The sequence below is a fragment of the Bacillus sp. HU-1818 genome, from assembly GCF_022695965.1.
GTDB lineage: Bacteria > Bacillota > Bacilli > Bacillales > Bacillaceae > Bacillus > Bacillus atrophaeus.
On sequence record NZ_JAAPBE010000004.1, the window covers coordinates 115,344 to 346,029 of the forward strand.

Genomic DNA, 230,686 nt, shown 5'->3' on the forward strand with positions numbered 1-230,686 from the left:
AGCGAGGAAATTGTTTCAGCGCGATAATGGCCGTATGGATGATCACTGTCTGCAGGTCTTTGGGAGATTCGCAGGCCGATCAAAACCGCAAGCGACGCAACGATATCCGTTCCGTTGTTTAATCCGTCTGCACGAAGCGCTTCGGAATGATATAGAGTGCCGATGACCAGCTTTATCACAGCAAGTGTTATGTAGGCCGCAATGTTAATGATCGCCCCTTTTTCCCCTCTTTTTAAGTTATCCGTTCGATCCACCGCAAATCAGCCTCCATTCTATAACATAGTATGGATAAAAACGCTTAAAATAAGCAATTTCTGTTCTTGTCGCTCTCGACAGAATTTTTAAAGCAGAGAAATATGTCAAATTATTGCCCGGGAAACTTTGAGATTGTCGAATAGCGGCCATAATGCCCTTGTATACAAATTGTCAAAATTTTGTTGACAGACACCTTTACATATGTTTTTAAAAATTGTATACTAACCTTAATTGATAATGATTATCAATATCGCTTGTGTGATTGGAGGTTGATGACACTATGGCTCCTCAGATCAGAAATGCCATTGAAGTAAGGAAAAAACAGCTTATTCATATGCTGATTCAGAACGGTATATATAAAAAGTCAGAGCGTCATTTATATGAATTATCATTAGGTGAATTAGAAAGTGAATATAAAATATGCCAGAAGGGTGCAGGATCATGCCAAAACGCAAAGTAAAGACTTATGAGCAGCTCGTTCAGGAAAATAAAGAAGCGATCATACGCAGTTCCGAGCTTATGAACGTCATTTACGACAGGATCGACCGTAAGTATCAAAAACAGCTTCAAGAGAAAAATAATACATAAAAAAAGAGCCTGGGATGAAGTGCACCACCCCAGGCTCTTTACTTTAGTTGTCAAATGCTTCTGAAGCTAACTTTTGTATGACCGCATCGTCCATCGGCGGATTATGCAGCCCGGCCCGAACATCGCGATAATAGCGCTGCAGCGGATTCGTTCGTTCAAGGCTCTTTGCCCCGACGATCCTCATGGCTTTATCTACCGCAGAAATGGCTGTGTTTGTCACGATGTGTTTTGCCGCGCCAAGTTCGCTTTTCAAATAAGGACGGCGCTCCGGATCATCATACAGTTGGGCTGCCCGAAACAGAAAATGTCTGGCATTCAGCAGTTCGAGCTCCATTTCACCTATGCGTTTTTGCACTGCGGGCACCTCTTTAATCGGACCATTCAGGCTGTTCGGCGAATACTCAGCAGCAAAGCGGACCGCATAGTCTCTCGCTGCCTGAGCGATTCCGAGATAGACGGCCGGGATATGGAGCAGCCAGCCGTTCGGCTTTTTGCCCCGGGGTCCCGAAAGTGATTCCACCAGCTTATTTTCATCAAGGGTGACTTGTTTCAGGACAAGGTCATGACTCCCCGTCGCCCGCATCGCAGCCATATCCCATGTCTCTTCAATAGCTACGCCTGCTTCATCCTTATGAATCAGAAAGACACCGACCGTTTCTTGTTCTTCCACCCAAGCCGTGACTAAGAAGTAATCCAAAGCCTGAGACATCGTGGTGAAGGTCTTTCTTCCGTTTACAATCCATTTCCCATTTCTTTTCACCGCATTTGTGCCGGGTCGTCCGCCTCTAGTCGGGCTGCCCGTTTTTGCCTCTGTCGCTGCTCTGTTGATGACTGCTCCCTGTTTCACTTCTTCCGTAATAAAGGCAAACACGTCTTCGTCCCAGCTGTTTCCCTCGCCAAGCTCCCCCATCACGCTAACATGCCAGCCGATGCTGAGGGCGCAAGGAGCATCCCCACGTGCGAGCCGTTCTTGGAAAAGCAGCATATCATAGACCGATATTCCTGTTCCGCCGTGTGATTTTGGCACCGTCAAGGCCGTGTAACCCGAATCACGCAAGGCTTGGATTTTTTCGATAGGAAATCGACCATGCTCGTCATCAGAAGCTGCCGTTTTTTGAAATTCATCTGCCAGCCGGCCTATTTTCTCTATCCATTGCCGCTGCTGTTCATTGTATATAAATAAAGATGACATCAGGCAATCCCTCCAAAGTTAATTCCGATAAAGTTAATAAGTATTATAGATTTTCACCGATTATTCCGCAACTGTTAACATTCCGGACAGCACAAAAAAACACGCCGTTCCAAAAGGAACAGCGTGTTAAACGATTCGTGCATCCCGATCCTGTTTCATCCCGAGATAGATCAGCATATAGGTCAGGTAGCCCATTGTCATCACCAATCCGCCAAAGAAAAAGCTTGAGAATATCGGTTCTTCGAAGGCGGTAACTGCAGCAAGCACAATCCAGCTGGCATACAGATAAATGATGAAGTAACGGAAACCTGTCTTCATTTTGTATATAAGGAACAGACCCACGAGTGAGAACAAACCCAGCGCAAGCCTGAAGTAGACCAGATGTTCAAACTGAAACATAAATGACACAAATGAGAAGCCCAGCAATAATACAATCGGTAAAGCGGTAATAAAGTTTCTCAATAGTAGAGCACCTCCGTCAATACCTTTATTATAAATCAAAACGACAAATAATATTGATTATCGTGAGCATTTTCACAAAAATGTCATTCCTTTACTTTTAGACGCGAACATCCCGTTTGCAAAAGCTCCACCAGGCGACCGCTAAAAAGAATACGACATGTATCACAATAATCCCGATTGAAAATAAAGGCGTCATTCCGGAAAACCATGTTTTTTCTCCGCTGCTGTATTGGGTGAAGTCAGTATTCGCAAAGAGCAAAAAGCTTCCCCACCTGTTTTCGAATAAAGCCATAATCGAGACAAGCGATTTCGCTCCGTATAACACGATAAAAGAAATAATGACCGACATGGAGCTGTTGCGGAATAAAGCTGAGCATAACAAGGCGAAGCATGCCATCGCTACGGCTTCAATCCAATTGGTGCCGATCAGCTTTAATGTATTGAAAAAGAGCGTGTCCGATTCTGAGTTTAGCGACGTGCCAAAAAAGACCAAGCCGAATACAAGTGACAGGATGTAATACGCAAGATACAGATAAATACTGACTAAAATGACCGTAAATAATTTAGACAGAAAGACCCGTTCGCGTTTCACCGGACGGATGAGCAAAAATTTGATTGTTTTCTTATCAAATTCAAGCGAGATAATAGTTGCCGCGATCACAATGGTTAAGGCTTGCAGCAAGATATTCAGGCTCGGCGTATATGAAAAATAGCCGATGAAATTTTCATCTGTTCCCGCACTGATAACAATCCGTTTAATAATCAGCGCCATAAAAAAGTGAAACACAGCCATCAAAATAAGCGACACGAGTGTTACTTTCCGATTGAAGAGCTTCATGTGTTCATTCCAGATTAATCTAGGCATGCTGTTCTCCCTCCTCTTGAAATGCTGTGGTCGCCTTGATAAATTCATCTTCTAGTGATTGCGTATAAGGGGTAATAGCATATACGCTGAAATTTTGTTCGATTAATGAGCGATTCAGCTGAGGAATGTTCTGTTTTGAGACGTTGACCGCAATGGCATCCCCGTAAACTTCTGCGACAAACTGATTGGCAGCCAGCCATTCAAGCGCTTTTTCCGCCGGCTGCACCTCGATCACGGCTTTTTCTGTTTTTTCATCTATCTCATTCAGTTTCACTTCTGCTTTGATTTCACCTTTTTGAATGATGATGACGCGGTCGCAAAGATCCTCGACCTCCCGCAATAAATGTGTCGCAAAAAGAATTGTGGTCCCTTCCTGCTCGGCAAGCTCCTTCAGGTGCTCACGAAAATCTTTCATGCCTGCAGGATCAAGCCCGTTTGTCGGCTCGTCCAGAATGAGCAGCTTTGGCTTGTGGAGGATGGCTTGGGCGATACCCAGCCGCTGCCGCATGCCGAGGGAATATGTTTTCACTTTATCATGGATCGCGGAGGTCAATCCCACCCGCTCTATGACTTCTTCAAGTCTTTCTTCATCTATTTTTTTGTGCATGTTGGCAAAATGTTTCAAGTTATCCCATCCTGTTAAATACGGATAGAATTCTGGGTTTTCAACGATTGCGCCGACTGCTTCGAGCGCCTTTTCGAACTCCGTGTCGTGCTGGAATCCATTAATCGTAATCCGTCCGCTGTTTTGCTTCAACAGCCCGACGATGATCCGGATTAAGGTTGTTTTTCCTGAACCGTTCGGACCGAGAAGCCCGATGATTTCTCCTTGACGGACATCCATGCTGATCTGTTTTAAAATGTGTTTTGCGCCAATCTTTTTATTGAGGCCTTCAATATGTAAAATGGGCTCATCCATAAAGTCTTCCTCCTTTTTCGCATAAAAAATAAACAGCGCCTATCAATTAGGCACTGTTTGTATTATAACATTTGTCGCCAGTGAATGAACGGATGGTCCATATACACTGAGAGAGCGGCTTTTTTTGTTTCTGTGAGATGACGAATGTGGCCCCATTACCCAGGTTCTTTATCCTTATTTGTCACATCAAGGATATCGAGAAGGAATACAAAGATCGGAATTCCGATAATCAAACCCCAAATGCCGAGAAAATGCTCAGAAAAAATTAATACGGTAAAGGTAAAAAAGATCGGCAGCTCTGTCTTCGCGGACATCAGCTTCGGGTTCAGGAAATAGGTTTCGATGGCGTGAATCGCCATAATGACCAGCACGATGTAAAGGACATATATCCCTCCGCCCGTGCTGTAGGCGATGATACTCAGCGGGACAAGCGAGATCACTACACCCGCAACCGGGATCAATCCGAGAAAGAAGACCATAATGGAGAGGCCGAACAGCTGCGGAAAATGCATAATCCAAAGCGCGATAAACGTTAGGATGCAGTTGACCAGCGCAATAATAAATTGAGCTTCCAGCACTTTGCCGAACGTTCTGGCAAATTTTCCTCCAAAAAAAGCAAATTCATTATAAAACACTGCCAGCTTGCTTGTTTTGAATTTTTCCATAAATTCTGAAAGACGCTTTTTTTCAAATAAGAAAAACATGCTGAGAATAAGAGCCATCACGATCTGTAATCCGAATGTGCTGATATCAGCCAAATATGTGTACAGCACGTTGAAAGCTTCTTTTACATACGAACTGATATTGATATCTCCGAAGACATTCGATACCTCATCGAAGAAAGGAATGCTGTTCGGGTGATAAGCGATATATTTGATTTGCTTAATAAGCTGTTCAATTTGGGCGGCCACTACAGGATAAAAGACAAAACCGCCAACCGTAAGCCCGACAGCGAGCGCTATATAGAGTAAGGTAATGATTCCGCGCTGACTGACACGAAAAAAGCGATTCAAAAAATGTCGAACGACATTTTCTAAACGGTTCATCAAAAATGTAAAGATAAATGTAAGCAAAATCAGATTGATCATGCTTTTAAAGAGATATAACACACCAGCCAATACAACAAAGACGAGAAAACGTCTTACTCCCGGGTGCTGGAAAAATTTAATCAAAGCCGTCATTTATACACCCCTGCTAGGACAATAGCCCTTGTATTCATAAACATAGTTTTCATCTACATTTGTAAATTATATAACAAAAAAACGCTGAGGTCTCTGTCCATCCATTAAGATTTTCAAAAAGAATTATTATTTATCCTTTCATCCGATTATGGCTTCCATTCGTTACAATTCTGGAAAAATATACTGTCATGATGCAGCCTTTTGGAGGGGAGGTTTGAGGGATCGGCCGAGGGAACATAAAAAAGAACGGCGCGGTGAAACGTGCCGTTCTTTCCCTTTAGACTGCTGTTTTCATTTTTTTCATATCTGCGACAGCCTCTACGCTTTTCGCTTCGTCAAATTCATTTTCGCTTTTTGCGACAATGATGGTGGCAATTCCGTTTCCGATCAAATTGACGATGGCTCTTCCTTCACTCATGAAGCGGTCGACTCCAAGAAGGAGCGCCAAACCTTCAAGCGGAATGACCTGAAGGGCGGCTAAGGTTGAGGCGAGCACGATAAAACCGCTTCCCGTCACACCTGCCGCGCCTTTGGAGGTGAGCATCAGAACGAGAATGATCGTAATCTGCTGGCCGATGCTGAGGTCGACTCCGAACACTTGAGCGAGAAAGACCGTGGCCATTGACAGATAGATCGAAGTTCCGTCAAGGTTAAATGAATAGCCCGTCGGAATGACAAGGCCGACGACAGATTTGGAACAGCCATAGCGCTCCATTTTATCCATCATGCGCGGCAGTACTGATTCTGATGAGCTTGTGCCGAGTACAATCAGCAGTTCATCTTTTATAAACCGCAAATAGTTCCATAGGCTGAAGCCGAATATTTTGCAGATGATGTTCAAAACAACAAATACAAACAAAAACATCGTGATATAAACGGACATCATTAAACTGGCGAGCGGTTTGATGGAGTCGAGCCCGAAGTGTCCGATCGTGTAGGCCATTGCTCCGAATGCGCCGAGCGGAGCGGCGCGCATGATGTAACCGATGATCTTAAAAAATACGTGAGAGATTTTGTCAAAGAAATCAATGACGCTTTTTCCTTTTTCCCCTAACGCCGCAAGACCGACTCCGAAAAGAATAGAGAAGAATAAGACCTGCAGAATATCCCCTTTAGCGAAGGCATCGACCATATTGGACGGAACGATGTGGGTGATAAACTCAATCCAATCAATCCCCTGTCCGCCGTTTGCCGTGTACTGTGACACATCTCCTTTTTCGAGCTTGCTGTAATCCAAGCCTTCTCCCGGTTTCATAATATTGACGACAAACAGCCCGATGATAAGCGCGAGCGTTGTGACAACCTCAAAATAAATAAATGCTTTTCCCCCTACTTTTCCAACCTTTTTCATATCGCCCATTTTTGCAATCCCGAGAACGATCGTAAAGAAAATGATTGGCGCGATAACCATTTTTACAGCGTTGATAAATGTATCGCCGAGCGGTTTCATTTCTTTGCCGACATCAGGCCACACCAGTCCGACAATGACCCCGATAATGACCGCCGTTATGACTTGAACGGTTAAGTTTTTGAATAGCTTAGACAGCTTCAATTTGTCCATCCCCCTGTCTTGTCATACATTTATGTGTCTTTCTTACTAGAATGATAGCGTTTTCATTAATTAGGGGGAAGCTTATGATCATAACGGACATTTTGGTCTTTTTGGTCTTTTGTCAGGGTACAAACAAATAGCGGTTGACCGGACGGCCCACTCCCCCGTACTGGACGTCCAATTTAATCTTTCCATCCTTTTCTAAATAATCGAGATAGCGTCTTGCAGTGACCCTGGCGATTCCCAGAGCGTTTGCGACCTGTTCAGCGGAAAGGGATGTTTTTTGCTGCTTCAAGTAGCTCATGACCTCATTCATTGTGAAATGATTTAAACCCTTGGGCAATTCTTCGGCGGATTGCTGCGGCATATTGAGAATCATGTCCAGCTGAATTTGTGATAGTGTCTCGTTTTCTTCTATTCTTCGTTTATATTGTTTGTATTTTTCAAGCGACTGCTTCATCCGTTCGATTTTGAAAGGCTTCAGAATATAATCGGCTGCTCCGTTTTGCAGCATCAGATTGATGGTTTCTTTATCTTTTGCCGCGGAAACGACAATGACATCGACTTCGAGTTTTTGCTTTCTGATCTCTTGTAACGTTTTGACGCCATCTTTTTTAGGCATATAGACGTCAAGTATGACAAGGGCCGGCTGGTTTTCTTTGATCATCTTAATGCCCTCTTCCCCGTTTCCCGCCGTTCCGCATACTTCAAAGCCTTTTACACTTGAGATAAATTCTTTATTCACTTCCTGAACCATTGGATCATCTTCTATCAGCAGAACCTTTATTGTCTCCTTAGCTGCCATGAATTCTTTCCTCCCCTTTCATTGGAAATACGATTGAAAAGGACGTTCCCTGCCCCTCGTGCGATGCGACCTCTATCATGCCCAATCCTTTGTCGGTGATTTGTTTGACTAAATAGAGGCCATAGCCCGTCCCGCCGGTTTTATTCATTGTAAATCCTTTATCATAAAGATACGGAATGTGCGCTTTTGAAATGCCGCATCCGTTGTCTTCTATTAAAATCGCAAGCACTTCATCTGTTTGTTCTATGCTGATATCAATTCGTTTGTCTTCCGCATGGACCGTGTCATATGCTCCGAATGCATTTTCGATCAGGTTTCCGAGCAGCACAACGATATCATGCTGATCAATATGTTCTGGGAAATCCCGGAGACTGCTGTTTTCGTCAATAGACACGAGAATGCCTAGCTCTTTTCCTCTTTTTATTTTACTTAAAAGCAGTCCGGCCGCGGCATCATTCCGGATGGATTGGTGAAGAAATTCATTGACGCTTTCCTGCTCTGAAGAAGCCTGAAACGCCAATTGCATGGCTTTATCAGATTTCCCCAGCTGTATCAGCCCCGCAATGGTATGAAGCTTGTTCATATGTTCGTGGTTTTGGACACGGAGCGCGTCCACAAAGTTTTTGACACCTGTCAGTTCCTCAGCCATTTTTGCCGCTTCAGTGCGATCTTGAAAAATAGCCACAGCGCCGATGACTTTTTTCTTCATGACAATCGGGATTCTGCTGCTCATAATGATTTTTCCGCTGACCTGTATTTCTTCGTTGTAAACGGGTTTGTTCCGTTCCACAATTTCCGGCAGCCGCGAATCTTTGAGTACGTCCCAAATCAGCTTTCCGACCAGTTCGCCCTTCACTTCGAAAATCTGCTTTGCTTTTTCATTAAATATCGTAATGATGTGCTGATTATCAATGGCAATGACACCTTCATTGATGGAGTGAAAAGTAGCTGTCCGTTCCTCAAACATTCTCACAATCTCATACGGTTCGAGCTGGAACATTTGTTTTTTAATGTGGCGCGCCAGCAAAAAGGAGCCCGCCAGCCCAAATCCGAGGGTGAGCATCACGATGAACAGGATGTCGCGCTTCAAGTTTATGATAATATCGACGATGCCCGGCAGTTTTTTTCCGACAAGCACCACTCCGATCTGATTTAATTCCTGATCCTTAACTGGATAAAAAGCGCGGACGGCTGTCCCGATTTCGCCTTTTGCCTCTGAGAAATAAATATGTTCTGCAAATGCGGCTTCTTCGTCTGCCCCCTCGGATCGCTGACCGATCATGGTGCTGACGGGGTGAGAATAGCGAATATGATTCATGTCCATCACCACGATGTAGTCCGCTTCGTTGATAATACGGATTTGCTCAACGGCACCGCTCACATGTTCGTTTTGATGATGCTCTGTTAACGCCTGTTTGACGTCTGTAAGCTCCGAAACGGTTCTGGCTGTGTTCATCAGCCGTTTTTTCAGTTCGCGCTCCTCTGTATGCTGGATATTCCCAATGAGGACAATGCCTCCGATAAGTAAAGAAAAGGCAACAACAATGTATGACAGGATGGTAATTTTCCACCTGATCGAAAGCTTCCTCTTTTTCATGGGCTTCTCCTTTCCCCTCTTCATCTTTACGAATGGCTTCGCCCCTATTATGCTTAATCATAAGGGATGACGGGAGGGCCTGCGATGAAGAGTTTGATAACATGCCTCGGATTGATGATACTCGGTATTGTAATCGCTTTATTTATAGGCTTCCATGATCGTGAGGCTTATGAGGAGCTCTATTACGATGATGATCAGGAAGGCTTAAATGACCAGATTGTTTTCAGGTTCAGCCATGTGGTTGCTGAAAATACGCCAAAGGGGCTGGCTGCCAATAAATTTGCGGAGTTGGTCCGTCAAAAGTCAGGCGGAAACATAAAGATTGAAGTTTTTCCGAATGGGAGTCTCTATTCTGATATTGAAGAAATTAACGCTTTGCGAAACGGCGATGTGCAATTTATCGCTCCCTCCACCTCAAAGCTCGGGATGCTTTCTCCGGAATGGGGCGTTTTGGACTTGCCTTATGCGTTTACGAGCTACGATGCCGTTCAGGAAGGCTTAAACGGTGAAATCGGGACGCAGCTGTTTGCTTCTTTAAAGAAAAATAATATGAAAGGTTTGGCTTATTGGACAAACGGCTTTAAGCAAATCACATCCAATAAGGGTCCGATTCGCACGCCCGATGATTTAAAGGGCCAAGCGCTCCGCATTATGCAGAGCGACGTGATTGAAGACCAATTCCGGCAGCTCGGCGCAGCGCCCCGTCAAGATTCGTTCAATTCTACCTTTCAGCTATTAGAAAACAACCTTGTCGACGGGGAAGAAAATACAATCTCCAACATCTATTCTAAAAAATTTTATAATGTTCAGGACTATTTGACAATCAGCAATCACGGCTATCTCGGCTATGCCGTCATGACGGACGATCATTTTTGGAACTCACAAACAGAGGAAACAAAGCGCATTCTGACTGAAGCGATGAAGGAAACGACGGAGTGGAATGAAAAACACGCCGAACAAATGAATAAGGATCAGCTTCAAGAGATCAAAAAGAATTCCCCGATCAGCATCTATCAGCTGACAAAGGCAGAGCAAGATGAGTGGATGAAACGCCTTGATCCCGTGTATCACCAATATGAATCGGTGATCGGCCGTAAATTAATTCGCGATCTGCTGGAATTGCGGAAGTCTTACGAAACTGATTCGTAACAAGTTTTGCCGTCCCGATACTCTCTTTTTCGTTTGATGCATGTATCCGAAGGGGATATAGAGAGTGATAAAACGAAAAAGGAGATGGGAATACATGTTCAAACATACAAAGATGCTTCAGCATCCGGCTAAACCAGACCGACCAGATCCATTATTCGCTAAGAAAATGCAGGAAATATTAGGCGGGCAATACGGAGAAATTTCTGTTGCCATGCAGTACTTATTTCAAGGATGGAATACACGAGGTAACGAAAAATATAAAGATTTAATCATGGATACGGCTACCGAAGAGATCGGCCACGTTGAAATGATTGCCACAATGATCGCAAGGCTTCTTGAAGACGCTCCGCTTCATGAGCAGGAAGAAGCTGCTGATGATCCGGTAATCGGCTCCATCATGGGAGGTATGAATCCTCATCATGCTATCGTATCGGGACTTGGCGCAATGCCGGAAAACAGTACAGGCGTTCCTTGGAGCGCAGGGTATATCGTAGCGAGCGGAAACCTTTTGGCAGATTTCCGGGCTAACCTCAATGCCGAATCACAGGGAAGATTGCAGGTCGCGCGTCTCTACGAGATGACAGATGATAAAGGCGTAAAAGACATGCTGGCCTTCTTATTGGCACGCGATACGATGCATCAAAATCAATGGCTTGCGGCGATTAAAGAATTAGAAGCGCAGGAAGGCCCTATTGTTCCGGGCACATTCCCTAAAGCTCTTGAAAAGCAGGAATTTTCTCATCAGCTTATTAATTTCTCAGAAGGCGAAGAAAGCGCCAAACAAAACTGGCTGAATGAAGCAGCGCCTGACGGAGAGTCTTTTGAATATGTGAAGGAACCGAAAGCGTACGGAGAGATGCAGACATTAAATCCGGTTCCGCCATATGTGCACAATACGCTTCCTGGCCGGGAGTAAGAATAAGCCCTGTAATAGGGCTTTTTTTATTGCCTTTGAATCGTCCAGCCCGGTTCGCGTTGAACGTTGCTTGTCATGAGAAAGCGCTCTGTGTCAACTGGGGATTTTTCTTGATACAGTTTGACTTGTATGGAGCGAAACGTGCCCTGCTGATGAGTGTTAGCGTATATCCTGTCATGTTCATTGGTCATAAATTCTTCGTATGTTTGTTGATCTTCCCACACGCCAATGACCATTGCAGTAAACATGCCGTTCTCATTTTTTCTCCATCCTCCGGCTTGTTTAATAAATCCATTTACGTACTTTAATTCTTCCCACCTTGACTGCGCTTTTGAAAATGCTTCCTTATGTGCGGCTTCCACTTCACATTTCATTTCTTTAATCAGCATGTTCTGGCTCCGTGATCAGCGTTTCGGCGTGACTATGCTCGATACATAGGTTCACGGTTCTCACATATGACCTTGTGCGGTGAACGGTTCCTTTAGGTACCAGTAATGAGTCATTCGATCTCAAAACCGCCGTTTCTTTGTCTTTAAAATCGATGTACAATTCCCCTTCCAGAATGATGAATAATTCGTCGGACTCCGGATGGACATGCCAGTCATATTCTCCCGTAAATACTGCGAGACGGAGGCAGTGATCATTCACCTCTGAGACTGAAAAATTCGCGTACGTGCCTTTTATTTCATTTGCCATGCTGATCAAGTTCTGTATATCCGGCATTTACTTGCATCCCCTTTTTTCATCTATTGTAACGCGGGCGGTTATTTCTACAAAGAATTTTCTGACAACAGGAGGGGTTTTTCAAAAGCCAAAAAGCGATCTCAGAGTAGACCTGGATCGCTTCTTGGGTACAGTTTGTCTGCCTGTTGTATTTACAATGCTGATTAATCGTTGCGATTGTTGTTGTTTCCGCCTTTTGAGCCAATTTCTTGATAGAATTCTTTGTCGTGATTTTTGCTAGTGGCTTCTCCGCCTTTTTGCCCAATCTCTTGATAGAATTCTTTGTCATGGTTTTTGCTGGTGGCATCTCCGCCTTTTTCGCCAATCTCTTGATAGAATTCTTTGTCATGATTTTTGCTAGTGGCTTCTCCGCCTTTTTCACCGATCTCTTGATAGAATTCTTTGTCGTGATTTTTGCTGGTGGCTTCTCCGCCTTTTTCGCCAATCTCTTGATAGAATTCTTTGTCATGGTTTTTACTAGTAGTTTCTCCGCCTTTTCTACCTGCTTCTTCTCTACTCATTTTGTTATCTTGTGCCATTTTGAATTCCTCCTTTAATTGGTGTTGCTTGTTGATTTCCCGCTCTCATATCTTTTAAACAAAGAAAACACATTGAATATGTTTCGGCATGTCTGGCAACCTCGGAATCGTTGTCAGGACGGCGCTCACGAAGGAAAACATTCAGACTGCTCCAATGCTCGCTATCCGTAATTTCAGGTTTCACTCGGCAAAAGCCTATAAAAAAAGCAGACGGAATTTGACGTCCGTCTGCTTGGTTTCTTCTATTCTGTTTCTTTCAGCCGTTCCAGAATGCGCCGTTTTTTGTAAAGCATCATGCCCGTTTCCGCGATGCTGTGTAATGCCGACCGATTGGCAGAAGCCCCGAAGACCATGCCCGCCACCGGCACCATTTGAAAGAACTTCTTCCAGCCAAAGGAGTCCCGGTAGCTGTATACGACTTCCCGCCAGCCTTGAATTTGGGAAGCGGCGCTTTTATATGTACGCGAGTCTTGATCGTAGTCTTTTAATTCTTTCAGGATTGATTTTTTTCCGACAATGTCGGCTGAGCTGAGCTGCAAACATTTCACGATGAATACCCGCTCTTTTTTTTCTTTAGGGTCATAGCCATAAGCGACCGCGATGTCTTGCAGCGTTTTTAATGATAATCCGAGTACTGCCGGAATATCAGCGGCCAGTGTAAATACACCGCCTACGCCTGTTGTGGCTCCTTGAACGGCTGCGGCATTGGCCCGGTTCCGACCCATACTTTCCGCAATGTCGTCCATAATGGCAAGCGGAGCTTTTTGCACATCTTGAAGCGAATCAATCGCCTCATCAGGCAGCTTCTTTTGAAAGTGCTTGATAATTTGTTTCTCAGATGTGAGGTACTGCCCGCCCGTTTGAATAAAGCTCCCCACTTCATCCAGCAGTGTGCCGATTTTTTTATGGATAAAATCAGGAGTCAGCTTGTCCAGCAGCTGAAATGGGAGACGGCTGAGCTTATCCCAGAACCAGACTTTTTGCTGTTCCTTTTCCCATTTTTCAATTTCCTCCAATTGTTTTTGAAGATCTTCTTGATGTTCAGTCACCCAACCAGCACTTCCCTTCTTTTTTCTACTATATAGTATACCTTCATTTTTCCCAGGAACGTTTTCTTTTTACACCTTTGGGTATCATTTTTATAAAAGCTAAAGGAGTGACAGACATGCCTTGGTCAATGAAAGATTATCCGAATTCGTTTAAAAATCTTGATAAGCCTGTGAAGAAAAAAGCGATTGAAATCGCCAATGCCATGATTGATGAGGGCTATGAAGAAGGACGCGCGATTCCGATCGCCACAAGCCAGGCGAAGGAATGGGCGCAGCATGCACCGAAGGATGAAATTGATGATTTCGTTAAACATGATAATGTAACGAAACGGGATCGTGACAGCGACAGCGGCGCCAGACCCGAGCTGATGGACAAAGCCGAGCATGTCATCAAGCATAAAGACGGATGGGCCGTTAAAACGGAAGATGCGAAGCGGGTGACTGAAGTCAAAGATACGAAGCAGGAAGCCATCAGCCGCGCTAAAGAAATAGCTGAAAATAAAGGCACTGAAGTCATCGTTCATAAAGCGGATGGCAGTGTCCAAAAAAAGATGGACATGGAGAAATAACAACGGAAAGCGCAATTATGTCAGCAATATGCTTTCAGATGTTTGGAACATAAACAGAACGGCTATTGATCAGTAAATAACCAAGGAGAGGTGAATACCATGCTAAGCTTTTTAGTATCTTTACTTGTTGCAATTGTTATAGGTTTAATCGGAAGTGCGATTGTCGGAAATCGGATGCCCGGAGGAATTATCGGATCTATGATTGCCGGACTTATCGGGGCATGGATCGGTCACGGACTTCTCGGAACTTGGGGTCCAAGTCTCGCAGGATTTGCGATTATTCCCGCCATTATCGGCGCAGTGATCTTTGTTTTCTTATTAAGCCTTGTGTTCCGCGGATTGCGGAAGGAAGCTTAAATTCATTATCAGAAAACTGACAGCCGGCACCGTTTCTTCAATGAAACGGTGCCTTTATTTTATGGACCTTTATTTAAAGACTTTACATATCATGTTACATATCAGGGAAACATTTTACGGTCAGTTTTTGACAGTCATTGGTTGACAACAGAACCTGATGGTCATATGATGTAGATAAAATAATTTGGGCTAAGGAAACTATTTGTTATACGGTAAAAACATAAGAATTCAGGTGATGACATGATGGATAAAGACATCTCAGCACAATCTCCGCGCACGAAAGCAGTACAGGACGCCCTTGACGGAAAAATCAGGGGATTCAGAGGGCTTCTCCCTTTCTTAGGCCCTGCTTTCATAGCGGCTATTGCTTATATTGATCCAGGTAATTTCGCGACAAATATATCAGCGGGCTCTAAGTACGGGTACATGCTGTTATGGGTTATTTTGTTTTCTAATATTATGGCGCTTTTGATACAGTCTCTCTCAGCCAAGCTTGGTATCGCAACCGGCAAAAACCTGCCGGAAGTTGCGCGGGAGGAATTCCCAAAACCGGTTTCCATCGGTTTATGGATTCAAGGGGAGCTCGTGATTATAGCGACCGACCTTGCGGAATTCATCGGCGCAGCTCTTGGGCTTTATTTGCTGTTTGGCATTCCGCTGCTTGAATCGTCTATTATCGCGGCTATCGGTTCGTTCGCGATTTTAGAGCTTCAGCGCCGCGGCTACCGCTCGCTGGAAGCAGGCATCGCCGGCATGCTGTTTGTCGTGGTGATCGCTTTTGCCTTGCAAACCTTTTTCGCAAAGCCGGATGTCGGCTCAGTGATGAAGGGGCTTTTCATCCCGACGTTCCAAGGCACTGACAGCGTGCTGCTTGCCGCCGGAATTCTGGGAGCCACCGTTATGCCGCACGCGATTTACTTACACTCCGCCCTTACCCAGCGGCGGGTAGTCGGCACGACGGATGCTGAACGGAAAAAGATATTCAGATTTGAATTTATTGATATATTAATAGCCATGTTAATCGCGGGTGCGATTAATGCCAGCATGTTGATTGTGGCCGCTGCACTGTTTTTTAAAAACGGATTATATGTAGAAGATCTTGATGTTGCGTTCGACCAATTCGGAAGCCTTGTCAGTCCCATATCCGCCGTTTTATTCGGTATCGGTTTGCTGATTGCGGGGCTGTCCAGCTCATCTGTCGGCACACTTTCGGGCGATGTGATCATGCAGGGCTTTATCCGCTACCGCATCCCGCTTTATGTACGGCGGTTCATCACCATCATCCCGCCGATTGTCATTATTGCATCAGGAGTAAATCCGACTTCGGCTCTTGTACTGAGCCAGGTTGTTCTTTCCTTCGGCATCGCCTTCGCATTGATTCCGCTCATTATGTTTACGAGCAATAAGCGGATTATGGGCTCATTAATCAATGCGAAATGGGTGACCATGATTTCCTGGGTGATCGCAGTGTTGATTGTCGCTTTAAACATATTTTTGATTGTTGATACATTCCGATAGAAAAACCGGCCAAGATGGGCCGGTTTTTTTCTGCCTAAGAGATGATGGTACCCGCTCCGTCAACGTGAGCGGCGCATGATCATGATAGCGTTGCGGATGATGAGTCCGGAATGGTATACATGAATATCTTTTTTGACATAAATTTGTTATGATTAGAGAAAAAATCGGGGTTTTGCATATGTCAGTATTTATCCTCTTTTATTTATGGATCGTTCCAATCGTCATCGGCATCTTATGCTCAGTCATCGCCTATAAGGTGACAGGAAAGAAAAAGCTCGTTCCAGGCTTTGTGATGATCGTATTAAGTATTATTTCTTTAATTGTCGGGCTCTGGATCGGCAGCGTTAATTATCATGTCTTTATTGGCGGGATGTTTTTATTCGGGACTCTATTGGTCGGTTCTGGATTCCCTTTCTTTTTTGCGCTTTCGAAAAAACAAAAATAAAACAGGCGTCTGCTATGGGACGCCTGTTTTTTTTAGAATAATCGTTTTAAACTTTTCTTCAATGAAGGCATTTCTATTTTTTGATTTTCGAAGAAATTTTTCAGCATATATTTGCTGAAGCCTTTTGCTTGTCCATATGTGATTTTCCCTGGAAGCGGCGGTTCATTTCCGATAATGGCGTCAATGACAACGGGCTGATTGGAATTGAGCGCTTCATGGAAAGCTGGAGCCAAGTCTTCATGCTTTGTCACTTTAATTCCTTTTGCCCCGCAGCTTTCTGCAAATGCGGCGTAGTCCACCTTCTGGAGTGTGGTGCCGTAGTCAATATTGCCTTTCACCTGCTGTTCATATTCGATCATGCCTAAGTTTTCGTTATTTAAAATAACAACGGTGATAGGCAAATTATATTTCACGGCGGTCGGCAGATCCTGCATTACCATGGAAAAGCCGCCGTCTCCGCATATGGCGATAGCCTGACGTTCCGGTTCAGCCAAGCTTGCAGCGATGGCACCCGGCAGGCCGCAGCCCATTGTCGCGAGCCAGCTTGAAACGATGAAATCCTGATTCGTCATTTTAAAATGGCGCGCCATCCATACCGTCACTGTGCCCACGTCTACTGATAACACGGCGTCATCAGCCGCCGCATCCTGCAGTCTGGCGATGACTTGCTGCGGTTTGAGCGGGTTAGTGGCTTCTGTTTCATCCTTTTCGATCTCATTCCACCAATGCTTCATATGATCTGTGCACGCATTCAGGAATCGTCTGTCCTCTTTGCGTTCGATATACTCTGTTAATTCACGCAATCCAAGTGCCGCGTCACTGATGATTCCTGCTGTGACCGGATAGCGCTTGCCGATTTTCTCCGGATTAGAGTCCAGCTGGATCGCCGGTGTGTCCTCTGGCAAATAATCACGATAAGGAAACGACGTCCCGAGCATGATTAACAGGTCACATTCCTCCATTGCCTCGTAGGCCGGTTTCGTCCCGATCTGGCCAAGGTTGCCGAGAAAGTGCGGATGCCTGTCAGGCACAACGCCTTTTGCCGGCAAAGTGACGACGATTGGCGCGGCGGCTTTGTCCGCGAAAGTGAGCAGCTCCTGTTTTGCTGATTTCAGCCCTTGCCCTGCTAAAATAATCGGTTTTTTCGCGTTATTAATATATTGGGCGCAAGTGACAAGCTGTTCTTTTTTCGGCTCGATATTCCCTTCAATATATGTCGGTGATGTATATACCGGCTTTTGTTTAATCTTTTCCGCAAAGAGATCGTCCGATACCGTCAAGACCGCAACGCCTTTTTGGCTGTAAGCGGTGCGGATCGCCTGATTCAGAAGATCTGGCAGAGATTCTGCTGTATGTACCTGCTGGTTAAATACCGCCACATCTTCAAACATCTGCTCCAATTTAATTTCTTGAAAATAATCCCGTCCGATTTCATTGGATGATACTTGTCCCGCAATGGCAAGCACCGGAACACCGTCTGCTTTTGCATCGTACAGGCCGTTCAGCAAATGTACGGCTCCGGGCCCCGCGATGGAAAGGCAGACGCCGATTTTGCCGGTGAGTTTAGCCTCAGCCGCGGCAGAAAGCGCAGCCACCTCTTCGTGGCGGGTCTGAATGAATGTCAATTCGTTTCTTTCATGCCTTAATTCTTCAATAAATTCGTTAATGCTATCTCCGGGAATTCCGTATACATGGTTGACTCCCCATTGTTCTAGCAATTCTGTTACTGCTTGTCCTGCTGTTTTGTGTGACATGCCGTATCCTCCTTTTACCTATTGCATACCACAGGAAGAGTTTGTTAAAACCTAGAGGATACGTTTGATCAGGTGAATTTTTTCCTAAACAGATCGAGAGTCGCAAGGACACTGTGATCCGTTTTTTGTGACATTTTCATATTATACAGGCAACAATCCATAAGAAGCCGTGAATGGTCATAAAAAAAAGAGGCTGATGCGCCTCTTTTTATGATTCGTCCCGCCCTCTGTCATTTTTTCTTTTTCTTCGCCGTGCCGTATACCATATTAAGACTGCGGCTATGACGATGATGGCAGCCAATAGGCTGATATACAGAAGGTCCGGCTGGTTGTCTTGTTCTGCTTTTTCTGTTTGAGAATCATTATTTTTTGATTGCAGCTGCTGGTGGTTTGTGAATATCTGCTGGCTGCTTGTTTCATTGATAACAGTCGCTGTGTCATTGTTGCTGTCCAAGAAACTGATCATTTCTTTTGTAATTGATGCGCCTTTCCCCGATAAAGGAGCAAAAACAGCCATGCTGTAATCTGAATCCCATAAAGATGCTTGTATAAACGCGACTTGTTTCGTCGTTTCATTCAGCATATCGAAGCCCGATACATCATACGTTCCGTTTTTATCCGATGGAACAGTAAGAGTTGACGCTTGCCCCTTCAGAAGCGGGAATTGGTTCACGCCGCCGACAAAAATGAGATGGCGGCCTTTTACATCTTTCCCCTGTACTTGTGATGATGTTTTTATCTTGAAGGCTTTCTGGGCGTCGCTTCCAAATGAGTCTGTAAGCAGCGACAATTCTTTCAGTTTTGACACACTTACGCCGTCAGGAAGGATGATCAGCGTCGGATTGTTTCGGTCTCCGGCGTAAGGAAGCGGCCATGCTTGAAAATCGGCTGATGCCGCTGTATCGCTTACAGGGAATGACAGCGTGCTGCTTTTATCAATAAAAAGCCATTTCTCTTCATCCGTATCTATACACGGGTTGTTTTGTTTTAATCCTGTCGCCACAAATTGTATATCTATGTAGCGGTTCTTCTGCACTAGTTTTGGATCGACTTTCAGTGAGACGTGATAATATCCGGCTTTATCTTCTTTGCCTAACTCATCAAGTCTGACAGAATGCGGCTGTCCGTTAATCATGACTTTCAATTCGGCTGTGCCGCTTCTTGTTTCCGCTTTTTGAATGGTTTCAGATTTTTTCAGCTTAAGCGACAGCTTTGCCGATTGATCTTTATCGTAAACGGCTGTTGTTGGGTAAAAGTAGTGCGGTGATGATGTATTCGCAGACCCGATGGTAATATCATCCGCGCCAAAATTCGCCAGTGTCAGTTCATTGTCCGCTGTTTGTTTATTGTTTTGCAGCTTGTCTATCATTAAGGTTTCGCCGCTCAGCTGTGATGTGTATGTTTGATCGGTGATAACACTGATTTTATCAGCCATCACATGATCTGATTTCGCCGTCACAAACAGAACAGGCTGCTGCTTGTCCTTTGCTTTCAGTATTCTTTCAGCCAGCAGAAGCTTTTTTCCTTCCGGTTTCAAGCCGGCTTGTTCAAGAAGCTGTTTTACCTTGCCGTTCCAATGTTGATCAGCTCCTATGAAAATGGTCGGTTTATCGATTTGTTTCGCTTCTGATTCATTGAGATACGTAATGTTGATCTTGCTGTCTGTAGATTTGAGATAGCCCTCTGTTTTGACGGCTGCTTCAATCTCCTCAGAACTTGGCTTGTCCGGGATGACAATCGCCGTTTCTTCATCAGTATTTCCTGATTGGGCAAAGGGATAAGGAAAATGATCAAGTGTCACTCCCTTTGATTTACTGTTTTCGGCAAGCATCAGACGGCTGTCGGGATATATTTTGATCCAGTTGCCCGACGTATCCTGCCTGACACAAACGCCCTCCTTCAGTACGCCGTAAAAATTCAATGACATGCTGTGATAGCCTTGCGCAGATTGGCTTTTGTTCAATGAAAGCTTCAATGACTTGTGCTTTGATATCCCCTCAAGCTTTAAGGTTTTTACCGGTTCATTATCAATGGCAACGGTTAAAGAAGATGGGGAAATTAATAAGTCAGAGGCCTCATACTCGATCACTAGCTGCTGGTTTTCAGAAGACGCCCCCGCCGGAATTTGGTAAGTCAATTCGGAGCTGTCTCTTGATCCGTACAGTGTAATCAGATCACTTGTGAGCGCCTGCTGCTTGGCCTGGGCACGGTCTCCTTTTCCTAAAATAGAACTGTCGACCTGCAGCTCTTGGGATACGGCAGCCGCACGGCCCTCCATTGCGATCAGCATAAAGGCTGTACATAATATGATTGCTTTTTTCAAAAAGGTCACCCGCTTTTATTTTGGTTATATCGTTCGGTTTTGTACCATTTCACTTCCTGTCTGAACAGCCGATGTTTGATCTCAACAAATAATGAATAGATGACGAGCACAATCCATGCTTGTGAGTATGTAAAATACATCAGAAACACGATGAACACGTTTTGCCTGTTCATTTCTGTTTTTTCGATGCTTAGCGTGATCATAACCTCCGTCATAAATAAGAAAAAGGCAAGTATCCACAAAATCATCGCCAACAATCCGACTGACAGGTGTAAATCATAAAATAAATTCACAACAAAAATCGTATTTGACATAATGACGCCAAAGAAAAATAAGAAATACGTAAAGAAAAAATAAAACAAATCAAAGATAATTCGTTTTCGTTTCAGCCTGAAAAATTGCGCCAAAAATTTCAGTACGACATACTGATTGCCGCGCGCCCATCTTGTCCGCTGGCGCCACCAGACCTTCCACGTTTCCGGTTCTTGCTCCCATGTGACCGCCGCAGGGAAAAAGCGAATATGATAGCCGAGGTTATAGACGCGGATGGTGAGTTCAGTATCCTCCGCCAGCGCTTTGTCATCCCAGCCGCCAAGCTTTTCGATAATGCTTCTTCTGATAGCAAAATTGGTGCCCGGTATTGTCGCGATTTTAAACCATTTCCATCTTCCGCCCTGTGCCATCCACTGAAAACAAATGGTCTCAATGTTGATAAACTTCGTCAGCAGTGTTTTCGCCGCATTGATGACGCGGAATTTCCCTACAACCGCGCCTGCCTGCTGATCATTCATTAAGCCGAGAACAAGGTAATACACCGCCATTTTTTCCGGCGTATTATCGGCGTCATATACACAGATCACATCACCGTTTGATTCAGCAAAACCGGAATTAAGCGCCGAGGATTTTCCCTTTCCGGCGTTCGGGGGTTTGGTGACGACCATTTTGATAAAACCATATTGCCTCGAAAATTCATTTACGATATCACCCGTCCGGTCCGATGAATTGTCGTTTATCACGATAATTTCCAGACGGTCCTTCGGATAATAGAGATTGACCATTGCTTTTAGCGTCTGCCTGATCACAACCTCTTCATTATGGGCGGGTATGAGGACGCTGACCTTCGGAAGCTCCTTCATGTTTTCTCTCCACTTCGGGATATTCCGCTCAAAGGTCATGTAGTGGCGAAATCCGCCCTGCATCAGAAACATGTGGTAGAGAAGCATAACCCATATTAAACTTAGCGAGATAAAGAACAGAACATTACCCAAGGTTTCTTCTCTCCTTAAAGATTCGTTTTTTCAATGTGGCTCTTAAATAAAAGGTATAAATGACAAACATGACAACAAATAAAAGCACCACGGCCGATAGAATCCACAAGGCCTTTTCCAGCGGGCTTTGCTGGTGATGTTTAACGAACTCCGTAAAGGCGTTAAGCTTGTTTTCCACATGGATGGTGCCGTCTCCGTTTGTGGTGATCTTGACTTTGTCCGTTTTAACAGTCTGTTTTGTTTTCTTTAAATCAAGCCATTCACCGTTCGGAATATGCTCCATTTGATCCACAAGCTCGGGCAGATACTTCATGCCGAGATACGGATGATAAAATCCTCCGGCAACCCCGCCTTCAAAATCAATCATACGGGAAATGTGATCCTCTATATCACCGAGGGGGTTTTGGTCAGACGTATCGACAAATCCAATGGTCTCAGGATACAGCGTCATTCCGTGAAGCATGCTCGGGGTTGTCAGAAACGGAGCGGTGCCGGATGTTTTCCACGTTGTATCGCTGAGCTGCACCTGTCCGAATATGCTTGAGAAATAGTCTGAAGTAATCTTGTAGCCTTGCTCAGACATCGTATAGTGAGGCGCTTCAAAGGACAATGGGTACAGGCCGGACGCTGTTAAATCCTCAATGGCAAGCTTCAGCTTTGTTCGTGTGTATGTGTTTTCATTGTCCCGGTACGGACGGAGATAGCTGTGATACGCCGTTTCATTCGGGAAATTCTGCTCTTTTTCCAGGACGGCAGGCGTGTCTTCCGCGTTTTCCTCTGTAATCGGCTGATCTGCCTTGGCATCCCAAAATTCGAAGCCTTCCCCGGTTTCACTGTACCGATAGGCATGTGTGTATCCGTGAACGATCACACTGCCTCCCATACTTTGCAGTTTTTTTAAAACTTTGACCATCTTAGGCCTGTCAGACAGATAGACCTTGTCGCCTGTTTCCGGATTCAGATATACCGGAATAACGGACATGACAAATGGGATGTTTCTTTTAGACAGAAAGGAACCTGCCTGAAGCAGCAATTTTTCATCCGACATCGGGCTGATATCCTCAAGCCGCAGGTAGAGCAAGGTGCTGCCCGGGGTTTCACCGAAGGCTTCTCTAAGCTGCTTCGCCGTAATCAAATTGTCGTTTAATAAATCAGTCAGGCCGATATAATAGTCTGACGTTTTCGTTTTCCAGATAAAAGGATGTGTCTGTCCGTCAGATGATTTATAGGTAACCAACGCCTGTCCTTTCAAACCCGATACATCCAGCACGTTAAGCCCGTTCTCCAATGAGAGATCGGTTTTCTCTTGATTGCTGTGAATCTGATGTATGTTTTCCTTGCGTTTCAGACTCAGATGTGCAAATCGGCTGAACTGCTCCGCGTTATAACCGAGGCTGATCAGCGACTCTTTCCTATCATTGATAAGAGCGACAAGCTTTTGATTAAGCTTTCTTTTTGTTTGTCCGTAATAGATCACACGGTCTTTATCTGCCATGTCAGATGCTTTGACATCTGTATCCTTGCGCACAGTGACATGGGAGGAAAAATGCCCGGCCAGCAAATCGAGTTTTTTGACATTTGCTGACTCTTTTCCGTCTACACTTGAGTAGATGATCAGAATCCCGTTTTGTTGCTTCGCCTCAGCCCGGCTTGGAAAATAAGCAAACGATACCAGAAGCGCCGCGGCACACAGCAGTCGTATTACGTTATAGTTCATTCATCATCATCTCGTTTTCCAGTTCTTCTAAAAATTGTTCAACGGCTTTTAAGTCTTCTCGATAAGGCAAGAAGCACACATGAAAGGTTAGTGATACATATTTTCCGTTTTGCAGCCGATAAGTGTCCAATTGTGTTTTTAATTTTTTTAAAACGGCCGGCATGTGTTCTGCCGGCGTATGCGTGAGCACAATGCCGAACCGTTCCTCAGAGGGACGGAATTTTTTATCCGTTTCCCTTACACTTGATCTGATTTGCCGGCTGACGAATGTAAACAGGCGGTCTGTTTCTTTTTCTCCGTATAAGGATTTAAACTCCTTAAAGTAGTGCATGTGGAGCAGCAAAAAGACGAAGGAATTGCCATATCGCTCTGCGCGCTTCATTTCCTCTGATAATTCAAGCTTCATTCTCTGTTTGTTATCGAAGCCTGTCACTCTGTCCACCGCTACAAAACTCTTGATCTCGGCTTGCAGATGCTTGACCGACTTGCCCAGCCCTCCGGCCAGATCGTGAATTCTTCCAGAAATAAAGGAAAACAGGAGCAGTGCGGCACCCCATATCACAAGTGTTTTAAGCCCTTCTGCCGCGGAAAAGAGCGCAACTTGTACGGACTGAAACCAAAGCATTAAGCTCCCGAGAATAAACAAAACGATGAGAGTGACCACAAGCGAGTACACCGGGCCGAACCATACCCCGGCGCCAATGACGAGCAGGGTGATGCAGATGATGAGAATGCCTTCTGGTTGCTGCGGCGATACGTAATAAATAAAGATGGATAGCGCCGCAGCCAGCAAAACAATATAACTAAAGATTTTTTGAGTGTCATTGAATGATATTTTCATTAAAAAGCTTCCTTTCAGCCAAAAGCGGCAGCAAATTGTCGAAAGAGTGCGTGTCATTGCCGCTCATATATCCTCCATAATGTGTCTTCAGCGGATCAAGGATTTCAAACCCGGTCATTTTTTCATATAATGCCTTGCTAACGGCGGTGTCTTCTTTTTGTTCAGCCAAAAATAGGATAGCCAAGGCGTAAACAGACGGTGATTCATATTGGACCGCCGGCTTTTTTGTTTCCGCTGAATACCGTCCGTACAGCTTTCCGTTTGCTTCAAACTCCTGCTTAACCCAGTTTGCTGCAGCCGCAGCTTTTTCATCTCCCTTTTTCAAGTGCAGTGCGGCATACAGCTGGTCGATGACATTGACTTCACTGTCGTACTTATATTCTCCCGTCTCTGTGTTGTACGTTTTCGGCAGAAATCCGTTCTGCAGAGGTGCATGATAAAGAACGTTCAGATTCCGCTGTTCAGTTTCTTCATCTATCAGTCCGTTCTTCTTTAACACTGCTAACGCATCCGGCATGATATAGGAAAGGGTGACGTCTTTTCCCGCTGCTTGAGAGCCGGAATCGTAAAAATCAGTAAACACGCCGTTGTTCATATTGTGCTTTTTCAAAGCGGCGCCGATCTGCCGGGCCGTTTGAGCATATTCATTGTGATTCCAAAGAGCCGCCGCCTGGTCCAGACACAGCATGATTCTGAGATCGTCTATCAGAGCGTTGGACTTAGCGGGTATATTGTCTTCAATCTTCCACGTAATCAGATTGTTTTTCATTAGAAAGGATTCGGCAAGGTGCTGATATTGTTCCTGAAAATGAGAGGCGTCCTTTTTGCTGAGTAAAAATTCCATCCAGAGGCCGAGTGATTCCGATAAGTAGGCGGGATGATCTTTTAGATTTGTTTGAATCCAGCCCTTTTCGTTCATCAGATTTTGATAGATAAAGTGTTCCGCAGGCTGAAGCGGAACACTGTTTGGTACATCCGCCGATTCCTTATGGTCAGCTTTCATGCATCCCGCTGAAAGTCCGATTGAAATCAACAGGATCATGACAAAAATACTCACGTTCTTCACTGGCAAATCTCCCTTTTCATCTGAAACTCAGTCAGACGATCATTATATATGGCTGAGAAATAAAATGTAAGAATCAAATTATTATAATACTGGGTATTTACACCTAAACTGCAAATTATATTTACTATAAAAGAAAAAATTGAAGATTACTAGCTTTTTTTCCTTTGATCAACAGGAAAAAGATGACTTTAGACCAATAAAAAAAAGAAACCTGCTGATCAATCGCAGGTTTCTTTTTGATTATTTATCCAGACCGAGCTTTTTCAGCTGTTCCGCCAGCGCGTTATTAATCGGCTCGTCTTTGTTTTGATGTTTCAGATATGAGGATACATCCCGTTTAGAGGCGCGTCCTGTTTTTTCTTTAGATTTGCGTTTTTCAAAAACGGACAGTTTTTCGCGGTGGCCGCAGACGCACGCGAAGATTTGTCCTTCTCCCTGCCCGCGCAGCTCCAGCTTCTTGTGGCAGTTCGGACAGCGGGCATTTGTTTTTCTGGCGATCGTTTTTCTGCTTCCGCATTCCCGATCCTGGCATACAAGCATTGTGCCGCGTTTGCCGTTTACTTTCAGCATCATTTTGCCGCACTCCGGACAGGCTGTTCCCGTCACATTATCGTGCCTGAAGGTTTGGCTGCTGTTTTTAATGTCTTTCACTGTTTCGTTCGCATAGGCCTTCATTTCTTTAATAAAGACAGATGATTTCAATTTCCCTGCCGCAATGGCAGAGAGTTTTTGCTCCCACTCTCCTGTAAGAGCCGGTGATTTTAGATCCTCAGGAACGAGCTGTAACAGCTGTTTTCCTTTTGAGGTGATGAAAATATCTTTATCCTTTTTCTCAATTAAAAAGCTATTAAACAGTTTTTCAATGATATCGGCACGGGTTGCGACTGTGCCTAACCCGCCGGTCTCGCCCAATGTTTTGACAAGATTCTTCTCATCTCCCCGCATAAAAGCACTTGGATTTTCCATGGCGGACAGGAGAGTTCCTTCATTGAAACGCGCAGGCGGCTTTGTTTGGCCGCTTGTTTCCTTCAAGGCGCGCACTGGCAAACTATCGCCTTTTTGGAGAGCCGGCAATGTTTGGTCTCTGTCTTCGTCTTGATCGTCTTCCTCGTCATAAGCATCGTAAACAGCCTTCCAGCCTTGAGACTGAACGGTTTTTCCTTTAGCGGTAAACGTTTCTCCCCCGATGTCGGCAATGACCTTTGTTTCCTCATACTCAAATGCCGGCATCAATACGGCAAGAAAACGCTTCGCGATCAGATCATACAGCTTGCGTTCTTTATCGCTCAGACTGCTGGGGATAAGCGGTTCTTCAGTCGGAATGATGGCATGGTGATCTGATACCTTCGCATCATTCACAAAGCCTTTATGCGCTTTGATGCCGCGTTTTAAAATTTTTGTGACGTACAGGGCATATGGTTTAACTTCCATGCCTTCCAACCGGTCCTTTAATGTCGGCACGATGTCGTTTGAAATAAATCGTGAATCCGTACGCGGGTACGTGACAAGCTTATGCTGTTCGTACAGCTTTTGTAAAACCGACAGCGTCTCTTTTGCAGAAAAACCGAACCGTTTGTGCGCGTCTCTTTGCAATTCAGTTAAATCATAAAGACCCGGCGCAAAACTTTTCTTCGCTGTTTTTTTCAGATCAGCAATTGTTGCGGATTTACCTTCCAGCTTGTCCAGCAATCGGGTAGTAACGGCTTGATCAAATGTTCTGCTTTGCTTCGTTTTTTTGTCCTGCCAGGTTAAGGTCATCCCTTCAACGGCCGCACGAATACCGAAATACGGTACCGGCGTAAACGCTTGAATATCGGCTTCCCGTTTCGCAATCATCGCCAGTGTCGGCGTTTGTACACGTCCGCATGACAGCTGCGCGTTGAATTTTGTGGTCAGCGCGCGGGTCGCGTTGATTCCGACAATCCAATCCGCTTCCGCTCTGGCGACGGCTGAGTGATACAGATTTTCATATTCTTTGCCGCTGCGCAGTTTTTGAAAGCCATCCTTGATCGCTTTATCAGTTACTGAGGAAATCCACAGACGTTTGATCGGTTTATTAACGTGCGCTTTTTCAATAATCCAGCGGGCGACAAGCTCCCCTTCACGTCCGGCGTCTGTCGCAATGACAATGCCGCTTACATCCTTGCGGGTGAGCTGGGCTTTCACCGCATTGAACTGTTTTCCGGTTTTTTTAATCACGACGAGCTTTAAAGGCTCTGGAATAATCGGCAGATCTTCCAGCCGCCATGATTGAAACTCCTTGCCGTAGCCCTCAGGATCAGCGAGCGTCACCAAATGGCCGAGCGCCCAAGTGACGATATATCGGTCTCCTTCTAAATATCCGTTTCCCTTTTTATGACACTTCAGCACCCGGGCCAAATCCCGGCCGACTGAAGGTTTTTCAGCTAATACAACTGTTTTTGACATGCTTTATCACTTCTCTTTCTTTCACGCTCATCCTTTTATTATAACAGACGGAGCGGCCTCTCTCTAACCGCGCCCGTTTTTCATCTCAACTTCTGAAAAAATGACATGAGTCACGGTTTGAGCGTACGGTGAGGTTTGATTGATGAATTCTTCAATGGCTTCAAGGCTTTCGGCGTTGATTTTCAGCATATAGCAGGCAGACCCGGCGATGCGATAGCAAAATTCTATATTCGAAAACGATTGAATATACGTTTTAAATCGTTCGTAATCTCCGTTTTTGACGGTTGCTTCTATCATGCAGGAAATGGGAAGTCCTATTTTTTTCTGATCAACTTCCAATGTATATCGTTTAATGATGCCGAAGGACTCCAGCTGTCTGACCCGCTCTGTGACCGACGGCGGAGACAGCTTGATTTTCCTGCCTAATTCCCTCATTGACAGGCGGCTGTCTTCTTTAAGTTCTCTGATTATGCTGAGATCGAGTTTGTCGAGTTTCATTTGGCCTCATACTTCCTTCTGCTCTTTTGTTCATATTATCGCGGGATTTTGAAAAAAAGACAAGGAGACCGATTCCCATTAATTGACTTTACGAACTAATATATACATTACATAAAGACACATATAAATTCAATTGGAGTGAGTAAATGGTTAATTGGGTTAAAATGGCTCGGATTGAAAAAGGATGGACCCAATCTCAGCATGCGGCTCACGTCAGTGTCACCAGGCAGACAATCGGGCTGATTGAAAAAGGCAAATATAATCCGACATTGCAGCTTTGCATCGCATTAGCAAAAGCCTTGGATCAAACGTTAGATCATTTATTTTGGGAAGGGATTGAAACAAAATGAAGCTTCCGTTTTTACAAGCCTCCTCCGGGCGGACCGATGAATACGTTGAAAAGAAGATGAATCAATTCTACGGGGAAGCAGGTTTAATTGTGGCTGCTCTCATGCTTTTGGATCTCATCATCAGAGGCGGAATTCTACACAAAGAACCTATTGAATATATGGTGAGCGGTATTGGTTTGATCGTATATGCAGGATATATCTTACTTCGCTGCCTATTATCAGGCATGGAGCATCCGGACATATCGAATAAAAGGGTCTATCGGAAAAAAAGAAAGGAAATAACCGCCGTCAGCGCCTGTACCGGCCTTATTTTTCTTGCGGTCAGTTTCCTTTTTACCGGATTCCCGCAGAACTCCGAGGATTGGTTTGATGCCCTTGTACTGGCCATATTGTTTACGATCTTTTACTTCATGGTTCATTTCATAAGCCTGAGCATATCCTACCGCAAAAATAAAGATATTTTCGATGATGAGTAAGTTAAAATTGAAGGTTTTTTGAACATTAGCTGAACTTGTCATATTTGTCCCCCTGATCGTATATAGTATAGTTGAAAACGTGTACATAAGGAGGGCGATTTATGCTGCAAACACCGATCGGAAGGCTTCGTACGATGGGTTTTATTGAAGGAATGTCTCTCTTAATCCTGCTGTTTATCGCTATGCCTCTTAAATACTGGGCTGATCTTCCGCTTGCCGTTACGATTGTCGGTTCCGTGCATGGCGGATTGTTCGTTTTGTATTTGCTTGTGCTGGCTTATGTGACGCTGTCTGTCAAATGGTCATTAAAATGGTCTGCCGCCGGATTCGTCGCCGCTTTTGTTCCATTCGGAAACTTTTTATATGACCGGGGATTGAGAAATTATAAATAAATGATTATGCATTGGCTGTCAGGCATGCCGCGAGTCCGTCGGGCGCCTTTTCGAATGCCCCTTTCACCGAATCTGTGCAAGTCTGATCCAATGCCATGTCTTTTTTAGACTCAAGGTGTAAATTTTAAAAGTTTGAGTAAAATCCTGTATTAAAAATGCAGGGTTTTTCTTTTTTCATTTTTCTTCATGTTCATTTCTTCCTGACGAAGTCTATCAGGACACTCGTCCTACGCTGAAAGAGAATATGCTGATTTAAATATCATTAATCAAATCAACAGTTGGACAGCTGTAGGAGAACATTAAAGCGTGCAACAAAAATGCCAAAAGCGAAATCATTTATCATGTAATGATTTCGCTTTTGGCGATAGGCAGCTTTTTTAAAACCACTTTGTCATCCACGCAATATAATAGGCGCCGGGGATAAACATGAGCTGGGCGAGAATCGTGCCCGCCACCCTTGAGGTCACCATCGTTACCGATGTCCACTTTAAGTAAGTGTAACTTCGTTTTCCCTTTGCCACGTCATCAGCGAGCACGGATATTTTCGGATCGACAAAGACGGCTAAGAGCATTGTGGCAATGCCGTTAATCAGCCCGGAGGCCATCACTGCCGTCGTGCTTCGTTCCGGCGCGAGCAGTCCGGCATAGAGTGCTGAGAGCACGCCGATCGTATATATTGAAGTGATCACCATGTTGATGACAAAAAGGCGCTTTGGAATAAAGCGAAATTGAAAACCTTTGAAATACGAAACAGATGGTTTTCTCAAATAGTAACGGGCGTTTTTTAGTCCGTTTATTGACAAACCTTTTTTAAATACTTGCAGAACGGACCCTCCCCCGCCAGCAAGGTGGATGATCGCCCGTGAAAATATAGCGACAAACGTCGGTAACAGAATGATTCCAAGCATAGTGCCGACTGTTGATCCGAAAATCAAAAATCTGAATTGCTCTCCTACAACCGTGAGCGCATGCTTTCCGGCGTCGTCAATTAAATGTCCTGTAAAGGGCTGCTGCACCATATTCGACATTCTGGATACGATGACCATGACATTGAAGAGTGAAAGAGCGGACGCGATAAACCCAACCCGCGCTCCTGAAAGCCTTGTCGCATATGCCAGTGTTTCAATTGAGTGAATCAGCAGTAAAAAACAAAAAATGAATAATACCTGTAATGTGATAACTTCCACTATGTCTTCCTCCACTTATTGATACAGATTAGACTGATTGAGGAAGTCCGAGGTTTCGTACCACATTACCATTTTTTAAGCCCAAGCAATTTTTCACCTAATTCAGTTAAGACGGCTCGGCTGTATTTGGTTTGTTCCCAGTTTCGCGGATCTCCTGGAAATGCCTTGCCGTCTGGCGGAATTCGTTCGCTCCATTGAGAAATTCTTGATTCGCGCAGCGCCTCATTATGTTCTTGCGCAGGAAACATGGAAATGTACTGGGCAAGCCGCGGCTTTGTCGAGTGATTCGCCCGAATGCCGTGGGCCAGCATGCTGTTAAAGATGAGCAGATCACCGGCTTTTGTGACGACTTTTGTCGGTGTAAACCCGGCTGTATCAGGCCGATAAGGATTTCGATCCGAAGGCTGTGTTTGCACCCATTCCTCAAAATTGCGGTACAATTCAGGGATGCACTGGAATCCGCCCATTTCTATATCCGTATCCACTAAGGATAAGACGCCTTGCACATTGACCGGAACTGGGTCTACTGAGGTATCCACATCCCAATGGATAAAGCCCTCATACTCATAGCCCGGTTTGATCGGCAGATTGAGATTGCATCTGTCAATGGTCGCCCATAGCTTTTCAGTGCCCCAAATATCCACAAAAGCGTTGTACACCTTCTCATATGTGCGGTTGTCCCACAAATATTGATGATGATAAAGCTCTACCATACCTGTGTTTTTCAATTCTTTCATTTGGATTTCACGGCGGGCTGGCGCGTACCAATCAGAAGGGTTCTCCGGATCTTTTTCTTCAAACTCCCAAATCAGAGTGGCTGTGCGCTCAATGTAATCTTTCGGCACAGCGTCATGGATGACGACATATCCGTTTTCCTTCCAAAACGCCCAATCCTCTTCACTCAGCACTCTCATAGGCTCTTGTTGAAGCCGCTTGTTTAATGACTCGGTAATCGTAAGAATATTATTCTTTTTGTTCATACAGAAACCTCCCGCACCATTTTGTGAAGCGCTTACAATATTATAATAAGGGCTGAAACGCGTTTCACATCAATAGACAATACAAAAAAACCGCCCGGGGTTGCCGAGCGGTTTGTCTTATTCTTTTCTTACGCAAATAAAAGGTTATATATTCCGCCGTAGTCGGACGGTTTAGATTCGTCTTTAAGATTGTTCCGATAGAATCATCTTCGAAAGTAAACACCATGGAAGTTCTTGATAACAAGACAACGAAAGCCCTACCTCTCAATCGTCACTGCGGCTCCGAAGCCGCGCCGGTGTGAATTGTAAAACAAAAAGTCTTTTTTCCATCTCATCGTTAGGGGCGAGTGTCAGAGGGAAAAGAATAAGGTCAGCTTTTTTGTACCATAGCTGTATGGAAGCGGTAAAGCTTCTCTCTTAAAACAGAAAAAAGAAGTTTACTTTCTTTATTATTTGCACATTTATCTTTCTTAACAACTTATTATACTACATCGCCCTGAATAGTACAACACTTTATTGAGATAAGTTTAATGAAACAGATGTTTTTTCGCCTGCATTCATTAATCTGATGTCGGCCGGTTCAATTTCAAGAATGACCAGATTCGGATCGTCCTTGCCGTCAAACCAGCGTTCAAGCTTGCTGTTCCAGAGCTTATCTTTTAGTTCAGTTGAATTGTTCAGCTTAGCTTTTCCGGATACTTCTACGTACGCATCACCGAAACCCTCACAATCATATCCTAATAAAACATGCACATTCGGGTTGTTTTCTATTTCTTCTGTTTTATGTGTCTCTTTGCTTGTCGGCGTATAAATGGTCAAGCCGTCATGGAAAAACGTCATATAACGGGAATGCGGTTTGCCCTGTTCAACGGTGGCAAGTGAACCTACTTTATGGTTATCCAGTACATCCAGCACTTTTTTTTTAATTTCTTGTTGATTCATTATGAATCACTCCTTTTTTAATCTCCGCTGTTACTTTTCCACATTCCGGAGAAATTTAAACCTTTGAATGCGCGCATCTTTATAAGTCAGTGATGATCATAAAAAAAGGATGGGCATCTCAGCCCCATCCTTATATTCTTGAATCCGTAAATATATCGTAATCGTCCGTGCTTGTTGAAGACATTTCGGTTATGACTGCACCTTCTTCTCCCGCCTGAAACCAATGTTTCGTATTGGGCGGAATGGTGTATTGCCCCCCTGCCTCCAGTTCGATTTCGTGCCAGACGGTATAGTACTTTCTGTCTTCATGGGGCGGAAGAACCTTCGGAAGCTCCGTTTTTTCTCCCTCTACATAAAGATAAACTTTACCGTATCGGCAGCGGAAAGTTTCTTGTTTTCCTTCCTCACCGTTCACAGGCGGATGGCGGTGTTCCGGGCAAGTCTGTCCCGGGAACAGCACCAGTTCCTTTGAACAGTATCGGTCCGTATTGACGTAGATAAAAAGCTGCAGCCCGACTTTATCAAGCTTTCCTAATCCATAGTCCATCATTTGAATTTGGTCAACTTCATCATCTGTCAAAATAATTCCCGCTTTTTTATAATAGCTGTTTACGTCTTCCTTTGTTACCTTCACACTCATCACTCCCTATTATGTCGTCACAAAGTCTCCGCCGTTAACATGGAGCGTCTGGCCTGTCATATAGGAAGATTCGTCTGAAGCAAGCAGAACATAGCAGCCCACGTGCTCAACCGGTTGTCCAGGACGGCCCATCGGTGTGTTTTGACCGAATTTGGCGACAGTTTCATCCGGGAATGTAGCCGGAATTAACGGTGTCCAAATAGGACCCGGTGCTACTGCATTTACACGGATTCCATCTTGAACGAGCGCTTGAGCCATCGTTCTTGTAAAGGCATTGATTGCGCCTTTAGTCGCCGTGTAATCAATAAGCTGGGGATTTCCTCTGTATGGGTTAATGGATGTTGTATTTATGATCGCACTTCCCGGTTTAAGGTAGTCGATCGCTTTTTTAGTCAAATAAAATTGTGAGTAAAAGTTGGTTTTGAATGTTCTGTGCAACTGTTCGCTTGATATATCCTTAATGCTTTGCTTCGGATGCTGTTCTCCAGCGTTATTTACAAGGATGTCAAGGCGCCCAAGTTCATTCACCGTTTTTTCCACAGCTTCATTACAGAACTCCTCTTCCCCTACATCTCCTTGGATCAGCAAGCATTTTACGCCTTCTTGTTCTACACGTTTTTTTGTATCTTCCGCATCCCCGTGTTCATCAAGATAGACGATCGCAATATCAGCGCCTTCTTTGGCATAGGCTACAGATACAGCGCGGCCGATTCCGCTGTCGCCTCCTGTAATTAGCGCGACTTTTCCTTTTAATTTGTCCGCCCCTTTATAATTTTCGTACTCATATACGGGACTTGGATTCATCTCGCTTTCAATTCCAGGCTGCCGATTTTGTGATTGCGCCGGTAATTCGTTTGGATAGTTTCCCATGTGTTTTCTCCTCCTCTTTTTTCATGTGCTATTTTCTGTCTACCTCCTGCATTCTTTGTCTAAACATAAAAGAGCAGGTTGGAAATGCTTTTTCAGAAAAATGTTTCACATGAAACGTTTGGAGGGATTAAAACACAAAAAGGCGGTGACAAGATGATTAATGCAATTTCAAAAAGGTTCAGCCGGCCAAAAGGTTTGATTGGCGTAATTGCCGGATACATCATGGCCGCTGAAAATAAAACATTAAATAAATGGACGATTGATCAGCTTACCTTAAAACGCCATGACGTTGTCCTTGAAGTAGGTTACGGGCCCGGATACAGCCTGAAGCAGATGCTAAAGCGTGAGCCCACGGTGAAAATTGATGGGATTGATGCTTCGGGGGTCATGAAAAAACAGGCGGAGCGCAAGGTCAAACAGAAGTCGGTGCGGCTGATGAAGGGCGGCATTGAAACAGCCCCTCTCCCTTCCGCTTATTATGATAAGGTGCTTTCGGTTAACAACTACACCATCTGGAATGATCGGCAAAAAGGCGTGCACCATATATATCAAGCCTTAAAACCCGGCGGCAAGACGGCCATTTCGATGCAGCCCAGAGAAGCAGACGCAAGTCCGGAGAAAACAAAAGCATTCGCCAAACAGATATATGCCGATTTATACGCGGCCGGTTTTGAAGACATAGAGATTCAATTTAAATACATCACACCAGAACTGTCAGTTTGCGTAACCGCAAAAAAACCCGGCATCTAATAGAGCCGGGTTTTCTATCTTATGAGTGAGTGGCTTGCTTGCGCAAGATATCTTTCTTCACTTTGCCGAGATTGTTTTTCGGAAGTTCGTCTACAAATTCAATCTCCGGAATTTTGTAAGCGGACAGTCTTTCTGTACAGAAGCGGGTAACATCTTCTTCCGTCAGATCTTGAGTGCCGTTTGTGACAATAAACGCTTTCGGTTTTTCTCCGTAGAGCGGGTCAGGCACGCCGACAACAGCGGCCTCAAGAATGCCAGGCACTTGCTGAACAACCTCTTCAATTTGGTCAGGATAGATGTTATCGCCGCCGTAAATAATGACGTCCTTATAGCGTCCGGTAATAAAGATGAAGCCATCCTCATCTATATAACCTGAATCGCCTGTGCGGAACCAGCCGTTTTGCAGCACTTTTTGTGTGGCTTCCGGGTTTTCTTCGTAGCCTTTAAACAAAAAAGGACTGCGCACGACAACTTCTCCGATAGATCCTTGCGGCAGCTCTTCTCCCGTTTCAGGATCCTCGATTTTCACATCAACAACGGACATCGGTTTTCCTGCTGAAGCGGCTTTGTCCCAGCCCATTTCAGGGCTCCATGTGCTGATACCCCATGCCTCAGTGCTGCCGTAGCCTTGTACTAGAGGCACTCCGATTTCATGATATCGGCGAATCAGGCTGCTCGGCACCTTTGTTCCGCCAGTCATAAAGTATAAGACAGAGGATAGATCAGTCTTGCGGGCTTCCCATTCCTCCAGAAGATAGGTATAAAAAACAGGAAGAGCCATCACGCACTGAATCTTTTCTTCCTCTATCAGGTTCAGAATATGAGCGGGATCCTGATCATTTGTAAAAATGATCGTTGCGCCTGTTATTGTGCCCTGCATTAAACAGATGATCGCACTTGTGTGATAAATCGGATGGCAAGCAAGAAAACGAAGATCTTTCATGCGGCCTCCGCTTTTAATGGTTTCAGTTACATAATTGTAAATTCCGCCGTGCGTCAGCATACATCTTTTTGGGTTGCCAGTGGTTCCTGAAGTGAACATAAGCAGTGCCGTATCATCTTCAGATACCGTTTCTGCTTCTGGCAAATGGCCGGGACCTGCAAAAAGATTTTCAAATTCAGATGTTGTTTCCGAAGCGGTCCCGGTTACGATTGTTGTATGCAGTGATGAAATATCCGGAAGCACTTCTTTCATGGTGTCCTCAAAATCACTTCCGTAAAATAAGGCTTTTGGCTCACAGGCTTTTAATATTCCTTTAAGCTCATATGGCTTCAGCTGCCAGCTTACAGGGACCACCGCTGCGCCAATTTCAAGCGCGGCAAACATAACAGTTGATGCAGCATTGCCGTTTTTACAAAGCAATGCGACCCGATCGCCTTTTTTGATGCCCTTTTGCAGCAGGGCGTTCGCAAGCTGGTTGATTCTTTTGCGGTAAACGGCGTATGTCTGTGTATCCTCTCCGGTTTTCACAGCTTCTATCTCTTCGCTGTTCGGCATGTCATGCAGAATCAGATGCTGTAGTGTCTTCATAATTTCATCTCCTATATGATGTTGAAAATTCAATTGTCCCGTTAGATTATCTTCCTTTTCCGAATCCATTTTAAACCAAAAAAGATAACTTGTAAAACAATTTCGTTTTGGAATGATTTTAACTCAGAATGATAAAATAGTCCCAGTTTCAGTTATTTTCTGCTATAGGAATCCTTCGCATACATCACTTTATGACATACAAAAACACACGCCGTTTTTCCTGCGTGTGCTCTTTTTCACTGATATAAATTCTCTTTCATCCATGCATGGAACAGCATGTTCAAACGCTGATAAAGCGCCTGTTCTCCTTCATTCTGAAATGCTTTCATGCTCTCTTTGCTTTCGATAATAGCGGAACTGATAGCGCTTAATATTTCCGACCCCTCAGCCGGCAGATCAGCGGGCGCCATCATGACAAGTACACGGCTCATACTGAGGGGCTTTCCGTCCATGCCATTGACTTCATACGGCTTGCTGAGATCATAAATTTTGAAAAAAGGCAGGACGATTTCTTCATTTTTGAGATGGTAAAGCGCCATCCCTGTTTCAGGGATGCCCAATCCCCCCTGCTTTTCCCGCTCCAGCAGGCAGACAGCGGCCTTTTTGGCGTCATGAATCAAGCCTTCCGCCTCCAGCAGACGGAACATCTGGTGCGGCAGCGGTTCATCATCGGGCTTCGTGTCTATGTTATTGACGGTGAAATTCTTCAGGACATGTTGAATCGCGTCCAAATATCGACCCATTTTCTCCGCTGTTTTCAGGGTATCGGGGATGTCAGTTTTTTCACATGGGCTATTATCCGGTCTGCGTTTTTTCTCCAGAATCAGCGGGATCTTTCGCTTAATGTACTGCTTGACCTGATTGGCGTCTTCTTCATTCAGCAGCGGGCTCACCACAATGTAATCTATGTTTTCATAAGGAATCGGCACTGTGGAGACGATCATATCATACGCCCCGATATCCCGGTCCTTCAGCTCGATCAGCGAGGACATGTCGAATGATTGGATTTCGGGCAGTTCTTTTTTCAGCCTTGACGCGAGCATCTTCGAAGAACCGATGCCGCTTGAACAGACGATCAGCGCTTTGATCTTCGCTTCTTCTTTCTTAAGCTCCAGCGCTGAACCGAAATGAAGCACGAGATAAGCAATCTCATCATCAGAAAAAGTCATGTCCGGAAAACTTTTTTCCATCCCTTCTTCGATCGCCATGTAAAGGAGAAAGTAGTCGCGTTTGATCTGTTCCTTCATCGGATTGTAGATGCCCATGTCTTCCTTTATCCTGTTCATCGCCGGCTCCAGATGGGCAATGAGTCCTTCGTATAATGAGCAGTTTTCAGTGAGATCCACCCTGATTTTTTCAGAAATAAAAGCGATCAGCCGTTTCGTTTGCAGCGCGATTTCCAGTTCGATATCCTGCGCTTTGTATTCGGTTTCATATTTACGATTCGCGCTTCGCAAATGGATGGTAATATAGCCGACTTCCGCTTCGGGAATGGTGACGCCGAATGCCTTTTCGAGCTCACCGGCAATCTCAAGGGCTGAGCTGTATTCCTTCGTATTTTTCAATGTATGAAGCTCTTCAGCCTCCATACTGATGGTTTCGCCAAGCTGGATGCGCTCCATCGCAAAGGTTAGATGAACGACAAGGGCGATATACGAACTGTCAGAGAGAGCGTATGCGGTTTTTTCTTTCAGACGGAACAGAACCCGTTCCATTTTCAAAAACTCTCCTTTGCTGACGACGCCGAACATTTTTTCTGATGTGTCCGTTTTGCCCTTAATATTTAATTCAACAGCTTCTAAAAACATCTGAATATCTAAACGGTTGACGATCAGGTTTCCGACGATTTTCCGTTTTGCGTCCTCAGGCCCCATAAGCTGAATGCCAAATCCCCTTTTGCGGATCAGCGTTAATCCGAAGGGCGAAATCCATTCCTCCAGCTCATCCAAATCATAGCTGACGGTCGCATTGGTCACCTGTAAGTCCTTTGCTAAGGTATACAGCTTAATCGCTTCCTGAGACTCTAATAGCGAACAGAGAATCAGAAGCTTCCGTTCATCGGCGCTGTACTCATGCTGTTCATGGGACAAGTCGGTCAAGAGCTTTTGTTTGCCTTCCATACTCCCGACCATCTTTAATCCCTTGCCGGGCTGTTTGTCGAGAGTCAGGTTATATCGCTGCATGATAGGCTTGATAGATTTTAATTCCCTGTGAATGGTCCTTGTGCTGACTTGCATCTCCTCAGCCATCTCATTAACCGTCACATACCGGCTTTGCGATAAAAGAAGTTTCATAAGCTTTTGTTCTCTAGCAGTCATATACATGAAATGTGCCTCCAGACTTCCGTGATGCGGTATTTGTTATGAAAGGGGAGTATACAGGAGCAACTGAAGAGGTTTCCTTATAATATAAAACGCTTTCAATACATATTCAACAACTACTAAATGGCAATTTGGCACTGGACTGTGTGACAGGATTGAAAAACATTGTACAAAAAAGCATCAGCCATAATGGCTGATGCTTTTCCGTTATGGAATATCATACCCCTGCACACTTGTGTAAATCCGAAACCATTGTTCGTGGCTTAGCTTGTGTTTTAGCGCATCTATCGCAGCAGAAAGCCGTTCGCGTTTGCCGCTTCCGACAATCGGCATAATGCCCGCAGGGTGCGTAAACAGCCAAGCATACATGACTTCATCCATCGAAGCGGCGCCGATTTCTGACTGGACGGCTTCAAGCGCCGCCCGTATTCGATAATCTTTGTCCATTTCTCCGGAAAAGACTTTGCCTCCCGCAAGCGGTGACCAAGCCATCGGAGCGATGCGCTTCTCTTGGCAAAAATCCAGAGTGCCATCATGAATATTTTCCAATTCATAAGCGGACAGTTCAATTTGATTGGTAACAAGCGGCTCAGGCAAATAGGATTCAAGCATCCGGTATTGATGATCTTTAAAGTTAGAGACTCCGAAATACTTGACCTTGCCTGAGCATTTCAGCGCCTGAAACGCTTCAGCCACTCCCTCAGGGTCCATGAGCGGGTCCGGTCTGTGAATCAGCAGGACGTCAATATAGTCTGTGTTCAGATTCAGCAGGGATTGCTCAGCGGATGCCAGGATGTGGGACTTGGTTGTATTATAATGATGCGATCTGTGGCTCGGCCGTTCCGGTGATTCAATGACAATCCCGCACTTCGTGACCAGCTCTATTTTTTCTCTTATGGAAGGCGAAAGGGCGAGGGCTCTGCCAAACAGCTTTTCGCATGTGTACCCTCCATAAATATCAGCATGATCAAACGTGGTGATGCCGTGTTCCGTACACCACTCGATAAACTGAAGCAGCTCCCTGTCTGAATAATTCCATTCATTGAGGCGCCAAAGCCCGTGTATCACTCGGGAAAATTGAAGATCTTCCGCCAACTGTACGCGCTGCATATAACTCCCTCTTTTCTTTGAGCTGACTTTAGAAGCTTTTAGAAAGTGCTTCATGCTTTTTTATTCGGCTTTTTCCGCCCTTTTTCCTTTCGCCTCACGAAAATGCTTTTTTATTTAGATTGAAATTGATTTTTCGCTTTTTCGACGACATAATGGCTGCCGCCGCGTTTTTTGACGTCTTCAATCATCATAGCCACCAGCAAGTCTTTGTTCTTGTAATCATATCCGACAAACCAGCCGTTTTCTGCGCCGTCTTCATCTTTTGATTTTTTCAGCTCGGCTGTTCCTGTTTTTCCGGCTACGGTTATTCCTTTCACAATCGGCTGATAAGCTGAGCCGCGCTCGTCTTCCACAACGCCTTTTAATCCTTTTGTGATTTCTTCCGCGCCCGCTTTAGAAACAACCTGTTTATGCCAGATGTCGGCTGTTTTTGAATCTTTTTTCACGAGACTCGGCTTCACTAAATTGCCGTCGGCTGCAAATGGCGTATAAGCCGCCGCTAAGTGAAGCGGAGACATTTGCATCTGCCCTTGGCCGTAACCTGAATCCGCCAATAAAATGTCGGAATCAAGCTTGTCATTGGCAATGGATGACGTTTCAACCGGAAATTCATATGGGATATCTTCCGCAAATCCGAAAGTTTTCAGGCCTTTTGTAAAGGTATCCGCGCCCATATCAAGCGCGTTTTGTGCAAAATAAATGTTATCCGATGTGATTAACGCGTTCTCCAGATTGACTTCGTCAAGGCGCTCTGACACCCTTGTAACGGAATAGCCGCCCCAGCTCGAATCCTTCTGCCATTCTTTTCCCGTGATTTTTTTCTTTTCTGCGGCGTCAAGTGTCCCGTTTTTCAGTCCGATAGCGGCTGCAATCGGTTTAATTGTAGAACCGGGTGCGTATGTTTTCTTAAACTTGGCCGAGAAAGGCAGATGTTTATTTGAGTTTAATTTTTTCCATTCTTTATCGTTCCACCCGAAAATAAATCCGTTCGGATCGTAGGAAGGAGCGCTGACAAGAGCAAGTGTCTCTCCTGTTTGCGGCTGAAGCGCGACTGCCGCTCCGCTGTCATCCTTCAAATCGTGATACAATTTCGTTTGGGTTTTCATATCAATTGTAAGGTTCAGATCCTCACCGTTTTTCGCTTTCTTTTCGGCGATAACATCACCTGTTTCAGGCACGTATATTTTCCAGCCGGTTGTTCCTCTCAGCTTGTCTTCATATACATTTTCAAGGCCTGCGATTCCAATCTTGGAAGTATCGCTGTATTCGCCGTCTTTCTTTTTCTTTAATTCTTCGGCTGTAATCGCCTTGATATATCCTGTAAGATGAGCCGTTTTTTCGCCGTAAGGATAATAGCGGGAGCTTACGCTTGTTTTCGTCACTCCGTCAAGTGAGGTCAGCTCCGATATTAAATCCTTTTCATCCGGTCTTATCTTTTGAAGCGGTACGTATGAGTCATCTTTCACCCAGTTTTGTGAAAGCTTTTTCTCAATATCGTCTTCAGAAATCTCCAGTTTTTCAGACAGTTTTTTCAGCACCTTGGCTTTTTTGTCTCCGAGCTGGCCTGGAATAATGCCGATTTCCGGCACTTCTGTGTTGATGGCTAAGCCTTTGCCGTTTTTATCGTAAATTTGTCCCCGTTTTGGCTCTTCGCTGGCGATTTGCACGGTTTTTTCATCTGCCAGCTGCTTAAAGATAAAGGATGGGTCCCAATCTATATTCCAAGATTCCCCGTCGTCCGTTTTCTCTTTTTTGAGCACCGCTGTATTTTCAAAGGCTACTTTGCCTGCTTTTGTTTCCATGCTGACTTTGTATGGAATATGCTGCATGTCCTTATTTTCCGTATCTTCTTCATCCTGTTTGCCTGCAGTGACTTTTAAGTTTTTTACACCGGCCTGTTCATAGACGGTTTTGTATCTGTTCACAAAGTCTTTTTTTGATATGTCTTTTTTGGCATCTTTCGACAGGCTTTGATACATTTGTTCAAAATGCTGGCCGTTCCATTCTTTAACGAACTCTTCCATTCTGTCTTCGGCCGAATCTACTTTTGAACAGCCGATAAGCCCTATAAATAATAGTAATAAAATACACTTTTTCAACACGTTTTCCCCCTGCCTTCCAATTGTTATTTTCTCCTAAAATGAAGGACCCATGCAAGGATTTTTTTTCTAGGAAGATCTAAGAAATAGAATATAAGCCTTTTTTCGGCGGAAATATCTGGTACACTTTGTCTATAAGAAAGGGAGCGATCACATGATTAGAGAAGCAGCCATGCTGTATGTAAAAGAAGGGCTTGAGGATGAATTTGAAGAGGCGTTCCGCCGGGCGGTCCCGATTATATCCGGGATGAAGGGTTATATGACACATTCTTTATCAAAATGTATGGAAGAAACTCATAAATATCTGCTGCTCGTAGAATGGGAAACACTTGAGGATCACACAAAAGGCTTTCGCGGGTCTGCTGAATATCAAGAATGGAAAGCCTTGCTGCATCGCTTTTATTCTCCGTTTCCTGTGGTCGAGCATTTTCAAGATGTTTAATAGAGTCAAATGACATTCAGCGTAAACCCGATAAGAGAGACAGACCATACAAAACCGGCGGTGTAGAAGTTAAATCTTCCAGTGCTGTCGTTTTCCCTTTTCCGTTCTTCAACCCCTTGAATGAACATCACCGCCCCCAGAAATACCAGCATAACCGACTGAATGACAGAGGTATGTTCAGCATAATTAAATGCATAAATAGCAAGCACAACGATAATAAATGCAAGAGACATTTTTATGATGCGAATCAAAAGTACCATCCTTTCTCATATATGAAATATTGAAGCGCAATACCTATATTTGACTTTGTCCTCCATTATTCTAGCGCACTTTTTTTGTCTATAGAACAGAGAATGGTAAATTTTAAGTTTCTTTTAATGTTTGAACATCCGCTCCGTCCGCCGCCTAAAAAAGCGCTCTGGACAAGAGCGCTTTTTGATATCAATGAGCTATTTCTCCATAGCCGATCTTTTGCAGCGTATCAGCCATGACTTGATAGCCTTGACTGTTAGGGTGGACGCCGTCAAAGGATAGGTATTCTTTCTCCTTTCCTTTAAAAGCGCTGTATACATCAGCGATTTTCACATGGGGCGCTAAAGCTAATTGACTGAGGTGTGAGTTATAGGAAGTAATCCATTTATCCGCTATTGGGATGTCCGGAAAAGGGTTATATAAATTGAAGACGCGGATAGCATAAGGGGGAGCATTTTTCCACTTGATGCGGGCAATCTGGGTGATCATTTTTTCGAAGTTTTCGTGGCAATGCTCGGATGCGCGGCGAAAAATGGTTTCGTCCGGGTTCTCTTGAAACGCTCTGACAGACTCAAAAAGATCGTTTCCGCATCCTGTAATAGTGATCATATCAGCGGTTTTTATCCGCTTTTGAACATGTGGCAGCGACAGCAGGTGCAGGATTTCTTCTGTTTCAAGCCCGGATTTCGCGAAGACCGATACGGAGACTTCTGCCTCTAAGTCCGCTTGCATGATATGACGGAAGCGCTGGACGAATCCGCTGGAAAACAGCCCCGATCCTCTCCCTACGGTCAAAGAATCGCCGAGCGCCGTATATTCAATCATCATATTCTTTCCTCCACTACGTTATTGTTGATATCCTAATGTACGCAGCGGAGGGAAATTTGGCTACTGTGTGTGCGGGTGTCAATACCCCATTTTTTCAGAAATCTGAAAAGCGGCTGCTTTGACCTTTTCGGTTAAGTAAGGCAGCCGGTCTTTTGTAAATCTTGCTTCAAAACCCGCAATACTGATGCCGGCCGCCACTTGCCCTTTATGATTGAATATCGGAGCGCCGATCGCCGCTGTATAGTTTTCAAGTTCGGAATAGCTGACAGTATAGCCGTTTTCTAAAGACGAACTGATGGTTTGAAGTAGCTCTGCCGGGTCTGTAATGGTTCCTGAGCCGATCGGGACAAACTCAGTCTGTCTGATATATGTTTCAATTTCTTCCTGCGGCAGAAAGGACAATATGCTTCGGGCGCAGGCACCGGCATACAGAGGAGAGCGGCGGCCGATGGCTGTATACAGGCGGACTGTCTGTGTACCTTCGATTTTTTCGACATAGATCGCTTCATTTCCGTCCCTCATAATCAGATGTACGGCCTCGTCCACTTCTTGACAAAGCTCTTCCATCACCGGTTTTGCGATTTGTCTGATATCCAGACGTTCCGACACAAGCTGGCCAAACTGCAGGAATACAAGACCCAATGTATAGGCGCCATTGCGGTCGCGACTGAGAAGTCCCATTTCCTCCAAAGAGCTGACCATTCGGTGGACAGAGGTTTTCGGCATTCCCGATAGAGAAATCAGCTCGCTTAGCGTGAGCTTCGGTTCAGTTAAAAACAGATTGAGCAGCGCCATAGATTTTACGACCGTTTTGTTTTTGTTCTGCATCATTCCATCCCCTTTTTTAAGTGAGCCATTCCATCTTGATTCTCGTCTGCAATTCTTTCAAGTGCTTTTCTCTCTTGATGACAAGCGCTTCCGCCTCCTGAAGAGGAACAGCCTGAAAATGAATCTGCTCTCCCGGCATGATCTGAGAGGCAACGGGAAGATCAGCTGCAATGATGTGCGCGATTCTCGGATATCCCCCTGTCGTTTGTCTGTCCGCAAGAAGAATAATCGGATTTCCGTCAGGCGGGACCTGCACCGTGCCGAAGGATACCGCTTCTGAAACCATTTCGATCGGCTGCTTTAGTTCAAGCGGTTCTCCTTTAAGCCTGTAGCCCATCCGGTCGGACTGCGGTGTTACGCGAAACGTTTCTTCGTAAAATCGGTCTTTCGCTTCATCTGAAAAATCGTCAAATTGCTTTCCTTCCACAACTCGAATAACGGGATTTTTCTTCAGCGGGAGAAATCTGTACTTGCTGACGCTCCAATTCGGCGCTGAAAAACCATTATGATCCGGTTCTGTGCTTAATTTAGCAGCGATTTTTTTTGAAAGCGCGGTCATCTCTCCGATCGGAAGTTCGTCTTCCTTTTGCAGCGCTCTGCCATGAAACCCTCCGATTCCGGCTCTGACATATGTGCTTTTGCTTTCCATAACAGCCGGAACATCAAATCCTCCTGCAGCTGCCAAATAAGCACGGCAGCCAAGCTTGCAAGGACCGAAAGTGACTATGCTGTTTTCCCGGACGAATACCGGCTTCCACAGCGGAGCCTCTTCTTCATTAATGCGCAGAGTAAAGTCCGCTCCAGTCACCGCGATTAACGCCGGTTGTGAAAAGTAAAGCGACGGGCCGGGACCCATTAAGGTGATCTCCAGCCCGGCTTCTGTCTCGCTGTTTCTGATCAGCATATTGGCGATGCGAAGCGAGACGGTGTCCATAGCCCCGCTTGCCAGCACGCCATATTTTTGATAGCCGGTTCTGCCTGTATCCTGGACCGTTGTGAGCAGCCCGGGTTTTAATACTTTCATGCTCAATTGGCTCCCTCCTTATAGCCGCTGTATTCAGCCTCCGATATTCGTACAAATTTGACTGTATCGCCTGCTCTCAGCAGACTCGGCGGATTTTCTTCAGGACGAAAAAGAGCAAGCGGCGTTTTGCCGATCAGCTGCCACCCGCCGGGAGTAGAGATGGGATAAACGCCTGTCTGACGCCCGGCAATCCCTACTGAGCCTGCGGGAATCGACGGTCTTGGCGACGATTTCCGAGGAGCCGCGATGCGTTCCGACATGCCTCCTAAAAACGGAAAGCCCGGCGCAAAGCCCAGCATATAAACCATGTATTCTCCTTCTGTATGTATGGAAATCACTTCTTCACATGTCAGCTCATTCATTTGCGCTACCTCTTCTAAATCAGGTCCGAATTCGCCGCCATAGCAAACGGGTATCTCGACTACCCTGCGGCTGCTTTTTTCTCCTGCTGACAGGCGGTTTACACGCGCTGCCACATAGGCCTTCACTTGTTCATAAGGAGAGCTTACTCCTTGAGCCATGTGCTGATACACTTCATATATATTATAAAAGACCGTCACACTCGTAAAAGCCGGAATACATTCAATGAATCCCGGAAACGGCTGTTCCTCAATACAAGCAGCGGCTGCGTGGACAAGGCCGTTTACCTGTTCATTAATATCTTCGCCGAACTGAATCACAATTGCAGAATCGCCGAGCGGCTGCATGTTGACTATCGTTTTGGCCATCTGACTGTTCAATTAGATCACCTCGTTTGGTTCATTGTTGTGTGTCACAGCACGCCGAGCGTTTCGTCACGAATATCGGTTATCAGCATGTGCCCGGGCGCATGTGTAATCATCATCTCAGGTTTAACCTGCATTGCGACGGCTTGCGGCGTCACTCCGCATGCCCAAAAAATCGGAACCTCACCTTCCCGAACTGTAACCGCATCTCCGAAATCGGGCCTGTTCAGGTCATGAATGCCGATGGCTTGCGGGTTGCCGATTTGAATTGGACCGCCATGCACAGCCGGGAATCGTGAAGTGACTTGAGCTGCGCGGACAGCCTGCCATTCCGGCACAGGCCTCATACTGACAACCATCTGTCCACGGAACGGGCCCGCCGGAACACAATCTATATTGGTTTTGTACATCGGAACATTTGTCCCTTCTTCAATATGTCTGACACCTATTCCGTTATTAATGATCGCCTGTTCAAAGGAAAAGCTGCATCCAATTAAAAACCCGACAAAATCATCTTCCCAGTATGGTGTAATATCCGTCACTTCCTCAGCCAAAACACCGTGTTGATAGATTCGGTATTTGGGCAAATCAGTTCTGATATCAGCCTGCGGGGCGATAATTGCCGGAACGGGAGAGCCCGCTTCCGTTACATCCAGCACGGGGCAAGGCTTTTGGTTGCGCTGGCAAAATAATAGAAAGTCAAAAGCAAGCTCTTTTTTTAAAACGACGAGGTTGGCCTGCGCATAGCCCGCGGACATTCCGGCGGTCGGTCCGCTGATTTTCCCCTCCCGTATCAAAGCACGGACATTCTTCGGCGCCATTTCGTTCCACGAACACTCCATTTTATCAACTCCATAGAGTAGGCATTTGTGTAAACAATGTGTAGATCCCCAAAATCGCCATAATGACTACAACAAATATGCCTGCGCACGTCAGCCAGAGCGGATGTTTATAATCGCCTACGATGTTTTTCTTATACGCAGCCACAAGAAGGGTTCCTAACGCGATCGGCAGAATCAATCCATTTAAAGAGCCGACAAGCACGAGGATTTTAGCGGGCTGTCCAATGGTGACAAAACTTAATGTCGATATCACGATAAAACCCATGATGATTCCCCGTGAGTTTTTCTCAATTTTCGGTGAAAAGGTTTTAAAAAATGAAACGGAAGTATAAGCGGCTCCGATCACAGAAGTGATAGCGGCACTCCACATAATCAAACCGAATATTTTGTACCCGACATTTCCCGCCGCAAGCTGAAACACAGATGCCGCAGGGTTGCTTTCATCAATGTGCAGACCTCTGGAAACGACGCCAAGCACCGCAAGGAAAAGGGCAATCCGCATAATAGACGTAATTAAAATTCCCACGACAGAGCTTTTTGTCACTTGGGGAATAGATTCCTTCCCTTTAATTCCGGCATCAAGCAAACGGTGGCCTCCGGCAAATGTAATATAACCGCCGACGGTTCCGCCGACTAATGTCACGATAGCGAAGATGCTGATATCTTCCGGGACAAAGGTTTTAGCAACAGCCTGTCCGACCGGCGGAGAAGTTGTAACCGCAACATAAACCGTCAACAAAATCATGACGAATCCTGCAATTTGCGTAAAGCGGTCCATTGCTTTACCGGCTTCTTTAATAACAAATATTAAAATGGCGATGACTGCGCTGATCAAAGCGCCCATTTCAGGCGTGATGCCGAATAAAACCTGGAGTCCGAGCCCCGCGCCGCCTATGTTTCCGATATTAAACGCAAGACCCCCAATCACGACGAGGAACGCGATCACATAACCTAAGCCCGGTAGTACCATATTCGCGATTTCCTGTCCGCGTTTTCCGGAAACTGCAATAATCCGCCATACATTTGTTTGGGCAAAAATGTCCAAAATAATAGAGATTAAAATGACAAAGCCGAAGCTTGCCGCCAATGTATTGGTAAAGGTGGCCGTTTGTGTCATAAAACCCGGGCCGATGGCTGACGTTGCCATTAAGAATGCCGCCCCCATGAGCAATGACCAGCTGCCTGACTTCTTTCCTGCTGCTTTTTTCTGCTGCTCCATCTATTGTTCCTCCTTTTCGGATTACTCTTGGGTTGAAATAGGGGTTACTTGAATTCCAGCCTGTTTCAGTTCTTTTCTGATATTTTTCGCAAAAGTCAGCGCATGGGCGCCGTCTCCGTGAATGCATACCGTATCAGCCTTCAACGGCACATCCCGGCCTTGCTGGGATGTCACGGCTCCTTCTTTCACCATTTTGATCACCTGTCCGACAGCCGCGGCATCATCTCGGATTAATGCATCCGGCTGCGAGCGCGGCGTCAATGTACCGTCTGCTTGATAGGTTCGGTCGGCAAAGACTTCTTGAGCCGTCTTAAGCCCGATTTTTTCTCCGGCTTTGACCAGCTCGCTTCCGGCAAGTCCAAAAAGAATAAGTTCCGGGTTAACGTTGTACACGGCTTTGGCAATTGCATGTGACAGCTTCTCGCTTCCTGCAGCCATATTATAAAGTGCGCCGTGCGGCTTCACATGCTGCATCTCAAGCCCCTCGGCTTTCAAAAATCCTGAAAGCGCGCCGATCTGATAGATCACAAGGTCATACCCTTCCTCAGGCGTAATCTCGATATTTCTTCGGCCGAAGCCTTGTAAATCCGGCAGTCCGGGATGCGCGCCGATCTTCACTCCGTTGTCAGCCGCAAGCGCAACGGTTTGGCGCATCACACCGGGATCCCCAGCATGAAAACCGCAAGCAATGTTCGCAGATGTGACAAATGGCAAAATATCTTCATCAAGCCCGATTCTATAGGCTCCGAAGCTTTCTCCTAAATCACAATTCAAATCAATCTGAAACATAAGACCCCTCCTGATTCGCTTCATTTATAGCGTTCCATTAGTCGGAACCACTATTCCGAATTTTTGAACTTTATTTGATTATATCAATTTTGTCAGATTGCGAAATACTTTTGTCAGAAAACCTACCATTTACCCAGAAACTGCTCGATTAGATTACACACAAGTCCTAAAAAGCCGCCAGCACTTAGGGGATAGCGCTTACATATTTTCAAATAACAAAAGCTCCCTGACAACGAGGGAGCTTTCACTTTATTCTTATAATACCCAGTGCCGTATTGCTTTAGCGACACCGTCTTCTATGTTTGTATCTGTGACCCAGTCAGCGGTTTCTTTTACGATATCTTGCGCATTGCCCATAGCGATGCCGACTCCCGCTTTTTCAATCATCGCGATATCATTCAGGCTGTCGCCCATCGCCATGACATTTTCCATCGTGAAGCCAAGCTTCTCCGACACCTTCGCAAGCGCGGCGGCTTTGTTAATGCCGAGTGCATTGACTTCGATGTTTGTCGGGCTTGAATTCGTGATTTCAAGTTCTTTGTTTTTCTTCAGCTCTGTGAGCACTTCGTTTCTAATATCGTCATCTTCTATATCGAAGCCAAATTTGAGCCATTCATGGTCAGTGATGGTTTCAGGAAATTCACCTCTCCACACTTTATCCACAGTGGAAGCCCAGAAATTTGTATTATGCTTATTTTTTAAATCCCACATCATTTGAATGTGATCCGTATGAAGCAGCTGGCGCTCTACCAAGTTAAACTCAGAATCCCAAATCTCGCTTCCGTTAGCTGTAATTAAATAGGATGACAGCTTCAGTGACTCTGCCAGCTCCCGGCACGTCATCAGCGTCCGCCCTGTGCTGATTACCACGTAAACGCCTTTGTCCTCCGCTTCGCGTATCGCTTGGCGATTTCCTTCTGATATCAGCTGCTCATCATTCAGCAGGGTGCCATCCATATCAATGGCGATTAGTTTTATATCCACTTCTTCTCTTTGTATTGGCATATATGTACCTCACTTTATCTATTTTAGTCGGTCTCTTGTCTATTCTAATACATTATACCCAACGGGACAAAAAAGCGATTTCACATGTTTGGTCATAAGAAATAAGAGGAAAACAATTGGAGAGGTGATAAAAATGAAAGAAAGAAAACAGCAAAACCATAAAAATGAGAATCCTGAACATAACGACTTGACCGATCCGATTCCGCTTGAAGAATTAAAGGAAAATGCGAATGACGAAAAGCACAAACGCGATCAAAGAGAAGACTCACAAAGCGAACAAGACTATGACAAAAAATAACGGAACCCCTCACGGTTTATTGTGAAGGGTTTTTTTCTTCAGAGCGGCTTCCCGTACAGCCCAGCTTTGGTGTTCATGAAACAGCCCGCCGATTGCGTCTTCTGAGGGCACCCATTCATAATGATGGTCTTCCTCCGTTGGCTCGCATATCTTTTCACCCTTTTTACATATATAAAAGTGCCCGATGCTTAAAGAATCCATATGTTCTTTTGTTGAATAAAAATACCCCTTGGCGCTTCCTATATACGCACCGACCGAGATGGCGGAGCCCATTTCCTCTCTCGCCTCCCGCTCGAGACATTGTTCATGTGTTTCCTGACCTTCAATGCCGCCTCCCGGCAAAAACAATTTGCCGCAGTCTGTCCGGATGAGCCCGACTTGATCCAAAGAAGGATGGAAGATGACGGCATACACACCTGTTCTCGTTTCGTATACCGCTTCTTCTTTTTTTAAGCCAAATACCTTCATGATTGTTCGATATAGATGCCGATTTCCGCCTCTGCAACGGAGGTTCCATTCACAGACGCTTTGGCATGGCCAAAAACAAACCCCCGTTTGTTGCGGGTGACTTCAAAGAGCAGGTCAAGACGGTCCCCAGGCATCGCTGATCCGTTTTTTTCCGCTTTCTTCACCGATGACAGCAAGCCCAGACGGTTCTCATCCGTAATGCCTGTGAAGGCTGCTGTTTGGGCAAGTGCTTCAATCACGAGAGAAAACGGCATTTCTCTTTGTGTATCTGTGATAAACCAGTCGTTTTCACTAATGAGCTTATAAGCGGCGGCCTGTTTTCCTGGCTCGCTTTCCGTTACGCCGTCAATGAATAAAAATGGGTAGCGGTGAGGCAATGATAATTGATTCATTGAGCTTCAATCCCTTTTTGATTCATTATACCTCAGCTGACTGCCGTCTGATAGGATATAATGGAAAACAAAACGGGAAGGAGACCCTCATGTCGCAGAAGCCGCTCGTCATTCTCATTCATGAAATATACGGAGTGAATTCGCATATAAAAAAAATGGCCCGGCTCATCAAAATGGCGGGTTATGATGTCGTGACGCCAAATCTTCTCGGAGATCAAGAGGTTTATTCATTAAAAGAGGAAAAGGCGGCATACGAACAGTTCTCAATGCATAATCGTCTGACAGCCGGGGAAAACATCATCAGAAAGTTGATTGTGCGTAACAAAAACGCCGGCCGGATTATATATGTCATAGGGTTTAGCGCGGGGGCAACCATTGCGTGGAAATGCAGCAGCATGCCTGAGGTGAGCGGCGCCGTTTGTTATTACGGCTCTCGAATACGTGATCACCTTGACATTCACCCGGCATGTCCGGTGTTATTGTTTTTCCCTGCGTATGAACCGTCGTTTGAGGTTTCAGATGTGATCACTCATATAAAAAAGAAAGAAAATCGGTTTATTAGCCTTTATCAATTCGATGCGCCCCACGGGTTTGCGAATCCTGACTCAGCCTATTTTGACAGAGCTGTTTTTTTAAAGTCTCTTTCTATTATGACAGACTTATAGAAGGCAAAAAAAGCCCGCGCCTTTCTTGGCGCGGACGATTATTGATTTAATTTCTTTAGGACGATCGCATGCAGCTGTTCATCAGGCTGAATGCCGCAAACCTCTTGAAGTGTGCCGCTGTAGCCTTTTTCAGTGATCAGCGCTTGCAGTTCAACAGCTTCCGGGTCGCCGCTGAAGTCAAATCGAAGCGCGGCGGCAATACCTTCCGCCAATGCGTTAGGCTCTTTTATTTTTTTGGCAGGGCCTATCAGTCTATCATTCGCTCCGAGCTTTCTGAGCGGTGATCTTGCCACCCGGGTGAGATCATCGGAAATAAATTCATTTTCAAAGCGGCCGATGATTTTCTTAATATATTGCTCATGATCCGCTTGCTTAAAGCCGTACGTTTTCACTAGATACTCGCCTGTCTCTAAAAGCGCCGCATGAACAACACGGCGGATTTCCGGATGGTCAATGGCTTCTTTCACCGTTTTTAATCCGCGCTGATAGCCAACATAGGCTGTGACCGCATGGCCTGTATTGACGGTATACAGCTTTCTTTCGATGAAAGGGGTTAAATCATCAACAAATAGCGCTCCCTCAATCACCGGTGTTTTCCCTTTAAAGCCTGATTGATCTATCACCCATTCAAAAAACGGTTCAACTGACACTTTCAGCGGATCTTCATGATGCTGAATCGGCACAATCCTGTCTACAGCGGAATCAGGGAAACCGACAGAGCGGCTGACAGCTTCCTGCTCCGCTTCCGTCAAATGGGTATAGATTTCTTTTTTCAAAAAGCTGCTTCCGCCGATCATATTTTCACAAGCGATGATATTTAATGGATTGGCTGAGCTTCTTCGTCTCAATCCTTCGGCGATAGCGGGGGCAATCAGCTTCAACACATGAGGCCCGACAGCTGTTGTGATAAGCGTTGCATCGTTGATCAAACGATACAGCTCCTCCGGCTGGCTGCCGCTGTTGATCGCGCTGACCGGCCCGATTACCTCAGACGAATGTCCGGCTTCGGCAAGCTCCACTGTATATTCCCGCTTTTCATTGAGGGCATCAACCACCTCAGCGTTCACATCCGCAAACACCACTTCATAACCGGAATGATGAAGCAATGCGCCGATAAAGCCGCGGCCAATATTTCCGGCACCGAAATGTAAGGCAATCATATTAGTTCACCTCGTTGAAAATGGCGATCAGTTCCTCTTCACTTTTCGCGTTTATTAACCGTTCAATGTTTTCTTCTTCTGAACAAATGATCGCAATATTTGACAAAATATCAAGGTGCTCGTTATTTTTTCCGGCGATGCCGAACACCACTTTGGCAGTGTTGCCCTCACCGTACTCCACTCCGTCCGGAATGTGAATGATGGAGATACCTGAGTGAAGGACCTCTCCCTTCGCATCCTCCGTGCCGTGCGGAATGGCAATGAAGTTCCCCATAAACGTTGATGATGTTTCTTCCCGTTCAAACATTTTGGCAATATAGTCATCTGTCACATAGCCATTTTCAATCAGCGTCTGACCCGCCAGGCGAATCGCTTCTTCTTTTGACTTCACTCTCTGATTCAATTTAATGTTTTCTTTTGCGAGTACTTGCATCATAAACACACTCTCTTTCTCTTAACTAATTATTTTTTAAGCTTTTCAATCAGCTCATCGTATTTCGGGCTGTTCAAGAAATTATCAACCGAAATGTGCGTCACGTTTGGCAATTTCGCTTTTGCTCGTTCTGTTAAATCCTTATGAGTGATGACGATATCCGCGTCACTTGGCAGGTTGTTGATCGCCGTGTTGGTGACACTGATATCAAGCTCTGCTTTTTTCACCTTGTTTCTTAAAATAGAGGCGCCCATTGCGCTTGATCCCATTCCTGCATCACATGCAAAAATGATTTTATTTACGTTTTCATGTGTTACTTCAGCTTCTGCTGCTTCTTTTTCTGTTTCTGTCAAAGCGGCTGCCGCTTGGCTGTTCTTGCCTTTCATTGCCTGCATTTTTTCCGCTGCGGCCGTTAAATCTTCTTCACCCGCTTTAGAGGATTTTAAGATAACGGCTGACACGATGAACGATACGACGGTTGCCACAATGACACCGGCAATGACGCCCAGATAGCTTCCTCTCGGTGTCATCGCAAGGATGGCGAAGATGCTTCCCGGTGAAGAGGCTGCCACAAGGCCCGCGTTAAAGATCGAGAATGTTAACAGTCCGCTAGCTCCTCCGGCGATGGCCGCAAGGATCAGTACCGGCTTCATTAAAATGTACGGGAAATAAATCTCGTGAATTCCGCCGAAGAAATGAATGACCGCCGCGCCTGGTGCTGTTGATTTTGAAGAGCCCTTTCCAAAGAACATATACGCCAGCAAAATGCCTAAGCCAGGTCCCGGGTTCGCTTCAACCAAGAACAGAATGGATTTACCAGTATTCGCAGCCTGTTCGATTCCGATCGGGCTTAAAATTCCGTGGTTAATCGCGTTATTCAGGAACAATACCTTTGCCGGTTCGACGAACACACTCGCAATCGGCAATAAATTGGCGTGTACAATCACTTCAACACCGGCCGCCAGAATTTTATTTAAAGAAAGAACAACCGGGCCGATGGCGTAAAACGCTATAATCGTTAAAATTGCTCCGATAATGCCTGCCGTAAAGTTGTTGATCAGCATTTCAAAGCCTTGTCTCACTTTATCTTTAAACAATTTATCAATCTGCTTGATCAGGTATCCGCCTAACGGACCCATGATCATGGCACCTAAAAACATTGGAATATCTGATCCGACAATCACCCCGATGGCCGCCGTCGCTCCGACGACTCCGCCTCGGTGGCCGTAAATCATTTTTCCGCCTGTATACGCTATCAAAAGCGGCAGTAAATACGTTATCATCGGGCTGACTAATGTATTCAGCTGCTCATTCGGAAACCATCCCGCCGGAATAAAAAGCGCCGTGATAATCCCCCACGCGATAAACGCGCCGATATTCGGCATGATCATCCCGCTCAAATAGCTGCCGAAGCGCTGAATTTTCACTTTCATGCCAGCCTGCTGCTCATCTTGCTGCTGCATATATAAACCCTCCCTGTTGTGCTGTCGTCATAGGGCTTTTCATCATGTTGTCTGCCCCTTACCTACATATTAAAACGCTTTCATCACGCACACAATTGAAAGTAAAAAGGAGTTTGGCACAGAGGTTGTGACAAAATTTTAAAAATAAAAAAAGACACCTGCGCAATCAGGAGCCTTTTCTTTTTCCTTTATAAATAATCGTTCCATTACTGATCACGTACTTCGCCATCAGCCGTTCACTTACGATAAAAACGGGATACGCACAGACGAGCGCAAACACAGCCACCGGAATATGCTGAACCGCTGGAAGGATTGGGCTGACTGCATTGCGAATGATTTCTGCAAGATAAATCAAAAATACGATCAAAGCAAGCGCCGCAATCATAATCGGAGCTGATACTTTATATTCATGAAGCCGTTCCCGGCAGTGTCCGCAGCGAAATGCACATGGGATATTGGACGATCTGACCATGTCGCCTGTTAAAGGTTTGCCGCAGTTTGGGCATAATGTTTCTTTCATGTGGTATTCCTCACTCTCAATCATTCGGTACGCTCTTTATTATAACAGAGACGATTGCGATACGTTTTGTTGCTGTTCAACACATTTTCACATTTTTCATCATTCTCATACTTGTATACACCTGTAAAATCATCTACGCTAAAGATGAACTAAAACAAAGGGGTGAATGAACGGTATGCTCCCGATTAACAGGCAGCAGAAGCTGATCGAGTGGCTGAAGGAAGAAGGCGCCCTAAGAATAGCAGATATCAGCGCAAGATTCGGTGTTTCTGAAATGACGGTTTACAGGGATGTGAATCAGCTTGCGAAAACAAAGCAGGTGATCAAAACGTCCGGCGGCATTGCGCTCGCTGAAAGCAGTTCTTTACCAGCGGCAAATCTGTGCAGTTATTGTCTGAAGCCGGTCAATCACACATATTCAGTCCAGCTGATAACCGTGGGTCAGGAAGTTGAACAGCTTTGCTGCGCCCATTGCGCGTTTTTGCGGTACGAAGATAAAAAGGAAGAGGTCTCTCATCTCATCTGCAAAGACTTTCTGCTGCAAACAACGGTCAGTGCCGCGTCTGCTGTTTTTCTGCTGCATGCCGAGCTTGATCTGCACTGCTGTCAGCCACAGGCTATTCCGTTTGCGTCGCTTGACCATGCGGAGCGATTTCAAAGAGGCTTTGGCGGAACAATCTGCACCTTCGGCCAAGCGCTCGAAATCATTTTAAACGACAGGCAAAAGGGATGCACCTGCACCAAGACATAACATTATCTATTGCGGAAGGTGGTGTCTGAGTAATGAAACGAAACAGAATATGGATCATCCTTCTGCTTTTTCTTGTTTTCATTCCGAAAACAAGCTTTGCTCACGCCTATATTGTCAATTCGACGCCAAGTGAAAACAGTGAATTAAAAAAAGCGCCATCACAGGTTGAGATTGAATTTAATGAACCTGTAGAAGAGGGCTTTCATTACATTAAAGTGTACAATTCATCTGGCGAACGGGTTGATAAAGATCATACAGACATAAAAAAAGATAACAAACACATTATGATCACAAAGTTGAAAAAGAACCTGCCCCATGATATTTACAGAGCGGAATGGAATGCGGTGTCAGCTGACGGGCACCCGGTTTCCGGCGTCATTCCGTTCAGTATCGGAAAAGCCGATGGGGGGTTCGGCGGCCAGAAGGCTTCGGGTTCCGAGCTTCACCCTGAAACAGCCATTGACCGCGCCGTTTTATACACAGCGTTTTCTCTGTTTATCGGAACGGTATTATTTCATCTCGTTTGGTTTAAAGCGGCCGCGGAATTGTCTGACCCGCTTATACAGCGCACGAGGAACATACTGATTCTATCAGTTGTGTGTATGGGGCTTGCCCTCTTGCTTCAGCTCCCCATCCAAACAAAGGCAAATGCGGGCGGCGGCTGGACGGCGGCGTTTCAAGCCGGCTATTTAAAGGAAACCTTGCTGCAAACCGCGGGAGGCGCCATCTGGATGATTCAGATCGGGTTATACGCGCTGCTTGTCCTATCCGTCATCCCGGCTATGCGCAAGAAACGGTTTGATTCGTTCAAATATTGGACTGCGCCGCTCATCTTCTTTTTCGGCCTGCTGCTTGCGAAGGCGTTTACCGGGCATGCGGCAGTCGTGGAAGAAAAAACAGTCGGTGTCTTAATGGATTTCCTTCATCTGTCGTCTGCCTCCATTTGGGTCGGCGGAATTGCGGCTCTCACGCTGTTGCTTTGGAATGAATGGAAACACTCTGACAAAACGCTCGCATCGGAAACCGTCAAACGCTTCTCACCATGGGCGCTCGTGTCTGTCGGGGTTATCTTGTTCTCCGGATTGCTGAATGGATTCTTTATCATTCGGTCGATGGAGTCGCTTTTCCATACAGCATACGGCCAGACCCTCTTACTCAAAAGCGGCCTGTTTGTCATAATGCTCATATTCGGCGCGATCCATTATATTTCAACAAGAAAACCGCGCCAAAAAGGGATCGGAAGGACAATGAAGGCTGAATGGGCCATCGGTATTGCCGTGCTGATTACAGCTGCCGTCTTTACAAGCCTGCCAAGTCCGCCTGAACCGGTGCCAGAGCCATTTTTCCAATCAAAATCCATTGAAAAAGGCCAAATGGTTTCACTCAGCATCAGCCCGAACCAGCCGGGGAAAAATGAGTTTGACCTGAGAGTGACCGACCATAACGGCGATCCGGTTAAAGACATCCAACAGATCAGCATCACCGTATATAAAACGGGATTGTCAGGCAATCAAAATAAGAGCACCTTCCAATTAAAAGAGTCAAAGCAAGGTGTGTTCGAAGCAGAGAATTTGTCCATCAATGAAAAGGGCAACTGGAAGGTCAAGGTCCACGGGTTAACCGGTGATTTTAATGAAATCAATATCATGTTCTCAAAAACCAATTAAAAAGGAGTTCTTGTCATGATCAAAAAATATGCAATCGCTTTTCTTCCCGCTGTTGTGGCATCGTTATTATTTTTCACAGTTCCGGCCAGCGCACACGTGTCTGTGAAGCCGGCTGAATCAGCAGCAGGCTCATGGGAAACGTATACAATGAAAGTACCGGTGGAAAAAGACCAGCCAACGACAAAGCTTGTGCTGAAAATGCCGAAGGGCGTAGAATTCCAGCAATATGAACCGATTCCAGGCTGGAAAGTCTCAAGCACAAAGCATGATGACAAATCAGTATCTGTCACTTGGGAAGCAACGGACGGCGGTATTCAGCCCGGCCAGTTCCAGCAGTTCACTTTTGTAGCGAAGAATCCTGATACAGCAGAACAGGCTGCTTGGGACGCGTATCAATATTACAAAGACGGCAGCATTGTAGAATGGACCGGAGATGAGAACGCGGACACGCCGCATTCCATCACACAAATTACAAAATCAGCAAATGTAACAGATGAGCATGGCGCTACACAGACGAAGGAGGAATCCGATGCAGCAGCATCCGGCCCTTCAGCGCTTGATATAACAGCCATCGTGCTGTCAGCAGCCGCGATTATTCTATCCATTGCCGCACTTGTAAAGAAAAAGCGCGCATAATAAAAAAGCGATCCAGATCAAGTATCTGAGATCGCTTTTTTTGATTACCCGCGTCCTGCTTGGAATGATGGATATTTGGTCATTCCTCCATCAGCAAACAAAGTAATACCCGTTACATAGCTGGATTCTTTGGAAGCGAGCCATACCGCTACAGAAGCGATTTCCTCAGGTTCTCCGATATACCCCATCGGAATCATGCTTTCTACGTCTTTCTTCTGCACTGGATCTGCGAATTTTTCCGCGTTGATCGGGGTGTTAATCGCACCAGGACCGATATTATTGACACGAATGCCTTTCGGCGCGTATTCAAGCGCCAATGTTTCGGTCATTAATTTGATGCCGCCTTTACTTGCCGCATAGTGGACAAATAATGGCCACGGGATCATTTCATGCACACTGGACATGTTGATGACATTACCTTTAATATTGTTTTCAACGAAATATTTGATCGCTTCACGGCTTCCTAAAAAAGCGCCGGTCAGGTTTGTGCTGATGACTTTGTTCCAATCATCAAGCGGCATCTCATGAGAAGCAACAGGATTTTCACGGCCTGCATTATTAATCATGACATCTAATGTGCCGAACTCTTGGATCGCTGTTTTGACGATATTTCTCACATCATCTTCTTTCGTGACATCTCCTTGAACGACCACCGCTTCGCCGCCGGCTTGAACGACTTCTTCTTTTACGCTGTTTGCGTCCTTTTCATTGTTAAAATAGTTAATGACCACTTTCGCCTGCTCTTTTCCGAAACGAAGAGCCATTGATTTTCCCAGTCCTGATGACGCCCCTGTAATGGCAACGACTTTCCCTTTTAAATCTGTATACATGTCCATCCTCCTAATATGTGTTATGAATTTGCTTTAGCTATCCCTAAAAATACGGCTGCTACGATAATCAGTATGATGCCGATCGCAATGGCGATAAGCTGACGTTTTGTTTTCTTTTCCCGCAGGATAAAAATGCCGCCGAGCGTGGAAATCACAATTCCCATTTGGGACAGTGAAAAGCTTGTCGCGACTCCGACCCTGGGCTGAGAAATAAACAAAAACATATTCCCCGCCGCCCAGATCAGTCCCGGAAGAATATTCCTGACGGCATACTTGTTAAAGGGTTTGTGCTTATAGGTTAATATCACTCCGCCAATCACCATTCCGATCGCCTGCGGAAAAAGAGCCGACCAGCCGGAAACGCCGAACAATCTCGCCACGACGACATAAATCAAATAGCCGAGTGTCGAAATCAACAGGATGACAATGCCTTTTTTAAAGTTTCCAGGCTCACCGTCAGCCTCTCCCTTTTTATCATTTAATGAAGTGAGTACGATTCCAACAATGATAAAGATAAGGGCAAGGATTCCTAATGTTATTGCGATGGGTGTGGACCATTCTTTAAAAACGATCACACCGAACAAGGAAGTTGATACAAGCTGCATTCCGGTGGAGATGGGCATCGTCTTTGATACACCCATTAATTGAATGCTTTTCAGCTGGTTGCTTTGCCCGAGTGACCAAAATAATCCGGACACAATCCCAACGAGGAAAATCTTCATCGAGAGCACGGGATGAACAAAAAAGTAGATCACAATTGAGACAAGCAGCGCTCCGATCGTTGTTCCCAGCGTTTGGCTGTACGGTCCACCGCCTAATTTGACATTGAATAACACAATGCTCCCCCAAAACAAAGCTGGGAGAAGAGCCAATAATAAATCCATTGATGGGGAACCTTCTTTCAAAAGTATTTGTCATTATTTTGGCTAGAGTATGCGTAATTATTCCGGATATCTTGAAAGAGGGACAGATGAGGAGTTTTCGGCATGCAAAAAAAGGCCGCCGATCATGCCGGCAGCCTTGTGAAGCGTGTTTTTTTATAAACCGATGGACAAATATTTTGTTTCAAGGTATGGCTCGATGCCTTCAGAACCGCCTTCACGGCCGACGCCGCTTTCTTTCATTCCGCCGAATGGCGCCTGAACCGCAGATGGTCCGCCGTCATTCCAGCCGATGATTCCGTAATCAAGGTTTTCAGAAATATAAATGCCGCGGCGGTAATTTTCTGTGAAGAAATAGGCGGCAAGTCCGTACGGTGTGTCGTTTGCAAGTTCGATGGCTTCATCAATATCAGAATAAGAAATGATCGGCGCAACCGGACCGAATGTTTCCTCGTGCATGATGTTCATGGACGTATCCACATCACCAAGCACTGTCGGATGAACAAAGTAGCAGCCTTTGTCATCGTTTCGGTCATATGATCCTCCGACAAGCACTTTGGCGCCTTTTTCAACAGCATCGTCGATCTGGCTGACGATTTTTTCGAACCCTTTTTTATTAATGATAGGGCCGACGTTTACGCCCTCTTCCAGTCCGTTTCCGACCTTCAGCTTAGCTGCTTGTTCGCTCAATTTCTTCGCGAATTCATCTTTGACAGATTCATGGACAATCAAACGATTCGCACATACGCAGGTCTGGCCCGCGTTTCTGTATTTAGATACCATCGCTTGTTCAACGGCGAGGTCAAGGTTTGCGTCTTCATCGACGATGAGCGGCGCATGTCCGCCAAGCTCCATTGAGACATGCTTCACTGTTTCCGCGCTGTTTTTCATTAGAATTTTCCCTACAGGCGTCGATCCGGTAAAGGTGATTTTGCGGATTTTCGGGCTGTTTGTAAAGACATTCCCGATCTCTTCTCCATCACCATTTACAACCTGCAGCACGTCCTTTGGAATGCCGGCTTCATACGCAAGGCGGGCAAGCTCTAACGCTGAAAGCGGCGTATCCGGCGCCGGTTTAATAATGAAGGTGCAGCCAGCGGCCAAGGCAGGCGCGGCTTTTCGGGTAATCATCGCATTAGGAAAATTCCAAGGCGTAATCGCCGCGACCGGTCCGACAGCCTGCCGTGTGACGACAATGCGTTTCCCTGTGGTTGGCGCAGGCACGGTTCTCCCGTATACGCGTTTTGCTTCCTCTGCGAACCATTCAATGTATCCCGCTCCGTATAGGACTTCGCCGACAGCTTCCTGGTACGGTTTTCCGTTTTCCGCCGTAATCAGTTTTCCAAGCTCATCTTTATGTTCAACAATCAGTTCATACCATTTTTTCAAAAGGGACGCTCTTTCTGAGGCTGATGTTTTGGACCAGGTTTTAAACGCTTGGTGTGAACGTTCAATGGCTTCTTCCACTTCCTTAGCCGATTGCTGAGGAATGGACTTGATCACCTCGCCTGTAGCCGGGTTATAAACCGTTAACTTATCTGGCATATGAAACATTCCTTTCTATTTAATATAATCAAGTACCTCATGCATCAAAGGTGAATCTATATTAAAAGGATATCAGACGCAGCCCTCTGTTTTCCAATGATTGAACTCGGACTTGTCACAGCCCCGCTTCAATAATGTCCAGCCCTTCCTTCAGCTGTTCATCTGTAATAACAAGCGGTGTAAGGAACCGGATAATATTGCCGTTGATTCCGGCAGTCAGCAAAAGAAGACCATTATCATTCGCATAAGCTGCGATGGCGGCGGCTTTTGCTTTATCAGGCTCACGAGTCTCCGGATCTTTAACGATTTCTATCGCGGCCATCGCTCCCAGTCTGCGAATTTCACCGATAAAGGCATGTTCTTTCTTCCATTCAAGCGCCCTTTCTTCAATGATTCTTCCGATTTCCTCAGACCGTTCATTCAGCCCTTCATCTTCTATAATATCCAACACCGCTAGTGCAGCCGCGCAGCCGAGCGGGCTTCCCGCATACGTGCCGCCCAGTTCTCCGGGTGCCGCCGCGTCCATCATCTCCGCTTTCCCAATTACGCCGCTTAACGGAAGACCAGCTGCGAGTGATTTTGAAACCGTGATTAAGTCAGGTACAATGTCAAAATGCTCGATCGCAAAGTAAGTGCCCGTTCTCGCAAAGCCGGTTTGAATTTCATCAGCGACAAACACAATTCCATGCTTCTTGCAGAAATCGGCGATATGCTGCACGAATCGTTTAGAAGGAATGATGAAGCCGCCTTCCCCTTGTACCGGCTCCATGACGACACAAGCCACTGTTTCCGGCGCCACTGTCGCAACAAAGAAATCGTGAAACGACTGAATGATAAAGTCATCATAGCTCTCATCGCTCATTCCGGCAGGCTTCTGATAATAATACGGGAACGGTGCTTGATAGACTTCCGGCGCAAATGGGCCGAACCCGAATTTGTAAGGCTTCACTTTGCTTGTCATGCTCATTGTCATATTTGTACGGCCGTGAAAGCCGCGCGTAAAGGTGACAACTCCTTGACGTTTCGTATATTTTCTTGCGATTTTCACGGCATTTTCCACCGCTTCCGCTCCTGAATTGAGAAAGATCGCTTTCTTATCGTGCTCTCCCGGTACAAGGCCGCACAGCTTTTCGGCTAATTCGATATAGGACGGATACATCATCACGTTGAAGCCCGGATGGATCAGCTCCTCCGTTTGGCGCTTCACAGCCTCGACCACTTTCGGATGCGAATGGCCGACATTTAACGTTCCGATCGCACCCGCAAAATCAACAAACCGACGGCCGTTCAAATCATACAGCACAGCCCCTTCTCCCTTTACCGCCAGACTGCGGTTTCCATTGCTGACACCTTTGGATACAAATTGATCACGCTTTTGCTGCCACTCCGCGCTTGTTCTCATTTGTTTCGTTGTTTGGCTCATATTTACATCCCCCTGCACATTATTTTCTTATCATTCTGACTTCTTTTTGGTATGATGAAAAGTACCAAAATTAACTTTTCGATGGTATCAGAGGGAGAAAATATGATGGACATGATCACCATTTCAATCGACCATTCGGAACAAGCCGATTATATTTATCAGCAAATTTATCAAAAAATAAAAAAAGAGATTTTGAACCGCAACCTGCTTCCTCATACACAGGTTCCATCAAAACGGGAGCTTGCCGGAAAGCTGAGGGTCAGCGTCAATTCAGTGAATGCCGCTTATCAGCAGCTCCTCGCGGAAGGATATTTATACGCGATAGAGAGAAAAGGCTTTTTCGTCGAGCAGCTGGATACCTTCTATACCGAGGAACAGACATCCTCATTTGTTTTGCCTGATGATCTGAAGGAGCCTGCTGAAGATCGCGGCGAGTGGATTTCCTTTTCTCATATGAGTGTAAATATGGCTCATTTTCCGTTAAAAAACTGGTTCCGCTGTGAGCAAAAATCCGCTGCCCGCGCCTTTCACACGCTTGGCGACATGGCTCACCCGCAAGGCATTTACGGTGTCCGCGAAACCATCGCCCGGCTCATTTCCCTTACGCGGGGTGTGAAATGCAGCCCTGAACAAATCGTCATCAGTGCCGGAACCCAAATGCTGATACATCTGTTAACCGAGTTGCTTCCGGACGATGCGCTGTATGCAATGGAGGAGCCGGGCTACAGGCGAATGTACCAGCTTCTCTGCAGCGTCGGAAAAGAAGTGAAAACGATCAGGCTTGATGATAAAGGCATGTCCATGCGGGAGATTAACAAACAGAACCCCGATGTGTTAATCACGACCCCGTCTCACCAATTTCCGACAGGAGTCATCATGCCGGTTTCCCGAAGAATTCAGCTTTTGAACTGGGCGGCTGAGGTTGCGGACCGCTATATTATTGAAGATGATTATGATAGTGAATTTAAATACGATGTAGACAGTATTCCGGCGCTTCAAAGCCTTGACCGTTTTCAAAACGTTATCTACATGGGCACGTTTTCAAAATCCCTGCTTCCCGGCCTTCGCATCAGCTATATGGTTCTGCCGCCGGAGCTTTTGCGAAAATATAAGAAACGAAGCTATGACTTGCAGACATGCAACACGCTCACCCAGCTTGCCTTACAGGAATTTATTGATTCGGGAGAATATCAAAAACACATAAAAAAAATGAAACAGATGTATAAAGAAAAGCGGGAAAAGCTCATCCATGCTTTAGATGAAGCTTTTGGAGAAAAGATAACGGTAAAAGGAGCGAACGCAGGCCTTCACTTTGTCACTGAGTTCGATACAAACCGGCCGGAAAAAGAGATATTAGCACACGCTTCAAGGCTGCAGCTTGAAGTTTTCGGGATGAGCCGCTTTCAGTTGGAAGAAGGCCGCAAAAAACAAAACACCCCCGCACTAATCATCGGGTTTGCCCGGCTGAAAGACGAGGATATTGACGAGGGAGTCAAAAGGCTTCAACGAGCGGTTTACGGGTAATAAAAAAATCCCCTTCTTTGGGGATTCGTTCTACCAGCGGTCTTGTTCCACATTCAGAATGACTTCAAGCAGACCCGGAAACGCCTGTTGAAGATCATCGGTGCGGAGCGAATAATAACGATGCTTCCCTTCTATACGGACTTGAGCGATGCCCGATTCTCTCAGCACTTTAAAATGATGGGACAGGGTAGATTTGGCGACTTGTATATCTGCGCACGTGCTGCACGTTTTTTCTTTTGTTTCAGCTAAGCGCTTCACAAGCTCAAGCCGAAGCGGATCGCTGAGAGCGTGAAGAACTTTTGTCAGCTGCAACTTTTCTGTTTTTGGATGGTTTGGAATGTTCATGACACAAATTTAACACACAACCGCGCATGATGACAATTTTACTAGGTAAGGGTTTTCGCTTTACCTCTTTTTCATTACATGTTACATTTAGTTCGATGAAATTCGAACAATGGATAAATCAGTAATAAGAACACAAACTACGAAAAAGTGTCTAACACAATAGGAGGAGATTTTATGATCGTATTACAAGCTTACATGAAAGTAAAACAAGAAAAACGCGAGGAATTTTTAGCAGAGGCCCAATCACTGCTCAGTCACTCCCGCGCGGAAGAGGGCAACGTTCAGTATGACCTGTTTGAAAAAGTAGGCGAGGAAAATACCTTCGTAATGCTTGAGCAATGGAAAGACGAAGCAGCGATGAAATTCCATAATGAAACAGCGCATTTCCAAGGGTTTGTGGCGAAAGGCAAAGAATTTCTGAGCGCACCTCTTGATGTCGTCCGCACAGAACTTGGAGAGTAACGAAAGGATGTCCGATATGAACGAAGTACTCAACACCTTAACAGATCACCGCTCGATCCGAAGCTATACCGATGAGCCAGTGTCTGATGCACAAATAGACCAAATCATTCAAGCTGTACAATCTGCCCCGACATCTATCAACGGTCAGCAGGTAACAGTGATTACAGTTCAGGATAAAGAACGCAAAAAGAAAATATCTGAATTGGCGGGCGGCCAGCCGTGGATTGACCAAGCTCCTGTCTTCTTGCTATTCTGTGCTGACTTTAACCGGGCCAAAATCGCGCTCGAGGAATTAAACAACATCGAACTGAAAGTGACAGACGGATTGGAATCTGTTCTAGTAGGCGCCGTTGATGCCGGGATCGCGCTTGGCACCGCAACTGCCGCTGCCGAATCGCTCGGTTTAGGCACTGTACCGATCGGTGCCGTCCGCGGAAAACCGGATGAACTGATTGAATTGCTTGAGCTTCCGAAATATGTTTTCCCTGTCTCAGGGCTTGTCATCGGACACCCTGCGGACCGCTCAGCGAAAAAACCGCGTCTGCCACAAGTTGCAGTACACCACAAAGAAACCTATCAAGCGGAACAATTAAAGCCGCTCATTGAAGCTTATGATGAGCAAATGTCCGAGTATATGAAGCAGCGCACGAACGGAAAGGAAACAAGAAACTGGTCACAAGGCATCGCGGCCTATTATCAGCGTCTCTACTACCCGCATATTCGTGAAATGCTTGAGAAGCAAGGATTTAACGTTGAAAAATAATCATATTCACCAAAGCCTGCCGGTCTCGCTCGGCAGGCTTTTTTTGCTTATTGCCTATATGTCATTCATCCTGTCAACTATCCCCTCCTTTCCTCACAAATCTTGTTCATATCGTGCTAAAATGAACAGCATATCATCTACGTGAAAAGAGGTGCATGTCTTGAATAAAATACCGTCTTTAGAGGTTGCAAATGTATTAAACGATTGGTATGTCGCTATCAGAAAGCTTCAAGTGGATAAGTCGATTGAATTGGCCGAGAAAGCAAAGGCAATGACAGATGAAATGGAAGAAGACCAGGAGCTTTTGATTTATTATTCTTTACTCGAACACAGACATAAAATACTGCTTTATGATTTAAGAGGCACGATTATTCCCGACAGAGACAAGCATGTGTCAGATTCTTTCCATAACGCTAAAACCTCTGAGCTTACAGATTACTATTTCTTCTTATTTGAAGCGATGTATGAGGCAAGCAACAGCAATTATGACATTGCAATCGGCCTATACAGAGAAGCTGAACAAAAATTATCGGCTATTCCTGATGATATTGAAAGAGCTGAATTCTATTTCAAAATGGCATGGCTGTATTACAGGTTAGACCAGCATGTTCTCTCGCTCCGCTATATTAGAGATGCACTCGCCATTTACAAAGAAAAGCCTGATTACAACAAAAAACAAGCCTTGTCCCTGTTTTTACTGGCCGGAAACTGTACAGAGACCGGGCATTATGAAAAGGCTGAATCATATTACAATGAAGCTGAGAATATGATTAAATTAATAAATGATCCGTTTCTTGAAGCCCAATTGCATCATAATAAAGGAATCTTATATTCTCATTGGGGCAAATCAGCATTATCCATCACACATCTCGAAAAAGCTCTCACCCATTCAGACTATTATAAATCTGAATATTATTATAATTCTTCGTTTATGCTCATCAAAGAATTGTGTATCATAGGTGATAGAAGCCGGGCGCAGACTATCTTGACGGAGGGGCGTAAGAGAGCATCCGACGATACATCAAAAATTTTTATAGCCAAAACAGATATATTGTCCATCCTCTATCTGGAAGAACATCATGATAACAGCCTTCTCAGAATAACAGAGAAGCTGGACCTATTAGAGAACTGCCGCCATACGGATAGTGTAAAAGAATTATCACGGCTTGCAGCCAAGGTGTATGAAGACAAAGGGTTTTATCAGCATGCCGTGGCGCTGCTTAACAAGTCGATTGAAGCAGAACAAAAATTAAAGAAATTGGAGTGGATGTAAAATGGGTAAAAAACTTACATGGTCAGCATTAATTGTATTGGGACTTACGGTTTCAATCGCGGCTCTTCAACATTCAGGTTCAGCCTTTGAAGTTGCCGAGAAGATTATCGGAGGATAATAAAACTTCCGCCTCCCTATACGACATGATCAAACACCTGCCCGGCTTCGTTTATAAGTCAGCAGGTGTTTTGTTTTCCCTTCCACTGCCCCCCTTATATTAGTTCAAAAACATTGACTTCCGCTTCGAAAAACTGCTAAAATTTTCGCTATAAGTACTCATTGGTTTTTGTTGAACCAATGGGTTTTCTATGTTTTTGAAGAAAGAAGGAAGCCATGTCGATGCTTGAGAAAAAAACAGATATCTTATTAGCGGCAAAGAAGCTTTTTTCCGAAAGGGATTTCACATCGGTTTCAATGCAGGCCATCGCAGAGGAATGTAAGATGTCAAAAGCTTCAATTTATAAATTGTTCCAATCAAAGGAAGACCTGCTTTTGGAGCTGCTGGCATTTAATCAAAAGAAGATGATGGCAGCGGCCTCACTGCTTCATGAAGAAAGCTCGCTGACCCCTGATGAACGTTTTGCCAAAAAACTGACAATGGAGCTTGAGGGCTTCCGGCGGGATCAGCAGTTTTTTAACATGTTAACCTACGGAAATTCATCTTTAAATAATGACAGAGTAAAGCAGCACATCATGCAGGCCAGATCAACGATTATCTGCTGGCACCGCGATTCGCTGATTCAAAACTACGGCGAACACATTACACCGTTCGTGTGGGAGTTAGTAATCATTCTTCACGGCATGATGAGGGAATTTCTCATGCTCATCAAACTTGAACATAAACCGCTTGAGCTGGCTCCAATTGCAGATTTTATCATCAGCACGCTTAACCAGATTGTGAAAAACAGAGGAACGGAGCAGTCCGGACTTCAGCCGGAAGTCATTGAGCTATACATCAGCTCGGCCTCATCGCATCAGCCGAAAGACAAAGCGATTTTGTTATCCGAGAGCCTTCAAGAGCTGAAAAAAGCGATCTCTTCTCTGCCGGAGCACGATTATCAGGTAGATGAGCTGTCATCAGCCGCTGATTTGCTTGAAGAGGAGGCGGTGAAAGACGAACCGCGGCCTTTTCTGCTAAAAGCGCTGATTGGCTATCTGGAACAAACCGGCAAATTAACGCAGCCTATTTCGATGATTAAAACATTACTAACTTTATAGAGAAAAGAAGGGATATGATTTGAATACCAGTATTGAACCAAAGCCTTTTAACCGATCTGTGATCGTTGGCATATTGTTGGCGGGAGCTTTTGTCGCCATTCTGAACCAGACGCTATTGATTACAGCTCTTCCGCATATAATGCGTGATTTTAATATCGATGCCAACCAGGTCCAGTGGCTGACCACTTCCTTTATGCTAACGAATGGGATTTTAATACCGATCACCGCGTTTCTGATTGAAAAATTCACAAGCCGGACGCTGCTGATTACTGCGATGAGCATATTTACGGCGGGAACGATCGTCGGGGCATTCGCACCAAACTTTCCGCTGCTTTTAACAGCCCGTATCATTCAGGCTGCCGGAGCCGGCATTATGATGCCGCTCATGCAGACAGTGTTTCTTACGATTTTCCCGATCGAAAAACGCGGGCAGGCGATGGGTATGGTCGGATTGGTTATTTCCTTCGCTCCTGCAATCGGACCGACATTATCCGGTTGGGCAGTCGAAGCCTTCTCGTGGAGATCGCTGTTCTACATTATTCTTCCGATCGCCATCATTGACCTGCTGCTTGCGATTATTTTGATGAAAAACGTGACGACTCTTAGAAAAACACAAATTGATATGTTGTCTGTGATTATGTCTACTCTAGGCTTCGGCGGTTTGCTGTACGGATTTTCAAGCGTCGGCTCTTACGGATGGACAAGCTCAACCGTCCTTATTTCACTGATTGTGGGCATTGTTTCCCTGCTTTTATTTATCACAAGACAGATGAAGCTTACAAAACCGATGCTGGAATTCCGTGTATTTAAATTTGGCATCTTCAGCTTAACAACACTGCTTGGAACCATTGTATTCGCTTTGCTGATCGGTACAGAGACGATCTTGCCGCTTTATACGCAAAACGTCAGAGGCATATCAGCATTTGATACAGGATTAATGCTTCTGCCGGGGGCAATTGCTATGGGAATCATGTCGCCGATTATCGGAAGAATCTTTGATCGGGTCGGCGGAAAAGGACTCGCCATTCTCGGCTTTTCCATCATCCTTTTGACTTCTTTACCGTTTACGCAGCTGACGGAGCATACATCACTCACCTGGATTGTGATCGTGTATACCGCCCGATTACTGGGAACGGCGATGATTATGATGCCGGTCACAACGGCGGGCATCAACGCGCTGCCGCGCCACCTGATCCCGCACGGCACAGCTATGAACAACACCATTCGCCAAGTCGGCGGCTCCATCGGTACAGCGCTCTTAGTATCTGTCATGAGCAATCAGGCAGCACATGCGGCTGCTTCCAGTTCAAGACAGGCGGCTTTGCACGGCATGAACGCAGCCTTTATCGTGGCGGCCTGCATCGCACTCGCCGGCTTCCTGCTATCGTTTACTTTGAAGAAAAAACCGCGGCCTGCCGAACAGCAGCCTGCACGATAAAAAAACTCAGCCCTTCCGGGGCTGAGTTTTTTGTTTTGAATTGATAAGGCAACAACGCTTAGAAAGATGCCCCCTTCTGAAACATTGGGAATCTGATCAAAGAATTCACACAGAAGTAACTCTTCGCTTCATTTTAAAGCTTCAAATTCAGTTAACGAATTGCCCCTTCCCCATTGCTATTAATGTTAAGAATAACTGGGCACCAGAAATGAACTATCGTAATGAAGAGAAAACAAAAAACCCGATCAAGGCCCCCATTTACAGGTTCCATTGATCGGGTTCTTCTTCATTTATTTCTCTAAACCATCTTTTACTTCTTTAATCATTTGAGCCATAGACTCAAGTCCGCCGCCTGATAGGTACCATGTTGCTGAATCAAGGTAGACAACATGATCGTTTTTCACAGCGTTTACTTTTTTCACATAATCGTTTTCAACAACTTGCTTCGTAGACGATGTTTCGCCGATCGCTGTGCCGCGGTCTACAACAAACAAGTAATCAGGGTTTGTTTTTGAGATGTACTCATAAGATACACTTTGTCCGTGGGAGGATGCTTCAATATTTTGATCAGCAGGTGTCACGCCAAAGACATCATGAATCAGGCCGTATCTTGATTTAGGGCCGAACGCGCTGATTTTGCCGTCGTTCGCCATAACCACCAACCCTTTTTTATTTACTTTCTCAGCCGTTTTCTTCACATCCGAAATCGAATCATCAATTTTTGCAAGCTCGCTCTTCACTTCATCTTCTTTGTTAAAGATTTTTCCGATTGTTTCTGTGTTTGACTTAAAGGATTCCATATATTTTGTGCTATCTGTATCAAGATAAATGGTTGGTGCAATTTTTGAGAATTCTTTATAAGAATCAGATTGTCTGCCTGCAATAATGATGAGATCCGGTTCTAGATCAGCCACCTTTTCAAAATCAGGCTCTTTTAAACTGCCGACATCCGTATACTTATCATTTTTGTATGAAGAAAGGTAATCGGGAAGGCTATTCTTTGGCAGTCCCGCAACGCTTCCTTGTAATCCAAGTTTATCAAGTGTATCTAAAATACCAAGGTTGAAGACAACGACTTTTTTAGGATTTTTGGTAACTTTTGTTCCGTTTTTATCTATATCGTGCTTCACTGTGATTTGATCCTTTTTGTTCTCTGACCCTTTACTGTCTGAGCTTTGGTTTCCGCATGCTGAAATAACAACCGCGGTAACCAAGGCGATGAAAAGCAATGCAAACTTTTTCATGTGATTCACCTCTTTATGTTTTTAAGAAAAATAGACACCTATTCTTTGATTATCTATCGTTTCAATCGGAATGGTCATATCGTAAATCTCCTCTAGCACCGAGGTCTCTATGATTTCTTCCGCTGATCCTTCTTTTACGATACGGCCGTTTTTTAAGGCCACGATATAGTCGGAATAGACGGACGCAAAGTTAATGTCATGAATGACGACAACAATCGTTTTGCCCAGTTCCTCCACCAATCGTTTCAACAGCTTCATAATTTCCACAGAATGCTTCATATCCAGATTGTTAAGCGGTTCATCCAGAAAGATGTAATCTGTATCCTGGGCGATTACCATCGCGATAAACGCCCGCTGGCATTGCCCTCCGCTTAATTGGTCCAAGTACTTATCCTGAATGTCTTCAAGCTTCATATAACCGAGAGCCTGATTAATATGAACCCAGTCTTCCTCTGTCAGCTTCCCCTGTGAATAAGGAAATCTGCCGAAGCTGACAAGGTCTTTGATCGTCAGCCTGATGTTGATCTGGTTCGCCTGTTTCAGGATGCTGATTTTTTTCGCCAGATCATTGCTGTCGCAAGAGCCGATCTCCTTGCCGTCTATTTTGATTTCGCCTGAATCTTTCTTAATCAGACGGCTCATAATAGACAGCAGCGTGCTTTTGCCGGCGCCGTTAGGACCAATAAATGAGGTAATTTTGCCTTTTTGGATCGTGACTGACGTTTCTTCAAGGACAATTTTTCCTCCATATTGCTTGCTTACGTTTGTGATTTCTACCATGATTTATTCTCCTTTAACAGCAAGTAAATAAAATAAATCCCGCCGGCAAAATTAATAATAACGCTTAAAGGCGTTGAAAAAGCGAATACCTTTTCAACCACAAACTGGCCGCCGACAAGCGCAATAATACTGATCAGCACAGAACCAGCGATCAAGTATGTATGCTTGTACGTTTTCAAAAACTCTCTGGCAACGTTCACAACGAGAAGCCCCAAGAACATAATTGGTCCTACAAGAGCCGTTGAGACGGAAACGAGAATCGCAACGACAACCAGCATCTGCTTCACGACTTTATCATAATCAATTCCTAAATTGACGGCGTGTTCTCTCCCGAGAGACAGCACATCAAAAAACCTCGTGAAACGCCAGGCGTAGAAGCCGACAAGCAGAAAGATGATGCACGCCAGCCATAAAAGATCCGTATTGACGTTGTTAAAGCTGGCAAACATCTTATCCTGCACAACTTGGAACTCATTCGGATCAATCAGCATCTGCATGAAAGAAGACAAGCTGCCAAACAGCGTGCCAAAGACAATTCCGACGAGCAGAAGGAAAAAGATATTCCTGCCCTCTCCTTTAAACATGATCTGATACAGCACAAAGGAAAACAAAATCATCAGGAAGACTGAAATCAAGAAATTGACGTTCTCATTCATCATGACGACATTCATTGAACCAAACAGAAAGACAATAACAGTCTGAATAAGCATATACAGAGAATCCAGCCCTAAGATGCTTGGTGTAAGGATGCGGTTGTTCGTAATCGTTTGGAAGATCATCGTTGAAAACGCGATGGCTCCGCCTGTCAGAATAATAGCGAGCACCTTTTTACATCTTCTTGGAAAGGTATAATCCCAATTGCCCAAATCATAAAACAAAAACAGGCCGATACAAATCATGGCGATTCCAATGAGCAGCGTGATTTTCATATTTTTACGCATAGGCTTTTCTCCTTAACAGCATATACAGGAAAATGCCGCTGCCGATGATTCCGACCATCAAGCCAATCGAGATTTCGTACGGAAAAATGATAATCCTGCCCAATATATCGCAAAGCAGCACAAAAACGGCACCTAAAAGAGCTGTGTGGGGCAGGCTGCTTTTCAGGTTGTCTCCCCTGTAAATGGATACGATATTCGGAATGATTAGCCCAAGGAACGGCAGCATACCGACAGTCAAAATCACGAGGGACGTGATCAGCGACGATATAATCAGCCCGATATTCACAATCCGTTTATATTTCAGGCCAAGGTTGACGGAGAAGCTTTCCCCCATCCCTGCTACTGTGAATTTGTCAGCAAATATATATGCGATTATCACAAGCGGGATACTCAAGTATAAAAGTTCATATCTCCCTTTCACAATGAGAGAAAAATCTCCTTGAAGCCATGAAGAAATATTTTGGATTAAATCATATTTATACGCGATAAATGTCGCAATCGAGCTGACAATGTTCCCAAGCATTAAGCCCACGAGAGGGATAAAGATCGTATCGTTAAACTTTATTCTCTCAAGGATTTTCATGAACAGGAAGTTGCCCGCAAGCGCAAATATAAAAGCAATCAGCATTTTTATCAGCGGACTGGCAGAGGTAAACAGCATTAATGAAATCAAAATCCCGAGCCTCGCCCAATCCATCGTGCCGGCAGTTGTCGGCGAAACGAATTTATTACGGCTGATCTGCTGCATAATTAAGCCGCAGATGCTCAGGCTCATGCCTGCAATAATAATGCTGATTAATCTCGGCAAACGGCTGGCGAAAAGCGTTGAAGCCTCTTCTTTATTCATATGAAAAAGATCCAGCGGCGACAGATCCTCTACGCCGATAAAAATAGAACAGAATGCAAGTAAAATAAGTAAAACAACTAAGTAACGTAGCTTCATGCTGCCTCCTCACACCCTTACAACAAAAGACCTTGCTTCCCTTTCCGCAAGAATTCAACAGATTCGCAGATAACAGTAAATGATTATCATTATCAACGACAATATAATCTTATCACCTTTCTCGCTATAGTCAATATTCTTTTCTGAAAAAGCTTTGCTGAGCCGGCCTCTCTAAGAGTCATTCAAAATATATCATTATTTAAGTCTACCAAGAATTTGAACCGCTTTCTATATCCATCCGTTCTCTGTTTAGCATTTTTTTCATTTTGGCGCAAGATTCGCAGAAGGAAACCTGACATCACCGCACTAATTCCTCCCTGGAAAAACAATTGTTCACACCACGTAGAAAATAACCCTTGATTTCAAGAACCGAAAGAGAGATAATAAGTACTAAATTTGTGTGAAAATTTAAACATTAGGAGTTGTCAACATGAAGGTCGTTAAATTCGGAGGCAGTTCTCTCGCATCTGGCGCTCAGCTTGAAAAAGTGTTTCATATCGTAACAGCCGATCCCGCGCGCAAAGCTGTTGTGGTATCTGCGCCGGGGAAACGTCATTCCGAGGATAGAAAGGTAACGGATCTCTTAATCGCCTGCGCGGAGCAATACATATCATCGGGTAGTGCGCCCGAACTTTGTGAAGCTGTCATTGAACGATATGCCGAAATCGCTCAGGAGCTTCATTTGAATCAGCATATTATAGAAAGAATACGGGATGACCTCTTCAGTTTGTTAAATGGAGACAAAAGCAATCCCGTGCAATATATAGATGCAATCAAAGCAAGCGGCGAGGATAACAATGCTAAGCTGATCGCCGCTTACTTTCAGCACAAGGGCATTCAAGCAGAGTATGTGAATCCTAAGGACGCGGGTCTTTTCGTCACAAATGAGCCGGGAAACGCTCAGGTGCTGCCTGAATCCTATGAAAATCTGTACCGCTTAAGAGAGCGGGACGGTCTTATTATCTTTCCCGGTTTCTTCGGCTTCAGCAAAGCTGGCGATGTGATCACTTTTTCAAGAAGCGGGTCAGATATTACGGGTTCTATTCTCGCAAACGGTTTACAGGCAGATCTGTATGAAAACTTTACCGATGTCGATGCGGTTTATTCCGTCAATCCATCTATCGTGAATAACCCTAAAGAAATCAGCGAACTGACATATCGGGAAATGCGCGAGCTTTCATATGCCGGCTTTTCCGTCTTCCATGATGAAGCCCTGATCCCCGCGTTCAGAGCGGGAATTCCGGTTCAAATTAAAAATACGAACAATCCGGCAGCGCAAGGAACACGTGTTGTCAGCAAACGGGACAACACGAACGGCCCAGTTGTCGGGATAGCCAGCGACACCGGATTTTGCAGCATTTATATCAGTAAGTATTTAATGAATAGAGAAATCGGCTTTGGGCGGAAAGCCTTGCAAATTTTAGAAGATTACAGTTTAACGTACGAGCATGTCCCGTCCGGAATTGATGACATCACCATTATATTGAGACAAGATCAAATGGAGGCCTCCATGGAGCGTCAGCTCATCAGGCGAATTGAAGAAGACCTTCAGGCGGATGAGGTGATTGTCGAGCATAACCTGGCGCTGATTATGGTCGTCGGAGAAGCCATGCGCCACAACGTCGGCACAACGGCAAGGGCGTCAAAAGCATTATCTGAGGCTCAAGTAAACATCGAAATGATCAACCAAGGGTCATCAGAGGTGAGTATGATGTTCGGGGTAAAAGAGGCGCAGGAAGAGCGGGCAGTCCAAGCATTGTACCAAGAGTTTTTTGCAGGGGTTTTAATTTCTTAACGTTTTAATAGCCGAAATTCTCATTTTTTCTCTTGTCCACTAGTATCTCTATCAATTTGTTGCCTCCTGCATATCTTATAGTATTCACACATGGAGGTGACGCTGTATGTATCCATCTAATGGAAACGGCATCAGTTCTTTCCCTTTAATCGTCGTATTGTTTATCCTATTGATTATCGTAGGAACATCTTTTTTTAACGGTGGTCTTTTCTAGATCAAACTAGTATGACCCTGTAACCTCCTTATCGCAGAGGTGAGCGCCATAAGACCATATCTTATGGCGTTTTTCCTTTTGGGCTGCCAAAATATCGGGCGCTGGTTGATAGACTTATTTTTTTCTCATCTGCACGTTTACCCTTTACACTCTAGTATTCTGCGCATATCTTATAGTATTCTCACTTGGAGGTGATGCCTTATGTCAGGTTGCGGATCTGGTAACGGCTTTAACTCTTTCGCGTTAATCGTAGTGTTGTTTGTACTATTGGTTATTGTGGGAACATCCTTTTTTAATGGCGGCTTCTAGAACAGACTGGCAGCCCCCATATGTAAGAACCTCCTCTTGTAAAGGTAAACGCCATAAGACTTGTCTTATGGCGTTTACTGTTTATGTTTAAAACGGCAAAGTCCCTTCTTTTCGGGAAGGGACTTTTGTTTTCTTACGTCATTCCTCTTTCTGTCACCTGATAATCTGGCGCTTCAGCATTGGACACTCCAACTGTTGCAAACACAGCAGCTGCAGCCAAACAAATAATGAGCAATTTAGATTTCAATTTCATATAAACCTTCACTCCTTTGTATTTGTTTTCTGGCCTCTTCTACTTTGAGAAAGTAGGAAGATGACATTTCGAAGTTTTTTTGTTCATAGTAGTATTTAGCTACTTCTAGTGCTAAATCCTCTATATCAGCATACATATTTTTATTTTTTAGGTAATAAAAGCATTTTTCGATTCCTTGTTCATCCGGCTGGGCTTGATATAGAGTTTTTAAAAATTCAAATTTCACCATGTAGTCAATATCATCTGTTTCTTTAGCATATTCATAGCCCCTGCTGTGATATTCCACTGCTTTAGAATTATTTTTACATTTATAATAAATCTGCGTGATCAGAAAATATGCCTGAGGAAGGGATTTAATGATGTCGTTGCTTTCGAATATAGAAACCGCTCTTTCAAAATAGTCAATGGCAGGCTCAAGAAGATCTTGATTGTAATAACACAACCCAATATTATAAAGCGCTCTTCCGACCAATTGTGCTTTATTTTCTGATTCCGCCATATGTAATGCGAGTTCAAAATGGCGCGCGGCTTGTTCGAAACGCCTTTCATCCATCAAATTTACTCCGAAAACAAAATGACACTGTATAATTCTCACATTATACGTTTCTTGCTCAGCATATATTTCGTAGGCATTTTTGATATGAATCAGTGAGAAATACGTCTGTTTCATATAGTAATAAGCTTCGGCTACTTTAAAATAGAACTCGGCTCTTTCAATATGATCCGCTACAAAGGAAAGTCTTTTTTCAGCCTGTTTGTAATAGGTGATGGCTGAAATGAATTCTCTTTTATCAAATTCGTGCATCCCCCGAAAAAAGTTTACATAATAATCAAGCAGCCCTTTTAAATCAGCCTGATTGCTGTCAATGTTGCGCAGTAATTCTGACAAGCTAGGCTGGTCCTCTATTTTTAATTTTTCTAACGGCTCAAGATAATCAAGCATCAGCTGGTGGCGGAATTCCATTAATGAGAAATATAGCAGCAAGTTCGGATCGTCTTCCATATGTTCAATTTCCCGTTCAATCTCGGCTTTTAGAATTTCTGCGTCCGGTACACTGAACGTACGAATATACTTATACCACTCGTTAATTTTTTGACCGACTGCTGAAGAAGGAATCACCTCGCTCTTCATTCCTTCACCCTCCCCATCCAAAACCTGTTTATGACATATTTTATCATGTTTCCAGACGGCCACATCCCGAAAAACACGCAAACTTTGTTTTCGGCAGAGCGCAATAAATACATGAAGCGCCGAAGCGGTATGAATTTGAAAGGCAGATGTTTGTTCAAAACACACAAAAAAACGGCAGCATGGAAGCCTGCCGTTTTTATTACTGTTTCGTATTCAGCGGTAGACGAATAGTGAATTTTGTCCCTTTTCCTTTTTCACTCTCGATTTCCACTGTGCCTTGATGCATTTCAACGAGCTGTTTGACGATGGACAGGCCGAGGCCGTATTCGCCGTACGCTGTGTTGGTTCTGGAAATATCCGCTTTGTAGAACCGCTCCCAAATATGCTCGATATCCTTTTTCGAAATGCCGATTCCGGTATCTTCAATTTCGATAATGGTTTCTTTATATCCCGCTGATCCCCGCAGCCAAATTTCCCCGTTTTGCGTAAATTGGATGCTGTTTTTCGTGATATTGGCGAGAATTTGAATCAAACGGTCATAATCCGCATGAACGATAATGTTATCCTCAACCTGAATCATCAGCTTGTTTTGTTTTTCTTCAGCCTGCTGTTCTAGGTGCTCTTTGATAATTTCAAACACCTCGATAAGCGGAACATCCAGCTTGTTCAGGGTGATTTGCTGTGATCTGATTTTTTCGTAATCCAGGTTTTCTTTCACGAGCCGCAGCATGCGCTTCGTTTCCTCACTGATAAGCGAGAAGCATTTATCTTTGTTCTCTTCAGGAATTGTATTGCTGTTCAGCCCTTCGACCAAGCCGTTGATGGTCGTGAGCGGCGTTCTTAACTCATGCGAGACATCGGCGATAAACTGCCGTCTCCGTTTCTCCAGACGGTCGATTTCATCTCTTGATTGCTTTAATTTTTTTGCCATGATATTAAAATCAGACGCCAGAATTCCGATTTCATCCTGATGTTTGTTTTCAAGATGGATGTCATAGTCTCCGGAAGCCACTTTATCCGTTGCATCCCGCAGCTTTTGAATCCGTTTGACATGGAATTTTGACAGCAGCCAGCTGACCAGAATCGTAATGACAAGCGTGCTGATAATGGCATAAAACATGTATCGGTTGACCTGATTGATCATTTGCTCAACTCCGCTGATCGGAGAAATCAGCAGCACTGCACCTTTAAACTCGCTGTTGATAAAAATAGGCTGAGCAACAAGTGAAACTTCTTCATTAAAACGGCCATCCGTTCTGACCATCACCGTCTGCCCTTTTTTCAGCTTCGTCCACTCCGTATTCTTCAGCTTTTCCCTCGGGTGAAAGCCTTCAGGCAAGAAATAAGGCTGCTGCTTTTCATCAAAGATAATGAACTGTGTTTTTCTTGTTTTTAATATATCCTGGTACGGATACAAGCGCCGCAAGTCCACATGCTGCCCGTCTTGAAACTCCGTCGCGATTTGGCTGGCGTAAGACGTAAGCTCCTCCACTTTGCTTTGATAGGCAAACTCCTTCACAAAGTGGGAAAACAGAGAAATAATAATGACAAATGCTAAAATCAAAATGCTGATATGGCTCAGCAGCAGCTGATATAAGTATTTAATCCTCATCAAATTTATAGCCTACCCCCCATACCGTGTATAGAAAAGACTTGTCCTCGCTGGCAAGCTTCTTCCGCAGCCTTTTAATATGAACATCAACGGTACGCTCATCTCCGTAGAACTGGTATCCCCATACCTGCTCCAGCAATTGTTCCCTTGAAAACACCTGCCGCGGATTTTGCACAAGATAATAAAGCAAATCAAATTCCTTTGGCGTGAGGTTTTCAACAGGCTGTCCGTTTAGAAATACTTCTCTTGTCTTCTTATTAATGGTAAAGCAAGCCGTTTCAATCATATCGTTGTCATTTTTAATTGCACTTCCGGTTGCCTGGTATCTCCTGATCACGGCTTTAATGCGCGCAACCAAGGTTAATGGGCTGAATGGCTTTGTGACATAATCATCGGCCCCCATCTCAAAACCGATCACCTGATCAGACTCGGTATCTTTTGCGGTCAGCATAATAATCGGAACACTGCTCGTTTCTCTTATTTTTCTGCAAATGGTCACGCCGTCCATAGACGGAAGCATGATATCAAGAATGACCAGATCCCATTCCTCTTCCGTAAAACGCTGGTATCCTTCTAATCCGTCATGAACAAATTCCGCTTCAAAGCCTTCCTTAAAAAAGAACATCTCAGTCATCGTACAAACACTAACGTTATCTTCTATCATTAATATTTTCATTGTTTCCTCCGATTGTTTTGACGCTTTTTTTATAATAGCACCATTTTACACAGAGGGTTTTGGGTTTCACAATTGTTAGTTTTTATTTAATCAACTAGAAATAGATTGTTCATACTTTTTTCATACCTTTGAACTACTATAAATTTATCAACAAACGGACCTGCTTCGGACGGTCTTACAGAGATAAACTTACCAATACGGAGGAACATAAATGAACTTTATCAAACGGGCCTTTTGGAGCATGAAGGCCAAAAAAGGGAAAACATTGTTGCAGTTATTTGTTTTTACAGTCATATGCATTTTCGTTCTGTCGGGTCTTACCATCCAGTCGGCAGCGCAAAAATCAAGCGAATTAGCAAGACAGGAGCTGGGCGGAAGCGTGACACTGCAAGTTGACCGCCAAAAGCAAATGGAACAGCAAAAAGATGACGGAGAGAAACGAAGTTTTGAATCAACGCCGATTTCGGTATCTGATGCGAAAAAGCTGACAAGCCTCGATCACGTGAAGAGTTATAACTTTATCACGTCAGCTTCAGCCAACGCCGGAAACTTCGATGCGATTGAAAGCTCAAGTGATTCCAGCTCCAGCTCTGATAACTCAAATTCAAATTCAGATTCGAAAAATAACCAAGGCGGCGGACAAGGCGGGCCGCAGATGACTTCAGCTGATCTTTCGATTGAAGGTGTAGTCAGCACTTCATTAGTAGATGAATTCTCAGACGGAGATTCAAAAATTACAGACGGACGCTCGATTACAAAATCAGATGTCGGCAAAAAAGTCGCGGTCATTAATGAAACGCTTGCGGAAGAAAATAACTTAAGCGTCGGTGATTCCATCACGGTTGAATCAGCAACAGATGAAGATACAACCGTTAAGCTGGAGATTGTCGGCATTTATAAAACGACATCTTCCGGAGATGGCCAAGCCCAGAATTTCTCTTTCTTAAATCCTTACAATAAAATCTATACGCCTTATACGGCAACTGCCGCTTTGAAGAGTGACGATTATCAAAACAAAATTGATTCAGCTGTTTATTATATGGACGATGCTGAAAATATTAATGCTTTTGTTAAAGCATCGAAAAAGACGTCTATCGATTTTGATACGTATACACTTGAAACAAATGATCAGCTGTACCAGCAAATGGTCGGCCCGATTGAAAACGTAGCTTCTTTCTCTAAACATGTCGTGTATCTTGTATCAGTTGCAGGCGCGGTAATTCTCGGTCTGATTGTCATGATTTCTATCAGAGAGCGCACATATGAAATGGGCGTTTTAATGGCAATCGGCGAAAAACGCTGGAAGCTTATCGGGCAATTCCTGACGGAGGTTCTGATCGTTGCTGTTATTGCGATTGGCATTGCTTCAGTGACAGGCAACCTGATTGCAAATCAGCTCGGAAATCAGCTCTTATCGCAGCAAATCAGTTCATCAACTGATACGGCACAAACAGCAAGCAGCAGCCAAGGCGGAGGTCACATGCCTGGCGGCGGTATGGGCGGAGGCGGCATGTTCGGCCAGAGCTCATCAAGCGCTGATGTGATTGACTCATTGAATGTCGCAGTCTCTATGAACGATTTATTGCTTCTCGGCAGCATCGGCATATTGATCGCGGTCATCGCAACATTATTGCCGTCTATCTCAGTACTGCGGCTTCATCCTAAGACTATACTGACAAAACAGGAATAAGAAAGAGGCGAATACACATGAGCTTATTAGAATTTCAACAAGTCGGCTACTGGTACAAAGACAAAAGCCAGTCCCTATTTCAGGATATCAATATCAATTTCGAAAAAGGGAAATTCTATACAATCGTCGGTACGTCCGGATCAGGAAAAACAACTTTCCTGTCTCTGGCGGGCGGACTTGACGTCCCGAAAGAAGGAAGCATCCTTTACGAAGGAAAGGATGTTTCCAAAATCGGCTTAACGAATTTCAGAAACAAATATGTATCCATCGTTTTTCAGGCATACAATCTGCTTCCCTATATGACCGCTGTTCAGAATGTGACAACAGCGATGGAAATTACGGGTTCGAAAGAGACGAATAAAGGAGCGTACGCGCTGGACATGCTGGAAAAGGTCGGCATCAGCGAAAAACAGGCACGTCAAAAGGTGTTAACTTTAAGCGGCGGACAGCAGCAGCGCGTTTCGATCACTAGAGCGTTCTGCTGTGACACAGACTTGATTGTAGCCGATGAACCGACGGGGAACCTTGATGAGGATACCTCAAAAGAAATCGTCCGTCTCTTCCAAGACTTGGCGCACAAAGACGATAAATGTGTAATCATGGTGACGCATGATGAACAAATCGCAAAAGTGTCTGATATCAACATCAGACTTTCTAGAGGAAGCTTTACGTTGAAGGAAAACAGCGCAGCGGTTTAACAACTTGCGCCTCTGCCAGTGCAGACAGGGGCGCAGCCTATATCCCCCTTTTATATAGAAGTGAACGTAAAAAGAGCGGTGGCTGCATCCCCCCGCTCTTTTTATTTATATATGCGATAAATAGCTTTGAATGTCGGCCTGCTCAATGGCAGTGATCAAACTTGCCGCTTTTCGTTCGTTTCCTTGAAGCGCAAGTTGCAGCTTCTCTTTTATGTCTTCCTCAGACAGTCCGTTTCCCGGCGCACCCTTGGGACAATTGACGCGGGCTTCGTAAACACGTCCGTCTGACAGAAAAACGCGTACGATGGTGAAGCGGCCCTTTGGAACGGCTTGCGGGTCTGGCTGAATCTCAGCGTCATAAACACGCTGAATACGCGACAGATAGGCTTGAATGTTCTGTGGTATCGTCTCATTGTTAAAATGCCCGGCCGCCGTCAGCTCCCGGCCGTGCAAAGCAAGGGCGATGACGTATTCCACACTGAAACGTCCTTCCTCTCCTGTTTTCGGCTGTCTTTCCGTCAATGCGGCGTCTCCGCCCGGAGGATAGACTACTTCGATCCGGTCTGTCTTGTCAGCAGATATCCCATGCTGAACCACCAGCTTGCGGATGGCGTCTGCGGCGTGATGAGCGGCGGAGCAGAACGGATAAATTTTAAACCAGAGGCCTGGCTGAACGATTCTCCAAGGTGCTCCCCAATTGCTTAAAAATGTGGATTCCGCCTTTTCCGGATCACCGTAGAGGCTGAAAAACCCTTTATCTCCATCCAGTGCTGTGTGTGAGCCGCCAAAGCCGGTTTGCGCCAGTTTGACGGCAAATAAGGCGGATTGAGCCGCCAATCCGGCGTGCAGCGGTTTCATTTCTGTGCCGAATTGAACTCTCATTCCGCCGGCTTGCGCAGCGGCAAAGCCGATTGCTCTTTCCATCTCTTCCTGGGACAGCTCTTCTGCATAACCGATCGCACAGGCAGCCGCTATCGCTCCAAGCGTCCCTGTGTTGTGCCAGCCTTTTTCATAATGGCGTCTGCCAATCGACTCACCCAGCCTTGCCATCACTTCTACGCCGACAATATAAGCGCCAAGAAACCGCCCGCCATCTCGGCTGGCGGCGGCAGAAGCAATGAGCGCCGGAAGAATAACGGCGCTCGGATGCCCTCTGACATCAGAATGGACATCATCAAAATCAAGCGCGTGGGCGATAAATCCATTCAGCAGCGCCGACTGCGAAGGTGATGCCTTTTTTCCTTGTCCGATAAGAGGGGCAATTGGCTCGCCGCCTTCTCCCTCGATCAAGTTCAACAGTTTGTCAACGCCGCTGTCATTTCTCCCTGCAAAAGAAGCCGCTGTAAAATCAAGCAGCCCCTTCTTTGCTTCACGCATCGCTTCAACGGAGGCTTCAGGACGTGATGATCTCACAGACTGAGCAAGGCCTGCCGTCAGTTCTTGTATGTTCATTCGATCGACTCCAGGACAGTAACGGCGAGCTCAGCAAAATAGCGGGCTGCCACCTGCAATGCTTCTTCATCCAATGTGAACGCCGGATGATGCCATTCTTCTGTTCCGTTTGTTCCCATCCAAACGAAAAAGCCTGGAATTTTTTCTTGATAAAGAGCGAAGTCTTCACCGCCTGGCGACTGTTCAGCGGGAACAGTCTGATAGCCGAGACGGGCTGCGGCTTCTGAAGCGGCATTCAAGAATTGACCGTCATTCATCACGGACGGCAAATACGGGAACCAGCGAAATTCCGCCTGTGCTCCGTATCCGGCCGCAATTCCTTCAGCGATCCGTTTCATATGTTCCGGAACGGCTTCTCTTGCTTCTTTTTGAAAGGTTCGAACCGTTCCTTCCATTTCTGCTTGGTCTGGAATGACGTTCCATGAGCTGCCACCCTGTATTCTCGTGATGCTGACGACCGCATTTTGCAATGAACTGATATTACGGCTGACGACAGATTGCAGGCCGCTGACGATTTGGCCTGCCGCGGCAATCGGATCAATGCTGTTATTTGGAATACCGGCGTGTCCGCCTTTGCCTTTAATGACTAACTCAAAGCGATCAACGCTTGCCATCAGCGGACCTTCTTTCAGACCGATGGTGCCGACCGGCAGATCCGGTTTATTATGCATGCCGAAAATAGCAGAGACGCCGTCCAACACCCCTGCTTCTATCACTTTTCTCGCTCCGGCGGCAATTTCTTCAGCGGGCTGAAAGATGAAGCGGACTGTTCCTTTCAGCTCGTCCTTTCTTTTGTTCAGCAAAATCGCTGTGCCGATAATGGAGGCTGTATGAAAATCGTGTCCGCATGCGTGCATTGTTCCGTCAGTTTTAGAGGCAAACGGCAGGTTCGTTTGTTCATGAATCGGAAGCGCGTCAATATCCGCTCTCACCGCAATAACGGGACCGTCCGCATGCCCTTTGATTTCCGCAATCACGCCTGTTTCAAGCTGAGGAACGTCAAGAATCTCGATGTTCTCTTCTTCAAGCCAGCGGCGGATTTTTTTCGTCGTTTCAAATTCTTCAAACGACAGTTCAGGGTGTTCATGAAGGTCACGGCGCATATTAATTAAACGTTTGTTTAACTCCTCATTATACTCTTCGGCCATTGTTCTTCTTCCCTTCTATATAAGTTCGGCAGGCTCTCCCACCTGTTTGATAAACTTTTTCGTCCGTTCGCTTTTCGGATGGTCAAACAGTTCTTCCGGGGTTCCCTGCTCGATAATATGGCCGTCCGCCATAAAAATTACCTTATCAGCGACTTCTCTGGCAAACGCCATTTCATGAGTAACGATGATCATCGTTGTTTGTTTTTCCGCAATGGATTGAATCACTTGCAGCACACCCGCTACAAGCTCCGGATCAAGCGCGGAGGTCGGCTCATCGAGCAAAATCGCGTGCGGGTTAACGGCGAGCGCCCGCGCGATGCCGATCCGCTGCTGCTGCCCGCCGGACATCGTAATCGGATAGCTGTTCGCCTTATGCTCCAAGCCGACCTGTTTTAAGATATCCATACCAATGCGGTTTGCTTCTTCCCGCGATTTCTTTTGCGAGACGATCAGCGCTTCTGTAATGTTTTGCAGTGCTGTTTTATTTTTGAACAGATTGTAATTTTGGAAAACCATGGCTGTCTGCTGGCGAAGCTGATGCGCTTCTTTACGTGTATATTTTTCAGCGTTCAGCTTGGCTTCTCCAATTTCAATCAAGCCTTGATCAGGGCGTTCCAATAGATTCAGGCAGCGGAGAAGCGTTGATTTGCCGGAACCGGACGGGCCGATGATCGCCACGACTTCCCCGCGTTTCACTTCAAGGTCGATCCCGTCCAGCACGACGAGATCTTTAAAGGCTTTGCGAATATTTTTGACTTGTATCAACTGATTTCACCCCTAGGTTCGGTATGGCTTGCTGATAGCGCGTTCAAACAGGTCCTGCAAGACGCTGTATATAATTGTGAGAATCCAGTACACAACCGCAACCGCCAAGTAGGTTTCGAAGTATTTCAAATTGCCTGAAGCGTACATCTTCCCTTGCGCGAACATCTCCATAACGCCTAATGTAAATGCCAATGATGTTTCTTTCAAAAGGCCGATAAACGTGTTTCCCGTTGCCGGAATCGCGTTTCTGACAGCTTGCGGGAGAATGATCCGCCTGTATGCCTGAAGCTTCGTCATGCCGACAGACAGACACGCTTCCAGCTGCCCTTCATCCACCGAGTTCAGTGCGGCGCGGAAGATCTCCGCTAAATAGGCAGCGTTCTTTAAGCTTAAACCGATGATGGCAGCCGTTAAGGCAGTCATTTTGCTCATCTCCGGGAACAGCTGCGGCAGTCCGTAGTAAATTAAGAAAAGCTGCACCAGCGTCGGCACACCCCGGAAAAATGAAATATAGACTTTTGACAGCTGATGAAGCACGGGAATATGGTTTTTGGTAATAAGTGCGAGAACAAGTCCTCCGATGACCGCAAAAATCATGGCCGCTACAGCCATGAAAAGGGTGATCGGAAGGGCTCCAATTAATGTCGGGAATGCCGAAATCATGAATCCCCAATCGATCGTATTCATTCTGGTGGTTCACCGCCGTTTCTTATTGCTTCTTTTCTGTTGTGATGTCTTCTTTAAAATACTTTTCTGAAAGCTTTTTAAGGGTTCCGTCTTCACGGAGTTCATCCAATGCTTTATTTACTTTTTTGCGGATCTTATCGTGCGCGTCATCCTTTGCGAACGGGAATGCGACTTGCTCGTAGACAATCGGGTCTCCGGCAAGCTTCAGAGGCAGACCTGTTTTCTTTATTTGTGCGAGAAGCACACTCCGGCTGTTGACGTAAGCGTCCACACGTCCGTAAGCCACGTCTTTCAGCGTACCTTCTTGTGTTTCGTATGTTTTGATATTGATTTTTTTATCAGGATCTTTGCTTTCAAGGTTTTTCGCATGGTTCGAACCGAGAACGGCCGCAACTGTCTTTCCTTTTAAGTCGTCTACTGACTTAATATCCTTGTTATCATCTTTTACGACAATCTGTGTCCCCGCGTAGGAATACGGTTCTGTAAAGTTGTATACTTCCTTGCGTTCGTCTGTTACGGCAACCTGGTTTGAAATCGTGTCAAGCTTACCTGTTTGAAGCTCTCCCATCAGCCCGCTGAATTCAAGCAGTTTCCAGTCAAGTTTCATATCGAGTTTTTTTGCTACGGCTTCCATGACTTCCACATCAAAACCGGTCAGCTTGCCGTCATCTTTATAGGCGAACGGATAGCTTTGTCCGGTCGCGCCGACATGAAGTACCTTGTCATCCTTATTATCACCGCTGTTTCCGTTACCGCATGCTGACAATACAGCTAATAGCGCAGCAACGAACAGCAAAGTCCATTTTTTCATTTTCATGTTATTTTCCCGCCTTTTTGTTTTATATATCAGTCCGCAGTTCTTTTTTCATATAAATCGTGATGTGTCCTTTGCCGAGATCTCGTTCCCCGGCGCGGACGTAGCCTTTTCTTTCATACATGTCAATCAGCCACGGATGTTTATCCGCTGTTCCGAGCGATACGAACGGAACCTTTAAGGTATCGCGCAGCACGGTCTGCTCGACCCATTGCAAAAGCTCTGAGCCTACGCCTTTTTTGCCGGTATCCGGATCTACTGCAAACCACCAGATGTGAGGCACTCCGTACGGTCCCGGCTGCTGTCCCCACGGCATCCGCAAGGAAATCGTAGCGATAATCCGTCCATCGTCTTCCATTACATAACATGCGTTTTTCCGGATATTGTTCAATACAAGCTCCAGGTCTGCATGTGCGGCGGCAAAGTTGATGCCGAGCTTGCGAACCGGTTCATAGGCCCGCCATGTCAGAGCGAGAAGTTCTTCGGCATCACTGTCTTTCGCCAGCCGGTATTGTCCCTGCATCGCACGTTCCTCCTTTATTTTGTATAACGGTTAACCGGTTTTTCCAAACCGAAATGTTCTCTTAATGTCGTACCTTCGTATTCTTTTCTAAACACGCCGCGTTCCTGCAAGATCGGAATCACCTTGTCCACGAATAGTTCGATCCCTTCCGGAAGGAGCGGCGGCATGATATTGAAGCCGTCACAGGCCTGTTTTTCGACCCATTCCTCCATCTTATCTGCAAGCTGCTCCGGCGTGCCGACAAAGATGTGATGGCCTCGGGAACCTGCCACGTATTTGTAAAGCTCGCGAATGGTCATGTTATCGCGCTTAGCCATATCCTGAACAAGTTTGAAACGGCTTTTCACCGCGTTTGAAGCTTCTGCGTCCAATTCAGGCAGAGGCCCGTCAAGCGGATATGCGGACAAGTCGATGCCGCCTAAATAATTTTGAAGGATTTGCAAACCGACTGACGGAATGATTAAATCCTGAAGCTCTTGATATTTCGCCTGCGCCTCTTCTTCTGTATCGGCAATGATCGGAAAAATCCCCGGCATGATCGCTATTTTTTCAGGATCACGGCCGAATTCGGCAGCCTGTTCTTTAATAGATGTATAAAATTCTTGAGCGGATTCCAAATGGTTTTGCGCCGTGAAAATCACTTCCGCCGTTTTAGCGGCCAGCGCTTTTCCATCTCCTGATGAACCTGCCTGAATAATAACCGGCTGGCCCTGCGGCGTTCTCGCGATGTTTAAAGGCCCGCGAACTGAGAAATACTCTCCTTTATGATTAAGCTCATGCATTTTTTCCTTCTCGAAAAACTCTCCCGATTCCTTATTTCGAATGAAGGCATCCTCTTCCCATGAATCCCACAGCCCTTTTACCACATCAACAAATTCCTCGGCCCGCTGATAACGAAGATGGTGTTCAAGGTGCTGTTCCCCGCTGAAGTTCAGCGCTGTTGATTCAATAGATGAGGTCACAACGTTCCAGCCGGCCCGCCCGTTCGACAGATGATCCAAAGAGGCGAACTGTCTCGCAATATGAAACGGTTCACTGTATGTCGTGGAAGCCGTAGCTGCAAGTCCGATCTTGGAAGTAACCTGTGCCAGTGCAGAGAGCAGCGTAAAAGGCTCAAACCTTGTTAAGACATTCGGATGCGACTTGCTGTCTATTGATAAGCTATCGGCCAAAAACAGCATATCCAGCTTGCCCCGCTCCGCAGTTTTTGCAAGTTCTTTAAAGTAATCCAAATTCATGCTTGCGTCCGCAGGAGCCTTCGGATGTCTCCAAGATGCAACATGATGCCCCGTACCCGCAAGGAAAACCCCCAATTTGATTTCACGTTTTTTGCTTGCCATGGTGTGTTTTCTCCTTTTATCTATTTTTTGGCCAAGCTGAATATTCCGACAGCTTAAACCTACATTTCCTAGCTTTTTAATATGAATAAATCAAAATGTACAATTGTCTCGTAAGTTTGTCAATTAGTTGAGCAGAATTATTTTTCTTTTTCAGCACAAAAAAGCCCGAAAGGCAGACGGGATCAACTGTTTCTTGTTAATGGGGTTTCTTTTTTCCTTTTATCCGTCTTTTCAAGAAAGCGATAAGCAGGAGCACAACGGGGAAAATGACTTGAAACGGCAAATGGACGGTGATCGGAACAATTTTCAGCCCTTCGCTCATATGCTCTGAAAAACTGCTTGCGATTGTAATGGATAAAATTAAAATGCCAAGACCGACCGGATAGGCCAATTGAGATGGGTTCTTTTCCTTAAACAAGGTTGAAATCCCCATAACGACAGCATACAGGTAAAGGCTGACCTTGAAAAAACCTCCTATTACAAGCGCCAGCATAAAAAAGACATCCAGACGATCTAAGAACTCTTCGATTTTAATCGTCTGAATGGTGGTAAGAAGCGGAAATTGAGAACGCAGGGTGAGATTCACATCCAGCACACTCATTGTAATTGCAATGGACAAAGCTAAAATCAGCCCGCTGATCCCTATTGCCCAAAGCCCTGTCTTTTTTGCGTATCTCTGGTTATTTAAATAAGGAAGTATCATGACAAATACGATCATTTCACCAAACGGAACATACAGAGTCTGCGTGAAAACGGAATGAATGACAGGCGAAATCCCATCCGCCAGAATGGGCTTCAAATTGGAAAGATCAATCTTGCCGGAGCAGATAATCAGGATCAATCCGACCGCTGCTAATAAATACATCACACCAAAAAGAAGCTCTCCGGCTCTGGCTATTACCTCAATCCCTTTTCTGACTGCGTATATACTGACGACTATTAATAAAGCGTTAACCACCACAATCGGCGTATCGGGATATGCAAACGTCAGCAGCATCTCACCAAAGTCCCGGAGCACGCGTGCCGCGATATAGGCAAAATATAAAATATACAGCAGGGAAATAAGCCAGCTAATCTTGTTTCCTAAAAGTTCATTCATATACTCTTTCGGCGAGCAATCCGGATAATATTGGTAAAGAGCCTGATACACATAGTAAAGGAGCAGACCGACGGCACATCCAAGCAGAACTGCAATCCAGGCATCCCGCCCGGCTGTCGTTCCCGGCGGAATTAATAATGAGCTGCCCAATTCAAAAATCAAAATCATGACAAACAGCTGTCTTCCAGTAATTCGGGCCTTCTCCATCGGTCAAAAGCTCCTTTCTTCACGTTTAATCACGGTCAAGCTTATCTTGAAGAGGATTGTTCCTCAAACCAGTTCTTCTGATAAATGTTTCCACTTTAATATCAACCGGCAGATTGGGCAGATATTCAGCTTCCCACTTCGGTTCTATTTTTTTCCACACTTTAGGATATTTTCTAAAGATCGGATCACCGAATCCGACAATATCAACTTTGTTCTTTTTAATAATCTGGACGGTGCCGGCAATATCCCTTTTCAACTGTTTGCTGAGAATCCGTTCTAGCTGCTCCAATACTTTAGGATCTGATAAATGAAATGGATATTTGACTGCGTCCACTGTCCCTTCGACTGTGATATGGACGTGAATGTGCGGCTGGCCATTTTGAAGAGAAGCGGACACCTTTGTTTTTTGGCGGCTCACTTGAAGGCTTATTGCATTTTCAACCTGTTTCCAATCGGCGTTGATATACGTATGTTTGATTCGGTTCAGCAGCCACATGACTCCGATTCCGTTCTTATCCTCAATCCAATATTGTAAGCGGCCGTCGTGTTTAAATACGGCCAGTCCGTCTGCCTGAAGAACGGCTTTCGATTCTGTGGACTGCGTATTCTCCAAGCTTTTTCCCTTTTCACTGTCACCCTTCATGGTAAATCCGGTTATAATGGGTGATTTGGTCGGGACAACAAGGCATTTTATGATATCCTGTATGTTTGTTTTTATATTTTTTCCATATTGGGATTCTGTAAAATCCAATGTTTTGTTCACTTTATTGGACGGGATTTTATCAATCGGTGTGAGAACCTTAATGATATTTTCCGCTTTTGTTTTATGAGCAATCACGACAGTTGCCGTTGTCCTGAACTCTGTATCGCGTTCCAGGCTATCAAATACATCATTCAGCCCTTCTTCTCTAGCCAGCTTTTCACTGATGACCACGAGATTTGTGTGAGAGAAATACAGCCGTCTTGATATCTTTACAGATGCGCTTCTCATCGCTTCCGTCAGATTATCACCAGCTACGGAATAAACGGATACAGGCGGTCTGTCTCCCGCCCCGCCGCCTTGAAGCCCTCCAGCTACATTGCCCGGATTAATAATTTGAAAGTGGAGCACGTATTTGCCGTTATTTTTCTTATCAATCCCAATCGCTGATATGAGGGCAAGGTCTGTCAGTTCCCGTTTATCCCAGCACCCCGGCAAGAATACAATGCTAACAAGCATCAATACGGCTAAAACCCGCTTACGAATCATCACGTCCACCATCTTTCAGATCTTTGTTGACCATTCCCCGGGAAGAATCCGGCTGAGGGCGCTGATGTTCGGCTTCCCGAACTTTATTTTTCCCGCCGATGACCGCCGGCCTTTTTTTATCCGCCCACCACGGCACCCTTACGAATGTATCTTTTAACCCCTGAAACGAAAACGGGGCGAGAGGTGACATATAGGGAACACCAAAGGAACGCAGGCTGCACAGATGGACAATCATCATAATAATGCCTAAGATCAACCCGTAAAAACCAAACGTGGCGGCTGCAATGATAAAGGTAAAGCGGATCAGACGCGCCGAAATGGCCATGGCGAATGCCGGTGTGGCAAAACTCGCAATCGCGGTAATCGCCACAACGATTACCATGGCGGGTGATACGATTCCCGCCTGAACCGCAGCCTGTCCAATGACAAGCGCTCCGACGATCGAAACGGCGGAGCCCACAACCCGCGGCAGACGGACACCCGCCTCTCTTAGAATTTCAAAGGCGACTTCCATAGTAAGCGCTTCAATCACGGCCGGAAACGGAACAACCTCCCGCTGCGCCGCAATCACAATCAAAAGCTGGGTCGGAATCATTTCTTGATGAAATGTGGTAGCCGCTACATATATCGCCGGCGCAACCAGTGAAATGAAAAAGATTAATATCCTCAAAAGCCTGATGCTTGTGGCAATATCAAAGCGCGAATAATAGTCTTCAACCGATTGAAAAAATTGTATAAAAACTGCCGGCGCAATGAGCACAAACGGCGTTCCGTCCACGATAATCGCAAATCTGCCTTCTAATAAATTTCCCGCTACAATATCAGGCCGTTCTGTATGATAGATAGTCGGAAACGTGGTATATGTTTCATCCTCAATGAGCTGTTCAATGTATCCTGATTCTAAAATGCTGTCGATATCAATTTTTTTCAGGCGCTGCTTCACTTCTTTTATTGTCTTGTCTTCGCAGATGCCGTTAATGTACATCAGGGCGATTTCTGTATGTGTAACGGTGCCGATCTTCATTTTCTCCACCCAGACATTCGGGTTTTTAATATATCTGCGAATCATGGAAATATTCGTTTGAATGGATTCCGTAAAACCTTGACGAGGTCCCCGAAATGAAACTTGAGTACCCGGCTCTTCGATAGAACGCCGCTCTCCCCCCTCCGTACTTGCGATAAGCGCGCGGTCGGCTCCTTCTGCGAAAATCAATGTATTTCCCAGCATTAACGCTGTTAAAAGCCCGTCCCACGTTTGTTCCGGCTTGACGCCCCCGAGCGCTACCGTTTGTTTGAGCACCTGCTCGATCGTGTCATCTTTTTGAAGAGATTTGTTGCTGATTAAAGCTTCAATTAAGGATTCATTCACTGACTGATTATCAACTAATCCGGCTATATAAATGACGGCAATGTGTACGCTTCCCTTTTCTCCGATTTCGAGTTCCCGGATCACCACGTCAGAACTGCCGCCCGTTTTTTCTGTGATATCTGCAAGGTTTTCCGAAAGAGCACAATGGATGTGTTTTGAGCTGTCTTTTCGGTCTTGTTGATCTGCCTTTTCTTTCGCCTCAGACACGTTCTTTTCGGGTTCTTCTTGATCGGTATTTTTCTTTTGCTTTCGTTTAAAAAATTGCGGCATGTCGTAAAATACCTTTCCTTCACATTTTTTCGTATTTTTCCTGCACATCTGAAAAAATATACATATGAAGCATCTGAATAACCTTGCGTAAAAGAATTAAAATAAAAAACGGAGCGTGATCTCATTTGAAAATTTTCGCAGTAACGGCATTTTTAATCGGTTTGATGCTCGTGATATCGGTTTTAATGGATATGGTTCAGGGATTCAGCCTGATGGCAGCGATCCAAAATAATTTGAACACCATCAAAATGACAACCTTTGCAGAGTGGGTTACATTTTTTATTTTTTTCTCAGTCCTTCTGAAAGAGGCGATTTCGTTACGAAAACTAAAAAAAAACAACCCCTGATCTGGGGCGTTTATTATGCTTATACGACAATATTGCCTATTGAAATATCCGTACTGTGTCTCACGATGGTTCCTTTGATGATTCGGTTGGCGATGATGCGTGAATTTGTGGATGTGTTCGTTTGGATGGCAGAGGCCGTGTTTGCTGACAGGTTGTGGATCGTATTGCCGGAGATCGTTGAGCCTGAAGAACTGTTCAAATATATAGCAATTGGTGTACCCGCTGTTCTGTTTACGGTGATCGTATTATCCATAATGTCATGGGTGCCGGAGTTGATATAAATGGTCACGAGGAGGGGGGATTGCTCAAAGTGGTTGCCGATGATGGAGGTTTTCGCGTTTGTGGCGCAGTAAATCGGATAATTTTTAAAACTTCGGAATGTGTTGTTCTTGATAATAGCTGAGGCATTGTTCGTAATGGATACGGCATAGGATTCCATAAAGCCTTCAAAAGCATTCGGAACGAGCGTATTTCCTTCAATAACCAGGCTGCCTTGGGTAACCCAAATTCCTCTGCTGAACGATTTCAGGACGTTCTGCTTAACCGTTATATCACCGCCGGATATGTTGATGCCGTCAATGACTTGAGTAATGCTGTTATTGGCAAATATCGTATCGTCCGACAACGTTGCTCTGAAACCTGTGCTTCGCCTTGTCTGGGATATTCCGTTTTCAATGATGTTTCCCTCGATTAACACGTTCGAAGCCTGATAGACGGATATTCCCGTATTATCGAAGTTTTTGATTTTGTTATTGGCTGCAAGGACACTTTTGCCTCTGATATCAATTCCAGTGGAGAATCCAGTGATGAGATTGCTTTCAATAACCGCATCGCTTCCGTCTTTCCCTTGTGATACGCCCAGTCCCGCAATTCCGACACTCTGTATAATGCCGTTCTCAGACTTAATGATATTTCCTAAAATGAGAGTCTCTGTTCCGTAGCCGTAGCTGATTGTATTGTCGGCTTGATTGCCCTCTATAATGACGCCATAGCCGTTAAAATTGCATACTGAACTGGAAACGTTCCCATTAAAAAAGTTGTTGCGAATCGTAATATTCAGCGCTTCCTCATAATCTAAATCTCCTTCGCCATACCCCTCAATATCAATTCCGAATTTCGGCGCTATGCCATTTCCTTTTCCCGCATCCTCAATGATACAGTCTTGCACAGTGACTGTTTCACCTCCTGTAATCGAAATGTTATTTCGCCGCGACCGTCTGATTTCACAGCGCTGAATGGTAACATTTTCTGACGTGGTGTAATCAGGATTTGTCTTTAACCCTCGAGGACTGACGATAATCCCGTCTCCTGTAAAATCTGAAATGCTGACATTGTCGACCAGAATGTTCGAGCTGCCCTCTATACATATACCGAAGCCCCATTCATGGGTCTGTCTGATGCCTGCGTTTTTATACGTATGCTCATCCCGATCTCCGATAATTTGTCCGCCGGAAATAGTTATATTCTTTTTTCTGCCGACATAAAATGCGGAATACCCCCACGAATCATTCGGTATCACTTTTATCACACACTCTGGGTCCATTATGATGGCCAAGTCGTCAGGAACTTGTATACCCGCGTTTCGGAAGGCCTGATCCGAGTCTCCTCCAAGGGTTCCGTCAACCATATACGTGCCTTTTGGAAACCAGACAGTATGGTATCCCTTTTCAGAAGCGGCAGTTAGACATTGATTAATCATTTCGGTCGAGTCCGTCTCACCGTCTCCTAAAACGCCATAGTCTGTCACATCCAATACAAATTCAGCCATGATGAAAGCATCCCCCTATCTCGTTTATTCATTTCATTTTATGTCGCATGTCCATATCCGCTTGGACAGGTATCTAAAATTTTATTTAAATATTTTCTTAATATATCTTTGTAAGATTATTTAACAAAGGAGTTCTTAAGAAATAGGAAAAACACACTACTTATCTATGATTTTATTTTTCGATAATGGAACTTTTTGAAATGAGTATAATTCATATTGACACGCGTATTATATAAGAATATTATTTTTATAATACACTTCTTTAAGAAAGGGTTTGGCTGACATGGCTTCGATTGATAACGAAAGTATCATTAAAAGCGTCCCGCAAAAAGGGTTCTTTGGTCACCCGCGAGGACTATTCACTCTGTTTTTTACAGAATTTTGGGAGCGTTTCTCCTACTATGGCATGAGAGCAATTCTGCTTTACTACTTGTATACAGAGACAGTAAACGGCGGTCTCGGCTTCGACAAAGGCACAGCGGTTGCCATTATGTCGATTTATGGATCTCTTGTATACATGTCAGGCATCATCGGCGGCTGGCTCGCTGACCGGTTATTCGGTACGGCAAACACTGTGTTTTACGGCGGGATTTTAATTATGTTCGGACACATTGTACTAGCCTTTCCAGGAAGTTCGACAGCGTTCTTTATCAGCATGGCGCTTATCATTATTGGGACGGGTTTATTAAAACCGAACGTTTCCAGCGTCGTCGGCGATCTCTATACAAAAGAAGACCCGCGCCGCGATTCAGGTTTTAGTATCTTTGTGATGGGAATCAACCTTGGTGCTTTAATCGCGCCGCTAATTGTCGGAACACTCGGACAAGAATATAGTTATCATCTCGGCTTCGGAACTGCCGCAGTCGGAATGCTGCTCGGACTCATCGTATTTGCGTTAACCAGAAAAAAAAATCTTGGGCTTGCAGGCTCAAATGTGCCAAATCCCCTTTCTAAAAAAGCAGCGCTTGGCACCGGAATCGGCCTCGTCTTTGTAGTCGTTGCAGCTATCATTGCGATTCAAACAGGAATATTAAATATCGAACGATTCATTAACCTTGTCAGTATCCTCGGTATTCTCATTCCAATTGCCTATTTTATTGTGATGTTTACAAGCAAAAAAGCGACAAAAACAGAAAAATCACGGCTTGCCGCGTATATTCCTCTGTTTATCGCAGCTATGATGTTCTGGGCGATTCAAGAACAAGGAGCGACCATTCTTGCGTTATACGCCGATGAGCGCACAAAACTGTCATTGGGCGGATTAGAGCTTCAGTCATCATGGTTCCAATCATTAAATCCATTATTCGTGGTTATTTTCGCCCCAATTTACGCATGGCTTTGGATGAAGCTTGGTAAACGCCAGCCTTCCACACCTGTTAAATTCGCGATTGGGATTATTTTAGCCGGACTGTCATTTGTCATCATGATCTTCCCTGCGATGCAAGGAAAAGATGCACTCGTCAGCCCGCTTTGGCTGGTTCTCAGCTTCCTGCTTGTGGTGCTTGGCGAGATGTGCGTGTCTCCTGTCGGCTTATCGGTTACAACGAAACTTGCGCCGGCTGCTTTCTCAGCGCAGACCATGAGCTTGTGGTTTCTGACAAATGCTTCAGCCCAAGCGATCAATGCAAAAGTTTCAGTATTTTTTGGAAAAGTATCAGATACAGCTTATTTCGGTACAATCGGTTTGGTCTCTATTATTCTCGGCGGCATCCTGCTGCTGCTCTCGCCTGTCATTAAACGGGCGATGAAAGGTGTTTTATAGAATAGAAACAGCCCGCAGATCAGCTCTGCGGGCTGTTTTTATTTTCTATCCAATCGGCCAAACTTTGCTCAAAGGCTTGCGGTTCTTCCAGCATAGGGTTATGCCCGCTCTTTTCAAAAACAACCTTCTTCACATGCGGATACGAGTCATCAACGGCATCCCATAAAGAAACAGGGGCAACTACATAATCATATCTCCCTAAGCCGATAAAAACCGGCACCTGAACATCGGCTAACATTTGAATAAGATGAAGTTCTGCGAACGCTTTTCCCCATAAGTAATCCATGATCGGCATATTGGCGGAAACGCCATCCCATAGAGCAGCAGCATCGGATCTATCGTTGTAAAAGTTCTTGGCCGCAGAGCGAATGCACATATGCACAAATCTTCTTTCCGGGTCTATTTCAATGTCGCCCGCCAATTTAGTAATCTCTTTTTCATATCGGCTCTTTCTCTCGGGGCTGGCTGTGTTCTCGAAAAATGCCTCGCTTTTGCGTTGTCTGTTTTCACTATTGTCAGGGGCCGTATTTAGTAATACAACCTTCCGAACATGTTCAGGATATGTTCTGGCATATTCTGCGGCCATAAAGGCGTGTCCTGAATGCCCCATGATCACAAAATCCTCAAGCTGAAGCGCTTGCCTCATTGTTTCGATATCCTTCAATACGCGATCCAGCCTTTGATCTTCCGGCTGTAATGGCCGCGTCGGCTTCGCAAACCCTCTGTGATCGATAAATATCCATTTGTATTTTTGTTTGATCTCCGCTGAAAAGAGACGCGGATAGTAAACGGCACTGCCTATCACCAGAATAGGTGTACCTGCCCCTTCGATATCATAAGATAAATCAAAACCATCAACCCGGTATACCCCTCTGTTTCCCATCGAAATGTCCCCTTTGGCTGTAAATGAGTTACCTTTTCATTATACAATTTCCAGACAATAAAAGCCTGACGCATAGCGTCAAGCTTTCTGCATTAACGTTTTAGTTCCTCAAGCGTTACGGCCCATCTTTTTAGCACTTCTTCCGGGTTGTGCAGCTGAATGCTGACACCGGAAGTCAAGTCTGCGTATTTCGCTATATCTTCCTTTACTGAAACGATACGGCAGGAAAAACGTTCTCTGTCGAATGCCGCGTCCGCAAGCGCCGGGAGCGGGTCACATTGGAGCTTCACATAGTGAGCGGCTCCCTTCCACCATGCGGCGAGCTGGGCTTGTCCAGTACGAATCATGTTGCCCGCAGTCGTTGTGTTTTTCCATAGGGCGATTCGGAGATCGGTCCGGCCGGCTGCTATGATTTCTCCCGCGCTGATCATCGCGGCATGGGGCCAGCCGTCCTCCGAAACAGTTTGCAGAACAAAGGCCTCGTGCTGTTTTTCTTTTAGGCGGGTCCCGTCCAGAAGCTCAAAGAGGCGGTCTGACATACTGTTCATATGTCAGGCCTTTCTTTCCGGAACAGCCGGCACTTCAACAGCTGTTTCTGTTTCCTTCGGATCGATCTTAAATGACGGATTGTATTTTTTCGGATTTGTAATGCTCTCCGGTTCACATGATCTCCATGTGAAGAAACATGTTCGGCATTGATAGACTTCCCAAGCGCCTTCTACAGGCGATTTGCTCATGATTTCTCCCTTATTTGAATCGCATCGAGGACATGTATGCATGTCGGATCATCCTTTCTCTTATTTATTCATCAAGTCCATTAGTTTTTGTTCCCATTCTTTTGTTGTTAAAGGAGAGTCAAGCGGCTGTGAATAATGGCCTCTTGTTTCCGGCGCAACAGGTGTTGTGGCATCGAGAATCATTTTGTGAGTAATGCCGGATGGGTCTGATCCCGGATCAAGCGGCAGCACGGATAAATCAGGAATGGTTACGGCATCATGCTTCGGATGCATCTTTGTTGAAAGCGCCCACATGACTTGCGGCAGGTTGAACGGATCAACATCTTCATCCACGACGATCACCATCTTACAGTAGCCGAGTCCGTGCGGTGTAGTCAGGGCTCTCATTCCGACGGCTTTCGCAAAACCTCCGTAACGGGTTTTTGTAGATACGATGGCGATTAAGCCATGTGTGTACATTGCGTTCACAGCGACAATTTCACTCGGATACGCTTCTTTCAGCTGCTGATAAAGCGGAACGCATGTATTAATGCCGATCATGTAATCGCACTCTGTCCAAGGCATGCCGAGATATAAATGTTCAAATATCGGATGATTTCTATGAGATACGCGTTTGATTTTGATAATCGGCATGCTGCGTCCGCCTGAATAATGGCCGGTAAATTCGCCGAACGGCCCTTCATATTCCCGTTCTCCGGCAATGATTTCTCCTTCAAGCACGACTTCAGCGCCCCAAGGAATATCAAGGTCAGACAGCTTTGATTTGACGATTCTATACGGTTCGCCCTGGATCGCTCCCGCCATTTCGTATTCTGATTGGTCATATAGGAGCGGAGTTGACGCCGCGGTCGTAATGACAGGCTCACAGCCAAGCGCGATGGTGACCGGAAGATTGACGCCGCGTTCTTCTGCTTGGCGAAGATGAATCGCGATGTCATGCTGCGGAACAGGCTGAATGCCGAGGCGGTCTTTCCCTTTTACCTGCATGCGGTAAATTCCGACGTTCTGCTTGCCGAAGTTGTCAGGGTCATCCAGATCACGGGAAATGACACACGCTTTATCTAAATAATAGCCGCCGTCACCCTGGTTAATTCTGAAAAGAGGCAATATATCGAACAGGTTGATGTCCTCTGTGATTTCATTTTCATGAAATGGCGCAGTTTCTTCCCGTTTGACTGGCATCGGAAACTGTTCGTATCGCTTCGCAAATTCAAAAAACTGCTCTTTCACCGGTGTATCTTTCGGCAAGCCAAGCATCATCGCGTGGTTCGGCCAAGAGCCGATGACATTCATCGCGATTTGCGCATTGTTGTAGCCGTAAATATTGTTAAATAAAAGAGCCGGGCTTTTATCGCCGAGGTTGTTGGCTGCGCGGGCTGCGGCTCCTAAATCCGGCTCCGGCTTCACCTCTTCATCCACTTTTAATAGCTGTCCCTCTTTTTCCAGGGCAGCGAGAAATTCTCTGAAATCTTGATAAGGCATGATCAAGCTCCTCCTTTTTCTTTTTCAATTCCATTCCAGCGTTTTGCCTCAGGAAGGCGAATGCCGAATTGATCCAGCGTTCTGAATACAATATGGTCCACCATTTCATCCAGACTGGCCGGCTGATTATAAAAAGCCGGCATTGGCGGAAGAATAATGGTTCCCATCTTTGTTAATGCGAGCATATTCTCTAAATGAATCTGATTAAGCGGCGTTTCTCTCGTCAGCAGGACAAGCTTTTTTCTCTCTTTCAGCATGACATCCGCAGCCCGGGTCAGCAGATTGTCCGCCATTCCCGTGCGAATGCTAGCGAGTGACTTCATACTGCACGGGGCAACGATCATGCCGTCCGTTTGAAAAGATCCGCTTGAAATGGCAGCTGCCTGATCCTTATGAGAGTACGTATATGAGGCAAGCTCTTCCACTTCTTTTAAGCTATAACCTGTTTCATGTTTGATTGTGACATGAGCCCAAGGAGAAACGACAAGGTGGGTTTCCGCTCCTGCGGCCTTCAGCCATTCTAAAAGCCTGACTCCGAAAATAGCCCCTGTAGCTCCGGTCATCCCGACAACGAGTTTCAATATGACCCCTCCCTTACGCTTGAATTATGTCTTCAAATCCATCATACTCCTGATATATCCATATGAAAAATATTCATTAAATCTATATACGATACCTAAAAGGTATAGAAAAAAGGAGGAGTCCATATTGGATATCCGTCAGTTACGATACTTCGTGACAATCGCTCAAGAACAGAAAATCACGTCAGCCGCAAAAAAACTTCATATGGCGCAGCCTCCGTTAAGCAGACAGCTCAAACAGCTGGAGGAGGAATTGGGAGTCATCCTTTTCGACCGCAATAAAAAAAAGCAAATGACTCTGACATACGAGGGAAGCGTTTTTTTAAAAAGGGCAAAAGACATTTTGAACAAGTTTGAAGACGCAGTCATTGAGGTACAGGAGCTAAAAGAGGAAGTCGCGGGAACACTGGCAGTCGGTTCAACCATTTACTGCGCCGCTCTGATGCTGGAAAAAGTGACGCAGATTAAGGAAGCATATCCCCACCTCACCTTTAACATCTGGGAGAATGAACCGGTGATGCTGTTAGAATTATTGGAATCACGACAAATCGACGCGGCCGTTACCACCACCCTCCTGAAAAGCGACGGCATCCAAACAAAGAAGCTCGAAGACATTCCGTGTGTCTTCATCATGTCAGAAGCAGCAGACAACACTTGCGGTGACACGATCAATATGGAAGACATCGCTTCGTTTCCGCTCATCCTTCTGCGGACTGTAAATGGGAGGGGCGTGTATGATCAGGTTATTAATGAGTTTAAACGGCTGGATCTGGAGCCGAGGATTGTTTGTGAATGCCATGATTCGGCGACTCTGCTCAGTCTGGTGTCATCAGGCTTCGGGGCAACCATTCTGCCTCTTACCATGATACCGGTTCATATGAGAAACCATATTCATACGGTACATATTGAGGACAACCCGTTCATCATGACCCCCGCTGTCATGTGGAGAGCGGACAGTTATCTGCCAAAACCGGTCCAGCAATTTTTGAATTTATTTTAATGTGACGGGACATTTTTTTCTTTCATGAAAACCAATTACTTGACTCATACTAAAAAAAAGTTATGCTTTACATTTGTGAGCTATATTTTTTTAACTCAATAAAATTAATCAGAAAAGTGGGGAATAGGATGAAAAAGGCATTTTTCGCTTTATGTATGATGGTTAGCTTTGCGGTTCTCGCGGCTTGCGGATCATCAAATGACAACGGGTCGAAAGATAACGCAAAAGACAGCGATCTTTGGGCTTCTATTAAAGAAAAAGGAGTCCTTACGGTTGGGACGGAAGGGACATATGAGCCTTTCACCTATCATGATAAAAAAACGGATAAACTGACTGGTTATGACGTGGAGGTTATCACGGAAGTCGCCAAACGTCTCGGTCTGAAAGCCGAATTCAAGGAAACTCAATGGGACAGCATGTTTGCAGGTTTAAACTCCAAACGGTTTGACGTCATCGCCAACCAAGTCGGCAAAACGGACCGTGAAGGCAAATATGATTTCTCAGATAAATACACAACGTCTAATGCAGTTGTCGTGACTAAGAAAAACAACAAAGACATTACATCTGAAGCAGATGTCAAAGGGAAAACATCCGCTCAATCATTAACAAGCAACTATAATCAATTAGCAGAAAAAGCCGGAGCAAAGGTTGAGGGCATCGAAGGCATGGCTCAGGCGTTTCAGCTCATTCAGCAGGGCCGTGTCGATATGACATACAACGATAAGCTTGCCGTGCTGAACTACTTGAAAACATCAGGCAACAAAAATTTAAAAATCGCGTTTGAAACAGGCGATCCGCAAGATACGTTCTTTGCTTTCCGTAAAGGAAGCGGCGAGCTCACAGACCAAGTGAACAAAGCATTAAAAGAAATGAAAGAGGACGGGACTCTTTCTAAGATCTCTAAAAAATGGTTTGGCGAAGATGTTACTGAATAATCTGCCTGAACTGACGCTTGGGACAGCAATTCCTTGGGACCTTGTGGAGCAGTCATTCTGGCCGATACTTTCCGGGGGAATCTATTATACGATTCCCCTTACCATTCTTTCTTTTATTTTCGGAATGATCATCGCGCTTGTGACGGCGCTTGCCAGAATGTCAAAGGTAACACCATTGAGATGGGTGTTCGGCGTGTACGTTTCCGCGGTGCGCGGCACCCCTCTTCTCGTTCAATTGTTTATCATTTTTTATATGTTCCCAGCGTTCAATATTACATTGGACCCGTTCCCAAGCGCAATTATCGCTTTTTCATTAAACGTCGGCGCTTATGCTTCTGAAATTATCCGGGCATCTATTTTATCCGTGCCGAAAGGTCAGTGGGAAGCCGGCTATACAATCGGCATGACCCATCAAAAAACACTGTTCCGCGTCATTTTGCCGCAAGCGTTTCGCGTGTCGATCCCGCCTTTATCAAATACATTCATCAGCTTGATCAAGGATACATCGCTTGCTTCTCAGATCTTGGTTGTGGAATTGTTCAGAAAAGCGCAGGAAATTGGGGCGCGCAACCTTGACCAAATCTTGGTCATATATATTGAAGCCGCCTTTATTTACTGGATCATCTGCTCTTTGCTTTCCCTCGCCCAGCATCTGATTGAACGGCGGCTCGATCGCTATGTGGCCAAATAAGGAGGTTTCCGTATGCTGACTGTCAACGGATTAAATAAATCATTCGGTCAAAATGAAATTTTAAAAAAGATAGATATGAAGATAGAAAAGGGGAAAGTCATCGCCATCCTGGGGCCGTCCGGTTCAGGAAAAACGACCCTTCTCCGCTGTCTGAACGCTTTGGAAATCCCCAACCGCGGCGAGCTGGCGTTTGATGATTTCTCTATCAATTTTAACAGCAAAGTGAAACAGTCTGATCTTCTGCGGCTGCGCCGGAAATCCGGCATGGTTTTTCAGGCGTATCACCTGTTCCCGCACCGCACCGCTCTTGAGAATGTCATGGAAGGCCCCATTCAAGTGCAAAAACGTGACAAAGCAACAGTCAGAAAAGAAGCGATACAGCTTCTTGAAAAAGTAGGCTTGGGGGACAAAATGGACTTGTACCCGTTCCAGCTTTCAGGCGGGCAGCAGCAGCGTGTCGGCATCGCCCGTGCGCTTGCGATTCAGCCGGAGCTGATGCTGTTTGACGAACCGACATCAGCGCTTGATCCCGAGCTTGTCGGCGAGGTGCTGAAGGTCATTAAAGACTTAGCCAATGAAGGCTGGACGATGGTTGTCGTCACCCATGAAATCAAATTCGCACAAGAAGTGGCGGATGAAGTCATCTTTATCGACGGCGGCGTCATCGTTGAACAAGGACCGCCGAGCCAGATCTTCTCCGCTCCGAAAGAAGAACGGACACAGCGGTTTTTAAACCGGATTTTAAATCCGCTGTAAATAAACGTGTAAACAGGTGCGCCGTAAAGGCGCCCTGTTTTTTTATGATAGGCCCCGACGCAAAGCCTATTTCACCCGTTTTCAATCTATGCTACAATGGCAATCGAGTGCTTGATCAGAAAGAAGGGAAAACGTGTGAAGCGAGAATTTGTTTTGCGCTGGGCATTTTATTTTATCGGTTTGCTGATTTTGTCTTTTGGCATATCACTTACGATTGAAGGAAAAGCTCTCGGCATCAGCCCATGGGATGCCTTTCATTACGGGCTGTTCCAGCGTTTTGGGCTTACGATCGGCCAATGGGCCATTATCATCGGCGCGATCATCGTGTGTTTAACCTCTGTATTTACGAAAGCATTACCTAAAATCGGCGCGATTCTGAATATGCTGCTGATTGGCATTTTTATAGATTTCTTCAACATCCTCCTGCCCGAACCGCCTACTTATACGGTATCAGTGATTGTCTTCTCTCTCGGCGTGCTGCTGATCGGATATGGCGTCGGTGTATATGTTTCGGCGGGGCTGGGAGCGGGTCCACGTGATTCGCTGATGATGCTCATCTCGGAAAAAACAGGCTGGAATGTGCAATGGGTCCGAAACGGAATTGAATTAACCATTTTGGCCGTCGCTTGGGGAATGGGCGGACCGATCGGCATCGGAACCATCATCACAGCCATACTGACCGGATTAATTTTACGGTTTTCCCTCCCGCAGTCCACGCAGCTCTTGCGTTTTATGCTGATGAAACGGGTTGAAAAGGTGTCTCAGACCGGCACTCCATTATAAAAAGCTGTTATCGATTTTGGATAACAGCTTTTTTATTATCCTTCCACATGGAGATGATCGCTTTTGCGCCTAACCTTTATCCATCGACTTTCCCTCAAGAAATATTCCCGTCCACATTCTTCTAGTTAATGTAAAAACCTGATATGAAGATCAGGAATGTGACTGCCCAGCTATTTTTTTATTCTTTAAAGCAAAAAGAAGTGATAGGATAGTTTTAACAATCATTTGCAGACGGAGGATAGCGTATGAAGATCTACGGAATTTGTATGGAGCGCCCGCTGATGCAGCACGAGACTGATAGCCTGATGTCTTTTGTGTCAGCAGAAAAACGGGAAAAATGCGGCCGATTTTATCATGAAGAGGATGCACACCGCACGCTGCTTGGCGATGTGCTTGTCCGCTCTGTCATCAGTGAGGAATATGGGGTGAATAAAGAAGACATTGACTTTTTCACACAGGAGTACGGGAAGCCGTACGCACCGGCTTTCCCCGATATCGACTTTAACATTTCCCATTCGGGCCGCTGGGTGATTTGCGCCATTGATGCAGAGCCGATCGGCGCTGATATTGAAAAAATGAAACCCATCAGCTTGGATATCGCTAAGCGCTTCTTTTCGGAAACTGAGTACAGAGATCTTTTATTAACACACAAGGATGAACAAATCTCTTATTTTTATCATTTGTGGTCGATGAAAGAGAGTTTTATTAAACAGGCCGGAAAGGGCTTGTCACTGCCGCTTGACTCTTTTTCGGTCCGTTTGCGCCAAGACGGACGTGTATCGGTGGAGCTCCCGGAAAACCATAAGCCTTGCTTTATCAAAACGTATGACATTGATCCGGACTACAAAATGGCGGTATGCGCGGCTCATTCGCGTTTCCCTGAAAATGTCGTGATGAAAACGTATGAAGAGCTGCTATAGGCTCTTCATGATCAGCTTGATACCGTGTTCGATCTCTTCTTTCTTCACGTTGGAAATATTGATTTTCAGCAGATTTTCTTTCGGAAAAGACAAAAGATAATGGCGGTCAATCGGCTCGAGGAGCACGCCCTGCTTCTTCAGCCGCTGAATGACCCGCGAGGCCGGCAGCTCCTTATTCAGTACAAGGTGAGTATGGATACAAGGAGCCTGGCCGTCTGAATAGGTAAACCGCCCGTTTTGTCCGTGGGTTTGAATCGCTTCATGAAGCAGCAGGGATCTTTCCGTATAGGATTCTCTGATTTTCTCCCTGTGCCTCCGGAACATGCCGCTTTTCACATAGACCTCCAGCGCCGCCTGAGAGATCATCGAACAGTCAATGTCATTCAGCCTTTTATACGTATTGAAGGTATCAATCAGCGCATCCGGTAAAACAGCGGCTCCCACGCGAAGACCGGGAAAAATGATTTTCGAAAAGCTCTTTACATAAATGACCCGTGAAGCCAAGTCGTAGGCGTACAGCGGGTCTGCTTTTTTGTTATCATCCAAATCCCCCAAGTAATCATCCTCAACAAGATAGACGTCATATTTCTCAGCAAGTCTTACCAGTTCTTTTTTATCCGCTTCTGCCAATGAGCTTCCGAGCGGATTATGAAAGCGAGGCATCGTATAAAAAAATTTGATCGATTCCGTTTTAAACAGCCGTTCTATCTCCGCCAAATCAAGTCCCTGCGCCGTTCTTTTCACGCCGACCGCGGGTATGCGGAGCGCTTCAAGCTGTTCAATCATCAAATGGTAGCCCGGCTGTTCAACGGCAACCTTCTCTTTTCCATTCGGGAATGGCATCGCACAAAGCAGTGATAATGCCTGCTGGACGCCAGATGTAATGAAAATATGCCGCTCCTCTGCGAAAACCTGATGGTCCGCAAACAGCTTCTGAAGGACAAGGATCAGCGAAGGAAGGCCCTTTGGTGTTCCGTAAATAAATAAATCGTTTTTATATGTATCAATCGCTTTATTGATGCAATGCTGAAAATCCCGATACGGAAAAATATCGGGGTCCGGCGCAGAAGCCGCAAAGTCAATCGTACCCGATTGGCCGCTTTTCAGTTTTCCTGTCTTTTTCACAATGTAATAGCCGCTTTTCGGAACAGAATAGATGAGATGACGCTTTTCAAGCTCCTGCAGCGCGCGGATGACAGTGCTTTTACTGACACGATAGCGATCGGACAGATTCCGGATAGACGGCAGCCTGTCTCCCTCTTGATAGGCGCTGCTTTGCATCATCTCTTCTACTTTCGTCAAGAGATTCATATACTTCTCCATTCGTTCTCCCCCTGTTTTGTACCGGTACAGTTCATTGTTTTTCTCATTGTACCGTTCCTATCCTCCTCATACAATAAAAGGGAGCGGCCGGCGCTACTTTTTTTCTAAAGGAGAAACTATATGCACGTTTCAGATCGTCATACGTCAGCTTACATCGCTGCTATTTTAAACGCATTGATTATTGGCTGTTCTTTTCTATTTGTTAAAATCGCACTTCAATCGGCCAATCCGTTTGATATACTGGCTCATCGCTTCACGCTGTCTTTCGCGGCAGCAACAATTCCAGTTTTATTCGGATGGGTTAAGCTGTCGATCAGCTTGAAGGATGTGCTCTCCATTTTGCCGTTGGCTCTGTTATATCCGGCTTTATTTTTCAGCTTTCAGGCATTTGGACTCGTTTACTCCTCATCATCTGAAGCTGGAATTATTCAGGCGGCTATTCCCATTTTTACGATGGTGTTTGCGGCTTATTTTCTAAAGGAACGTCCGTCGCGGACCCAAAAAGGGTTTACGTGTTTATCAGTGGCGGGTGTGATTGTCATTTTTGCGATGAAAGGCGTTCAGGTTGAATCAGCCAGTTTAAAAGGCTCCGTGCTGATTTTGCTGTCAGCACTTTCATCCGCAGCTTATAACACGGCGGCAAGAAAAATGACGCAGCGTTTCAGACTGATGGAACTGACATACTTGATGTCTGCAATCGGATTTTTGACCTTTAACGGTATCGCTCTTATACAGCACGGAACGGCCGGGACCATCAGCCAGTATTTCGCTCCGTTTCGTGAGACCGATTTTATCATCTCTATGATCTATTTGGGCATCCTGTCTTCGTTGGTTACATCGTATCTGTCAAATTACGCGCTGTCACAGATCGAGGCGTTTAAAATGAGCGCCTTCAACAATTTATCTACACTTGTCACGATGCTTGCAGGTGTTGCTGTTCTGCACGAAACACTCGCATTCTATCATCTGATTGGCGCGCTCTGCATTATCATCGGCGTCCTTGGCAGCAATGCTGCTATACGCAAAAGAAAAGGACAGCGCTGACCGCGTCTGTCCTTTTTCTTATTTCATATAATTCAGCACCCAGCAAATGCCGTTTTTGTTGTCAGTGACTTGTCCGTGAATCGCGTTGAAAAACGTATCCTGCAATTCAACCGTCACCTCTCCGTCCTGAAGCAGCAAATCGTACGTCTCCCTGATTTCCTCCTCACTCTCAAGCTGAAGTATGATTTTCACGTTTTCAGCTTTTGGGATTCTGCCGAACGTGTCAGAAAAATGAATCAGATTGCTGCCCAGATGAAGTTCGGCATGCATGATTTTTCCTTCGTGTTTGTTGAGTATTTTAATATCCCCGCCGAAATACTCGACGGATTCCTTACAGTTATCCACTACTACAAACGGGCTTGCGCTTTTCATATGCACCCTCCGTTTTTGTTTTTATACTGTCATTGTGCCCAAACGGCAGGGAAAAGTAAAACAAGCGGACAGAAGTATTGTCCGCTTGTTTTTTATTTATGAGAAACAGCCGGCTTGCAGTGATTCAGGATAGAAAAAATCTCTTCTGCCACTTTTTCAGTCTCAGACAGCAAAAACATATGTCCGCCGTCAAATTCATGATAAACCGGATTTTGGGCCCACCGATCCCAGCCGTGCGCATCTCTCATGCATTTTTCATCCTTACGGCCGTTAAAAATATGGACAGGTGACTGAAGCTGCGCCAGGTCACGGGGCTCAAACCGTTCGAGCGCCCGGTAATCAGATCTGAAGGAAGGGAGGAAAAATGACATGACTTCCTTATTTTCAACAAGTTCTGCCGGCATACCGCCCAACTCCATAATATGTTCAAGAAACGCCTCATCCTCAAGGTGCGAGACCTTCTTCCGCTTCACATTCGGAGGCTGAATCGCAGAAATGATCACCGCATGCGGAAAGATGCCTTCGCGTTCCAATTGTTGCGCAAGCCTGAAGGCGATCATGCCGCCCATGCTGTGTCCGAACAGCACAAAGGGGCGATCAGGACGGAGATTCAATTCTTGCTTGTACAACCTGACAAGCTCCTCCAAATCCTCAATGGCAGACGTCTGGTTGGTGCCATGTCCGGGCGGCTCAGCAGCCAGCATTTCACACTCTCCCTGCAAATAGGCATGGAGAGGGCGAAATGATGCCGAGTAGCCTCCGGCAAATGGGAAACAAATGAGCTGTGTTTTTTCTGATGTATCAAACGATCTGAAGAGTTGACTCATTGTCGTCTCCCCCTTTCATCAATTCATTTATGAGAGCTTGATTGTTTCTTCACTTAGAAATTCGAGCAAAATCTCGGCATTCCTATCAAGACTTTTTCCTTGCAGCATTTCCGCATGTGTTCCCGCACCTCTTTTGACACGGTAAGACCCTTTTGTGGCTTCTTCCCATGATTGAAGCCACTCAGGCATTTCAAAATCAGTATCAGATGTAAGCAAATCAATATCTGCTTTTATCTGCCCCGTGCTGATCAGGTTGACGAAGTATGAATAAAAAGCGTGTGTTTTTTTCTTTAAGCCTTGCTTAACGGCTTCGTTGTGAAGCGCCTCATTGTCTCGGTTTACATTCATGAGCGCTTCGACATCGTTTTCTACTGTGCGGCCGTCCAGGTCACTGACACCCTGTTTCTTATAGGAATCCACCATGACCAGCCTCTCAACGTTGCGTCCTTGTTCTTCGAGTTTTTTGGCTGTCTCAAATGCCAAGCTGCAGCCTGCCGAATAGCCGAACAGTGTAACAGGCCCTTCCGGCTGAAGCTCATGTATCATTGCGGCATAACGATCAAGCCGGTCTTCATCCTCAATGAAATCGAAGGCGCATATTTTGTATGCTTGCAAGTGCTTCGCTAGGTTTTGATACATTAAGCCATAACCCAATACCGGCGGGAATGCGAAAATGGTTTGATCCTGATCCGCATTCATGACCGTAACGTCCTGTAGTCCAGTTGAGTTTCCGTTTTTCAAATAGTCTGAAATGCCGGCAATCGTCGGCGCTTCAAACAAAAGTTTAACCGGCAGCTCGATTCCGAGTTCTTTCTTGATGCGGGAAGCGGCTGTCATCGCTTTTAAGGAATGGCCTCCAAGTGTGAAGAAATCATCATGGATGCCGATTTTGGTTTTGCCGAGGACATCACACCAGATTCGGCAGATCATGTCTTCGGTTTCGTTTCGCGGTCCGATCCATTCGTCTCCGGCTGACAGATCAGCCTCTGCTTTCGGCAGCAGGCGTCTGTTCACTTTCCCGTTTGGCGTGAGCGGCAGCTGATCAAGGAATGTAAACGACTGCGGCACCATGTACGCCGGAAGCTGCTTACTGATAAAGGCTTGAATCTCCTTGGAAGAAGCTTGTGTTTCGCACACAAGGTATGCGTTGATTAAAGCATCGCCTGTTTCAGTTCTGTCCACGACGACAACAGCGTCTTTTACTCCCTCGTATTCCTGAATCTGCTTTTCAATTTCTTCAAGCTCGATTCTGTGTCCGCGGATCTTAACTTGGTCATCTATCCGTCCCGCAAACTCAATCGTACCGTCCGGCAGCCAGCGCGCTAAGTCGCCGGTGCGGTACAGCCTTTCTCCGGGCTTGAAAGGATGCTGGATAAATTTCTGCTTTGTCAGTTCCTCTCGGTTGAGGTACCCTTTTGACACGCCCATTCCGCTCAAGCATAATTCACCGACTGCCCCAAATGGCTGAAGCTGGCTGGTTTCTGTTAAGATGTATGCTTCTGTTTCGTTAAGCGGTTTGCCGATCGGAATCGCGGACATTGATTCCGGAACTTCCTGAACCTGATGAGCAGTGGCAAAGACCGTAACCTCTGTCGGTCCGTATACATGAATCAGTTTATGAGGACCCATGGTTTGCAAGGCTTTGCGAACATGGGCGGCCGACGCACGTTCTCCGCCGAATAATACATGCCGGAGCCCCTTCATCCATTCTTGTCCAGCATCGACAAGCAGATTAAATAAAGCGGTCGTGACGAACATGACGCTGATATTCTCATCTCGGATGAGCGTCATCAGTCTGTCTGTGTTCAAAATGGTTTCCTGTTCTGCAATGACAAGTCTGCCGCCATTCAAGAGCGCCGCGTAAAGGTCAAAGGTAAATCCGTCAAATGCATAATTGGAAAGCGATAAAATCGTATCACGCTCAGAAAGCGCAATATAATTCGTCTGTTTTACAACCCTTTGAATATTGGCATGGGTTGTGATATTCCCCTTCGGTTTTCCAGTTGTTCCCGAGGTGTACATGATATACGCAGGATCATCCGGTTCACCGGCTTCATCCGGATCAGCGCCGGACTCTTCAAAACGGCTGGTATCGTCAATGTACACAACCTCTCCCTTGTATGGAAGCTGACCGGCCTCATTCTGAAGCGGCAGATGGGTTAACAGACAGTTCGCTCCGCTGTCCTCAAGCATATAAGCGATTCGGTCTTCCGGATATTCAGGATCTATCGGAAGGTAGGCCCCTCCCGCTTTTAAAATCCCCAGTATCCCGATGACCATCTCAGGCGAACGTTTCGTAAAGAGTGCGGTGACAGACCCTTTGCCGGCTTCTCTTTTTCTTAAGCGGTGAGCAAGCCTGTTAGCCTCGGTATTTAATTCGTGATAGGTCAGCGTTATACCCCCTGCTGTGAGGGCCGGAGCATCCGGCGTGCGCTCCGCGGATTGTGTAAACCATTCTGTCAGTCTTTTTATCTCAGGCTTTTCGGCGGACGGATTCAAGCCCGTTAACAAGTGCTGACGTTCTTTTTCTTCAATGATATTGATATGGGCAACAGGTGTATCCGGCTGCTGCACGATTTGCTTGATGGCTGCGAGAAGCTGCGATTTTAAGCGCAAAATAAAGGCTTCATCAAAGACGTTTTCATTGTAGGCCAGCTTGATCAGCATTTCGTCTGCCGGCGATGCCATGAGGTTGAGATCATAGTTTGACTTCTCAAAGACATGGACGTCCTCCATTTCAAAGCCATTTTGGCTGTTTCCATTGCTGTTTGCATCCTGAAGCGGATAATTTTCAAATACGATGATATGGTCAATCAGTTTCGGCTGATCGGCTTGGCTCTGAATATCGTAGAGCGGAACGTATTGATGCGCCTCTGATTGTAATGACTGCTCCTGCAGCGTCTGAAGCAAGCCGTTAAAGGAGATGTCCTCAGTCAGCCTTACCCGTTTTGGCACAACGTTGATAAACAGGCCGACCATATGCTCAACGCCGCTGATCTCTGCGGGCCGCCCTGAGACGACAGTTCCGAAGACGAGATCATCTGTCCGCTGATACCGGCCCAGCAAGATGCTCCAGACGGCTTGAAGCGCCGTGCTGAGAGTGGTTCGCTGAGATTTCGCAAGCTCTGTGAAAGCTTTTGTTTCCGCTTCCGGCAATGAAAAGAGCAGCTCGTTCGGTTTATAATCCGCTTTCTCTTTCTTTCTTTGCTCCGCGAAAGTCGTTTGCCCTTCAAAGCCTGACAAGTAACCCGTCCAATACTGAAGTGATGCTTGTTTATTCTGTTTTTCCAGCCATTTGATATATTCCTTGTATGGTTTAACAGGCTTCAGGCTGTAAGGCTTTTTCTCACGCAGGGCGTTGTACACTTGAAACAGATCCTGCACAACGACGCCGAAGCACCAGCCGTCCAGCAAAATGTGGTGATAGCTCCATACCCATTCGAAGCTTGCCTCACCCTTCTTAAAAACAGCCGTGCGCATAGGAATGTCACGTGTTAAATCAAAGCCTTGGCGCTTATCCTGTTCTTTGTATTCATTTATTTTTTGCTCTTGCTCTTTCTCAGATAAATGGGAAAGGTCGATTTCTTCTATCTGAAATGGCCGCTTTTTCAGCACGACCTGAACGGGCCTTTTTACTTTTTCATGAATGAACACGGTACGAAAAATATCGTACCGGTCCATCATCACGTTCATGCTTTGTTCAAGCAGTTTTACTTCAAAGCTGCCCTTCACCTTCATTGTAATTTGTTCAATGTAAAAGCTTTGGCCGGGATTCAAAAGGGTGTGAAACAGCATCCCTTCTTGCATCGGCGATAGATAATACATATCCTGAACCTGATCTTTGCTAAATTGACTCATCTGTTTTGCTCCCGCCTTTTATTTCAAATTCTCCTCAAGCATGTCAAAGATATCTCCCATCTCGTCCATTTCCAGATCTTCCGCACTAAAGTCACTCGGCGTGAATTCCTTGTCTTCCTTTTCTGTACAATGGCGGATGAGCAGCAGGAGATTGTCTTTAAAACGTTCCATTAGTTCCTCAACCGTGCTTCTGTCGTATTCCTTTCCATTGTATGAGCAAGAAATGACGAAACGATTGTTGCGGACCATACCGCTGAAGCTCAAAGCATAAAGTGCTTCCGACTCCTCGCTTACTTGACGGCCCATATCGTATGAGGACGGCTCGAAAAATTCAGTCTTCACTTCACTGTCAAACTGGCCTAAATAGTTAAAGCTGATGTCAGGAGTGAAGCCTTTTTTCTGCTTAGATTCAGATAGATAGCGGAGAATTCCGTATCCGATGCCTTTATCCGGAACGCGGCGCAAGCCCTCTTTCACCGTTTTGATGACGGCTGAGAGATCGCGTTCTCCTGGCATATCTAATACAACAGGATATTGAGCCGTGAACCATCCGACAGTCCGGGATATATTGACGTTCGGAATAATGTCTTCCCGGCCGTGCCCTTCTAGGTTGATGCCGATTTTTTGCTGCTTTGTCCATTCTTCCATCGTTAAGCCGAGAGCGCTGAGAAGAAGATCGTTGATCTCCGTTCCATACGGGTGGTGAACATCCGTCAAAAGATGTTTCGTCTCTTCCTCAGACAGCTCAGAAATGACAGATGATGTATGTTTCACAAGACGTTTTTCCAATTCGTAATCTTTAGGCACCGAAGAAATGTACTCGGCGTCAATCTGCTCCCAATAGTCAGCCTGCTTTGAAAGCTGCTCTGATTGAGAGAAAGCCAGCAATTCTTCTCCCCAGTCTTTAAAGGAGTTTGTTTTTGGCGGGAAGACAATGTCCTCCTGCTTCTCAGCCTGAAGATAGCCCGATGCGAAGTCTTGTAATAAAATTCTCCATGACACGCCATCGACCGCCAGATGGTGAATGGCGATCAGAAGATGATCTCCTTTTTCCGTACGGTATTGCTCCGCCTTTACAATCGGCCCGTTATTAATATCAAGACTGCTTTGCAGCCGATCGGCCAGCACCTTGATCTGGCTTTTCAGCATGTCTTCATCGGAACCGTACAGATCCACAATTTCTAAGCTGATCTTGCATTCGTCTATTGCTTGGAACGATTGAATGACGTCTCCCTGTTCTTCACGATAGACCATACGAAGCGCGTCATGATGTTCCGTCAGTGCCTGTAATGTTTTCTCAACCGCTATCGGGTCAAAGCCTTTTGGTGCGTGAAGCATCACCGATTGGTTCCAATGGTGCTGATTCGTAAACTTGCGGTCAAAGAACCAGCGCTGGATCGGCGTCAAAATCGCTTCTCCTTCTACAGGACCCTGATCAGCCTCTTTGCCTTCCGTGCGTTCTACGTAAGACACCAGCTCTTCGATCGTCGGATGCTGGAAGAGATCCTTCATTTCCAGCTTCAAGCCGTGCTGGTTCAGGCGGCTCGCCATTTGAATGCCTTTGATGGAATCGCCGCCAAGCGTGAAGAAGTTGTCGCTTATGCCGATGTCCGGGATGCCGAGGACATCCTGCCAAATATCAGCTAACAGCTCTTCCATTTCCGTTGCCGGTGCCTTATATGCCGCGCTTTGCGCTTCAATATCAGGCTGAGGCAGGGCTTTGCGGTCAACCTTTCCGTTGGCGGTCACAGGAAGCTCGTCCATCGTGACCCAGTACGCTGGGATCATGTAGTCCGGCAGTGTGTCTTTTAACGCTGACTTGAGTGATTCGGTATCAGCGTCTTCCGGTGTGACATATGCACATAACGCGGTGTTGCCCGCTTTATCCTTCACCGCAGCCACTGCCGCGTCTTGCACAGCCGAAAGCTGGGCGAGGCGAACCTCAATTTCTGACAGCTCGATCCGGTAGCCGCGCACCTTGACCTGCTGGTCGATCCGGCCGATGTACTCGATGCCGTGTTCTGTCGTCCATCTGACAAGGTCGCCCGTCCGGTACATGCGTTCACCCGGCACAAACGGATCGGCGACAAACCGCTTCGCTGTTTCGTCTTCGCGGTTCAGATAGCCGCGCGCAAGCCCGCGGCCCGCAACGCAAAGCTCTCCGGCCACCCCTTCGGGCTGGACCTGATCGCCGTCGCCGAGAATGTAGGCTCTCGTATTGGCAATCGCGCGTCCGATGGAAAGCGAACCTTCCTCAGGATCGATTTCTGTACTTGTGGCAACGACCGTGTTTTCAGTCGGGCCGTAGTTATTGACGAGCGTGTATGGCTGTTTCACCGCCCGTTTCAGCTTATCTCCCCCTGTCAGAAGCACTCGGAGCGATGTGTTTTCAAGCTCCATAAACTGCTCCGCCAGCTGGGTCGGCAGGAAGGTGATCGTGACGCCGTTTTGTTCGAAATACTCATTCAGGCGGATGATATCGAGACGGATCGCTTCATCAATCACGTGAAGCTCGGCACCGATCGTCCATGTCGGGAACATTTCCCAAATGGATGCGTCAAATCCGAAGCCCGCGTATTTTGCACTGCGGTCCTCTGCCGTCATACCAAATGCGTCGTGATGCCAGAAGCACAGGTTCACAAGCGCGTGGTGTTCGACCATGACACCCTTCGGCTGTCCAGTCGTTCCTGACGTGTAAATCATGTAGGCGAGGTGATCCGCGTTTGTCTCTGTCTGCGGATTCGCCCGGTCGTTCTCGTCAAGCGGCAGGCTCAAAATGGAGCGCTCCCCACTCAGAAGAATGACTTCTCCCGTGTAGCTTTCCGGCACACTGAGTTCTTCCTGTGTGAACAGAAGCTTCGCGCCGCTGTCTTCTAAAATGTATTTAATACGCTGATCCGGATACTCAGGATCAATCGGCACAAATGCCGCGCCTGATTTCAGCACGCCCAGCACCGCGGCGGACATTTCGAGCGACGGCTTCGTAAGAATGCCGATGCGGTCATCCGCACTGACGCCGCAGTCGATCAGAATACGCGCCAGACGGTTCGCTTTGGCGTTCAGCTCGCTGTATGTCCATGAGCTTCCGTTGTACGTGACGGCTTGGCGAGTGCCGAAGCGATCAGCGGTTTCTTCAAACAGCTGATGAACTGTTTTGTCGCGCGGCACAGAAAGCGTTTTGCCTTTCCATGCATCAAGCAGGCTTTGTTTTTCTGCTTCGTCAGCCAGTGACAGGCTTGAGAGCTTTTGGTCAGGGTTGGCGGCAACCGCTTCTAACAGCCGCAAAAGATATACGCTCCATTGTTCGGCCGTTTCTTTTTTAAATAAATCGGTCGCATACTCCAGCTGAAGGCCAATACCGTTTTCATCCTCAAATCCGCCGAGAGTCAGGTCAAATTTAGACGTGCCTTGATCGGCTTGATATGGAGTGATTTTCAGATTTTCAAGCTGAAGCTGTTCTTTATCAGGGTCTTCTGTTGTCACCATGACATTGAACAATGGGTTTCGGCTCATATCCCTTGCCAGATCAAGCTTTCCGATCAAGTCTTCGAATGGATAATCCTGATGCTCCAATGCCTCAAGATTCGTATGTTTCACTTGCTCAAGAAGCTGGGCAAAGGTTTGGTTTTCACCTGCTTCGTTGCGCAGCGCAAGCGTATTGACAAACATACCCGGCATTCCCTGCAAATCAGCATTTGTTCTGCCCGCTGTAACTGAGCCGATGACTATATCCTTTTGTCCGGTGATTTTGCTTAAAAAGACATGGAATACGGTATGCAGCACCATGTGCAAGGTTGTTCCGGTCGCGGCCAGCAATTCTTCAATCGCCTTCGCCGTCTCTCTTTCTGTTTTGAAGCGGATTGTATCCCCTTTAAAGCTCTGTACGGGAGGACGAGAATAATCAAGCGGAAGGTCAAGCTCCGGAAGATCGCCCGCAAAAGCCGAGAGCCAGAACTCCTCGTGTTCCTTCATCTGTTCAACTTGCGCTGATTCATTCTGCCAAACTGCAAAATCTTTATAATGAAGCTGCGGTTTAGGAAGGGTTTCTCCCTTATACAGCGATGCCAGTTCTTGTACAAAAATGCTTCTGGAAACTCCGTCAGCGATAATATGATGCATATCCAATAGCAGAAGGTGTTTCTTCTCCCCCAAGCGGATCAATCCAGCGCGGATGAGCGGTCCTGAACTTACATCAAACGGACGGATAAATGCTTTGATCCGCTGTTTTGCTTCCGCTTCTTCAGCTTCAAACACATGCAGGTCGATCTCAGCTTGCTCCATGATCGTTTGGACGGGCTGGCCGTCAGCCTCTGCAAATGAGGTTCGCAGCGATTCATGGCGGTTTACAAGCTGGTTGAGCGCCTCCTGCAAACGCGCGATGTCGAGATCCCCTTCCATCAGAAGAACGGACGGCATATTATAGCTCGTGCCGTTTCGATCAAGCTGGTTCAACACATACATCCGTTTTTGAGCCGAAGACACCGGATAGACCTCACGCTTTTTGGCGGGGATAATTTTCCGATAACCGCCCGATTGAGCCGAGGCTTCCATATAGGCAGCCAGCTGGCGAATCGTCGGCTGCTCAAAAAGTGCTTTTAACGGTACTGTTTTTTCAAGCTCAGCCTGAATATTGGCGATGAGCATCATTCCTTTTAAGGAATGGCCGCCGAGATCAAAGAAGTTATCATCTATGCCGAGCGTTTCAATGCCAAGGGTATTCTGCCAAATACGGCAAAGCTTCTCTTCCAGATCAGTTTCCGGAGCAGCCGACGCGAGATGCCCGGTATGAGCCGTATTTGGTTTCGGCAAAGCGCTTCTGTCGATTTTCCCATTTGCGGTGAGCGGGATTGAATCAATCTGCACAAAGTACGCAGGCAGCATATGAGACGGAAGCTCCTTTGCAAGCAGCTTGCGAATTTGAGCCCCTTCATACGCTTTGTCCGCTTTATAATAAGCGCAAAGTTCCTGAAGCCCGCCTTCTGAAACTGCCAGAACGACCGCTTCTTGAATGCCGCTTACCCCGAGCAGAACGGTTTCAATTTCTTTCAGTTCGATACGGTATCCGCGGATTTTCACTTGATCATCGGCACGTCCGATAAATTCAATCGTTCCGTCAGAAAGTCTTCGCACCACGTCTCCGGTCTTGTACATCAAGCTTCCCGGTGAATATGGATTTTCAATGAATCTCTCGGCTGTGAGCTGCGGACGGCGGAGGTACCCTCTGGCAAGCCCCCGGCCCGTAATATAGAGCTCGCCGCTCGCTCCTGGAGGAACAAGCTTTAATGCCCCGTTTAGCACAAGAGCGCCTGTATTGGCAATCGGCCGCCCGATTGTCGGACGTTCTGCGTATTGCGCGAGGTCTGACAGATCAATGCGTCCGGCGACTGTGCCGATCGTTGTTTCTGTCGGACCGTAATGATTGATAAAAGCTGTATCGGCATAGGCCACATGGAAGGCACTGACATCAGCCGGAATAATTTTCTCTCCGCCGAGCACAACCAAACGGAGCGAGTCAAAATGCTTCTCTTCTGAAAAACGGGAGGTGTTGACAATCGTGTGAAACAGTGACGGTGTCAGTTTGATATAGGTAATGCCGTGTTCCTTAATATAACGCCCAAGCTGATCCGGCGCGGTGTATGTCTCTTTCGGCACGATATGAAGCTCGCCGCCTGAGGAGAGAACAGGAAACAGACTTGTGTAGCCCAAATCAAATGAGTAGGACGACACCAGTACCGCTTTATCTCCTTCTGTCAGCCCGGCCTCCTTTGAAAACCAAGACACATAGTTCACGAGATTGTGATGTTCAATCTGCACGCCTTTAGGCTTTCCGGTCGTACCGGATGTGTAAATGACATAAGCAAGATTGCCAGAACCTGCAACAGGTTCTAGCCGCTCCTTGCTTTCCCGGCGCCAATCAGCAGTATCAATATTGACTATTTCTCCTTGATAACCGGCAATGGCCGTCATATTTCTCTCGTCAGCGAGAACAATCTTCGCTCCGCTGTCTTCCAATGAATAACCGATTCTTTCTTCAGGTGTATCCGGATCAATCGGAAGGAAAGCGGCACCAGCCTTCATGACGCCGAGAATAGACACCATCAAATTGACAGTCCGATCCATGACAATGCCGACGATCTCTTCACTGCCGGCTCCATGTGTGCGGAGATGACGCGCCAGCTGGTTTGCCTGCTCGTCCAGTTCGCGATAGGTCAACTTCCTTTCACCGAAAACCGCTGTCCGTTCAGGTGACTGCTGCGCTCTATTTTCAAATAAAGATGCAAATGTCGTATGCTCCGACACGTCCGCTGCTGAATGTGTTTCTTCAGTCAGAAGAGCTTCCCGTTCCGCTGGGGAGAGCAATTCCAAATCAGCGAGCCTCATATTCGGATGTTCCGCAGCAGCTTTTATCATGTTTATGAAATGGCTGCTCCAGCGCCGGATGGTCTCGTCTTTAAACAAAGCTGTCGCGTAATCGAAGCTTAAACCAATCTCGTCTCCGCGCTCCACCGCTTCTAAGGATAAATCGAATTTAGCCACATGATGATGCATGGAATAAGAGGAAATCTGCAAATCTCCTAATCTCAATGACGGAACCTCCATGTTCTGCATGTTAAATAACACGCTGAACAGCGGACTCCTGCTTGTGTCTCTTGTCAGCGGCAGTTGTTCGATTAATTCCTCGAGCGGGTAGCTTTGGTGCTCAAATGCCTGAAGGCTGATTGTTTTCACTTCATCTAAGAACTGTTTAAAGGTTTTCTCACCTAAAGGCGATGTCCGTAAAGCCACCGTGTTGACAAACATGCCCGGTACGTCCTGAAGATCAGGATGCGTTCTGCCCGCGGTCGGAGAGCCGACAACAATATCTTCCTGTGATGCATATTTAGCCAGCAATACATGGAAAGCGGCCAATAAGAACATATACATCGTTGTGTCCGTGTCAGACAGCAGCTTCTTAATTTGTGCGGTGACTTGTTTGTCGATGCCGAACATAACCCGTTCTCCGGCAAAGCTGCGTTCGGACGGACGCGGATAATCCGTCGGCAGATCGAGAACCGGCAAATTCCCTTTAAATGTATCCAGCCAATATTCTTCGTGCGCTTTTTGTTTTTCTTTTTGTGTTTGATCGTTTTGCCAGACAGAAAAATCTTTATAGTGAAGCTTAAGCGTTTCTAAGTCCGCGCCTTGATACAATTTAGCCAGATCCCCGATTAAAATGCCCGTCGAGCTGCCGTCTGTAATAATGTGGTGCATATCAATCAGCAGCAGATGGCGTTCTTTTTCAAGCTGGATCAGCTTCGAGCGGACGAGCGGCGCGCGGTTTAACTCAAACGGCCGGATAAAATCTTTGATCAGTTCTTCCGCGTCTTCTTCCCGGGCCTTGGCAGTCTCCAGCTGAAAAGAAACATTTTTATGAATGATCTGCACGACTTCTCCGTCTATCATGTCAAAAGAAGTACGCAATGTTTCATGGCGGTTGATTAACGCCTGAATCGCGGATTCAAGACGATCTCTGTCTACTTCTCCTTCCAGCAGAAGTACAGCAGGGACGTTGTAGCTTGTGCTTGTTTGTCCAAGCTGATTGAGGATATACATCCTTCGCTGGGCCGAGGATACAGGATAATGCTCTTGATAAGGCGCTTGCTGTATCGGTTCAAAACGCTGTTCCTCCTTGTTGTTTTCTTCCAAAAATTGTGCCAGCTCCTGGATCGTCGGCTTTTCAAACAGCACTTTAATCGGAACGTCCTTATGAAACTGCTCTTGGATTTTGGCCGTCATCATCATCGCTTTAAGCGAATGGCCGCCGATCGTAAAGAAATTATCGGTAACTCCGGCTTTTACGCCGAGAATCCCTTCCCAAATGTCTGCTAATTTTCTCTCCGTCTCCGTCTGCGGTGCGGCATATTCCGGCTGCACGGCATCTGACTGAGGCTCCGGCAGCGCTTTTTTATCGACCTTTCCGTTCGCCGTGAGCGGCAGACTGTCCATTTGAATAAAATGAGCTGGAATCATATATTCCGGCAAAGTTTGCGACAGCGACTTGCGGAGCTCAGCTGCAGACAGCTCACGATCAGCGGTGAAATACACACAAATTTCGTTTTCATCCGCTTTATTTTTTCTAATGACAGCGGCAGCCTCTGTCACGTGGTCTGCCAAACTGATTTTTGTTTCAATCTCACCCAGCTCGATTCTGAAGCCGCGGACTTTTACCTGATTATCAATTCTTCCTAAGAACTCGATATTTCCGTCCGGAAGCCATCTCGCCAAATCACCTGTCCGGTATATTTTTTCCTCTGGTCTGAAAGGATCTTGGAGAAATTGCTTTTCTGTCAGTTTAGGTAAGTTTACATAGCCCCGCGCCACTCCGTTTCCGCCGACACACAGCTCGCCTGGTGCCCCGATCGGCTGAAGGCGCTGCTGTTCATCCATAATGTAAGCGGTGGAGTTTCCGATTGGTTTCCCGATCGGTATCGAGCCATTGTATTCCCGATCAATAAGAAAGCTCGTTGAAAAAGTCGTATTCTCTGTCGGTCCGTATCCGTTCCAAAGAGAAAGCTCCGGAGAAACCCGTTTGACTTGGTTCACGATATGCGGAACTAAAGCATCGCCGCCTATGATTAAATGGCGAAGCGTTTGGAACATGGCGGCATCCTTTGCGGCAAGCTGGTTGAATAAAGGAGACGTCAGCCACATCGTCGTAATGCGATGCTCACGCAGGAATGCCGAAAAGCCCTTGGCGTCCAGCAGCGTATCCTTTTTGACAGGATAAAGCGCCGCGCCGTTTAACAATGCGCCAAACACCTCAAACGTTCCGGCGTCAAAGCTGACAGCCCCCGTCTGAGCCATCCGGTCCTCTTCATGAACAGGAACATACCCAGCGTTTTTCACCAGTCGGATGATATTTCTGTGTTCGATCATGACGCCTTTTGGCTTCCCGGTAGAACCGGAGGTGTACATAATGTATGCCAAATCCGCAGCGCGGGCAGGCAGGTTCAGATCAGCGGCGCTCACAGCCTGATCTGAGCCGCTGTCCATCATAACGGCAGGGACTTGTAACCATTTCACCTGCTCTTCATATGCCTTTACAGTCAGCACAAGCCGGATGGAACTGTCGTCCGCCATGAAGCGAACCCGGTCCTCAGGGAAGGATGGATCAATCGGCACATATGCGGCGCCTGCCTTCAATACGGCAAGCATGCCGATCACGGTTTCGGCCGAACGGTCATTCATAATTGCAGCTGTCTGTCCTTGCTGCAAGCCATGTTCGATAAGTTTTCTCGCCAGACGATTCGATGCCTCATTCAACTGCCGATATGTCAGCTCTTGCTTCCCGTATACGACAGCGAGGCTTGCCGGCGTCCGTTCCGCTTGCGCTTCAAACAATTTGTGAACGGCTTGTTCTTCCGGAAGCTCTGTCTTCGTTTCGTTAAAAATTTCCACCATCTGCCGTTCTTCCGCTCCATCCACAAGCCCGTGATCCAGCACGCGGGATTCCGGATGCCGGACAGCCGCTTTGATCATGCGTGTCAGATGGTTCGCTGTTCTTTCTATAAATGCCGTATCGTACGCGGCGCTGTTATATTTGATTTTGACCGTCCATGTTTTCCCCGGATACACGATCAGGTTAAAATCAAAACTTGTCTGTTCAAAAGCGCTGTCTACCTTAATGGAAAAGCCGAGCCGGTCTTCCATACTTCCGTTTTCCAGCTCTTTATCAAGAGGATAGTTTTCAAAAGCGACAAGATGGTTAAGCAGGCTTCCGTCCAGTGCTGAACGCTTTTGAATGTCGTAGAGCGGCACGTAATCATAACGCTCCGCTTCGACGGCATTCTTTTGTACGGCTGAAAATACATCGGAGAAGACAGATTCAGTTTCATACTTTACGCGGACCGGTATGGTGTTAATGAACAGCCCCGCCATTGTCTCGATCCCGTTAATGTCAGATGGGCGTCCGGAAACCACTGTGCCGAAGACGGCATCGTTCGTAAAGTTGTATTTGCTGAGAACTATTCCCCAAATAGCTTGAAAAAGGTTGGGTCCTGTAACCTGATGTTGATTCGCCGTTTGCTGAATAAGCGATACCAGCTCCTCATCCCATACAAAGCTGTACTCTTCACTTTTGTACATGCCCTTTTCGGCAGAAATGCGGCCCGGGAGCACGCTTGGCTGTTCAAACTCAGCCAAGCGCTCGCTCCAATAGCGTTCCGCTTCTTCATTGTCTTGCTTTCCGAGCCATTTAATATAGTCGGAGTAAGGCTTGCCTTGTCCATTGACAGCCGGGCGTCCCGAGCGGAGCGCTTCATAGTTTTGGAACAAGCTTTTCATGAGCACTCCCATACTCCAGCCGTCCATCATAATATGATGATTGCTCCAGACAAGATGCAGATGATCCGCATCCAGCCGGAAAACCGCCACTTTAAACAGGATATCCTTCGCCAGATTAAAGCCCTGCTGCTGCACGTCCTGTTTATAACGGTGAAGACGATCTTTTTGTCGCTGGGCGTCTAATTGAGTTATATCTTCATAATGCACAGTGGTCTTACGCTCCGCCAATACGACTTGGCGCGGCTTTTGAAGCTGCTGATGCACAAATACAGTGCGAAGAATATCGTATGACCGTATCAGCTCATTGACGCTTTTTTCAAAGATTTCAAGGTCAAAGACACCGTGAATGCGCAGCTCTAATTGTGTGAAATAAGAGGAAGAATCCGGATCAAGCATCGCATGATACAGCATCCCTTCCTGCATCGGTGTCAACGGGTACACCTTCTGAATCGTTTTTTTGCTCATATGCCACCTCTGTCTTTTTCTATTAAAAAATTTCCATTAATTTATCAAGCTCATCTAGTGTCAGATCATCATCACCAAGATCACTAGGCGTAAGCTCTGTGCCATCTTGGGTTAAGCAATGCTCCATTACTTTGAGTAAATGGGTTTTAAAGCTGTCGCTGAAAGCCTGGATGGTTCTTTCATGAAATTCCAGAGAATGATAGGCCAGTGTCATCGTCAGCGTTCCATTCTCGATATAACCGACGATATCCAGCGCATTCGGTTTTTCTGTCTCAGGGCTTAATGATTGTCCAGATGGCATTGAGGATCTTGTAAACAATCCGGAATCCGCCATTTCGTTAAATTGCCCTAAGTAGTTGAAGCTGATCTCCGGCTGAATAGAGAATTCGAGTCCTGTTTTATGTTCCGGCGCTGTCAGATAACGTAAAATGCCGTAGCCGACGCCTTTGTTCGGAACGTGTCTGATATCTTCTTTCATTTGCTTCAGCTGATATGCCAAATCGTCGGCATGCTCCATGTTGAGCACCATCGGGTACATGCTTGTAAACCAGCCGACTGTCCGCGAAATGGATATATCTTCGAGTATCTCTTCACGGCCATGCCCCTCTAAGTGAACACTTACTTGGTCTTGGCCTGTCCAGTTCTTCATCGCCAAACCGAGCGCTGTCAGTAAAATATCATTCATTTCCGTGTGATAAGCCTCGTGAACCTTTGTTGTCAGCTTTTCTGTTTCTTCGGCAGTCAGCGAGAATTGAACCGTTCTTGTATGCTTCATTCGCTGATCGCTGGATTGACGGTCTTTCGGAAGCGGCGTCTGTATTGTGTTTGCCTCTAGTTGTCTCCAATAATCTGTTTCCTTTAAGAAGGCCTTCGTGTTGGCGAATTCTTTTAATCTCTCGGCATACTCGGCAAATGAATGGGTCTTCTGCGGAAGGACCGGCTTATTCCCTTGCTCCATCTGGCTATAGACGGAAGCGAAATCCTCCAGTAAAATCCGCCAAGAAACACCGTCTACCGCTAAGTGATGAACTGCAAGCAGTAAATGGTCGCCGTCCTCCGCTTGGAAAAGCCCGGCTTTTAACAGATTGCCAGTCTCCAATACAATGCTGCTTTGGAGATGGTCTGCTTCACGCTCGATTTTTTCCTCATTGTCAATCGCCGGCCCGTTGAGTTTGAACACCTTCATATCTACAGATGCTTCGTTGAGTCCTCTGTTATATTGAATGACGTCTCCCTGTTCTTCGCGATAGACCATACGAAGCGCGTCATGATGTTCTGTCAGCGCCTGTAATGTTTTCTCAACCGCTATCGGGTCAAAGCCTTTCGGTGCGTGAAGCATCACCGATTGGTTCCAATGGTGCTGATTCGTAAACTTGCGGTCAAAGAACCAGCGCTGGATCGGTGTCAAAATCGCTTCTCCTTCTACAGGACCCTGGTCAGCCTCTTTGCCTTCCGTGCGTTCTACGTAAGACACCAGTTCCTCAATCGTCGGATGTTGGAAAAGATCCTTCATTTCCAGCTTCAAGCCGTGCTGGTTCAGACGGCTCGCCATTTGAATGCCTTTGATGGAATCGCCGCCAAGCGTGAAGAAGTTGTCGCTTATGCCGATGTCCGGGATGCCGAGGACATCCTGCCAAATATCAGCTAACAGCTCTTCCATTTCCGTGGCCGGCGCCTTGTATGCCGCGCTTTGCGCTTCAATATCAGGCTGAGGCAGGGCTTTGCGGTCAACCTTTCCGTTAGCGGTCACAGGAAGCTCGTCCATCGTGACCCAGTACGCTGGGATCATGTAGTCCGGCAGTGTGTCTTTTAACGCTGACTTGAGTGATTCGGTATCAGCGTCTTCCGGTGTGACATATGCACATAACGCGGTGTTGCCCGCTTTATCCTTCACCGCAGCCACTGCCGCGTCTTGCACAGCCGAAAGCTGGGCGAGGCGAACCTCAATTTCTGACAGCTCGATCCGGTAGCCGCGCACCTTGACCTGCTGGTCGATCCGGCCGATGTACTCGATGCCGTGTTCTGTCGTCCATCTGACAAGGTCGCCCGTCCGGTACATGCGTTCACCCGGCACAAACGGATCGGCGACAAACCGCTTCGCTGTTTCGTCTTCGCGGTTCAGATAGCCGCGCGCAAGCCCGCGGCCCGCAACGCAAAGCTCTCCGGCCACCCCTTCGGGCTGGACCTGACCGCCGTCGCCGAGAATGTAGGCTCTCGTATTGGCAATCGCGCGTCCGATGGAAAGCGAACCTTCCTCAGGATCGATTTCTGTACTTGTGGCAACGACCGTGTTTTCAGTCGGGCCGTAGTTATTGACGAGCGTGTATGGCTGTTTCACCGCCCGTTTCAGCTTGTCTCCCCCTGTCAGAAGCACTCGGAGCGATGTGTTTTCAAGCTCCATAAACTGCTCCGCCAGCTGGGTCGGCAGGAAGGTGATCGTGACGCCGTTTTGTTCGAAATACTCATTCAGGCGGATGATATCGAGACGGATCGCTTCATCAATCACGTGAAGCTCGGCACCGATCGTCCATGTCGGGAACATTTCCCAAATGGATGCGTCAAATCCGAAGCCCGCGTATTTCGCACTGCGGTCCTCTGCCGTCATACCAAATGCGTCGTGATGCCAGAAGCACAGGTTCACAAGCGCGTGGTGTTCGACCATGACACCCTTCGGCTGTCCAGTCGTTCCTGACGTGTAAATCATGTAGGCGAGGTGATCCGCGTTTGTCTCTGTCTGCGGATTCGCCCGGTCGTTCTCGTCAAGCGGCAGGCTCAAAATGGAGCTCTCCCCATTCAGAAGAATGACTTCTCCCGTGTAGCTTTCCGGCACACTGAGTTCTTCCTGTGTGAACAGAAGCTTCGCGCCGCTGTCTTCTAAAATGTATTTAATCCGCTGATCCGGATACTCAGGATCAATCGGCACAAATGCCGCGCCTGATTTCAGCACGCCCAGCACCGCGGCGGACATTTCGAGCGACGGCTTCGTAAGAATGCCGACGCGGTCATCTGCACTGACGCCGCAGTCGATCAGAATACGCGCCAGACGGTTCGCTTTGGCGTTCAGCTCGCTGTATGTCCATGAGCTTCCGTTGTACGTGACGGCTTGGCGAGTGCCGAAGCAATCAGCGGTTTCTTCAAACAGCTGATGAACTGTTTTGTCCCGCGGCACAGAAAGCGTTTTGCCTTTCCATGCATCAAGCAGGCTTTGTTTTTCTGCTTCGTCAGCCAGTGACAGGCTTGAGAGCTTTTGGTCAGGATTGGCGGTAATCATCTGGAGCAGATGGAGCCAGTATGTTTTCCATTTTGCAATGGTTTCTGGTTTAAACAATGCCGTGTTGTACTCAAGTACAAACTCCAGCCTTCCTTCTGTTTCATCAGCCGTCAGTGTGATATCAAACTTGGCCGAGTTCCGTTCAAACGGATGCGGTTCAAGTTCAATCCCTTCCATCGTCAAGCCTTTTATATTTGCATTTTGCATAGAAAACACAGCGTCAAACAGTGGATTTCTGCTCGTATCCCGTTGAACCTGAACTTTTCCGATCAGTTCTTCAAACGGATAATTCTGCGCTCCAAAGGCGCCGAGTGCTGTATTCTTGACCTCTTCAAGATAACCTGTAAAGGTTTTTTCTCCCTTCGGATACGATCGCATGGCCAGCGTGTTCACAAATACACCTATCACTTGGCTGATATCCGCATGTGAGCGTCCGGCAATCGGTGAGCCGACAATAATATCGTTTTGTCCGCTCAGCTTTGACAAAAAGGCGCTGTATGAAGCCAAAAGAACCATATACATGGTTGAACCGGTTTCCTTCGCCAGTTTGCGGAGGGCATGTGTCTGCCGGTCTTCCAATGAGAATGTGATTCGGTCCCCTTCAAAGCTCTGAACAGCAGGGCGGCTGTAATCCGTCGGAAGCGTCAAAACAGGCAGTTCCCCGTCAAGCTCCTTAAGCCAATGATCCTCTTGATTCCGGTACAGTTCAGACTGGATAAACTGCTGCTGCCACACCGAATAATCTTTATACTGAATGCGGAGCGGCTCCAACGTTTCTCCTGCATAGAGCTGCGACATTTCTTCAATCAATACGCCGACAGACGCACCGTCGGATATAATATGATGCATATCAAACAACAGCAAATGCTCTGCATCAGAAAGCTTGATGAGCGCCATTCTGACCAAAGGCAGCTGATCCAATTTGAACGGACGGATAAACGCGTCAATGATACGTTCCGTTTCCTTTTCAGCGGCTTCTGTATATTCCATTTCAAACTCAGCCTTGTCCCAAATGCGCTGCACGGTTTCTCCATCTTTGATTTCAAAGGTTGTTCTGAAGGCCTCGTGACGGTCAATCAGCTGTTTCATGACACGGTTGAGCTTTTCAATATCCAGCTCGCCCTTCAGTCGCAGAACCGACGGCATATTGTAGCTTTTTTCGGCTCCTTCCAGCTGCTGCAGGACGTACATCCGTTTTTGCGGAGAAGAAACGGGATAGGTTTCTTGTTTCTTCGCCGGAGCAATGTGGACGGCTGTCTCCTTATCGGCAGATACGATCGCTTGCGCTAAGCCCTCCACTGTCGGAGACTGGAATAGCTCCTTTAATGTCAGCTCCGCCCCAAATTCCTGATGAATCAGAGCTAACAGCTTCATACCGGCTAAAGAATGGCCGCCGATTTCAAAGAATTGGTCATAAACTCCGACCTGTTCAACCTGAAGCACTTCAGTCCAAATATCCGCCACTTTTTGTTCTGTTTCATTTCGCGGAGCAACATATGACACACCGGCAGATACGTTCACATCAGGAACCGGAAGCGCTCTGCGGTCGATTTTCCCGTTCCCCGTCAGCGGCAGCTCATCCATTTGGATAAAAACAGCCGGAATCATATAAGCAGGCAGATCCTTCGCCGTATGCTCTCTCAGCTCCTGGCTCGAGATTTCTCCCTGTCCGACAAAGTAAGCGCAAAGCAGTTTGTCTCCTGCGCCTTGATCGACAGCAAGAACAATGCTTTCCTGAACACGGTCATGGCTTTGCAGCTGGTGCTCAATTTCTCCCAGCTCGATCCGCTGTCCGCGAATTTTTACCTGATGGTCAATCCGCCCGATAAATTCGATATCGCCATTCGGAAGCCATCTGGCCAAGTCACCTGTTTTATACATGCGTTCTCCGTCTTTAAACGGATGCGGCACAAATTTTTCCTCAGTCAGTTCAGGGCGGTTGTAGTAACCTTGGACAAGCCCCTCTCCGCTGACGCATAATTCACCAGCAACGCCGACCGGCTGCACTCTGCCTGACGGATCAAGGATATACACCTCTGTATTGCTGACAGGCTTGCCGATTGGGATGGAAAGGGTATGTTCTTCAATCTCATCAACCGGGTGGTATGTCGCGAATACAGTGCTTTCCGACGGTCCGTACATGTGAAGCAGCTTGCCTTTGCCAACGGTTTGCAGCGCCTTCTTGACATGGTCGACGGACGCCCGTTCTCCGCCAAACATAATCTTGCGGATATTTGACAGGCACGATGGGTTCAGATCAACCAGCAGGTGGAACAGCGCTGTGGTAATCATGAGAATACTGATGTTCTCTTCTTCAAGCACTTTTGACAGGCGCGGCATATCCAGAACAACGTCCTTCGGTATCAGCACAAGCTTGGCTCCGTTCAAAAGAGCGCCGAACATATCAAACATAAAGGCATCGAATACATAATTTGAAAGACCGAGAATCGTATCTTTTTCAGTAATGTCAATGTAGTTCGTTTGCTTGACCGTGCGAAGAATATTGGCATGTGTCACCTTATTCCCTTTTGGCGTTCCTGTCGTACCGGATGTGTACGTCAGATTCGCCAACGTATTCGAATCAAACGGCAGCAGCACATCAGAGGCATCTGTATGATAGCTCGCCTCGTCATCAGCCAGCACAATCACGCCTTCAAAACCCGCTTCTTCCGCAAGCGGCTTCAAACTCCGCTGTGTCAAAAGCACCTTCGCTCCGCTGTCATTGAAGAAATGGCGAATACGTTGTATCGGATGTTCCGGATCAATCGGCACATAAGCGGAACCGGATTTTAATACAGCCAGAATAGAAACAACCATGTCCATTGACCGTTCAAACAGAACAGCCGCCGGCCGTCCGTCACCAGCCCCAACCGTCAGAATATGCCGTGCAAGCTGATTGGCCTGACGATTCAGCTCTGCGTACGTCAGTGTCTCGCCTTCATATTGAAGCGCGGGCTGATCCGGTAATTTAGAAGCTTGTTCCTCAAACATCTGTACGATAGTCTTCTCTTTCGGATATGGCGTTCTTTCTTGATTAAATTGCTGAACCTGATGAACCGCCTCCGCATCACAAAGAAGCTGATAGTGCGCGATCTTTTTCTCGGGCTCGGCCGCCGCGCTTTCCAGCAGATTAGAAAAATGCGTCAGCATACGCTCTGCCGTGCTTTGTTTAAACAGTTTTGTGCTGTAATCCAAATCAATCTCAATGCCTTGATCGGTTTCCTTGGCTTGAAGCGTCAGATCAAATTTTGCAATATTGAAATTGGTCTCGTGTATGGATAACGTCAAGTCGCCCACCGCAGGGATGCCTTCGGTTGCATTCTGTAAGCTGAACATCGTATCAAACAAAGGATGTCTGCTTAAATCCCGAGGAATATTCAGCTCCTCGACCAGCCATTCAAACGGATAATTTTGATGAGCAAAAGCGTCAAGCACTTGCTGTCGGACATTCTTTAGAAGGCTGATAAAGGACTCACCCCGTTTTACCTCGCTTCTGATCGCAAGCGTATTGACGAACATCCCCACAATTCCTTCTGTATCTGAATGATGTCTTCCGGCTGACGGCGTACCGACGATGATATCCTCCTGACCCGTATACTTGGCCAGCATCGTATAGTAGGCGGACAGCATCACCATATAAAGGGTAGCTCCATTTTTCTCTGCCAGATGGTGCAGCCGTTTCTTCAAATCTCCGTCAAGCCTAATTGACACCCGGTCACCTTCAAAGCTTTGTACGGGCGGTCTCGGATAATCTGAAAGCAGCTGAAGCACAGGCAGCTCGCCCGCAAAAGCTTCCTTCCAATATGTTCTTTCCTTTTGGTATCCTTCAGACGCCTGTCCGCTTTGCCACACCGCATAATCCTTATATTGCAGACGCAGCTCAGGCAGCTGGCCGCCTCCGTATATCCGGGCCAGATCCTCCAGAATGATGCCGATGGAAACTCCGTCAGAAATAAGATGGTGCATATCAAACAGCAGCATATGGCGGTTTTCTTCAAGCTTCACTAGTCCGATTCTGAATAATGGCGCCTGTGACAGATCAAATTGGCGGACAAAGGAAGTCATCACCGACTCATTCGATCTGCCTTCTCCATCAATGACTTCGATCTGAAACGGAACGTCCGTGTGAATTTTTTGTCTCGGCGTACTGCCTTCCAGAATAAAAGAGGTTCTGAGTGATTCATGCCTCCTGATTAATGCTTGAAACGAGCGTTCCAGCTTCGCAATATCTAAAGGCCCCTCTGCGATGGCCGCTGCCGGCATGTTGTAGCCGATCCCAGCATCTTCAAACTGGCTGACAATGTATGTCCGCTGCTGAGCAAGAGAAAGCGGATAATGCTCTTGCTCTTCTGCTGATTTTATTGCGGCAAACTCTTGTTTTTCAGCATCTGAAGCGAAGTCGGCAAGAGCTGCGATTGTCGGCTGCTCAAACAAATATTGCAGCGGAATCTCAATGCCGATTTGTTTATGAATCTTTGTTAAAAGCGTCATCGCTTTAAGAGAATGTCCGCCCGTTTCAAAGAAATTGTCATAAATACCCGCAGCCTCGACATTCAGCACATCCTGCCAAATATCAGCCAGCGCTTTTTCCATATCATTTCTCGGCGGGGCATACGCTGTTGCGCTAACCGCCTTCACATCAAGCGCAAAAAGCTTTTGACGGTCCACTTTGCCGCTTGGCGTCAGCGGAATTTCCTGTATGTCGGCAAAATAAGCCGGCACCATGTAGTCAGGAAGCCGTTTGGCTGCATACTCCCTGTACTCGGCAGGAGCAAATTCATATTCCGGCTTCTGCACGATGTACGCGCACACTTCAAGATTTCCTTGTTCATCCGGTCTGGCGAGCACCACTGCTTTTGCAGCTTGAGGCGCCTGCTGCAGCACGGTTTCGATTTCTCCAAGCTCAATCCGGTAGCCCCGGACTTTGACCTGGTCGTCTTCCCTGCCAATATATTCAACCGTTCCGTCCGGAAGCCAGCGCGCAACATCTCCAGTCCGGTACATTTTTTCCCCAGGTACAAATGGGTCGTTCAAGAATTTTTCAGCGGTGGCTTCCGGCATATTCATGTAGCCGCGGCCTACTCCGTCTCCAGCAATATAAAGTTCTCCGTCTATGCCCTCCGCCTGCAAGCGGCCATTTTTATCCAATATATACAAGCGATTATTTCCTAAAGCTTTGCCGATCGGAACATATGCGGCTTGCGTATCCGCAGATTTAGCTGATAGAACAGCGTGAACAGACGCATCCACACACGTTTCAGTCGGGCCGTACACGTTTGTTAAACGGGGTTCCAGACCCGCCTGCTTAAAGAGGTTTGCCAATTGATTCGCCACAACAGCGGATAAGCCTTCTCCGCCGATCAGGAGATGGCGCAGCTCAATGCCGGTGACATCTCCAGCTGCGATAAGCATTTGTAAGTGAGCAGGCGTTCCGTCAGTTGCTTCAATGCGATGCGTCCGATAATAGTCAGCCAGGGCCGCACCGTTTGTCACCGTTCTCTTCGGCACAATATAAAGCGTCTGCCCTAAAAGCAGCGCCGCAAAAATCTGTTTAACAGAAGCATCGAAATGGAACGGCGCCAATAAAGCCATTCGCAAAGTTTGATCGCCGCTCTGATAAATCTCCTGCTGCAGTGACTGAACCAAATGGTGAACCTGACGATGCTCAATCATGACACCTTTCGGCCGGCCCGTTGTTCCCGACGTGTATATGATGTAAGCCAAATCATGAGCCTCACCATATTCAGGCAGCTCTCCGCCGGTTTCCCCAGCCAGTGCTTGATCAAAATCAATCAGTTCAGCAGATGTTTCAGGAGCTTCCAGATGTGATTCCGTCAGAACAGCTGCAGCACCGCTGTCTTTCAAAATATACTGAATGCGGTCAGACGGGAAATCAGGATCAATCGGAACATAAGCGCCGCCGGCTTTCAAAATACCCATAATCGCTACAATGACCCGCTCTGACCGTTCCAGCAAGACGGCAACCGGACTGTCCGCTCCGACCCCTTGCTTTCTGAGTCTTTTCGCTATGCGATCGGACTGTTCATGTAACGTTCTATAGGACAATTTTTTCTCTCCAAACACAACCGCAGGGTCATCAGCAAGCGCCTCCGCCTTTTCTTTAAAAAGAGCCGGAATCGTCATCTCCTTACGATAATGAACTTGTTTACCGCCAGCTTGCAAAAGCAGCCTTTCTTTCTCATCATCAGGAATAAGTTTCAAATCATCAATCATACGTTCAGGATGCAAAAGCGCATCTTCCAGCAACGTGATGATTCGACCCAAGATCAACTCCATTTCACCCGGAGTAAACAAATCACTGCGATAATCCATATCAATTGTCAGCTTTCCAGTATCCCATCGTTCCTTTACATGAATCGAAATGTCATTCGTACCGCTCCCGCTGAAAATAGGATCAGTCAAAAAGGAAAGATTCTCTTTTTTCTGCCACTGCATCACTTGATATTCAAGCGAAACCGTAAACAGTTTGTTCAAAGAACTTTGAGTCTCACGCAAATTGTTAATCAGCAGATTATACGGATACTTTTGATGGCGCAGAACCTTCATCAAATCTTTCATCCGCTCTTTCACAAAGTCTAAAAACGCCTGATCGCCATTCACGCTTGTCCGCATCGGAATCGTAGAAACAAACATGCCGAGCATTTGCTTTTCTTTTGCGTTCGTCCGGTTTCCCATGAACGTTCCCGTTACCACGTCATTCTGCCCGGTCACTCTGTACAGATAGGCGGCAAGAGCCGATTGGAACAGCGAAAGCACACTGACTTTATGAGTCTCACAAAATGACTGAATACGCTTATGTACCTCTTGATCTACCTCTCTGGACAGCCTGCTGGCATCAAGTCCTTGTTGAGAGGAAGCATTACGTTTCAGCGAAACAAGCTCTGGAATGGTTTCATACTGGCCGGTCCAAAACGCCTTATCTTTTTCAAACCGCTTTGACTGAACATAATTCTGTTCTGACATCACATGCTCGATAAATGAAGGAGTTCCGCTTTCATTATCGACAGTGCCGGCTGCCAACTCTAAATAAATATCTGTAATTGTATTGCCAAGGATTGTCATTGAAATCCCGTCAGAAATCACATGATGAACATTTACATAAAACCAGACCTCATTCTCACTAATGGTAAACAGAGCGAACCGAAATAATGGGCTGTCATATAATGCAAGCGGTTTTTTGACCTCTTCCCGTCCCCACTGAGATAGTGATTCCTTTGAATATCCGCCTTCATTGATATCTGTATGCTCTATTTCCAAAGGCTGGTACTCGCTTACATACTGAACAGGCTCCTCATCCTCATCCAGTCTCAAGCGAAGCCGCATAGACTCATTTCTGCGGATAAACTCTTGAATCGCCTTTTCTACAAGCTTCCAATCTACTCCCTCATCTGAAATGAGCTTACCAAAACCAGCCAGATTAGAAATACTAGTGTTTGGATAAAACTTTTCTGTGTACCAAATTCGTTTTTGTGCATCCGTTAAAGGGTAAAAAGTCATTTCCATATTTTGCGCCTCCCTTAATTCCAATAGATTGTGAACATTGCTCTTCATTTGCTACTTATCCCCTCATCCGTTCTCCGCCTATTGATTCAAACAATACAAGAGTCAAAAGAACTACATCCCGCAAAGCCGTCATTCAAACAAAAGGCTGCTTTATGTGCAGAAAAAAGCCCGCCCCGTATCTATAACGGAGGGACCCGAATGCCTTTGCAACCTATCAACCTGCCGCTAATTTTCCAGCGGCTTCAAGACCGCAAAGCGCCGAGTCCCTAAGTTAAAAAAGTTTACCTAATTCTTCTTTTTCTTCTATATTTTTATCCTTACTAACGTTCACTTTAAATGAAAATATTGTTTTTATCACCGAAAAATGGGTGAAAAGTTTCATGCGGCATGCCGCAAAAATCCAGTTCATTTACAGGAATATTTTTGCGGTATACCGCAATTATTTCCATAAACACATTTAACAGAAAACACACACTACTTTTACCTATAGACTTTGTCTATAGGTACCTCAGCTTTAAGCTGTTTACATTCTGGACAATAATTCCATCCAGGGCGCAAAAACCGAAATGTCGCCTTATATATTTCCCGAGTCAATTGCTATGAATTGTCCTCCGGAGCCATAAATCTGTCTTTTCATCGTAAACATCAAAAAAAAAAGCCCTCTGAAATTCAGAGCGGCTCATGACAGGTTTTCCTTAATGACCTTTTTATCAATATCAATTAATTCCATATATCCTTTTCCCCATTCATACATGGCGTCAAGGATCGGCATCAGGCTTTCCCCTTGTACGGTCAGCGAATATTCTACCTTTGGAGGGACGACCGGGTACACTTCCCTGTGAATGATCATATCCTGCTCCAGCTCTCTAAGCTGGTTCACAAGTATTTTTTGAGTGATATCAGGGATTAAAGATTTTAATTCATTAAATCGTTTCGTTCCTTCTTTTCCTAAATGCCACAATATCAGCATTTTCCACTTACCGCCGATCACGGCGAGTGTTAATTCTTTTTCGCAATTAAACACTTTCTCATCCATGCGACTCATTTAATCCACCTCCGGTATATGCAATAAATACTAGATTACATTTTATTATGCCTCTTTTTATTATACTAACTTGAAGATGGCGCAGAAAGAAATCAGTTCGGCCCATCCGGTCTTCCACAGTATCCTGCAAGTAACTATTTGACTTTAAAGTGCCTACTTCCCAACCGTTAGACCGCTCTATAGAATGTAAGATACATCTTGATGAGGAGTGGATTTTAATGGAACTGCAATTAGCATTGGACCTTGTGAATATTCCGGAAGCAATTCAATTAGTTAAAGAAGTGGAAGAATATGTCGACGTTGTTGAAATCGGAACTCCCGTTGTCATTAACGAAGGCCTCCGAGCCGTTAAAGAAATGAAAGAAGCGTTTCCGAATTTGAAAGTGCTGGCCGATCTTAAAATTATGGACGCGGGCGGCTACGAAATCATGAAAGCTTCAGAAGCAGGAGCCGATATCATCACTGTTCTCGGCGCAACAGACGATGCCACAATCAAAGGCGCTGTAGAAGAAGCAAAAAAACAACAGAAGAAAATCTTAGTTGATATGATCAACGTGAAAGATATTGAAGCACGCGCAAAAGAGATTGACGCACTTGGCGTTGATTACATCTGCGTGCACACAGGATATGACCTTCAGGCGGAAGGCAAAAACTCTTTTGAAGAATTAACAACGATCAAACATGCCGTACAAAACGCAAAAACAGCAATTGCCGGCGGAATCAAACTTGAAACATTGCCTGAGGTTATCAAACAAAAACCTGACCTCGTGATCGTTGGCGGCGGAATTACAGGTGCCGAAAATAAAGCATCTGCCGCATCGAAAATGAAACAGCTCATCACTCAAGGATAAGGCTTAATGAAAACGACTGAATACTTAACGAAAATTTTGAATGAGCTAAACCGCTCAGCCTCATTTATAGCCGATGACGAAGCGGATAAGCTTGCCGATCATATTCTTTCGTCCAATCAGATCTTCACAGCAGGAGCGGGAAGATCCGGCTTAATGGCCAAATCCTTTGCTATGAGAATGATGCACTTGGGCCTTAACGCGTACATCGTAGGCGAGACATTAACCCCGCCGCTTCACGATGGAGATCTCGTGATTATCGGTTCGGGTTCAGGTGAAACAATAAGTTTGATCCACACAGCAGAAAAAGCAAGAAGTTTGAAAGCCGTTATCGCTGCTTTAACGATTAATCCGGAATCAAGCATCGGCAGCCAATCTGACTTGATTATCAAAATGCCAGGCTCGCCAAAAGACAAATCCAACGGTGACTATAAAACGATTCAGCCTATGGGTTCTTTATTTGAACAAACGCTGCTGCTGTTCTATGATGCAGTTATTTTAAAGATCATGGAGAAAAAGGGCCTGAACTCCCAAACGATGTTCACAAAACACGCAAATCTCGAATAGAAACGATGCTGCCGGCCATTTATTGATGAGCCGGCTTTTTTGTATCCTCTCTCTTCCTCTAATAAAACTTTTAGCCTTAACACCCGATATGTAATAAGACCCAAAAAAATTAACATTAGGAGGAATCATGTTGAAGAAGAACATGAGATTTAAGCTTGGAACCAAGATATTATGCATGGTTCTTACAATTATTCTTTTATTTTCAGTATCAGTCGGAACTGTCATTATCAAAGACATAACGAACAGTCTGAAAAAAATGGCTACCGAAAAGGCAAAAGGGGATCTTGCTTTAAGCAGCCGCTATATTGATGATGTCATCACCGGTGATTGGAACATCAAACATAATGAACTGTACAAAGGAGACACACCCATTAACAATAATGAAAAAATCGTTGATATGCTCGGTGAAAAAACTGGTGATACAATCACTATTTTTAAAGAAGATACAAGAGTCGCCACAAATGTTATAAAAGACGGAGAAAGGGCTGTCGGCACTCAGGCTTCTCCAGAGGTCACTGATGCCGTGCTGAAAGGCGGACGGGAGTTTTATGGTGAAGCAAATGTTGCAGGCTCTGTCTATCAAACGGCGTATCAGCCTTTAAAAGATAAAGACGGGGCAATCATCGGCATGCTTTACACCGGTGCCAACCAAAACATACTGACGTCACTCACCCAGTCATTGTTCACCCAATTCGCAATTGTACTCACGGCAGCCATTATCTTATCTATTATTCTCGTTCTGCTGTTTACAAGAAGAATCAACAAACGTCTGAATGCTCTCAAGGGTGCTTTCGAAGGAGCTGAAAACGGTGATTTTACAATAGAGATAACGGACAGATCCAGTGATGAATTAGCTGATTTAAGTGTTTGCTATAATAATATGAGAAAGACTTTAAGCAAAACCATTCAAACCGTGCAGCAATCAGCCGTGCAGCTTGCATCATCTTCCCAGCAGCTTGCAGCAGGAGCCGAAGAAACGAACCAAGCGTCAGAAAAAATCACAGAAGCAGTCCAGCACATTGCCAATACTTCAGATTTTCAAATGACAAAAGTAGTGAACAGTGAAAAATCACTGGAACAGGCCGTGGCGGACATTCAATACATTACTGAGAAGGCATTGTCTATTGCCGAACAAGGACAGTATGCCCAAGACAAGGCGGAAGTTGGCGGAAAAGAGATTGCTGATACTCAGAATCAAATGGATACAATTCATCATTCTATACAAAAAAGCGGCGAGATGATTCACCGGCTTGATGATCACTCTAAACAAATAGGACAAATTTTGTCTGTTATCACCCAAATTGCCGATCAAACAAATCTTCTTGCATTAAATGCAGCCATTGAAGCTGCCAGAGCAGGAGAACACGGGAAAGGTTTTGCAGTTGTTGCTGATGAAGTGCGTAAACTCGCAGAAGAATCACAACGATCAACTGGCCAAATCTCTGAATTAATCACAGAAATTCAAAGCGACATGAACCAGTCAGCGTTATCAATTGAAACCGTAAAAACTGAAGCAATTGAGGGTGTCAGCATGATTCAGCGCACCGGAGAAGTATTTAAAGAAATTGTCTCTGCAACAAAAGAGATCAGCGTTGGCATTTCGGGACTTTCATCCGCGACACAAAATATTTCAGCCAGCACTCAAGAAATCGCAGCTTCCTTTACAGCAAATACAGCAGCTATCAAAGAATCAACTGAGAATTCTCAGCAGGCTGCGGCTCTTACAGAGGAGCAATTTGCCGCCATGCAGGAAATTACCGCCGCATCAGATACGCTTTCTGACCTGGCCGGCGAGCTTAACGCCATAATAAATGAGTTTAAGATCGATTAGCAACAGAAAATTTTGCAGATTCCCGAGTTTCATAACTCCTAAAATATCATTATTGAGTCCCTATCTCTTTTTAAAAAAGTATTTCACTAGGCAAAATGATAACTTTTCGTTAATTAAATAGTTGCAAAACGCAAAATTCAAACCTTTACGGCCAAAGGCTTTTGCTTTATTCTGTGAACAGTTTTTTAAAACCGCCGGACTAGAGGAGGTGATAATCGCGAATGGACTTATTGAAATCATTGCTGCTCTTATTGGTGATCATTGCTGCCGCCATTGCCGGGCTGATTAAAGGCGATTTTTTCTCAGAAAATCAAAAGGCGTCTGAAGACAAAGAATATGACGAAACGATTTCTTTCCCATCAGATCGTTATCCTGAAACTGCGAAACATATTCAAGATGCGATCAATGAAGGTGAGTCAGATGTGTGCACAATTGACAGGGACGGGGCTGAAGAACGACGAGAACAATCTTTAAAAGATGTGGCAGTCAAAACAGGATACGATCGGGACGAATGGCCGATGGCAATGTGTAAAGAAGGCGGAGAAGGTGCGTCTGTGGAATATATCGCACCGTCGGACAATCGCGGGGCTGGCTCATGGGTCGGTCATCAGCTCTCTGATTATCCAGATGGAACGAAAGTGTTATTTACCATTCAATAAGGCAGGAGGAAGATAACATTGACTAATTCATGGAAACCGCAAGAACTCATTATCTCATATCATCAATTTACCATTTTTCAAAAGAATTCAAAGCCGCCTATAATAGATTGGACGGATGAAGCGATTGAAAAAGGATATGCAGAGGCGGACGGAGCCGTTTCATTCGAAGCGCAGAGAAACTCCAAAGTGTTTATTATCTTGCGTCTCAACAGCTCAGACATAGTTGAATCCTATGAAAAAAAAGCAACTGTTCCTTTTCATGTTTCAGGGGACGGGATAAATATAGAAAGTGTCATGTCAAAAAGGCTGTCATTTGATTTGCCGAAAGGTCAATACGTCTTCACTTGCTATACCGTTCCCGCTGAAGCGTCAGACCTGCATGCAGATACATATATTATTGACGCTGCGGCACAATAAAAAAATCCCTGAGAGAACTTTCTCTCAGGGACATCTTCACAAATTTTCTCCATTTGTTTTTATGACGTTTTGATACCAATAAAAGCTTTTTTTCTTTATGCGCCTTAAATCATTTTCATTCTCTTCATCACGATTAATATATACGAATCCATACCTTTTCTGGTAACCGTTCAGCCAGCTTAACAGATCGGTAAACGACCAGCTGCAATAGCCGATGAGGTCCACCCCGTCACTGATTGCCTGTCTGCATTGCTCAAGATGAGAACGTAAATAATCGATTCTGTAGTCGTCCTGAATGGATCCGTCTTTTTCAACTTTATCAAATTCTCCTAAACCGTTTTCTGTTATAAACACCGGAAGCTGATAGCGGCTTGTAATTCGGCGTAAACCAATGCGCAAGCCCGTCGGATCAATTGTCCAGTCCCAATTGCTCGTTTCAAGGTTAGGATTTTTCTTCGTTTTGAACAATCCTGGCATGCCTGTTTCCTGGTTGCTTCCTTTTTGTCCGGTTGTATTCATTTCTCCTTCTGAAACACCGTCCAGCGGATTTCGTTCATATGTGATTGTTTGATAATAGTTCACACCGACAAAATCAGGTTTGCCTTTGGCGAGAAGCTCCATATCTCCCGCTTCTATTGTTGGCGCCCATCCCTTTTCTTCCAGGTACCGAAAAGGAATTTGCGGATAAGTTCCCCAGCAGTACATGTCAAGCCACCAATTGTTCATAAACTCTTCGGCATTTTCGAAAGCTGTGATGTCCTCCGGGTGGCTTGTAAGAGGATAAGCCGGTGAATAAGCAAAGCTTGGACCAATCTTCCCGTCAGGAACATACTTGCGGAACGATTCAATCGCTTTGGCATTTGCCAGAAAAGCGATATGGTTTGCTTCATAAAACCGCTTTCTGTCTTTTACGCCCGGCGGATGCATCGCTGTGATAAAACCGTGATTAAAATTATAATTTTGTTCATTTAAGGACACCCAATACTTCACCCGGTCACCAAAGCGTTTATACAGCGCAACACAGTATTGATTGAAATCTTCTATCATCCTTCTTGACTCAAAACCGCCGTATTCGTCCATAAGCGCCTGTGGCATATCCCAATGGTACAGAGTCAGAACAGGTTCGATGTTATGGGAGATTAATTCATTAATCAGGTCATCATAAAATGCTAGACCGGTTTCATTAATTTCTCCCTTGCCGTTCGGAAAAATTCTCGGCCAGCTGACAGAAAACCGATACGCCTTCAGCCCCATTTCAGCCATTAACGCTACATCTTCTTTATAGCGATGATAATGGTCAACCGCGATGTCCCCATTGGTGCCTTTAAATGTTTTTCCCGGAATCTTTGTGAAGACGTCCCATACGGAAGGTCCTTTGCCGTCTTGATTCCACGCCCCTTCTACTTGATAAGCGGCAGAAGCTGAACCCCATAGAAATGTTTCCGGAAATGCATCTGGTTGTTGATGAATCATAATTTTCACTCCTACTATGTCTGATATCTCTATCATACGTTATGAAACGCGTTTCATAACAAATGGATGTTATTCACGAAATAGTTCATCCAGCATCCTATCTCTATGTTGGAGGAAATATTTTGTCAGCTGTACGTGCTCGGTCTGTTCATATTCTGTTTTATGAATTCTGTTATCATCAAAACTTAATATTTCAGCATCAGGATAGCCAAGGAGAATCGGTGAGTGTGTCGCGATGATCATTTGCACATTTTTCTCCTTCATCAATTGATGTATCACTCTTAAAAAAACAAGCTGGCGCGCGGGAGAAAGAGCTGCTTCCGGCTCATCAAGAAGATAGATCGCTTTCCCGGTAAAACGGTTTTGAAACAGCGACATGAAAGATTCTCCGTGAGATTGCATATGCAGCGGCTTTCCGCCAAATGATTTGTACGGCTGTTTAGCACCTCTGTCCATCTCGTCAAGATGCAAGGACAGCTGATAAAAAGACTCTGCTCTTAAGAAAAAACCATTGGTTACTTTCGGAAGCCAGGATAAACGTATGTAATCACCTAAGTGAGATTCGGACGCCTTAACATCATAGAAATTGTTCCTGTTTCCTCCCGCAGTATTGAATTCACATTTATCAGCTATCGCTTCCAGCAATGTTGATTTGCCGGAACCGTTCTCACCCACAAAAAAAGTCACATTCTTCGTAAATGTAAGTTCATGCAAATGTTTAACTATCGGGATAGAAAAAGGATACTTTTGAAAAGAAGAAACCTTATCTCTTAGAAGTGTTACCTTTTTTAAAAACATGACATTCGCCTCTCTGTTTTTAATTGAGAAAATATTTGAATACTGCTTGCTGCACAAGTAAAAAAGCGGCCCATCCCACTATACTTAAACATACAGATAAAAAGAATGGCATAGATGCTCTAAGCAAAAGCGCCAAAGTCACTAATAAACAAATAGTCGCCGGCAATCCAAAAAGAACACCTAACGCAAACCGGCTTAGGGTTTCTGTTTCTTCTCCTTGTACTCTCATCCAGAACAAACTCAATAGACTGAGTAACGGTAAAGCGGCGATCATTCCTCCTATGGCCGGGTATTTCTTTGAAATTCCTGAGATCAGCCCGATCAGAAGCGCTGAGACGAGTATTTTACTTACAGCTGCCATTGTTTTGCTTCTTTGCTTAAAATATAAAAGGCTTTTTCAATCAGTTCTCTCTCTGACACACTGATTCGCTCCAGTATGCTTTTTAACTTTTCTTTATCGAGCTGTGTATTCCGCTCCAGAACAAGTCGCCCCTTTTCCGTTAAGGCAACAAAAACTTTCCGTTCGTCATGCTCACTTCGATATTTGGCTGCCAATCCCTTTTGAATTAAACGTTTTGTATGCTCAGATGCCGTATTATGGGAGACAGACAAGCAATCCGCTAAGTCGCCTATTGTCGATTCGCTATTCTTGTCAATGTACTGTAATAAACGTACTGCTTGGTGAGATATATTGTCTTCGTGCTTGTAATGCAGTGAATAATATATGTCCGTCCATTGAAGATTCAACTGATTTACTGACTGATCTATTTCCATCAGATCCACTCTCCTTTATTTATATCTTATTATAAGATATATTCTTAAAATAAGATATAAAAGAAATAAAAAAACATCCAATTCACATTGGATGCTTTGAGGCTTAATGTCTTTTTTCAATTTGATGAGGGTGGAGCTTTGGGACGAAACCGTTTTGTTTCTTCATTTCATAATGTTTTTCTATATGGGTTTTGATGTGTTCGCCTTTTTCTTTAGCCAGCACGCCGTACTCCACATATTTTGAAATGACGTTTTTGCGTTTTTCTAATATGTCTGTTTCGAGTTCTTCAATTTCTTTCTTTTGTTGTTCTGTCAGTGAGGCACTTTGCGGCACTTGGGGCTGCTGTTTTTCAGCTGCTTGTGCTGGGCCTGCCAGAGACATTGCCGCTGCAGCAATCAGTAAAGCGATCAGATTAACTTTGATTGTTTTCATCCAATTTATTCCTCCTGTCTTATTTTGTCATATGTTTTGTTATAAATCAGTTTTTATGCATTTCTAATAAAAAAGAGCGAATCATCATTCGCTCTTAATACTCTGTTCGTCCATATTCATTTCTGTTTCACCGGGTTCGGCATACGTGACGTAGGTACCTGCAACAAAATCATGGATGGATCGTTTATCTTCTCTAAGGCCGACCATGAAGGCGCTGACAATGGCTGCAATTCCGAACGTCAATGTATAAATAATGCCGCCGACTATTACTCTTAGCACCATTGCCAATATGCCAACTTGAGAGCCGTCTTTTTTCACAATCCTAATTCCGCAGATTTTTTTACCGACAACATAACCATTCCACAACACCGGCAGTAAAATCGAGTAGATTGCCATAATGACACTGATAAAGGTGCTTTCATCCGGATCTTTTCCTGTTAACAGCCAAAAGATAAGCAAAATGGGTAATGATATAATCAAATAGTCTAATAACGATGCTCCCAGCCTGATCCAAAATCCAGCCGGTTTGTAAATATTCATGCTATCCCCTCACTATGGTTTCAGTATGACTTTAATGTTTCCATCTTCCTTCTTGTCAAATATATCATATGCCAGCGGTGCTTCGGCAAGACTCATTTTATGCGTGATGATGTCAGTCGGATCAATTTCCTTTTTTTCAACCATTTGATACAGCATTGGCATTAAATGAATGACCGGAGCCTGGCCCATTTTTAAGGACACGTTACGTGTAAAGAAGTCCCCGATCGGAAAGCCGTCTGCTTGTGAAATGTAGGCTCCTGTCAGATGGACCGTACCGAATTTTTTCACTGCCTCTGATGCAGTGAGAATCGGGCTGATCGTTCCGAACTGATTCGGTTTTTCATCGGCTTTTTCCTTCGGAAGCGGCGTGCCGTCCATACCGACGCAATCAATGACGACGTGCGCCCCGCCATGCGTCTCCTGATGTAGCAATTGTCCGATTTCATCATGTTCGGTAAAGTTAAACGTTTCTGCACCATTTGTCCGTTTTGCATGCTCGAGACGATGAGGGACCTGATCAACGGCAATGACCCGCTTCGCACCCTTCATCCAAGCGAATTTCTGTGCCATCAATCCAATCGGACCCGCTCCGAGGATCACGACAGTATCGCCTTTTTTTACTCCGCTGTGCTCCACACTCCAAAAGGCTGTCGGCATGACATCTGATAATAATAACACCTGTTCATCTTCAAGCTCGCTGTCAGCAGGAACGATGAAGGAAGAAAAGTCTGCGTAAGGAACCCGCAGATATTCGGCTTGGCCTCCCGGAAAATTGCCGTTAAATTCGGAGAAACCAAATAACCCGCCGGCATCGGTGTGGGGATTAGGATTAGACTCATCACACTGGCTCTCCATTTGGTGCTTACAGTAGAAGCATTCGCCGCATCCAATATTAAAAGGGATTACCACGCGGTCGCCTTTTTTTAGCTTTTTCACTTCGTTCCCGACTTCCTCCACAATTCCCATTGGTTCATGGCCGACAATATAATCCGGCTCGGCACGAATTCCGTTTTTATATAAATGAAGGTCAGATCCGCAAATGCCGGTTGCCGTAATTTTGACGATTACGTCCTGGGCATGCTGAATTCGGGGATCAGCGACTTCTTTTACTTCCATGTGTTCTTTTCCTTGGTAAGTCAGTGCTTTCATCTTTGGACAGCTCCTTTTTCTTCACTCCTTCCCTTCTCGTTTTCTCTTAAACTCTTCTAAACCCATTTGTCTACACAATTCGTACTTTTTAAAAACGGAATATAAACGTTGCCACCCTGTATGTTCAATGCTATCTTTTTAGTTGATTACAGATTGGAGGAATGAAAGGTGAAATCATTTACACGTTCGAAAGCCGCCGTGCTCATCTTGACACTGGCTTTCTTTCTCATAACGACAGCCTGCTCAGGCAAAGAAGAGGCTGATTCCAAAACATCTGATTGGGATCAGATTAAGGAGAAAGGCAAGATTGTTGTCGCGACGTCTGGGACTTTGTATCCCACTTCGTATCACGATACAGATTCAGGATCTGATAAACTGACCGGCTACGAGGTGGAAGTTATTCGCGAGGCTGCCAAACGGCTGGATGTAGAGGTTGAGTTTAAGGAAATGGGAATTGACGGGATGCTGACAGCTGTCAACAGCGGACAGGTTGACGCGGCGGCTAACGATATTGATGTCACGAAAGACCGCGAGAAAAAATTCGCATTCTCCGCCCCATACAAATATTCATATGGGACAGCCATTGTCAGAAAAGATGATTTATCAGGCATTCACACGCTAAAAGACTTAAAAGGGAAAAAAGCGGCCGGCGCCGCAACCACTGTGTATATGGATGTCGCCCGTAAGTACAGGGCAGAAGAAGTCATTTACGATAATGCCACGAACGAGCAATATTTAAAAGATGTCGCAAATGGCCGCACGGATGTCATATTAAACGACTATTACTTACAGACGCTAGCGCTTGCTGCCTTTCCGGATCTAAACATTACGATCCATCCCGATATCAAATACATGCCGAATACACAAGCGCTTGTCATGAAGAAAGGCAATACAGAGCTTCAGAAAAAGATGGATCAAACGTTGAAAAAGATGGCAAAGGACGGCACTATTACCAAGCTGTCAAAGAAATTCTTTAATAAAGCAGATGTATCAAAAAGACCGGATGTTGACGTCCAAGACGTTGATCTGTAACACGAGGTTCAGGATATGTATACCATTCAATGGGAATATATTTTCAACCTAAAACTTGCAATTGAATCATTTCCTTATGTGATCAAGGGAATCTGGTACACGCTGCTCATTTCATTTGTCAGTATGTTAGCCGGAACCATGCTCGGCTTGTTTATCTCCCTTGCCAGAATGTCCAAGTATGCTTTACTGAGGTGGCCCGCGAGGCTCTATATTTCCTTTATGCGCGGCGTACCGATTTTGGTGATTTTATTTATTCTTTATTTCGGCTTTCCTTATATCGGCATCGAGTTTTCCGCTGTCACTGCGGCCTTGCTCGGCTTCAGTCTCAATAGCGCTGCGTATATCGCAGAAATCAATCGTTCCGCTATCTCATCTGTCGATAAAGGCCAGTGGGAAGCGGCGGCTTCTCTCGGCCTGTCTTATTGGAAGACGATGAGAGGTATCATTTTGCCGCAATCTGTGCGGGTCGCGCTGCCTCCGCTTGCAAATGTTCTGCTCGATCTTATCAAAGCTTCTTCTCTCGCCGCGATGATTACTGTGCCGGAACTGCTCCAGCATGCGAAAATCATCGGCGGCAGAGAGTTTGATTATATGACAATGTATATCCTGACAGCACTTATTTATTGGGCGATATGCTCTGTTGCGGCGGCTTTTCAGAATATACTTGAGAAAAAATACGCTCATTACTTATGATATAACAGCCAGTTACGCATCACGAAGCGTGACTGGCGTTTTTTATAATAGTTGTTCTTCAACCTTTACCATCAAAGGGCTCAAGTATTTAAACAAACGTTTCATTAAATTAAAAAAGCCGCCTCCACAGGAGAGACGGGCAGTTTTTAATACGCCTGATTGATATTCCATTTGAAGGGGTCTTCCAATTGCGACCAATCAGAATCAAACTCTGATTCAGTCAGCAGGCATTGATCAAGTTCTTTTGTAATGGCTTCCGGGTCCAAGTCCGTGCCGATAAAGACCAACTTTGTATGGCGGTCGCCGAACTCAATATCCCAATCATCCAAGATTTGCGGCTCCTGTTTTTTTATTTGGTCCTGTTCAAGTTTCGGCATCGCTGCCACCCAATAGGATACCGGCTCAATCGTAACAGACGGGCCGGCTTGAGACATAAGCAAAGCGAGACTGTTATGAGACGCGCACCAGGCTATCCCTTTCGCTCGTACAATATTTTCAGGCATTGAGTGATGAACCCAGTTATCAAAACGGACTGAATGAAACGGCAGACGTCTGGAGTACACAAATGAAGAAATGCCGTATTCCTCTGTTTCCGGTGTATGCTCCGCATGGCCGGCCGTCAGCTCTTTTATCCAGCCGGCAGATGCGCTGGCTTCTTCAAAATGAAATAAGCCGGTATGTAAGATATCCTGCGGCTTGACGTTCCCTTTGACAGAACGGATGAGTTTGGCTCTAGGCTGCAGTGTGCGAAGCACTTTCTCAAGCTGAACAAGCTCTGATTCACTTACCAAATCGCATTTGTTTAAAATCAAAACATCACAAAACTCAATTTGGTCAATCAATAGGTCAGCTATTTCTCTCTCATCCTCTTCCCCAAGCGCTTCCTTACGGTCTAAGAGACTCTCGCCTGACTGAAAATCATGCCAGAAACGATTAGCGTCCACCACTGTCACCATCGTGTCTAATTCACAAAATTGTGTGAGGTCTATTCCCATTTCTTCGTCTATATACGAAAAGGTCTGGGCAACCGGAATCGGTTCGCTGATTCCGGTTGACTCAATCACGATATAATCAAACCTTCCGTCTTTCGCCAGCTTTTCTACTTCTATGAGTAAATCTTCGCGGAGTGTGCAGCAAATACAGCCGTTTGACATTTCCACAAGCTTCTCATCTGTTCTGGAGAGTCCTCCTCCCTGCTTGACCAAACCCGCATCAATGTTCACTTCACTCATGTCATTTACAATCACCGCAATTTTTAATCCTTCACGGTTTTGCAAAATGCTATTTAAAAGTGTTGTTTTTCCCGCGCCAAGATACCCGCTTAATACTGTAACCGGAATTTTATTCATGAGAATGTCCTCCTTTATTCCGTAACAAAATAGAATCTTTACGATTTAAATCGTATGCTTTGCCGAACCTGCGCTGCAAATGCGGTCGGTATTTCTCTTCCAGCTTTCCAGCGATCGGTCGTGAGGTACAGTGATCGTTGACTGAACCCCCCGCCTTTCACCTTGTGATTCCGCTGCTATTTAAGCAACAAAACGTAATTGTTACGATTTAACTCAATCGTATGTTCTTTTATTCTTTTTGTCAAGCCGATACTAAACAAAAAGCCTTTTCTCTTATTAGCTGATCACCACTTTTGTTTTTTCAGGTATGTTTTCATATATCCATTTTGCATCTGGGATCGTAAATCTGATACACCCGTGGGAAGCTTTTGTTCCTAATTTTTTGGCTTCTTTTTCAATCACCTTTTTATCCTCGGTCATTGGGACGCTGTGGAATAGGAATTCTCCGTGGTTTTTCCATGACACCCAATATTCCGCCCCTTCCTGATATCCTTGGGAAAAAAACCACTCTCCCCGTTCAGGTTCAACATAGTAATTACCCTTTGGCGTTGAATCGTCATCCGTTTGATCGAGCCCGGACGAGATGATCATCGTATAAATTGTTTTGCTGCCTTCTTTTATATAAGCCTCTTGTTTTTTCGCGGACACATCAATCCAAATGGAATCTTTATGTTTAATGTCAGGATATTCCCCGCCTGAGGGCTTTGTCCAATCTGTTTTTTCTTTTGCTGATACGGTTTTGCCCTTTTCATTAGATTTGCTTGTTTCAGAGCTTGCCTGTTCCGTTTCATGATGTTGCTGTGAGCATGCCGCCAGCAGGCTGGCTGGCAATAGGACAGCCAGCATCAATAATACAACCCGCCGCGTTTGTTTCATTTAAAATCCCCCCTCACTTACAATCTATAAATCTTCATCTTGACGTTTTTACAGCCCGCTTCTGTCAAAGCACAAGGATTTATTTAGAAAAACTCAGCTTCGCATAGGCATCGTGCAGGTGAATGGATTCTTCATTGTGACATTCAATCTCAAAAGCCGACACCCAATCAAGCTCGTACAAATCAGCGGCAATAAGACGAATGAGATCCTCGACAAACCTTGGATTTTCATAAGCGGTTTCTGTTACTGCTTTTTCATCAGGCCGCTTCAAGACAGGGTGAAGCATGGCACTCGCATTTGATTCCGCCGCATGCAAAAGATCCGTTTTAAAATCCTTCGGCAGTGGTGCTTCCGGGTGTATGTCGGCCAGAATGTTGACCGTCCCTCTTTGATTATGGGCGCTGTATTCACTGATTTCCTTAGAGCAAGGGCAAAGGGTCGTGACTTTTGCTGAGATGCCGACACGCTGAAGGTACGGCTGGTCCTCTTGATACGACATGTGAATCGTTATATCAGCATGCATCAATCCCGCTTTTTGCAACATCGGGCTTTTCCGTTCAAAATACCAAGGAAACCGCACCTCAACCGCAGCAGACTTCTGATTCATCTTCTCTGCCAGCTCTTTCGTAAACTGCTGGAGGGAGTCTAATGAGAGAACCCAGCCTCTTTGATGATAGTCTTGAAGCTGTTCTGTTAACCGGCTCATATTAATGCCCTTTTGGTTCCGCTTCAGATTGGTGGCCATTGTAAAATTCCCGACCGTGGCCTGTTCAAAAGGCTCCATGGCTGAAGTGATCGACATCGGGTGAGACACATTGGATATCCCTACATGATCAATCTCAAAAAAATAATCTTTGTTTGTATTTTGAAGGTCCTTCATTTTCTCCTTTTCAACAGGCTTTTCGCCTTTCACAGGATCAACCGAACCGAAATATTGATGGCGCTCCGCCTTTTTCGGCAGCATGATGTTTCGTTTCAATCAGAAAACTCCTCTCTCTAACAAATCGTAATAATTACTATTTATTTTGATGATTTCCCTTGTTAAAATCAAGAGAAATGTTGAATGACTTAAAAAAAGACCCGTAACAAAACGGGTCCCGCAAAACTGACAGGCGGTCCAGACTAAGAAGCATCAGCCGGCTCACTGCCTGCGCGCCACGCCTTTCTCCAGTAATATCCCGCCCCAAGCACAAGTCCGAAAGCCAGCAATGCGATACATGAAAATGTGATAAATCCAATGGCATAAGAACCGGTCATCTGTTTTAACGTTCCTAAAATGTTCGGCAGAAAGAATCCTCCGATTCCCCCCGCAGCGCCGACGATGCCCGTCACCATTCCAATTTCTTTTCGAAAACGCTGCGGAACAAGCTGAAATACCGCCCCGTTCCCCATTCCGAGACTCATCATTCCGATAAATAAAAGAACAATCACAATGGAGAGCGACGGAAGACTGCTGACCCCGGCCATACAGAGGGCTACAACGATAAACAATACTGAAAGAACCTTAGTGCCCCCGATCCGGTCCGAAATCCAGCCTCCCACAGGGCGGAAAAAGCTCCCTGCGGCTACGCATAATGTCACGAAATCACCCGCGTGAATTTTCGATAATTGGTATTGATCGACGAAGAAAATAGCTAAAAAGCTGGAAAGGCCAACAAAACCGCCGAATGTGACACTGTAAAGCAGACAGAAATACCATGTTTCCTTTTGTGTAAACACATGCAGATAGTTTTTCAGCGGCTGCGGCGCAGGCTGTGAAGGGGAATCCTTGGCAAAGGCGACAAAAATGATAAAGACGATAGCAAGAGGAATAAGAGCGATTCCCATCACACTGTGCCAGCCAAACTGTTCTGCAAGACGGGGGCCAAACAGCGTTGCGAACAAGGTCCCGCTGTTCCCCGCACCGGCAATCCCCATCGCGAGCCCCTGAAGATTCGGCGGATACCATCTGCTTGCCATCGGCAGTGCAACCGCGAAGCTTGCGCCTGCCACTCCCAGAAGAATCCCGATGGCATAAAGTTCAGGAAGAGAGCGCCCCCCGACCGTTCCCCAAAGCAACGGAACCATGGTCACGAGCATGCCGATCACTGCTGTTTTTTTCGGACCAATTCTGTCAGTCATGACGCCTAAAATCAACCGAAACACCGAGCCTGATAAAATCGGAACAGCAACCACAAGCCCTTTTTCAAAAGGTGAAAGGCCAAAATCTTGAGAAATATATACGCCAAGCGCACCCAACATCACCCAAATCATAAAACTTACGTCAAAGTATAAAAAAGAGCAGGCCAAAGTGGATGGATGTCCGCTTGTTTTGAGATCCCACAGCTTCATAACATTCCCCTCTCAAATCGTTTTTTCATTTCAATTTTCTGAATTAAGAATATCTGAGTGCAATTTTCCAGAAAAGACATGTGTAAGTAAATGTGACACGTTTAATGCGTTAGCAATGTAATATGCCATAATTCTTAAAAAGAGAGTTTTTACAAGCGGCGTTATGAGGAGGTCTGGCAAATGAATAAGCAAACGCTGATTTTAATAGGGAATGGCATGGCCGGCGTTCGCTGTATTGAAGAAATTGTAAAGCTTGATAGCAACGCCTTTGAGATTGTCATTATCGGAAGTGAATCGCATGTCAACTACAATCGAATTCTATTGTCCTCCGTTTTGCAGGGTGAAGCCTCACTGGATGAGATTACACTGAACAATAGCGACTGGTACGCCACACATGGAATCACCCTTTATACAGGAGAAACCGTTGTTGATATAGATACAGATAAGCAGATCGTTATCACGGACCAAAAGCGCAGCTTGTCTTACGATAAGCTGATTGTGGCTACAGGCTCATCACCTTATATTCTCCCGGTACCCGGACATGACAAAGAAGGCGTGTACAGCTTTCGGACAATAGAAGATTGCCAGTCATTTATAAACATAGCCGGTCATTATCAAAAAGCGGCCGTCATCGGCGCTGGGATATTGGGCCTTGAGGCGGCAATCGGCTTAAAAAACCTCGGAATGGACGTAAACGTTATTCATCACTCTTTCTCCATTATGCAAAAACAGCTGGATCAAACAGCGTCACATATTCTGAAATCAGCGTTGGAACGAAAAGGGCTGGCCTTCCTATTACAAAAAGATACTGAAGCTATTTTAGGAAACTCGCGGGCAAGCGGCGTCCGCTTTACAGACGGTTCATCCATAGAAGCCGATTTAGTTGTGATGGCAGCGGGCGTCAGACCCAATATTCAATTGGCCGCATCTGCAGGTATCTCAACAAACCGCGGCATCATTGTTAATGAATACATGCAGACCAGCATGCCGAATGTGTATGCCGTTGGAGAATGCGCTGAACATAACGGAATCGTATACGGCCTGGTAGCGCCGCTTTATGAACAAGGAAAAGCCCTTGCAAAACACATTTGCAGCGTTCTCGGCGAGGGGTATCAAGGCACTCCCCAGTCAGCCGCGTTAAAAATAGTCGGCATTGATGTTTGGTCAGCAGGAAAGGTACACGCTGACGAAACCACAACAAGCATCCAGCTCTATGATGAACAAGCCGGCATTTACAAAAAAGCGCTATTCCAAGATGATAAGCTGTCCGGTGTTATTTTATTCGGAGACACCCGTAACAAACAGCAGCTTCTCGACAGTCTGCTCAAACAAAGAGACATTTCAATTGTCAAAAAACAACTCATTGAACCGAATCAAACCGCAAACGTATTCAAATCGATGCCAGCCAGTGAAACCATTTGCCAATGCAACTCCGTGACGAAAGGTTCGATTATGGAAGCCGTTTACACAAAAGGACTGAAGACAGTCGAGGAAGTCAGAAACTGCACAAAGGCGTCAGGCTCTTGCGGAGGATGCAAACCGCTCGTTGGGGAGCTTCTGGCATACGTGTTAAGCGGCGAACATACAGAAAAAGCGGGCAAAGCGCCGTTTTGCGAATGTACCGGCTTCACGGAAGAGGAAATCATAGCCGAACTGCAGCGCCGTCCGTTCACTGCTCCGGCAGAGGTCATGAATCATCTGGGCTGGAAAACGGAAAACGGCTGCCAAACCTGCATTCCAGCGATTCAATACTACTTAGAAATGATACGGCCGGGCCTTGTGCAAAACCATGAAACAGCCATGAAAAAAGGAGATACATGCACCCTGATCCCCCAAATGTACGGCGGGTTGACCAATGCGGAGGAATTAAGAAGGATAGCCGACATCATTGAAATATACAACATCCCAAGCGTTTCAATCACTCACAGCCAAAGACTGCGGCTCTCCGGAATCAAACCGGACGATCTCCCAAACATTCGTCAAGCCTTACAAATGCCGATTTGCTCCAATCCTCACTACACGGTGCATAACGTGACTTCCTGTACGTGCGGTCAAAATGGTTCCTTTCAAACGCTGGCAGGCAGCATAGAAAAGAAAATCGAAAACCTCTCCATGCCGGCTCCGGTTTCGATCAGTCTATCCTGTGAAAAGGACTGCGCGGATGCGGCCATACAAGATATCGGTGCCATTCAAACCTATGGAGGCTGGGACATATACGCCGGCGGCCGCCGAGGAACACATGCACGTGCCGGAGAACTGCTTTGCGTTACTGAGAATCAAAAAGACACTGCAAACATGATCAAATGTCTTCTTCAATATTACCGAGAAACGGCAAATTACTCAGAAGTACTTCATCAATGGATGAGGCGCCTCGGCATCATTCATATCAGAGAGATTTTGTTTGATCAGGATATGCGGATACAGCTTCTTAAAAGTCTTGAAACAGACGTGTCACTGATTCAAAATCCGCTTACACATGTAAAGCGCTCATAAGAAAGGGTGAGGCATTATGACAGAACGACTGCTAAAATATTTCCGCGAGAAACAGCAAGACATCCAATCAGAAAAAACGTATGACACCCAATGCCCGTTTTGCAGCATGCAATGCAAAATGCAGCTCATTGAACAAACCATTGTCACACGAAAAAAATATACGGCAATCGGCATCGACAATCCAACGACACAGGGCCGTTTATGCATGAAAGGCATGAACGCCCACCAGCACGCCCTCCATTCAGCCCGCATTACCCACCCGTTACTCAAAAAAAACGGCGAATTCGTGCGGGCTACCTGGGATGAAGCCTTAAACTACATCAAGGAACAAGTCACAACGATTCAACAAGAAGACGGCCATGACGCAATGGCGGTCTACGGGAGTGCGTCCATTACAAATGAAGAAGCCTACCTTTTAGGTAAATTCGCCCGAGTCGGCTTACAGACAAAATACATCGATTACAACGGCCGGCTCTGTATGTCCGCGGCAGCGACGGCAGCCAATCAAACATTCGGCGCGGACAGAGGCTTGACGAATGCTTTATCGGAGATTCCCCATACACGCGTCATTATTCTGGGCGGTACCAATATCGCTGAATGCCAGCCGACGATCATGCCTTATTTTGAAAAAGCGAAAGAAAACGGGGCTTATATCATTGCCATCGACCCCCGAGAAACGCCGACAACTAAAATCGCCGATCTCCACCTCAAAATCAAACCCGGAACAGATGCCGCACTTGCCAATGGATTAGTCAAAATCATCATAGAAGAACAACTGATCAACGAAGACTTCATCCAGACCCGGACAACCGGATTTGAAGAACTCAAACGTCATACGGCGGCTTTCAGCTTACATGACATTGCTGAAAAGACGAGTGTTCCTCTTGAATATATCCGAAAAGCCGCTGTGAAATTTGCCAAGGAAGAGTCCGGTATGCTGTTTACAGCGCGGGGAATTGAACAGCAGACAGACGGAACGGCAGCTGTCAGAGGTTTCTTAAATATGCTTTTGATCACAGGGAAAATCGGCAAGCCTTACTCAGGCTACGGCGCAATCACAGGGCAGGGAAATGGGCAAGGCGCCCGAGAACACGGACAAAAAGCCGATCAGCTCCCCGGATACCGTTCGATCGAACACGAAGAACATCGCGCGTATATTGCAAAAGTGTGGGGAATCAGCCAGGACGATCTGCCGCGAAAAGGCGTCTCTGCCTATGAATTGATGGAAAAAATCAACGAAGGCCACATCACGGGCATGTTTCTGATGTGTTCAAATCCCGTTGTCTCCAATCCAAATGCCAACTTTGTCAAACAGGCTCTGGCAAAACTGAAATTCTTTGTCGCTATCGATTTGTTTATATCAGAGACTGCGAGACTCGCTGATGTCATCTTGCCCGCCTCCTCTTACTTAGAAGATGAAGGCACCATGACAAATGTCGAAGGCCGCGTGACTCTAAGGGAAGCGAGCCGACCTTGCCCCGGAGAAGCGAAACACGATTGGCAGATCATTTGTGATATTGCGTCTGTCCTCGGGAAAGGACAGTATTTTTCCTATACGTCAGCAGAGGACATCTTTAACGAACTCAGAGAGGCAAGCCGCGGCGGCATTGCCGATTATTCCGGCATCACATACGACCGGCTCAGACAAGAAGGCGGCATTCTGTGGCCCTGTCCGGAACCGGGTCACCCGGGAACTGAGCGATTATTTGAATCTTCATTCGCCCATCCGGATCAAAAAGCAAAATTAAGTGTCATCCAAAATGAACCGGCTGTGCAAAAAGAAAAGCCGACAGCCGAATATCCATTATTTTTAACTACCGGAAGAGTCATGTCCCACTACTTAACAGGTGTCCAAACAAGAAAAAGCGCCGCACTTGCCGCCAGACACTTTGAATCGTTTATGGAAATCCATCCGAAAACGGCTGAAGCATACAATGTCGAAGACCGTGTGCTCATTAAAATAGAATCCCCGCGAGGAAGCATTGTTGTTCGAAGTAAATGGTCAGAACAAATGAGACCAGATACCATTTTTGTCCCGATCCATTGGGCGGATTCTCAAAATGTGAATGATCTGATTGGCGATGACTTAGATCCAACCTGTAAAATGCCGGGTTTTAAAGTTTGTACGGTACGAATCAGTTCTGCATAATTTTTCATAAAATTTTTAGAAAGTTTCGTATTTTTTGTTACATTTTATAACATGCATCTTAAATATTTCTTTTTACTGTGCTACTCTGGGAAAAACATTGATAAGGAGCGGATCATCTGATGGGAAAAAAACAGCTAGTCCTTGTTGGAAATGGAATGGCCGGGGTAAGGGCCATTGAAGAAATACTTAGCGTTTCAAAAGACGAATTCCAAATCACAATTTTTGGTTCCGAACCGCATCCCAACTACAACCGAATCCTTCTGTCAAAAGTGCTGCAAGGCGATACCGATATTAAAGACATTACCTTGAATGATTGGAACTGGTACGAAGAAAACAATATTCAATTGTATACAAATGAAACAGTCAGCAAAGTGGACCCGGAAAACAAAACTGTGATCACCGATTCAGGCAGAATACAGCCTTATGATGAACTGATCTTGGCCACGGGTTCAGTCCCTTTTATCCTTCCGATTCCGGGTGCAGATAAAAAAGGCGTCACAGCATTCAGAGATATAAAGGATACAGACATCATGCTTGCCGCGTCAAAAGAATATAAAAAAGCCGCAGTGATCGGCGGTGGCTTACTGGGCTTGGAAGCCGCGCGCGGGCTGCTGAATCTCGGGATGGACGTGTCCGTTATCCACCTCGCTCCCTTCCTGATGGAGCGTCAGCTTGACGCAACAGCCGGCCGCCTTTTACAAAACGAGTTAGAAAAACAAGGAATGACCTTTTTACTTGAAAAGCAAACAGAAGAAATTTACGGAGATGACAGGGTCGAAGGCATCAGATTTAAAGACGGCACAAGCATCGAAGCTGACTTAGTCGTCATGGCCGTCGGTATCCGCCCGAATACCAAGCTTGGAGCGGAAGGCGGGATTCCGGTCAACCGAGGAATCATCGTCAACGACTATATGCAAACCGAAATCCCGCACATTTATGCGGTCGGCGAATGCGCCGAGCACCGAGGAATAGCTTATGGACTCGTCGCGCCTCTTTATGAGCAGGCAAAGGTACTGGCCAAGCAGATTTGCGGCATTGACACAAACCCATACGAAGGCTCTGTTCTCTCCACTCAATTAAAAGTATCCGGAGTCGAGGTTTTCTCTGCCGGTGACTTTAACGAATCCGACGATAAAAAGGCCATCAAGGTATTTGATGAGCAAGACGGCATTTATAAAAAAATCGTGCTTCGTGAAAACAAAATCGTCGGTGCTGTTTTATTCGGTGACAGCAGCGAAGGCAATCGCCTATTTTCAATGATCCAAAAAGAAGCCGATATCTCTGAAACATCTAAAATCTCAATTTTACAGCCGCTGAATCAAGAGGCAGGCACCAGCCTTGTCGCCGCCATGAGTGATGATGAAATCATTTGCGGCTGTAACGGTGTGTCAAAAGGAAATATTATTCATGCCATTCAGGAACAGGGCTGTTCGTCAACGGATGAAATCAAAGCATGCACCGGAGCATCCCGCTCATGCGGAGGCTGTAAACCGCTTGTGGAGGAACTCCTTCAGTATACGCTGGGATCAGATTTTGACGCATCGGCGCAAAAAGAAGCGATTTGCGGCTGCACATCATTGTCGAGAGACGAAGTGGTGGAAGAAATCAAAGCCAAAGGGCTGTCACATACGAAGGAAGTCATGAACGTTCTAGGCTGGAAAACGCCAGAAGGCTGTTCCAAATGCCGCCCGGCGCTTAACTACTACTTAGGCATGGTCAATCCGACCAAATACGAGGATGAAAGAACATCCCGCTTTGTCAATGAACGGATGCACGCGAATATTCAAAAAGACGGAACTTACTCTGTCGTGCCAAGAATGTACGGCGGCGTGACCAACTCACATGATTTGCGCAAAATTGCCGATGTGGTAGACAAGTATGAGATTCCGCTCGTCAAAATGACAGGCGGCCAGCGGATTGATCTGATCGGCGTGAAAAAAGAAGACCTTCCGAAGGTGTGGTCCGACCTCGATATGCCGTCAGGCTACGCGTACGGAAAAACGCTCCGCACGGTAAAAACCTGTGTGGGCGAACAATTCTGCCGCTTCGGGACACAAGATTCCATGGCCTTAGGCATCGCCCTTGAAAAAAAATTCGAAGGACTGAACACGCCTCACAAAGTCAAAATGGCTGTGTCCGCCTGTCCGCGAAACTGCGCAGAGTCCGGCATTAAGGACCTTGGCGTTGTCGGCATTGACGGCGGCTGGGAGCTTTATGTCGGCGGAAACGGCGGAACCCATTTGCGTGCGGGAGATTTATTAATGAAGGTCAAAACAGATGAAGAAGTCCTGGAAATCGCAGGTGCTTATCTTCAATATTACCGGGAAACCGCCAACTATTTAGAGCGTACTTCCGCATGGCTGGAACGCGTCGGTTTATCCCATGTCCAATCTGTATTAAATGATCCGGAAGAACGGCAAGAGCTGAACGACCGAATGAATGAGACACTCTCTGTCCACAAAGATCCGTGGAAAGACTTCCTGGAAGATAAACAAACCTCTAAAGAATTATTTGAAAATGTCGTGACCACATCATAATGACGGAAACAAACATTGAGGAGGAATGGACATGGTGAACAAAGACGTAACGAAAGTATGTATCGGGAGAATGGATGAATTGCCTGAACAATTAGGAAAAACAGTGTATATTGAAGATAAGGAGCTTGCGGTATTTAAGCTCTCGAACGGGAGCATCCGCGCGATTGAAAACCGCTGTCCCCATAAGGGAGGCGTCCTCGCAGAAGGCATCGTCAGCGGCGAATATGTCTTCTGCCCGATGCACGACTGGAAAATCTCCTTAGAAAACGGAATCGTTCAAGAGCCTGATCACGGGTGTGTCAAAACATACGAAACGCTGATCGAGGGAGAACTTGTTTATCTTGTATATTGATCAAAGACCGGATCACTTTCCAAGTGATCCTCAGATTGTTGACAAAATCCTAAAACAGTTTAATGGTTTTAGGATTTTGTCATCTTTTCAGCGTGATTGAAAACCATTGAAGTCTAGGAAGACCGAGCATCGGAGCGCAGCGAATGTTGAAATTCGTGAGTACCGAAGCGCAGGACTGACAACGAATGCGATGGTTTGTCGGCACGCTGCGGATCACTTTCCAAGTGATCCTTCATTTTTTACAGTGACGGAAGGATGGCGTTATCATGAAAAATGGGATCGTGTATTTTGTGGGAGCCGGACCTGGAGATCCAAGGCTGATCACCCTGAAAGGAAAACAAGCGTTGGAGGAAGCGGATGTGATTCTATACGATCGGCTTGCAAACCCCAAATTGCTTGAATATGCTCAGCCGGCCTGCCATTTCATTTATTGCGGAAAACTGCCTGACCGCCATTTTATGAAGCAAGCAGAAATTAATGCCTTGCTGATTGAAAAAGCATCAGAAGGCTTAACCGTTGTGCGTTTGAAAGGCGGAGACCCGAGCGTTTTCGGCAGGGTCGGCGAGGAGGCCGAAGCCCTCCATCAACACGGTATCCGCTATGAAATGGTTCCGGGCATTACATCAGGAATTGCAGCGCCGCTATACGCGGGAATCCCCGTTACGCATCGGGATTTCGCCTCTTCCTTCGCCATGATCACCGCACATGATACATCATTAAAAGGCACTCCGAATCTTGACTGGGAAGGGCTTGCCCGCGGTGTTCAAACCCTTGTATTTTACATGGGTGTTAAGAATTTGACCTTTATCTGTCAACAGCTCATCGCATACGGAAAATCTCCCTCCGTCCCTGTTATGGTCATTCAATGGGGAACGTGGGGCCGGCAGCGCAGCGTAAAAGGCACATTAATGGACATCCATCAAAAAGCGGCAGATGAACAGATTAAAAACCCTGCGATTATTGTAATCGGCGATATCGTCTCTTTTCAAAAGCATAGCTGGTTTGAATCAAAACCTTTAATCGGCCGCCATATTATGATGATTACATCTGGTGAAGAAGAAAGCCCCCTCGCAAAAGAACTGCGCGAAAATGGAGCAGATGTCATCGAATGGCCAAAATGGAACGTGCAAAAAACACCGATCGATGAAAACATATTGAATCGGCTTCAATCCTTTGAAGACATATTATTCACGTCCCGGCGTGCTGTATGTGAATTTTTTCGTATGTTGGCATCAAAGAAGACGGACATTCGCCAACTAAGAGGCCGTCTGTCCGCTGACTCTTTATCGGCTCAGGCTGAGCTTGAAAAAAGAGGATTCGAAATTGCGAGTAACATTCAGTATAACGGAGCCTTATTAATCATAGGAGAAAAACAGATCGTTCAAGAGAGATTTCATCATGCGGACTTGTGCAGCTCTTATGACGTATTCATCACTCATGAAAATGTGATTGATGACCGATTCACATCTATTTTCAAACGGTCGATCGATGAAACTCCATTACATCTCATTTTGTGTGAAAACAAAAAATGTATGGAGCAGCTTATTCGTGAGAAAGAACGAATTGGAGTTTTATCCGAACCAAGCAAAGAGCCGATACCGGTTGTTTGTTTAAGTGAGGAAGCTGAAGAAACGGCCAGACAACACGGGTTTCCGGATGTCCATCGTGTCAAAGCTGACGGAACTTCTCTAATCGAATATATTCACAATCATCAGCACCACGCAGAAAAAAGACTCCTTCACAGCTGATATACCATAAGCCCTTGCTTTCGATCATCGCAAGGGCCTTCTTTTATTTATGGATTAATTTCTTATGATGCGTCGAATACATCGCCATGTTTTCCGCTTCTGGGTCGAGATAGGCCTTCGCGCTGTTGACCGCTGTCGGACCTTCAGTGAGACCCCCGGCAATCAATCTGAGCTTACTCTCGTAACTAGCGGCATCACCCGCGACAAACACACCGGGAAGATTCGTCCGCATATGTCTGTCAGCCTTAATCCTGCCCTCTTCAATATCTAAACCCCAGTCTAGCATCGGACCGAGATCAATTTTAAAACCGTGATTAATAATGAGTTCATCAAGGTCGATTTCTTCGGTATGCCCAGACTCAGTATGACAAACGGTGACGCTTTCGATGCGTTCTTCTGTGCCGCTGAGATGTTCCAGCCGATAAGGAATAAGCACCCGTGCAGATGACTGCTTCATTTTCGTCACGCTGCTTTCCAGTCCGCCGAATTCCTCCCGGCGGTGCACGACAGTAACAGACGCCGCAATCGGTTCCAGCTCATTGGCCCAGTCGACCGCAGTATCTCCCCCGCCAGAAATCACGACCCGTTTGCCTTTAAACGCATCAAGTTTCTCCACTTTATAATGAAGATTTTTCCCCGCATACCGGCTCGCATTCTCGCTGTCAAACTCATTGACCTCAAGCGTGCCCATACCGACAGCCAAAATGACGGTTCGTGTATAGTGCTTTTCCCCCTCAGCACTTGTCAGCACCATGGTTCCGTCATCCAGACGCCCAAATCCGGTCACTCGCTGATTCAGGACAATATCAGGGTCAAACGTTGCCGCCTGCTCCTTCAGCTGTTCGATCAGCTTCTCCCCGGCAATCCCCGGTATCCCGCCGATATCGCGAATGATTTTCTCAGGGAAAAATAAAGACACCTTTCCCCCGAGCCGCGGCAGAAACTCGATCACTTTCGTTTTCAGCTCCCGCATGCCGCAGTAAAAAGCCGTAAACAGCCCGATCGGTCCCCCGCCTATAATCGTGACGTCATACACCTCTTGGTTCTCAGCCATCCGTCCTGCCTCCCGTTCAAATCTATTATCAACGTTGCTTCATTTTAATTGAGAATGAATATCAATACAAAGTATATCATATTTCAAGAGTTTGGTGTCCATTCATTTCATCAGCTTGTGGAAAATAGTCAAAGATCCTATAATAGTCAGAAAACAAACGAGGCGAAATTGATGAAAAGACGAGTCGAAACCATAACAGTCGAAGGCCTTACACTTGAATATTCGATCGCCGGCAAAGGAGTGCCCCTCCTTCTCATGCATGGCGGACATGCCAATTGTTACGAAGAATTTGGATACACGGCACTGATTGAACATGGTTATTCAATCATCACTCCTTCAAGGCCTGGTTATGGACAAACATCAAAAGAGATCGGAAAAAGTCTTGCCCAAGCCTGCCAGTTTTATGTAAAACTATTAGATCATTTACACATAGAAAGCGTTCACGTACTCGCCATATCAGCAGGAGGTCCGAGCGGCATACGCCTTGCCTCACAGTATCCAGAACGAGTTAATAGCCTGATTCTGCAATCTGCAGTCACCAAAGAATGGCTCACCCCTCAAGACACGGAATACAAAGTGGGCAGAATTTTCTTCCGTCCGCCGATTGAAAAGTGGGTGTGGAAGCTGGTTTCTTCCCTGAATAATGCCTTCCCTCGCATAATGTTTGCCGCTATGAGCCCCCAGTTCAGTACGCTTTCTTTTCAGCAAATCAAGCCCATGATGGCCGAGGAAGACGTGGAAGCGTTTCGGAAAATGAACAGCCGCCAGCGCTCAGGAGAAGGATTTCTGATTGACTTGTCACAAACCGGCTCCGTCTCCTCAAAGGATCTGCATGCCATTTCATGCCCTGCCCTTATTATGCACAGCCTTAACGACGGACTGGTGCAGCAGTCGCACGCAAATCACGCAAAAGAACACATTCCTGACGCTGTTCTCTGTTCGCTTCACTCATGGGGGCACCTGATTTGGCTAGGGACAGAAGCGGCTGAAACCGATAGTATAGTGCTGGATTTTTTGGAATCGCAAACTGGGTGAAACGATCCTTCCTCCTCTTCCGTCAAACAATAAGTGCCTTTCTTCATGATATAATCATAGGCAGCTTTAAAAAAAGCGGAGGTTTTATATGACGACACAATCTTCTTTTCTTCAGCTAAATTCTATTTTTATCAGTATATTAATAGAAGCCATTCCATTTATTTTGATTGGCGTCATTCTTTCCGGACTCATTCAAATGTTTGTTTCAGAAGAAATGATTGCAAAAATTATTCCGAAGAACCGGTTCCTGGCTGTGCTATTCGGGGCGCTGACCGGGATATTGTTCCCGGCCTGCGAATGCGGCATCGTGCCGATCACGAGACGGCTTCTTCTCAAAGGGGTGCCGCTCCATGCGGGCATCGCCTTTATGCTGACAGCACCTATCATTAATCCGATTGTTTTGTTCTCTACATACATTGCATTCGGAAACAAATGGAGCGTTGTCTTCTACCGGGGCGGGCTTGCGCTTGTCGTGTCTATTGCTGTCGGGCTGATTTTATCGTACCAGTTCAAGGACAACCAGCTGCTTGAGCCTTCCGAACCCGCACATCAGCATCATCATACACAAAGTTTGCTGCAAAAATTGGGCGGAACGATGCGGCATGCCATTGATGAGTTTTTTTCAGTGGGAAAATATTTGATTATCGGCGCCTTCATCGCGGCCGCCATGCAGACGTATGTCAAGACATCCACTCTGCTTTCAATCGGGCAAAATGATGTGTCCTCTTCCCTTGTGATGATGGGTCTGTCGTTTGTCTTATCTCTCTGTTCAGAAGTAGATGCCTTTATCGCATCTTCCTTCAGCAGCACATTTTCATTAGGATCGTTAATCGCCTTTCTTGTTTTTGGCGCGATGGTTGATATTAAAAATCTGTTAATGATGCTTGCGGCTTTTAAGAAACGATTTGTTTTCCTGCTCATTACGTATATCGTCGTGATTGTATTGGCGGGATCATTACTTGTGAAGGGGTGATCGGATGTTTCGTCTATTAGTGCTGATGGGATTTACCTTTTTCTTTTATCATCTGCACGCCTCAGGAAATCTGACAAAATATATTAATATGAAATATTCCTACCTGTCCTTTATCGCGATCTTCCTGCTGGGCATCCTGACAGTCGTTCAGGCGTATCTATATATCAAAACGCCGGAAAAAGGAAAACACCATCATCATGATCAAAACTGCGGCTGCGGCCACGATCATGATCATGAACAACACAAGCCATTTTACAAACGCTATTTTATTTATCTTGTTTTTCTTTTTCCTTTGGTTTCAGGCATTTTCTTCCCGATCGCCACGCTTGATTCAACGATTGTAAAGGCAAAAGGCTTTTCATTCAAAGCCATGGAATCCGGCGATCACTACTCGCAAACCCAATATTTGCGGCCGGACTCCAGTCTTTATTATGCTGATGACAGCTACGACAAGCTCATGAAAAAGCTGTATAAGAAATACTCGGGCCAGAAACATATTTCTCTAACCGATGAGGATTTCTTAAAAGGGATGGAAACCATCTACAATTATCCGGGTGAATTCCTCGGACGAACGATTGAGTTTAACGGATTTGCTTATAAGGGGAATGCCATTAACAAGAAGCAGCTCTTTGTGCTGAGATTCGGCATCATTCACTGTATCGCAGATTCCGGCGTATATGGGATGCTTGTGGAGTTTCCGAAGGATATGAATATAAAAGATGACGAATGGATTCATATTAAGGGCACACTGTCCTCAGAATATTACCAGCCATTCAAATCAACGCTTCCCGTCGTGAAAGTGACAGACTGGAAGACGATTAAGAAACCTGATGATCCGTACGTATACCGGGGATATTGAAAATTTGAAACCAGTACAAGTACTGGTTTCTTTTTTAATCCTTTTTCATCAGGATCAAATCAAGATAAAGCTGGCACCTCGTTTTGAAGTCGCTTAGATCAATGGATGTCATTTCGAGTATCTGCTTAATGCGGTAGTTTAATGTATTTTGATGAATAAACAGCTGTTCTGCGGCTGGTTTTGTTTTGCAATTATTCAAGAGATAGATTTCCAGTGTTTTCAGCAGCTCTGTACTGCTTTCCCTGTCCTTCGCCTTTATTAATGCCAAGTCTTTATTGACATATCCGAGACGCTGATTCTTTTCATCTATGCTTTCAAGATAGCGGTAAATGCCGAGTTGGGCGTATTCATACGGAATGTTCTCCTGATTACCCGTGATTTCCGCAGCTTTAATGACTTCCAATGCTTCTATGTAACTCTTGCCAAGGTTCAAAATGTTATCATAAACGTTACCGATACCGATATATATTGGGGTAGGAATTTTTTGAAAGTGAAAATGAGTTAACAGCTTGTTAATAAATTCAGCAGCTGCTGAGGAGACGGAGCTTTTTTGGGAAAAACTCGCTACGACAATTACAATATTCGATTCAATGGTTAGCACATGGCTGACCTTATCCCGTAAATTGAGGTATGATCTGATGTTTTCTTTTAAATCCTCCACGGCTTCTCCATCCCCATTGGCAGCGTGTAAGATCACGACAGAAAACACGGAAGGCAGCACGGTGTTGATTTTCTCAGCTTCCCGCCTGAGTTCCTTTTCGGATGAAAATTGCTGATAAATAGCCCTTTTCACCAAGTCTTCCGATCTTTCTTCTTTTTCCTGTTTCAGCTTTTTTGTTTTATATATGATCTTCCCTACATGAAAGGAAGTCTCGTACAAAAACGCCAGCTCTTCCTCTGTAAGATTGCAATCAAGCTCTTGAATCCAGATGTAGCCCATGACTTCCCCTTTGTGCTTAGCACTCACGACCACCCTCTGGTTTAACCCGATGCTCTCTATTTTTGTGACTCGAAATGGTTCAGGAACCGTTTTTAACTTTTCTATGATTCCGTCTTTCAAAAATCTCTCGAATATTTGCACCGGACACTTCTTCGAGAAAATCGTCTGCTGGTTCGCGGAATCAAAATGGTTAATGTAATAAGAATTGTAGGCAAGCAAAAAGAAATCCGCGCTTTCCAGAATCACCGGTTTTTGTAATTCATAGCTGATAAAATCAATTAATTTATCAATGTCTGAAAATGAAAAAACTCTCTCTAAAAGCTCTTCCATACCTTTTTTCTCCTATGCTTTTTTACTTTAATCATACTTTGTACAAGGGCTTGTTGTATAGGAAAATATAAAGATTGTTTCCTAAATGCTCTCCTCAAGGAAAAAAGAGGAAGAAAGATAATTCCCTTCCTCCTCTTTTCTATATCCCCTTTACTGTGACAGCGTATCTTTATAGTCGTTAAACTGCTCTGCGACTGCTTTTGACGGAGCCTGTGTCAATAAGCTGACAACAAAGACAGATAGCAGACTCGCGGCAAAGCCGGGAATCATTTCATACAGAAAGTCCGAAAGACCGGCATTCGCCCAAATGATTACAGTAACTGCCCCTACAATCATGCCGGCGAGTGCCCCCCATTTGGTCATCCGTTTCCAAAACAAACTGAGCAAAATCACTGGCCCGAATGCTGAACCAAAGCCGGCCCAGGCATAACTGACCAAGCCCAAGATCGTGTTGTTTTTCTCCCATGACAATAGTAAAGCGACGATTGAAACAGCAAGCACAGACAGCCGGCCTAATAACACCAGTTCTTTATCTGAAGCTGAACGTCTGAACATCGTTTTATACAAATCTTCTGTCAGAGAGCTGGATGTCACCAGCAGCTGAGAAGAAATTGTACTCATGACCGCGGCTAAAATAGCGGAAATCAAGAAACCTGTGATGATTGGGTGAAACAGGATGTTACCTAATTGAATAAAGATCGTCTCCGGATCATCCAAGGTTAGGCCGCGCTGATGATAAAAAGCGAGTCCTCCTAAGCCGGTCAGCACTGCACCGACAGCCGAAAGAATCATCCAGCCCATTCCGATTCTGCGCGCTTTTTTAATCTCTTTGACAGACGTAATCGCCATAAAACGCACAATGATATGCGGCTGTCCAAAGTAGCCCAATCCCCAGGCAAACAAAGAAATAATACCAAGCACACTAGTGCCTTTAAACATGTTAAACATATTAGGATCAACAGAACGAATTTCAGCCGTTGTTTCTCCGATACCGCCCACATGGAAAATCGCGACAACTGGCACAAGAATCAATGCTACAAACATAATGATTCCTTGGACAAAATCAGTCCAACTGACTGCCAAAAAGCCGCCAAACAAAGTGTATGCTACTACAACACCAGTCACAACCCATAAACCGGTATGATAATCCATACCTAGTATACTGTTGAATAAAACGCCGCCTGACACCATTCCGGACGATACATAAAACGTGAAAAAGACTAAAATGACAATCCCTGAAAACAGTCTGAGAAGCCTCGATCGATCTCCGAAGCGATGCTCAAGAAACCCAGGAATCGTAATGGAATTCCCCGCTTTTTCAGTATATGTTCTTAAACGCGGCGCAACATAAAGCCAGTTCGCCCATGCGCCAAGGCAAAGCCCGATGGCTATCCAAACACCGCTCAGCCCTGTCGAAAACATAGCGCCCGGAAGCCCCATTAAAAGCCATCCGCTCATATCGGCAGCCCCCGCACTGAGAGCGGTTACGGATGGGCCTAAAGAGCGCCCTCCCAACATATAATCCGTCAGATTTGACGTACGTTTGTAGGCAAAATAGCCGATCAACAGCATGCCTGCCATATAAATACAAATCGAAATAATCAGCTGTGTGTTTTCTATGGCCCTTCCTCCTCTGTTTTATGATATATGGATGAAATGGACATCCCCGCAGGGAGGATGCCCATTTAGTCCCGGTTAAAACATTTCACTGATTGTTTTTGCCTGCATGTGCAGAGCCAAGTAATCCGGACCGCCGGCTTTTGAGTCCGTACCGGACATTTTGAAGCCGCCAAACGGATGGTAGCCGACAATCGCGCCCGTACAGTTACGGTTGAAGTATAGGTTCCCCACATGGAACTCCTGTTTTGCGCGTTCAATATGTTTGCGGTTGTTTGTGATCACCGCGCCTGTCAGACCGTATTCCGTATTGTTCGCCACTTCTAAAGCTTCATCAAAATTGGACACTTTAGAGAAACCGACAACAGGTCCGAAAATTTCTTCCTGCATCAATCTTGCATTCGGATCAAGGTCAGCGAAAATGGTCGGCTTGATGAAGTAGCCTTTTGAATCGTCACCAGTGCCGCCGCTCACTAAACGGCCTTCCTCTTTTCCGATCTCGATATAACTCATAATTTTATCATAAGAACCTTGATCAATGACAGGTCCCATATAAACATCTGCGCTGTCAGGGCTTGCCGTCACTTTTGATTCTGTGATTTCAATTACGCGCTTCAATACTTGATCATACACTTTTTCATGAACCACTGCACGTGATCCCGCAGAACATTTTTGGCCCGCAAATCCGAATGCTGATTGGAAGATCGAATTTGCAGCCAATTCAACATCTGCATCCTCATCGACAACAACCGTATCTTTACCGCCCATTTCAGCAATCACGCGCTTCAGGTGCTGCTGGCCAGGCTGTACTTTTGCGGCGCGCTCAAAAATTCTTGTGCCGACTTCTCTTGATCCCGTGAACGTAATAAGGCTTGTTTTCGGATGATCGACAAGGTAGTCGCCCACTTCAGCGCCGCTTCCCGGAACAAAGTTGACAACGCCTTTCGGAAGACCTGATTCTTCAAGCACTTCTACGAACTTAGCAGCGATGACCGGTGTTGCGCTGGCCGGTTTCAGAACAACCGTATTTCCTGTCACAATCGGCGCTACAGTTGTACCTGCCATGATCGCAAATAAGAAGTTCCAAGGCGGAATAACAACCGCTACACCCGTCGGCGTGTATACATATTGGTTCTTTTCGCCTTCGCGGCTGTTTACAGGCTTTCCTTTTGCCAACTCAACCATCTGGCGCGCGTAATATTCCATAAAGTCAATCGCTTCTGCCGTATCAGCATCCGCTTCATTCCAAGGTTTTCCCGCTTCTTTCACAAGCAAAGCCGAGAATTCATGCTTTCTGCGGCGGACTTTGGCAGCAGCGCGGAATAGAACAGCCGCTCTTTCCTCAGGAGTTGTGTATCTCCACTCTTCGAACGCTTTCGCAGCGGCTTCGATTGCCTGTTCTGCATGTTCTTGTGATGCTTTTGAGACCCTGCCGACAACTTCTTCTTTATTCGCCGGGTTGATAGATACGATTTTTGATTCTGTTTCTACTTTTTCTCCATTGATGACAAGCGGATAATCTTTGCCTAAATATTCGTTTACAACGGCAAGCGCCTTTTGGAATTCCTCAATATTCTTCTGATCTTGAAAATTTGTGAATGGCTCGTGTTTGTAAGGTGTTGTCATAGTAATCTCTCCTTTTGTGTTGGTGTTATTTCTTCGTCATACCTTTAAATGCGAATGCGATGTTTGACGGGCGTTCGGCCAGACGTCTCATAAAGTAGCCGTACCAATCGTTTCCATATGGGAGGTACACTCTCATGTTATATCCTTCTTTTACGAGGCTTTGTTGGGTTTGCGAGCGCATGCCGTACAGCATCTGAAACTCAAACATGTCTTTCGTGATGTTATGCTCACTTGCAAGCTGTTTCGTAAACTCAATCATTTTGTCGTCATGCGACGCAATTGCAGTATAGTGACCGTTTAAAAGCTGCTTTCGAATGATCTTTTTATAATTGGCATCCACATCAGCCTTTTCAGGGTAAGCAACCTTCTCTGATTCCTTATAAGCCCCTTTTACGAGACGCAGGAACGGTTTTAACGAATCCAGTTCATCAATATCCTGTTCCGTCCGATATAAGTACGCCTGCAAAACTGTGCTCACATACTCGTAACGGCTTCTGAAATCTTTGAAAATATCAAGCGTTTTCTGGCATCTTGTTTCATCTTCCATATCAATCGTGACCATGATCTTGTGTTTTTCCGCCGTTTGAAGGATCTTCGTCATATTTTGATAGACAAGATCAAGATCTATATCAAGACCTAATGACGTCATTTTTAAAGAAACATGCGAATTTAATTGCTGGTCCGCAATCGTCTCGATCGTCCGGATACACTCTTCAGTCCGTTCTTTCGCGACTTCACTGCTGTTTACGAATTCACCCAAATGGTCGACAGTAACTGACAAGCCCTGATGATTCAGCTGTCGTATTGTCGGGATCGAACTGTTAAAATCATTGCCCCCGATAATTTTACCCGCCGCCACCCGGCTACCCCAGCTTTGCGCCATCTTATTCAATAAGTTGCTTTTGGACAAAAATAAGAAAAAATCTCTTGTAATCACTTCCAACATTAACACCCCGCAATCTAAGAAGTATTTGTATGTGTTTATTGTAAAGGGACAAAACCACCGTTCACAATATTCTCAAAAAACAAAGATTCTGATTATTTTTGTGGTTTTACCACAATCAGCTTCGTAGAAAGGGGGCGATATTTGTCGAAAAGAAAGAACAGAAAGCGACAAGATTCATCATCTTTCCGTTCCCTGTTTAAGGAGTCCACACCTCTTCAACGGTATGCAAAAGCAGGCGGTCAAGCTCTGGGGTGATATCCGCTTTATCCGTTTTTAAGGCCCTTGCGAATTGGGCGATGCCCTCTATCTCGGTCTCGATAAACTCATGTATCAAATGAATTCTCGGCTCCAGATCGAGTTCTTCTCCCCTCCTTTTGCGGTCCAGCAAGTGTTCAATCTCAGATTTCAGTCCGTCATCCGTAATAAGTTCATTCATAAGCTCTGAAAAATCCATTGGCGGAATGATTCCGTGTTTTCTAATCCACCCGCATGCCAGTATCGGCCGCAGGACATAAAAATATTTCTTGATCTTCACTTCGTCCTTTTGCAAGTAATCCTTGACGTTCCCCTTCGCCATATTGAGATAGTGGTACACACTGGCTTCCGGAGAAAAAGCCGCCGCCCGCAGCTCTCTCAGCCGATCTGCTGTGGTAAATGCTTCGTAATAAACAATCTCGGACGACAGCCATTCCAGAAGCGGCGGATTTGATTTTTTAAAAAGGCGAAGGGTTTTCCGCAATTCCCAGCCGCTGATGTCAAGCAAATCATGAATCGGTTCTTCAATCACGTCCCTTTGAGGTTCGATGGAAAAGTACCACTCTTTTTTCGGCACGTAAATAAAACGGACATCATAATCGCTGTCTTGCGACGGAAAGCCCCATGCACGGCTGCCCGATTCAACGGCATATACAATTTTGACTGCATATTTTTCTTCAATTTGTTTCAATTCTTGAAGGATTCTCTTTTTCATATCTATTCGACTCCCGTCTTTTATCATTCCCCTGATTTTACAGAAAAAAAGCCGCCTGCTTACTATTGGCGGCTTACACGTATCTCAGCCTTTTAAATGCTGCTTGAAATAGGCGAGCTTTTCCGTTTGAAAGGCTGGGATATACTCATGGCCGAAATAGCGGTATACCTTCAGTTCCTTTTCTGTTTTCAGGTGATTATACGCAGCAAACACTGTCGACGGCGGGGTTACTTTGTCAATCAGGCCGATTGACATAAGGACAGGCGCTTTCACCCGGTCAGCTAAGTTCATAATATCAAAATACGCGAGTGTCTTCATGGCCGTTTCTTCTGTTTCAGGGCTGCCGTTTTTTCTGAAAAAGGAGTTAATCTCAAGGTATGGCTGATCAAGAGCGACATCAATGGCACGCTCAAAGTTGCTTAAATAAGGATACTCCGCCACCGCCGCTTTCGGAATGTCTGACAAGGCGGCTGCGGCGATTGTCAGGCCGCCGCCTTGGCTTCCGCCCGTCACGCCGATTCTCGTTTCGTCCACCTCGTCAAAGCTGCTGATGACTTCAAGCGCGCGTACGGCATCTAAATAAACACCTCTGTAATAGTACGTTTCTTTATCTAAAATTCCCTTTGTCATCCAGCCCAATGCGTGCCCGTGCGGAGAAATGCTTGTGTCCTCACTGCTGTGCTGCCCGCGGACTAGCATACCGAATGCAGCGTATCCGTGAAGCGCCCAATTCACCATTTCATGTATTTCGCCATCATAACTCGCATTGTAACCGTGATATTTCACGATCGCCGGATGTGGGCCTGTTTTATCAGGCACAGCGTACCATCCGGCAATTTTTGCGCGCCCGAAGCTTTTATATGTCAGGCGGAACACCTTAACTCCGGCAGCGGGATAATCCACCGGCTGTAAGTCCGGCTCTGCTTGAACATTCGCAAGCTCCGCCAGTGACGCCTCCCAAAAATCAGAGAAGTCATCCGGTGCTGTTTGTTTTGGCTGATAGGTTTTAAGTTGATCGAGCGGCATATCGAATAGTTGCATTTCCGATTAAACTCCTTTGTTTTATATGATTTAAAGTTTATGTTTCTATAATATCATGTTCACCTCTCATTTTCGAAATTTTTTTACAACAGCCTCAACTCATATTTGATTAAACGTTTGTTTTAACGTATCCGGCTGATGTCCATAAAGGTTTGCGCCGTCAGACTGACATACTGTTACTTCAAAAAGCAAAGACAAGCGTGCGGACGGAGCGGATTGAAGAGTAAAATACATGTGATTCAAATGGTATGCCGGACGCTTTTTGCTTAAAAGCCATCCTCATCAAAGGGGTAAAAAGATAAATAAAAGCCGTGCGCATGAAGCGGCACGGCTTTATTTCATGGGCTGGTACAAATCCCATCCGATCTTCAAAGTGTCAACAATATAATCCGCAATCTCTTCAGGAGCGAGGTTGTCTGTTACTACTTTTGAATTATGCTTATCATATATGCTTTTTCTTTCGTTAAAAAGCTGTTCCATTTCATCCATGGTGCGGTTATGCAGAACAGGACGGCTTTCAATCAGCAGATTCGCCCGCTGCTTCCAGTTTTCCCACGATAAATCCAAATGGAGCACAAGACAATTTTCAAGGCAGCACTGTCTGATCTCCTCTTGTTTAAAGGAGCCGCCGCCCAAGGAAACGATTTTAAACTTTGTATTGCGGCAAATATTCAGGATATAGTCCTTCTCCGTTTTCCGGAAAAAGTCCTCCCCTTTTTGCTCAAACATTTCAGGTATGGTCATGTTAAAATCTTTTTCAATCGCAAGATCAACATCTATAAAATCTCTATATAATTTCTTGGCGACCAGCTGGCCGATTGTTGTTTTTCCTACACCCATAAATCCGATCAGTACAATATTTCTTTCTCTCACAGGAATGGCTCGTTTTGCGTTCATCTTCGGCGAAATCCTCCTAAGGAATGAAAAGATTAAGTTTATTATATGACAATTCAGTGTTTAATTATATAGGAGTTCGTGCATTTTGGATATTTGCTGGTAAGACACTTTTGCTTTGCGTTATTCTTTTTTCCGGCATACCATTATCCCCCTTACTCGAATGAGATTAATTGTACAATAATCCCGAAGAAATTTTAATACTTTGACGCGAAAAAGTGATAAATTATACATGAATATACTTCCGAAAATTATCTTACGATAGCACCTCCGTGTATATCTCCCCAGCAAAATTAATCTCCCTTGCCACAGCGAAATGCCGACATTCTGGCTGCGGTGATAGAAGGCGCTCTCAAACAGATTTGCCTTTTTGCCGCTCAGCAGTCCTACGCATAGCAGCAAGTATAGTATTACAAAGTAAGTTTTTTCAAAAAACTGTTTCATCTGACTTTCAGTGCTGTTTACCTATGATGAACGAAGGGAATAAGGTAAAAAATGACGGAATGAACGGAGGCATTTTTTATGAAAGTAAGCTTTTGTACAACAGGGTTAAAAAAACAGAATGTATTGGATGTCATTTCTTTTGCTGAGGAGCACGGCTTTGATGGAATTGATATGTGGTATGGCCACGTTGAGCAATACGAGCAGCAGCACGGTCCGCTCGACAGTCTGTATGATCTATTGCAGGAAAAAGGACTGAAGGTGCCTGCCGTCAGCTTGTACACTGATTTCGTGTCACAGGGTGAAGAACAAACCGAACAGGCTGTTCAAAAAGGATTGAATGCGGCAAGACAGCTTCACAGTCCTCTTATCAGAGTATTTGCAGGCAATCTCGCTTCCAACAGAACGTCTCCCGAAAAGTGGCAGAGTGCGGTTGACCAATTTCAAAAAGCGGCGCACATGGCAGATGACTATGAAGTGAATATCGGTCTGGAAATCCATTACGATACATATGCGGACACACCCGAAGCCGCGCTGAAATTTTTGGAGGATGTCGGACATTCGAGACTTCGGACGATTTTCGACGGTTCGAATCTTCACGTCAATCACATAGACCAGCTGCCTGCTTTAGAAACCGTCTTTCACACCATCAGCCATATCCATCTAAAGAATTACAATTGGAACTTCGACAGCTGGTATTTGAGTGAACCGAAACCTATCTTCCAAGGGGATCTTGATCAAAAAAGCTTTCTGAACGAATTAATGAACCGGCAATATGAAGGGTTTGTCTCATTAGAATACTTTGGAGAACACAGCGTGGCGCACATCAAAGAATCGCTGACAGAATTAGAGGCCTTTTTTACGCAAAAATAAAGCCCGGACCTTTCCTATGGAAGGGTCTTTTTTATGTATAATACACAATGAAAGGGGATGCGGCAGATGATCATTTGGATTAACGGCGCTTTCGGGTCAGGAAAAACGCAAACGTCATTTGAGCTGCACAGAAAGTTGAAACAATCTTATGTGTATGATCCTGAAAAGCTTGGTTTTTCAATGCGGTCAATGATTCCAAAGGAGATCGCCAAAGAGGACTTTCAATCTTACAGTTTGTGGCGGGAATACAATTATTCCATGCTGAAATATGTGGCTGCGGAATATAAAGGCGTGATTATCGTTCCTATGACAATCGTCAATCCGGAGTACTTTGAGGACATAATAGGAAAGCTCAGAACAGACGGACTGCACATTCAGCATTATACATTGATGGCATCAAAACACGTGCTGCAAAAACGGCTGAGAAGCAGAGCTGAAGGAAAAAGTTCATGGGCCGCAAAGCAAATTGACCGGTGTACAGAAGGTCTCGCCGATCAAATCTTCAAGGAGCACATTGATACAGATTATATGTCCATTGAAGAGGCTGTCGAAACGATCGCCTCCAAAGCTAATTTGACGCTGGAACCTGATACGAGAGGGCGCTTCCGAAAAGGTGCTGACAGATTACTCGTTAAATTAAAGCATATCCGTATATGCTGAAACATCCCCTTTTATCAAAAAGGGGATGTTTTCAATCAGCCTATTTCCACCAGTCATCAAACATAGAAGCCGGAACTTGGCGTTTATGCTCTGTGCCGCGGTAGCGCTTTTCAATTGCTTCAGCAACTTCTGCTGATACAGATTTACCTTCTAAATAATCATCAATGTCATTGTACGTAATGCCAAGCTCAGTCTCATCCGTTTGCTGCGGCTTTTCGTCTAACAAATCTGCGGTCGGCGCTTTTAAGTATAGACGTTCAACTGCACCCAGCTCTTTTAACAAGCTTCTGCCCTGGCGCTTCGTCAACCCTGTCAGCGGCAAGAGATCCGCGCCGCCGTCACCGTATTTCGTAAAAAAGCCTGTGACCGCTTCAGCGGCATGATCCGTTCCAAGCACGAGGAGACCTTCTTGTCCGCCGACCGCATATTGGGCGATCATTCTCGCTCTTGCCTTCACATTTCCTTTGTTAAAGTCTGTCAGTGTATCGCCTGTATCTTTCTTATATTGCTCAGCAAATGCGCTGACAGTTGATTGGATATCAAACGTCCACGATTTATCAGGCTTAATAAACTGCAAAGCCAACTGGGCATCATCTTCGTCCTGCTGCTTGCCATGCGGAAGACGGACGGCGATAAACTCAGCCTCACCGCCTTCTTCCCTCACGCTCTCTACAGCAAGCTGGGCAAGACGTCCAGCAAGCGTTGAATCTTGTCCGCCGCTGATTCCCAATACAAACCCTTTAGCGCCTGTTTTCTTTAAATAGTTCTTTAAAAAGCTGATTCTGTCCTCAATTTCTTGTTTTGGATCAATTGAAGGCTTCACATGTAAATCGCTTATAATTTTTTCCTGCATGCTCATCCCGATCATTCCTCCTGCACATTTTCACTGTTTCTTACTGATTCATTTCCCTAAAAAAGTGAAAATAAATCAATTCAATATGTATCTTTTTTAACTATAGCACAGGTCCCGATGGCAAGTGAATAACGGGGCAGGGTCAGGTGATTTCCACACGCAGCGCTGTGATACTGTCCCCGTTGCATATCCCTTTTTCAATCGGGCAGGAAGAAAAAGCCACCACAAGATCCATCTCCGCCCTCAGCTTCACATAATCTCCCGCTTTGGAAAGCGGCCTTTCTACTGACAGGTTCCCTTTTTCATCTAATACCGTATTCATAAAGATCGCAAACGGATAATGCATATGGGGCCTCGGAACCCCGAATGGTTCAAGCGCTCCGCTCATATTGTCATAACACGTATCCTGAAGCTCATCTTTATGCTTTCCGTATAACAGCCTGTTCATTTCCGGCCGGCATGCGGGAAGCAGCAGATCATGCTTGCCGACCGTGTCCTCAATTAACGTCAGCATCGGTTTATACAGATTCGAGTAAATATGATCATTTACTTTCACGTGTATGGACTGGTTGGCATCAATGGTCGCGCCCTGATCGAGATGTTCGTAAAAATCTTTGGCATGATACGCGACAAAGTCTGCGACTTGCTGCCCCTCGACATCAACCACTTTCAAGATTTGTCCTTTATGCACTTTCAGCCCCAAGCCTTTTTTCGGCAGAACGATAAACTGCTGTGTCATCGGCCAGCTCCTTTTTTACTCTAAGTATTTGTGTCAAACCTTTGTTTCATGTACAGCATCAGTAAAATTCCCGATGTATATTACACCCCGGCACGTCACATCATAATCCTAGATAAAAGGGGTTGAAACTTATGAGTCAAAAAACAAAAAACCAGCCAAAAGGAAATCTGGCGTGGTGGCAGCTTTCATTAATCGGAATCGGCTGTACGATCGGCACCGGCTTTTTCCTGGGATCAAGCATCGCTATAACGAAAAGCGGTTTTTCTGTGCTCTTGTCGTTTCTCATCGCGGGTCTCGGCACTTTTTTTGTCTTTGAGCAGCTTGCCAAGCTCTCAGCGAAACATCCTGAAAAAGGTTCTTTTTGCGCTTATGCAAGAAATGCATTCGGAAAATGGGCAGGCTTCAGCAACGGCTGGCTGTATTGGTCCTCTGAAATGCTGATCACAGGGAGCCAGCTGACAGCTATTTCTCTATTTACAAAGCACTGGTTTCCCAATGTGCCGCTTTGGGTGTTCGCTTCTATTTACGCTGTTCTTGGGCTATTGGTTATTTTCACCGGGCTTTCCACCTTTGAAAAGACAGAAAATATCTTGGCAATTGTCAAAACGGCCGCGATTTTTATGTTTATCGTCATTGCGATTTTGGCTCTGTGCGGGGTTTTGTCCGGAGGCAGACCTGATGTGCAGGTTCCCAATGAAACAAAGGAATTTTTCCCTTTTGGCGCAATGGGGTTATGGACGGGCTTAATCTATGCGTTCTACGCATTTGGCGGAATTGAAGTCATGGGGCTGATGGCCGTTCACTTAAAGAAGCCGGAAGAAGCGTCAAAATCAGGAAAACTGATGCTCGCTTCACTGGCGATTATTTATGTCATATCCATCGGACTTGCTTTGTTATTGGTTCCTTTACAACATTTCTCTGAACAGGACAGTCCGTTTATCACTTCATTAAAAGGATACAATCTCGATGTCATACTGGATATTTTCAACGGCATTTTTATTATCGCCGGCTTTTCGACCCTTGTCGCCTCCCTATTTGCGGTGACAACACTGCTTTGCACAATGGCCGATGACGGTGACGCGCCTAAATGCTTTACATTAAAAGAAAACAAAAAAATATGCTGGCCGGCGCTCGGTTTGACTTTTGCAGGCCTGATCCTGTCTATCGTTCTTTCTTTAGTGCTGCCTAAAAATATCTACGAACATATGACCACTGCTGCGGGGTTAATGCTTTTGTATACGTGGATGTTTATTCTATTTTCCAGCAAAAAATTGACCAAGCCTTCGGGAATGGGAAAGATGCAAATTTTTTGCGCCATGTTCCTTATTGCTGCGGCTGTTTCAGGCACGTTATTCGAAAAGTCCAGCCGCCCGGGGTTTTTTGTCAGTCTGGGGTTCCTGGCGATTATCGCCATTGTCACGTGGATTGTACAAAAAAAAGCAGGGGGAACGAAACAGCCCTGCTAATGCGTTATCTATTTTGATCCTTTAAACATGTTCTTTATATAAGAAAAAGGACATTTCGAAACCTGTTTTTCATCATCGCGGAGGAAATACTGCTTCCACTCCAGATTGCCTTTTCCTCCGTACCATCCTAAATGGGGATGTATCGGTGCTTCATCATATTTCTCCAAACGCGAGCGGATCATTTTGCTCATTTTCCTGCCGAATGCCGTAGAAGCGTTTAGACCCTCGAATACCCATCTTGGCTGAAACGCCAGCATAAAATAGGGAAAACTTCTGCTTCTTCTTGCCTCATGCGCGGGCGTGGAGCATAAAATAAAATAAGGCTCACCATGAAAACAAAACTCCCATTTATAATGCTCTGGATCAGCCGGAAAGTCTGCGGGCCACTCCTTTTTATCCTGTTCGCTCAGCCTGTTCAAAAACGTCCAAAACAGCTCTTCATACGCTTCAATTGAATAATGCTCAGCCAAGTCCTCCGGCGTTTCAAAAAAAACCAGAAGCGACGCGTATTTACCCGTTTCCCTTGCCAATGCGCCATACTCAGCCAGCAAAGGAGCCAGCTCTTCCGCCGTGCTATACTCCCTCGGATCTCCGGCAAACACGAAGCGAAGCTGATTTGTAAGAAATCCCTGGCGTCCGGGAATACATGGGAATGCATTTGCTTCATCGGCCACAGTTTCAGAGAAAAGCTCAAACGCGATCCTTTGCCATTCCGGCAGTTCTGACCGTTTTTCCTCAAGGCAACTTTTGGTGTAAAGTTCACCCACCATGATCCACCTCCAGTATCGTCTGGATACTATATTACGAGAGGCGGCGGCGAGTGACTGTCCCCTTCCATATTACCCCAACAGTTCTTTCACACCTTGATAACCGAAGTACACACCAAACACGATCAAAGACACACCGGCAATCGCGGTCAGCCCTCTGAGAAATTTTTCATTTAACAGCGATCTAAACGCGCCGGCTAACAGCGCCATACAAAAATCCCAAATCAAAATGCCAATCATGATGCCTGAGCTATAGAGAAGAAGCTGATTCATGCTGTAAGCTTCTGCTGTCTTTGCCAAAATACTACCGTAAATCCCCAGCCAGAATAGAATGCTCAACGGATTGGACAGTGAAATAAAAAAGCCGGAAGTGAATGTCTTTCTAAAGGTTGCCTTTCCTTTAGAGCTTCGGACATTCATCGCTTCTCTGACGTTTTTTAACGTTTCAATGCCCGTATACGTTAAGACAAAAAAACCAAAGAGCCACAAAAAGGTTTTCACAAACGGCGCCGTCAAAAATTGGGACAGCCCGAAATAAATCAAAATCATATAAAGCCCGTCCGCTGCCATCGCGCCTAAACCGAAAACCCATGCATGCCAAAATCCATTTTTGATGCCCTTGTCGATTTGCGCAGCGTTTACCGGCCCTACAGGCGCTGACAATGACAAGCCCAAGATGATATAGCTAAAAAAGATATTCACTGGCCCGAACTCCCCTCTTTTACTCAACTTGTACAATTTATTCGGGAGAGGGCCAGGCTATGCCCAGAAATAAGTTATTGTTTCAGCCGTTCTAGCTCTTCTTCCATAATAGAAGAGGACTTTCTCAAAAAATCAAAAATAAGTGTAAGCTCTTCTTCCGTGTACTGCCTGCAAAGATTTGCAGTTGATTCCGATAAAGAAGAAAACAGTTGTTTCACCTGTTTTTTTGACTCGGTTAATGGCACAATGATCACCCGCCTGCGGTCGTTCGGGTCTTTTTCCCGAATCACGTATCCCGCTTTTTCAAGCCGGTCAATAAGTGCGGTGACTGATCCTGTGCTGAGACCCGTCTTTTTTCCAAGCTCTCCGGCGGTCATTGGACCCCATTCATTTAATAAGTCAGCTGATTTTAAATCGGTGGGAAACAGTCCGAGGGATTGAGCGGCAGCCTGATGAAAAAGGATTGTTCTCGTACCCAATTGACGAAAAATTTGGATGGCGGTCTGCTCCAACTCATTTCTGGAATTTCTTGTTGACAACTGACAGTCCTCCCTATAGAATCTATTTATCTTGATAATCAAGATAATTTACGGCCAAGATATTTATATCATAGCAAAACTGAATAAAAAAAGTAAGATGAAGGAGGTAGAACATATGGAATCAACTGCTGGGAAGGATCCTTCCACTAAATTTGTGGTCATAGGTCTCTTGCTGGGCATTTTAATGTCGGCTATGGATAACACCATTGTCGCCACAGCTATGGGAACTATTGTGGCTGATCTCGGAAGCTTTGATAAATTCGCCTGGGTCACTGCGTCCTACATGGTGGCGGTCATGGCGGGAATGCCGATTTACGGAAAGCTTTCGGATATGTACGGCCGGAAACGTTTTTTTCTGTTTGGACTTATTTTTTTCTTATTGGGGTCTGCGTTATGCGGAATCGCGCAATCCATGAATCAGCTCATCTTATTCAGGGTGATTCAAGGAATCGGAGGAGGCGCACTGCTTCCGATTGCCTTTACCATTATATTCGATCTGTTCCCGCCTGAAAAACGCGGCAAAATGTCAGGAATGTTCGGCGCCGTATTCGGCTTGTCCAGTGTTCTCGGACCGCTTCTGGGCGCTCTGATTACAGATTCGATCAGCTGGCATTGGGTTTTTTATATTAATGTTCCGATCGGTGCATTTTCATTATTTTTCATCATTCGCTACTATAAAGAAACTCTGGAGCATAAAAAGCAAAAAATCGACTGGGGCGGCGCTGTTACATTGGTCGTATCCATCGTATGCCTGATGTTCGCGCTGGAACTCGGCGGGAAAACCTACGATTGGGATTCCGTTCAGATTATCGGCCTGTTTACCGTATTTGCTATTTTCTTTATAGCCTTTTTTATTGTGGAGAGAAAAGCGGAAGAACCGATTATTTCGTTTTGGATGTTTAAAAACCGGCTTTTTGCCACAGCTCAAATTTTGGCTTTCCTTTATGGAGGGACTTTTATTATTTTAGCTGTGTTTATTCCGATTTTTGTCCAAGCTGTATACGGAAGCTCAGCAACAAGCGCGGGCTTTATTTTGACGCCGATGATGCTCGGCTCTGTTCTCGGAAGTATGATCGGCGGGATCTTCCAGACAAAATTCCGCTTCCGCAGCTTAATGATCGTATCTGTTATTTCCTTCTTTATCGGCATGCTGCTGCTTGGAAATATGACACCGGATACGGCAAGAGCGTGGCTCACTGTGTTTATGCTGATATCGGGCTTTGGCGTCGGTTTCTCCTTCTCATTGCTCCCGGCAGCATCAATGAACAATCTCGATCCCCGTTATCGAGGAACGGCCAATTCAACGAATTCATTCTTGAGATCGTTTGGCATGACACTTGGTGTGACGATATTCGGTACGATTCAAACGAACGTATTTTCAAACAAGCTGACAGACTCTTTCAGCGGCATGAAAGGCTCCGCAGGCGCGGCGGCCCAGAATATGGGCGACCCGCAGGAAATTTTCCAAGCCGGCACTCGGTCGCAAATTCCTTCAGCCGTACTAAACCGGATTATTGAAGCAATGTCAGCCAGCATCACCTATGTATTTATGCTTGCACTCATCCCGATTGTGATCGCCGCAGTGACGGTTTTATTTATGGGAAAAGCAAGAGTAAAGACAACACAGGAAATGGAGAAAAAAACGGGTTAATGAGAAAGCAGTACATGCGAAACGGCATGTACTGCTTTTTTTGCTAGACTCCTATTCTTGCAAGAACAAACGTCCATATACATATGATCAGCAGCAAAATTAGACTATAACCCACTGTTCGTTTAAACAGCTTAGATTCCTTCCCTGTCTGCCCGACAGCAGCTGCGGCGATGGCAATTGACTGCGGAGAAACGAGCTTCGCCATGACGCCTCCTGCTGTATTCGCGGCTAGAAGCAAGTCAGATCCTGTACCGATTTGTGCTCCGGTTACGACCTGCAAATGTCCGAATAAGGCATTGTTACTGACCACAGAACCGGTAATAAACACGCCGATCCAGCCGAGAATGGGGCTGACAAACGGGAACAGATCCCCTGTTTTGGCCAGCGCCAGACCGATTGAAGAGCTGAGTCCGGCGAAATTCGCCAGATTGGCAAACCCCATCACAAAGCAAATCGTCAAGATTGGCACCCACAGTTCTTTCCCCGTCTCTTTCAGACAGGCCGCACTTTCTTTATATGAGAACTTTTTGCTAAACAGCCCGGTCACAATGACAGCCGCAAAGATAGCGGTACCCGTGGCGGACAGAATATCCAGCTTAAACACGGCATCAAGCGGTACGGCTGCCGGCGCAATGGGCGGCATTTTGATAATCTGCTGATGCAGAAAAGGCATCTTCAATAAAACAGTGGTTTGATATAACAAGCCGCCTTCTTTAAAAAGCGCTTGAAATGCAGGAAGACTCCAGACCGTAATCGCCGCCGTTAAAATGTAAAAAGGAGACCATGCCTTGGCAATTTCCGAAACGCTGTACGCCTTTTGTCCATGTGTTTCCTGAGCGCCCTCTTCCCGGTAAATGTGTTTCGGCTGCCATTTACGAAGAAACAAGGCAAGCCCTCCCATGCTGAACAAAGCGGCCGAAATATTCGCTAATTCCGGGCCTAAAACCGCCATGGTCAAGACCTGAACGGCGGTGTAAATTCCGCTGACAATGATCAGGGCGGGCCAGGTTTCTTTTATTCCTTTCATTCGGTCCAATAAGAAGACGAGCAGAAACGGAATAAGAAATGAGATGACCGGCAGCGTCCAAATCAGCGTACGAGACAGCTCAAGAGCTGATAAATCACCGATCTGCGCACCTGTGATAACGGGAATGCCTATGGCGCCGAACGCTCCTGAGGCCGCATTGGCAATCAAACACAGCGCCGCCGCCTTTAATGGTTTGAAACCAAGCTCGACCAAAAGGGCTGCGCTGATGGCAATCGGAACGCCGAAGCCCGCTGCTCCTTCCAAAAACGCGTTAAAGCAAAAACCGATTAATAATAGCTGTAATCGCTGGTCGGGAGAAATTCCCGCAATGCTTGACCGAATAATAGTAAACTTTCCGGTTTTGACTGCAATTTTATACAGCCACACCGCCATCAAGACAATATATCCGATGGGCCACAGCCCGTTTCCGATTCCTAATATAACAGACGAAATCGCTTTCTCAACCGGCATATGAAAAGCAAGAACAGCGATGAGAAAACTGACAATCAGCGTAAGGCCCGCCGCAAGAATGCCTTTCATTTTAAAAACCGTTAAAGCCAATAGAAAAAAGAGAATGGGGGTGAGCGCCGCTAGTGCGCTCACATATTCATTACCAAACGGATCATACAATTGCTCCCACATTGACATTCAGCCCTTTTCTTAAAAAGTAGACGTTTAGTTAGCGTTTTTTTCTGTGAAATGGGGTTGTAAAATATTTTTCAAAACAGTGGCGCTGTGCTGGAACTGTTCCTTTTCAACCGCGTTTAGGTTCAGCTCTGTAATGCTTGAAATTCCGCCGCGGTTCACAGTGGCCGGCACGCCGATATACACATCATCCGCTCCGTATTGTCCGTCCAGATGCGCACTGACTGTTAAAATGCTATTTTCATTATGCAAAATCGCTTTTGTAATACGGGCAAGGCTCATTGCCACCCCATAGTACGTGGCGCCTTTTTTCTCAATAATGTGATACGCCGCGTTTTTCACATCGTCAACAATTTGATCAAGATCTTCTTGTTTATACGAATCGTTTTTCGCTATCAATTCGTTCACTGGCACACCGCCGATATTGGCGTGGCTCCAAACAGGCAGCTCCGTATCTCCGTGTTCTCCGATAATATGCGCGTGTACATTGTGAGCCGCCGTGCCGAAATATTCACTGAGCATATAGCGGAATCTCGCAGAATCAAGAGTTGTGCCGCTTCCGATCACACGCTCTTTCGGAAGGCCGCTGAATTTCCATGTCGCATATGTCAAAATATCAACCGGATTTGTCGCAATGAGGAAAATTCCATCAAAGCCGCTCGCCATGACCTCACCGACAATTCCTTTGAAAATATTCAAGTTCTTTTCCACCAGTTCAAGACGTGTCTCACCCGGCTTCTGGTTCGCTCCTGCACAAATGCATACAATATCGGCATCTTTGCAATCGTCATAAGTTCCGTAAGATGTCTTGACCGGATGCGGAGCAAACGCCTTCCCGTGATTTAAATCCATGACATCGCCCATTGCTTTTTCTTTATTTAAATCAATGACCACAAGTTCATCTGTGATCCCTTGGTTAATTAACGCAAATGCATAACTGCTTCCAACAAAACCCGCTCCGATTAATGCAACTTTATTCACTCGTTCGTTCATCATTTATCATCATCCTCCAGCGTACGTATCGTTGTTGTTTTTATATTGTGAAGTATTTCACATTTATATTGTGCAACATTTCACATACTTTTGCAAGAGAAAAGTTTTGTCTGATTTATGACAAAAAAAAACCGAAATCACAAATGATGATTTCGTCTTTACGATCTTTTATTTGATCTTTTAAATAATAGAATCACAATGATATATCTAATCAGGAAGAGAACGGCACCGCATAATAAGCATAACAATAGATATTTAAACCAGCCCGTAAAGGTATGCGGAAAGCCGATATCGTACATGGTGAACCATGTGATAATCAGCGCGGCAGCAATTGATTCGATCAGCTGCTCCTTCACCCTTTTTCTCTTTTTTTCTTCGGAGTCTATCTTCGGCAGCAGTACTCCAGCTATAAGCGCTCTGATACAGTAATAAAAGGTTATAATGAAAAAAACAGCTAAGCTCCCGGACCACTCTTTAAACGGCTCATCCAATAAAAGCCCCCGGATGATCACATCCAGCAGCGTCAGCGCAAATCCAAGCTTTCCCACTTCAGCCCATATCCGATGTTCTTTTTCTTTCACTCTCTCAGTCTTTTCATTCAGGCTTGAGAACCGATTCCTCAGCTTATTCATTACTTTCCTCCCGCTTTCTATGGTTACTCCTTATTAAGTATGACTTACATCTTACAACAGCTGAACGCCCGCCTGCAATAACGGACCCTTGAAAAAAATTGCCGGCCGCGCCGGCGAGCTCTCTTTAAAACGGACCCCAATTGATCATCACACCGATACAAATAAACACAAGCCCGATGACAAACCAAATCAGCGCAAGCGGCAGCATAAACCGAAGCCATTTCACATACGGAATGCCGCTGGCCGCAAGCACCGCCATAAGTACGCCGGAGGTCGGATTCACACAGTTGACCACTCCTTCTCCAAGCATAACCGCTTCAACAGCCACCTGCCTTGTGATTCCCATCAAATCAGCAAGCGGAGCAAGAATCGGAATGAAGACGACAGCTTCTCCAGATCCCGAGGAAATCAAAAAATGCAGCAGCGCGCTGGCGATATACATGCCGATCGCGCCGGCCATCGGACTGTACCCGTCCAATACGGATGCCAAACTGTTCACAACCGTATCAAGCAGCTTGCCGTTTTCAAGGATCACGGAAATGCTCCGTGCCATTCCGACAATCAGTGCTCCGTAAACAAGGCCCTGACAACCGGTGATAAAGGTTTTTGCTATATCATTCGCAGCCAGACCGCCTATTAAGCCTGCGAGAACTGAGATAAATATAAAAGTAGCAGCCATTTGCGAATCAGACCAGCCAAGCTTCAGCGCGCCATACAAAAATCCGATCAGTGATAAAGCCGCAACAGCCAAAATCAGTTTATGGCGAAGTGTAAAGGGAACGGGCTTGTCCTCAGCGTCAGAATCAGCCGCTTCTCCTCCAAGCCCGCTTGCCGGAAACCAATCACGGCCTAAAATGCTCGCATCCTTAGATTTTTTTAGTTTTTTCGTATATAGATAGATGTAAATAATAGTGGACAGCAAAAAGCAGATGTAGATGATCACCCGCAGACCGATTCCTGAAAAAAGCGGCAGATCCGCGATGCTTTGCGACAAGCCAAGCGGTGAAGGCGATAAGATCGTCGCATTAAAGCCGGCGTAACAGCCAATATAGATAACGGCCGCTCCCGCGACGGCATCCCATTTCAGCGAACGGGCCACAATCAGACCGATTGGGATAAACCCGATGACTGAGTTCACCACAATACCCGTTGTTCCGAGAACTGAAAACAACGCGCCGACAATACAGATAAATAATAGCTGCTTCGTGCGAAACTTGCTGATGACGTTATGTATCAATCCATTAATCGCTCCGGTTTTCTCTAAAATCGCAATCGTTCCGCCAGTAAAGAGAATCAGAAAGATGATGGAAGCAGAGTATGTCATTCCATCCTGAATGGATGTGAAAAAACTGACAAGACTGACCGGAGTTTGTTCAATCGAATGGTAGCTTCCGGGGACCGCCGTCGTCACTTCTCCCTTTGTCACCCGGTCAAATTCTCCGGCCGGTACGACGTATGAAGCAACGGCGCAAATGAAAGCAATGGTAAAGAGAAGGACGTAGGCATCGGGCATTTTAAATGTCGGGCGCTTCTTCTTTGTTACGGTTTCGGCTGTCGGTGCGCTCATGAGTGTTCATCCCCTTTTTAGAATATATATACTATTCAGAAAAATGAATATATGTGCTATATTATATACAGACCATTTACCTGTTTCAATATAAAAAAAAGAAAAGAAATCAAAGTCTTATTTCTATCAAGGAGGTCAATTTGGCATGAAGAAGCTCTCAGGAAATATGAAAGAAACAATCATGGACATATTCGATCACCTCCATACCCACCCTGAAGTGAGCTGGAAGGAATACAAAACGACTGAATACCTCACAGCAAAGTTAGAGGCATCAGGCTGCCGTACGCGCACTTTTTCTGATTGTACGGGTGTCGTCGGCGAACTGGGCGAAGGCTCGCCTGTGGTGGCTGTCAGAGCGGATATCGACGCTTTGTGGCAAGAGGTAGACGGAACATTCAGGGCAAACCACTCCTGCGGACACGATTCTCATATGACAATGGCCCTTGGAACATTAATGCTGTTGCAAAAGCAGCAGCTTCCTAAAGGCACCATCCGTTTTATCTTTCAGCCTGCTGAAGAAAAAGGCGGCGGGGCGCTGAAAATGATTGAAAAAGGCGTGTTAGATGATGTTGATTATTTGTACGGCGTTCACGTCCGCCCGATTCAGGAAACACAAAACGGCCATTGTGCGCCGTCCATCCTTCATGGCTCAAGCCAGCATATTGAAGGCACCATTATCGGTGAAGAAGCCCACGGCGCCCGGCCTCATCTCGGTAAAAACAGCATAGAGATCGCCGCTTTTCTTGTTCATAAACTCGGGATGATCCACATTGACCCGATGGTTCCCCACACGGTGAAAATGACGAAGCTTCAAGCCGGCGGAGAAAGTTCAAACATCATACCGGGAAAAGCATCCTTCAGCCTTGATTTACGGGCCCAGACCAACGAAGCGATGGAAGCGTTGATACAGGAAACGGAAAGAGCCTGTGAAGCCGCCGCTGCCGCATTCGGCGCCAAAATCGAATTGCAAAAGGAACACAGCCTGCCGGCAGCCACGCAAAATAAAGAAGCGGAAGCGATTATGGCTGAAGCGATCACAGATATCATCGGAGAGGAACATTTGGACGAACCGCTCGTCACCACCGGCGGGGAGGATTTTCATTTTTACGCCGTACGGGTGCCGAACATCAAGACAACCATGCTCGGGCTTGGCTGCGGACTTCAGCCGGGGCTTCACCATCCGCACATGACATTTGATCGGGACGCCATCTATACCGGGATTGAAATCTTAGCGAAAGCGGTTTTAAAAACCTTTCACAAAGCGGAAACGCTTGCCTCAGCCAATACTGCGGCTTCATAAATAAAAAAGCAGCCCTGCACGGGGCTGCTTTTTCCTCTTACTTCTTCAAGTCTTCTATCGAATTTACGTTTTTCATATATTGCGGAACGACAAGTCCCATTTTCACACCTGTCATGCTGACGCCTACATCATCATATTTTCCTTTGTATTTGGCAGCATATGCTTTATGGGTATTCGGCAGCCATGCAGATAAAGAAGCATCTGCACTGCCGGTTGCGATGGCAGTCCACATTGGGCCCGCCTCAACCTGTGTCAGCTCTACATCATAACCGAGATCTTTAAGGACTTTACCGACGACATTTGTACTTGCAATTTCACTGTCCCATGCAACATAGGCAAGGTTGATTTTATCTCCCTTGACCTTATCGACGCCTTTTGTCCATTTAGCGATCTGGTCTTTATGTTTCTTCACATAGTCTTCAGCCGCTTTTGCGGGCTTTGTGCCCTCTTCCACAGCGATCATGACTTCTCCCATATCGTCTTCCGTCCATTTAAACTGGCTCAGAAGTTTGACGGCATTCGGCTGTTCTTTGCTGAAGCCTGTACGGGTGATCGTATGAATCTGCTCTGCTTCACCGTAAGATTTTTTCGGATCATCGAGATATTTTAATTTATATCTTGAGAACATCCAGTGCGGTGTCCATCCAGTGACGATAATCGGTTTCTTACGATCATATGACTTCTTGAGCGTAGCCGTCATCGCGGCACTGGAAGCGGAAACCAGCGTCCAGTCATTCAAATCATAATCTTTCATCGCTTGATCCGTCAGTCCCATAATACCTGAGCCCGGATCGATCCCGATGATGGTCTTGTTGACCTGGTCAGCTGCTGATGAATTTTCATCCGCCTCCGAACCGCAAGCGGCTAAAGATAGAGCCAGCATAGCGGAAACGCCGATCCCGATGATTTTTTTAAACATCAGGCATTCCCCCTGCTCTTCTTCTTCACTTTAATATTTTGAGTAATCCGGTCAAGTGTGATAGCTACGATAACGATTGCGATACCGGCTTCTACGCCAATACCCGTTTTCAATTGTGTAACTGCGCTGTATACTTCAGAACCAAGTCCCGGTGCTCCGACCATAGCCGCGATAACAACCATGGAAAGCGCAAGCATGATACTTTGGTTAATACCGGCAAGAATGGTTTTCGTCGCAAGCGGCAGCTGCACTTTGAACAAACGCTGTGACGTTGTAGAACCGAACGCTTCAGTCGCTTCAATCAGGTCAGCAGGCACTTGCTTGATGCCAAGAACCGTCATGCGGATCGTTGGAGGCATTGCGAAAATAACTGACGCCACAACCCCCGGTACGACACCGATGTTGAAAAAGAAGATCGCAGGCAATAAATAAACGAAAGCAGGCATTGTCTGCATCAAGTCTAAAATTGGTGTTACGATTCTGCGGACTGATTCTTTCTGAGACGCCCAAATTCCAATCGGAACTCCCACTACAACTGAAATAATGACTGATGTTAACACAAGAGCCAATGTTTGCAGCATTGGATCCCAATATCCTAAATAATCAATAACAAGGAAACCAATTAATGTAAATAGTGCAATTCCCCTCGTACTGATCCACCATGCTAGAGCTGCAAAAATGAGTGTTAACAGAATGGACGGGATATAACCCAGTCCGGTGACAATTCCGTTTACGAAAACGGCAAGTCCGGTAGCGATTCCGTCAAAGAAGCCGCCGAATGTTATAGTAAGCCAGTCGACAAACCGGTCAATGATATCTGCTAAAGGTATTCTAGGCAATCTGTCCATCTATTTCACCTCCTGAACAGAAGGGTTTTGTGCTTGTTCATCAGTGCCTTCAACATTGATGTAATCGTTGTTGCCCGCAAGCGCGCCGATCAATGCGCCTCTGACGACAATCCCTTTCATTCTTTGCTTTTCGTCTACAACCGCGATAGGGATATTGGCGTCAGATACGACGTCAAAAATTTCTGTCAAATACGTGCTTTCAGGCACAGTCGTAAATTCTGTATTCAAAATATCTTGAAGAGGTAAATCCGACTCGGCTGCTTTTTTCGCATCTGCTGCATTAATGACGCCCAATAGCTGCTTCTGTTTATCAACAGCGTATATAGAAGAAATACCGAGGTTTTTCATCAACGTCAAAGCAACACGAGGCCCTTTGTCAATCCGTACTGTCTCAGCACGTTTCATGATATGGCCCGCAGTCAGTACTTTTGATAAATCAACGTCTTCAACGAATTTTTCTACATATTCATTGGACGGGCTCATGAGAATCTCTTCTGGCGTGCCGATTTGAACGATGTTTCCATCCTTCATCAGCGCGATTCTGTCACCGATCCGAAGTGCTTCATCAAGATCATGGGTAATGAAAATAATCGTTTTTCCGACCGTATCATGCAGATCAAGCAATTCATCCTGCATATCTTTGCGGATCAGCGGATCAAGCGCACTGAATGCTTCATCCATCAGCAATATATCCGGATCATTAGTCAACGCCCGCGCAAGCCCGACACGCTGCTGCATTCCGCCGCTCAGCTGGTCAGGATACTGTTCTTCATATCCTTCAAGTCCGACAAGCTTAAGTGATTCAATCGCTTTTTGCTGCCGCTCTCCCTTTTCGATACCTTGCAGTTCCAAACCGTATTCAGTATTTTCAAGGATGGTTCTGTGAGGAAACAGAGCGAACTTTTGGAAGACCATGCTGATCTTTTTCCGGCGGACTTCCCGGAGCTGGTCTTTTGACATATTTGTTATCATGTCACCATCAATATAAATTTTTCCGGCAGTCGGTTCAATCAGCCGGTTTAACAGCCGCACTAGAGTTGATTTTCCGCTCCCCGATAGACCCATGATGACAAATATCTCTCCATCGTATACGTCAAAGTCTGCTTGATTGACACCAACGGTTGATCCAGTTGCTTTTAAGATCTCTTTTTTACTTTTACCGCTGTCAAGCATTTGAATGGCTTTCTTTGTCTGTTTGCCAAAAACTTTAGATACTTTTTCGACTTTTATCTTAATTGGCTTCTCATCTATACTCATATTTTCCCTCCATATTAAGCAATCTTTTATACCGTAACATGTTTGTAACAAGACCACCAAACATCATAATCCCTTTTATTCTGTACCATAACTCGAAAAACATCCATGTGTCTTAATATCCTCGAGAATGCTTCTAAATGCTCTCTAATCCTCCTTAATTAATATATTTTATAGGTAAAATTCAGTCTTTTTAACAGTTGAAAGCGATTACTACAAATGTGCTTTCCAGGTAATATCATCGGTTTTTATTCCTTATCATGGAAATTGGAGTTATGAAACAATCATAAGTTCAATCCCGAACACAAATATTTTATGACTACACACTAGTCTATGCACGCAGTGTGAAACTGGCTGATTTTCTGACAAATAACGCTGGGAACTAGAAAAAGGCACCCATAATGCGGCGCCCTCACAAATAACCTGCCAAACAGTTAATGGAATAAATTTCATAATAAACCTCATACACTGGTATCTGAGATAATATTTCAAATATATGGAATTTACTTTCTCTAGAACCTTCTTCCCTTGCCGGGTGAACTGCAGCTCTCTCACTTGATCTTTCATAGGAAAACGCCATGTTATCCCCGAACCTTTGCTTGGACACCGAAAGTCAAATGGCTTCCCTGCAGGAGATTATCGATTTGATTATTGCAGTAAGTTTGTTATGAAGGTTGTGCTGCGGCGTATGAATCATAACGAAAAGAGCCAGACCTTTCCCTGCAGTCCGGAGTCTCGAAAACGGAGCGAAAAGCATTCATAAATTGATGCTCATTCCGCAAGCTCTGTTTGTTTCGTTTCTTTCCCCATGATCAGAATACTTGCGACCGCGATCAGAATCGCTATGCAAAAGACCGTAAAAATAACTGAAAACGATACATGCTGTGCTGCTAGCGTACCGACTAGAAGCGGGCCGAAAATGCCGCCGATTCTGCCGCACGCTGCCGTTGTTCCCGAGCCCGTTGCACGGATGGATGTCGGATATTGCTCCGGCGTATACGCGTACAGCACGCCCCATGCTCCAAGGTTAAAGAAGGACAGCAGCATGCCGGCAGTCAGCAGCAATGCCAGTGAATCCGCGGTGCCGAAGAAGAACGCGCTTCCTGCCGTACCCAGTAAATAAATGACCAAAATGCTTTTACGGCCAGCTTTTTCAATCAGCCAAGCGGCGGAAAAATAACCCGGCAGCTGTGCAAGAGTCATCAGCAGCACATATTCAAAGCTTTCGATCATGCTGAATCCTTTCATCAGCATCACGCTTGGAAGCCACAGAAACATCCCGTAATAAGAAAACACCACACAAAACCACACAACCGACAGCATGACCGTAGGACGCAAATACTGTCCCGACCAAACGCTTTTCACATTATCCCATACCGATTTCTTCTGAGGCTGAAGCGATTCATATTTAGGCGAATCAGGCAGGCCCGTCCGCAAATACAGCGCATAAAAAGCCGATAGCGCGGTTAAAAGCAATGCCGTTTGCCACCCATAACTCGGGATGACAAAGTAAGAAATGACAGCGGCGGCGAGCCATCCTACCGCCCAAAAGCTTTCAAGCAGCACAATCACCCTTCCCCGTTTCTCAGGGGCAACCGCTTCAGATACCAGGGTTGAAGCAACGGGAAGTTCACCGCCAAGCCCCATGCCGATAAAGAAGCGTAATATAAGAAAAGCGGACAAGCTTGTCGCAAATGCTGAAATGCCGCTTCCGATTGAGAAAAATAAGAGCGTGATAATAAATACTTTTTTCCGGCCGATCCGATCAGCCAGCAATCCGAACATAAACGCGCCCGCTGCCATGCCGATGGAATTCACACTGCCGATCCACTTCATTTCACCGGGAGATAAATTCCATTCCACATGCAGTGCGGCGATAATAAACGATAATATTCCGACGTCCATTGCATCAAACAGCCACCCAAGTCCGGCGACCCCCAGCAATTTTCGCTGAGAAATAGGCTGTTGTTTCTTCATTGACAGCACCCCTGATCGAAAAGTAATTACCGTTTCAGTTTACACATGTCTTTACACCTTGTCATTAAAAATTTTATGGGCGCCTGTCCGAACAAAAAAACCCCGCTTGTCCGTAAACAAGTGGGGTTCCCTTTATTGCTGCAATGCCGCTTTTTTAATATTGTCTTGAAGCTGCTGAATGCGTTTCGCTCCGTCTTCACGCAAGCGTTTGTTTTCTTCTTCGATTTGTTTTGTTTCCTGCATCCCGCTGACGATTGTATTCCAAGACGATTCAATTGTTTCAATATCAATACTTGGTCTTCCCGCCATTCTCGCAATTTCAACACTTTGGCTTGAAATGTTTTCGGCGTTTCTCTTCAGCATTTCATTTGTTCGGCGATCCAGTTCACTCATGGAATCAGCCACAAGTTTTTGCCGTTTTACTGTTACAGCCTGAATAATTCCGTTTTTAAAAATCGGAATCGTGATGATAAAGGCAGAGTTGATTTTTCCGATCAGCTTTGTATTACCGCGCTGCAGCAGGCGGATTTGCGGTGCGGTTTGAAGTGCGACCATCCGCGCCATATCAAGGTCGTATACCCGTTCCTCCAAAGCCTGAATACCGTTACGGAGCGTATCAAGCTGCATTTGCGCCAGCTGATTGCCGCCAGCTGCTTTTTCTTCGTAAGAAGGTATGATAGACTGCATTTCCTCAAGCTTCATTTGACCGGCAACCACATACTTTTCAAGCTCCATGTAGTAATTGATGTTGTTTTCGTACATCTCGTCAAGAGTATGAGTTGTTTTCGTCATTTCATCTTTATATTTTGAAATCTCGACATGAATTTTCTCAATCTCTCCGCCGAGTGTCTGGTACTTTTTAAAGATTTTTTCAACCATACTGCCACCGCGCTTGAAAATCTTGGCCATCAGGCCTTTGGGCTCGTCAAAATCATTTTTGTCAAAGCGGTCCATAATTTTCCCAAGCTGCGTAAGCATCGTACCGGAATCTGTGACGCTTGTTGTTTTCATCATTCCTAAGATACGGTCAGAGAACTTGGAGATCTCAACGGCAGGCTCCTTTCCGTACTCTAACAGCTCCAATTGGTTTTTCACGTCAATTTGCTGGGCAATGCGCTGCACCTCAGGTTCCTGGCGCAGCTGCAGGCGGATGTCATCCGCTTTTTGCTCAGAAATTTCTTCATTTTTATCAAGAACAAGCAAGTTATTGTTATCTGTTGTCATGCTTTTCTTCTCTCCTTACTTTTGGGTAATGGTTCTGAATAATCTTCTCACGATTGAAGGCTCTTTATAGTCCTGTTGAAACACCATATCCTCCAGCCAGTGAATATCGTACTGATCCTCTTCTATATAATGTTCGATGTCTTGATGCCCGGGAGGATTGTAAATGGCGATATCAATTCCGATCTCATTCAAAAACAGAAGCGCCGCCGCATCTGAGCGTGTCAATTCCCCGTTGAATTCCGTGTGATACAGGAGAAGCTTCGGCACGGTTTGCGCATAATCAAATGTTTGGATCAATTTCAGCAATTTGGCGGGAAGATTTGTCGTTTGTTTAAATAAGTAGATTTGCACATCTTTTTCCTGTTCCTTATTTAAAGCCTTCAGCCGCGGATTCCTGCACATTCTGGAAATGGTTTTGGCGATTGCGGACTGAATCCCTGACGGCAATTGCTTGTATTGCCATACATTGCTTTCCATCAGTTTATCCGGGTCAAGGATGCCTTCATGATTAAGCGCGTGGCTGTAATGAAATTGATAGTTCGATTTGATTTCCTCTGTAAACGGGAAGCTTCTGACCATTTCAGTTTCTTGGTATTCCGCCATCGTGTGCAGCCTGTTCCAATATTCTTTATTGTCCTTTGACACACCCATGATTTTGGCAAATACGTTCGGAATGTCGACCGATTGCTTATCCGCTTTAAAATTAGGCCTGATAAACGCGCGCTCCTTCGCGATTAAAAACAGTTCATCATAAGTGGTTTTCAGCGTGACGGATACCGGCGTATGGTCTCTGAATTGCCACGGCTTGTACAGCATGGATTCCTCATGGTTCAGGACATGCTCGATTTCCTTTGTTGACCGATAGGCAACCGTAGATTTCCGGTCGGGCTTCTCTTTCGGAAAAGGCTGAAGCTCTGATACATCCGGAAGTTTGAGCGTAAATGTCAGCTGCCGTTGCGGATCAATCTGTATGAGCTGGTCTGTTCCCTCCGGATGAAAAAGGAGGACATCACAGCCAATCAGCATCAGATAATATAAAAAATACAACTGGCTTTTCGATGCGTCCCCGTACCAAACCACCTTCGGCATCTCTCGCTCTATATCGGCTTTTTCAAGCCACGGATTCAGATGATTTAACGAAAACTTTGAAACATCCAGCAGCACTCTTCTAAAATCGGGATGATTCAGCCCCTGCTCATGGTTCGCCGCAAACGTATGTAAAACCGTCATCAGGCATTTTCGCAAATGCCGGTGCATGAGTGGATCAGAATGCTTCGCAATCAGCTGCTCCCCGTCAAGAAAGGCGACAAAGCGGCCGACAGACAGCCCTTTTTCTTTTTGATTGATGGTATGAATGTGCTGAAGCGCCTGAAAGGTTCCCGGCGCGATTGTTTTATCCAGCGTTTCGCTTAATACATGGATATTCTCATTGGCTGACAGCTCGTACAATTCAATATAGTAGTCGGTCTCATCAAAGGGCGTACCCAGAATTTGCCCCGCCAGCCGCGTGAAGGCTGGTCCCGGCTCTTTCTCATAAACAGCCCGCTCCGGCAATGGCTGAAGCAGAATGCTCTTCCAATCATCATTCACCGGCTCGGCCTTATGAATGGTCAATTCTTCTTGTCTCATCATATCCTCCTTTCTCATGCGTCATTTTTTTCATTACACTTGTTTTAAACGGGACAGGCGGGACAAAACGGCCGCTGTCATTTCTTCTCCCGCCAGGATACCGCTGCTTTCTGTTTTGCGTAAATTCGGGTAATGCCGAAGCACTTCGCCGTGGGCTGGCGCTATGCCAAAATCAGCTTCTTGAATCAGCTCAAGGTCCAGCAGCGAATCTCCAGCCGTACAGACCTCTTCAAGTGACAGCTTTGATTTCAAATAAGCGACAGCCTTCCATTTATTGAGCGGATTTGGAATAAAGTAAAGCTTCCGGCCCTGTAAGGACACCTGCCAGCCTTTACTCGCGCCCCATTCCTTCACAGCGGCACTGTCAATGTGCGCTATTTTTTCTTCATTCAGTATCAAATAGACAAAATAGTGATGCGCCGTGCGGGTTCGTTCAACTGCGGCCGATAGAGGCAGGCTTGCGATTTCTCTCAGCATTTGCTCAATCGGGAGACAGGCTGCCAGCTGTTCTTCTATGATCTCAGCCCATTCTGCCAGAGGTTCCCCATTCTTTAATATGCAGCCGCCGTTTGTAGTCACCGCGTATTCCGGCACAATATCATGCTGTAAAAATTGAAGCCTCTTATACTGTTCGTTAGTGCGTGTCGTGACTGGGATAAAATAGTTCTCTTTCTGAATCCGTTTCAAGTTTTCTTTTGTGATACCGCTAATATAGGAGATTTCCCTGCCGTGCAGCGTTTCCGTCAGTTCAATGCCCGCTTCCATTTCGGCTGCTCCAACCATGCGTCTGGAATAAATTAATGTTCTGTCTAAATCACTGGCAAATGCGTTCATAGGCTTTTCTCCGCCGGACGGATCAGCCCGCAGCAGCTATAAGACATATTTTCGTATTCTATCACCGGAACTCCCCGATCTTCCGCAAGCAGCAAAATGTGCTGAAGCGCTTCCTCGGAGCCCGGTTGAATAAGGATCTTCCAAGGCACCCGCCGTAAAAGCACACGGGTTGTTTCGCCCACTCCAGGCTTAATCAGATTTGTGTTGCTGATTCCAAAATCTTTCTGGATCGACTGAATGGAGGCCAGTCCGCTCCAATCAGGCGCTTCCCGCTTTTGCTGAAGCAGAGCGGCTCTGTGTTCGGCTTCTTTCTCAATAGACGGAAATTGGCCCGTTATCGTTTCAATATAAAGATTTGAAACGTCTTCTGCGAGTAGCTCACGATAATACTTCGCCCCGTGGAAATCGGACGGGCTGATCCATTTTTCATTCAAAACAGTGCGGCTCACAAGACCGGATACAGTAGAGTTTAAGCACGCACTCGGAATCAGGAAATCCTCCTTCGTTCCGTAAATATCAGCGCAATGTCCGGGGTCCGCAAGCACCGCCAGTTCTGAGGAAAGCTCTGTGCCATACTGTTGATTAAACCGCTCCACTGAACGGGTCAGCTCTTTTGTGATAGCGCCTTTCCCCGTCCACCCGTCAATAAAGGCGACTGCCCCGTTCGGGTGATGATTCAATATATAATGCAATGCATTCTCATCAATTCCTCTATCGCGTATAATAGATATGCTGTAATGAGGAACAGAGGTGCGATACTTTCTCTCAATATATCGTTTGATTAAAACACCGATAGGCGTGCCCGCTCTTGCCAGACTGCACAGCACGGTATTCTTCCCGCTCCTGGCGAAAATTTGCTCCGCGACAATGCCCGCCGCCAGCGCAACCTTTTGTTTGCTTTCTTCAAGCGATGCATAAAACAGCTTCATATATTCATCTGTCGGCTTGTATTCAATCGGCAGCATTTCAGAATAATGAGTCCCGCTTTGAATCGATCGTTCCCGCTCTTCTGTGCTTTTTTCTATTGAAATATGGGATAGATCTTTTAAAAGAAACGTAACATCCTCTTTCGCATAGCTCCCAAGCTGGTCTACAACGTCTGCCAATGCAGCTCACGCCCTTCCCGAAATGGTCACGATATGAATATGTGACATTCCCTTTTCTTTAAAAATATCGAAAATCGGCTGTAACGACTCGTCTGAAACCGCCTTTTCAAAACACAAAAAGACTTCATCATAGCCTTCATCCGGTAGGTTATAGACAAAATGGCGAATCGACTCATCTTCAGGGTTCATAAAGGAATACCCGTTTTGCACCGCGTACCCCTCTCTTGCAGCAGGATGAATCGGACTGCGGGTTGTTGATTGATAAAACACAGCGCCGCTCAGCTCTGCTGCGATTTTCATCGGGACATACATCAGTTCTCCCGTTCCGAGCACAAGCGTCCTATTCCCCCTGCGAAAACCCTCGATATGATGAGCGGCTTTTTGGCAGGCTTCGTGTACGGACACTCGGTCAGCAGGCGTCAAACCGAATCTTCCCGTTTCTTTTACATAAGGAAACGGACCGGCTTCTTTAGGCGCTGTTTCGGGCTGATAAGCAACGGATGTGAAAAATCCAGACAAATCAATGTCCGTTCTGCATACATGGGAACCTTGCAGCTTCGGCCGGTAATTGTGGATTGAATCGGATAACGGCTCGCCCCGGAAGGAAATCCGGCCTGATAATAAAGCGGCAGTTGAAATCGTAATGCCCAATTCCCGTTCTGCTGCTGAAAAAGCCTGCTGATGCTCCTCTGTACGCCAATCCAATAATGACAAAACGGCGTATTCCTTACGGGGATATTTCGACTGAATATCTCGAATGATGTTTAATGCAGTGTTGCCCGTTGTTAATTCATCATCTACAAGAATGATCGGACATTGACTGTCCAAGACATGATGTTCCGCATAACAAACCTGATCGGTCGCATGGGAATGTTCCTCCACAAATGTGATCGCAGGCTCTGTATCTCTGATCTGCTCGCGTGTGGTATGAACATATGATGCGTTCTCTATGCAATCATAGACACCGTGGCCGAGGGCTGTGGCTGTTTCCGCGAATCCAATCACCAGCGGCGCTTCCGGAAGCGTAAATCGCTGTGCTTGTAAGGTTTGATATGCCGCTTGAATGTCGCTATGGTTTTCTGAAAGGAACCCCTTTAAAATGTCTTTTTTATCCTTCAAAGGCCGTCCTGTTTTTTGCTCTGCATATTCAAAAGCCAAGAGACCCGAGGCCAAAAGCGGTTTCAGCGGGTGCACGGGAATATGTTTGCCGAGCACTTTGCTGACAAATAAGAAACCCCTTTTTTTGTTCACCCGAGCCGCCATCTCAAACAAATGATGTTCCGGTATGGACAGCGGGTTGTCTATTACGGAAAGGTCAACCGCCATATTGTCCATAATGTGCAGTGTTTGGCTGTTCTGTGAGCAAGTCGGTGAAATGTCGGTTTTCATGAAACACCCCGTATATATCTGATTTTAATAGAATGGTTTCAGCCCATTTCATATGCGGCTTCATTTCATTCATTTTATTTGAAAAATTGCTTTTCAACACACCGAGTGTGCCTTTCGCATGATGAGCAATGTGTAAAGCATCCATGTAATCTTCTTTGGAAACAACATATAGGCTGTTCACGACTTTCAGTTGCGTCGGATGGATCACCGTTTTTCCGTGAATGCCGTTTGCGATATCAAGCGTTGTTTCCTTCACAAGCCCTTCCATATATTCACTGAAATCGGCAGCTTGGTGAAAAGGATGAGGTGCAGCTTTCAGGGAAGGATCGAAATACTCCCACACAGGGCCTGAAATCGTAAAATCCGCACCGAAATAATTGATGATGTCCGCCATAAAGTCTGAAATTAGGCGGATATCGTAAATGGATTGGTCAGGCTTTCTCCTGATGCCGTATAGTCCGCAAAGATCGGTAGCGCCGATTCTTACGTTTAAAATCACGTCTTTGTTTTGCTGAAAGATCATATGTAATTCAGACAAAACATCCATTCTTATCTTTTTAGACAGCACATCAGGCGTTTCTAAAATCGGCATTCCGTAGAGTACGGTCCCATATTGTTGAGAAACCTCCTGAAGAGCTTCAAAATAAAGATTCGCATTTTCTATTGAACATTTAGGAAAAACAAAGCCGGTTAACAAATGGAGAGAGTGTGGCAGCATATCAGCCAGCGTTTTTAGCTGCTGCGGAGAACGTACACGCACGAACATAAAAGGGAAATGCTCCGCCAATTGTTTTCGCTGCTGAACCGCCTGATCAATACGCTCTAATTGATGCTTGAGATTGTGTTCAGCCTGTTTGACTTCATCATCGCCAATCGCATCCTCCAAACAGAAAACAACCGAGGATAAATCTTCATATTTTTGATTCGTTATAACAGCTGCAATGTCATGGCGTGTGGCGGGCATATACAATACGGCCCCCAGCGCTTGCTCAAGCAGCTTCTTCGGAGCTTCTTTTGTGACCGGTTTCGGTTTTTGATAAAATACATTTTCTTGCTGCAATCCTGATAAATAATGGAAATACCGCAAACCTGCCGCCTCTTTTCTGTAACAAAAAAGGAAGGAGTCAATCTCCCCCCTGTTTTGTTTTATTCTTCTTTTGATGCAGCCGTTTGTTCACGCACCTGTTTCTGCTTGTTCATAAAGTGAATAATAAACGTCACCACAAATGCGGCAATAATGATACCGAAGAAATAAACGTGCGGCATTTCATAATGGAACGCACTTGCACCCATTTTCAACGCGATGATACCGATTAAAACGAAAGCTGTATTTTCAAGCTCAGGTATCTTATCAATTAACACAAGGAACAATTTTGCGACTGTACGCATCATTAAAATTCCGAGCATACCGCCGATCAGCAGCACCCAAACTTTTTCTGACACCGCAAACGCGGCCAAAATACTGTCAACTGAAAACGCCAAATCCATGAGTTCTACAGAAAGAACGGTAGCCCAGAAGATTCCGAATGTACGGACCATCCAAGTATTTTTCTTCATACCGTCTGTTTCGTCTTCTTTTTCCCCGATTACGAAATGCTGAATGACGAGCCAAGCCAGGTAAAGCGCGCCAAGTAATTTAATCCACCAGAATTTGATGAGAAGCATACCGAGACCGATGAAAATAAAACGGAAAATATAAGCCCCGAACAGGCCGTACGTTAATGCTTTCTTGCGCTGTTTTTCCGGAAGATGTTTAACCATGACAGCAAGCACTAACGCGTTATCCGCAGACAGAAGACCTTCCAAAAGAACCAAGGAGCCGATCAGCCCCCATGAAACAGGGTCAGTCAGAACTTCCCCCCACATTTCCCAATCGAAAAATGAAGCGTAAGTTGACATTATATGATGTAAAAATTCCAAGTTTTTTCCTCCTAATTATTTAAAAAACGGCGGCTGTTTCTATAGGCCGCTCGCTTAAACCTGTAAACCGTAGTTCCGGCAAAGAGAAGCCAAGCCGCCGGAAAAGCCGCTGCCGATCGCGTTAAATTTCCACTCGCTTCCGTGTCTGTAAAGCTCGCAAACAACGACAGCTGTTTCAATGGAGAAATCTTCTCCTAAATCAAAACGAAGCAGCTCATTTTGTGTATTCTCATCCACCACACGGACAAACGCGTTGGAAACTTGTCCAAAGTTTTGGCTGCGTGCATCCGCATCATGAATAGTTACTGTAATACCGATTTTCTCAATATTGGCAGGGATTTTAGAGAAATCAACGATCAGCTGCTCATCATCTCCGTCCCCCTCGCCTGTGCGGTTGTCACCCGTATGGATGACGCCCCCGCTCGGATGCTCAAGATTGTTGTAGAAGACAAAATCAAGATCATTCACACAGTTATCATTGGCATCAACCAGGAAGGCTGAAGCGTCCAAATCAAAGTCTTCTCCGCCTGAATACTTGTTCGTATCCCAGCCTAAACCGACCACTGCTTTTGTAAGCCCCGGATTTGTCTTTGTTAAATCAACACGCTGTCCTTTTGATAATTGAATGGCCATGTTGCATGTCTCCTTTCTGCTTCTGTAATTTTAGTATCAGTTATCCGATTTGCAGACCGTAATCCGTTGCGATGCGGGCAAGGCCGCCTTGATAGCCTGAACCGATAGCCGAGAATTTCCACTCGCCGTTATGTCTGTATAGCTCTCCTGCGATAATCGCCGTTTCAATCGAGAAGTCCTCCGCAAGATCGTAGCGGATCAGCTCTTCATTTGTCTCTTCATTTACGATACGGACAAAGGCGTTAGAAACTTGTCCGAAGTTTTGGCTGCGCGCTTCTGCTTCATGAATGGTGATGACAAATGAAATTTTCTCAACATTGGCAGGAACGGCGTTAAGGTTCACCTTCACGCTCTCATCATCGCCTTCGCCCTGTCCTGTCAGGTTATCTCCTGAATGAACGACAGAACCCGCTCCGCCTTCAAGCTGGTTATAGAAAATAAAATCGCTTTGAGACGCGCATTTACCCGCCGCATCTAAAAGAAAGACGCTTGAATCCAAATCGAAGTCATGCCCGCCGTCATATTTATTGGTATCCCAGCCTAAGCCGACAACGACTTTTGAAAGGCCCGGATTTGTTTTTGTTAAATCTACTTTTTGTCCTTTTGCCAGTGAAATTGCCATGATTCTTTCACTCTCCTTTTAAAAATTATGCGTACCGTCTGATCAATTCTTCTAATCTAGTATCGTTTGTGCCTTCGCCGACAGCCGCGAATTTCCACTCGCTGCCCTGACGGTAAATTTCGGCCGCAATCAGGCTTGTTTTCCCTGAATAGTTTTCTTTTAAGTTGTATTTGACCAGTTCTTCATTTTTTGATTGATCAACAACACGGATAAACGCATTTTGGATCATGCCGAAATCTTGTTTTCTTCTGACACAATCATAAATATTTACAACGAATACCAGCTTATTAATGTGAGAAGGCACTTTTGTCAAATCGACGAGAATTTGCTCGTCATCGCCTTCGCCGTCACCCGTCAGGTTATCACCTGTGTGCTTCACACTTCCGCAGCTGCTTTTTAAATGTCCGAAGTAAATTAAGTTTTTCTTCTCTGTAAACTTATCATTGTCCAGCATCAGAACGGAAGCGTCACAATCAATATTCGCTCCGCCGCCTCCGAACAGTTTGCCGAGAAACCCGCCGCCGGCTGATACAGGGTCCCAGCCGAGTCCGATCAATAATTTGGAAAGCCCCGCTTTACCTTTTGTTAAATCAATCCGCTGACCTTTTTCTAAAGAAATTGCCACATGATTCACTCCTAATCATCAAAATGTGAATATAGTCACATCTTTTTTCACCTGTAAATTCGACAAATGCTAAGATGGAAATGTCGTAAATTATTTATATATACGTTTTTTATTATATCAAAGTTTCATAAAAGTTAAGAATAATTGGCGAAAATCCTCGAAAAAAATCTCCCATAATTGAGCGTTATTTGCAAATCATAAGGTTCATGATTTAAAAAAGCCTGTCAAACAAAGCATTTGACTCCAGAGAGCTATTTTTCCTATTCTTGTGACAGATCCTAACATAGAAAGGAAGCGGCCTATTGATTGAATTGAGTATTCTTGATCAGGCTCCTGTTTCCAAAGGGGACAGCCCTGTTACGACCCTTCAGCATTCGGTTGAACTTGCAAAGCTTAGTGAACTGTGGGGCTATAAACGTTACTGGTTCGCAGAGCATCACAGCACGAAAGGATTGGCAAGCACTGCGCCGGAAATTATGATCGCTCATATTGCCGCACATACAACGACAATCCGTGTCGGTTCCGGCGGCGTTCTTCTGCCGCAGTACAGTCCCTATAAAGTGGCCGAAACATTCCGCCAGCTTGAAGCGCTCTATCCGAACCGGATTGACCTCGGAGTCGGACGTTCGCCCGGCGGTACGACAAAAACACGGCTCGCGTTAACAGATGGCGTCAAAAAAAGTTTGACTGATTTTAATCGGCAGCTTCAGGACTTGTCCTATTTCCTGACAGATTCGCTGCCCGCGGGCCATGATTACGCGGGCATCAAAACAGCGCCCCTTATTGATACGGCCCCTGAACTCTGGGTACTCGGACTTGGAGAAAACAGCGCAAGACGCGCAGGCCAGCTCGGTATCGGGTATGTTTTCGGCCATTTTATCAACCCTGAACGCGGTGAGAATGCGTTTCGCGTGTACCGGGACAGCTTTAAGGCTTCCGCCCACTTTTCATCCCCGGCCGCGCTATGCACCATTTTTGTGGTGTGCTCTCGAACAGATGAAGAGGCGGAGGAGCTTGCCTTGAGCCAAGACTTGTGGCTTCTCCGTGTGGGAAAAGGCTTGGACAGCCGCGTGCCGAGCATTGAGGAAGCCCGATCATACACCTATACCGCTTCAGATAAAAAACAAATAGCAGAAAACCGCAAGCGTATGGTTATCGGTTCTCCAGGCTCAGTCAAGCAGCAGCTGACGGAGCTTGCCGGCCGCTATGACACAGAGGAACTGATGGTCCTTTGCAACATATATGACTTTGAAGCTAAAAAACAATCCTACGAGCGGCTTGCAGCATTATTTTTATAAAAAACGCCGTTAAGAGCAGATCAGCAGTTTTTCGCATATCTCAAAAAACTGCTGACAAGCCTTAACGGCGATGTTTTTTCCGTTCTGTTTCCTTCTTGATGAAATTCCATATTGCCTGAAGCAAAAATCCGATGATCAACAGGGCGATCAGAAGCAGCGTGATGGACGGGCCCGGCGGTGTCCCCAGCTGATAGGAGGACGTAAGGCCCATGAACACACTAAATAAAGAAATCAAGATTGCCGCGGTAAAGACCATTTTAAAACCCTTTGCAAGTCTGATCGCAAAAGCGGCCGGCAATACGAGCAGGGCTGATACAAGCAAAACGCCGATAATCGGGATAATGACTGAAATCGCAAGACCCGTCACAATGCTAAATGACATGGACAGCATATTTGTATTAATCCCTGACGTTTTTGCCGTCGCTTCATCAAACGTAAGCAAATAGAGCGGTCTGTTTAAGATAATGAAGTAAAGTAAAATCAGCAGTGTGACTCCGCCGATAATATAGACCTGCTGCTGGTTCACCGTTACGAGCGAACCAAACAAATATTGGTCTATGCTCATCGTCGTGCCGCCTTTTGACAGGCTGATTAAAAACATCGCAAACGATAATCCCGCAGCCATCAAAATAGCGATGGACACCTCTGAATAGGTGCGGTAAGCACGCCGCATGTATTCAATACCGACCGCGCCCGCCGTGACGACGATGATGCTGGCCGCGGTGATATTGGTGTTCAGGAAAAAGCCGATGGCAACCCCTGACAGTGAAATATGCGAAAGCGTGTCCGCCATTAACGCCTGTCTTCTAAGTACAAGATAAACGCCTAATATCGGCGCGATAATTCCGATCATGCTTCCGGCTAAAAAAGCTCGTCGCATGAATTCCAAGTCAAACATTTCCATCCGCCTTTTTCCCCCCTTTCCAAACGTATCACTTTGTCTAAGTACTGCTGAACTTCATTTTGCTCATGCGTCACCATCACAACCGTTCGATTGTGGTTTTTCACTTGGTGGTGCATAAACTCGTAAAAACCTTGTCTGCTTTCATAATCGACCGCAGTTGTCGGTTCGTCCAACATCAGCAGATCAGGGTTGCTCGCCAGCACTCTGGCAATACAGATTTTCTGCTTCTGCCCGCCTGATAAATCACCGATTTTGCGATGGCGCAGGTCCCACATTTCAACCATTTTCAGGGCTTTTTCCACTTCTTCATGATCTTCTTCACTCAGCCGCTTGAACCATTTCCCTTTTGTATATCGGCCGGACTGCACCAGTTCAAGCACGGTGCTTGGAAATCCCGCATTAAATGAAGAGATTTGCTGAGGCACGTAGCCGACGGTTAGGCGCTTGCCCGCTTCATTCTTTTTACTGAGGGTTACAGTTCCTTCCCACGGCTTCAGCATGCCGAGCATGACTTTGATGAGCGTTGATTTCGCCGCTCCGTTCGGTCCGGTGATTCCGACAAACTCACCGCTTTCGATCTCCAGCGAAACCTTATCGAGTACGGGCGTATGTGAATAACCGAACACGATATCTTTCAATGAGACGAGATTCATGTATGCTCTTCCTTTCTCACAAAGAAATAGTGTGCACCCTGCGGCGCACACTATCTTTATTTATCCAATAGTGAATCTTTAAGGGCATCCAGGTTTTTCTCCATGATCTCGATGTAACCTGTGCCTTTATCCTGTTCTTCTTTACTTAAACCTTCCAGTGTATTGAGCACTTCTGTTTTCGCGCCAATTTCACCGGCAAGAGTATCGGCAACTTTTGATGATGCGACTTCTTCAAAATAAATGATTTTCACATTGTGTTTTTTTGCAAACGTTTTGAGTTTAGCTAAATTGGCCGCACTTGGCTCTTGATCAGGTGAAAGACCGGAGATCGGAACTTGTGTCAGACCGTATTCTTTTGCCAAATAGCTGAAAGCCGAATGCTGTGTGATAAATTCTTTTTTCGAAGCTTTTTTTACTGTTGTACGATATAGTTTATCAAGATCTTTCAGTTTTGCAATATATTCTTTACTATTTTTCTCATAATATTCTTTGTTATCCGGGTCCTGTTTTACAATTTGTGCAGTGATATTTTCAACTTCTTTTTGTGCAAGAACCGGGCTGAGCCATACGTGAGGGTCCATTTCATGGCTGTGCTCGTGTTCGTGTTCCTCTTCATCCCCGTGCTCATGCTCTTCTTCCTCTTCATGAGAACCTTCCATCAGATCAATGCCTTTGCTGGCATTAACGAATGTGGCGTGGTCTTTGTCCATGCTTTTCTCAGCAGACGGCACCCATGTTTCCATGTACTTGCTGTTGTAAACAAACAGATCTGCGTTTTGAATATTGGCAATGTCCTTCGGTGTCGGCTCCCAATCATGAGGCTCAACAGAAGACGGTATCAAAAGATCCACATCGCCTTTGTCTTTTACGATTTGTTTCGTAAATTCATACATTGGATAGAAAGTAGTGACAACTTGCAATTTGCCGTTTTTCTTTTCAGATGACCCCGATGATCCTTTAGATGATGAATTGCCGCATGCCGCGACTAACAAAAAGCATGCTGCGATCATAAACAGGCCGCTCCATTTCTTACGCATAGTAATCCCCTCTTTTTTTAAAATGACTTTATGATTCTGTAAATCAAAATGATAACGATTTTGAAAATAAACTGAGATATTTGTTTTGCATCCTTTATAATAATAAAACGAAGTAATTACGTTTTGCAAGGATAATTTATAAATTTATTCGTTTAAAAAACAGACGGCACAGACCGCCTGCTTGTTTAATGGCGGCTGACTCCAAAGCCAGCCGCCATTATGAAACATATGTGGGGCCTGCGGGCATATGCCCGAATTCGGTCTGGAAAACCAGAGGCTGTTTGCCCGTAACAGGTTTGCGGCGAAGAGGATTGAGATCTGACTCAATCCCTTTTTAATAGATACACCCTGCTTTCAAACGGTTTTAATTCTATGGATGGAAGAGCTTCTCTGCCGTCATCATAGTTGCTGAGAAGAAGCTGTGCCGTTTCCCGTTCCAGCTCGTCCGGCCATTGGAATATGGCTTCTTTGTCAGAGAAATTGTTAATGACCAGCAGCTGCCGGGTGTCTGTCTGCCTGATATACACAAACAGCTGCGGATCGTCCGGCAGAAGCAAGTCATAGCTGCCTTTCATAAGGTCCGCGTACTGTTTTCGCAAGCTGATCAGCTTTTTGTAATAGAATAAGATGGAATCGGGATCAGCCAGTGCTTCGGCGGCATTGATGGATGTATAGTTAGGATTCACTTTCAGCCACGGCGTGCCGTCCGTAAAGCCCGCATGCTTCCCGTCATTCCACTGCATCGGCGTCCGGGCGTGGTCGCGGCTTTTTGCCAAAATGGATGTCATCACCTCTTTTGGATCATAGCCTTTTTCATACACGCGTTTATGATACATATTGACCGTTTGAATATCTTTATAGTCTTCAATCCGGGTAAACGGCGCATTCGTCATCCCAAGCTCTTCTCCCTGATAAATATACGGCGTTCCTTTCATCAAATAGAGCACGGAGGCAAGCATCTTCGCGGATTCTTTGCGGTATTTCCCCTCATCGCCAAAACGGGAGACAATTCGCGGCTGGTCATGGTTGCACCAAAACAGCGTGTTCCAGCCCTTGTTCTCAAGCTTCTTTTGCCATTGTGTCAAGACGGATTTCAAGTCAGAAAGCTCAAGGGGCTTGAGATCCCAATGTTCCTTTCCCGGCTGCTGGTCAAGCTCCATATGCTGAAAATGGAAGATCATATTTAATTCATGCTCATCAGTTCCCGTGTATCTTAAACCTTCCTCGGGTGTCACGGTTCCTGCCTCTCCGACAGACATCACATCATAGTGAGAAAATACCTCTTCGGTCATTTCTGTCAGGTAATCATGAATCCGCCCGCCGTTTGGCTGAAAGGGCTTCGGTTCAGCCTTGCACTGAACGTAATCCTCGTATGACGGAAGATATTCTTTTTTTGATATGAGATGAAGCTGATCAATCCGCAGGCCGTCCACCCCTTTATCAAGCCAGAATCTCATCATTTCATACACAGCCTGACGTACGTCTTCGTTTTCCCAGTTCAAATCCGCCTGTTTCACTGCGTTCATATGCAGATAATACTCACCCGTGTGCTCCTCGTACTGCCAGACTGACTGCCCATAATCAGACTGCCAATCTGTCGGCGGCCCATGTTTTGTGCCCGGGCGCCAAAAATAGAAGCTGCGGTATTTGCTCGTTTTGTCTAGTTCCGCCTCTTTAAACCACGCATGCTCAGTAGACGTATGATTTAACACAAAATCCATCACAAGCTTTAAGCCCCGTTTATGTACCTCTTCCAGAAGCTCATGAAAATCTTCCATTGTCCCATACGATTCCATCACCGTTTTATGGTCTGTGACATCATATCCGTAATCGACGTTCGGAGAAGGATAAATCGGGCAAACCCAAATGACATCAGCACCTAGCTGTTTGATATAATCAAGCCGGGAAATAATCCCCTGCAAATCTCCGATTCCGTCACCGTTGCTATCTTGAAAGCTTCTCGGATACACTTGATAAACGACAGAGTCCTTCCACCAATCCTTCTTCATGTCAGCATCCCCCTGTTTTTTTATTGTTTATTTCCTTATTTTGAAAGAAATCAAACAAAAAAGAGAAGGCTTCCCTTCCCTTTCTCTCTGTTCTTCTATTCCAACTGAGACGGATACAGCGTCATGCCGCCGTCTACAAAGAGTGTGGTGCCGGTCACGTAGCTTGCCTCCTCTGATACGAGCCATGCTGCTGCGGCGGCGACTTCTTCGGGTTTGCCGAATGTTTTCATCGGAATTTTTTTCAGCTGTACTTGTTTATGTTCTTCCTCTTGAAGATCATCGTTTGATTCCGTTGCGATCGTTCCCGGCGCCAGAGCATTGACTCGAATGCCCTTGTCAGCATAGTTCAGCGCTAACGTTTCTGTCATGAGCTTCATGCCGCCTTTGGATGTGGAATATTGTACATTCAGCGGACGCGGAATTTGCTGATGGACGCTGGAGATGTTTAATACATTTCCTTTGATGTTGTGCTTCATCATGTGCTTCAGCGCCGCCTTTGCCCCCATAAAGGTTCCTGTTACATTCACATCAATCACCTTTTGCCAATCTTCCAGACTCATTTCGTGCGGCATTGCTTCAGCGCCGTTAAAACCTGAATTATTGACCATCACATCGAGTGTGCCAAACTGTTGTAAGGCCGTATCCATCAAAGCCTCAATTCCTGCTTCCGAGGACACATCAGCCTCAACCGCTACAGCTTGGCCGCCGTTTTGCTTGATCGTTTCAATTGTTTCCTCCGCTCCGCTCGGGTCGCTGTGATAATTCACAACAACGTTCATTTTTTCCTTTCCGAAGCGTTCGGCAATGGCTTTTCCTATTCCTTTTGATGATCCTGTCACGATCGCTGTTTTTCCTTGTAAATCTTCATACATGTTTTCTGCCCCCTTAGACTCTGTTTCGATTACTGACAAAATACCCGTTTTGCCGTCTAAGAAAACAGGACAAAAAAAGAGCGCGGAAAAACCGGGGTTTCTCCGCACTCTTTATACATTGTAACAGTCGCTGCTCTGCAAGCGTTTTTTAATATGTGCAAGCTTGCGGTAAAAATAAGCCGCTGACTGATAATTTTCCTTTTTATTAAAGTAATCAGCTGCATCAAGCACTAATTCCTCAGTATCTGCTAAAAGCTGTTTCGATTCCAGTTTATCAAAAAGCGCATCAAGCACTGCCTGATCACCTTTTTCGAAATAAAGCTCATTCAGAAGACGGAATTTCGTCTCGTAAATGTCATCTCTCCACTCTGAAGCGCTTTTCATTCCGCGGTGATAGGACTCTTTTGCTTTACTGTATTTTTCTTCTTTAAAATAGATATGGGTCAGCGAAAAAATGGCTTGAATGACCTGCTGAAAGTTGTGCTCCTCAAAAATGGCGGCCGCTTTTTCAAAATAGCCCGCCGCCTTGGAAAAGTCACCCAAGCTGTACATACAATGCCCTAAATTATAATGGGCCGCCGCTATCATATAATCTTCCTCAAGCAGCTGTGCGTGGTGCAACGCGCTTCGAAGGTGTTCCATCGCCTTCTCGTGATGATAAACATCCGTCAAGTTCCCCGCAATGACAAATTCGCATTGCACTCTTCTCGTTCCATATAACTCATATTTCGTATAAATATCAAGCGCCTGACTCGCATAACTCATCGAAAAATACGTTTGCTTCATATGATAATAAACCTCGGCGACTTTAAACAGGAATTCAGCTTTTTCAATATCATCTTCAACGTACTCCAGCTTTTCCTCCGCCTGCTTATAATGAGAGATTGCCGAAATGAAATTCTTTTGCTTAAATTCATACATTCCGCGGAAATAATAGAAATAATATTCCAATAATCCCGTCAGTTTTTGCTGATTCATTTCAATGTCGTTCAGCATTTCAGAGAATGGAGGCTGGCTGCCGCTGTCTTTTACAGGCTTCAGTTTGTCCAGCATAATCCGGTGCCGGAATTCCATCAAAGAAAAATATAATAGTAAGTCCTGATTTTCTTCCATGTCTTTTAATTCGCGCTCGATCTCTCGCTTTAATTGATCTGCTTCGTCTGCTTTAAACGCGCGAATGAGCTTGTACCATTCGTTTAGTTTTACTGCAACTTCTTCGGATGGAATCTTTGATTTCATCATCTGCCCCCTTCCTCCTGCTACTATTTATGTTATATTTTATCATAGCTATGATTTTTTAGAGAGTGCGAATTACCTAAAACAGAATGTTCAGCACATCCTTAGAAAGAGTGACCCAACATGAGATTGTCCGCAAGAATACTGATGATTTTATTCATTCTATTAGCGCTGCATCTATGTATGACGTATGTACAGCATGATTGGCTGCCAAAGCAGGCATTAAAGGACAGGCCGATCCCGGAAGACCTGCATCCGATCGTCAAACAAAACACGGAAATTCTAAAGGCGGCGGCTGAGAAAAAAGGCATCTCCATTGTAATCACGGAAGGATTCAGGTCAATCGAGGAGCAAAACGAATTGTATAAACAGGGACGGTCCAAAAAGGGGAATATTGTTACTTATGCAAAGGGCGGCGAATCCTATCATAACTATGGGCTTGCCATTGATTTTGCCCTTCAGCAAAAAAACGGCAGTCTCTTATGGGATATAGAATATGACGGCAACCAAAACGGAACGTCGGATTGGCTGGAAGTTGTGGCCATTGCCAAAAAACTCGGATTTGAATGGGGCGGCGACTGGAAGCGTTTCAAGGACTACCCTCATCTGCAAATGATTCCTGATTAACCAGGCGGAACTAGAGCCGTTTCTTTCGCCTTTTGTGTGCGTCAATATATGATGGGTACACCGGGGTATATACGAGCTTATAATCATACTCACTGTGAGGGGAGAAATCGGGCTGCCACTCCAGCTTCAAATCGAACGCAGACAAAAATGCCGCTCTGGCTTCTTCAGCAGGCACGTCCGGCCGATGCTTGATTTTTTCCAATACTTCCGGGTCAATATCCGGCGCCATATACGCGTCAACATGGCCAGTCTCCCGATTGACGATGATGCGGGCCGCTCCAAAACGTAAAGGGACATCTTTATACCAAACCGAAAAATGGTTTCGAATCCTGCCTTTCTCGTCTGTTCTGGATGGGTTGACTCTGAAAAACTCCCTGGCTCGCGGAAAGAGCGCATACAAAAATCGGAGCGCTATTGTCTCGCATTCTTCTTTCGAATACTTGATGTCGCCCTGTTGTTCTACAAATGAAATAAAGGCTGTTATATTCCCTGTTTTTTTATCCGTTTTCATTTTCATCGTGTTTTGGTTGCGGCTTTCAAAGTAGCTTCCAATGCTTAAATCCTTCCGCTCCGGTGCTTCTCCTTTGCGCCATGTGGTACCGTATACGTCCCCAAAGTCCCGTTCACCGACTTTTTTCATGTCATTGGTAAAACCCATCATCTGATAGATATCAGGTTCTTGCCCGCTTTTCTCCAAAAGAGGCAAGGGCGCTCCTTGTTCCGTCCTTTCATCGGAGAGATTCTGGTCCGGGACAATTGCACTTACATCGGCTGGATAGCTATAGCCGGGCATGATCGGTTCATATACAAGACGAGGCGCCTTTTCATTATCGATGACATCATACACCAGCTTGAAAGACAGCGTATTTACATAATGAGAAATGACCTTCTCTTTCTCCACAAACTCTTCGGGAATGTCGGCTCTTCCTTCTCCTCCGTAGTATAAAAAGCTGACGACGCGTCCGCTGCGGCTGATATCAATCAGAAAGCCTGAATTGGGGAGAGGCAGCTCCAGCACTTTTTTTATATAAATAAAACGGACATGATGTTTCCGTTCTTCTTTTGCTTGAAAATGAAAACACATAAAAGTTTCCGGATGATGGCCGGCCGCAAATTGAAGAGCCGTCAGCTTCAGCTCAGCGTCCGAAAGCCTCTTATCTGGCATGGGAGAGGCAGTAGTTGAGTATTTGAGCAAAGAACCGTCCATCCCCAGCTCGACCGAAATTTTCTTTTCTGTAAGTTCGGGGTCTTTCCAAATAAAATAGGCTTTAGCCTTCTTTTTTTGCCTTTCGTCATAATCCTCTATTTCAAGTTCGTAATGGGGCGGCACATTTCCGATCTCCATCGCCTTCTTTTTCAGCTGTTCTTTTACCAATGAAGTCATCCTTTCACAAAAGAGTTAACGGCAGAGAGAACCGAATTTTATTATATAAAAAGACCTTTCTTCTTTACAGTGAAGAAAGGTCCCTTTCTCTTGTTAAATTTTTTACCATACGAAGAGATGAGATACGGTTTACTGCCCGTCCTTCTCTTTCATGTGACAATCCTCACACATTCCGTAAAACTCCAGACGGTGATGCATGACTTTAAACCCTGTCATTTGCGCGGCAAATTCCTCAACCTCATGCAAGTAAGGATAATGAAAATCAACGATCTTTCCGCACGTTTCACATATGACGTGATAATGCTCGTCTTCGGCTAAATCAAAACGGACAAGGTCTCCAAAGCCCATCTCCCTTATCAGGCCTTCTTTTTTGAAATAGCGGAGTGTATTATACACGGTCGCTGTACTGACTGCCGGAAATTCAGTCTTCAGTGATTGATAGATGTCATCCGCGGTCGGGTGGTGTCTTTTGACCAATAAATCATGATAGATTGCGAGTCTCTGGGGCGTAATCCGTATTCCTTTCGCTTTTAATTGCTCTAAAGTTTCTTGTTTCAGCTCAGACATTCTTCTAACACCTCTTTTTTACATCAACTGCTCTTTGCCCGACTTGATGTGATACGTTCATCGCAGGATCAAGTCAGATTTTTCAGATGACACTTCTTATAACTTTTCCGCTATGAGCTTCAATAAAGCTCGGAAAAACCGGCTGATACACAAGCTGGTAGCTCATGCTGGCATCATCGCCGTATTGCTTATCCCAAGCCAGCTTCACGTTGAGCGCATCGAGAAAAATGGATCTGGCCTTTTCTATTGAAACCGAAGGAACGGGGTCGATAGATTGTAATGTTTCAGGGTCAATATCCGGCGCCATATATGTAGTGACTTGGCCCGTTGTACGGTTCACGCAGATCCTTGAATAACCGAATCTCAGCGGGACACCGTTGCAGACTGCTTCAAATGTAAACCCGACTATCGTTTCCGCATCCTCCGGTTCATCATATTTTATTTGAAAACATCGCTCAGCATTGGGAAATAGGGTGAACAGAAACCGGAGCGCCCTTTTCTCACATTCCGCACGGGACAAATGGAGCGGCCCTTTTTTGTCCATAAAAGACATGACTCCAGCCAATTTCCCGGTTTCTTTGTGACGGATCATTTTCATTACCTTTTCCATCCTCCCTTCAAACCAGCTTTTCATGCTTTTGTCTTTTAGCTCCGGAGCGGGGCCCTCGCGCCAAACTTCGCCGATCGTTCCGTCCCCCATATCTGCTTCCCGTACTTTTGTTAAACCATCATGCCAACCGATCATGCTATTGATATCAGCTATTTCCGTAACACCCTCGAAAAGGGGCAGCGGGAAGCTTTCTGATTCAATTTCTCCGTCCTTATATTCCGTTGGATATTCTGATAAATCAGCGGGTAACGGCCTTAAATAAGGCTCATATACCAAATGAGGCTTATCATCTCCGGACTCATATACCGAGCTATGAAGAACGGTAAACATGAGATTGAAATTAATATCCTTTACATAATAGGCCAGAGCCGTTTGTTCATCCGCAATGTGTTCCGGCTTGATAAGAGCCTCCGCGTGCCCGTAGTAACGGAAATTGACTATCTCCCCCGCCAAGGATACATCCGCGTACCATCCGGTCATGGGAATCGGAAGTCCGTCCGCCATCTGAATATAGGAGAATCTCACTTTTCCATTTTCTGCCTCATCTTGTTCTTGCAGCACAAATTGCGACGAAGCACCGGGATAATGAGTTTCTGTAAACTGAAGCATTTTTTCAAACAAAATCTCATCAGACAGCGTATTCTCTTCTGGATCGGCGACATAGCGGCCAAGCGCTTCAAGCTGACCATCCATGCCAAGTTCAACGAAGACAGCTTCATCTTCATCATCAGGCTTACCCCAACAAAAATAAGCCCTGTTTTCTTCAACGTCTTCTCCATAATCTTCAATGTTCAGCCGGAAATGTTTCGGTGCATTTCCGATCTGCCGGGCTCTTTCTTTTAACTCCTCTTTCTCCAAACGATCACTTCCTTTCATTCATCATTTGCCAAGTCATGAAATGAGACCCATTTCAAAATAATCTAAAAGTTCTAGTCTAATACTCACACGATTTCCATAATTGGCAGTACATCCAGAACATTTTTCACCAAAAATAGTAGGATGAACCTATTCAATATAAAAGCTAATAATCTTAAAATTAAACACGTTGTAACATTTTTATAGGTAATCTATCGTGATGGAGGGCCGAATTTTCCAAAACCGGCATACAAAACCATGAGAAAAGAACTGATTTTTGCGTATGAATCAAAAGCCATTCAAAAAGATCCATTTCTCTAAGACAAAAGCCGCGTCCCATCCGTAAATGAATTGAGGGGGAAATCAAATGTTCAAGAAAAAAACGTATACTGTTTTCCTTATACTGATCCTGACGCTTTTTACAGCAGCTTGTTCAGGAAGTAAAGCGAATGGGGAAAAGAAAAACTCAGATTCTGAGAAGAAATCAGATACGGCTGAAGTAAAGATTGATAGTACCGAGTACACGCTTCCGCCGCAATATGACAACTCTGCTTCAAAAGATCAGCTCGTATTAAAAGTAAACGTTTCTGTGAAAAACACAGGGAAAGACATTTTATATGTCAACAGCAATGATTTCACCTTATACCAAGGGGACACAAAGTCTTCAGAGTCTACACCTGACGATTATAATGAACGCCTCCAGAGCAGTTCTTTGAATCCTGATAAAGCAATCAAAGGCAGCCTGTTCTATGTAGTAGACAAAGGCAAAAAATATGAGCTTGTCTATAATCCGCCAAGCAGCGGCAGCGATAAAAAGGAAAAATCGTTAACATTTAAAATTGATGGAAGCAGCAAAAAAATCCTTGCTACCGCCGACCAGCTTCAAAACCCGGCAAAGGCGCTGTCTGCGTATGTGGATATCCTGTTATTCGGAAAGGATAACAAAGATTTCGAAAAAATTACGGGCGATAACAAAAACAAAGTGGTAAACGAATTTAACAAAGCGGCAAAGGAAAGCTATGTATCTGCTTCCGGTCTTTCCAGCCAATACGCAGATGATAAAACACTTGATAAAATACTTGGTGCCATTACATCAACGTTAAGCGAAAAATCTGCCATTCAGACGAAAACAAAATCCATCACAGGAGACGAAGCGATTGTGGAAGCCACGATTAAGCCCGTTGACGCATCCTCTCTTTCCGACCGTATCAAAGACCGGGTGGAAGATTACTATAGCAAGAACTCTGGTTCAAGCTATGAAGATGCAGTCAAATACGCCCTAAACGTATATCCGGACGAATTCAAAAAGCTCGGTCCTGCGTCAACTGAAGAAACAGTAGAAGTCAAAATGAAGAAAAACGATATTGACCAATGGCAGCTTGACCAGAATGATTACAGAGCATCTGAATTCGCATCAGCTTTCATTAAAGAATAATAAGGTAAGAGGAAATAGCAGCCGCTATTTCCTCTTGTTATTTTACTTAAATATGGCGCTGATATATTCAGCTTCATCATCCGTTAATTGAATATCGAGCGTTCTCAGGTTGTTTTTTAGCTGATCAGGACGTTTGGCGCCTGGAATGATGGCATCAATTGCAGGTCTCGTTAAGAGCCATGCAAGAGCGAGGTGAGCCGTCTCTGCCTGCTTATCTTCGGCAATGGCTTTCAGCTTGTCTACCTTCTCCAAATTCTTAATAAATGTTTCTCCCTGGAACTGCGGATTGTCTTTTCTGATGTCGTCAAAAGTCGCATCCTTAGTGAACTTTCCTGTTAACAGCCCTGATGCGAGCGGGAAATACGGGATAAATGAAATGCCCTGCTCTTCACAATAAGGGAGCAAGTCTTTCTCAGCATCACGGTGAATTAAAGAGTACTCGGATTGAAGAACCTCTAAATACCCGTCTGCGTTAAACTCCTGCAATTGTTTAAAATCAAGGTTAGAAGCGCCGATCGCTTTAATTTTGCCTTCGTCCTTCAATTCCTTCAGCGTTCCCGCCACCTCAGCCAGAGGCGTTTTGCCATCCGGGAAATGAACGTAGTACAGATCAATATAATCCGTTTTCAGGCGCTTCAAGCTTTTTTCAACTTCGCCGCGGAGAAATTCCCGGCTGTTGTCTAACTCAATGTCTCCGTTGACCTCCTTATGCGCTCCCTTAGAAGCGATAACCAGCTGGTCCCGTCCGCCTCTCTCGCTTACAATCTCTCCGATTATTTCCTCAGAACGGCCCAATCCATATATAAAGGCGGTATCGATAAAATTCACGCCGCCGTCTAAAGCAGTGCGAACCAAGTCCCTGCCAGTCTCATCATTCAAATTCGGAAATAGATTATGTCCTCCGACCGCGTTAGCTCCAAAACCGATTCGTTTCACCTGTAAATCTGTTTTGCCAAGAGTACGAGTTTGATCCATTGTTCATTCTCCTTCCGAAACGATATATTTTGCCATTTCCCTATTTGGGTTTTCATAAAAATAAATTTGCGTCACGTTCTACTATTAGATAAGCTAAATTTATTTTCCTGCTTTTTTCAGCATACAAAAAAAGGAGAAAGCTTATTTCTCCTTTTTTTGACTTATTTTTGGCAGCACCCATTTGTCTTTCAGAAAGATCTTTCATTTAGAAATTAAAATACCGTTTCAAAAGAAAAAACCTTGAGAAGCCGCGGCTTCTCAAGGTTTTTATCTGCTGTTATGATGTCATTGCTGCTGCAAAGCTGTCCGCTTCGCTCTTTAACACACTTTCAATTTCTTTATAGCGGCTGGAAATGGTCGATGCGCTTACACCGTATTTCTTCGCCAATTTGGCTTGTGAAAGGGAAGTGCCGTTTAGAGAAATGGAATTCACATAATACTCGACCGCCGCAGCAAAAGCTTCAGGCTTTCTGATAACAGGCTCTTTTTTCTCACAGAAGGTTTTCCACAGGCCGATGACTGCCGGAATCAGCTTGTCCGGATATTCTTCTCCGCTCATTCCTTTTTCGATGGCAAGGGCTGTTTCCTTCTCCAAGTCGTTTGCCCACTCTATGCTTTCTTCTTCAGCAGCCGGCTGTTTCTCTTCTTCGCCTAACAACGCAAAAAGAACTTGTTGGAAGTCTTCTTTCATAAAGCTTTCCGGCGTTTTGCCTTTTTGCAAAGCAGGATCTGCAATCTTCATCACTTTGCTGATCAAAGCGTCTGTTCTCTTTGCCGGGAAGATAGTAAACTGCATGAAGAATTCAGCTTTTTCCGCCTCGTGAATCGGATAGCCTAAAATCAGGCTTCCAAGCGGCGGAAGCTCTTGCTTTTTCACGTCCATCTCGACATTAAATTGCTTTTTCGTCACGACGTCTTCAAACTGAATGACTGTCTCGTCCATTTCTTTCAACAGCAGTAAAGCCGGAGTCATGCTTTTCCATGATTCAACAAGCTCACGCGTTTTCGGGCGTGTAATGGAATCGGCTTTTTTCTGAAGATAGTCTTCAAAGATCGTTTGATTGCCGGCAAGCGGGTGAAAGAATATTCCCCAGATGCCTAAGTTAAACACGCTGATGTCTTTTGTCTGCCTGTCCATAGCTGAAAGAATGTCATACTGATTGATAAATGCTGAAATGCTTTCTCTATGTACTGTAAAGGCATACTCCATCAAGTCTTCCTGAATTTGTTTCGCTTCTTTTGCTGCCATTTCTGCCGGAAAATCGACAACCTTATTTCCGCAGCATTTTTTATATTTCTTACCGCTGCCACATGGGCAAGGGGCATTTCTTTTCACTTTTCCCACGATAAACCCTCCGAATTCTATTGTAACTTTACTATTTTAACAAAAATAACTTCCGAGGGCTTGGTTTCGAGCGAAAAAAGAATTTGGAAATGAGTGACGATATATCCCCTTATATACGTAAAGCCTTGATGAGCAAGCACTCTTCAAGGCTTTAAATCTATTAATTAGTATTTTCCCCGCCGCCGTTAAGGCCTTCTTTAATCAGCCCGTTTACTTTGCTGTTCATAAGCAGGCCGATGTGGCCGACACCGTGAATTTGCACATTTTTCGCTCCGATTAATCTGGACAGCGGGTTCATGACAATCATGTCAGCTGAGCTATAAACGGATGTGTATAAAATCTTTTGGTTCGGATCGGTACCCGGCAGCGCTCTGTTTGTGACCAGTCCGTTCGCTCCGCCAAGAGTCACGACGTTAGCGATCTTGTCTCCGCCGTCCAGGTTTTTAATATAGTAAAGAGTATTAGCGCCGCCCATGCTGTGCGCGACAATATCCACTTTACTCGCTCCCGTTTCACTCAGCACTTTTTTCACATATGATGATAATCTAGGCGCATTGTTTCTGTTATTCCCTGTTTTATCCAAAAAATCAATTGCATACAAGTCTTTGCTCGACCATCCTTGGGACACCAAGTAAGATTTAATTCCCGCGAAGTTAAAGGACGCCCCGCCAATACCATGGACCATGACCACTGGATTGTGTTCTGAGGCAGCTTTTGAAACGTTTGGCTGGATCGTAAACACAGACACGACACTCAGCATACAAATCATTAATACGGCTAAAAGTTTAGATTTTACAGCATTCATGATATTTCCCCCTAATATGTAATGATTTAACAGACTTTATTCTATTAAAGAAACAGAGGGAAATATAGGGTATTTTTTCCTCTTTTCGACAAAAAAAATAACCCTTAAAAAATGAGTACATTTGACCTTTCGCAACGCATTTATGCTTTTATGCGTTGATTGGAAAAATCTGAGGGCAGAAGGCCCCTCAAATTTTTTCAGCTTTTTCCTCTTACAAAATGGACCATCATACAATATTTAGAAATATGAGGCATGCTTAATTTGCTCAACTTTTAATAATCATACACATTAAGGTATGTCCGGTTTAATAGGAGGTTATCCTGCGGGTTTTTTTATTAAGTCTTTCTTGACATTCATTCACCTGACAAAGATAATAGACCAGTCACTATATTTTAGCTATTGCATTTTTAAGGTGGGAATTATATGAGTCATGGAGATTCTCGTGAAAAAATACTTTCAGCTGCGACTCGTCTTTTTCAGCTGCAGGGATATTACGGAACGGGACTAAATCAAATAATTAAAGAAAGCGGCGCGCCTAAAGGATCTCTTTATTATCACTTTCCCGAGGGTAAAGAACAGCTGGCGATCGAAGCTGTGAATCAAATGAATGAATATGTCCGTTTAAAAATAACCGAAAGCCTTGAAAAATGTTCAGATCCTGCGGAAGGCATTCAATCATTTCTGAAGGAACTGTCCTGTCAGTTCACATGTCCGGAAAATATTGAAGGATTGCCCGTTGGTTTACTTGCGGCGGAAACTTCATTAAAAAGTGAATTTTTACGTCATGCGTGTGATCAAGCCTATGAAACATGGGAAAACGCATTTGCGGAGAAATTACAGCAATCGGGTTTCTGCGAGAATAAAGCGAAGGAAATAAGCACCGTCATTAATTCAATGATTGAAGGCGGCATTATTCTTTCTATAACGAGGAAAGACAGCAAACCGCTTCTGCATATCGCCAACCTTATTCCAAAGCTGCTGAAAACTTAAAATAGAGACATCTTAACTACATTTCATACAGACTGGTCTATTGCCGGTTATAGAGAGGAGAATCGTTTTGGAAACAGCTGCACCTTCTAAACAATATAAAGTCATGCCTATTATGATTTCATTACTGCTCGCCGGTTTTATCGGCATGTTCAGTGAAACAGCATTAAATATCGCCTTAACCGATCTCATGAAGGAGCTGAACATTACGGCGTCAACCGTACAATGGTTAACGACCGGATATTTGCTTGTCCTCGGAATTCTTGTTCCGGTATCAGGACTTCTCCTTCAATGGTTTACAACCAGACAGCTTTTTATCGTATCGCTCGCCTTTTCAATTTTGGGGACACTGATCGCTGCGATATCACCAAGCTTTTCATTTTTATTAATTGCAAGAATTGTGCAGGCCCTCGGAACAGGATTGCTGTTACCGTTGATGTTTAATACCATTTTGGTCATATTCCCGCCGCATAAACGCGGAGCTGCCATGGGAACCATCGGGCTTGTCATTATGTTTGCGCCGGCCATAGGACCGACGTTTTCCGGTTTGGTTTTAGAGCACCTTAACTGGCATTGGATCTTTTGGATTTCTCTTCCTTTCCTTGTGTTAGCTCTTATTTTCGGAATAGCTTACATGCAAAATGTGTCCGAAATTACAAAACCAAAAATTGATGTCCTTTCTATTATTCTGTCGACGATTGGGTTCGGAGGCGTTGTGTTTGGCTTTAGTAATGCAGGTGAAGGGTCTGGCGGATGGTCAAGTCCTATTGTTATCAGCTCACTCGCTGTCGGCGTAATCGCCCTTATTTTGTTTTCAATCCGCCAGCTTACGATGAAACAGCCAATGATGAATCTTCGTGCTTTCCGCTATCCGATGTTTGTCCTTGGCGTGCTTATGGTTTTCATCTGTATGATGGTTATTCTATCTTCCATGCTTCTGCTGCCGATGTTCTTACAAGGCGGCATGGCCTTAACGGCATTTACAGCAGGACTTGTGATGCTTCCCGGCGGAATTCTAAATGGTTTTATGTCGCCGGTTACAGGACGCCTGTTTGATAAATACGGACCAAAATGGCTTGTCATTCCCGGTTTTGTCATTGTTACAGCCGTTCTCTGGTTTTTCTCAAATGTCACCACAGCGTCAACGGCGGCAGTTATTATCGTGCTTCATACATGTTTGATGATCGGTATCTCTATGATCATGATGCCGGCGCAAACAAATGGACTAAACCAGCTTCCGCCGAAGTTTTATCCAGACGGCACAGCCATTATGAATACACTTCAGCAAATGGCAGGCGCGATCGGTACTGCGGTGGCGGTCAGCATTATGGCCGCTGGACAGCAAGATTATATGAGCGGCGTGAAGAACCCGGCTGATCCGTCCCTCATTCCAAAAGCTCTGACCGCAGGCGTGCAGCATGCATTTATCTTTGCAATGATTGTGGCCCTCCTCGGTCTGGTCTGTGCTTTCTTCATTAAACGTGTGAAAGTAGACCAATAATAAGAAGGCAGACTCTTTTAGGGTCTGCTTTTTTTATTGATATGTGCATCATCGGCAGGCAAATATATTTACCAGCTCATCAATCACATACTCCAATTCATCCTTTGTATTATAAAAATGAGGAGCCAGCCGGATGACATTATTCCGCGGTGCACAAACAATCTTTTGTTTTTTCAATCGTTCCGCTGTCTCCGATGCCCGCTCATCATAAATGGAAATCATCCCCGGCCGCTGGTCGCTAGATGCCGGCCCCATCACCCGCAGCCCTCTTTCACTTGCGTATTGAAAAGCATATGCACTCAGCTCTTTTATATAAACATGTATACGCGAAACTCCTATCTCATTAAGCAGCGACAAACCTTCATGTGCGGCATACAAACTGATAAAGGACGGCGTTCCTGTTTCAAAACGTTTAGCTCCGCTTGCATATGAAAAACGGTTTAAGTCAAAAGCCGCCGCGCTTTGCTGGCCAAACCAGCCTGAAGCTTTCGGCCGCAGCCGTTCCGCCAGCTCTTTTCTCACATAAAGAAAAGCGGTTCCCGGAATTCCGAGCATATATTTTCGTGAACCTGCAGCCAGCATATCAATCCCGCTTTCCTTTACATCTATCGGGACGTGTCCGGCGGATTGATAGGCGTCTACAAATAACAACGAACCTTTTTCCCGCGCAATGGCTGCGATTTGTTTGATATCTTGAAGAAAGCCATTATAGTAGTTGACGTGAGGCACACAAGTCAGCAGGGTCTCTTCACTGATACATGCTTCATAACTCTCAATCGGCACCATTCCATCTGAAGAAGGAATAACTTGTAAATCATAGTCTCTTTGCGCTTTCCAAATGTGAGCTGCTGCGGGAAAATCTATTTCTGTATAAACCACTTTCTTTTTTTTGCAATCTTGCAAAGCAGATGCGACCGCAACAATTGCATCGGAAACTGAAGGCAAAACCGCAATCTCCTCAGGCTCCGCGCCAATCAGAACAGCAAATTCATTTCTGGCGCTTTCTGTTTTTTTAATCGCTTCATTCCAGTTGGCTCCCGTTTGCAGTAAGCTGTCATGGTACTCTTTTATAGCTCTTGAAACCGGCAGTGCCAATGCGCTTTGAGAGCAGCTCGCAAGCATAGTATGCGTATGCAGCACCGGAAAAAGTGACCGATATTGCTGAAAAAGATCCTTCAATATGATCCACTCCTTTTACTCATTGTCCGCCACATTTCAAAAATATTCAAACGATAAAAAAAGAAAAGTTAACGCTTGATTCTGTTAATAATTGATAAATGAGAAAACGGTTTCTGTATTTTCGAATAGATTCAGAGATGATTTCTAAAAAGCAGAGATTTACAATAAAATAGATGAAAAGGGGGAATTAGTATGAAACCAAAAGTGTTGTTCACAGGCTTTGATCCTTTTGGAGGTGAAACAGTAAATCCGGCGTGGGAAGCTGTCAAACAGCTGAACGGCGAGGATGCCGATCATGCTGTAATCGTGTCGGAACAGGTGCCTACCGTATTTAAAAAGTCACTTAAAATCCTGGGGCAGGTCATTCATAAACATCAGCCGGACATCGTCATTTGTGTGGGACAAGCAGGCGGCAGAATGCAAATCACGCCGGAACGTGTGGCGATTAACCTTGATGACGCACGAATTCCTGATAACGAAGGGAATCAGCCGATTGATGAACCCATCTCCGAAAATGGTCCCGCGGCTTACTGGACGGGGCTGCCGATCAAACGAATGGTTGAGCACATGAAGGAAAACGGCATTCCTGCGGCCATTTCCCATACTGCCGGGACATTTGTATGCAACCACCTATTCTATGGGCTGATGGATGAGATCAACAAGAATTCCCCAAAAATAAAGGGCGGCTTCATCCATATCCCGTACATCCCGGAACAAACCATAAATAAACAAGCGCCGAGCCTCAGCCTCGAAATGATCGTCAAGGCACTAAGGATCGCCGCTGTTACTGCCGCAAAGTACGATACAGACATCCGCTCTTCCGGCGGTTCACTCCATTAAATTCCGTCATGTCATCAATGGTTCACTGGCCAGTTTCTTTTTATAGACAAACGCGGACAGGGCCACACTTACTTCAAACAGGACGAGAAGCGGAACCATGACCAAAAAATCAGAAACAAAATCCGGGGGCGTAATCAGAATCGACACCACAATCAGGAGAAAATAAGAAAGTTTTCTAGCCTTCGCCAGCCGCAGAGGGTTTAGAATGCCAAGGCGGGTTAAAAACATGACGACCAGAGGCATCTCAAATAAAAAACCAAACGGCAGGCTCAAATTCACCATAAATCGAAAATAGTTATCGGCGGTGAACATTGTTTCAAAATGCCCTGACGACAGCTTCATCAAAAAGCCAAGCACAATCGGATACAGCACAAAGTATCCAAACGAAATGCCTGTCAGAAATAACGCAAATAATCCCGGAATATACAAAAGAGTCACCTTGCGTTCTGTTTCGGTCAGCGCCGGGGCTACAAACCGCCACGCCTGGAATGCCGCTACAGGAATGGAAGCGGCAATGGCGCATACTCCGGCGATCATCATGTACACCCATAGAATTTCACTCGGCCCCAGAACAGCCAGTTTTCCATCCAAATCTCTGCTTAGCCAGTCATAAATATCCTGTACAAATAAAAAAGCGGCAATCAAAAACACGACAAATGCAGCTAACGTCAGAATGATTCTTTTTCGCAGCTCTTCCAAATGTCCGATCAAATGCGTTTCTTTTTTATCCATGCCGGAAGCCCTCCTTATCAAATCAGTAAAGAGGCAGATACTGATTGATCTGCCTCATCAGCATTCAGCCCGCTGGTTTGTCCTTTTTGACAGCCGTTAAGTCAGCTGATGGTTTTTCCTCTTCTTTGTCTTCACCGGACACAAGAGATTTTGTCGCGCTTTTGAATTCAAGGAGGGTCCGTCCTGCCGCCCGGCCGATCTCCGGAAGCTTTGAAGGTCCAAAGATAATCAAAGCAATCACAAAAATTAAGATTAAACCGGGTATCCCGATGTTTGAAAACATGACATTCAGCTCCTTATTTTGTTATTTTGGCTCTTTTCTTTATCACTTGTTTTTCGTGGGCTTTATTATGGGCAAAGAAGCGGTCTTCTTCTACCTCATTAGACTGCTTCAAGCCTCCCGGAACAGCCGCTGCCGATACTTTTCTTAATCCGGTTTGATCCTTTTGATACACAAATGATGCTCTTGTCGATAGGGATGCTCCAGGTTCAGTTACAAACGGTACTACCCGATAATCCGCTCTCCATTGTTCAGGGGTCACTGTGCAGCGGACATAGCCCCGATAGTCGTTGAAAAATTTAATGTGAGGATTTTGTTTTAAGATTTGATCTGTATCCGCTCTCTTATCTGCTCCGTTCCCGCCGGATGTAATAGACGTTCCGACAAATTCGGCTCCGAAAATAGACGAATTGGTTTTATTAAAATCGGTATGAAGATTCGACGCCCAGCTCGCGTGGACATCTCCCGTCAAAACGACCATATTATTTAGATTTTTGCTTTTAATAAAATTGACGATCCGTTCGCGCTGTGCCGGGTAGCCATCCCAAGAATCCATACTGTAGATCGGACTTGCGCTTGTCCCGAAATTCCATTGGGCGAAGAAAATCTGCTGAGCCAGCACATTCCAATGAGCGGTTGAGCTTCCCAAGTTATTGAACAGCCAATCTTCCTGTTCTTTCCCCAGCAATGTGCGGTTTGGATTAAGCGATTCATCTGAAGGCGGCTTATTCCCGTCGCCATTCGCTTGATCGTCTCGGTATTGCCGTGTATCGAGCACATTGAACGATGCCAAGTTTCCATAAGAGAAATGGCGGAAAAGCTTCATGTCCGGACCGTTTGGCAAAGAGGATCTGCGAAGCGGCATATGCTCGTAATACGCTTGATAAGCCGCGGCACGGCGCAAGACAAATGCTTCAACAGACTGCCCTTTTTCCGGTATCTTATTGGCGTAGTTGTTTTCCACTTCATGATCATCCCAGGTCACAACCCATGGAAACGCCGCGTGCGCCGATTTCAGATTCGCATCGGAACGATATTGGGCATGGCGATTTCGGTAATCTTGAAGTGTAATGATTTCTGCACTGCTGTGCGTGCGTACATTTCCTGTTTTTGATACGTACTCATTCGGGCCATATTCATAAATATAATCGCCGAGATGGAACACCAAATCGAGTTTTTCCTTGGCCATATGTTTATACGCCGTATAATAGCCATGCTCATATTGTTGACAGGAGGCAAAAGCAAAAGTCATTTTCGAAACATTTGCTCCCGCGGCAGGCAGGGTTTTTGTTTTTCCGACAGGGCTTAACTCGTGGCCGCTTTTGAAACGGTAATAGTACACTTGATTCGGCTGAAGCCCGTCAGCTTCAACGTGTACCGAGTGCGCAAGGCTCGGCTTGGCCATCTCCGTTCCGCGCTTTACGATGCGGCGGAAATGCTCATCCTTCGCCAGCTCCCATTTCACAGGAACAGCCTGTTTGGGCATTCCTCCGCCATTCAGCGGATCGGGCGCAAGACGGGTCCATAAAATGACACTATCAGACATCGGGTCTCCCGAAGCGACACCGAGTGTAAACGGATAACTGGAGAACTTAGGCGCGGCATTCACTTCAAATGCGCCGACCGATTGAGCAATGGTTAAACCTAGAGAAAGACCCGCGATTTTACCCGCCCCTTGAATAAAACGGCGGCGGTCAAACATATTGTTTTCAAAGCTTTCTTCCTTTAACTTCTTCACCCACTCATCTAAACGGCTGTCATGTGTCATTTAAGATCCCCTCTCTTCTCATTGATCGCCTTCATTATAGGAAACCTTTGTTAAATGAATGTGAAGAAATATAAACGTATTGTTTGCCCTTAATATGACAAATAGGAAAACCTTCACAGGCCATTGATCGAAATGTGTCGATTCACGGAAAAAAATCGTGTTTTCAGTAAAATTCCCTTTTAATCAACTGCTCTTTTTTCCTATTTTTCTTCACACATTCTTAAAGAATAAAAAAACACTGGAGCGGTTAAACATGAACCACTCAGTGTTTCCGATACCATTAAGTAAAACACCGCCCGGTGATTCGGACGGTGTTTCTGAACTAAAATGTATTATAGACATTCTCGCACGTTTCCCCTGTCGGCTGGTAAAAACAATGGGACTTGAATCTGGCTACCAACGGCTGGTTATACCATTGTGCAGGGCAATTCCCGCCCGGCTTAAAATACCATAAGCTGAATTTGGCAGGCCAGAATCGTTCTCCATTAATGGTGCGCCGCGCCAGCCTTCTTTCACTTTCTCTGGGCCTTTGATAGAAGTATCCATGTGTCACCGCCTCAAATGCGTGCGGCTGATAGATCATTTGCCGAATCGTGCGCAGTCCTTTAAAATCAGAGCAATTGGCTCTTAACCGATTGACCCCTACATTTCCGACAAGCAGCATTCCCTGCTGTCCTTCACCTTCGGCCTCCGCTCTGAGCAGTCTTGCCATCAGATCGATATCCGCACTTGACGCTTTCACGACTGCCATCGTGTCACCTCCCTGTATCCTCCTTTCATCATATTGCTGGACAGTCAAGGAGATGACGGGTGAACAGCAGAAACTTTTTATTTTACTCAGCAGGCTCTGCCACAGTCCCCAAAAATAAAATGCTTTTCGTCTTTTCATCCGCTATTACGAATAAAAAAGGGTGGTTCACCGACAGCGACAATTCAGGCTCAGAGGCGGATTCAATGATCTCAACAGACGTTGCCGCCGCTGCTTCTGTTCCTGTTTCGTCCGTTTTGATAAACGTATGGTGATTGACATCATCGATTTTTGCATCCGTGCTTTTGTCTTGAAATAGTTTTGAAAAATCAGCTTTGCCAAATGCTGTTTTCATTCCCAACTGAGCCAGTATACCTCGCAGATTGTATTTTTCTTCAAAGGAAAAACGCGGAAGACTCAGCTTCACCATTTTTTCTTCCCAGCGGTTCTCCCATTTTTCCATATTCTCATGCGTCAATGCAGCAGTGAGTGATGAAAGGTTCTTATCTTTCTTCGGCAAAAATACAGCAAAAGACAAGTCCTTATTCTTATAAGAAAGCTTTACAGCTTGAAACAGCTCGTTCTCTTGGTATGGGAGGAGAGCCGTCTGCTTCATCATCGGATGCTTCTTTTCCGTTCCGTTCTGTAAATAAAATGGTTCAACATAGGTCATTGCCTTATCAAACGGTTGTGCCCAGTCTCCTTGAAAGTAGATTGTACTAAGTAAAACAGCGATTGTGTTCGGGGACAGATTGTCAGCAATATCTTCTATATGGCCTTTTGTTTTTTTCGCGGCCCATTCATTGATCTTCTTCTTTGCTTTTTCAGGATGTGGTCCCAGCTTACATGCTTTCCCGTCAAAATGTTGTTCAATCGTTTGTTTAAATTGCGGATTGATGTCAAGTCCTGTCCAAACAGAATGGGCCGCAAGCAATTCACCATCAGAAAGGGTACGGAAGGAGTTCATGAGGGTGTTCGCTGCTTCATTGATTTCACTGTCTTTCAATTCAGATAGAAGCAAGGTGTTCTTCATTTCTTCTTTTGTCTCTCCATCGGCTCCATTTGCCGCCATGACAAGTGCCTGCTGAATGCTGTATGGCGATATAAACACATTTTTCTCTGTGCCCTGCTGTTCAATCAGGTGATGAAATACTGAAATTCCAAAAAGCCTCTCAGCTTCTATAAACTCTTTATGTATTCCGTCCGCCGACCGTGCAGATGGAGACGTCTTAGATGAAGGCGTTTGAGAGACCGGGTGTTCAGCAGATGGTTGTCCGCACCCAGCCAGTGCAAACAACAATAAGAGGAACATCATCCATCCGTTTTTTTGTCTGCACTTCATTGCAATCACCCTCTTCAAAGCGAATTTTATCACCAAAGACACTAACACCGAATGGGAAATATTTCAATGCGAAAAGCAATATAAGGTTTAATTTTGTTGAATTGAGGAAACATACACATAACAAAATATAAGATTGGAGGAGGAGTTTAACATGGTTCACGTGAAAGCACTTGCTATCAAAGGAATTATGACAATTATTGTTTTGTATTTGATTCTTGGCCTTGGCTTTAATTTCACTTTTGGCGATACACTGCTGATGACGATCGTCTTAGGGGTTATTTCTTATTTACTCGGGGATCTTTATGTATTGCCTAAATGGAACAATATGATAGCGACTGTGGCTGATTTTGGCTTAGCCTTCCTCGTTGTCTGGCTGATGGGAATGCCGCTCTCTATGGGGTTATCTCCGGGAATGCTGGCGCTGGCTGCCCTCTTTGCGGCCATTGTCATGGCAATCGGGGAATACTTCTTCCATTTCTATATGATGAGTAAAGAGCTGGGCAAACCACGCTTCATTGAGAAAACAGAGTAACGCTGAAAGGCCGGTTTTATACGGCCTTTTTTACATTACATCTTCCTGATCTGTCTTTCGGATCGTCCGGTAAGCGATAATGATACCGACAGCAGCAAGGGCTAAAGGAATATAAATAATGTTAGCTAACGATAATTGTGAGCTATTTTGACTGATCAATATCATCAAGATAACTGACGAGACAATGGTTGCAGAAACAGAGTGTTTTCGCATTCCAAAGTATAAGGGAACAAGGCATAATCCCGCAGCTGCAGCCGCATATACCAGCATAGCGCCAATCTCCCCGCCCAAAGCATGGAACGCCAGCTTACCTGAACTGAAATGAAAATAATCATTTACCTTAAAAATGATGGCCGAAAGCACCAGTTCGGACACAATAATAGTGACAAAGGTCAGCCCGGAAATGATCAATAGCTTGGCAGTCATCAGCTTTTTTCGGCTGATGGGATAGGTGAACATAACCGTGATCGTCTTATTTCTATACTCGCCGATGACCAGTTTGGCAATGAGCACTGCCGCAAAGACGATATAAACTGATCTGACAAAGAGCCCCAGTATGGATACTGTTGAGGCCGCATCAGCAAACGCCATTTTGGCGGTAGAAAGTGTTTTTTCCTCTGAACCTATCAGACACATAAAACAGAAAATACATAGATTTGCAATGACGGCGCCCTTGAAATACCATCCTAATTTTGTCTTTTTCAATTCTAATTTCACCAATTTTAACATTTTGTTATCAACCCCCCTATAGCACATC

The 230,686-nt window shown here is 45.4% G+C and carries 207 protein-coding genes and 3 pseudogenes (2 of these 210 only partly in view); 65 read left to right on the forward strand and 145 right to left on the reverse strand.

What is annotated here, in order from left to right; translation table 11 throughout:
* Window positions 1-254: the 5' portion of a cation diffusion facilitator family transporter gene (locus GXP75_RS15635; RefSeq protein ID WP_003328127.1), read on the reverse strand. 619 nt of this gene lie to the left of the window's left edge; only the first 254 of its 873 coding nucleotides appear in the window; the start codon lies at window positions 252-254; the stop codon falls past the left edge of the window.
* A gap of 281 nt (window positions 255-535) precedes the next feature.
* Here GXP75_RS15635 and GXP75_RS15640 point away from each other — a divergent pair.
* Window positions 536-725: pseudogene (locus GXP75_RS15640) on the forward strand (Fur-regulated basic protein FbpA).
* Window positions 697-843, forward strand: coding sequence for a Fur-regulated basic protein FbpB (gene fbpB / locus GXP75_RS15645; RefSeq protein ID WP_003328125.1), 147 nt, complete (start codon window positions 697-699; stop codon window positions 841-843). The pseudogene GXP75_RS15640 and the gene fbpB overlap by 29 nt, the downstream one beginning before the upstream one ends.
* A 43-nt stretch (window positions 844-886) precedes the next feature.
* Here fbpB and GXP75_RS15650 read toward each other — a convergent pair whose 3' ends face one another.
* The 8 genes from GXP75_RS15650 to GXP75_RS15685 all read right to left on the reverse strand — a co-directional run bounded on the left by GXP75_RS15650 (window position 887) and on the right by GXP75_RS15685 (window position 9,416).
* Window positions 887-2,035 carry an acyl-CoA dehydrogenase family protein gene (locus GXP75_RS15650; RefSeq protein WP_242557226.1) on the reverse strand — a complete coding sequence of 383 codons (1,149 nt, stop codon included), beginning with the start codon at window positions 2,033-2,035 and terminating at the stop codon, window positions 887-889.
* 126 nt (window positions 2,036-2,161) lie between these two features.
* On the reverse strand, window positions 2,162-2,497 hold the full coding sequence (locus GXP75_RS15655; RefSeq protein WP_061572316.1) for a hypothetical protein: 336 nt from the start codon (window positions 2,495-2,497) through the stop codon (window positions 2,162-2,164).
* 97 nt (window positions 2,498-2,594) lie between these two features.
* Window positions 2,595-3,362, reverse strand: coding sequence for an ABC transporter permease (locus GXP75_RS15660; RefSeq protein WP_061669614.1), 768 nt, complete (start codon window positions 3,360-3,362; stop codon window positions 2,595-2,597).
* A complete protein-coding gene (locus GXP75_RS15665) occupies window positions 3,355-4,281 on the reverse strand; it encodes an ABC transporter ATP-binding protein (RefSeq protein ID WP_061572318.1) in 927 nt (308 codons plus the stop codon). The genes GXP75_RS15660 and GXP75_RS15665 overlap by 8 nt, the downstream gene beginning before the upstream one ends.
* Before the next feature lie 155 nt (window positions 4,282-4,436).
* Complete coding sequence (locus GXP75_RS15670) at window positions 4,437-5,462, reverse strand: AI-2E family transporter (RefSeq protein WP_242557227.1); 1,026 nt, start codon at window positions 5,460-5,462, stop codon at window positions 4,437-4,439.
* Window positions 5,463-5,739: 277 nt separating this feature from the next.
* Window positions 5,740-7,023 carry a C4-dicarboxylate transporter DctP gene (gene dctP / locus GXP75_RS15675; RefSeq protein WP_061572320.1) on the reverse strand — a complete coding sequence of 428 codons (1,284 nt, stop codon included), beginning with the start codon at window positions 7,021-7,023 and terminating at the stop codon, window positions 5,740-5,742.
* 112 nt (window positions 7,024-7,135) lie between these two features.
* Entirely contained in the window at window positions 7,136-7,819 is a 684-nt protein-coding gene (locus GXP75_RS15680; RefSeq protein WP_242557228.1) for a two-component system response regulator DctR, read from the reverse strand.
* On the reverse strand, window positions 7,809-9,416 hold the full coding sequence (locus GXP75_RS15685; RefSeq protein ID WP_242557229.1) for a two-component system sensor histidine kinase DctS: 1,608 nt from the start codon (window positions 9,414-9,416) through the stop codon (window positions 7,809-7,811). The genes GXP75_RS15680 and GXP75_RS15685 overlap by 11 nt, the downstream gene beginning before the upstream one ends.
* Before the next feature lie 84 nt (window positions 9,417-9,500).
* On the opposite strand from GXP75_RS15685, the gene GXP75_RS15690 reads away from it, so the two are divergent.
* Window positions 9,501-10,565, forward strand: coding sequence for a TRAP transporter substrate-binding protein (locus tag GXP75_RS15690; RefSeq protein WP_242557230.1), 1,065 nt, complete (start codon window positions 9,501-9,503; stop codon window positions 10,563-10,565).
* 94 nt (window positions 10,566-10,659) lie between these two features.
* On the forward strand, window positions 10,660-11,481 hold the full coding sequence (locus GXP75_RS15695) for a manganese catalase (protein ID WP_003328111.1): 822 nt from the start codon (window positions 10,660-10,662) through the stop codon (window positions 11,479-11,481).
* 26 nt (window positions 11,482-11,507) lie between these two features.
* Here GXP75_RS15695 and GXP75_RS15700 read toward each other — a convergent pair whose 3' ends face one another.
* The 5 genes from GXP75_RS15700 to GXP75_RS15720 all read right to left on the reverse strand — a co-directional run bounded on the left by GXP75_RS15700 (window position 11,508) and on the right by GXP75_RS15720 (window position 13,792).
* Entirely contained in the window at window positions 11,508-11,870 is a 363-nt protein-coding gene (locus GXP75_RS15700; RefSeq protein ID WP_214917218.1) for a YdbC family protein, read from the reverse strand.
* Window positions 11,860-12,204: a cupin domain-containing protein gene (locus GXP75_RS15705; protein WP_150224442.1), complete on the reverse strand. Its 345-nt coding sequence runs from the start codon at window positions 12,202-12,204 to the stop codon at window positions 11,860-11,862. Before GXP75_RS15705 ends, GXP75_RS15700 begins: the two co-directional genes overlap by 11 nt.
* A 164-nt stretch (window positions 12,205-12,368) precedes the next feature.
* Complete coding sequence (gene gsiB, locus GXP75_RS15710) at window positions 12,369-12,743, reverse strand: glucose starvation-inducible protein GsiB (protein ID WP_214917221.1); 375 nt, start codon at window positions 12,741-12,743, stop codon at window positions 12,369-12,371.
* Window positions 12,730-12,927 (reverse strand): hypothetical protein, encoded by a 198-nt coding sequence (locus tag GXP75_RS15715; protein ID WP_242557231.1) that lies wholly within the window; start codon window positions 12,925-12,927, stop codon window positions 12,730-12,732. Before GXP75_RS15715 ends, gsiB begins: the two co-directional genes overlap by 14 nt.
* A gap of 58 nt (window positions 12,928-12,985) precedes the next feature.
* Entirely contained in the window at window positions 12,986-13,792 is an 807-nt protein-coding gene (locus GXP75_RS15720) for an EcsC family protein (protein ID WP_242557232.1), read from the reverse strand.
* A gap of 116 nt (window positions 13,793-13,908) precedes the next feature.
* Between GXP75_RS15720 and GXP75_RS15725 the strand changes: the two genes are divergently transcribed.
* The 4 genes from GXP75_RS15725 (at window position 13,909) to GXP75_RS15740 (ending at window position 16,681) form a co-directional block, all read left to right on the forward strand.
* Window positions 13,909-14,361: a DUF2188 domain-containing protein gene (locus tag GXP75_RS15725; RefSeq protein ID WP_242557233.1), complete on the forward strand. Its 453-nt coding sequence runs from the start codon at window positions 13,909-13,911 to the stop codon at window positions 14,359-14,361.
* 99 nt (window positions 14,362-14,460) lie between these two features.
* Window positions 14,461-14,718: a GlsB/YeaQ/YmgE family stress response membrane protein gene (locus GXP75_RS15730; RefSeq protein ID WP_214917227.1), complete on the forward strand. Its 258-nt coding sequence runs from the start codon at window positions 14,461-14,463 to the stop codon at window positions 14,716-14,718.
* Window positions 14,719-14,958: 240 nt separating this feature from the next.
* Complete coding sequence (locus GXP75_RS15735; RefSeq protein ID WP_061572329.1) at window positions 14,959-16,236, forward strand: Nramp family divalent metal transporter; 1,278 nt, start codon at window positions 14,959-14,961, stop codon at window positions 16,234-16,236.
* A 178-nt stretch (window positions 16,237-16,414) separates the two neighbouring features.
* Window positions 16,415-16,681 carry a hypothetical protein gene (locus tag GXP75_RS15740; RefSeq protein WP_004430424.1) on the forward strand — a complete coding sequence of 89 codons (267 nt, stop codon included), beginning with the start codon at window positions 16,415-16,417 and terminating at the stop codon, window positions 16,679-16,681.
* Between the two features lie 32 nt (window positions 16,682-16,713).
* On the opposite strand, the gene GXP75_RS15745 is transcribed toward GXP75_RS15740, so the two are convergent.
* From GXP75_RS15745 to lrpC, 8 genes are all read right to left on the reverse strand, one after another.
* Window positions 16,714-18,435 (reverse strand): pyruvate oxidase, encoded by a 1,722-nt coding sequence (locus GXP75_RS15745; RefSeq protein WP_061572330.1) that lies wholly within the window; start codon window positions 18,433-18,435, stop codon window positions 16,714-16,716.
* 208 nt (window positions 18,436-18,643) lie between these two features.
* Window positions 18,644-20,758 carry a cellulose biosynthesis cyclic di-GMP-binding regulatory protein BcsB gene (locus tag GXP75_RS15750; protein ID WP_242557234.1) on the reverse strand — a complete coding sequence of 705 codons (2,115 nt, stop codon included), beginning with the start codon at window positions 20,756-20,758 and terminating at the stop codon, window positions 18,644-18,646.
* 5 nt (window positions 20,759-20,763) lie between these two features.
* Window positions 20,764-22,026, reverse strand: a complete 1,263-nt coding sequence (locus tag GXP75_RS15755; RefSeq protein ID WP_242557235.1) for a glycosyltransferase family 2 protein — start codon at window positions 22,024-22,026, stop codon at window positions 20,764-20,766.
* Window positions 22,019-23,722, reverse strand: coding sequence for a DUF2334 domain-containing protein (locus GXP75_RS15760; RefSeq protein WP_242557376.1), 1,704 nt, complete (start codon window positions 23,720-23,722; stop codon window positions 22,019-22,021). The genes GXP75_RS15755 and GXP75_RS15760 overlap by 8 nt, the downstream gene beginning before the upstream one ends.
* Before the next feature lie 10 nt (window positions 23,723-23,732).
* Window positions 23,733-24,584 carry a diguanylate cyclase domain-containing protein gene (locus GXP75_RS15765; protein ID WP_242557236.1) on the reverse strand — a complete coding sequence of 284 codons (852 nt, stop codon included), beginning with the start codon at window positions 24,582-24,584 and terminating at the stop codon, window positions 23,733-23,735.
* Window positions 24,565-25,650, reverse strand: coding sequence for a lipoprotein YdaJ (locus GXP75_RS15770; RefSeq protein WP_242557237.1), 1,086 nt, complete (start codon window positions 25,648-25,650; stop codon window positions 24,565-24,567). The genes GXP75_RS15765 and GXP75_RS15770 overlap by 20 nt, the downstream gene beginning before the upstream one ends.
* Window positions 25,651-25,890: 240 nt before the next feature.
* On the reverse strand, window positions 25,891-28,077 hold the full coding sequence (locus tag GXP75_RS15775; RefSeq protein WP_242557238.1) for a DNA topoisomerase III: 2,187 nt from the start codon (window positions 28,075-28,077) through the stop codon (window positions 25,891-25,893).
* A 63-nt stretch (window positions 28,078-28,140) separates the two neighbouring features.
* Window positions 28,141-28,575: a transcriptional regulator LrpC gene (lrpC, locus tag GXP75_RS15780; RefSeq protein ID WP_063638764.1), complete on the reverse strand. Its 435-nt coding sequence runs from the start codon at window positions 28,573-28,575 to the stop codon at window positions 28,141-28,143.
* A 146-nt stretch (window positions 28,576-28,721) separates the two neighbouring features.
* Between lrpC and GXP75_RS15785 the strand changes: the two genes are divergently transcribed.
* The 3 genes from GXP75_RS15785 (at window position 28,722) to GXP75_RS15795 (ending at window position 29,793) form a co-directional block, all read left to right on the forward strand.
* Complete coding sequence (locus GXP75_RS15785; RefSeq protein WP_242557239.1) at window positions 28,722-28,925, forward strand: helix-turn-helix transcriptional regulator; 204 nt, start codon at window positions 28,722-28,724, stop codon at window positions 28,923-28,925.
* Window positions 28,922-29,401 carry a DUF6773 family protein gene (locus tag GXP75_RS15790; RefSeq protein WP_242557240.1) on the forward strand — a complete coding sequence of 160 codons (480 nt, stop codon included), beginning with the start codon at window positions 28,922-28,924 and terminating at the stop codon, window positions 29,399-29,401. The genes GXP75_RS15785 and GXP75_RS15790 overlap by 4 nt, the downstream gene beginning before the upstream one ends.
* 101 nt (window positions 29,402-29,502) lie before the next feature.
* Window positions 29,503-29,793, forward strand: a complete 291-nt coding sequence (locus GXP75_RS15795) for a DUF3817 domain-containing protein (RefSeq protein WP_004430377.1) — start codon at window positions 29,503-29,505, stop codon at window positions 29,791-29,793.
* A gap of 377 nt (window positions 29,794-30,170) precedes the next feature.
* Here the strand turns inward: GXP75_RS15795 and GXP75_RS15800 are convergent, their stop codons facing one another.
* From GXP75_RS15800 to GXP75_RS15820, 5 genes are all read right to left on the reverse strand, one after another.
* Window positions 30,171-30,980 (reverse strand): lipid II flippase Amj, encoded by an 810-nt coding sequence (locus GXP75_RS15800; protein WP_061572341.1) that lies wholly within the window; start codon window positions 30,978-30,980, stop codon window positions 30,171-30,173.
* 65 nt (window positions 30,981-31,045) lie between these two features.
* The gene (locus tag GXP75_RS15805; RefSeq protein ID WP_214917242.1) at window positions 31,046-31,960 is read right to left on the reverse strand and encodes a phytanoyl-CoA dioxygenase family protein; all 915 of its coding nucleotides are present in this window, start codon (window positions 31,958-31,960) and stop codon (window positions 31,046-31,048) included.
* A gap of 513 nt (window positions 31,961-32,473) precedes the next feature.
* Window positions 32,474-32,902 carry a pyridoxamine 5'-phosphate oxidase family protein gene (locus GXP75_RS15810; protein WP_242557241.1) on the reverse strand — a complete coding sequence of 143 codons (429 nt, stop codon included), beginning with the start codon at window positions 32,900-32,902 and terminating at the stop codon, window positions 32,474-32,476.
* 130 nt (window positions 32,903-33,032) lie between these two features.
* Window positions 33,033-33,536: a D-lyxose ketol-isomerase gene (lyxE, locus tag GXP75_RS15815; protein ID WP_214917244.1), complete on the reverse strand. Its 504-nt coding sequence runs from the start codon at window positions 33,534-33,536 to the stop codon at window positions 33,033-33,035.
* A gap of 15 nt (window positions 33,537-33,551) precedes the next feature.
* Window positions 33,552-34,412 carry an SDR family oxidoreductase gene (locus GXP75_RS15820; RefSeq protein ID WP_214917246.1) on the reverse strand — a complete coding sequence of 287 codons (861 nt, stop codon included), beginning with the start codon at window positions 34,410-34,412 and terminating at the stop codon, window positions 33,552-33,554.
* A 153-nt stretch (window positions 34,413-34,565) separates the two neighbouring features.
* Between GXP75_RS15820 and GXP75_RS15825 the strand changes: the two genes are divergently transcribed.
* Window positions 34,566-35,162, forward strand: a complete 597-nt coding sequence (locus GXP75_RS15825; protein WP_214917249.1) for a class I SAM-dependent methyltransferase — start codon at window positions 34,566-34,568, stop codon at window positions 35,160-35,162.
* 19 nt (window positions 35,163-35,181) lie between these two features.
* On the opposite strand, the gene GXP75_RS15830 is transcribed toward GXP75_RS15825, so the two are convergent.
* The 4 genes from GXP75_RS15830 to GXP75_RS15845 form a co-directional block, all read right to left on the reverse strand.
* Window positions 35,182-36,693: a class I adenylate-forming enzyme family protein gene (locus GXP75_RS15830; RefSeq protein WP_214917251.1), complete on the reverse strand. Its 1,512-nt coding sequence runs from the start codon at window positions 36,691-36,693 to the stop codon at window positions 35,182-35,184.
* Between the two features lie 236 nt (window positions 36,694-36,929).
* Window positions 36,930-39,017: a BglG family transcription antiterminator gene (locus GXP75_RS15835; RefSeq protein ID WP_242557242.1), complete on the reverse strand. Its 2,088-nt coding sequence runs from the start codon at window positions 39,015-39,017 to the stop codon at window positions 36,930-36,932.
* A 204-nt stretch (window positions 39,018-39,221) separates the two neighbouring features.
* Window positions 39,222-40,124 (reverse strand): aldo/keto reductase, encoded by a 903-nt coding sequence (locus tag GXP75_RS15840; protein ID WP_061572347.1) that lies wholly within the window; start codon window positions 40,122-40,124, stop codon window positions 39,222-39,224.
* A gap of 110 nt (window positions 40,125-40,234) precedes the next feature.
* The gene (locus tag GXP75_RS15845; protein WP_242557243.1) at window positions 40,235-42,226 is read right to left on the reverse strand and encodes a penicillin-binding transpeptidase domain-containing protein; all 1,992 of its coding nucleotides are present in this window, start codon (window positions 42,224-42,226) and stop codon (window positions 40,235-40,237) included.
* A gap of 151 nt (window positions 42,227-42,377) precedes the next feature.
* On the opposite strand from GXP75_RS15845, the gene GXP75_RS15850 reads away from it, so the two are divergent.
* Complete coding sequence (locus tag GXP75_RS15850; protein ID WP_004430361.1) at window positions 42,378-42,665, forward strand: antibiotic biosynthesis monooxygenase family protein; 288 nt, start codon at window positions 42,378-42,380, stop codon at window positions 42,663-42,665.
* A 5-nt stretch (window positions 42,666-42,670) separates the two neighbouring features.
* Here GXP75_RS15850 and GXP75_RS15855 read toward each other — a convergent pair whose 3' ends face one another.
* From GXP75_RS15855 to GXP75_RS15895, 9 genes are all read right to left on the reverse strand, one after another.
* Complete coding sequence (locus GXP75_RS15855) at window positions 42,671-42,916, reverse strand: YczI family protein (protein WP_214917259.1); 246 nt, start codon at window positions 42,914-42,916, stop codon at window positions 42,671-42,673.
* Window positions 42,917-43,106: 190 nt separating this feature from the next.
* On the reverse strand, window positions 43,107-43,745 hold the full coding sequence (gene lipC, locus GXP75_RS15860; protein WP_242557244.1) for a spore germination lipase LipC: 639 nt from the start codon (window positions 43,743-43,745) through the stop codon (window positions 43,107-43,109).
* A gap of 78 nt (window positions 43,746-43,823) precedes the next feature.
* Window positions 43,824-44,573: an IclR family transcriptional regulator gene (locus GXP75_RS15865; RefSeq protein WP_214917263.1), complete on the reverse strand. Its 750-nt coding sequence runs from the start codon at window positions 44,571-44,573 to the stop codon at window positions 43,824-43,826.
* A gap of 16 nt (window positions 44,574-44,589) precedes the next feature.
* Window positions 44,590-45,597 (reverse strand): 5-oxoprolinase subunit C family protein, encoded by a 1,008-nt coding sequence (locus tag GXP75_RS15870; protein ID WP_242557377.1) that lies wholly within the window; start codon window positions 45,595-45,597, stop codon window positions 44,590-44,592.
* A 2-nt stretch (window positions 45,598-45,599) separates the two neighbouring features.
* Entirely contained in the window at window positions 45,600-46,325 is a 726-nt protein-coding gene (gene pxpB, locus GXP75_RS15875) for a 5-oxoprolinase subunit PxpB (protein WP_242557245.1), read from the reverse strand.
* Between the two features lie 44 nt (window positions 46,326-46,369).
* Window positions 46,370-47,164, reverse strand: coding sequence for a putative hydro-lyase (locus GXP75_RS15880; protein WP_277990772.1), 795 nt, complete (start codon window positions 47,162-47,164; stop codon window positions 46,370-46,372).
* Between the two features lie 4 nt (window positions 47,165-47,168).
* A complete protein-coding gene (locus GXP75_RS15885; RefSeq protein WP_214917265.1) occupies window positions 47,169-48,383 on the reverse strand; it encodes an NRAMP family divalent metal transporter in 1,215 nt (404 codons plus the stop codon).
* Window positions 48,384-48,404: 21 nt separating this feature from the next.
* The gene (locus GXP75_RS15890) at window positions 48,405-49,172 is read right to left on the reverse strand and encodes a LamB/YcsF family protein (RefSeq protein WP_242557246.1); all 768 of its coding nucleotides are present in this window, start codon (window positions 49,170-49,172) and stop codon (window positions 48,405-48,407) included.
* Window positions 49,173-49,427: 255 nt separating this feature from the next.
* Window positions 49,428-50,177: a phosphoglycolate phosphatase gene (locus GXP75_RS15895; protein ID WP_010789684.1), complete on the reverse strand. Its 750-nt coding sequence runs from the start codon at window positions 50,175-50,177 to the stop codon at window positions 49,428-49,430.
* A 133-nt stretch (window positions 50,178-50,310) separates the two neighbouring features.
* On the opposite strand from GXP75_RS15895, the gene GXP75_RS15900 reads away from it, so the two are divergent.
* On the forward strand, window positions 50,311-50,475 hold the full coding sequence (locus tag GXP75_RS15900; RefSeq protein WP_004430331.1) for a hypothetical protein: 165 nt from the start codon (window positions 50,311-50,313) through the stop codon (window positions 50,473-50,475).
* 9 nt (window positions 50,476-50,484) lie between these two features.
* Here GXP75_RS15900 and GXP75_RS15905 read toward each other — a convergent pair whose 3' ends face one another.
* Both GXP75_RS15905 and GXP75_RS15910 read right to left on the reverse strand, forming a co-directional pair.
* Complete coding sequence (locus tag GXP75_RS15905; RefSeq protein ID WP_242557247.1) at window positions 50,485-50,943, reverse strand: NUDIX hydrolase; 459 nt, start codon at window positions 50,941-50,943, stop codon at window positions 50,485-50,487.
* Window positions 50,940-51,335, reverse strand: coding sequence for a 3-hydroxyacyl-ACP dehydratase FabZ family protein (locus GXP75_RS15910; RefSeq protein WP_242557248.1), 396 nt, complete (start codon window positions 51,333-51,335; stop codon window positions 50,940-50,942). Before GXP75_RS15910 ends, GXP75_RS15905 begins: the two co-directional genes overlap by 4 nt.
* An 89-nt stretch (window positions 51,336-51,424) precedes the next feature.
* On the opposite strand from GXP75_RS15910, the gene GXP75_RS15915 reads away from it, so the two are divergent.
* Complete coding sequence (locus GXP75_RS15915) at window positions 51,425-52,000, forward strand: dienelactone hydrolase family protein (RefSeq protein WP_242557249.1); 576 nt, start codon at window positions 51,425-51,427, stop codon at window positions 51,998-52,000.
* A 38-nt stretch (window positions 52,001-52,038) separates the two neighbouring features.
* Here the strand turns inward: GXP75_RS15915 and GXP75_RS15920 are convergent, their stop codons facing one another.
* The 4 genes from GXP75_RS15920 to GXP75_RS15935 all read right to left on the reverse strand — a co-directional run bounded on the left by GXP75_RS15920 (window position 52,039) and on the right by GXP75_RS15935 (window position 55,576).
* Window positions 52,039-53,160: a mannitol-1-phosphate 5-dehydrogenase gene (locus tag GXP75_RS15920; RefSeq protein WP_242557250.1), complete on the reverse strand. Its 1,122-nt coding sequence runs from the start codon at window positions 53,158-53,160 to the stop codon at window positions 52,039-52,041.
* A 1-nt stretch (window position 53,161) separates the two neighbouring features.
* Window positions 53,162-53,593: a PTS mannitol transporter subunit IIA gene (locus tag GXP75_RS15925; protein WP_214917788.1), complete on the reverse strand. Its 432-nt coding sequence runs from the start codon at window positions 53,591-53,593 to the stop codon at window positions 53,162-53,164.
* Window positions 53,594-53,622: 29 nt separating this feature from the next.
* Window positions 53,623-55,056, reverse strand: coding sequence for a PTS mannitol transporter subunit IIBC (locus GXP75_RS15930; RefSeq protein WP_242557251.1), 1,434 nt, complete (start codon window positions 55,054-55,056; stop codon window positions 53,623-53,625).
* A gap of 166 nt (window positions 55,057-55,222) precedes the next feature.
* Window positions 55,223-55,576: a hypothetical protein gene (locus GXP75_RS15935; protein WP_004430322.1), complete on the reverse strand. Its 354-nt coding sequence runs from the start codon at window positions 55,574-55,576 to the stop codon at window positions 55,223-55,225.
* A gap of 175 nt (window positions 55,577-55,751) precedes the next feature.
* Here GXP75_RS15935 and cutR point away from each other — a divergent pair, with 175 nt between their 5' ends.
* The 3 genes from cutR to GXP75_RS15950 are packed head-to-tail and all read left to right on the forward strand — an operon-like array spanning window position 55,752 to window position 58,630.
* A complete protein-coding gene (cutR, locus tag GXP75_RS15940; RefSeq protein ID WP_242557379.1) occupies window positions 55,752-56,327 on the forward strand; it encodes a copper uptake transcriptional regulator CutR in 576 nt (191 codons plus the stop codon).
* A gap of 32 nt (window positions 56,328-56,359) precedes the next feature.
* Window positions 56,360-57,994, forward strand: a complete 1,635-nt coding sequence (locus GXP75_RS15945) for a copper resistance CopC/CopD family protein (RefSeq protein ID WP_242557252.1) — start codon at window positions 56,360-56,362, stop codon at window positions 57,992-57,994.
* A 15-nt stretch (window positions 57,995-58,009) separates the two neighbouring features.
* Window positions 58,010-58,630: a YcnI family copper-binding membrane protein gene (locus tag GXP75_RS15950; protein ID WP_214917282.1), complete on the forward strand. Its 621-nt coding sequence runs from the start codon at window positions 58,010-58,012 to the stop codon at window positions 58,628-58,630.
* Window positions 58,631-58,674: 44 nt separating this feature from the next.
* On the opposite strand, the gene gdh is transcribed toward GXP75_RS15950, so the two are convergent.
* The 4 genes from gdh to gabT form a co-directional block, all read right to left on the reverse strand.
* Window positions 58,675-59,460, reverse strand: coding sequence for a glucose 1-dehydrogenase (gene gdh / locus GXP75_RS15955; protein WP_004430307.1), 786 nt, complete (start codon window positions 59,458-59,460; stop codon window positions 58,675-58,677).
* 20 nt (window positions 59,461-59,480) lie between these two features.
* Window positions 59,481-60,344, reverse strand: a complete 864-nt coding sequence (locus tag GXP75_RS15960) for a RhaT/GlcU family sugar-proton symporter (RefSeq protein ID WP_242557253.1) — start codon at window positions 60,342-60,344, stop codon at window positions 59,481-59,483.
* 153 nt (window positions 60,345-60,497) lie between these two features.
* Window positions 60,498-61,886, reverse strand: a complete 1,389-nt coding sequence (gene gabD / locus GXP75_RS15965; protein WP_242557254.1) for a succinate-semialdehyde dehydrogenase — start codon at window positions 61,884-61,886, stop codon at window positions 60,498-60,500.
* Window positions 61,887-62,001: 115 nt separating this feature from the next.
* A complete protein-coding gene (gabT, locus tag GXP75_RS15970) occupies window positions 62,002-63,309 on the reverse strand; it encodes a 4-aminobutyrate--2-oxoglutarate transaminase (RefSeq protein ID WP_242557255.1) in 1,308 nt (435 codons plus the stop codon).
* Window positions 63,310-63,420: 111 nt separating this feature from the next.
* On the opposite strand from gabT, the pseudogene gabR reads away from it, so the two are divergent.
* Window positions 63,421-64,858, forward strand: a pseudogene (gabR, locus tag GXP75_RS15975) (MocR-like transcriptional regulator GabR); the annotation flags it as partial.
* Window positions 64,859-64,863: 5 nt separating this feature from the next.
* Here gabR and GXP75_RS15980 read toward each other — a convergent pair.
* A complete protein-coding gene (locus GXP75_RS15980) occupies window positions 64,864-65,178 on the reverse strand; it encodes an ArsR/SmtB family transcription factor (protein WP_242557256.1) in 315 nt (104 codons plus the stop codon).
* 174 nt (window positions 65,179-65,352) lie between these two features.
* Between GXP75_RS15980 and GXP75_RS15985 the strand changes: the two genes are divergently transcribed.
* The 5 genes from GXP75_RS15985 (at window position 65,353) to GXP75_RS16005 (ending at window position 70,332) form a co-directional block, all read left to right on the forward strand.
* On the forward strand, window positions 65,353-65,640 hold the full coding sequence (locus GXP75_RS15985) for a putative quinol monooxygenase (RefSeq protein WP_010789697.1): 288 nt from the start codon (window positions 65,353-65,355) through the stop codon (window positions 65,638-65,640).
* Window positions 65,641-65,656: 16 nt separating this feature from the next.
* A complete protein-coding gene (locus GXP75_RS15990) occupies window positions 65,657-66,403 on the forward strand; it encodes an NADPH-dependent oxidoreductase (RefSeq protein WP_214917289.1) in 747 nt (248 codons plus the stop codon).
* A gap of 151 nt (window positions 66,404-66,554) precedes the next feature.
* A complete protein-coding gene (locus GXP75_RS15995) occupies window positions 66,555-67,676 on the forward strand; it encodes a response regulator aspartate phosphatase (protein ID WP_242557257.1) in 1,122 nt (373 codons plus the stop codon).
* Between the two features lie 339 nt (window positions 67,677-68,015).
* Window positions 68,016-68,894 (forward strand): TetR/AcrR family transcriptional regulator, encoded by an 879-nt coding sequence (locus GXP75_RS16000; protein ID WP_061572370.1) that lies wholly within the window; start codon window positions 68,016-68,018, stop codon window positions 68,892-68,894.
* A 19-nt stretch (window positions 68,895-68,913) separates the two neighbouring features.
* Window positions 68,914-70,332 carry an MDR family MFS transporter gene (locus GXP75_RS16005; RefSeq protein WP_242557258.1) on the forward strand — a complete coding sequence of 473 codons (1,419 nt, stop codon included), beginning with the start codon at window positions 68,914-68,916 and terminating at the stop codon, window positions 70,330-70,332.
* A 290-nt stretch (window positions 70,333-70,622) separates the two neighbouring features.
* Here the strand turns inward: GXP75_RS16005 and GXP75_RS16010 are convergent, their stop codons facing one another.
* From GXP75_RS16010 to GXP75_RS16025, 4 genes are read right to left on the reverse strand one after another with little or no spacing between them, the layout of a single operon-like run.
* On the reverse strand, window positions 70,623-71,576 hold the full coding sequence (locus GXP75_RS16010; protein ID WP_242557259.1) for a siderophore ABC transporter substrate-binding protein: 954 nt from the start codon (window positions 71,574-71,576) through the stop codon (window positions 70,623-70,625).
* 21 nt (window positions 71,577-71,597) lie between these two features.
* Window positions 71,598-72,356: an iron ABC transporter ATP-binding protein gene (locus GXP75_RS16015; protein ID WP_061572373.1), complete on the reverse strand. Its 759-nt coding sequence runs from the start codon at window positions 72,354-72,356 to the stop codon at window positions 71,598-71,600.
* The gene (locus GXP75_RS16020; RefSeq protein WP_242557260.1) at window positions 72,350-73,297 is read right to left on the reverse strand and encodes an iron chelate uptake ABC transporter family permease subunit; all 948 of its coding nucleotides are present in this window, start codon (window positions 73,295-73,297) and stop codon (window positions 72,350-72,352) included. The genes GXP75_RS16015 and GXP75_RS16020 overlap by 7 nt, the downstream gene beginning before the upstream one ends.
* The gene (locus tag GXP75_RS16025; protein WP_061572374.1) at window positions 73,290-74,240 is read right to left on the reverse strand and encodes an ABC transporter permease; all 951 of its coding nucleotides are present in this window, start codon (window positions 74,238-74,240) and stop codon (window positions 73,290-73,292) included. Before GXP75_RS16025 ends, GXP75_RS16020 begins: the two co-directional genes overlap by 8 nt.
* 430 nt (window positions 74,241-74,670) lie before the next feature.
* On the opposite strand from GXP75_RS16025, the gene GXP75_RS16030 reads away from it, so the two are divergent.
* The 3 genes from GXP75_RS16030 (at window position 74,671) to GXP75_RS16040 (ending at window position 76,558) form a co-directional block, all read left to right on the forward strand.
* The gene (locus tag GXP75_RS16030) at window positions 74,671-76,035 is read left to right on the forward strand and encodes an aspartate kinase (protein ID WP_242557261.1); all 1,365 of its coding nucleotides are present in this window, start codon (window positions 74,671-74,673) and stop codon (window positions 76,033-76,035) included.
* A 130-nt stretch (window positions 76,036-76,165) separates the two neighbouring features.
* On the forward strand, window positions 76,166-76,249 hold the full coding sequence (locus tag GXP75_RS16035; RefSeq protein ID WP_396022485.1) for a YjcZ family sporulation protein: 84 nt from the start codon (window positions 76,166-76,168) through the stop codon (window positions 76,247-76,249).
* A gap of 201 nt (window positions 76,250-76,450) precedes the next feature.
* On the forward strand, window positions 76,451-76,558 hold the full coding sequence (locus tag GXP75_RS16040; protein ID WP_082786775.1) for a YjcZ family sporulation protein: 108 nt from the start codon (window positions 76,451-76,453) through the stop codon (window positions 76,556-76,558).
* Between the two features lie 133 nt (window positions 76,559-76,691).
* On the opposite strand, the gene phrC is transcribed toward GXP75_RS16040, so the two are convergent.
* From phrC to yclJ, 4 genes are all read right to left on the reverse strand, one after another.
* Complete coding sequence (gene phrC / locus GXP75_RS16045) at window positions 76,692-76,811, reverse strand: phosphatase RapC inhibitor PhrC (protein WP_004430266.1); 120 nt, start codon at window positions 76,809-76,811, stop codon at window positions 76,692-76,694.
* Complete coding sequence (locus GXP75_RS16050; protein ID WP_061572376.1) at window positions 76,795-77,943, reverse strand: Rap family tetratricopeptide repeat protein; 1,149 nt, start codon at window positions 77,941-77,943, stop codon at window positions 76,795-76,797. Before GXP75_RS16050 ends, phrC begins: the two co-directional genes overlap by 17 nt.
* A gap of 199 nt (window positions 77,944-78,142) precedes the next feature.
* Window positions 78,143-79,558, reverse strand: a complete 1,416-nt coding sequence (yclK, locus tag GXP75_RS16055) for a two-component system sensor histidine kinase YclK (protein ID WP_242557262.1) — start codon at window positions 79,556-79,558, stop codon at window positions 78,143-78,145.
* A complete protein-coding gene (gene yclJ, locus GXP75_RS16060; RefSeq protein WP_242557263.1) occupies window positions 79,545-80,231 on the reverse strand; it encodes a two-component system response regulator YclJ in 687 nt (228 codons plus the stop codon). The genes yclK and yclJ overlap by 14 nt, the downstream gene beginning before the upstream one ends.
* 211 nt (window positions 80,232-80,442) lie before the next feature.
* Between yclJ and GXP75_RS16065 the strand changes: the two genes are divergently transcribed.
* Together GXP75_RS16065 and GXP75_RS16070 are read left to right on the forward strand one after the other, a co-directional pair.
* Entirely contained in the window at window positions 80,443-81,921 is a 1,479-nt protein-coding gene (locus GXP75_RS16065) for an ABC transporter permease (protein ID WP_242557264.1), read from the forward strand.
* A gap of 17 nt (window positions 81,922-81,938) precedes the next feature.
* Window positions 81,939-82,619 (forward strand): ABC transporter ATP-binding protein, encoded by a 681-nt coding sequence (locus tag GXP75_RS16070; RefSeq protein WP_242557265.1) that lies wholly within the window; start codon window positions 81,939-81,941, stop codon window positions 82,617-82,619.
* Between the two features lie 105 nt (window positions 82,620-82,724).
* On the opposite strand, the gene GXP75_RS16075 is transcribed toward GXP75_RS16070, so the two are convergent.
* The 10 genes from GXP75_RS16075 to gerKA all read right to left on the reverse strand — a co-directional run bounded on the left by GXP75_RS16075 (window position 82,725) and on the right by gerKA (window position 93,542).
* A complete protein-coding gene (locus tag GXP75_RS16075) occupies window positions 82,725-84,071 on the reverse strand; it encodes an MmgE/PrpD family protein (RefSeq protein ID WP_242557266.1) in 1,347 nt (448 codons plus the stop codon).
* On the reverse strand, window positions 84,068-85,219 hold the full coding sequence (locus GXP75_RS16080) for a M20 peptidase aminoacylase family protein (RefSeq protein ID WP_242557267.1): 1,152 nt from the start codon (window positions 85,217-85,219) through the stop codon (window positions 84,068-84,070). Before GXP75_RS16080 ends, GXP75_RS16075 begins: the two co-directional genes overlap by 4 nt.
* A gap of 15 nt (window positions 85,220-85,234) precedes the next feature.
* The gene (locus GXP75_RS16085) at window positions 85,235-85,984 is read right to left on the reverse strand and encodes an amino acid ABC transporter ATP-binding protein (protein WP_061572380.1); all 750 of its coding nucleotides are present in this window, start codon (window positions 85,982-85,984) and stop codon (window positions 85,235-85,237) included.
* A 12-nt stretch (window positions 85,985-85,996) separates the two neighbouring features.
* The gene (locus GXP75_RS16090; RefSeq protein ID WP_061572381.1) at window positions 85,997-86,671 is read right to left on the reverse strand and encodes an amino acid ABC transporter permease; all 675 of its coding nucleotides are present in this window, start codon (window positions 86,669-86,671) and stop codon (window positions 85,997-85,999) included.
* Between the two features lie 22 nt (window positions 86,672-86,693).
* Complete coding sequence (locus tag GXP75_RS16095; RefSeq protein ID WP_214917327.1) at window positions 86,694-87,488, reverse strand: amino acid ABC transporter substrate-binding protein; 795 nt, start codon at window positions 87,486-87,488, stop codon at window positions 86,694-86,696.
* A gap of 22 nt (window positions 87,489-87,510) precedes the next feature.
* Window positions 87,511-88,008, reverse strand: coding sequence for a GNAT family N-acetyltransferase (locus GXP75_RS16100; RefSeq protein ID WP_242557268.1), 498 nt, complete (start codon window positions 88,006-88,008; stop codon window positions 87,511-87,513).
* A gap of 14 nt (window positions 88,009-88,022) precedes the next feature.
* Window positions 88,023-89,348 carry an LLM class flavin-dependent oxidoreductase gene (locus GXP75_RS16105; RefSeq protein ID WP_242557269.1) on the reverse strand — a complete coding sequence of 442 codons (1,326 nt, stop codon included), beginning with the start codon at window positions 89,346-89,348 and terminating at the stop codon, window positions 88,023-88,025.
* 196 nt (window positions 89,349-89,544) lie between these two features.
* On the reverse strand, window positions 89,545-90,654 hold the full coding sequence (locus tag GXP75_RS16110; protein ID WP_242557270.1) for an endospore germination permease GerKB: 1,110 nt from the start codon (window positions 90,652-90,654) through the stop codon (window positions 89,545-89,547).
* Window positions 90,655-90,679: 25 nt separating this feature from the next.
* A complete protein-coding gene (locus GXP75_RS16115; RefSeq protein WP_214917335.1) occupies window positions 90,680-91,903 on the reverse strand; it encodes a Ger(x)C family spore germination protein in 1,224 nt (407 codons plus the stop codon).
* Complete coding sequence (gerKA, locus tag GXP75_RS16120; protein WP_242557271.1) at window positions 91,893-93,542, reverse strand: spore germination protein GerKA; 1,650 nt, start codon at window positions 93,540-93,542, stop codon at window positions 91,893-91,895. Before gerKA ends, GXP75_RS16115 begins: the two co-directional genes overlap by 11 nt.
* Before the next feature lie 125 nt (window positions 93,543-93,667).
* Between gerKA and GXP75_RS16125 the strand changes: the two genes are divergently transcribed.
* Window positions 93,668-93,889, forward strand: a complete 222-nt coding sequence (locus GXP75_RS16125; protein WP_061572388.1) for a YczF family membrane protein — start codon at window positions 93,668-93,670, stop codon at window positions 93,887-93,889.
* A gap of 19 nt (window positions 93,890-93,908) precedes the next feature.
* Here the strand turns inward: GXP75_RS16125 and GXP75_RS16130 are convergent, their stop codons facing one another.
* Window positions 93,909-95,657 (reverse strand): right-handed parallel beta-helix repeat-containing protein, encoded by a 1,749-nt coding sequence (locus GXP75_RS16130; protein ID WP_242557272.1) that lies wholly within the window; start codon window positions 95,655-95,657, stop codon window positions 93,909-93,911.
* Between the two features lie 283 nt (window positions 95,658-95,940).
* On the opposite strand from GXP75_RS16130, the gene GXP75_RS16135 reads away from it, so the two are divergent.
* Entirely contained in the window at window positions 95,941-97,419 is a 1,479-nt protein-coding gene (locus GXP75_RS16135) for a peptide MFS transporter (protein WP_214917342.1), read from the forward strand.
* A gap of 19 nt (window positions 97,420-97,438) precedes the next feature.
* Here the strand turns inward: GXP75_RS16135 and GXP75_RS16140 are convergent, their stop codons facing one another.
* The 5 genes from GXP75_RS16140 to GXP75_RS16160 all read right to left on the reverse strand — a co-directional run bounded on the left by GXP75_RS16140 (window position 97,439) and on the right by GXP75_RS16160 (window position 101,102).
* Window positions 97,439-98,302 (reverse strand): alpha/beta fold hydrolase, encoded by an 864-nt coding sequence (locus tag GXP75_RS16140; RefSeq protein WP_242557273.1) that lies wholly within the window; start codon window positions 98,300-98,302, stop codon window positions 97,439-97,441.
* Between the two features lie 92 nt (window positions 98,303-98,394).
* Window positions 98,395-98,850, reverse strand: coding sequence for a pyridoxamine 5'-phosphate oxidase family protein (locus tag GXP75_RS16145; protein ID WP_242557274.1), 456 nt, complete (start codon window positions 98,848-98,850; stop codon window positions 98,395-98,397).
* A 3-nt stretch (window positions 98,851-98,853) separates the two neighbouring features.
* Window positions 98,854-99,081 carry a non-oxidative hydroxyarylic acid decarboxylases subunit D gene (locus GXP75_RS16150; protein ID WP_242557275.1) on the reverse strand — a complete coding sequence of 76 codons (228 nt, stop codon included), beginning with the start codon at window positions 99,079-99,081 and terminating at the stop codon, window positions 98,854-98,856.
* 18 nt (window positions 99,082-99,099) lie between these two features.
* Window positions 99,100-100,521 carry a phenolic acid decarboxylase BsdC gene (gene bsdC, locus GXP75_RS16155; RefSeq protein WP_214917348.1) on the reverse strand — a complete coding sequence of 474 codons (1,422 nt, stop codon included), beginning with the start codon at window positions 100,519-100,521 and terminating at the stop codon, window positions 99,100-99,102.
* Between the two features lie 2 nt (window positions 100,522-100,523).
* On the reverse strand, window positions 100,524-101,102 hold the full coding sequence (locus GXP75_RS16160; protein WP_004430206.1) for a non-oxidative hydroxyarylic acid decarboxylases subunit B: 579 nt from the start codon (window positions 101,100-101,102) through the stop codon (window positions 100,524-100,526).
* Window positions 101,103-101,229: 127 nt separating this feature from the next.
* Here GXP75_RS16160 and GXP75_RS16165 point away from each other — a divergent pair, with 127 nt between their 5' ends.
* The 6 genes from GXP75_RS16165 (at window position 101,230) to GXP75_RS16190 (ending at window position 106,187) form a co-directional block, all read left to right on the forward strand.
* Complete coding sequence (locus GXP75_RS16165) at window positions 101,230-102,102, forward strand: transcriptional regulator BsdA (protein ID WP_242557276.1); 873 nt, start codon at window positions 101,230-101,232, stop codon at window positions 102,100-102,102.
* A 128-nt stretch (window positions 102,103-102,230) separates the two neighbouring features.
* The gene (gene tcyA, locus GXP75_RS16170) at window positions 102,231-103,037 is read left to right on the forward strand and encodes a cystine ABC transporter substrate-binding lipoprotein TcyA (protein ID WP_061572396.1); all 807 of its coding nucleotides are present in this window, start codon (window positions 102,231-102,233) and stop codon (window positions 103,035-103,037) included.
* On the forward strand, window positions 103,024-103,728 hold the full coding sequence (locus tag GXP75_RS16175; RefSeq protein ID WP_088118440.1) for an amino acid ABC transporter permease: 705 nt from the start codon (window positions 103,024-103,026) through the stop codon (window positions 103,726-103,728). The genes tcyA and GXP75_RS16175 overlap by 14 nt, the downstream gene beginning before the upstream one ends.
* A gap of 12 nt (window positions 103,729-103,740) precedes the next feature.
* Window positions 103,741-104,484 carry an amino acid ABC transporter ATP-binding protein gene (locus GXP75_RS16180; RefSeq protein WP_004430190.1) on the forward strand — a complete coding sequence of 248 codons (744 nt, stop codon included), beginning with the start codon at window positions 103,741-103,743 and terminating at the stop codon, window positions 104,482-104,484.
* A gap of 135 nt (window positions 104,485-104,619) precedes the next feature.
* Window positions 104,620-105,267 (forward strand): YczE/YyaS/YitT family protein, encoded by a 648-nt coding sequence (locus GXP75_RS16185; RefSeq protein WP_242557277.1) that lies wholly within the window; start codon window positions 104,620-104,622, stop codon window positions 105,265-105,267.
* Window positions 105,268-105,512: 245 nt separating this feature from the next.
* Window positions 105,513-106,187 carry a 4'-phosphopantetheinyl transferase family protein gene (locus GXP75_RS16190; RefSeq protein ID WP_106045667.1) on the forward strand — a complete coding sequence of 225 codons (675 nt, stop codon included), beginning with the start codon at window positions 105,513-105,515 and terminating at the stop codon, window positions 106,185-106,187.
* Here the strand turns inward: GXP75_RS16190 and GXP75_RS16195 are convergent.
* The gene (locus GXP75_RS16195) at window positions 106,182-107,510 is read right to left on the reverse strand and encodes an aminotransferase-like domain-containing protein (protein ID WP_242557278.1); all 1,329 of its coding nucleotides are present in this window, start codon (window positions 107,508-107,510) and stop codon (window positions 106,182-106,184) included. The genes GXP75_RS16190 and GXP75_RS16195 overlap by 6 nt on opposite strands.
* A 120-nt stretch (window positions 107,511-107,630) precedes the next feature.
* On the opposite strand from GXP75_RS16195, the gene GXP75_RS16200 reads away from it, so the two are divergent.
* Window positions 107,631-108,554, forward strand: a complete 924-nt coding sequence (locus tag GXP75_RS16200) for a DMT family transporter (RefSeq protein ID WP_242557279.1) — start codon at window positions 107,631-107,633, stop codon at window positions 108,552-108,554.
* Window positions 108,555-108,572: 18 nt separating this feature from the next.
* On the opposite strand, the gene GXP75_RS16205 is transcribed toward GXP75_RS16200, so the two are convergent.
* The 6 genes from GXP75_RS16205 to hxlR all read right to left on the reverse strand — a co-directional run bounded on the left by GXP75_RS16205 (window position 108,573) and on the right by hxlR (window position 136,239).
* Window positions 108,573-108,926 carry a VOC family protein gene (locus GXP75_RS16205; protein WP_242557280.1) on the reverse strand — a complete coding sequence of 118 codons (354 nt, stop codon included), beginning with the start codon at window positions 108,924-108,926 and terminating at the stop codon, window positions 108,573-108,575.
* A gap of 92 nt (window positions 108,927-109,018) precedes the next feature.
* Window positions 109,019-109,753: a surfactin biosynthesis thioesterase SrfAD gene (gene srfAD, locus GXP75_RS16210; protein ID WP_242557281.1), complete on the reverse strand. Its 735-nt coding sequence runs from the start codon at window positions 109,751-109,753 to the stop codon at window positions 109,019-109,021.
* A gap of 27 nt (window positions 109,754-109,780) precedes the next feature.
* Window positions 109,781-113,611, reverse strand: coding sequence for a non-ribosomal peptide synthetase (locus GXP75_RS16215; protein WP_242557282.1), 3,831 nt, complete (start codon window positions 113,609-113,611; stop codon window positions 109,781-109,783).
* Window positions 113,612-113,629: 18 nt separating this feature from the next.
* Window positions 113,630-124,399, reverse strand: coding sequence for a surfactin non-ribosomal peptide synthetase SrfAB (gene srfAB, locus GXP75_RS21685; protein WP_483861625.1), 10,770 nt, complete (start codon window positions 124,397-124,399; stop codon window positions 113,630-113,632).
* Window positions 124,400-124,421: 22 nt separating this feature from the next.
* On the reverse strand, window positions 124,422-135,194 hold the full coding sequence (gene srfAA, locus GXP75_RS16240; protein WP_242557283.1) for a surfactin non-ribosomal peptide synthetase SrfAA: 10,773 nt from the start codon (window positions 135,192-135,194) through the stop codon (window positions 124,422-124,424).
* Between the two features lie 679 nt (window positions 135,195-135,873).
* Window positions 135,874-136,239 (reverse strand): transcriptional activator HxlR, encoded by a 366-nt coding sequence (hxlR, locus tag GXP75_RS16245; protein WP_003328081.1) that lies wholly within the window; start codon window positions 136,237-136,239, stop codon window positions 135,874-135,876.
* Between the two features lie 218 nt (window positions 136,240-136,457).
* Here hxlR and hxlA point away from each other — a divergent pair, with 218 nt between their 5' ends.
* The 5 genes from hxlA to GXP75_RS16270 all read left to right on the forward strand — a co-directional run bounded on the left by hxlA (window position 136,458) and on the right by GXP75_RS16270 (window position 140,561).
* The gene (hxlA, locus tag GXP75_RS16250) at window positions 136,458-137,090 is read left to right on the forward strand and encodes a 3-hexulose-6-phosphate synthase (RefSeq protein WP_239815211.1); all 633 of its coding nucleotides are present in this window, start codon (window positions 136,458-136,460) and stop codon (window positions 137,088-137,090) included.
* 6 nt (window positions 137,091-137,096) lie between these two features.
* Window positions 137,097-137,654 (forward strand): 6-phospho-3-hexuloisomerase, encoded by a 558-nt coding sequence (gene hxlB / locus GXP75_RS16255; RefSeq protein ID WP_214917369.1) that lies wholly within the window; start codon window positions 137,097-137,099, stop codon window positions 137,652-137,654.
* A 127-nt stretch (window positions 137,655-137,781) separates the two neighbouring features.
* A complete protein-coding gene (locus tag GXP75_RS16260) occupies window positions 137,782-139,485 on the forward strand; it encodes a methyl-accepting chemotaxis protein (protein WP_214917371.1) in 1,704 nt (567 codons plus the stop codon).
* Between the two features lie 221 nt (window positions 139,486-139,706).
* Complete coding sequence (locus tag GXP75_RS16265) at window positions 139,707-140,144, forward strand: NucA/NucB deoxyribonuclease domain-containing protein (RefSeq protein ID WP_242557284.1); 438 nt, start codon at window positions 139,707-139,709, stop codon at window positions 140,142-140,144.
* Between the two features lie 18 nt (window positions 140,145-140,162).
* The gene (locus GXP75_RS16270) at window positions 140,163-140,561 is read left to right on the forward strand and encodes a competence protein ComJ (protein WP_010787604.1); all 399 of its coding nucleotides are present in this window, start codon (window positions 140,163-140,165) and stop codon (window positions 140,559-140,561) included.
* Between the two features lie 36 nt (window positions 140,562-140,597).
* On the opposite strand, the gene GXP75_RS16275 is transcribed toward GXP75_RS16270, so the two are convergent.
* The 7 genes from GXP75_RS16275 to GXP75_RS16305 form a co-directional block, all read right to left on the reverse strand.
* Window positions 140,598-142,034, reverse strand: a complete 1,437-nt coding sequence (locus GXP75_RS16275; protein ID WP_242557285.1) for a glycoside hydrolase family 1 protein — start codon at window positions 142,032-142,034, stop codon at window positions 140,598-140,600.
* 69 nt (window positions 142,035-142,103) lie between these two features.
* Window positions 142,104-142,832: an AAA family ATPase gene (locus tag GXP75_RS16280; RefSeq protein WP_106045653.1), complete on the reverse strand. Its 729-nt coding sequence runs from the start codon at window positions 142,830-142,832 to the stop codon at window positions 142,104-142,106.
* A 19-nt stretch (window positions 142,833-142,851) separates the two neighbouring features.
* Complete coding sequence (locus GXP75_RS16285; protein WP_013390751.1) at window positions 142,852-143,193, reverse strand: DUF3147 family protein; 342 nt, start codon at window positions 143,191-143,193, stop codon at window positions 142,852-142,854.
* Window positions 143,181-143,606, reverse strand: a complete 426-nt coding sequence (locus GXP75_RS16290; protein ID WP_003328070.1) for a MarR family winged helix-turn-helix transcriptional regulator — start codon at window positions 143,604-143,606, stop codon at window positions 143,181-143,183. The genes GXP75_RS16285 and GXP75_RS16290 overlap by 13 nt, the downstream gene beginning before the upstream one ends.
* Before the next feature lie 103 nt (window positions 143,607-143,709).
* Window positions 143,710-144,039: a YckD family protein gene (locus tag GXP75_RS16295; protein WP_010787600.1), complete on the reverse strand. Its 330-nt coding sequence runs from the start codon at window positions 144,037-144,039 to the stop codon at window positions 143,710-143,712.
* Between the two features lie 84 nt (window positions 144,040-144,123).
* Window positions 144,124-144,579, reverse strand: a complete 456-nt coding sequence (locus GXP75_RS16300; protein ID WP_088116474.1) for an RDD family protein — start codon at window positions 144,577-144,579, stop codon at window positions 144,124-144,126.
* Window positions 144,580-144,591: 12 nt separating this feature from the next.
* Window positions 144,592-145,728 (reverse strand): zinc-dependent alcohol dehydrogenase, encoded by a 1,137-nt coding sequence (locus GXP75_RS16305; RefSeq protein ID WP_242557286.1) that lies wholly within the window; start codon window positions 145,726-145,728, stop codon window positions 144,592-144,594.
* Window positions 145,729-145,896: 168 nt separating this feature from the next.
* On the opposite strand from GXP75_RS16305, the gene GXP75_RS16310 reads away from it, so the two are divergent.
* Both GXP75_RS16310 and GXP75_RS16315 read left to right on the forward strand, forming a co-directional pair.
* The gene (locus GXP75_RS16310; protein WP_242557287.1) at window positions 145,897-146,760 is read left to right on the forward strand and encodes a transporter substrate-binding domain-containing protein; all 864 of its coding nucleotides are present in this window, start codon (window positions 145,897-145,899) and stop codon (window positions 146,758-146,760) included.
* Between the two features lie 15 nt (window positions 146,761-146,775).
* Window positions 146,776-147,453: an amino acid ABC transporter permease gene (locus tag GXP75_RS16315; RefSeq protein WP_242557288.1), complete on the forward strand. Its 678-nt coding sequence runs from the start codon at window positions 146,776-146,778 to the stop codon at window positions 147,451-147,453.
* Between the two features lie 146 nt (window positions 147,454-147,599).
* Here GXP75_RS16315 and GXP75_RS16320 read toward each other — a convergent pair whose 3' ends face one another.
* The 4 genes from GXP75_RS16320 to GXP75_RS16335 form a co-directional block, all read right to left on the reverse strand.
* Window positions 147,600-148,802 carry a GTP-binding protein gene (locus tag GXP75_RS16320; RefSeq protein WP_214917389.1) on the reverse strand — a complete coding sequence of 401 codons (1,203 nt, stop codon included), beginning with the start codon at window positions 148,800-148,802 and terminating at the stop codon, window positions 147,600-147,602.
* A gap of 276 nt (window positions 148,803-149,078) precedes the next feature.
* Window positions 149,079-149,678, reverse strand: coding sequence for a L,D-transpeptidase (locus GXP75_RS16325; RefSeq protein ID WP_242557289.1), 600 nt, complete (start codon window positions 149,676-149,678; stop codon window positions 149,079-149,081).
* Window positions 149,679-149,757: 79 nt separating this feature from the next.
* A complete protein-coding gene (gene folE2 / locus GXP75_RS16330; RefSeq protein WP_396022486.1) occupies window positions 149,758-150,642 on the reverse strand; it encodes a GTP cyclohydrolase FolE2 in 885 nt (294 codons plus the stop codon).
* Window positions 150,643-150,800: 158 nt separating this feature from the next.
* Window positions 150,801-152,009 (reverse strand): MFS transporter, encoded by a 1,209-nt coding sequence (locus GXP75_RS16335; RefSeq protein WP_242557291.1) that lies wholly within the window; start codon window positions 152,007-152,009, stop codon window positions 150,801-150,803.
* A gap of 180 nt (window positions 152,010-152,189) precedes the next feature.
* Here GXP75_RS16335 and nirB point away from each other — a divergent pair, with 180 nt between their 5' ends.
* The 5 genes from nirB to cobA all read left to right on the forward strand — a co-directional run bounded on the left by nirB (window position 152,190) and on the right by cobA (window position 161,288).
* Window positions 152,190-154,502, forward strand: a complete 2,313-nt coding sequence (nirB, locus tag GXP75_RS16340) for a nitrite reductase large subunit NirB (protein WP_242557292.1) — start codon at window positions 152,190-152,192, stop codon at window positions 154,500-154,502.
* Window positions 154,503-154,518: 16 nt separating this feature from the next.
* Window positions 154,519-156,651 (forward strand): assimilatory nitrate reductase catalytic subunit NasC, encoded by a 2,133-nt coding sequence (gene nasC / locus GXP75_RS16345; RefSeq protein WP_242557293.1) that lies wholly within the window; start codon window positions 154,519-154,521, stop codon window positions 156,649-156,651.
* Between the two features lie 119 nt (window positions 156,652-156,770).
* Window positions 156,771-159,188: an NADPH-nitrite reductase gene (gene nasD, locus GXP75_RS16350; RefSeq protein ID WP_242557294.1), complete on the forward strand. Its 2,418-nt coding sequence runs from the start codon at window positions 156,771-156,773 to the stop codon at window positions 159,186-159,188.
* 31 nt (window positions 159,189-159,219) lie between these two features.
* Entirely contained in the window at window positions 159,220-159,540 is a 321-nt protein-coding gene (nirD, locus tag GXP75_RS16355; protein WP_242557295.1) for a nitrite reductase small subunit NirD, read from the forward strand.
* 266 nt (window positions 159,541-159,806) lie between these two features.
* Entirely contained in the window at window positions 159,807-161,288 is a 1,482-nt protein-coding gene (gene cobA, locus GXP75_RS16360; protein WP_242557296.1) for a uroporphyrinogen-III C-methyltransferase, read from the forward strand.
* A gap of 43 nt (window positions 161,289-161,331) precedes the next feature.
* On the opposite strand, the gene GXP75_RS16365 is transcribed toward cobA, so the two are convergent.
* The gene (locus GXP75_RS16365) at window positions 161,332-162,342 is read right to left on the reverse strand and encodes an NAD(P)/FAD-dependent oxidoreductase (RefSeq protein WP_214917405.1); all 1,011 of its coding nucleotides are present in this window, start codon (window positions 162,340-162,342) and stop codon (window positions 161,332-161,334) included.
* Window positions 162,343-162,513: 171 nt separating this feature from the next.
* Between GXP75_RS16365 and GXP75_RS16370 the strand changes: the two genes are divergently transcribed.
* From GXP75_RS16370 to GXP75_RS16380, 3 genes are all read left to right on the forward strand, one after another.
* A complete protein-coding gene (locus GXP75_RS16370; RefSeq protein WP_242557297.1) occupies window positions 162,514-163,377 on the forward strand; it encodes an alpha/beta fold hydrolase in 864 nt (287 codons plus the stop codon).
* 88 nt (window positions 163,378-163,465) lie between these two features.
* Window positions 163,466-164,350 (forward strand): permease, encoded by an 885-nt coding sequence (locus tag GXP75_RS16375; RefSeq protein ID WP_010787583.1) that lies wholly within the window; start codon window positions 163,466-163,468, stop codon window positions 164,348-164,350.
* 4 nt (window positions 164,351-164,354) lie between these two features.
* Window positions 164,355-165,209, forward strand: coding sequence for a TIGR03943 family putative permease subunit (locus GXP75_RS16380; protein WP_242557298.1), 855 nt, complete (start codon window positions 164,355-164,357; stop codon window positions 165,207-165,209).
* A gap of 34 nt (window positions 165,210-165,243) precedes the next feature.
* On the opposite strand, the gene putR is transcribed toward GXP75_RS16380, so the two are convergent.
* The 8 genes from putR to GXP75_RS16420 form a co-directional block, all read right to left on the reverse strand.
* Window positions 165,244-166,479, reverse strand: coding sequence for a proline utilization transcriptional regulator PutR (putR, locus tag GXP75_RS16385; RefSeq protein WP_242557299.1), 1,236 nt, complete (start codon window positions 166,477-166,479; stop codon window positions 165,244-165,246).
* 150 nt (window positions 166,480-166,629) lie between these two features.
* Window positions 166,630-168,084: a sodium/proline symporter PutP gene (gene putP, locus GXP75_RS16390; protein WP_483861626.1), complete on the reverse strand. Its 1,455-nt coding sequence runs from the start codon at window positions 168,082-168,084 to the stop codon at window positions 166,630-166,632.
* Window positions 168,085-168,174: 90 nt separating this feature from the next.
* On the reverse strand, window positions 168,175-169,722 hold the full coding sequence (gene pruA / locus GXP75_RS16395; protein WP_214917409.1) for an L-glutamate gamma-semialdehyde dehydrogenase: 1,548 nt from the start codon (window positions 169,720-169,722) through the stop codon (window positions 168,175-168,177).
* A gap of 25 nt (window positions 169,723-169,747) precedes the next feature.
* On the reverse strand, window positions 169,748-170,659 hold the full coding sequence (locus tag GXP75_RS16400; RefSeq protein WP_214917806.1) for a proline dehydrogenase family protein: 912 nt from the start codon (window positions 170,657-170,659) through the stop codon (window positions 169,748-169,750).
* Window positions 170,660-170,864: 205 nt separating this feature from the next.
* A complete protein-coding gene (locus GXP75_RS16405; RefSeq protein WP_242557300.1) occupies window positions 170,865-171,638 on the reverse strand; it encodes a nucleotidyltransferase domain-containing protein in 774 nt (257 codons plus the stop codon).
* Window positions 171,639-171,722: 84 nt separating this feature from the next.
* On the reverse strand, window positions 171,723-172,679 hold the full coding sequence (gene cah, locus GXP75_RS16410; RefSeq protein WP_242557301.1) for a cephalosporin C deacetylase: 957 nt from the start codon (window positions 172,677-172,679) through the stop codon (window positions 171,723-171,725).
* Window positions 172,680-172,778: 99 nt separating this feature from the next.
* Complete coding sequence (locus tag GXP75_RS16415; RefSeq protein WP_242557302.1) at window positions 172,779-172,922, reverse strand: hypothetical protein; 144 nt, start codon at window positions 172,920-172,922, stop codon at window positions 172,779-172,781.
* A 90-nt stretch (window positions 172,923-173,012) separates the two neighbouring features.
* On the reverse strand, window positions 173,013-173,576 hold the full coding sequence (locus GXP75_RS16420; protein WP_003328039.1) for a shikimate kinase: 564 nt from the start codon (window positions 173,574-173,576) through the stop codon (window positions 173,013-173,015).
* A gap of 519 nt (window positions 173,577-174,095) precedes the next feature.
* Between GXP75_RS16420 and GXP75_RS16425 the strand changes: the two genes are divergently transcribed.
* Both GXP75_RS16425 and GXP75_RS16430 read left to right on the forward strand, forming a co-directional pair.
* Entirely contained in the window at window positions 174,096-174,887 is a 792-nt protein-coding gene (locus tag GXP75_RS16425) for a sugar phosphate isomerase/epimerase family protein (protein ID WP_242557303.1), read from the forward strand.
* 66 nt (window positions 174,888-174,953) lie between these two features.
* Window positions 174,954-175,547, forward strand: a complete 594-nt coding sequence (locus GXP75_RS16430; RefSeq protein ID WP_242557304.1) for an AAA family ATPase — start codon at window positions 174,954-174,956, stop codon at window positions 175,545-175,547.
* A 40-nt stretch (window positions 175,548-175,587) separates the two neighbouring features.
* On the opposite strand, the gene nadE is transcribed toward GXP75_RS16430, so the two are convergent.
* The gene (nadE, locus tag GXP75_RS16435; protein WP_214917422.1) at window positions 175,588-176,406 is read right to left on the reverse strand and encodes an ammonia-dependent NAD(+) synthetase; all 819 of its coding nucleotides are present in this window, start codon (window positions 176,404-176,406) and stop codon (window positions 175,588-175,590) included.
* Between the two features lie 136 nt (window positions 176,407-176,542).
* Window positions 176,543-177,139, reverse strand: coding sequence for a DUF1989 domain-containing protein (locus tag GXP75_RS16440; RefSeq protein WP_242557305.1), 597 nt, complete (start codon window positions 177,137-177,139; stop codon window positions 176,543-176,545).
* A gap of 131 nt (window positions 177,140-177,270) precedes the next feature.
* On the opposite strand from GXP75_RS16440, the pseudogene GXP75_RS16445 reads away from it, so the two are divergent.
* Window positions 177,271-178,630, forward strand: a pseudogene (locus GXP75_RS16445) (amino acid permease).
* Here the strand turns inward: GXP75_RS16445 and GXP75_RS16450 are convergent.
* The 3 genes from GXP75_RS16450 to GXP75_RS16460 form a co-directional block, all read right to left on the reverse strand.
* Window positions 178,614-179,375 (reverse strand): YqcI/YcgG family protein, encoded by a 762-nt coding sequence (locus tag GXP75_RS16450; protein WP_242557307.1) that lies wholly within the window; start codon window positions 179,373-179,375, stop codon window positions 178,614-178,616. The pseudogene GXP75_RS16445 and the gene GXP75_RS16450 overlap by 17 nt on opposite strands.
* 69 nt (window positions 179,376-179,444) lie before the next feature.
* On the reverse strand, window positions 179,445-180,074 hold the full coding sequence (locus tag GXP75_RS16455; protein WP_010787571.1) for a LysE family translocator: 630 nt from the start codon (window positions 180,072-180,074) through the stop codon (window positions 179,445-179,447).
* Window positions 180,075-180,148: 74 nt separating this feature from the next.
* Window positions 180,149-180,613 (reverse strand): MarR family transcriptional regulator, encoded by a 465-nt coding sequence (locus GXP75_RS16460; protein WP_151291280.1) that lies wholly within the window; start codon window positions 180,611-180,613, stop codon window positions 180,149-180,151.
* Between the two features lie 31 nt (window positions 180,614-180,644).
* Between GXP75_RS16460 and GXP75_RS16465 the strand changes: the two genes are divergently transcribed.
* The gene (locus tag GXP75_RS16465) at window positions 180,645-182,264 is read left to right on the forward strand and encodes an MDR family MFS transporter (RefSeq protein WP_277990775.1); all 1,620 of its coding nucleotides are present in this window, start codon (window positions 180,645-180,647) and stop codon (window positions 182,262-182,264) included.
* Between the two features lie 43 nt (window positions 182,265-182,307).
* Here GXP75_RS16465 and GXP75_RS16470 read toward each other — a convergent pair whose 3' ends face one another.
* The 4 genes from GXP75_RS16470 to GXP75_RS16485 form a co-directional block, all read right to left on the reverse strand.
* Window positions 182,308-183,933, reverse strand: coding sequence for an L-lactate permease (locus GXP75_RS16470; protein ID WP_214917810.1), 1,626 nt, complete (start codon window positions 183,931-183,933; stop codon window positions 182,308-182,310).
* A gap of 33 nt (window positions 183,934-183,966) precedes the next feature.
* Window positions 183,967-184,932, reverse strand: a complete 966-nt coding sequence (locus GXP75_RS16475) for an L-lactate dehydrogenase (protein WP_242557309.1) — start codon at window positions 184,930-184,932, stop codon at window positions 183,967-183,969.
* Between the two features lie 155 nt (window positions 184,933-185,087).
* The gene (locus tag GXP75_RS16480; protein WP_242557310.1) at window positions 185,088-185,561 is read right to left on the reverse strand and encodes a DUF6773 family protein; all 474 of its coding nucleotides are present in this window, start codon (window positions 185,559-185,561) and stop codon (window positions 185,088-185,090) included.
* Window positions 185,562-185,685: 124 nt separating this feature from the next.
* A complete protein-coding gene (locus GXP75_RS16485) occupies window positions 185,686-187,128 on the reverse strand; it encodes a YfcC family protein (RefSeq protein WP_242557311.1) in 1,443 nt (480 codons plus the stop codon).
* 145 nt (window positions 187,129-187,273) lie between these two features.
* Between GXP75_RS16485 and GXP75_RS16490 the strand changes: the two genes are divergently transcribed.
* Complete coding sequence (locus GXP75_RS16490) at window positions 187,274-188,428, forward strand: M20 peptidase aminoacylase family protein (protein ID WP_242557312.1); 1,155 nt, start codon at window positions 187,274-187,276, stop codon at window positions 188,426-188,428.
* A gap of 37 nt (window positions 188,429-188,465) precedes the next feature.
* Here GXP75_RS16490 and GXP75_RS16495 read toward each other — a convergent pair whose 3' ends face one another.
* The 14 genes from GXP75_RS16495 to GXP75_RS16560 all read right to left on the reverse strand — a co-directional run bounded on the left by GXP75_RS16495 (window position 188,466) and on the right by GXP75_RS16560 (window position 203,408).
* Window positions 188,466-189,347, reverse strand: a complete 882-nt coding sequence (locus GXP75_RS16495; protein ID WP_242557313.1) for a glycine betaine ABC transporter substrate-binding protein — start codon at window positions 189,345-189,347, stop codon at window positions 188,466-188,468.
* Window positions 189,347-190,195 (reverse strand): glycine/proline betaine ABC transporter permease subunit OpuAB, encoded by an 849-nt coding sequence (gene opuAB, locus GXP75_RS16500; RefSeq protein ID WP_106045955.1) that lies wholly within the window; start codon window positions 190,193-190,195, stop codon window positions 189,347-189,349. The genes GXP75_RS16495 and opuAB overlap by 1 nt, the downstream gene beginning before the upstream one ends.
* Window positions 190,196-191,452, reverse strand: coding sequence for a glycine/proline betaine ABC transporter ATP-binding protein OpuAA (gene opuAA / locus GXP75_RS16505; protein WP_214917440.1), 1,257 nt, complete (start codon window positions 191,450-191,452; stop codon window positions 190,196-190,198).
* Window positions 191,453-192,220: 768 nt separating this feature from the next.
* The gene (locus GXP75_RS16510) at window positions 192,221-193,426 is read right to left on the reverse strand and encodes an MFS transporter (protein WP_061669464.1); all 1,206 of its coding nucleotides are present in this window, start codon (window positions 193,424-193,426) and stop codon (window positions 192,221-192,223) included.
* Window positions 193,427-193,558: 132 nt separating this feature from the next.
* Window positions 193,559-194,650 carry a toxic anion resistance protein gene (locus GXP75_RS16515; protein ID WP_010787563.1) on the reverse strand — a complete coding sequence of 364 codons (1,092 nt, stop codon included), beginning with the start codon at window positions 194,648-194,650 and terminating at the stop codon, window positions 193,559-193,561.
* Between the two features lie 15 nt (window positions 194,651-194,665).
* The gene (locus tag GXP75_RS16520; protein WP_242557314.1) at window positions 194,666-196,279 is read right to left on the reverse strand and encodes a YceG family protein; all 1,614 of its coding nucleotides are present in this window, start codon (window positions 196,277-196,279) and stop codon (window positions 194,666-194,668) included.
* A gap of 33 nt (window positions 196,280-196,312) precedes the next feature.
* The gene (locus GXP75_RS16525; protein ID WP_150224351.1) at window positions 196,313-197,113 is read right to left on the reverse strand and encodes an HAD family hydrolase; all 801 of its coding nucleotides are present in this window, start codon (window positions 197,111-197,113) and stop codon (window positions 196,313-196,315) included.
* Window positions 197,110-198,219 (reverse strand): cysteine protease StiP family protein, encoded by a 1,110-nt coding sequence (locus GXP75_RS16530; RefSeq protein WP_061571050.1) that lies wholly within the window; start codon window positions 198,217-198,219, stop codon window positions 197,110-197,112. The genes GXP75_RS16525 and GXP75_RS16530 overlap by 4 nt, the downstream gene beginning before the upstream one ends.
* Window positions 198,220-198,225: 6 nt before the next feature.
* Entirely contained in the window at window positions 198,226-199,545 is a 1,320-nt protein-coding gene (locus GXP75_RS16535) for a phosphoribosyltransferase family protein (RefSeq protein WP_242557382.1), read from the reverse strand.
* Window positions 199,535-200,695: an HpcH/HpaI aldolase/citrate lyase family protein gene (locus GXP75_RS16540; protein WP_242557315.1), complete on the reverse strand. Its 1,161-nt coding sequence runs from the start codon at window positions 200,693-200,695 to the stop codon at window positions 199,535-199,537. The genes GXP75_RS16535 and GXP75_RS16540 overlap by 11 nt, the downstream gene beginning before the upstream one ends.
* A 59-nt stretch (window positions 200,696-200,754) precedes the next feature.
* Window positions 200,755-201,528, reverse strand: a complete 774-nt coding sequence (locus tag GXP75_RS16545; RefSeq protein ID WP_003328008.1) for a TerC family protein — start codon at window positions 201,526-201,528, stop codon at window positions 200,755-200,757.
* Window positions 201,529-201,582: 54 nt separating this feature from the next.
* Window positions 201,583-202,161, reverse strand: a complete 579-nt coding sequence (locus GXP75_RS16550) for a TerD family protein (RefSeq protein WP_003328007.1) — start codon at window positions 202,159-202,161, stop codon at window positions 201,583-201,585.
* A gap of 40 nt (window positions 202,162-202,201) precedes the next feature.
* Entirely contained in the window at window positions 202,202-202,783 is a 582-nt protein-coding gene (locus GXP75_RS16555) for a TerD family protein (RefSeq protein ID WP_003328006.1), read from the reverse strand.
* Window positions 202,784-202,808: 25 nt separating this feature from the next.
* Window positions 202,809-203,408, reverse strand: coding sequence for a TerD family protein (locus GXP75_RS16560; RefSeq protein WP_003328005.1), 600 nt, complete (start codon window positions 203,406-203,408; stop codon window positions 202,809-202,811).
* 302 nt (window positions 203,409-203,710) lie between these two features.
* Between GXP75_RS16560 and GXP75_RS16565 the strand changes: the two genes are divergently transcribed.
* On the forward strand, window positions 203,711-204,706 hold the full coding sequence (locus GXP75_RS16565) for an LLM class flavin-dependent oxidoreductase (RefSeq protein ID WP_242557316.1): 996 nt from the start codon (window positions 203,711-203,713) through the stop codon (window positions 204,704-204,706).
* A 61-nt stretch (window positions 204,707-204,767) separates the two neighbouring features.
* Here GXP75_RS16565 and GXP75_RS16570 read toward each other — a convergent pair whose 3' ends face one another.
* The 6 genes from GXP75_RS16570 to GXP75_RS16595 all read right to left on the reverse strand — a co-directional run bounded on the left by GXP75_RS16570 (window position 204,768) and on the right by GXP75_RS16595 (window position 211,420).
* The gene (locus GXP75_RS16570) at window positions 204,768-205,610 is read right to left on the reverse strand and encodes a metal ABC transporter permease (RefSeq protein WP_003328003.1); all 843 of its coding nucleotides are present in this window, start codon (window positions 205,608-205,610) and stop codon (window positions 204,768-204,770) included.
* Complete coding sequence (locus GXP75_RS16575) at window positions 205,568-206,263, reverse strand: metal ABC transporter ATP-binding protein (protein ID WP_061571046.1); 696 nt, start codon at window positions 206,261-206,263, stop codon at window positions 205,568-205,570. The genes GXP75_RS16570 and GXP75_RS16575 overlap by 43 nt, the downstream gene beginning before the upstream one ends.
* A gap of 56 nt (window positions 206,264-206,319) precedes the next feature.
* Complete coding sequence (locus tag GXP75_RS16580) at window positions 206,320-207,300, reverse strand: metal ABC transporter substrate-binding protein (RefSeq protein WP_242557317.1); 981 nt, start codon at window positions 207,298-207,300, stop codon at window positions 206,320-206,322.
* Between the two features lie 323 nt (window positions 207,301-207,623).
* Window positions 207,624-209,309 (reverse strand): glycoside hydrolase family 13 protein, encoded by a 1,686-nt coding sequence (locus tag GXP75_RS16585; protein WP_214917453.1) that lies wholly within the window; start codon window positions 209,307-209,309, stop codon window positions 207,624-207,626.
* A gap of 95 nt (window positions 209,310-209,404) precedes the next feature.
* Window positions 209,405-210,181, reverse strand: coding sequence for an SDR family oxidoreductase (locus GXP75_RS16590; RefSeq protein WP_003327998.1), 777 nt, complete (start codon window positions 210,179-210,181; stop codon window positions 209,405-209,407).
* Window positions 210,182-210,292: 111 nt separating this feature from the next.
* Window positions 210,293-211,420 carry a response regulator aspartate phosphatase gene (locus GXP75_RS16595; protein ID WP_242557318.1) on the reverse strand — a complete coding sequence of 376 codons (1,128 nt, stop codon included), beginning with the start codon at window positions 211,418-211,420 and terminating at the stop codon, window positions 210,293-210,295.
* A gap of 120 nt (window positions 211,421-211,540) precedes the next feature.
* On the opposite strand from GXP75_RS16595, the gene cwlK reads away from it, so the two are divergent.
* On the forward strand, window positions 211,541-212,044 hold the full coding sequence (gene cwlK / locus GXP75_RS16600; RefSeq protein ID WP_106045964.1) for a peptidoglycan L-alanyl-D-glutamate endopeptidase CwlK: 504 nt from the start codon (window positions 211,541-211,543) through the stop codon (window positions 212,042-212,044).
* Between the two features lie 10 nt (window positions 212,045-212,054).
* Here the strand turns inward: cwlK and GXP75_RS16605 are convergent, their stop codons facing one another.
* From GXP75_RS16605 to GXP75_RS16615, 3 genes are all read right to left on the reverse strand, one after another.
* Window positions 212,055-213,419 (reverse strand): YcdB/YcdC domain-containing protein, encoded by a 1,365-nt coding sequence (locus GXP75_RS16605; protein ID WP_242557319.1) that lies wholly within the window; start codon window positions 213,417-213,419, stop codon window positions 212,055-212,057.
* Between the two features lie 138 nt (window positions 213,420-213,557).
* Window positions 213,558-213,995: a Fur family transcriptional regulator gene (locus tag GXP75_RS16610; RefSeq protein ID WP_150224342.1), complete on the reverse strand. Its 438-nt coding sequence runs from the start codon at window positions 213,993-213,995 to the stop codon at window positions 213,558-213,560.
* Between the two features lie 82 nt (window positions 213,996-214,077).
* Complete coding sequence (locus GXP75_RS16615; protein WP_242557320.1) at window positions 214,078-215,481, reverse strand: YcdB/YcdC domain-containing protein; 1,404 nt, start codon at window positions 215,479-215,481, stop codon at window positions 214,078-214,080.
* Window positions 215,482-215,827: 346 nt separating this feature from the next.
* Here GXP75_RS16615 and GXP75_RS16620 point away from each other — a divergent pair, with 346 nt between their 5' ends.
* On the forward strand, window positions 215,828-216,895 hold the full coding sequence (locus tag GXP75_RS16620) for a DUF5105 domain-containing protein (RefSeq protein WP_242557321.1): 1,068 nt from the start codon (window positions 215,828-215,830) through the stop codon (window positions 216,893-216,895).
* Window positions 216,896-216,937: 42 nt separating this feature from the next.
* On the opposite strand, the gene GXP75_RS16625 is transcribed toward GXP75_RS16620, so the two are convergent.
* The 3 genes from GXP75_RS16625 to estA form a co-directional block, all read right to left on the reverse strand.
* Window positions 216,938-217,870, reverse strand: a complete 933-nt coding sequence (locus GXP75_RS16625) for an aldo/keto reductase (RefSeq protein ID WP_214917468.1) — start codon at window positions 217,868-217,870, stop codon at window positions 216,938-216,940.
* A gap of 277 nt (window positions 217,871-218,147) precedes the next feature.
* Window positions 218,148-219,215, reverse strand: coding sequence for a helix-turn-helix domain-containing protein (locus GXP75_RS16630; protein WP_242557322.1), 1,068 nt, complete (start codon window positions 219,213-219,215; stop codon window positions 218,148-218,150).
* Between the two features lie 160 nt (window positions 219,216-219,375).
* On the reverse strand, window positions 219,376-220,020 hold the full coding sequence (estA, locus tag GXP75_RS16635; RefSeq protein ID WP_003327989.1) for a lipase EstA: 645 nt from the start codon (window positions 220,018-220,020) through the stop codon (window positions 219,376-219,378).
* A 423-nt stretch (window positions 220,021-220,443) separates the two neighbouring features.
* Here estA and lmrA point away from each other — a divergent pair, with 423 nt between their 5' ends.
* The gene (lmrA, locus tag GXP75_RS16640; RefSeq protein ID WP_061571035.1) at window positions 220,444-221,010 is read left to right on the forward strand and encodes a transcriptional regulator LmrA; all 567 of its coding nucleotides are present in this window, start codon (window positions 220,444-220,446) and stop codon (window positions 221,008-221,010) included.
* Window positions 221,011-221,071: 61 nt separating this feature from the next.
* The gene (gene lmr(B), locus GXP75_RS16645) at window positions 221,072-222,508 is read left to right on the forward strand and encodes a lincomycin efflux MFS transporter Lmr(B) (protein WP_094233141.1); all 1,437 of its coding nucleotides are present in this window, start codon (window positions 221,072-221,074) and stop codon (window positions 222,506-222,508) included.
* 48 nt (window positions 222,509-222,556) lie between these two features.
* Here the strand turns inward: lmr(B) and GXP75_RS16650 are convergent, their stop codons facing one another.
* Complete coding sequence (locus GXP75_RS16650) at window positions 222,557-223,630, reverse strand: aminotransferase class V-fold PLP-dependent enzyme (RefSeq protein WP_242557383.1); 1,074 nt, start codon at window positions 223,628-223,630, stop codon at window positions 222,557-222,559.
* Between the two features lie 249 nt (window positions 223,631-223,879).
* Here GXP75_RS16650 and pcp point away from each other — a divergent pair, with 249 nt between their 5' ends.
* Window positions 223,880-224,527 carry a pyroglutamyl-peptidase I gene (gene pcp, locus GXP75_RS16655; protein ID WP_242557323.1) on the forward strand — a complete coding sequence of 216 codons (648 nt, stop codon included), beginning with the start codon at window positions 223,880-223,882 and terminating at the stop codon, window positions 224,525-224,527.
* A 6-nt stretch (window positions 224,528-224,533) separates the two neighbouring features.
* Here the strand turns inward: pcp and tatC are convergent, their stop codons facing one another.
* From tatC to GXP75_RS16680, 5 genes are all read right to left on the reverse strand, one after another.
* Window positions 224,534-225,259 (reverse strand): twin-arginine translocase subunit TatC, encoded by a 726-nt coding sequence (gene tatC, locus GXP75_RS16660; RefSeq protein ID WP_242557324.1) that lies wholly within the window; start codon window positions 225,257-225,259, stop codon window positions 224,534-224,536.
* Between the two features lie 64 nt (window positions 225,260-225,323).
* A complete protein-coding gene (locus GXP75_RS16665) occupies window positions 225,324-225,542 on the reverse strand; it encodes a twin-arginine translocase TatA/TatE family subunit (RefSeq protein ID WP_106034321.1) in 219 nt (72 codons plus the stop codon).
* 13 nt (window positions 225,543-225,555) lie between these two features.
* A complete protein-coding gene (locus GXP75_RS16670) occupies window positions 225,556-227,307 on the reverse strand; it encodes an alkaline phosphatase D family protein (RefSeq protein ID WP_242557325.1) in 1,752 nt (583 codons plus the stop codon).
* A 322-nt stretch (window positions 227,308-227,629) separates the two neighbouring features.
* Window positions 227,630-228,058: a cell wall hydrolase gene (locus tag GXP75_RS16675; protein WP_061571031.1), complete on the reverse strand. Its 429-nt coding sequence runs from the start codon at window positions 228,056-228,058 to the stop codon at window positions 227,630-227,632.
* Window positions 228,059-228,140: 82 nt separating this feature from the next.
* On the reverse strand, window positions 228,141-229,397 hold the full coding sequence (locus GXP75_RS16680) for a serpin family protein (protein ID WP_242557326.1): 1,257 nt from the start codon (window positions 229,395-229,397) through the stop codon (window positions 228,141-228,143).
* Between the two features lie 151 nt (window positions 229,398-229,548).
* On the opposite strand from GXP75_RS16680, the gene GXP75_RS16685 reads away from it, so the two are divergent.
* The gene (locus tag GXP75_RS16685) at window positions 229,549-229,929 is read left to right on the forward strand and encodes a DUF2512 family protein (RefSeq protein WP_214917478.1); all 381 of its coding nucleotides are present in this window, start codon (window positions 229,549-229,551) and stop codon (window positions 229,927-229,929) included.
* Between the two features lie 30 nt (window positions 229,930-229,959).
* Here GXP75_RS16685 and GXP75_RS16690 read toward each other — a convergent pair whose 3' ends face one another.
* Window positions 229,960-230,658 (reverse strand): ABC transporter permease, encoded by a 699-nt coding sequence (locus tag GXP75_RS16690; RefSeq protein WP_242557327.1) that lies wholly within the window; start codon window positions 230,656-230,658, stop codon window positions 229,960-229,962.
* Between the two features lie 16 nt (window positions 230,659-230,674).
* Window positions 230,675-230,686, reverse strand: the final stretch of a protein-coding gene (locus tag GXP75_RS16695) for an ABC transporter permease (protein WP_242557328.1). The gene runs 681 nt beyond the window's last position; the window shows 12 of its 693 coding nt (coding positions 682-693); its start codon lies off the right edge, out of view; its stop codon occupies window positions 230,675-230,677.

Coding starts and splice junctions, on each gene's coding strand:
- GXP75_RS16675 (WP_061571031.1), bottom strand. CDS start 228,058: ATGGCAGTCGTGAAAGCGTCAAGTGCGGATATCGATCTGATGGCAAGA.
- GXP75_RS16625 (WP_214917468.1), bottom strand. CDS start 217,870: ATGGATCAAACTCGTACTCTTGGCAAAACAGATTTACAGGTGAAACGA.
- gsiB (WP_214917221.1), bottom strand. CDS start 12,743: ATGGCACAAGATAACAAAATGAGTAGAGAAGAAGCAGGTAGAAAAGGC.
- GXP75_RS16420 (WP_003328039.1), bottom strand. CDS start 173,576: ATGAACGCAAAACGAGCCATTCCTGTGAGAGAAAGAAATATTGTACTG.
- GXP75_RS16595 (WP_242557318.1), bottom strand. CDS start 211,420: ATGAAATCAAAGATTCCATCCGAAGAAGTTGCAGTAAAACTAAACGAA.
- GXP75_RS15850 (WP_004430361.1), top strand. CDS start 42,378: ATGATTAGAGAAGCAGCCATGCTGTATGTAAAAGAAGGGCTTGAGGAT.
- GXP75_RS16180 (WP_004430190.1), top strand. CDS start 103,741: ATGCTGACTGTCAACGGATTAAATAAATCATTCGGTCAAAATGAAATT.
- GXP75_RS16685 (WP_214917478.1), top strand. CDS start 229,549: ATGGTTCACGTGAAAGCACTTGCTATCAAAGGAATTATGACAATTATT.
- GXP75_RS16620 (WP_242557321.1), top strand. CDS start 215,828: ATGTTCAAGAAAAAAACGTATACTGTTTTCCTTATACTGATCCTGACG.
- GXP75_RS16425 (WP_242557303.1), top strand. CDS start 174,096: ATGAAAGTAAGCTTTTGTACAACAGGGTTAAAAAAACAGAATGTATTG.
- GXP75_RS16200 (WP_242557279.1), top strand. CDS start 107,631: ATGCACGTTTCAGATCGTCATACGTCAGCTTACATCGCTGCTATTTTA.
- GXP75_RS16590 (WP_003327998.1), bottom strand. CDS start 210,181: ATGTATGAAGATTTACAAGGAAAAACAGCGATCGTGACAGGATCATCA.
- bsdC (WP_214917348.1), bottom strand. CDS start 100,521: ATGCCTTATCAAGATTTCAGAGAATTTCTCGCTGCCCTGGAAAAAGAG.
- GXP75_RS15725 (WP_242557233.1), top strand. CDS start 13,909: ATGCCTTGGTCAATGAAAGATTATCCGAATTCGTTTAAAAATCTTGAT.
- GXP75_RS16520 (WP_242557314.1), bottom strand. CDS start 196,279: ATGAGACAAGAAGAATTGACCATTCATAAGGCCGAGCCGGTGAATGAT.
- estA (WP_003327989.1), bottom strand. CDS start 220,020: ATGAATGCTGTAAAATCTAAACTTTTAGCCGTATTAATGATTTGTATG.
- opuAB (WP_106045955.1), bottom strand. CDS start 190,195: ATGGACAGATTGCCTAGAATACCTTTAGCAGATATCATTGACCGGTTT.
- GXP75_RS16525 (WP_150224351.1), bottom strand. CDS start 197,113: ATGAACGCATTTGCCAGTGATTTAGACAGAACATTAATTTATTCCAGA.
- GXP75_RS15650 (WP_242557226.1), bottom strand. CDS start 2,035: ATGTCATCTTTATTTATATACAATGAACAGCAGCGGCAATGGATAGAG.
- dctP (WP_061572320.1), bottom strand. CDS start 7,023: ATGGACAAATTGAAGCTGTCTAAGCTATTCAAAAACTTAACCGTTCAA.
- GXP75_RS16260 (WP_214917371.1), top strand. CDS start 137,782: ATGTTGAAGAAGAACATGAGATTTAAGCTTGGAACCAAGATATTATGC.
- srfAD (WP_242557281.1), bottom strand. CDS start 109,753: ATGAGTCAACTCTTCAGATCGTTTGATACATCAGAAAAAACACAGCTC.
- GXP75_RS15730 (WP_214917227.1), top strand. CDS start 14,461: ATGCTAAGCTTTTTAGTATCTTTACTTGTTGCAATTGTTATAGGTTTA.
- lrpC (WP_063638764.1), bottom strand. CDS start 28,575: ATGAAACTCGACAAACTCGATCTCAGCATAATCAGAGAACTTAAAGAA.
- GXP75_RS16550 (WP_003328007.1), bottom strand. CDS start 202,161: ATGGCCATTCAATTATCAAAAGGACAGCGTGTTGATTTAACAAAGACA.
- nirD (WP_242557295.1), top strand. CDS start 159,220: ATGGTGAACAAAGACGTAACGAAAGTATGTATCGGGAGAATGGATGAA.
- nirB (WP_242557292.1), top strand. CDS start 152,190: ATGAATAAGCAAACGCTGATTTTAATAGGGAATGGCATGGCCGGCGTT.
- GXP75_RS16070 (WP_242557265.1), top strand. CDS start 81,939: ATGAGCTTATTAGAATTTCAACAAGTCGGCTACTGGTACAAAGACAAA.
- GXP75_RS15935 (WP_004430322.1), bottom strand. CDS start 55,576: ATGAAAGAAACATTATGCCCAAACTGCGGCAAACCTTTAACAGGCGAC.
- GXP75_RS15885 (WP_214917265.1), bottom strand. CDS start 48,383: ATGGAGCAGCAGAAAAAAGCAGCAGGAAAGAAGTCAGGCAGCTGGTCA.
- phrC (WP_004430266.1), bottom strand. CDS start 76,811: ATGAAATTGAAATCTAAATTGCTCATTATTTGTTTGGCTGCAGCTGCT.
- folE2 (WP_396022486.1), bottom strand. CDS start 150,642: ATGCTGCCGAAAAAGGCGGAGCGCCATCAATATTTCGGTTCGGTTGAT.
- GXP75_RS16375 (WP_010787583.1), top strand. CDS start 163,466: ATGACGACACAATCTTCTTTTCTTCAGCTAAATTCTATTTTTATCAGT.
- GXP75_RS16610 (WP_150224342.1), bottom strand. CDS start 213,995: ATGTCTGAGCTGAAACAAGAAACTTTAGAGCAATTAAAAGCGAAAGGA.
- GXP75_RS15990 (WP_214917289.1), top strand. CDS start 65,657: ATGAACGAAGTACTCAACACCTTAACAGATCACCGCTCGATCCGAAGC.
- GXP75_RS16535 (WP_242557382.1), bottom strand. CDS start 199,545: ATGGCGGTTGACCTTTCCGTAATAGACAACCCGCTGTCCATACCGGAA.
- GXP75_RS16300 (WP_088116474.1), bottom strand. CDS start 144,579: ATGAATATTTACAAACCGGCTGGATTTTGGATCAGGCTGGGAGCATCG.
- tatC (WP_242557324.1), bottom strand. CDS start 225,259: ATGGATAAAAAAGAAACGCATTTGATCGGACATTTGGAAGAGCTGCGA.
- GXP75_RS15665 (WP_061572318.1), bottom strand. CDS start 4,281: ATGGATGAGCCCATTTTACATATTGAAGGCCTCAATAAAAAGATTGGC.
- GXP75_RS15900 (WP_004430331.1), top strand. CDS start 50,311: ATGAAAGAAAGAAAACAGCAAAACCATAAAAATGAGAATCCTGAACAT.
- pruA (WP_214917409.1), bottom strand. CDS start 169,722: ATGACAACACCTTACAAACACGAGCCATTCACAAATTTTCAAGATCAG.
- GXP75_RS16475 (WP_242557309.1), bottom strand. CDS start 184,932: ATGATGAACGAACGAGTGAATAAAGTTGCATTAATCGGAGCGGGTTTT.
- GXP75_RS15980 (WP_242557256.1), bottom strand. CDS start 65,178: ATGAACATTCCAAACCATCCAAAAACAGAAAAGTTGCAGCTGACAAAA.
- GXP75_RS16335 (WP_242557291.1), bottom strand. CDS start 152,009: ATGAAGCTGTGGGATCTCAAAACAAGCGGACATCCATCCACTTTGGCC.
- GXP75_RS15795 (WP_004430377.1), top strand. CDS start 29,503: ATGCTGCAAACACCGATCGGAAGGCTTCGTACGATGGGTTTTATTGAA.
- GXP75_RS16670 (WP_242557325.1), bottom strand. CDS start 227,307: ATGACACATGACAGCCGTTTAGATGAGTGGGTGAAGAAGTTAAAGGAA.
- hxlR (WP_003328081.1), bottom strand. CDS start 136,239: ATGAGTCGCATGGATGAGAAAGTGTTTAATTGCGAAAAAGAATTAACA.
- cah (WP_242557301.1), bottom strand. CDS start 172,679: ATGCAACTATTCGATATGCCGCTCGATCAACTTAAAACCTATCAGCCA.
- GXP75_RS16115 (WP_214917335.1), bottom strand. CDS start 91,903: ATGATTCGTAAGCGGGTTTTAGCCGTATTGATGCTTGTTAGCATTGTA.
- GXP75_RS16135 (WP_214917342.1), top strand. CDS start 95,941: ATGGCTTCGATTGATAACGAAAGTATCATTAAAAGCGTCCCGCAAAAA.
- GXP75_RS15660 (WP_061669614.1), bottom strand. CDS start 3,362: ATGCCTAGATTAATCTGGAATGAACACATGAAGCTCTTCAATCGGAAA.
- GXP75_RS15705 (WP_150224442.1), bottom strand. CDS start 12,204: ATGCCGGATATACAGAACTTGATCAGCATGGCAAATGAAATAAAAGGC.
- GXP75_RS15945 (WP_242557252.1), top strand. CDS start 56,360: ATGAAACGAAACAGAATATGGATCATCCTTCTGCTTTTTCTTGTTTTC.
- GXP75_RS15950 (WP_214917282.1), top strand. CDS start 58,010: ATGATCAAAAAATATGCAATCGCTTTTCTTCCCGCTGTTGTGGCATCG.
- GXP75_RS16555 (WP_003328006.1), bottom strand. CDS start 202,783: ATGGCAATTTCACTGGCAAAAGGACAAAAAGTAGATTTAACAAAAACA.
- GXP75_RS16430 (WP_242557304.1), top strand. CDS start 174,954: ATGATCATTTGGATTAACGGCGCTTTCGGGTCAGGAAAAACGCAAACG.
- GXP75_RS16130 (WP_242557272.1), bottom strand. CDS start 95,657: ATGGCTGAATTTGTATTGGATGTGACAGACTATGGCGTTTTAGGAGAC.
- GXP75_RS16515 (WP_010787563.1), bottom strand. CDS start 194,650: ATGACAACAGATAACAATAACTTGCTTGTTCTTGATAAAAATGAAGAA.
- GXP75_RS15905 (WP_242557247.1), bottom strand. CDS start 50,943: ATGAAGGTATTTGGCTTAAAAAAAGAAGAAGCGGTATACGAAACGAGA.
- GXP75_RS15670 (WP_242557227.1), bottom strand. CDS start 5,462: ATGACGGCTTTGATTAAATTTTTCCAGCACCCGGGAGTAAGACGTTTT.
- GXP75_RS16150 (WP_242557275.1), bottom strand. CDS start 99,081: ATGCATACATGTCCTCGATGCGATTCAAATAAGGGAGAAATCATGAGC.
- GXP75_RS15870 (WP_242557377.1), bottom strand. CDS start 45,597: ATGAAAGTATTAAAACCCGGGCTGCTCACAACGGTCCAGGATACAGGC.
- GXP75_RS16175 (WP_088118440.1), top strand. CDS start 103,024: ATGTTACTGAATAATCTGCCTGAACTGACGCTTGGGACAGCAATTCCT.
- GXP75_RS15895 (WP_010789684.1), bottom strand. CDS start 50,177: ATGCCAATACAAAGAGAAGAAGTGGATATAAAACTAATCGCCATTGAT.
- GXP75_RS16510 (WP_061669464.1), bottom strand. CDS start 193,426: ATGAAGAAACAACAGCCTATTTCTCAGCGAAAATTGCTGGGGGTCGCC.
- GXP75_RS15765 (WP_242557236.1), bottom strand. CDS start 24,584: ATGAAAATATCATTCAATGACACTCAAAAAATCTTTAGTTATATTGTT.
- GXP75_RS16450 (WP_242557307.1), bottom strand. CDS start 179,375: ATGGTGGGTGAACTTTACACCAAAAGTTGCCTTGAGGAAAAACGGTCA.
- GXP75_RS15880 (WP_277990772.1), bottom strand. CDS start 47,164: ATGGAGTGTTCGTGGAACGAAATGGCGCCGAAGAATGTCCGTGCTTTG.
- GXP75_RS15835 (WP_242557242.1), bottom strand. CDS start 39,017: ATGTATATGACTGCTAGAGAACAAAAGCTTATGAAACTTCTTTTATCG.
- GXP75_RS16325 (WP_242557289.1), bottom strand. CDS start 149,678: ATGAAACAAACGCGGCGGGTTGTATTATTGATGCTGGCTGTCCTATTG.
- GXP75_RS16030 (WP_242557261.1), top strand. CDS start 74,671: ATGAAGGTCGTTAAATTCGGAGGCAGTTCTCTCGCATCTGGCGCTCAG.
- GXP75_RS16480 (WP_242557310.1), bottom strand. CDS start 185,561: ATGAATAAGCTGAGGAATCGGTTCTCAAGCCTGAATGAAAAGACTGAG.
- GXP75_RS15700 (WP_214917218.1), bottom strand. CDS start 11,870: ATGCTGATTAAAGAAATGAAATGTGAAGTGGAAGCCGCACATAAGGAA.
- GXP75_RS15820 (WP_214917246.1), bottom strand. CDS start 34,412: ATGGGAAACTATCCAAACGAATTACCGGCGCAATCACAAAATCGGCAG.
- GXP75_RS16365 (WP_214917405.1), bottom strand. CDS start 162,342: ATGGCTGAGAACCAAGAGGTGTATGACGTCACGATTATAGGCGGGGGA.
- GXP75_RS15805 (WP_214917242.1), bottom strand. CDS start 31,960: ATGAACAAAAAGAATAATATTCTTACGATTACCGAGTCATTAAACAAG.
- cwlK (WP_106045964.1), top strand. CDS start 211,541: ATGAGATTGTCCGCAAGAATACTGATGATTTTATTCATTCTATTAGCG.
- GXP75_RS16370 (WP_242557297.1), top strand. CDS start 162,514: ATGAAAAGACGAGTCGAAACCATAACAGTCGAAGGCCTTACACTTGAA.
- GXP75_RS16065 (WP_242557264.1), top strand. CDS start 80,443: ATGAACTTTATCAAACGGGCCTTTTGGAGCATGAAGGCCAAAAAAGGG.
- srfAB (WP_483861625.1), bottom strand. CDS start 124,399: ATGAGCAAAAAAACGATTCAGAAGGTGTACCCGTTGACACCGATGCAG.
- GXP75_RS15985 (WP_010789697.1), top strand. CDS start 65,353: ATGATCGTATTACAAGCTTACATGAAAGTAAAACAAGAAAAACGCGAG.
- GXP75_RS16000 (WP_061572370.1), top strand. CDS start 68,016: ATGCTTGAGAAAAAAACAGATATCTTATTAGCGGCAAAGAAGCTTTTT.
- GXP75_RS16010 (WP_242557259.1), bottom strand. CDS start 71,576: ATGAAAAAGTTTGCATTGCTTTTCATCGCCTTGGTTACCGCGGTTGTT.
- gabT (WP_242557255.1), bottom strand. CDS start 63,309: ATGAGCCAAACAACGAAACAAATGAGAACAAGCGCGGAGTGGCAGCAA.
- GXP75_RS15925 (WP_214917788.1), bottom strand. CDS start 53,593: ATGCAAGTACTCGCAAAAGAAAACATTAAATTGAATCAGAGAGTGAAG.
- nasC (WP_242557293.1), top strand. CDS start 154,519: ATGACAGAACGACTGCTAAAATATTTCCGCGAGAAACAGCAAGACATC.
- cobA (WP_242557296.1), top strand. CDS start 159,807: ATGAAAAATGGGATCGTGTATTTTGTGGGAGCCGGACCTGGAGATCCA.
- GXP75_RS16090 (WP_061572381.1), bottom strand. CDS start 86,671: ATGAATACGATCGATTGGGGATTCATGATTTCGGCATTCCCGACATTA.
- GXP75_RS16290 (WP_003328070.1), bottom strand. CDS start 143,606: ATGGAAATAGATCAGTCAGTAAATCAGTTGAATCTTCAATGGACGGAC.
- GXP75_RS15740 (WP_004430424.1), top strand. CDS start 16,415: ATGTCAGTATTTATCCTCTTTTATTTATGGATCGTTCCAATCGTCATC.
- GXP75_RS16040 (WP_082786775.1), top strand. CDS start 76,451: ATGTCAGGTTGCGGATCTGGTAACGGCTTTAACTCTTTCGCGTTAATC.
- lmrA (WP_061571035.1), top strand. CDS start 220,444: ATGAGTCATGGAGATTCTCGTGAAAAAATACTTTCAGCTGCGACTCGT.
- GXP75_RS16275 (WP_242557285.1), bottom strand. CDS start 142,034: ATGATTCATCAACAACCAGATGCATTTCCGGAAACATTTCTATGGGGT.
- GXP75_RS16080 (WP_242557267.1), bottom strand. CDS start 85,219: ATGGCCGAAGAGTATAATGAGGAGTTAAACAAACGTTTAATTAATATG.
- GXP75_RS15865 (WP_214917263.1), bottom strand. CDS start 44,573: ATGCAGAACAAAAACAAAACGGTCGTAAAATCTATGGCGCTGCTCAAT.
- GXP75_RS16440 (WP_242557305.1), bottom strand. CDS start 177,139: ATGACACAGCAGTTTATCGTTCTGCCGAAAAAAGGCTTGGGGCTGAAA.
- GXP75_RS15840 (WP_061572347.1), bottom strand. CDS start 40,124: ATGCAGCGCGTACAGTTGGCGGAAGATCTTCAATTTTCCCGAGTGATA.
- GXP75_RS15930 (WP_242557251.1), bottom strand. CDS start 55,056: ATGCAGCAGCAAGATGAGCAGCAGGCTGGCATGAAAGTGAAAATTCAG.
- GXP75_RS15680 (WP_242557228.1), bottom strand. CDS start 7,819: ATGGCAGCTAAGGAGACAATAAAGGTTCTGCTGATAGAAGATGATCCA.
- GXP75_RS15825 (WP_214917249.1), top strand. CDS start 34,566: ATGATTAATGCAATTTCAAAAAGGTTCAGCCGGCCAAAAGGTTTGATT.
- GXP75_RS15890 (WP_242557246.1), bottom strand. CDS start 49,172: ATGTTTCAGATTGATTTGAATTGTGATTTAGGAGAAAGCTTCGGAGCC.
- GXP75_RS16285 (WP_013390751.1), bottom strand. CDS start 143,193: ATGGCAGCTGTAAGTAAAATACTCGTCTCAGCGCTTCTGATCGGGCTG.
- GXP75_RS16140 (WP_242557273.1), bottom strand. CDS start 98,302: ATGGGAAACAGAGGGGTATACCGGGTTGATGGTTTTGATTTATCTTAT.
- GXP75_RS16570 (WP_003328003.1), bottom strand. CDS start 205,610: ATGGAAATGTTTGACTTGGAATTCATGCGACGAGCTTTTTTAGCCGGA.
- GXP75_RS16025 (WP_061572374.1), bottom strand. CDS start 74,240: ATGAAGCTACGTTACTTAGTTGTTTTACTTATTTTACTTGCATTCTGT.
- putR (WP_242557299.1), bottom strand. CDS start 166,479: ATGGAAGAGCTTTTAGAGAGAGTTTTTTCATTTTCAGACATTGATAAA.
- GXP75_RS16650 (WP_242557383.1), bottom strand. CDS start 223,630: ATGCTTGCGAGCTGCTCTCAAAGCGCATTGGCACTGCCGGTTTCAAGA.
- GXP75_RS16320 (WP_214917389.1), bottom strand. CDS start 148,802: ATGAATAAAATTCCGGTTACAGTATTAAGCGGGTATCTTGGCGCGGGA.
- nadE (WP_214917422.1), bottom strand. CDS start 176,406: ATGAGCATGCAGGAAAAAATTATAAGCGATTTACATGTGAAGCCTTCA.
- GXP75_RS15810 (WP_242557241.1), bottom strand. CDS start 32,902: ATGAATCAACAAGAAATTAAAAAAAAAGTGCTGGATGTACTGGATAAC.
- GXP75_RS16490 (WP_242557312.1), top strand. CDS start 187,274: ATGAAGAAGCTCTCAGGAAATATGAAAGAAACAATCATGGACATATTC.
- GXP75_RS15785 (WP_242557239.1), top strand. CDS start 28,722: ATGGTTAATTGGGTTAAAATGGCTCGGATTGAAAAAGGATGGACCCAA.
- GXP75_RS16015 (WP_061572373.1), bottom strand. CDS start 72,356: ATGGTAGAAATCACAAACGTAAGCAAGCAATATGGAGGAAAAATTGTC.
- GXP75_RS16280 (WP_106045653.1), bottom strand. CDS start 142,832: ATGTTTTTAAAAAAGGTAACACTTCTAAGAGATAAGGTTTCTTCTTTT.
- GXP75_RS16075 (WP_242557266.1), bottom strand. CDS start 84,071: ATGAACATACAAGAACTGACGGCAGGCCTTGCTCAGTCTGTGAGATCA.
- gerKA (WP_242557271.1), bottom strand. CDS start 93,542: ATGCCGCAATTTTTTAAACGAAAGCAAAAGAAAAATACCGATCAAGAA.
- cutR (WP_242557379.1), top strand. CDS start 55,752: ATGCTCCCGATTAACAGGCAGCAGAAGCTGATCGAGTGGCTGAAGGAA.
- pxpB (WP_242557245.1), bottom strand. CDS start 46,325: ATGGCCAAAACGATAGTCAACATGCAGCCGCTCGGCGATTCTGCAATT.
- GXP75_RS16265 (WP_242557284.1), top strand. CDS start 139,707: ATGGACTTATTGAAATCATTGCTGCTCTTATTGGTGATCATTGCTGCC.
- GXP75_RS15685 (WP_242557229.1), bottom strand. CDS start 9,416: ATGAAAAAGAGGAAGCTTTCGATCAGGTGGAAAATTACCATCCTGTCA.
- GXP75_RS16405 (WP_242557300.1), bottom strand. CDS start 171,638: ATGAAAAAGAGAATCCTTCAAGAATTGAAACAAATTGAAGAAAAATAT.
- GXP75_RS16020 (WP_242557260.1), bottom strand. CDS start 73,297: ATGCGTAAAAATATGAAAATCACGCTGCTCATTGGAATCGCCATGATT.
- GXP75_RS16615 (WP_242557320.1), bottom strand. CDS start 215,481: ATGAAAGGAAGTGATCGTTTGGAGAAAGAGGAGTTAAAAGAAAGAGCC.
- GXP75_RS16195 (WP_242557278.1), bottom strand. CDS start 107,510: ATGGAGAAGTATATGAATCTCTTGACGAAAGTAGAAGAGATGATGCAA.
- GXP75_RS16665 (WP_106034321.1), bottom strand. CDS start 225,542: ATGTTTTCAAACATCGGGATACCCGGTTTAATCTTAATTTTTGTGATT.
- GXP75_RS15690 (WP_242557230.1), top strand. CDS start 9,501: ATGAAGAGTTTGATAACATGCCTCGGATTGATGATACTCGGTATTGTA.
- GXP75_RS16485 (WP_242557311.1), bottom strand. CDS start 187,128: ATGAGCGCACCGACAGCCGAAACCGTAACAAAGAAGAAGCGCCCGACA.
- GXP75_RS15695 (WP_003328111.1), top strand. CDS start 10,660: ATGTTCAAACATACAAAGATGCTTCAGCATCCGGCTAAACCAGACCGA.
- tcyA (WP_061572396.1), top strand. CDS start 102,231: ATGAAAAAGGCATTTTTCGCTTTATGTATGATGGTTAGCTTTGCGGTT.
- GXP75_RS16190 (WP_106045667.1), top strand. CDS start 105,513: ATGAAGATCTACGGAATTTGTATGGAGCGCCCGCTGATGCAGCACGAG.
- GXP75_RS16095 (WP_214917327.1), bottom strand. CDS start 87,488: ATGAAAATGAAAAAATGGACTTTGCTGTTCGTTGCTGCGCTATTAGCT.
- gabD (WP_242557254.1), bottom strand. CDS start 61,886: ATGCCAGATAAGTTAACGGTTTATAACCCGGCTACAGGCGAGGTGATC.
- GXP75_RS15920 (WP_242557250.1), bottom strand. CDS start 53,160: ATGATTGCCTTACATTTCGGTGCCGGAAATATTGGCCGCGGCTTTATC.
- GXP75_RS16580 (WP_242557317.1), bottom strand. CDS start 207,300: ATGCGTAAGAAATGGAGCGGCCTGTTTATGATCGCAGCATGCTTTTTG.
- GXP75_RS16295 (WP_010787600.1), bottom strand. CDS start 144,039: ATGAAAACAATCAAAGTTAATCTGATCGCTTTACTGATTGCTGCAGCG.
- GXP75_RS16470 (WP_214917810.1), bottom strand. CDS start 183,933: ATGTGGGAGCAATTGTATGATCCGTTTGGTAATGAATATGTGAGCGCA.
- GXP75_RS16495 (WP_242557313.1), bottom strand. CDS start 189,347: ATGTTTAAAAAAATCATCGGGATCGGCGTTTCCGCTATGCTGGCTCTA.
- fbpB (WP_003328125.1), top strand. CDS start 697: ATGCCAAAACGCAAAGTAAAGACTTATGAGCAGCTCGTTCAGGAAAAT.
- hxlB (WP_214917369.1), top strand. CDS start 137,097: ATGAAAACGACTGAATACTTAACGAAAATTTTGAATGAGCTAAACCGC.
- srfAA (WP_242557283.1), bottom strand. CDS start 135,194: ATGGAAATGACTTTTTACCCTTTAACGGATGCACAAAAACGAATTTGG.
- GXP75_RS16380 (WP_242557298.1), top strand. CDS start 164,355: ATGTTTCGTCTATTAGTGCTGATGGGATTTACCTTTTTCTTTTATCAT.
- GXP75_RS16050 (WP_061572376.1), bottom strand. CDS start 77,943: ATGAAGAGCGAGGTGATTCCTTCTTCAGCAGTCGGTCAAAAAATTAAC.
- GXP75_RS16305 (WP_242557286.1), bottom strand. CDS start 145,728: ATGAAAGCACTGACTTACCAAGGAAAAGAACACATGGAAGTAAAAGAA.
- GXP75_RS16690 (WP_242557327.1), bottom strand. CDS start 230,658: ATGTTAAAATTGGTGAAATTAGAATTGAAAAAGACAAAATTAGGATGG.
- GXP75_RS15915 (WP_242557249.1), top strand. CDS start 51,425: ATGTCGCAGAAGCCGCTCGTCATTCTCATTCATGAAATATACGGAGTG.
- GXP75_RS15735 (WP_061572329.1), top strand. CDS start 14,959: ATGATGGATAAAGACATCTCAGCACAATCTCCGCGCACGAAAGCAGTA.
- GXP75_RS16680 (WP_242557326.1), bottom strand. CDS start 229,397: ATGAAGTGCAGACAAAAAAACGGATGGATGATGTTCCTCTTATTGTTG.
- opuAA (WP_214917440.1), bottom strand. CDS start 191,452: ATGAGTATAGATGAGAAGCCAATTAAGATAAAAGTCGAAAAAGTATCT.
- GXP75_RS16215 (WP_242557282.1), bottom strand. CDS start 113,611: ATGAGTCAATTTAGCAAAGATCAGGTTCAGGATATGTATTATCTATCG.
- GXP75_RS16575 (WP_061571046.1), bottom strand. CDS start 206,263: ATGAATCTCGTCTCATTGAAAGATATCGTGTTCGGTTATTCACATACG.
- GXP75_RS15790 (WP_242557240.1), top strand. CDS start 28,922: ATGAAGCTTCCGTTTTTACAAGCCTCCTCCGGGCGGACCGATGAATAC.
- lipC (WP_242557244.1), bottom strand. CDS start 43,745: ATGATGATTGAATATACGGCGCTCGGCGATTCTTTGACCGTAGGGAGA.
- GXP75_RS16585 (WP_214917453.1), bottom strand. CDS start 209,309: ATGAAGAAGGATTGGTGGAAGGACTCTGTCGTTTATCAAGTGTATCCG.
- GXP75_RS15960 (WP_242557253.1), bottom strand. CDS start 60,344: ATGGATTTATTATTGGCTCTTCTCCCAGCTTTGTTTTGGGGGAGCATT.
- yclJ (WP_242557263.1), bottom strand. CDS start 80,231: ATGAAAATATTAATGATAGAAGATAACGTTAGTGTTTGTACGATGACT.
- GXP75_RS16100 (WP_242557268.1), bottom strand. CDS start 88,008: ATGCAGGGACAATACCGGCTGGCGAAAGACAGTGATGCCGAAGAACTT.
- GXP75_RS16205 (WP_242557280.1), bottom strand. CDS start 108,926: ATGAAAAGCGCAAGCCCGTTTGTAGTAGTGGATAACTGTAAGGAATCC.
- GXP75_RS15745 (WP_061572330.1), bottom strand. CDS start 18,435: ATGTCACACAAAACAGCAGGACAAGCAGTAACAGAATTGCTAGAACAA.
- GXP75_RS16105 (WP_242557269.1), bottom strand. CDS start 89,348: ATGGCAAGCAAAAAACGTGAAATCAAATTGGGGGTTTTCCTTGCGGGT.
- nasD (WP_242557294.1), top strand. CDS start 156,771: ATGGGAAAAAAACAGCTAGTCCTTGTTGGAAATGGAATGGCCGGGGTA.
- hxlA (WP_239815211.1), top strand. CDS start 136,458: ATGGAACTGCAATTAGCATTGGACCTTGTGAATATTCCGGAAGCAATT.
- GXP75_RS16315 (WP_242557288.1), top strand. CDS start 146,776: ATGTATACCATTCAATGGGAATATATTTTCAACCTAAAACTTGCAATT.
- gdh (WP_004430307.1), bottom strand. CDS start 59,460: ATGTATACAGATTTAAAAGGGAAAGTCGTTGCCATTACAGGGGCGTCA.
- GXP75_RS16110 (WP_242557270.1), bottom strand. CDS start 90,654: ATGGAGAAGGCCCGAATTACTGGAAGACAGCTGTTTGTCATGATTTTG.
- GXP75_RS15830 (WP_214917251.1), bottom strand. CDS start 36,693: ATGAAGACACTACAGCATCTGATTCTGCATGACATGCCGAACAGCGAA.
- pcp (WP_242557323.1), top strand. CDS start 223,880: ATGAAACCAAAAGTGTTGTTCACAGGCTTTGATCCTTTTGGAGGTGAA.
- GXP75_RS15910 (WP_242557248.1), bottom strand. CDS start 51,335: ATGAATCAATTATCATTGCCTCACCGCTACCCATTTTTATTCATTGAC.
- GXP75_RS16145 (WP_242557274.1), bottom strand. CDS start 98,850: ATGAACAGTATGTCAGACCGCCTCTTTGAGCTTCTGGACGGGACCCGC.
- GXP75_RS15775 (WP_242557238.1), bottom strand. CDS start 28,077: ATGTCAAAAACAGTTGTATTAGCTGAAAAACCTTCAGTCGGCCGGGAT.